The sequence below is a fragment of the Thainema salinarum CENA647 genome (genome assembly GCF_057732415.1).
Window position 1 is genome coordinate 3,453,110 of the sequence record NZ_JBYJZJ010000022.1, and the last position, 230,686, is coordinate 3,683,795.

General features: G+C 49.9%; 171 protein-coding genes and 9 pseudogenes (2 of these 180 cut by a window edge). 110 read left to right on the forward strand and 70 right to left on the reverse strand.

Going from position 1 to position 230,686, the window contains the following annotated elements; all coding sequences use genetic code 11:
* A protein-coding gene (locus tag AC286M_RS21960; RefSeq protein ID WP_488206424.1) for a S8 family peptidase crosses the window boundary here: on the forward strand, positions 1-903 show its end. 1,266 nt of this gene lie to the left of the window's left edge; the window shows 903 of its 2,169 coding nt (coding positions 1,267-2,169); its start codon lies off the left edge, out of view; it ends in the stop codon at positions 901-903.
* Positions 904-1,043: 140 nt separating this feature from the next.
* Here AC286M_RS21960 and AC286M_RS21965 read toward each other — a convergent pair whose 3' ends face one another.
* Positions 1,044-1,550 carry an REP-associated tyrosine transposase gene (locus tag AC286M_RS21965; RefSeq protein WP_488206425.1) on the reverse strand — a complete coding sequence of 169 codons (507 nt, stop codon included), beginning with the start codon at positions 1,548-1,550 and terminating at the stop codon, positions 1,044-1,046.
* Between the two features lie 553 nt (positions 1,551-2,103).
* Here AC286M_RS21965 and AC286M_RS21970 point away from each other — a divergent pair.
* Complete coding sequence (locus AC286M_RS21970; RefSeq protein WP_488206426.1) at positions 2,104-2,346, forward strand: hypothetical protein; 243 nt, start codon at positions 2,104-2,106, stop codon at positions 2,344-2,346.
* 44 nt (positions 2,347-2,390) lie between these two features.
* Here the strand turns inward: AC286M_RS21970 and AC286M_RS21975 are convergent, their stop codons facing one another.
* Positions 2,391-3,323: a transposase family protein gene (locus AC286M_RS21975; protein WP_488206180.1), complete on the reverse strand. Its 933-nt coding sequence runs from the start codon at positions 3,321-3,323 to the stop codon at positions 2,391-2,393.
* Positions 3,324-3,390: 67 nt separating this feature from the next.
* Here AC286M_RS21975 and AC286M_RS21980 point away from each other — a divergent pair, with 67 nt between their 5' ends.
* The gene (locus AC286M_RS21980) at positions 3,391-4,491 is read left to right on the forward strand and encodes a tetratricopeptide repeat protein (protein WP_488206427.1); all 1,101 of its coding nucleotides are present in this window, start codon (positions 3,391-3,393) and stop codon (positions 4,489-4,491) included.
* Positions 4,492-4,757: 266 nt separating this feature from the next.
* On the opposite strand, the gene istB is transcribed toward AC286M_RS21980, so the two are convergent.
* The 6 genes and pseudogenes from istB to AC286M_RS22010 all read right to left on the reverse strand — a co-directional run bounded on the left by istB (position 4,758) and on the right by AC286M_RS22010 (position 14,843).
* The gene (gene istB / locus AC286M_RS21985) at positions 4,758-5,555 is read right to left on the reverse strand and encodes an IS21-like element helper ATPase IstB (RefSeq protein WP_488203569.1); all 798 of its coding nucleotides are present in this window, start codon (positions 5,553-5,555) and stop codon (positions 4,758-4,760) included.
* Positions 5,556-5,934: 379 nt separating this feature from the next.
* Positions 5,935-7,047: pseudogene (gene istA / locus AC286M_RS21990) on the reverse strand (IS21 family transposase); the annotation flags it as partial.
* A 125-nt stretch (positions 7,048-7,172) separates the two neighbouring features.
* Positions 7,173-8,276, reverse strand: a pseudogene (locus AC286M_RS21995) (IS256 family transposase); the annotation flags it as partial.
* Between the two features lie 129 nt (positions 8,277-8,405).
* Positions 8,406-9,593, reverse strand: coding sequence for a glycosyltransferase (locus AC286M_RS22000; RefSeq protein ID WP_488206428.1), 1,188 nt, complete (start codon positions 9,591-9,593; stop codon positions 8,406-8,408).
* A gap of 197 nt (positions 9,594-9,790) precedes the next feature.
* Positions 9,791-10,351: a hypothetical protein gene (locus AC286M_RS22005; RefSeq protein ID WP_488206429.1), complete on the reverse strand. Its 561-nt coding sequence runs from the start codon at positions 10,349-10,351 to the stop codon at positions 9,791-9,793.
* A 103-nt stretch (positions 10,352-10,454) separates the two neighbouring features.
* Positions 10,455-14,843: a S8 family serine peptidase gene (locus AC286M_RS22010; protein WP_488206430.1), complete on the reverse strand. Its 4,389-nt coding sequence runs from the start codon at positions 14,841-14,843 to the stop codon at positions 10,455-10,457.
* Positions 14,844-15,323: 480 nt separating this feature from the next.
* Between AC286M_RS22010 and AC286M_RS22015 the strand changes: the two genes are divergently transcribed.
* The 4 genes from AC286M_RS22015 to AC286M_RS22030 are packed head-to-tail and all read left to right on the forward strand — an operon-like array spanning position 15,324 to position 20,482.
* Entirely contained in the window at positions 15,324-16,049 is a 726-nt protein-coding gene (locus tag AC286M_RS22015) for a sigma-70 family RNA polymerase sigma factor (protein WP_488206431.1), read from the forward strand.
* 44 nt (positions 16,050-16,093) lie between these two features.
* Positions 16,094-17,131, forward strand: coding sequence for a DUF1822 family protein (locus AC286M_RS22020; RefSeq protein ID WP_488206432.1), 1,038 nt, complete (start codon positions 16,094-16,096; stop codon positions 17,129-17,131).
* A gap of 25 nt (positions 17,132-17,156) precedes the next feature.
* Positions 17,157-19,667: a CHASE2 domain-containing protein gene (locus AC286M_RS22025; RefSeq protein WP_488206433.1), complete on the forward strand. Its 2,511-nt coding sequence runs from the start codon at positions 17,157-17,159 to the stop codon at positions 19,665-19,667.
* An 11-nt stretch (positions 19,668-19,678) separates the two neighbouring features.
* Positions 19,679-20,482, forward strand: a complete 804-nt coding sequence (locus tag AC286M_RS22030; RefSeq protein ID WP_488206434.1) for a DUF928 domain-containing protein — start codon at positions 19,679-19,681, stop codon at positions 20,480-20,482.
* On the opposite strand, the gene AC286M_RS22035 is transcribed toward AC286M_RS22030, so the two are convergent.
* Both AC286M_RS22035 and AC286M_RS22040 read right to left on the reverse strand, forming a co-directional pair.
* Positions 20,455-23,196, reverse strand: a complete 2,742-nt coding sequence (locus AC286M_RS22035) for a CHAT domain-containing protein (RefSeq protein ID WP_488206435.1) — start codon at positions 23,194-23,196, stop codon at positions 20,455-20,457. The two genes, AC286M_RS22030 and AC286M_RS22035, sit on opposite strands and share 28 nt — an antisense overlap.
* A 57-nt stretch (positions 23,197-23,253) precedes the next feature.
* Entirely contained in the window at positions 23,254-28,020 is a 4,767-nt protein-coding gene (locus AC286M_RS22040; protein WP_488206436.1) for a two-partner secretion domain-containing protein, read from the reverse strand.
* A 499-nt stretch (positions 28,021-28,519) separates the two neighbouring features.
* On the opposite strand from AC286M_RS22040, the gene AC286M_RS22045 reads away from it, so the two are divergent.
* Complete coding sequence (locus AC286M_RS22045; protein ID WP_488206437.1) at positions 28,520-29,929, forward strand: XDD3 family exosortase-dependent surface protein; 1,410 nt, start codon at positions 28,520-28,522, stop codon at positions 29,927-29,929.
* Between the two features lie 83 nt (positions 29,930-30,012).
* On the opposite strand, the gene AC286M_RS22050 is transcribed toward AC286M_RS22045, so the two are convergent.
* Positions 30,013-31,770, reverse strand: a complete 1,758-nt coding sequence (locus AC286M_RS22050) for a ShlB/FhaC/HecB family hemolysin secretion/activation protein (protein WP_488206438.1) — start codon at positions 31,768-31,770, stop codon at positions 30,013-30,015.
* 524 nt (positions 31,771-32,294) lie between these two features.
* Here AC286M_RS22050 and AC286M_RS22055 point away from each other — a divergent pair.
* The 6 genes from AC286M_RS22055 (at position 32,295) to AC286M_RS22080 (ending at position 43,214) form a co-directional block, all read left to right on the forward strand.
* Positions 32,295-32,531 (forward strand): hypothetical protein, encoded by a 237-nt coding sequence (locus AC286M_RS22055; RefSeq protein ID WP_488206439.1) that lies wholly within the window; start codon positions 32,295-32,297, stop codon positions 32,529-32,531.
* Positions 32,532-32,609: 78 nt separating this feature from the next.
* Positions 32,610-33,650: a DUF8738 domain-containing protein gene (locus tag AC286M_RS22060; RefSeq protein ID WP_488206440.1), complete on the forward strand. Its 1,041-nt coding sequence runs from the start codon at positions 32,610-32,612 to the stop codon at positions 33,648-33,650.
* A gap of 121 nt (positions 33,651-33,771) precedes the next feature.
* Positions 33,772-34,215: an IS200/IS605 family transposase gene (gene tnpA, locus AC286M_RS22065; RefSeq protein ID WP_488202591.1), complete on the forward strand. Its 444-nt coding sequence runs from the start codon at positions 33,772-33,774 to the stop codon at positions 34,213-34,215.
* Between the two features lie 310 nt (positions 34,216-34,525).
* Complete coding sequence (locus AC286M_RS22070) at positions 34,526-35,728, forward strand: glycosyltransferase family 4 protein (RefSeq protein WP_488206441.1); 1,203 nt, start codon at positions 34,526-34,528, stop codon at positions 35,726-35,728.
* A 1,114-nt stretch (positions 35,729-36,842) separates the two neighbouring features.
* Positions 36,843-42,656 carry a calcium-binding protein gene (locus tag AC286M_RS22075; RefSeq protein ID WP_488206442.1) on the forward strand — a complete coding sequence of 1,938 codons (5,814 nt, stop codon included), beginning with the start codon at positions 36,843-36,845 and terminating at the stop codon, positions 42,654-42,656.
* Between the two features lie 99 nt (positions 42,657-42,755).
* Positions 42,756-43,214 (forward strand): hypothetical protein, encoded by a 459-nt coding sequence (locus tag AC286M_RS22080; protein WP_488206443.1) that lies wholly within the window; start codon positions 42,756-42,758, stop codon positions 43,212-43,214.
* A gap of 90 nt (positions 43,215-43,304) precedes the next feature.
* Here AC286M_RS22080 and AC286M_RS22085 read toward each other — a convergent pair whose 3' ends face one another.
* Positions 43,305-43,850: a hypothetical protein gene (locus tag AC286M_RS22085; RefSeq protein WP_488206444.1), complete on the reverse strand. Its 546-nt coding sequence runs from the start codon at positions 43,848-43,850 to the stop codon at positions 43,305-43,307.
* A gap of 474 nt (positions 43,851-44,324) precedes the next feature.
* On the opposite strand from AC286M_RS22085, the gene AC286M_RS22090 reads away from it, so the two are divergent.
* Positions 44,325-45,386, forward strand: coding sequence for an ISAs1 family transposase (locus AC286M_RS22090; protein ID WP_488206445.1), 1,062 nt, complete (start codon positions 44,325-44,327; stop codon positions 45,384-45,386).
* 95 nt (positions 45,387-45,481) lie between these two features.
* On the opposite strand, the gene fldA is transcribed toward AC286M_RS22090, so the two are convergent.
* On the reverse strand, positions 45,482-45,994 hold the full coding sequence (gene fldA / locus AC286M_RS22095; RefSeq protein WP_488206446.1) for a flavodoxin FldA: 513 nt from the start codon (positions 45,992-45,994) through the stop codon (positions 45,482-45,484).
* 232 nt (positions 45,995-46,226) lie between these two features.
* Positions 46,227-47,255, reverse strand: a complete 1,029-nt coding sequence (locus AC286M_RS22100; RefSeq protein ID WP_488206447.1) for a chlorophyll a/b binding light-harvesting protein — start codon at positions 47,253-47,255, stop codon at positions 46,227-46,229.
* 655 nt (positions 47,256-47,910) lie between these two features.
* On the opposite strand from AC286M_RS22100, the gene AC286M_RS22105 reads away from it, so the two are divergent.
* The gene (locus AC286M_RS22105; RefSeq protein WP_488206448.1) at positions 47,911-48,924 is read left to right on the forward strand and encodes a helix-turn-helix transcriptional regulator; all 1,014 of its coding nucleotides are present in this window, start codon (positions 47,911-47,913) and stop codon (positions 48,922-48,924) included.
* A 294-nt stretch (positions 48,925-49,218) separates the two neighbouring features.
* Entirely contained in the window at positions 49,219-51,282 is a 2,064-nt protein-coding gene (locus tag AC286M_RS22110; RefSeq protein WP_488206449.1) for a TonB-dependent siderophore receptor, read from the forward strand.
* On the opposite strand, the gene AC286M_RS22115 is transcribed toward AC286M_RS22110, so the two are convergent.
* Positions 51,254-52,338, reverse strand: a protein-coding gene (locus AC286M_RS22115) for an ISKra4 family transposase (protein ID WP_488203071.1) whose coding sequence is annotated in 2 segments (ribosomal slippage) — positions 51,254-52,152 and positions 52,152-52,338 — 1,086 coding nt in all. Because the reading frame shifts where the segments join, the coding sequence is not laid out codon by codon here. The two genes, AC286M_RS22110 and AC286M_RS22115, sit on opposite strands and share 29 nt — an antisense overlap.
* Positions 52,339-52,390: 52 nt before the next feature.
* Here AC286M_RS22115 and AC286M_RS22120 point away from each other — a divergent pair.
* Both AC286M_RS22120 and AC286M_RS22125 read left to right on the forward strand, forming a co-directional pair.
* Positions 52,391-52,873, forward strand: coding sequence for a TonB-dependent siderophore receptor (locus tag AC286M_RS22120; protein ID WP_488206450.1), 483 nt, complete (start codon positions 52,391-52,393; stop codon positions 52,871-52,873).
* Between the two features lie 30 nt (positions 52,874-52,903).
* Complete coding sequence (locus tag AC286M_RS22125; RefSeq protein ID WP_488206451.1) at positions 52,904-53,953, forward strand: iron-siderophore ABC transporter substrate-binding protein; 1,050 nt, start codon at positions 52,904-52,906, stop codon at positions 53,951-53,953.
* Between the two features lie 250 nt (positions 53,954-54,203).
* Here AC286M_RS22125 and AC286M_RS22130 read toward each other — a convergent pair whose 3' ends face one another.
* Entirely contained in the window at positions 54,204-55,994 is a 1,791-nt protein-coding gene (locus AC286M_RS22130) for an energy transducer TonB (protein ID WP_488206452.1), read from the reverse strand.
* 404 nt (positions 55,995-56,398) lie between these two features.
* Between AC286M_RS22130 and AC286M_RS22135 the strand changes: the two genes are divergently transcribed.
* The 7 genes and pseudogenes from AC286M_RS22135 to AC286M_RS22165 all read left to right on the forward strand — a co-directional run.
* Entirely contained in the window at positions 56,399-57,049 is a 651-nt protein-coding gene (locus tag AC286M_RS22135) for a MotA/TolQ/ExbB proton channel family protein (protein WP_488206453.1), read from the forward strand.
* On the forward strand, positions 57,036-57,464 hold the full coding sequence (locus AC286M_RS22140) for an ExbD/TolR family protein (protein WP_488206454.1): 429 nt from the start codon (positions 57,036-57,038) through the stop codon (positions 57,462-57,464). The genes AC286M_RS22135 and AC286M_RS22140 overlap by 14 nt, the downstream gene beginning before the upstream one ends.
* 50 nt (positions 57,465-57,514) lie before the next feature.
* Positions 57,515-58,531 carry a FecCD family ABC transporter permease gene (locus AC286M_RS22145; RefSeq protein ID WP_488206455.1) on the forward strand — a complete coding sequence of 339 codons (1,017 nt, stop codon included), beginning with the start codon at positions 57,515-57,517 and terminating at the stop codon, positions 58,529-58,531.
* 140 nt (positions 58,532-58,671) lie between these two features.
* Positions 58,672-59,613, forward strand: coding sequence for a FecCD family ABC transporter permease (locus AC286M_RS22150; RefSeq protein ID WP_488206456.1), 942 nt, complete (start codon positions 58,672-58,674; stop codon positions 59,611-59,613).
* A gap of 262 nt (positions 59,614-59,875) precedes the next feature.
* Positions 59,876-60,895 (forward strand): helix-turn-helix transcriptional regulator, encoded by a 1,020-nt coding sequence (locus AC286M_RS22155; RefSeq protein WP_488206457.1) that lies wholly within the window; start codon positions 59,876-59,878, stop codon positions 60,893-60,895.
* A gap of 174 nt (positions 60,896-61,069) precedes the next feature.
* Positions 61,070-63,646, forward strand: a complete 2,577-nt coding sequence (locus tag AC286M_RS22160; protein ID WP_488206458.1) for a TonB-dependent siderophore receptor — start codon at positions 61,070-61,072, stop codon at positions 63,644-63,646.
* 136 nt (positions 63,647-63,782) lie between these two features.
* Positions 63,783-64,409, forward strand: a pseudogene (locus AC286M_RS22165) (ABC transporter substrate-binding protein); the annotation flags it as partial.
* Positions 64,410-64,460: 51 nt separating this feature from the next.
* Here AC286M_RS22165 and AC286M_RS22170 read toward each other — a convergent pair.
* Positions 64,461-65,545, reverse strand: a protein-coding gene (locus AC286M_RS22170; RefSeq protein ID WP_488203071.1) for an ISKra4 family transposase whose coding sequence is annotated in 2 segments (ribosomal slippage) — positions 64,461-65,359 and positions 65,359-65,545 — 1,086 coding nt in all. Because the reading frame shifts where the segments join, the coding sequence is not laid out codon by codon here.
* Between the two features lie 95 nt (positions 65,546-65,640).
* Between AC286M_RS22170 and AC286M_RS22175 the strand changes: the two genes are divergently transcribed.
* From AC286M_RS22175 to AC286M_RS22250, 16 genes and pseudogenes are all read left to right on the forward strand, one after another.
* On the forward strand, positions 65,641-65,913 hold the full coding sequence (locus AC286M_RS22175; RefSeq protein WP_488206459.1) for a hypothetical protein: 273 nt from the start codon (positions 65,641-65,643) through the stop codon (positions 65,911-65,913).
* Positions 65,914-66,075: 162 nt separating this feature from the next.
* The gene (locus tag AC286M_RS22180; protein ID WP_488206460.1) at positions 66,076-66,849 is read left to right on the forward strand and encodes a hypothetical protein; all 774 of its coding nucleotides are present in this window, start codon (positions 66,076-66,078) and stop codon (positions 66,847-66,849) included.
* Between the two features lie 130 nt (positions 66,850-66,979).
* Entirely contained in the window at positions 66,980-67,525 is a 546-nt protein-coding gene (locus tag AC286M_RS22185) for an EF-hand domain-containing protein (RefSeq protein WP_488206461.1), read from the forward strand.
* Between the two features lie 226 nt (positions 67,526-67,751).
* Positions 67,752-67,877 (forward strand): annotated as a pseudogene (locus AC286M_RS22190) (helix-turn-helix transcriptional regulator); the annotation flags it as partial.
* 25 nt (positions 67,878-67,902) lie between these two features.
* A complete protein-coding gene (locus AC286M_RS22195; RefSeq protein WP_488208885.1) occupies positions 67,903-68,109 on the forward strand; it encodes a hypothetical protein in 207 nt (68 codons plus the stop codon).
* A gap of 197 nt (positions 68,110-68,306) precedes the next feature.
* Entirely contained in the window at positions 68,307-68,540 is a 234-nt protein-coding gene (locus AC286M_RS22200) for a hypothetical protein (protein WP_488206462.1), read from the forward strand.
* 217 nt (positions 68,541-68,757) lie between these two features.
* Complete coding sequence (locus tag AC286M_RS22205; protein WP_488206463.1) at positions 68,758-70,791, forward strand: ABC transporter ATP-binding protein; 2,034 nt, start codon at positions 68,758-68,760, stop codon at positions 70,789-70,791.
* Positions 70,792-70,881: 90 nt separating this feature from the next.
* Positions 70,882-71,328: an ABC transporter substrate-binding protein gene (locus AC286M_RS22210; protein WP_488206464.1), complete on the forward strand. Its 447-nt coding sequence runs from the start codon at positions 70,882-70,884 to the stop codon at positions 71,326-71,328.
* Between the two features lie 109 nt (positions 71,329-71,437).
* The gene (locus AC286M_RS22215; RefSeq protein WP_488206465.1) at positions 71,438-72,433 is read left to right on the forward strand and encodes a helix-turn-helix transcriptional regulator; all 996 of its coding nucleotides are present in this window, start codon (positions 71,438-71,440) and stop codon (positions 72,431-72,433) included.
* Positions 72,434-72,647: 214 nt separating this feature from the next.
* Positions 72,648-75,248, forward strand: coding sequence for a TonB-dependent receptor domain-containing protein (locus tag AC286M_RS22220; protein ID WP_488206466.1), 2,601 nt, complete (start codon positions 72,648-72,650; stop codon positions 75,246-75,248).
* Between the two features lie 18 nt (positions 75,249-75,266).
* A complete protein-coding gene (locus AC286M_RS22225; protein WP_488206467.1) occupies positions 75,267-76,223 on the forward strand; it encodes an ABC transporter substrate-binding protein in 957 nt (318 codons plus the stop codon).
* A gap of 160 nt (positions 76,224-76,383) precedes the next feature.
* Complete coding sequence (locus AC286M_RS22230; RefSeq protein ID WP_488206468.1) at positions 76,384-77,346, forward strand: helix-turn-helix transcriptional regulator; 963 nt, start codon at positions 76,384-76,386, stop codon at positions 77,344-77,346.
* Between the two features lie 262 nt (positions 77,347-77,608).
* Positions 77,609-80,098, forward strand: a complete 2,490-nt coding sequence (locus tag AC286M_RS22235; RefSeq protein WP_488206469.1) for a TonB-dependent siderophore receptor — start codon at positions 77,609-77,611, stop codon at positions 80,096-80,098.
* Positions 80,099-80,154: 56 nt separating this feature from the next.
* Positions 80,155-81,141, forward strand: coding sequence for an iron-siderophore ABC transporter substrate-binding protein (locus AC286M_RS22240; protein WP_488206470.1), 987 nt, complete (start codon positions 80,155-80,157; stop codon positions 81,139-81,141).
* Positions 81,142-81,145: 4 nt separating this feature from the next.
* On the forward strand, positions 81,146-81,520 hold the full coding sequence (locus AC286M_RS22245; protein WP_488206471.1) for a DUF1636 family protein: 375 nt from the start codon (positions 81,146-81,148) through the stop codon (positions 81,518-81,520).
* Between the two features lie 159 nt (positions 81,521-81,679).
* On the forward strand, positions 81,680-83,584 hold the full coding sequence (locus AC286M_RS22250; protein WP_488206472.1) for an ATP-binding cassette domain-containing protein: 1,905 nt from the start codon (positions 81,680-81,682) through the stop codon (positions 83,582-83,584).
* Between the two features lie 390 nt (positions 83,585-83,974).
* Here AC286M_RS22250 and AC286M_RS22255 read toward each other — a convergent pair whose 3' ends face one another.
* Both AC286M_RS22255 and AC286M_RS22260 read right to left on the reverse strand, forming a co-directional pair.
* A complete protein-coding gene (locus AC286M_RS22255; RefSeq protein WP_488206473.1) occupies positions 83,975-84,820 on the reverse strand; it encodes a 1-acyl-sn-glycerol-3-phosphate acyltransferase in 846 nt (281 codons plus the stop codon).
* Positions 84,820-84,999, reverse strand: coding sequence for a hypothetical protein (locus AC286M_RS22260; RefSeq protein ID WP_488206474.1), 180 nt, complete (start codon positions 84,997-84,999; stop codon positions 84,820-84,822). The genes AC286M_RS22255 and AC286M_RS22260 overlap by 1 nt, the downstream gene beginning before the upstream one ends.
* A gap of 28 nt (positions 85,000-85,027) precedes the next feature.
* Between AC286M_RS22260 and AC286M_RS22265 the strand changes: the two genes are divergently transcribed.
* The 7 genes from AC286M_RS22265 (at position 85,028) to AC286M_RS22295 (ending at position 91,532) form a co-directional block, all read left to right on the forward strand.
* Positions 85,028-85,570, forward strand: coding sequence for a GNAT family N-acetyltransferase (locus AC286M_RS22265; RefSeq protein ID WP_488206475.1), 543 nt, complete (start codon positions 85,028-85,030; stop codon positions 85,568-85,570).
* Between the two features lie 520 nt (positions 85,571-86,090).
* Positions 86,091-86,759: a DUF6629 family protein gene (locus AC286M_RS22270; protein WP_488206476.1), complete on the forward strand. Its 669-nt coding sequence runs from the start codon at positions 86,091-86,093 to the stop codon at positions 86,757-86,759.
* A 24-nt stretch (positions 86,760-86,783) separates the two neighbouring features.
* Positions 86,784-87,701: a metal ABC transporter solute-binding protein, Zn/Mn family gene (locus AC286M_RS22275; protein WP_488206477.1), complete on the forward strand. Its 918-nt coding sequence runs from the start codon at positions 86,784-86,786 to the stop codon at positions 87,699-87,701.
* 8 nt (positions 87,702-87,709) lie between these two features.
* The gene (locus AC286M_RS22280) at positions 87,710-88,534 is read left to right on the forward strand and encodes a metal ABC transporter ATP-binding protein (RefSeq protein WP_488206478.1); all 825 of its coding nucleotides are present in this window, start codon (positions 87,710-87,712) and stop codon (positions 88,532-88,534) included.
* A complete protein-coding gene (locus AC286M_RS22285) occupies positions 88,531-89,361 on the forward strand; it encodes a metal ABC transporter permease (RefSeq protein WP_488206479.1) in 831 nt (276 codons plus the stop codon). The genes AC286M_RS22280 and AC286M_RS22285 overlap by 4 nt, the downstream gene beginning before the upstream one ends.
* 345 nt (positions 89,362-89,706) lie before the next feature.
* The gene (locus AC286M_RS22290; RefSeq protein WP_488206480.1) at positions 89,707-90,897 is read left to right on the forward strand and encodes an ATP-dependent 6-phosphofructokinase; all 1,191 of its coding nucleotides are present in this window, start codon (positions 89,707-89,709) and stop codon (positions 90,895-90,897) included.
* Between the two features lie 35 nt (positions 90,898-90,932).
* Positions 90,933-91,532 (forward strand): hypothetical protein, encoded by a 600-nt coding sequence (locus AC286M_RS22295; RefSeq protein WP_488206481.1) that lies wholly within the window; start codon positions 90,933-90,935, stop codon positions 91,530-91,532.
* A 33-nt stretch (positions 91,533-91,565) separates the two neighbouring features.
* Here AC286M_RS22295 and AC286M_RS22300 read toward each other — a convergent pair whose 3' ends face one another.
* On the reverse strand, positions 91,566-91,985 hold the full coding sequence (locus tag AC286M_RS22300; RefSeq protein WP_488206482.1) for a hypothetical protein: 420 nt from the start codon (positions 91,983-91,985) through the stop codon (positions 91,566-91,568).
* 389 nt (positions 91,986-92,374) lie between these two features.
* On the opposite strand from AC286M_RS22300, the gene AC286M_RS22305 reads away from it, so the two are divergent.
* Genes AC286M_RS22305 through tnpA (AC286M_RS22315) form a run of 3 tightly spaced genes read left to right on the forward strand, consistent with a single transcriptional unit; the run spans position 92,375 to position 93,892 of the window.
* On the forward strand, positions 92,375-93,070 hold the full coding sequence (locus tag AC286M_RS22305; protein ID WP_488206483.1) for a phosphoribosyltransferase: 696 nt from the start codon (positions 92,375-92,377) through the stop codon (positions 93,068-93,070).
* Positions 93,067-93,396, forward strand: a complete 330-nt coding sequence (locus tag AC286M_RS22310; protein WP_488206484.1) for a hypothetical protein — start codon at positions 93,067-93,069, stop codon at positions 93,394-93,396. Before AC286M_RS22305 ends, AC286M_RS22310 begins: the two co-directional genes overlap by 4 nt.
* Positions 93,397-93,448: 52 nt before the next feature.
* A complete protein-coding gene (tnpA, locus tag AC286M_RS22315) occupies positions 93,449-93,892 on the forward strand; it encodes an IS200/IS605 family transposase (protein WP_488202591.1) in 444 nt (147 codons plus the stop codon).
* On the opposite strand, the gene AC286M_RS22320 is transcribed toward tnpA (AC286M_RS22315), so the two are convergent.
* The 3 genes from AC286M_RS22320 to AC286M_RS22330 form a co-directional block, all read right to left on the reverse strand.
* Positions 93,855-95,093, reverse strand: coding sequence for a nucleoside-diphosphate sugar epimerase/dehydratase (locus AC286M_RS22320; RefSeq protein WP_488206485.1), 1,239 nt, complete (start codon positions 95,091-95,093; stop codon positions 93,855-93,857). The two genes, tnpA (AC286M_RS22315) and AC286M_RS22320, sit on opposite strands and share 38 nt — an antisense overlap.
* A gap of 456 nt (positions 95,094-95,549) precedes the next feature.
* Positions 95,550-97,205 (reverse strand): GMC oxidoreductase, encoded by a 1,656-nt coding sequence (locus AC286M_RS22325; protein ID WP_488206486.1) that lies wholly within the window; start codon positions 97,203-97,205, stop codon positions 95,550-95,552.
* A 4-nt stretch (positions 97,206-97,209) separates the two neighbouring features.
* Entirely contained in the window at positions 97,210-98,412 is a 1,203-nt protein-coding gene (locus tag AC286M_RS22330; RefSeq protein WP_488206487.1) for a DegT/DnrJ/EryC1/StrS family aminotransferase, read from the reverse strand.
* A 495-nt stretch (positions 98,413-98,907) separates the two neighbouring features.
* Here AC286M_RS22330 and AC286M_RS22335 point away from each other — a divergent pair, with 495 nt between their 5' ends.
* The 16 genes from AC286M_RS22335 to AC286M_RS22410 all read left to right on the forward strand — a co-directional run bounded on the left by AC286M_RS22335 (position 98,908) and on the right by AC286M_RS22410 (position 117,770).
* Positions 98,908-101,082, forward strand: coding sequence for a GumC family protein (locus AC286M_RS22335; RefSeq protein ID WP_488206488.1), 2,175 nt, complete (start codon positions 98,908-98,910; stop codon positions 101,080-101,082).
* 159 nt (positions 101,083-101,241) lie between these two features.
* Entirely contained in the window at positions 101,242-102,582 is a 1,341-nt protein-coding gene (locus tag AC286M_RS22340; RefSeq protein ID WP_488206489.1) for a flippase, read from the forward strand.
* Positions 102,583-102,601: 19 nt separating this feature from the next.
* Positions 102,602-103,873 (forward strand): glycosyltransferase family 4 protein, encoded by a 1,272-nt coding sequence (locus AC286M_RS22345; protein ID WP_488206490.1) that lies wholly within the window; start codon positions 102,602-102,604, stop codon positions 103,871-103,873.
* A 162-nt stretch (positions 103,874-104,035) separates the two neighbouring features.
* Positions 104,036-105,508 carry an O-antigen polymerase gene (locus AC286M_RS22350; protein ID WP_488206491.1) on the forward strand — a complete coding sequence of 491 codons (1,473 nt, stop codon included), beginning with the start codon at positions 104,036-104,038 and terminating at the stop codon, positions 105,506-105,508.
* Between the two features lie 375 nt (positions 105,509-105,883).
* Positions 105,884-106,192, forward strand: coding sequence for a hypothetical protein (locus tag AC286M_RS22355; protein WP_488206492.1), 309 nt, complete (start codon positions 105,884-105,886; stop codon positions 106,190-106,192).
* Positions 106,126-106,692 (forward strand): glycosyltransferase, encoded by a 567-nt coding sequence (locus tag AC286M_RS22360; protein ID WP_488208859.1) that lies wholly within the window; start codon positions 106,126-106,128, stop codon positions 106,690-106,692. Before AC286M_RS22355 ends, AC286M_RS22360 begins: the two co-directional genes overlap by 67 nt.
* 21 nt (positions 106,693-106,713) lie before the next feature.
* Positions 106,714-107,142, forward strand: a complete 429-nt coding sequence (locus AC286M_RS22365; protein WP_488208860.1) for a glycosyltransferase — start codon at positions 106,714-106,716, stop codon at positions 107,140-107,142.
* A 68-nt stretch (positions 107,143-107,210) separates the two neighbouring features.
* The gene (locus AC286M_RS22370; protein WP_488206493.1) at positions 107,211-108,515 is read left to right on the forward strand and encodes a glycosyltransferase family 4 protein; all 1,305 of its coding nucleotides are present in this window, start codon (positions 107,211-107,213) and stop codon (positions 108,513-108,515) included.
* A gap of 13 nt (positions 108,516-108,528) precedes the next feature.
* Positions 108,529-110,028, forward strand: coding sequence for an AGE family epimerase/isomerase (locus AC286M_RS22375; protein WP_488206494.1), 1,500 nt, complete (start codon positions 108,529-108,531; stop codon positions 110,026-110,028).
* 541 nt (positions 110,029-110,569) lie between these two features.
* Positions 110,570-111,799, forward strand: a complete 1,230-nt coding sequence (locus AC286M_RS22380) for a glycosyltransferase family 4 protein (RefSeq protein WP_488206495.1) — start codon at positions 110,570-110,572, stop codon at positions 111,797-111,799.
* Positions 111,800-111,811: 12 nt separating this feature from the next.
* Positions 111,812-112,504, forward strand: coding sequence for a sugar transferase (locus AC286M_RS22385; RefSeq protein ID WP_488206496.1), 693 nt, complete (start codon positions 111,812-111,814; stop codon positions 112,502-112,504).
* A gap of 44 nt (positions 112,505-112,548) precedes the next feature.
* Positions 112,549-113,265, forward strand: coding sequence for a WbqC family protein (locus AC286M_RS22390; RefSeq protein ID WP_488206497.1), 717 nt, complete (start codon positions 112,549-112,551; stop codon positions 113,263-113,265).
* A gap of 119 nt (positions 113,266-113,384) precedes the next feature.
* A complete protein-coding gene (locus AC286M_RS22395; RefSeq protein WP_488206498.1) occupies positions 113,385-114,056 on the forward strand; it encodes a PIG-L deacetylase family protein in 672 nt (223 codons plus the stop codon).
* A 10-nt stretch (positions 114,057-114,066) separates the two neighbouring features.
* A complete protein-coding gene (locus AC286M_RS22400) occupies positions 114,067-115,434 on the forward strand; it encodes a cytochrome P450 (protein ID WP_488206499.1) in 1,368 nt (455 codons plus the stop codon).
* Between the two features lie 81 nt (positions 115,435-115,515).
* Positions 115,516-116,604, forward strand: a complete 1,089-nt coding sequence (locus tag AC286M_RS22405; protein WP_488206500.1) for a GNAT family N-acetyltransferase — start codon at positions 115,516-115,518, stop codon at positions 116,602-116,604.
* Positions 116,601-117,770, forward strand: coding sequence for a DegT/DnrJ/EryC1/StrS family aminotransferase (locus AC286M_RS22410; protein WP_488206501.1), 1,170 nt, complete (start codon positions 116,601-116,603; stop codon positions 117,768-117,770). Before AC286M_RS22405 ends, AC286M_RS22410 begins: the two co-directional genes overlap by 4 nt.
* 68 nt (positions 117,771-117,838) lie before the next feature.
* On the opposite strand, the gene AC286M_RS22415 is transcribed toward AC286M_RS22410, so the two are convergent.
* The 7 genes and pseudogenes from AC286M_RS22415 to AC286M_RS22445 form a co-directional block, all read right to left on the reverse strand.
* Positions 117,839-118,216, reverse strand: coding sequence for a response regulator (locus AC286M_RS22415; RefSeq protein ID WP_488206502.1), 378 nt, complete (start codon positions 118,214-118,216; stop codon positions 117,839-117,841).
* Positions 118,217-118,471: 255 nt separating this feature from the next.
* Positions 118,472-118,792: a response regulator gene (locus AC286M_RS22420; protein ID WP_488206503.1), complete on the reverse strand. Its 321-nt coding sequence runs from the start codon at positions 118,790-118,792 to the stop codon at positions 118,472-118,474.
* Positions 118,753-119,843 (reverse strand): annotated as a pseudogene (locus AC286M_RS22425) (ISAs1 family transposase). The gene AC286M_RS22420 and the pseudogene AC286M_RS22425 overlap by 40 nt, the downstream one beginning before the upstream one ends.
* Positions 119,844-119,873: 30 nt before the next feature.
* Positions 119,874-120,161 (reverse strand): transposase, encoded by a 288-nt coding sequence (locus tag AC286M_RS22430; RefSeq protein ID WP_488206504.1) that lies wholly within the window; start codon positions 120,159-120,161, stop codon positions 119,874-119,876.
* Between the two features lie 255 nt (positions 120,162-120,416).
* Complete coding sequence (gene argJ, locus AC286M_RS22435; protein WP_488206505.1) at positions 120,417-121,658, reverse strand: bifunctional ornithine acetyltransferase/N-acetylglutamate synthase; 1,242 nt, start codon at positions 121,656-121,658, stop codon at positions 120,417-120,419.
* A 165-nt stretch (positions 121,659-121,823) separates the two neighbouring features.
* Positions 121,824-123,899, reverse strand: coding sequence for a prolyl oligopeptidase family serine peptidase (locus AC286M_RS22440; RefSeq protein WP_488206506.1), 2,076 nt, complete (start codon positions 123,897-123,899; stop codon positions 121,824-121,826).
* 170 nt (positions 123,900-124,069) lie between these two features.
* Complete coding sequence (locus AC286M_RS22445) at positions 124,070-125,374, reverse strand: vWA domain-containing protein (protein WP_488206507.1); 1,305 nt, start codon at positions 125,372-125,374, stop codon at positions 124,070-124,072.
* Positions 125,375-125,621: 247 nt separating this feature from the next.
* Between AC286M_RS22445 and AC286M_RS22450 the strand changes: the two genes are divergently transcribed.
* Positions 125,622-126,788, forward strand: coding sequence for a TolB-like translocation protein (locus AC286M_RS22450; RefSeq protein ID WP_488206508.1), 1,167 nt, complete (start codon positions 125,622-125,624; stop codon positions 126,786-126,788).
* A 213-nt stretch (positions 126,789-127,001) separates the two neighbouring features.
* A complete protein-coding gene (locus tag AC286M_RS22455) occupies positions 127,002-127,835 on the forward strand; it encodes a tetratricopeptide repeat protein (RefSeq protein ID WP_488206509.1) in 834 nt (277 codons plus the stop codon).
* Positions 127,836-128,062: 227 nt separating this feature from the next.
* Here AC286M_RS22455 and AC286M_RS22460 read toward each other — a convergent pair whose 3' ends face one another.
* From AC286M_RS22460 to argF, 3 genes are all read right to left on the reverse strand, one after another.
* Complete coding sequence (locus tag AC286M_RS22460; protein ID WP_488206510.1) at positions 128,063-128,950, reverse strand: SDR family oxidoreductase; 888 nt, start codon at positions 128,948-128,950, stop codon at positions 128,063-128,065.
* 230 nt (positions 128,951-129,180) lie between these two features.
* On the reverse strand, positions 129,181-129,804 hold the full coding sequence (lexA, locus tag AC286M_RS22465) for a transcriptional repressor LexA (RefSeq protein WP_488206511.1): 624 nt from the start codon (positions 129,802-129,804) through the stop codon (positions 129,181-129,183).
* Positions 129,805-129,982: 178 nt separating this feature from the next.
* On the reverse strand, positions 129,983-130,903 hold the full coding sequence (gene argF / locus AC286M_RS22470; protein ID WP_488206512.1) for an ornithine carbamoyltransferase: 921 nt from the start codon (positions 130,901-130,903) through the stop codon (positions 129,983-129,985).
* 581 nt (positions 130,904-131,484) lie between these two features.
* On the opposite strand from argF, the gene AC286M_RS22475 reads away from it, so the two are divergent.
* The 3 genes from AC286M_RS22475 (at position 131,485) to AC286M_RS22485 (ending at position 135,690) form a co-directional block, all read left to right on the forward strand.
* Positions 131,485-133,971: a PAS domain-containing protein gene (locus tag AC286M_RS22475; RefSeq protein ID WP_488206513.1), complete on the forward strand. Its 2,487-nt coding sequence runs from the start codon at positions 131,485-131,487 to the stop codon at positions 133,969-133,971.
* Positions 133,972-134,221: 250 nt separating this feature from the next.
* Positions 134,222-134,821: a DedA family protein gene (locus AC286M_RS22480; protein WP_488206514.1), complete on the forward strand. Its 600-nt coding sequence runs from the start codon at positions 134,222-134,224 to the stop codon at positions 134,819-134,821.
* Positions 134,822-135,033: 212 nt separating this feature from the next.
* Positions 135,034-135,690, forward strand: a complete 657-nt coding sequence (locus tag AC286M_RS22485) for an exopolysaccharide biosynthesis protein (protein WP_488206515.1) — start codon at positions 135,034-135,036, stop codon at positions 135,688-135,690.
* Positions 135,691-135,903: 213 nt separating this feature from the next.
* Here the strand turns inward: AC286M_RS22485 and AC286M_RS22490 are convergent, their stop codons facing one another.
* A complete protein-coding gene (locus AC286M_RS22490) occupies positions 135,904-137,172 on the reverse strand; it encodes a pentapeptide repeat-containing protein (protein WP_488206516.1) in 1,269 nt (422 codons plus the stop codon).
* 346 nt (positions 137,173-137,518) lie between these two features.
* On the opposite strand from AC286M_RS22490, the gene AC286M_RS22495 reads away from it, so the two are divergent.
* Together AC286M_RS22495 and AC286M_RS22500 are read left to right on the forward strand one after the other, a co-directional pair.
* On the forward strand, positions 137,519-139,282 hold the full coding sequence (locus AC286M_RS22495; protein WP_488206517.1) for a tetratricopeptide repeat protein: 1,764 nt from the start codon (positions 137,519-137,521) through the stop codon (positions 139,280-139,282).
* Positions 139,283-139,326: 44 nt separating this feature from the next.
* The gene (locus tag AC286M_RS22500) at positions 139,327-139,569 is read left to right on the forward strand and encodes a hypothetical protein (RefSeq protein ID WP_488206518.1); all 243 of its coding nucleotides are present in this window, start codon (positions 139,327-139,329) and stop codon (positions 139,567-139,569) included.
* Positions 139,570-139,688: 119 nt separating this feature from the next.
* Here the strand turns inward: AC286M_RS22500 and AC286M_RS22505 are convergent, their stop codons facing one another.
* Positions 139,689-139,994 (reverse strand): NfeD family protein, encoded by a 306-nt coding sequence (locus AC286M_RS22505; RefSeq protein ID WP_488206519.1) that lies wholly within the window; start codon positions 139,992-139,994, stop codon positions 139,689-139,691.
* Between the two features lie 874 nt (positions 139,995-140,868).
* Complete coding sequence (locus AC286M_RS22510) at positions 140,869-141,024, reverse strand: hypothetical protein (RefSeq protein ID WP_488206520.1); 156 nt, start codon at positions 141,022-141,024, stop codon at positions 140,869-140,871.
* A gap of 166 nt (positions 141,025-141,190) precedes the next feature.
* On the opposite strand from AC286M_RS22510, the gene AC286M_RS22515 reads away from it, so the two are divergent.
* The 5 genes from AC286M_RS22515 to AC286M_RS22535 all read left to right on the forward strand — a co-directional run bounded on the left by AC286M_RS22515 (position 141,191) and on the right by AC286M_RS22535 (position 146,346).
* Positions 141,191-142,891 carry a helix-turn-helix domain-containing protein gene (locus tag AC286M_RS22515; protein ID WP_488206521.1) on the forward strand — a complete coding sequence of 567 codons (1,701 nt, stop codon included), beginning with the start codon at positions 141,191-141,193 and terminating at the stop codon, positions 142,889-142,891.
* A gap of 21 nt (positions 142,892-142,912) precedes the next feature.
* Positions 142,913-143,728, forward strand: a complete 816-nt coding sequence (locus AC286M_RS22520) for an alpha/beta fold hydrolase (RefSeq protein ID WP_488206522.1) — start codon at positions 142,913-142,915, stop codon at positions 143,726-143,728.
* A gap of 404 nt (positions 143,729-144,132) precedes the next feature.
* Positions 144,133-144,417 carry a hypothetical protein gene (locus AC286M_RS22525; RefSeq protein WP_488206523.1) on the forward strand — a complete coding sequence of 95 codons (285 nt, stop codon included), beginning with the start codon at positions 144,133-144,135 and terminating at the stop codon, positions 144,415-144,417.
* Between the two features lie 668 nt (positions 144,418-145,085).
* Positions 145,086-145,511 carry a DoxX family protein gene (locus AC286M_RS22530; RefSeq protein ID WP_488206524.1) on the forward strand — a complete coding sequence of 142 codons (426 nt, stop codon included), beginning with the start codon at positions 145,086-145,088 and terminating at the stop codon, positions 145,509-145,511.
* 4 nt (positions 145,512-145,515) lie between these two features.
* The gene (locus tag AC286M_RS22535; RefSeq protein ID WP_488206525.1) at positions 145,516-146,346 is read left to right on the forward strand and encodes a pentapeptide repeat-containing protein; all 831 of its coding nucleotides are present in this window, start codon (positions 145,516-145,518) and stop codon (positions 146,344-146,346) included.
* 21 nt (positions 146,347-146,367) lie between these two features.
* On the opposite strand, the gene AC286M_RS22540 is transcribed toward AC286M_RS22535, so the two are convergent.
* Complete coding sequence (locus tag AC286M_RS22540; RefSeq protein ID WP_488206526.1) at positions 146,368-147,258, reverse strand: tRNA (5-methylaminomethyl-2-thiouridine)(34)-methyltransferase MnmD; 891 nt, start codon at positions 147,256-147,258, stop codon at positions 146,368-146,370.
* Between the two features lies 1 nt (position 147,259).
* Between AC286M_RS22540 and AC286M_RS22545 the strand changes: the two genes are divergently transcribed.
* The 4 genes from AC286M_RS22545 (at position 147,260) to patD (ending at position 150,986) form a co-directional block, all read left to right on the forward strand.
* The gene (locus AC286M_RS22545; protein ID WP_488206527.1) at positions 147,260-147,859 is read left to right on the forward strand and encodes a DUF6714 family protein; all 600 of its coding nucleotides are present in this window, start codon (positions 147,260-147,262) and stop codon (positions 147,857-147,859) included.
* 89 nt (positions 147,860-147,948) lie between these two features.
* A complete protein-coding gene (locus AC286M_RS22550) occupies positions 147,949-149,205 on the forward strand; it encodes a GTP cyclohydrolase II (RefSeq protein WP_488206528.1) in 1,257 nt (418 codons plus the stop codon).
* On the forward strand, positions 149,205-150,455 hold the full coding sequence (locus AC286M_RS22555) for a URC4/urg3 family protein (protein WP_488206529.1): 1,251 nt from the start codon (positions 149,205-149,207) through the stop codon (positions 150,453-150,455). The genes AC286M_RS22550 and AC286M_RS22555 overlap by 1 nt, the downstream gene beginning before the upstream one ends.
* A 129-nt stretch (positions 150,456-150,584) precedes the next feature.
* Complete coding sequence (gene patD, locus AC286M_RS22560; protein ID WP_488206530.1) at positions 150,585-150,986, forward strand: heterocyst frequency control protein PatD; 402 nt, start codon at positions 150,585-150,587, stop codon at positions 150,984-150,986.
* A 79-nt stretch (positions 150,987-151,065) separates the two neighbouring features.
* On the opposite strand, the gene AC286M_RS22565 is transcribed toward patD, so the two are convergent.
* From AC286M_RS22565 to AC286M_RS22575, 3 genes are all read right to left on the reverse strand, one after another.
* On the reverse strand, positions 151,066-152,127 hold the full coding sequence (locus AC286M_RS22565) for an anthranilate phosphoribosyltransferase family protein (protein WP_488206531.1): 1,062 nt from the start codon (positions 152,125-152,127) through the stop codon (positions 151,066-151,068).
* A gap of 53 nt (positions 152,128-152,180) precedes the next feature.
* Entirely contained in the window at positions 152,181-153,212 is a 1,032-nt protein-coding gene (locus AC286M_RS22570; RefSeq protein ID WP_488206532.1) for a LysR family transcriptional regulator, read from the reverse strand.
* Between the two features lie 292 nt (positions 153,213-153,504).
* Positions 153,505-153,726, reverse strand: a complete 222-nt coding sequence (locus AC286M_RS22575; RefSeq protein WP_488206533.1) for a DUF4327 family protein — start codon at positions 153,724-153,726, stop codon at positions 153,505-153,507.
* An 869-nt stretch (positions 153,727-154,595) separates the two neighbouring features.
* Here AC286M_RS22575 and AC286M_RS22580 point away from each other — a divergent pair.
* The 3 genes from AC286M_RS22580 to AC286M_RS22590 all read left to right on the forward strand — a co-directional run bounded on the left by AC286M_RS22580 (position 154,596) and on the right by AC286M_RS22590 (position 156,158).
* Positions 154,596-155,150, forward strand: a complete 555-nt coding sequence (locus AC286M_RS22580; protein ID WP_488206534.1) for a hypothetical protein — start codon at positions 154,596-154,598, stop codon at positions 155,148-155,150.
* A 6-nt stretch (positions 155,151-155,156) separates the two neighbouring features.
* Positions 155,157-155,777, forward strand: a complete 621-nt coding sequence (locus AC286M_RS22585) for a cysteine dioxygenase family protein (RefSeq protein ID WP_488206535.1) — start codon at positions 155,157-155,159, stop codon at positions 155,775-155,777.
* Positions 155,778-155,987: 210 nt separating this feature from the next.
* Positions 155,988-156,158 carry a hypothetical protein gene (locus tag AC286M_RS22590; RefSeq protein ID WP_488206536.1) on the forward strand — a complete coding sequence of 57 codons (171 nt, stop codon included), beginning with the start codon at positions 155,988-155,990 and terminating at the stop codon, positions 156,156-156,158.
* Between the two features lie 63 nt (positions 156,159-156,221).
* Here AC286M_RS22590 and phoU read toward each other — a convergent pair whose 3' ends face one another.
* Positions 156,222-156,875: a phosphate signaling complex protein PhoU gene (gene phoU / locus AC286M_RS22595; RefSeq protein WP_488206537.1), complete on the reverse strand. Its 654-nt coding sequence runs from the start codon at positions 156,873-156,875 to the stop codon at positions 156,222-156,224.
* A gap of 424 nt (positions 156,876-157,299) precedes the next feature.
* Here phoU and psaM point away from each other — a divergent pair, with 424 nt between their 5' ends.
* On the forward strand, positions 157,300-157,389 hold the full coding sequence (psaM, locus tag AC286M_RS22600; protein WP_488206538.1) for a photosystem I reaction center subunit XII: 90 nt from the start codon (positions 157,300-157,302) through the stop codon (positions 157,387-157,389).
* A gap of 158 nt (positions 157,390-157,547) precedes the next feature.
* Here the strand turns inward: psaM and alr are convergent, their stop codons facing one another.
* Positions 157,548-158,765, reverse strand: coding sequence for an alanine racemase (gene alr / locus AC286M_RS22605; protein WP_488206539.1), 1,218 nt, complete (start codon positions 158,763-158,765; stop codon positions 157,548-157,550).
* 426 nt (positions 158,766-159,191) lie between these two features.
* Here alr and AC286M_RS22610 point away from each other — a divergent pair, with 426 nt between their 5' ends.
* Complete coding sequence (locus AC286M_RS22610; RefSeq protein ID WP_488206540.1) at positions 159,192-159,689, forward strand: HNH endonuclease; 498 nt, start codon at positions 159,192-159,194, stop codon at positions 159,687-159,689.
* Between the two features lie 100 nt (positions 159,690-159,789).
* On the opposite strand, the gene AC286M_RS22615 is transcribed toward AC286M_RS22610, so the two are convergent.
* Positions 159,790-161,325 (reverse strand): HEAT repeat domain-containing protein, encoded by a 1,536-nt coding sequence (locus AC286M_RS22615; protein ID WP_488206541.1) that lies wholly within the window; start codon positions 161,323-161,325, stop codon positions 159,790-159,792.
* A gap of 168 nt (positions 161,326-161,493) precedes the next feature.
* Positions 161,494-162,555 (reverse strand): DMT family transporter, encoded by a 1,062-nt coding sequence (locus AC286M_RS22620; RefSeq protein ID WP_488206542.1) that lies wholly within the window; start codon positions 162,553-162,555, stop codon positions 161,494-161,496.
* Between the two features lie 288 nt (positions 162,556-162,843).
* On the opposite strand from AC286M_RS22620, the gene sppA reads away from it, so the two are divergent.
* Both sppA and AC286M_RS22630 read left to right on the forward strand, forming a co-directional pair.
* Positions 162,844-163,665, forward strand: a complete 822-nt coding sequence (gene sppA / locus AC286M_RS22625) for a signal peptide peptidase SppA (RefSeq protein WP_488206543.1) — start codon at positions 162,844-162,846, stop codon at positions 163,663-163,665.
* A 290-nt stretch (positions 163,666-163,955) separates the two neighbouring features.
* The gene (locus AC286M_RS22630) at positions 163,956-165,062 is read left to right on the forward strand and encodes a WD40 repeat domain-containing protein (RefSeq protein WP_488206544.1); all 1,107 of its coding nucleotides are present in this window, start codon (positions 163,956-163,958) and stop codon (positions 165,060-165,062) included.
* On the opposite strand, the gene AC286M_RS22635 is transcribed toward AC286M_RS22630, so the two are convergent.
* Positions 165,059-165,316, reverse strand: a complete 258-nt coding sequence (locus tag AC286M_RS22635; RefSeq protein WP_488206545.1) for a gas vesicle protein GvpG — start codon at positions 165,314-165,316, stop codon at positions 165,059-165,061. The genes AC286M_RS22630 and AC286M_RS22635 overlap by 4 nt on opposite strands.
* Positions 165,317-165,529: 213 nt before the next feature.
* Entirely contained in the window at positions 165,530-168,172 is a 2,643-nt protein-coding gene (gene alaS / locus AC286M_RS22640) for an alanine--tRNA ligase (protein WP_488206546.1), read from the reverse strand.
* A 210-nt stretch (positions 168,173-168,382) separates the two neighbouring features.
* Between alaS and AC286M_RS22645 the strand changes: the two genes are divergently transcribed.
* A complete protein-coding gene (locus AC286M_RS22645; RefSeq protein WP_488206547.1) occupies positions 168,383-168,754 on the forward strand; it encodes a calcium-binding protein in 372 nt (123 codons plus the stop codon).
* A gap of 416 nt (positions 168,755-169,170) precedes the next feature.
* On the opposite strand, the gene AC286M_RS22650 is transcribed toward AC286M_RS22645, so the two are convergent.
* Positions 169,171-170,115 (reverse strand): hypothetical protein, encoded by a 945-nt coding sequence (locus tag AC286M_RS22650; RefSeq protein WP_488208886.1) that lies wholly within the window; start codon positions 170,113-170,115, stop codon positions 169,171-169,173.
* 3 nt (positions 170,116-170,118) lie between these two features.
* Positions 170,119-171,045, reverse strand: a pseudogene (locus AC286M_RS22655) (pentapeptide repeat-containing protein); the annotation flags it as partial.
* A gap of 161 nt (positions 171,046-171,206) precedes the next feature.
* Here AC286M_RS22655 and AC286M_RS22660 point away from each other — a divergent pair.
* Together AC286M_RS22660 and AC286M_RS22665 are read left to right on the forward strand one after the other, a co-directional pair.
* Positions 171,207-171,860 carry a Uma2 family endonuclease gene (locus tag AC286M_RS22660; RefSeq protein ID WP_488206548.1) on the forward strand — a complete coding sequence of 218 codons (654 nt, stop codon included), beginning with the start codon at positions 171,207-171,209 and terminating at the stop codon, positions 171,858-171,860.
* A gap of 643 nt (positions 171,861-172,503) precedes the next feature.
* The gene (locus tag AC286M_RS22665; RefSeq protein ID WP_488202914.1) at positions 172,504-173,721 is read left to right on the forward strand and encodes an IS256 family transposase; all 1,218 of its coding nucleotides are present in this window, start codon (positions 172,504-172,506) and stop codon (positions 173,719-173,721) included.
* A gap of 169 nt (positions 173,722-173,890) precedes the next feature.
* Here AC286M_RS22665 and AC286M_RS22670 read toward each other — a convergent pair whose 3' ends face one another.
* A complete protein-coding gene (locus tag AC286M_RS22670; RefSeq protein WP_488206549.1) occupies positions 173,891-174,493 on the reverse strand; it encodes an alpha-ketoglutarate-dependent dioxygenase AlkB family protein in 603 nt (200 codons plus the stop codon).
* A 436-nt stretch (positions 174,494-174,929) separates the two neighbouring features.
* On the opposite strand from AC286M_RS22670, the gene AC286M_RS22675 reads away from it, so the two are divergent.
* The 3 genes from AC286M_RS22675 (at position 174,930) to AC286M_RS22685 (ending at position 179,547) form a co-directional block, all read left to right on the forward strand.
* Positions 174,930-175,214, forward strand: a complete 285-nt coding sequence (locus AC286M_RS22675) for a peptidoglycan-binding domain-containing protein (protein WP_488206550.1) — start codon at positions 174,930-174,932, stop codon at positions 175,212-175,214.
* Between the two features lie 566 nt (positions 175,215-175,780).
* Positions 175,781-176,080, forward strand: a complete 300-nt coding sequence (locus AC286M_RS22680) for a peptidoglycan-binding domain-containing protein (protein ID WP_488206551.1) — start codon at positions 175,781-175,783, stop codon at positions 176,078-176,080.
* A 350-nt stretch (positions 176,081-176,430) separates the two neighbouring features.
* On the forward strand, positions 176,431-179,547 hold the full coding sequence (locus AC286M_RS22685; protein ID WP_488206552.1) for a PAS domain-containing protein: 3,117 nt from the start codon (positions 176,431-176,433) through the stop codon (positions 179,545-179,547).
* Positions 179,548-179,582: 35 nt separating this feature from the next.
* Here AC286M_RS22685 and trmFO read toward each other — a convergent pair whose 3' ends face one another.
* The 3 genes from trmFO to gyrA all read right to left on the reverse strand — a co-directional run bounded on the left by trmFO (position 179,583) and on the right by gyrA (position 185,203).
* Entirely contained in the window at positions 179,583-180,971 is a 1,389-nt protein-coding gene (gene trmFO, locus AC286M_RS22690) for an FADH(2)-oxidizing methylenetetrahydrofolate--tRNA-(uracil(54)-C(5))-methyltransferase TrmFO (RefSeq protein WP_488206553.1), read from the reverse strand.
* Between the two features lie 299 nt (positions 180,972-181,270).
* Positions 181,271-182,482, reverse strand: a complete 1,212-nt coding sequence (locus tag AC286M_RS22695) for a D-Ala-D-Ala carboxypeptidase family metallohydrolase (protein WP_488206554.1) — start codon at positions 182,480-182,482, stop codon at positions 181,271-181,273.
* A gap of 201 nt (positions 182,483-182,683) precedes the next feature.
* The gene (gyrA, locus tag AC286M_RS22700) at positions 182,684-185,203 is read right to left on the reverse strand and encodes a DNA gyrase subunit A (RefSeq protein ID WP_488206555.1); all 2,520 of its coding nucleotides are present in this window, start codon (positions 185,201-185,203) and stop codon (positions 182,684-182,686) included.
* A gap of 544 nt (positions 185,204-185,747) precedes the next feature.
* Here gyrA and AC286M_RS22705 point away from each other — a divergent pair.
* Positions 185,748-186,143 (forward strand): response regulator, encoded by a 396-nt coding sequence (locus tag AC286M_RS22705; protein WP_488206556.1) that lies wholly within the window; start codon positions 185,748-185,750, stop codon positions 186,141-186,143.
* A gap of 178 nt (positions 186,144-186,321) precedes the next feature.
* On the opposite strand, the gene AC286M_RS22710 is transcribed toward AC286M_RS22705, so the two are convergent.
* Both AC286M_RS22710 and AC286M_RS22715 read right to left on the reverse strand, forming a co-directional pair.
* The gene (locus tag AC286M_RS22710) at positions 186,322-187,446 is read right to left on the reverse strand and encodes a mechanosensitive ion channel family protein (protein WP_488206557.1); all 1,125 of its coding nucleotides are present in this window, start codon (positions 187,444-187,446) and stop codon (positions 186,322-186,324) included.
* 164 nt (positions 187,447-187,610) lie between these two features.
* Complete coding sequence (locus AC286M_RS22715) at positions 187,611-188,999, reverse strand: mechanosensitive ion channel family protein (RefSeq protein WP_488206558.1); 1,389 nt, start codon at positions 188,997-188,999, stop codon at positions 187,611-187,613.
* Between the two features lie 443 nt (positions 189,000-189,442).
* Here AC286M_RS22715 and AC286M_RS22720 point away from each other — a divergent pair, with 443 nt between their 5' ends.
* The 4 genes from AC286M_RS22720 (at position 189,443) to rbp (ending at position 198,465) form a co-directional block, all read left to right on the forward strand.
* Positions 189,443-194,293 carry a GAF domain-containing protein gene (locus AC286M_RS22720; RefSeq protein WP_488206559.1) on the forward strand — a complete coding sequence of 1,617 codons (4,851 nt, stop codon included), beginning with the start codon at positions 189,443-189,445 and terminating at the stop codon, positions 194,291-194,293.
* A complete protein-coding gene (locus AC286M_RS22725; protein ID WP_488206560.1) occupies positions 194,286-196,868 on the forward strand; it encodes an EAL domain-containing protein in 2,583 nt (860 codons plus the stop codon). The genes AC286M_RS22720 and AC286M_RS22725 overlap by 8 nt, the downstream gene beginning before the upstream one ends.
* A 13-nt stretch (positions 196,869-196,881) precedes the next feature.
* Positions 196,882-197,925 carry a tRNA lysidine(34) synthetase TilS gene (gene tilS / locus AC286M_RS22730; RefSeq protein WP_488206561.1) on the forward strand — a complete coding sequence of 348 codons (1,044 nt, stop codon included), beginning with the start codon at positions 196,882-196,884 and terminating at the stop codon, positions 197,923-197,925.
* Between the two features lie 246 nt (positions 197,926-198,171).
* Positions 198,172-198,465, forward strand: a complete 294-nt coding sequence (rbp, locus tag AC286M_RS22735; protein ID WP_488206562.1) for an RNA-binding regulator — start codon at positions 198,172-198,174, stop codon at positions 198,463-198,465.
* Between the two features lie 168 nt (positions 198,466-198,633).
* Here rbp and AC286M_RS22740 read toward each other — a convergent pair whose 3' ends face one another.
* Positions 198,634-199,548, reverse strand: coding sequence for an alpha/beta fold hydrolase (locus AC286M_RS22740; RefSeq protein WP_488206563.1), 915 nt, complete (start codon positions 199,546-199,548; stop codon positions 198,634-198,636).
* 149 nt (positions 199,549-199,697) lie between these two features.
* Here AC286M_RS22740 and AC286M_RS22745 point away from each other — a divergent pair, with 149 nt between their 5' ends.
* Positions 199,698-200,939: a GumC domain-containing protein gene (locus AC286M_RS22745; RefSeq protein ID WP_488206564.1), complete on the forward strand. Its 1,242-nt coding sequence runs from the start codon at positions 199,698-199,700 to the stop codon at positions 200,937-200,939.
* 288 nt (positions 200,940-201,227) lie between these two features.
* Here AC286M_RS22745 and AC286M_RS22750 read toward each other — a convergent pair whose 3' ends face one another.
* The 4 genes from AC286M_RS22750 to AC286M_RS22765 all read right to left on the reverse strand — a co-directional run bounded on the left by AC286M_RS22750 (position 201,228) and on the right by AC286M_RS22765 (position 205,278).
* Complete coding sequence (locus AC286M_RS22750) at positions 201,228-202,559, reverse strand: DUF2330 domain-containing protein (protein ID WP_488206565.1); 1,332 nt, start codon at positions 202,557-202,559, stop codon at positions 201,228-201,230.
* A gap of 38 nt (positions 202,560-202,597) precedes the next feature.
* Positions 202,598-203,533 carry an RnfABCDGE type electron transport complex subunit D gene (locus tag AC286M_RS22755; protein WP_488206566.1) on the reverse strand — a complete coding sequence of 312 codons (936 nt, stop codon included), beginning with the start codon at positions 203,531-203,533 and terminating at the stop codon, positions 202,598-202,600.
* A 287-nt stretch (positions 203,534-203,820) separates the two neighbouring features.
* Positions 203,821-204,609, reverse strand: coding sequence for an aspartate/glutamate racemase family protein (locus AC286M_RS22760; protein WP_488206567.1), 789 nt, complete (start codon positions 204,607-204,609; stop codon positions 203,821-203,823).
* 153 nt (positions 204,610-204,762) lie between these two features.
* Positions 204,763-205,278: a PH domain-containing protein gene (locus AC286M_RS22765; RefSeq protein ID WP_488206568.1), complete on the reverse strand. Its 516-nt coding sequence runs from the start codon at positions 205,276-205,278 to the stop codon at positions 204,763-204,765.
* Between the two features lie 608 nt (positions 205,279-205,886).
* Between AC286M_RS22765 and AC286M_RS22770 the strand changes: the two are divergent.
* Positions 205,887-206,815, forward strand: a pseudogene (locus AC286M_RS22770) (ISAzo13 family transposase).
* Here the strand turns inward: AC286M_RS22770 and AC286M_RS22775 are convergent.
* Positions 206,696-207,295, reverse strand: a pseudogene (locus AC286M_RS22775) (IS256 family transposase); the annotation flags it as partial. The pseudogenes AC286M_RS22770 and AC286M_RS22775 sit on opposite strands and share 120 nt — an antisense overlap.
* Positions 207,296-207,370: 75 nt before the next feature.
* On the opposite strand from AC286M_RS22775, the gene AC286M_RS22780 reads away from it, so the two are divergent.
* Positions 207,371-208,588 carry an IS256 family transposase gene (locus AC286M_RS22780; RefSeq protein ID WP_488202914.1) on the forward strand — a complete coding sequence of 406 codons (1,218 nt, stop codon included), beginning with the start codon at positions 207,371-207,373 and terminating at the stop codon, positions 208,586-208,588.
* A gap of 33 nt (positions 208,589-208,621) precedes the next feature.
* Here the strand turns inward: AC286M_RS22780 and AC286M_RS22785 are convergent.
* Positions 208,622-209,248 (reverse strand): annotated as a pseudogene (locus AC286M_RS22785) (IS256 family transposase); the annotation flags it as partial.
* Positions 209,249-209,723: 475 nt separating this feature from the next.
* On the opposite strand from AC286M_RS22785, the gene AC286M_RS22790 reads away from it, so the two are divergent.
* The gene (locus AC286M_RS22790; protein WP_488206569.1) at positions 209,724-210,701 is read left to right on the forward strand and encodes an ATPase domain-containing protein; all 978 of its coding nucleotides are present in this window, start codon (positions 209,724-209,726) and stop codon (positions 210,699-210,701) included.
* Here the strand turns inward: AC286M_RS22790 and AC286M_RS22795 are convergent.
* Together AC286M_RS22795 and AC286M_RS22800 are read right to left on the reverse strand one after the other, a co-directional pair.
* Positions 210,687-211,274 carry a transposase gene (locus tag AC286M_RS22795; protein WP_488203438.1) on the reverse strand — a complete coding sequence of 196 codons (588 nt, stop codon included), beginning with the start codon at positions 211,272-211,274 and terminating at the stop codon, positions 210,687-210,689. The genes AC286M_RS22790 and AC286M_RS22795 overlap by 15 nt on opposite strands.
* Positions 211,226-211,717: a helix-turn-helix domain-containing protein gene (locus AC286M_RS22800; protein WP_488203817.1), complete on the reverse strand. Its 492-nt coding sequence runs from the start codon at positions 211,715-211,717 to the stop codon at positions 211,226-211,228. The genes AC286M_RS22795 and AC286M_RS22800 overlap by 49 nt, the downstream gene beginning before the upstream one ends.
* Before the next feature lie 87 nt (positions 211,718-211,804).
* Here AC286M_RS22800 and AC286M_RS22805 point away from each other — a divergent pair, with 87 nt between their 5' ends.
* Entirely contained in the window at positions 211,805-212,320 is a 516-nt protein-coding gene (locus tag AC286M_RS22805) for an ATPase domain-containing protein (protein ID WP_488206570.1), read from the forward strand.
* Positions 212,321-212,449: 129 nt separating this feature from the next.
* Here AC286M_RS22805 and tnpA (AC286M_RS22810) read toward each other — a convergent pair whose 3' ends face one another.
* A complete protein-coding gene (gene tnpA / locus AC286M_RS22810) occupies positions 212,450-212,893 on the reverse strand; it encodes an IS200/IS605 family transposase (protein ID WP_488202591.1) in 444 nt (147 codons plus the stop codon).
* Positions 212,894-213,049: 156 nt separating this feature from the next.
* On the opposite strand from tnpA (AC286M_RS22810), the gene AC286M_RS22815 reads away from it, so the two are divergent.
* Positions 213,050-213,865 carry a diguanylate cyclase gene (locus AC286M_RS22815; protein WP_488206571.1) on the forward strand — a complete coding sequence of 272 codons (816 nt, stop codon included), beginning with the start codon at positions 213,050-213,052 and terminating at the stop codon, positions 213,863-213,865.
* A gap of 108 nt (positions 213,866-213,973) precedes the next feature.
* Here the strand turns inward: AC286M_RS22815 and AC286M_RS22820 are convergent, their stop codons facing one another.
* From AC286M_RS22820 to AC286M_RS22840, 5 genes are all read right to left on the reverse strand, one after another.
* Positions 213,974-215,368: a cytochrome P450 gene (locus AC286M_RS22820; RefSeq protein WP_488206572.1), complete on the reverse strand. Its 1,395-nt coding sequence runs from the start codon at positions 215,366-215,368 to the stop codon at positions 213,974-213,976.
* A gap of 54 nt (positions 215,369-215,422) precedes the next feature.
* Positions 215,423-218,026, reverse strand: a complete 2,604-nt coding sequence (leuS, locus tag AC286M_RS22825; protein ID WP_488206573.1) for a leucine--tRNA ligase — start codon at positions 218,024-218,026, stop codon at positions 215,423-215,425.
* Between the two features lie 287 nt (positions 218,027-218,313).
* Complete coding sequence (locus AC286M_RS22830) at positions 218,314-218,736, reverse strand: hypothetical protein (RefSeq protein ID WP_488206574.1); 423 nt, start codon at positions 218,734-218,736, stop codon at positions 218,314-218,316.
* Between the two features lie 566 nt (positions 218,737-219,302).
* Positions 219,303-221,882 carry an EAL domain-containing protein gene (locus tag AC286M_RS22835; protein WP_488206575.1) on the reverse strand — a complete coding sequence of 860 codons (2,580 nt, stop codon included), beginning with the start codon at positions 221,880-221,882 and terminating at the stop codon, positions 219,303-219,305.
* 981 nt (positions 221,883-222,863) lie between these two features.
* On the reverse strand, positions 222,864-223,784 hold the full coding sequence (locus AC286M_RS22840) for a glycine betaine ABC transporter substrate-binding protein (RefSeq protein ID WP_488206576.1): 921 nt from the start codon (positions 223,782-223,784) through the stop codon (positions 222,864-222,866).
* A 288-nt stretch (positions 223,785-224,072) separates the two neighbouring features.
* Between AC286M_RS22840 and AC286M_RS22845 the strand changes: the two genes are divergently transcribed.
* Positions 224,073-225,074, forward strand: coding sequence for a glycosyltransferase family 2 protein (locus AC286M_RS22845; RefSeq protein ID WP_488206577.1), 1,002 nt, complete (start codon positions 224,073-224,075; stop codon positions 225,072-225,074).
* 45 nt (positions 225,075-225,119) lie between these two features.
* On the opposite strand, the gene AC286M_RS22850 is transcribed toward AC286M_RS22845, so the two are convergent.
* Positions 225,120-229,661, reverse strand: a complete 4,542-nt coding sequence (locus AC286M_RS22850) for an Ig-like domain-containing protein (RefSeq protein ID WP_488206578.1) — start codon at positions 229,659-229,661, stop codon at positions 225,120-225,122.
* Positions 229,662-230,156: 495 nt separating this feature from the next.
* Here AC286M_RS22850 and AC286M_RS22855 point away from each other — a divergent pair, with 495 nt between their 5' ends.
* On the forward strand, positions 230,157-230,686 hold the 5' portion of the coding sequence (locus AC286M_RS22855) for an RluA family pseudouridine synthase (RefSeq protein ID WP_488206579.1). It continues 1,315 nt past the right edge of the window; 530 of the gene's 1,845 nt are visible here — the first part of the coding sequence; its start codon is at positions 230,157-230,159; its stop codon lies beyond the right edge, outside the window.

Sequence of the window (230,686 nt, forward strand, 5' to 3'; positions counted from 1 at the left end):
CGGAACTGGCTGCGCGGTCAGATTGCTGCTGAGTTTCACGGCACTTGGTCAGCCGGAGTGATTGGGGCGCAGGCAACCGATGAGATGGGCGTGATGGGTGTGGCCCCCAAAGCGCAGATTTTGCCGATTCGGGTGTTTGGTCTGGGTGGTGAAATTAGCTCGGCAGCGCTGATTGAAGCGGTGGGCTATGCAGCAGAGCGGGATGTGGATGTGATCAACATGAGCTTGGGCGGACTGCTGCCGGATCGGGAACTGACGGATCAGATCTTTGCCATTCTGGATCAGCATCCGGATCTGGTGATTATTGCCTCGGCAGGGAATGAAAATCTCGACGGCGTGGCGTTTCCGGCGGCGATTCCCGGTGTGGTGTCAGTGGGGGCAACGAATCTGAGCGGCAATCGTACGGGTTACAGCAGCTATGGAGCCAGTTTGGATCTGGTGGCTCCGGGTGGGGAAACAGCACTGACTCGCAGTGGCGGCATCCTGACGACGGGTGGCACCTGGGTGCCAGGTTTCTGGCAGGGAGTGACGCCGCCAGACTATGCCTGGGGTGTGGCGCTGGATCCGGCAGGGGAATATGTGCAGGTACAGGGTACATCGTTTTCGGCTCCAACAGTGTCGGGGGTGGTGGCGCTGATGAAGGGGGAGAATCCAGAGTTGGCGCGGGAGCGAGTGGTGGAAATCCTCCAGGCGACGGCCAGCTATGAGGGACTCCAGATGACGCAGGCGGATGCCAATCGCTATCGGCTACAGGCGGAGGTGGGCTTTGGCACGGCTCTGAATTTTCCGGTGCTGCGTCCGTCGGGGATTTTTACGCCTGCGGAACCCGTGTCGGCGGAGCAGTATTTCTTTGGCAGCGGTTTGGTGAATGCAGCAGCGGCGGTAGAAGCCGCGAAGCGATAGATGTTGAGAGATTAAGCGTTGACCGTTGGGGAGGAACAGGCGGGACGCCTATTCTACGGGAGAAACGATCATTCGTAGGATAGGCGTCTCGCCTGTCCTTTTCCTAAATTACCAATTTCTGTTTATCCCACAATTCTTGTTCAGTAGGATAGGCGTCCCGCCTGTTCATCATCTGAGAAAGAATTTTGCCAGAAGAACGGATAGTCGGTTGAAGATGATGATAAGCCTGCTTTGATGGGATTATTAGCAACGTAGTTGTAAACGGTGTGAAATTCTTGTTGGTCGCGGATAATGCGATCGCAGGTTTCAGGTTGCCAAACGGTGCCAATGTGCGGCATGACGGTGGGGATTTGTTTTGCGCTGAAGCTTTTGATGCTGTGCAGGATTTGGCTGAGCGACCAAAATTCTGTCTCTGATTTGGGCAGCGGCTGCATCAGCAAATGCACATGGTCAGGCATGACGACACCGACATCAATGCGATACCGCTGATTCTCAAAAAATCGGCAGGCATCCATCACAATTTGTCGGGCAGGTGGTGTCAGCTCAAGCCGCTCCCAGGTGTTAAATGTAATGAAATACGTGGCTCCATCGCGTTCCCAATGGGGCAAATTACGTCGCCGAATTTTCAGCGGGGGTCGGTCTTGCATAAACGAATAGGGAAATGCACCAATTTTAGATTTCCCGCTTTTGATCAATTATTTCGTTCTCCCTTGTGGGATAGGCGTCCCGCCTGTCCCTCTCCAATCGCGACGAACGAAGGGACAGCCAAGATGGCTATCCTACGATTAAATTTTCCCTCCCGTAGGATAGGCGTCCCGCCTGTCCCTCCATCTAAAACGATTTCCCGCCCCGGAAAAACGGACAGCCAAGATGGCTATCCTACGATTAAATTTTCCCTCTCGTAGGATAGGCGTCCCGCCTGTCCCTCCCCTGCGAAATTGTTATAGAAACGAAATCCCATAGGATAGGCGTCTCGCTCCTCCCAAAATTATCCATTCCCCAATCGACCATCTTCAATCGGTTTAAATTTATCTGTGAATAAGCCCGATTGCTCAGATATAGCAAGACAGTAGAACAGAGTGTTTTTAGTTGGCAGAAGGAGAAAGGGCAATGCGGATGAGTGAATGGGTGAAGTGTGGGCTGGCTGTGGTGCTGTTGAGTGGGATGGGAGGAGAGCCACTCAGGGCAGAGGGAGAGCCAGTGGTGGCGCAAGCGGCGTTGGATGAGGAGAATGCGGCAGGTGAAGCACAGGGGCGGGTGATTTTAGAGGTTGAGGGGAGGTTGGATGAGAATAGTGAAGTAGGAGGGGATGGTAGTTATTACGATGCTCACACCTTTGAAGGACAAGCAGGGCAGTTGGTTCTTATTGAGTTAACTAGTGATGAATTTGATGCCTATCTTTTATTGATTGATTCTGATGGCAATAGACTTTATCGGAAATAGGAGAGCAGTCGCTGCGAACCAACTTCACCCGTGGTTGTTTGGCATTAAGCGGCTTGGTTCAGAGAACTCCGTTGCTGTGCCCGATGGGTCAAGCGGAAATTGTGCAATCCGCAGGCGGTTTCCATCACATCATCGATGTAATGGTCAACCCAATTACGAAACGGATGCACCAAAATTTGACACCGCTTGATGCCGCCAATGTGGTGCTCCACTTCGACGCGAACGCTGGAAATACTGCGGTTGTTCATCTTCTCAATCGCGGTGAGCGACCCGTTGCGCGGTTTCTTCTTCGGTTGCTGAAGGCTCACCCCGTCTGGGGCAAAGCCTTGAAACCCGCTATCCTGCCAGAGCGTACTCCCGTCCGGAAACGATAGGTTCTCCTCATCGGCAATCGCTTTGTCATGTTTCTTGCCTTCATAGGTGTCACTCAAATAGCGCACCTTGCCCCCACGCTCCTGGATAACTAGATTCCTGACGGTGTGGGCCTTGCGCTTGCCGCTGTAATACCTCTTGCGGTCGGCTTTATCTTTTGGTCGGTTAATCCGACGTTCAGTGCCATCGATGATGAACTCTAAACTGGGACAGGCGCTCAAGAGCGCCTCCAGTTTCGCGGGTTCACGTTCGGGTAACTGTTGTTCATATCCTAATGCTTGGTTGAGCACTCCCGTCAGTCGATGAATCCATTCATTGGCCTGCGCTTGGCTCATCCCAAAGAGAAAGCCTTGAACCTCCTGTGTCGGATAGAGGCGGAAGTACACCAGGATGAACAGCAACTTATCTTCTAGCTCCCTCAAATGAGCTTTACGACCTGCTCCTATCCCCCGTTTGCGTCCCTCACGCTCAAAGGTGGCTTTCACAAAGCTCTCCCATGCCTGAGCAAAGCTGGGTAACAACGCCTCAAACTCCTGCACCCTCAGTCCCGTCAAGCTACACAAGGTTCGGGGGTTTGTCCGCAACTCGGCATAGGTCATTCTCATTGGCTCACCTGGGTCGATGCTCCTAATACCAATTCTATCGGCTCAATTTCCGATAAGGTTTAATGTTATGGCTCAAGATGATGATGGTGCAGGTGGAACCAATGCTCAAATTGTGACAGAGTTACCTATAAGTGGAACTTACACCATTATTGCTAATACATATCAGGCAAAAGAGGCCGGTGAATATCGCTTAGTCTTGCGGGACGCAGCCTCAACTGATTTAGTTCTGGCTGAAGCAGAACGACTTAATCAGCAGGCGATAGCACTGTATCAGGCGGGACGATATGAAGCCGCTGCGCCGCTCTATCAACAGTCGCTAGAAATTTTTCAACAAGTTCTGGGTGAAGAACATCCCGATGTGGCGACTACCCTCAATAATTTAGCCGAGCTTTATCGAGTCCAAGGCCGATATGAAGAGGCCGAGCTGCTCTATCAACAATCGCTAGAAATTTTTCAACAAGTTCTGGGTGAAGAACATCCCGATGTGGCGACTACCCTCAATAATTTAGCCGAGCTTTATCGAGTCCAAGGCCGATATGAAGAGGCCGAGCCGCTCTTTCAACAATCGCTTGCTATCCGTCAACAAGTCCTGGGAGAGCAACATCCAGATATAGCAAATAGCCTCAATAATTTAGCTGCGCTTTATCAAGCTCAAGGGAGATATGAAGCCGCCGAGCCACTCTATCAACAATCACTAGAGATTCTCCAACAAGCCCTGGGAGAGCAACATCCGGATGTGGCCACTAGCCTCAATAATTTAGCCTATCTTTATCAAGCCCAAGGGAGATATGAAGCCGCCGAGCCACTCTATCAACAATCACTAGAGATTCTCCAACAAGCCCTGGGAGAGCAACATCCGAATGTGGCCACTAGCCTCAATAATTTAGCCGAGCTTTATCGAGTCCAAGGGAGATATGAAGCCGCTGAGCCGCTCTATCAACAATCACTAGAAATCCGTCAACAAGTCCTGGGAGAGCAACATCCGAATGTGGCCACTAGCCTCAATAATTTAGCATTGCTTTATCAAGCCCAAGGGAGATATGAAGCCGCTGAGCCACTCTATCAACAATCACTAGAGATTCTCCAACAAGTCCTGGGAGAACAACATCCAGATGTGGCACAAAACCTCAATAATTTGGGTATGTCAAATAGATTGTGTCAAAGGTAAAAACTCAAGTTGGAAAGCGATCGCTGAATTCAATCGCGAAGCGGTTGAGAGCGGGTTTCCAGTCGCGAATGGGCATGGTCCACTTTTTGGCAATATTTTGAATTGCCAAGTAGATAACTTTTAGGGCAGATTATCAAATGTCAAGCTTTTGGCGTGACGCGACAGCTAGATAGGCGAATCCGTCAGTTGAACCGTTGCCGATGAATAACGGAATGAATAATCGATCATAGCTGTCACGACAGCTATGATCGCTGACCAAATGAGGATTAAGCCTGAGATGAAGCGTGAGCGGAGCGCGTCGCGGCCGACCGTTTGCGATAGCTATCGGCCTGCATTTCAACAATCAGAGCATGATGAACCAGCCGGTCGACAGCGGCAACGGTCATCATGGTGTCGGCAAAGACAGCGTCCCACTGACTGAAGGGCTGGTTCGCGGTAATGAGCAGACTACGCCGCTCATAGCGATGAGCAATCAACTCAAAGAGGACAGAAGTTTCGGCTTCTGACTTTTTGACATAGCCGAGATCATCAATCACCAGCAAGTCAAAGCGGTCGAGTTTCTTGAGCAAAGCGGGCAGTTGCAGTTGTAATTTAGCCTGCTGCAACTGCTGAACCAAGGTGGTTGCGGCAAAGAACTTAGCCCGCTTGCCCAGTTCCACAATGGCGCGAGCGATCGCAGTTGCTAGATGGGTTTTACCCACGCCAGAGGGGCCAAAGATCAAACAGTTTTCGGCTCGCTCCAACCAGCGGGTGTCGGTGGTCAGTTGCATCAAAGGAGCCGGATTGAGCTGGGGAAGATGGTCCCACTCAAAGTTGGAAACCGTTTTGGCCGGGGGCAGTTGGGCCTCTTGTAGGGCGCGTTGGAGGCGCAGGCTCCAGCGCCGCTCCACCTCCAATTCGCACAGTGCCAGCAAGAATTGAGCGTAAGACCACTGGTCTTGCATGGCTTGATGTTCGAGGCTTTCCCAATGCTGGAGCATGTGAGAAAGCCGCAGTTGTTTGAGGTGCAGACTCAGGCTCTGGTAAGGACTGATCGGTGGCGTCGGCTCGGAGGAGTTGGTCATAGTCTTGGAGGTTATGTTGTTGCACCTGGATGTTCGGCAGGACGGACTCGCTCAGGAGTTGAAAGTGTTGACGCAGCGCGCTCAGCGTTACTGTGCCAGCGGCTAATTGCGCGTCTAGATACTGAGCCACTGCCGCTTCTCGGTTTTGCGTGGCCGCAATGTAGAGTGCTTCAACCATTAACCGAGCGGCAGAATCGCGGTCAAAAGACGTCTCCAGTTGGTGCCATAGAGAGCGATAGTGGTCATTGGGCAATAAGTCGTGCTGCCATGTGCAGTAGAGGAAGGCGCGGGGTTTGCGCCTGAGACCTTCGATAACATGGCGATAGTTGACGCACCGGGCGCGCCGTTTATCGTTGGCCGTCACGCGCACCCGTGGCAGTTCCACCACCAACTGGCGCTCCAGGTAGCCACAGATGCGGTCATGATACAGATGCAGTTCGAGCTGACGACCAATTAACCGGGAGGGCACCGTGTAGAGGATGCAGCGCACGTCAATGGTGCTGCGCGTGCTCACGCGGGCGGTGAGGACTTCATAATCAGCCACCCGATGATTGGGCAGGGGCTGTAAATGCTTCTGCTCTTCGGTAAACTTGGCTTGGTGCTGCTGATTGAGCTTATCAACCGAAGCCGCAATGAACGCTTGATAGGCGGCCACATTCTCAAAGTCATGGCTGCCCCGCAGATACAACGCTTGGGTGATGCGGTTTTTCAGATGGCCATGCGGAGACTCAATCGCGCCATTCTCGTGAGCAATCCCTTTGTTATTGCGCGTCGGTTCTAGACGGTAGTGGTGGCACAGGTCATCATACAGGCGAGTCAACGGTTTGCGACCTGTGCCACCGGTATTGCGATAGGCGGCGCTCAGGCTATCGGTGCGATGCTCCTTGGGGGCTCCACCACTGGCAAACAGCGCATTCTGCAACCCTTCCGATAAAGCGATAAAGCTCTCGCCCCCTTGAATCACTTGGGCATAGCGCCAACCGCTATAGGCCAAGCGGTAGTGGTAGAGCAGATGCTCAAACGGTTGACCGTTAATCGTAATCTCAACGCCTTTGAGTTCCGTGAAGTCGGAGATGCCCATCACCCCAGGCTCGTGGCGTAGTTCAAACATCACTTCCGGTGCTTCACCATACAATGCTTTCCACGTTTTCACTCGCCGTTGCAGGGTGCGCAGCACTTGCGGATATTGACCCGGATAGCGCTCTTGTAAGTACTCGAACAACGTCATTGGCTTCAGTCTTGGCTCACGCCGCAACATCGGTTCCAACTCGTCTTCCCATACCCCAGCTAACGGGTCGGCGCTGGTGCGCCAATCCCGCAAGCGACCTCGATTGGGTTGATGCGTCCCTGCTTCAATTCGTTGACCGGTTCGGTCTGAAAAGTCGGCAATCGCAGCTGCATCACTCTGCGTTAGGCCGAGCTCTCGCGCTTTCTTATACACTTTGATTTGATAACTTTGAATAGTTTGTTTGGGCACTGGTGGCTTCCCCACATTCTTGGGAGATGCCTCTAGTGTCTTTTTCTATGACGACAACTGGAACAGGTGATAAAAAATGGTGCTCTCTACCCGGCTGTGTAACTGTCGTCGGCAGGTCTCACCCGCCTATGTCATTGTCGTCTAATAGCAGATTCATCGGTTGGAAAAGCTCGGTGGTTTTTAATCACCTTTCTAAGAGTCATATTCATCGATTCAATCGCATTGGTCGTATAGATTGCTTTACGAATCTCCGGTGAAAAAGCAAAGAAGGGAATAATCCGCTGCCAATGATGAAGCCAAGACCTGCTAATGGTTGGATATTGCTGGTCCCACTGCTCGGCAAACTCAACTAAGCGCTGCTCTGCTTCAGTCTCAGTGCTGGCCGTGTAAATCAGCTTGAGGTCTGCTGCAACCGCCTTACGGTCTTTGTAGGACACATAGCGGAGTGAATTTCGTACCATGTGAACAATGCACAACTGCACCTGGGTTTGAGCAAAGACCGCTTCAATGGCATCGGGAAAGCCAGTGAGGCCATCACAGCAAGCGATGAAGATGTCTTTGAGACCCCTATTTTGCAGCTCTGTGAGCACTTGAAGCCAAAATTTGGCAGACTCGTTCTGGGTCATCCACATCCCCAAGAGTTCTTTGGTGCCAGACAAGTTAACCCCAAGCGCCAAGTGAATCGCTTTGTTGATCACCCGCCCGTCTTGTCTGACTTTGACCACGATGGCATCAAAATAGACGATGGGATAAACCGGGTCGAGCGCGCGATTTTGCCAAATTTTACGCTCCGTTTCAACCGCATCCGTGACGTTCGAGATCAGCCCGGCTGAGACCTCAACGCCATACAGGTCTTGCAGTTGAGCCTGAATGTCACGGGTACTCATGCCCCTGGCATAGAGGGACAAGATCTTGTCATCAAAGCCCTCGAAGCGGGTCTGCCCCTTCTTGACGATGATGGGTTCAAACTCACTGTTGCGGTCACGGGGAACATTGATTTGAGCTTCTCCAAACTCCCCTTTGATGGTCTTCTTGCTGTGGCCGTTGCGGCGGTTACGAGTTGGCTTGACGTCGCTTTCAGGCTCCGCCTGTTGCTCGTCCAGATGGGTTTTCATTTCCGCATTCAAGCAGCGTTCCACCAAAGCCGCCGTGAGCTGCTTAAGAATCCCTCCATCCCCCAGCAGGTCTTCGGGATTCTGATAGCCTTTAAGCAATTCATCCAGGAGTTCAGGTCGAAAAGTCATAGTACGAGTCTCTTAGGTTCAATAGTTCATTAGATCTCATCTCTGACCTTTGACACAATCTAATTTACAATCCCTTTCAATCTTCAGTTTACTCATTGGATCTATTCCTCAACTTATGCCCAATGCTTGTCAGAACAAGGGATGTGGTGCAGAGCCTAGTTTCTTTTCAGCCAGTAGGGGCACTAAATATGCAACAGATTGATAAAATTTTGAACGTTCAAATCGCTGGAGCGTTTCTTGTCGCAGGATTTGAGGCTGGTACATCAACGGATTCGGGTATTCACCCTGTAAAATCTGCGTAAGCGTTTGGGCAATTTCAGATACATCATCTGGATTGACGAGTGCACCCAACTTCCCATGCAGCAATGGATCGACTGTGCCATCAACATTCCCACCTAACACGGGCTTGCCGCAGGCTAGCGCTTCGAGATAGACAATGCCAAACCCTTCCCCCGTGCTGGGCATGGCAAAGACATCACAGAGGTTGTAGTGGTCAGCCAGTTCCTGATCCGGAATAAAGCCTGTTAGTGTGACGTGATCTTGAAGCCCCAATCCCTGAATCAGTTGCTGTATCCGAGGTGTATCATCTCCTTTACCAACCAGCAGATAATGCACATCTGGAATATGCTGGCGAATTTCAGTTAGCGATCGCAGAACGTGCTCATATCCTTTATAGGTATCCAGCTTGCCTAGCCGCGTAACCGTCAGAATTACCTTCTGCTCTGGTTTCAAACCATATCGCTGTAGAAGATACTGTGGCTTCGGCGCAATTTGGAACCGTTGACCATCCACTAAATTAGGCAAAACAATAACTTGTTCCGGAGCAAGCTGTTGCTCTCGCAAGATGAGATCACGGGTGTAATGACTGACCGCTAAGATACGATCTGCTTGGCGGAGAGAGGCTTTCAACTGCGGAGCTCCAATATCCCAGACTTCTAAACCATGCGCCACAATCCAGTAAGGCGTTCCGGTAAAAAACTTGATCCAACGACATGCGATCGCATAATTCACATGGGTTGTAATCATGACGCTGTTAGGAAACCGAATTGCTGACCAAAATAAAGCTAAGGTCATTAAGACGCTCTGCAACCATCTAGGCCATCTTCCAAAGCAGCAAAATTGGGTATCTTCTCTAAACCAAGATTGGGCATGATCGGGTCTGTCATACTTTAAGAACACTCGATACTGAGCATCGGACAGATGCTGCTGTAGTGCCTTCAGGAACTCTGCCGAATAAACTTGGATTCCACCCTTAAATCCAAATAAATTAGGTGCGATTAAGCAAATATTCAATGATTCATCTATTAGAAATGACATAAAATATAAACTCAGCAAAACTAAGATATTGATCTATTAATTTATCCAAAACTTAGTGGTTATTCTATGCAGTTTTCTGTTCACAATTTAACGTGTAGCATTTCAGCACTATAGAGGCATTGACTCCTACTGCATTTTGGACAAACGAAATTGTCCGGCAAGCCAATCGCCAGACAGTTAACGGCTCAGAGAGGAGATTAAGCAGTGTGAGATGACTGCCTACAGGGACAACGTTTGCGAGGAGGACGTTTGACGCGTGGACAAGGAACCCGAGGGGTCAAGCGAGTGCCCATTGGTCGTCTGGGAGAGATACCCCGAGGTTTGGAGGGGACGGCAACCGAGCCGATCTGGGAAATAAGTCGAGAAAAGCCCCGTTGAACCCGACGAGGAGTCAAGCAAGCCGAGCGATGTACCGACAGGTAGCGTTGCCGAGGAGGAGGTAATGAATCCACCAGATGTCGAGCCAGCCAGAGTTGAACCTGAGCTAAACAGGTCAATCGAACCCAGAGCCCGGAGAGATGCATCGCCTGCTCTCGCACGACCAAATCAGTGCGAGCCGTGTAAAACGCCTGAATCGCTTCAACTTGTTGCTCTTCAGGGGCTGGATAGGCAATCCACCGCTCCAACGGATCACTGGGGATGGGAGTAGGAATTGGTGTTTGCGCAACGGCAGGTTGGGCGATCGCCAGTGCACCCGTAAAAAGCATGGCACTACCGAGCTGCCCCAAAAGCTTTCGGGTGTTTTGATTGGTTTTCATGGATCAAAAATACGATGGTGGAATTGATTTTAAGAGGGAAAGAAGAGTGGCGATTGCCTCAAGGGAGGCAAGGCGATCGCACAGCTTCTATAAAGAAGCTTATTTATGCTTTTGGCACCGTAATAAACTTACTAGGCCATGACCGACTACCCGGCTGAATGGTGCGAGTGTTATAGCGCTGGCCAGCCCAGTTAGATTCAGAAACCAAAATTGAGCCATCCGCATTAATGCGCTCCACAACGGCTACATGACCTACGCTGCCAGCGCCACCTACATTAGCCTCCCACAATGCAATGGAGGGAACTTGTGGACTGCCCACTACCCGTGCTCCTCGGCTAGCAGTATTATCCCAGGTGCCAGCATTGCCCCACATACTATCCAGTGCATACTCGCTGTAGCCTAACTGCAACATACGACCATGGGCATACCATGTGCAGTTCTTACCCTTAGCAGGAAAGGGATTGTTACTGGTATATTGAGGGCGATTACGCCATTGATCAAATTCGCCTAAAGACATCACAGGCGCAGACTGTCCGCCTGGGGGAGGATTGCCCCCGCCAGGATTGTTGGTTCCTTCCTTCACGTAGTAGGCCGCAACATAACCAGTTTGGTTCCCGACTTTTACCTTGTACCAATCGGTGCGATTATTGGGGTAATACGCGCCCCCAGATACTTTGGCGAGAATGGTCAAATTGGTGCCGTTGGCTAACGTGCCCAGTTTCGTAGCACCAACGGATGGGCCAGTGCGGAAATTCAAGCCAATCGAAGAGTTAACATAACCCGGCTTATTGATCGGTTGCGCTTTATTCAGCCAGTTATGGGAGGATGATAGCGTTTGTTGTTTGCTTCCATTAGTACCTGAGGCATAGATCGGCTTGCCGCTGGCAGAATACACCACCAAGTTGCCGTCTCCCTGGATGGCAAAATAGGAGCCCGGATTTCCGGCGGTATCCGTCGCCCAAAGCGGCTTCGTTCCGGCATAAAGCACCACGTTGCCATCCGCTTGCACCACGAAGCGATCAGCTCCCTTAGTTTCTGTACCCGTTGCCCATAACGCTTGACCAGCGGGGCTATAAAGCACTAGATTGCCGTCTCCCTGGAAAATAAACTTATACCCGGTTGAGGTGATCCATTCCTGGCCGCGCCCAAAAGTGAGATTACTGTTCCCAGGTCTCAGCCGCACCGTGAGGGGACGAGTATTGGACTGCAAATCGACGTAATAGGCCGCGACATAGCCAGTTTGGCCATTCACCGTCACCTGATACCAGTCGTTGCGAATAATGTTTGTCCCTGGCAGCGTGTAATTTCCCCCTGTCACCGACTTTAAGACCTGCATGGTGGTGCCTCGGGGCAATGTGTCCAAAATGGTTGCTCCCACGAAAGCTTCAGTTCTAAAGTTCAGTAGGATAGAACCGACGTTAGCATTCACCGTGCCAGTACCGAGCGGCTCTGTGATGCCGAGCTGCTCCGGCGAGACGTTATCGACTGGGCCATTCGGCACTGAACCCGTGACCGCACCTGTGAAGAATTTTTCAATTCCACGAGCGACGGCGGTTGCGGCTTTTTCCACATTGGCGCGACTCATGCCCGGCGCATCAATAAATAAGGATTCCACCAACACGGCGGGCACCGTAGCGGGGGCATTCCGTAGTACGCCTAAATTCATAGTTTTGGTACCACGGTTCGGAATGATCGCATCCGGGAAAATGTTATCCAATTCACTGTTAATTGCCTGTGCCAGGTTGGCATTTTGCGGTGGTGAGCCAGGTTGAGACAACACTTCATGTCCTTGCGCCTGATTATTAAACGCATTTTGATGGAGCGAGACAAATAAATCTTGCCCCGCTGCCCGCTGTCCAATTTGCGCCAGAGATAAGGCTTCATCCAACACCGTGACGGTTGCACCCAGTTGCCGCAAATGTTGCGCGACTAAATTGGCCTGATGCAAATTTTCCACCGCTTCAGTGGTGCCATTGCCGACCGCACCTGGATCGAAGCCCGTGTTGCCAATGCCGTGACCTGGATCGAGCAAAATTTTCTTACCGCTCAGGGTCTTGGGCATTTGCTGGGGCGAAACTTCCCCCGGATTCACGGGTGCGGTGCCGGGGCCGACTTCCGGTGCTTTGGGGTTGAGTCTCGTATCGGGCTGCGTGTAGCCCCGGTCAAAGATTCGCCGGATGAAGTCGAGCCAAGGGGCACTTTGATAGCGATTGAACACGTTGAGAAAAGCGTTGAATGCCGCTTCTCGGGCAGCCTCAGGCGAGACTGGCGTCACCGGGCTAGGCGTGGGAGTGGGATTTGTGCCAGGAATGTAGACGACTTGCCCAATTGGGAGGTTGGTCACTTCTCCTGGCTGAAAGGGAATCTGGCCAGCCGCATCCCTGGTGAGCTCTTGCCAGCGACTGCCATCCCCCAGTTCGCGTCGGGCAATACCCCATAGCGATTCATCATCCTTCATTTCATAGGGATAACGAGCAGCGCGTTCCATTGGTGTAAAGATTCCCTCACCACTCCAGGTCGTAGGGAGCGATCTCAGGTCAGGCGTGTAAGGTTCTCCCTGGGTTGCCCGCGCCAAATGCACCGCTGCGGCCAAGTTCAGAAATCCAGCCCCCGTCTCCGAATCAGCATTCACCGCATTTAGATCAGTGGCCGTCGTTTGCAGAATCTCAATCACCTGGCGATAGCTCAGATCAGGATTCGCTGCCCATACTTGCGAGGCCGCACCCGTCACCTTTGCCGTGGCAACAGAGGTGCCATACATCATGTCGACACTATTACCCACAGTAGATAACACCGGGGCTTCCAAGTTACCACCATCGGCCATCAGCGTGAGCGCGTCACCAGAGTTGGAATAGCTGGCTCGATCCATTCCTTGCCAAATCGACGTTTGTCCTTTGACTGTTTCCGCCGCACCCACGGTCACAATATTGTCAAACTGTTGTGAAGCCTGTCCCAGTGCCGACATGGCGGCACCGTCGTTACCCGCTGCGACCACCACCAATACGTTATTCTGACGGGCATATTCCAAAGCCGCCATTTCCATCGGCGTGAATTCATAACGAGTGGTTATCTCTCCTGTGGGGCTGACTTGGGTTAAGTCAAGGCTGAGATTCGCGATCGCTGTCGGCTGACTCGATTCCTGCGCCGCATCAACAAACTCAATCAGTGACTCCGCCCAAGTTCCCGCCCCGATGCCGCGACCGATCCAAACCGGTGCATCATCATTGATCCCATCAATGCCCAGGCCGTTATCCTGCTCGGCGGCGATCAAACCCAGGATGTGGGTGCCGTGCTCATTGCCTTCACCTGGTACCAGGAAGGGATTGAGGTCGCCATCCACGCGATCAGAACCAAGTGTGACATTGGAATAGTCAATGTCTGGATTATTGCCATTGAATCCGGTATCTATAATGCCAATCAGTGGTTGATCTTCAGGAACCGCATCAACTAAAACATTACTAGTTAAAACATCTAGAGATGGCAATTCTTCCGAAATCAACTCAGTATCTGCAATAGGTTGATCGCTGATCGTAACGGAAGAAGCGGACTCGACGACTTCTGTTTCTTCGGGAATATCGGGTGTGATATAGGGTTTAGCATACTCCACTAACGCTTGCCCCAGATCTGTTGTGTTCCGCCAATCATCAGCTGGATCGACTACTTCATCTAATAAAGTTGCTTTACCTGTAGCTCCTCGAACTTGGAAAATTAGGTCGTTGTAGTCTTTGTCAGACCCTAGATCCATGCGCTGATCTTCGAGGACAAAGGTGTTGCCGTCGCCCGTAACATCAACAAGTTGGCCAACATGAAAGGCGTCATCTGGGTTGGCTGTTGACATGGAAAATAGAGGTGTTTGACGGCCACTAACGTCTGGATTCTCAAAAACCTTCTCAACAGTGCTGTTAGGCACTAACATGACACCGAACTCGTCACCTGGGCGCATTTGGAATGTTTTAGCCCCCAAATAATCGTCCCGATTCCAGTCTTTTGCTTCTCCTAAAGAGCCACTAAAACGAGCACCTTCTGTGCGATCTCGGATGACAATGTGGCCTAACTCAGAATCGCTCAGTGCACGCCGAGCGGCTTCCTGAATAAAGTCTCCTGATCCTGGTTCAAACTTATCCATGCCATCAAGGCTAAAGATGGCCAGTTCACCCTCATAGCGACCACCGTCAAACAGAAAGTCAACCGTCACCTCTCCAGAGTCATCAACCGTGAAAACCCCAGATGTGAAAGGCTCCTCGACAAAATTAATATCGCTGGGCAGCTCCGAAATAAACGTTACATTATCTGTCTCAGTATCAAGCGTCTCATCAATATATGCTTCGGTACTAGCGTCTATATCAAAATCATCGACTAAATCGATGTCTTGATTTGATAAATCTGTTGTTTCTTCACCAATATCAAATGGTAATCCGCTGGGTGTCAAAATAGGTTCTAAAACAAATGCCTTTAGCTTGGGAGTTTGGCGGGAGTGCTCTTTCCGGTTCATTGATATTCTCAACTTGTTCATGGGTTTGGTTGTTCAGCTCAGCCGTCCCGTCAGCCTCAGCACTGAAGCCATATAAGTCGAGCGCTATTAGCTTTGGGCGTATGGTACTTGCTGAACAAATTGTCAAAAGCTGTATTGACTTCCAAGTGACGAGGTGGATGTCTTGCTATGGAATCGCTTGGAAAATCCTGTTCTTTATCTATTTCTGAATTACTGAGTGAAATTATGCAGACTCGCGAAAAATTATTTGCGATCTGATCGGACAACGTCTGCAAAGTGCAGAAAACTTACCTATAACTTAGTCCGTTCTTTACAGATCATCCTTGTATATGTAGTGCTATTGAAGTTGTAGTGCTAGATTCAATCAAGCTGCAAGTATATTAAAATACAATTTATTGAGTGTATATACTGACAAAATGCGGGCAGATCGAGTATCGTGTAAAGGATTTGCCTGGAAATCAATTGGGGGATGCTGCATAAATGAGCAATCGCAAACCTGAGAACACAGTAGAGACGCTTAAGTCTACTGCTCGTTCAAATCCATCTGATATGAATGAAGATGAACTACTCCAGCATCTTGCGCTCGAAGCGCAGCGCTATCCTACTTATAGTAAGGAGCGTAGTCATGCATTAGCCCAACTGTGTGAAATCGTTTTGCAGTCAAATCGCCTATATCGCCCTCGCGCTGTGTCACGAGTTATTAGCTTTCAAGGGGCGGATGATGAGATTTGGCAAGTTGCCGTGCAAGAGCTGATGGTTTACATATGCGATCGCATTGACGATTACAGACCTAAGCGAGCAAGCGTGATGACCTGGCTCAACTTTCTGCTCTCGCGACGTTTTTATACTATGGCACTGAACCAGTTCCAAAATCCCAAAGAACAACGGGTTCCTAAACGAACGCTATCCGATTTAGATACAGACCCGATTGAAAAACTTCCAGCGAATGAACCGAATGAGAATATACAGCAATCTAACGATGTTCGGCAGCTAATTGAAAGTGATCCCAAGGGTATGTTTAAAGCGGCTCATGTTGAAGGTTATCCAGAAGCTAGCTTCCAATTGATTGTGATTCATAAATTTTTTGAAGGCCGATCTTGGCAAGAATTATCTGATCAACTCAATATCCCAATACCCACGTTAAGTAGCTTCTACCGTCGTCAGCTAAGCAAGTTCCTGCCGCTAATTCGAGAATTACTTTTATAAGTCTAGATAAAGACATAATCGCAACCTTTCTACTGTGTCCCGCTATGAAACTTGATCTCGCTTCAATCCAACCGACTATTTTTCTAAGTAATCGCGATCGAAGTCGCGCCGAAGAGTTCTTACAATATTACAAACACAATAATCCGCTCATTGCAAAACGGGCTTACATTAATATTCTTGCCGTTTGTGCAGTAGAGCAATTTCTACAGCGTCTAGGCTTTGAGACTGATTGGACTCTAAGCGAAAGTCGTGATCTCATTAGCCATCAGTTAGCAGATATTGCAGATCTATATGTTGAAGGAATTGGCAGACTCGAATGTCGTCCAGTATTGCCGAACGAATACAGCTTGAAAGTTCCACCTGAAACATGGTGCGATCGCGCTGGATATATTGCAGTCAAGCTCAACCAAGATCTAGAACAAGCTACTATTTTAGGATTCTTGCCAACAGTTAATGCTGAATCGATTCCACTTGAAAACTTAGGCTCCACAACCGATCTATTTAAACTACTAGAAAGCGCTCAGCGCCGGTCTAATCAGCATCCTACCCAAAATCAATCTGTAAATGCTGATATTGCCGCACAGGGTGGCCCACCTGTGATTCATATTCAGCAATGGCTACAGCAGCAAATCTCGGTGGGTTGGGAGTTTGTTGATACCATGATGGGCAGTCTGATTACGCTGGAACAGAGTTTTTCTAGTTTAGCTACATTAAGTTATCGAAATCACACAAGTTCTGATCATGATCAATACCTTGATATTACCTGCCAACGCAAACAAGTTAGTTTAGGTCAACAAGCTGTTTGGCTTACGCTAAAAGTAGCAAGTTTATCAGCAAACCAATTTCGTTTTGAACTTAGCGTTCATCCATTAGAAAAATTAAGCCATTTACCTAATGGCTTGGTTCTTAAGCTACTTAACGAAGCTGGGACATCGGTTATGCAAGCACAAGCTTTAGATGCCACTCCGTTTTTATCTTTTTCTAATTTTACGGGCGAAATTGGAGAGAGTTTTAGTGCCGAATTGACTTGGCAAGATATTAATCACAAAGTTTTTAGCGATATTACTGCATTCGTGATCTAAAAAGTAATGCTACACAAACCAATTTATGAGCATGCGCGGACGAGTTAAGCTAGGCTTTGATGGCAACTTCTATCAAGGCTTTGAAATTGAATTAGAGCTAGGACAAGAAGGCCAGTTACCAGATGTCGTTTGTAAGGGATATTTGCCAGCTAATGTAGAGCTAGTCAGTAGGTTACATCAGTGGCGACAAACCTATCGAGGGTTATCTTGCACCACTAATCGGATCCAGCCGGGCCAGATTGTTTATGGTGGTGGCTCAATCCAGCAATATCAGGCTTGTCAGGAGTATGCCCAAGCACTATCTGCTGAGTTTCAGCAGTGGTTACAGGTTGACTCTTTTCGAGAAATCTGCGATCGCATCCGTGAAAAGCTTGATCCAGATGATGAGATTCGGGTTTTGCTCTCTACAGACAATCCTGAACTACGACAGCTTCCATGGCAGCAATGGAACTTGCTCGATCGCTACAGCCACGCAGAAGTCGCCCTCAGTCCATCGATTTATGAGCGCCAGTTTATACAGAACCAATCTTCTGACCATGAAGACGTTAGGATCCTAGCTATTATCGGCAACAGCACTGGAATTGACGTTGAGGCGGATCGGCATTTCCTGCAAAATCTGCCAGATGCAGACATCACATTTTTAGATGAGCCAAAGCCAGAAGAACTACAGGAGACTCTCTACAACCAGTCCTGGGATATTCTCTTTTTTGCTGGACATGGCTATACAGCCGAAGACCAAGGCTATATTCACCTCAATCCAACAGATCAGCTATCCATCAAAGAGTTAAAGCATGGGCTTAAAGCAGCTATCTCAAAAGGTTTACAGCTTGCGATTTTCAATTCCTGCGATGGTTTAGGACTGGCAGCTGATTTAGAGTTGCTGAACTTGCCGCAGCTTGTGGTTATGCGGGAGCCTGTGCCTGATAAAGTGGCCCAGCAGTTTTTGAAGCATTTCCTAAAAGCCTATTCAGCAGGATATCCACTGCACTTAGCCGTGCGGGATGCCCGCGAGAAGCTACATATCCTGGAAAAAGAGTATCCCTGTGCAAGCTGGCTACCTGTCCTTTGCCAAAATCCAACCGCTCAAGCCCCTAGTTGGAGAAGTTTACACTCTGGGGGGCGAGTCGCGGGTAACTTTATATCTGAATTTGTAAAAGCCAAAAAACAAAAAGTACAATATAAGTATTCAGAAAGCGCAAGTTTACAAAAAAGAATATTTATACTGATTTTAACAAGCCTGTTAGCGGCAGGATTTATTCTAACTAGCAGGTGGATTGGGTTACTCGAACAATATGAACTCAGTGCTTATGATAGTTTGATGCAAATACAATGGGAAAGACATCCTGAAATTACAGATGACAAAATTCTACTTGTATTAAATGATGGGGAAAATAGCTATCAGACTGACAAACAGATGGGGTTTCAGGAAAATCAATCAATCTCAAATCAAGCTTTTGAAATGGCTATCAAAAAGCTTGATGAAAAGCTTTCTCCCATAGCTATTGGATTCGCCAATCTACAACCAAAATCCATTGGAAATATTATTCAAGAGGATAAATACCCTTACTTAGTTGATAGGTTGAAAAGCAAATCTGCCAACTTGTTTACAACGTGCTCTGTTCCTACTGTAGATGAATATGGAGATAATTTTGGGAAAGGTAGAATCTTAAACGCCAATCAATATCACGTTGGATTTTCCAATTTTTTGAAAGAGCCTGTTGAATCAGTGCTTCGACGACAGCTTATTGAAACAGGAAGTATTCCAGGCTCTTCTGAATGTGTTCCACCACCTGACATGAAAGATATGCTTTCATTTAGTGCTTTGCTCGCACAATTTTATCTAGGCGAGATAAAAAAATTTGAGATTGGCTTGCAAGGAAAATATAAAGAGTTTGTTTTCGCTAAAGACTCCTATACTAAAAAAATGAATCGCCTTAGAAAGCATTCTGGTGGATACGCTTCTATAGATACAGGTAACTATCAAATGCTATTGAATTATAGAAGGACGAGGGATATTAAAAAACCTACCCTTCAAATCAATTTGAAAGATCTTCTTGAGGATAATATCTCTAGAAAAGATTTAAATCGCTATCAAAATAAACTTGTCTTGATAGGCACAACAACACCAACTGACGGAAATTCTACTACTGTTACAACACCTTTTCGAGATTCAAGGAATCGAAGAATTGAGATACCTGGTATAGTTGCAAATGCACACATGATTAGTCAATTAATTCAAGGAATAGAGGCAGGAAGACCTTTAATCTGGTGGTGGAGTGAATGGCAAGAGGCTATTTGGATACTTGCTTGGTCTTTGTTAGGTAGCTCAACACTTTTATTTCGGAGAATCAACTTAATATATATACTTTTATTTTCTATACTATCTATCTGGATTTTGTTCCTAATTTGTAACCTGATGATGGCTCGTGGAGGCTGGATTCCGTTTATCCCTGCTGTACTCGCGTTTATCTTGTCTCAATGTATGCTTTTCACGCTGCAGAATTTTGTATCAAAACAAGAATATACAAGAACATAGGAGAATTGAAAGTGAAGATATTTTCTAGTGGATTATTTGTTATTACTTTTCTAATAACCACAACCGTTTATGATGTAGAAGCACATGCCGAAATATATACTCCCCTGGAATTTGTACCTAAAACAACAGGGAGTTCAGGTAGCTCTCAGGATACTAATCCAGGTGGTAGTCCTCAGCCCACATGTTTTGAAACTGATGTCAACTGTATCCCATTTTCTAATAAGCCATTAACGGCTGTAGTAAACGTTCCAGAAGATGACAGAGATGCAACATTTGATATCCATAATTTGCCTACTGTCTGGGGCCAGACTTTTCTCAATGAACCAACTATTTTCGTATATCTTCCTTACGAGAAAGGTGCTTTTAATGCTTTAATGTTTTCCTTGATTGATCCAGATGGCCAAATAGTCGTACCTAGACAGCCAGTTGATGTTTATGGTACTCCAGGTGTTATAGGAATAACTTTTCCTAGTGGTAATACTCTTGAACCAGGTGTTGACTATCGATGGACTCTAACAGTTGAATTTGTGCCTGGTGGAGATTCTTCTGATATAACTGTATCTGGTCGCATTCAACGAGTTGATTTAAATGAAGATATGCAATCTGAACTATTAGGAGCTTCTTCTTATGATCGTATAAGAATGTTAGGTCAGTTGGGTTTATGGTATGACATGCTATCAGAATTGGCCTTTGTTCAGCACGAGCATAAAACCGAGTGGGTTCAGCTGCTTCGAGATGCTGGCCTAGAAGAGATTGCCACAGAGGAAATAGTTGATTATTTTAGACTTCATAGCCAACTTCCGACTAACAAATGATTAGCCCAATAAACAGGTTGAACATTTTCATTGATAAAAGTTTTAGCACTCTCCTGCAAAACTTTTGCTTTTGTCCAATTTGGATTATTTAACCAGACAGAATAAAATTCTTTCACAAGCCATGTACTTTTTTGATCCTCTGCATACCAGAGTGACGCGACGGAGCTTCTTGCTCCAGAAGCAATGGTTATACCAGCCATTCCTAGGGGTGCCCTTGCATCTCCTCTGGCAGTATTACAGGCACTAAGAAATAGTAACTCTATTGGGTTGGGATTGTTTTGCTCTCTGATATCTAACAAATTTTTCATTTCGTGCGTAGTAACTTTCTCCAATTGCCCAGTTAAGATAAAGCTTTTCTCTGGTTGGGAACTGATTTCTGAGTGAGTTGCAATATGCACAATAGGGAACTTACTGGTTAATAGCGCCTGTTGAAAGTTATTAATCGAGAATTGTTCATCAACAAAAACTTTTGATTGATGGGCAAGGTTTTGAATATCTTTAGCTTGATCTCTTACTGATGGTAGTGGATTGACTCTAAGTTCTCTATTCCCCTTTGAAGAAACTCCTACTAGGATATTTAAATCTTTGGTGTTCGATCTCTTTGGTTGAAAAAGCTTTAAGCTTGGTACTGCTACAGTAGCATAATCCTCGATTAGGTATCTGTGTGTGTCCGGATTAAATAATGCAGCTGTAGAAAGTTGCAAGAGTTCATCATCTAAAACAAAAACCAAGGTATTGACATGGTGTTCATCCAAGTCTTTTGTAATAGGATTTATGAGTAAGGTATACAGATGGCTTCCGCTTCTTTTAATACTTTCTTGAAAAGAGGAGTCTTTTTTCTCAAGCAAACTCCTAAATAAATAAACCTCTTTTATTAAGTTCTTTCTTGGTGGTGTAGGTATTTTGTAGTAGAGCAATCTTTTGGTGTCCGCAAACTTAATCACCATATCCACATTATTGTCAAAAACAATTGTGTAAATGAAAGCTGATTTTTCATCCTGCTCTTCAACTATTTCATCAACTTCCTCTAGCTTTGCTTGAGTGCAAGATCTACGCAAATAATTTTCAATTTCAAGAAGATGAAGAGAATCAATGATTTCGCGAGTTTGCCTGAGGTTGGCTTGAGTTGGTTCTTTATCCTTTAGTAACAAGTTAGCTAACTCACGGTAAACAGGTTCAATATCTTTACGAAAAAAAAATTGAACATCAGGATTGAGTATCACTAGGTCGCGGCGAAGAAACTCAATGTCTTGCACTGCTGCTGTGTAAGCCGCGATCGCAGCTTCATTTTTTCCTTGCTTCTTTAGAATGCGGCCTAATTGCCATTGGAGACGATAGTCTAGCTCCGACGGGTTGCTATTTAGCGTTGTACGTAAAGCTTCATTTGTTGCTCGTAACGCATCTTCCTTAGCAGCACTGCTCTGTCGAGTAACCTCATATAAATGCCCCAAACTACCCCAAGCTTCACCTAATAAGCGTTTATTGCCAAATTCCTCTGTCTGAGAAATTGTATCAGCCATAAACTGTGCGAGTTGGCTGCTTGAAAGTGCTGACCAGGGCTGTTGGTTAACCAGTTTGGTAGCATGATTTGCAAATACTATTCTTGCCCATAGGTTAGAGCGATTAATAGGCAATCTGCCGAAATTGCTTAGTAAGTCAGTTATAAGAGAATTAGTTTCAGATGGATTAATATACTCCTGTAAACCGAGCTCATTCAAACGTATTTGGAAACTGAGCTTATTTAGTCGAGCTTGAATGCTTTGGAGATGTGTTGAAGCATTAGCAGCCGCTTTGCAGTAGTAATCTAGAACATTTATTATTTTAGAGTCCGACTTATCATTGTCAGGCTCATCGATTTCAAACTGATCATTTTTTATCCGTTGATATTCCTCGAAAGAACTTTGGTAGGTATTCCCTAATTCTAGATAGAAGGCGCTAAGACTCTTTGAAGACATCAAAGCTGTTTGACTTAGCATATTGTTAAGTACGCCGAAGGAAGACAAATGACTAGTATCATCACTCGATCCGAGTTGACCAATTAGCCGAAACACTTTGCTTAGAGAGATTGCAAGATCAACTTGTTCGTCAAGCGTTAGAACATTACTATTACTAAAGGTTTCATACAGGTTAGCTAGTAGCTGCTGAGATTCCAAATGATAGCCTATGTATTGCAGAGCACGGGCTTGGTTCAGCTGGTTCTCAAAAAGTAGATGGAGATGATTTGCTTTAGTGGAATCGTAATATTGTTCAGCTTGCCGCCAAAATGCGATCGCATCTTCAGTATTACCTTTCGAGTATTGTAGTTGCCCATATGTATCGAGGCTTTTGGCAAACCATAGAGGGTCATCAGGATTACTTGCAATGCGTCGCTGTTGCAGATCGTAACCTTGAATCGTTAAGCTTTCTGCAATTGTTGCCTGCGCTGCATCCCAGTCCCGAAGAGCTTGATAAGCCAAAGATAAGTTGTTGAGCAGCGTAACTCGGTTTGCTAGATCGCTAGTTTGAAAAAGTAGGGAATTCCAACGTGCGATCGCAGACTCATAGTTTTCCTGCTCATAGGCAGCAAGTCCTTCTTGATAAGCTACAGGTGGATCGGCAGCGTTTGCCTTGTAATTAGGTAAGTTGCCTGGTATGAACCAAAGGCAGCTCAAAATAACACCTAGCAAAAGCCACAAAACGAACTTAAGCCAATGGGAGCGGTGGATAACTGGCATAGTAGAACCCTGATCGAAAAGCGGTCTCAGAGAAAACAAGCCGAAAAATTAAACGGCTTAGGGAGACATTTCTAAGCATGCCCACTTTTCGTTGGAATATATAGGCAGTTCAAGCGAAGTAAGATTACTTTCCACCTGGATCTGCTCATCTTCATTTGGCCATTCAGTTGGGCTTACATGAGTAGAATCACTACTCAACGGTTCATTAATACCTAGCGCCAGTCCGCCTTTACCGACGATTGTGAAGGTAGAAGTGCGATCGCGCAAAATTTCTTCAGATGATGTCGCACCTGCTGCACAAGCACTGGCAATCTCTTCACCAGCAAACTCGTCAGATAAAAGTTCTGATTCTACGTTGTCTCTCAAGTTAATCTCAACTTTGCCGTCTTCTCCTGAGACAGAGCGAGCTGTAAAGTCGCTTTGTGGTGTACGACCTTCTTCAAGACGAACAAAATTGAGTGGGGTTAGACCAAACAAACCTAAGAAGTTTTTGAGAGAAATAGAACCTCCATTGCCGGATTCTGCATTGGCCACAACATCATTATTATGACTTAGGGGGCCAGGAGAAATAATTAATCCACCGCTCTGACTAAAATTGAAAAATATGTTTCCTCCATTAGCGTTACCAAAAGCCTGTGCCGAAATTTCATTGTTACAACAATCCATCAAAATCAGGGTCTGATTATTAAAAGTTAAATTACCCCCTGTAGCGGCAGAAGTGGTGGCGGCAATACTGGAGCCCGATCGCTGAACCAGCTGATCTGAATTCACCACAATATCTCCGGCAATGCCAGTTCCCGCAGAGTCGGTGCGAATACTTGCAGTGGTCAAAGTTAATGTATCCAATGCTGTAATGATGATGCTTCCAGCTACGCCATTACCATCAGCCTGAGAACTGATTTGACTGTTGGCCAAAGTGATATTTTGCCCACTCTCGAGGGTGACGGTGCCAGCTGTCCCATCCAGCGCATTTGTAGTGAGGTTGGTGTTGTTAATTGAAAAATCGCCAGCAGTCGTGAACCGTAGTGCGCCTGCATTTCCCGTTCCGGTCGCGCGGGAGGTGATTTGGTTATTGGTTAACGCAATGCCTTGTGTTCCAGTGCCCTGAATTGCCCCCGCTGTACCATTTACAGAATTGGTGGTCAAGTTCATTGCCTGAAGATTTAGGATGCCGGGGGTGGTGAAGGTAATGGTGCCCGCCTGTCCCTGTCCGGCGGTAGCGCTGGACGAAATCGTACTGGTTTGGGCATTAACGCCAGTATCGGCGGCAAGGGTAATGGTGCCCGCTTGTCCGGTGGTAACGACGGTAGAAATTGTCGATTGGTTTTGGAGGCTCAAATTGCCGTTGGTCGCGAGGTTGACGGCTCCAGCCTGACCAGTGGTTGCGGTTGAAGTCAGGGTTGTTCCGCTCAGGTTGATACCATTAGCCGCGTTGATGGCGATCGCCCCGGCTCGGTTCTCCTCAGCCGAGGTCGTGATGTTGGATTGCTGAGTGGTTAAGCCACCATTAATCATATCGATAGTGATGGTACCAGCGGTGCCTGTAGCCTGAGCGCTGGATGAAATTGTACTATTACTCGCGAGGTTGAGGCCACCATCAGCATCAATATCGATACCTCCAGCCTGACCTGTTGTTACTGAAGTGGAAATTGTGGCTTGCTCTTGCAGCTTCAAGGTGCCATCGACGGTAAAGCCAACTGTGCCTGCTTCACCACTGGTTGCGGTAGACAACACATCACTGTTAATAATGTCCACGTTAGCCGCCGTGACATTGACATTACCTGCCTGCCCGGTCGTCGTTTCAGTTGTGATGCGTGAATTATTTACAAGTGCCAATAAACCATTGGTTGTTAGTGTAACTTCACCCGCGTTACCCGCTTCTGTTGCTTCAGAAGTGATTTCACCATTATCGAGCGCGATACCGTCAGTTGAAGTGACTTGAATGTTGCCACCTGTGGTCGTTTCAGTTGTGCCTTGAATTGAACCACCATTCTGTATGGTCAGAGTACGAGTATCGATGGACAGATTGCCCGCATTCCCTGTCCCTGTCGCACTAAATGAAATTTCGCCTTGATCTTCTACGAAAACTTGATCTGCATTAAGTTCGATGTCTCCAGCTTCTCCTGAGCTTTGCGAGCTGAAAAATAGACGACTTGGAGAACCATCTGTTGATGCACCACTGACTTGGATGAGATCAGCATCAACTATTAATCTCCCGGCATCGGCATCGCTAATGCTCTGGGCTGATATATTTCCGCCGTCAAGAACTCGAAGTTGACGGGTTGAGAGGATAAACTCACCCCCACCAACATTATCGGATGCTGTCTCAAGAACCAAACTACTGGGAAGACTTGGGCCACTGCCACTAACCTCAATTAGTTCCGAAGCCTCGATTGTAATTCTCCCTGGCTTAACCATAGAATTTGAAGATTGACGACCAAGAGCACTGCCAGAAACTAGTGCCCCATCTCTCACTAATAATTCACGAGTATCAATTTCTAGAGAACCAGGACTTCCACTGTTAAAGCCAGCAAAGATAAATGCGCTAGGTAACCCAGTTTGGTCTGTTCCTAGTAGTTCGGTCACACCTGTCGGCGTATTAACTGTGATAGTTCCACCATTCCCGGCCCCTTGGCTTGCTACAGAAATAAACGGAAAGGCATTATTACGATTTGGATTTGCTTGCAGCGTGAGGTGATCTCCGTTAATAACAACATTCCCTGCATCTCCAGCGCCTAGAGTATTAGCAAATATATAGCCTTGATCCAAGAAAACTTCTGCTGCATTAACTGTTATAGTGCCGCCGCTCCCTTCTCCACGAGCTTGAGCCTTCAATGCTGAATCGCTTTGTACATTGGAAGGATTGATTAGCTCTAATCTGTTTGCCGAAATATTGATGTCTCCTGCTCCAGCTGTAACGCTTGCCTGGCTAGCTGTATTCGCTTCAGCACCGTCTTGAATTGTAATCGTCTCAGCAGCTGAAATATTAATGCTGCCAGTTCTAGCGGTGGCAGAACCTGGACTTGCCGTATTGACTCTAGCACCATCACGAATAATAATCGCCCTGCCAGATGCAAGATTAATGCTTCCACCTTGCATGTTGTTCGGTGCATTGCCATAGTTAAAACTGATAATGTCAGTAGTCCAATTCAGATCAGTATCAGTTCTGATAGTGACTGTTCCTCCCAATGCACCACTAACATCGATCGAGTCTGAAATAGCGATCTTTCCGGACGCTAGAAGGCGAACATTTCCACCATTTCTTGTAGGAAGCCCAGGGTCTAGCGGTCTTGCAGAGATACTGAAGCCTCTACCATTATCACCAACATTAATGTCTCCCCTAGAGTCAATCACAACTGAGCCTCCCCCATTTGCTCCGCTTATAGAGCTAATTTCTCCTGTTACAATATTGCCTAGGATTCCATTAGAAAAATATTGATTAGTGAGGAGAACTGTACCACCACGTAAAGGAGCTTGCGTGGGGATAGCAGTTTGAATATTACCCACTCTAATATCAGCACCAGTAGCCGGCGATAAAATAGGTAGTGGGTTAACAACCCCGAATATTGAATCACCAGGAAAGCCAGGTACTTGAGACCAGTCAATTCCCGCTCGAACATCTAGCGTCAAAGTCCCGTTTGGTCCATTACTACCGTCGATAGCGACCTCTGCCCCATCAGATAAGGGAACGTCTGCCAAACCTTGAATAAATTCCACGGGGTGGTTAGGGTTAATTGTGTCCGTGTCATCACCACGAGCATTAATGACAACATCACCTAATGTGACGCTGCCCCCAGCCAAAATATGAAGAGACGCAGCCGTATCAGCAGGAGTAGGGATATAGTCTGCTATCGTGACATCTCCCCCTGCCAAAATGATGGGGTCATTTGGACTCAGTAAATTGGCACTTTGGCCGGACAGGGTTTCCGTCGCGAAATGTCCGCTGCTCCAAAAATGGGCATCACCAACAATATCTCCATCTGAGCGGAGTGTTAGATTTTGCCCGGAAGCCAACCAACTATCCGGATGATTGAGCGCAAAGATATCAATTCCTTCATCGCCTTGAATCAAGAGGTTTCCTTGGGCGGTAGTTCGGAACGGTTGGTCTGTCGTATCACGAATTTGTACCGTCTGATTACCTAAGATATTGATATCAAAATTTGCTGCCAAGCTGCCTTGTAACTCAATCTGCTGTCCAGCTAGTGTCAAGTTACTCCCAACCGCCAACTGTCCCTGACTGCGTAGCACCCCGTTATTCTCCGGTGTGTAGTTCAGACGAAAGGGAAGATCAATTGTCAGCAAAGGGGGCGCTTGTGGATTGCTGGCGCTGAAGGCTGAACCATTGTCCCAGTTCAAGCTATCCGCGGTACTGGCCAGAAACGAACCTGGAATATCTAAGCGAGCGTTAGGACCGAAGAGAATGCCATTGGGATTCAGCATAAATAAATCAGCATTGCCCGCGACTCCCAAAGTACCATCAATGAACGAGGTGTTATCTCCAGTAACCCGAGTCAGGATGCGATCAACTGCATCTGGGTGTATAAAGTAGACTGACTCTGCTGTATTCACATTGAACTCAGCAAAACTGTGGAACAAATTTCCCCCGCGAATCGCGCCCCCTTCAATCAGGTGGGTCGGGGTTCCATTCCAAGATCCATCTAGATTAAGCAGCGATTGTTCGGCACCCAATGTATCATCCGGCACGATTTGTGCGATCGCAGGTTTCAGCCAATCATCACTCCCCACTAGCATCAGGTTAAACATTAGCAATAGGGAAAACCTGACAGGTATACTGCTGTGCCTACTAGGCTGCTGGCAAGACATGCGGATCGCCTCCGAAGATTACACCTATACTCCAAAAGAGTATCAAGAGAAAACTCGGTATTTTACGCATACACATCAAAGTTATTTGAAAGGTTTACACATTAAGAATCACCATCAGTATGTGAAGTTTCTATGAAGCTTGAGCCTAAATGCATATTGGATGGATGCGCCTCTAGATAAAAAAGCATGAGCATGTAAAAGCTTTTCATGAAAAGGCTTTAGGGAGGCTAAATAAGGCCAACTCAACGGCTACAACCTAAATTAATAAGGGTTTCCACTGAGCTTCTCTCATGTGACCCGGTTAAAAACTTGACTAACCCCCAATTATTCGGGTAGCCTATCTTATGTCCTTGCTTAAGTAATAATACGTAGTAAACCGAAAGTGTTAGTCACACATGAACGGTCTCTGCATCACAATACCTGAGTCTGGTTATGCTTCCCTGTTAAGTTCTTTTTTCTTTGCCGCTAAGCTTCTATCCATTTGAAAGGTCTCTTTAATATGAAGCATTTACCACTAAAACCGTGTGTTTTAATTGCTGCTAGTTTGGGATTTAGCAGCCTAGGCACATCGCCTGTAGCGGCGGCTGTGCTCCACAATGGTTGGCAGTACGCCATCGATGTAGGCTACGACAGTCTTGCTGGAGATGGTGCAGGTGGCGTAGTGGCAGGTGGCACCATCTATGAAGCCTATGGAATTGCGATTAAGGATGATGTTGAGAACAATACGGTTTGGGTAGGATTAAATGGCAATTTGCCAATCACAGGTCGCTCTGTACCTAGCAACGAAATTAACGGGTATCCAGTTCCTAACGGTAACGTTGGCTGGGGCGATCTATTTTTCGATTTCGTTAACACTACAGGGATTGATGGTTTTCGGCAATCTAGTGATAACAGTCAACTTTGGGCTGTTCGTTTTGCTGAAAACAATGACTCTGGCGTATCGGAGTTGGGGCTGTATCAGACGGTTAGTGGCATCGGTGTTTCTGACATCAATGCTGGCTGGTCAAATCTTTATTCCCACAACGTTATTGGAGTACAACCCCGTCAAGGGCTTGACGCATGGATGGGAGATTTAAGGTGGAGTGACGAGTATTACTCAGACTATAACTCTTCACGAGGCTTTATATCCGATCCTAGTACCTTTATGCCGAGTAACATTGGCTCTGGTACTAAAGTTGCAGATATTACTCTACGTAATCAGGCCGAGCTAGAGGCGGCTGGATTCGAGTCTGACTTCTTTTTTGAGGAAGGTTCAGAAATCTTTGGATTCAGCTTTGAAAAACCTCTAGGCTTTGTTGGTGATTTCATCGCGACTCTTCTATCTGAGTGTATTAATGACGGAATGGCTTTGCTTGGTAACTTTTTATCACCGGAACCACCACCGCCACCACCGCCGCCGCCAGAAGACTGCCCGGTTACTCTCGGTCAACTAAAATCATTGATTCCAGATGAAGAGATCGAGGGTGAGTGGAAGCGCTTTTACGATGTTGCTAGTCATAAATGGTACGATCCACCCGCTTGGACAGGCATGGAAATAGTGGCCGCAGAGGGAACACTGTTTACTCAAATTTTTGATTTTCCATGCGGCATTTCTAAAGAAGATCAGTTTATTATCGATTTAGATGGTTCAACTTTTGAGGTTGGGCCTGACACCAGTCTCAATTTCACTGACTTAGTCGGTGGACCAATCTCTAGCTTCAAAATCTTTTGGGATGAGTCGTTAGTTGTTCCCGGGGCAGATATACCTTTTGCAATTCAAATGGGTATGACTACGGAAACGGGAAGTTTTGAGATTAGGAATATCTCAGGTCCTCCACCAACAGTTCCTGAGCCTGCTTCTATAGCTGGTTTAGTTGTTCTAGGTGTGGCCGGTTGGTTTTCAAAGCGATGGTTCCGTAACGGGAAATAGACTGGAACAAAACAAACTTTTGGCTTTGCCCATGCCTTTTGAGTGGAGGTATGGGCATTAGTGTTGGTAGAAGCATAAGTACGTCAGAATGGGCTGATACTAAGGGAAAAGCGAAGACTGGAATCTCCAAGGGAATTAGCGGTATTGGTGAGGGGGATGCCGTAGTCGAGGCTAGCAGTTATGGCATCCGATCTCCACCGCAACCCTAGTCCCTTCGCAGCTAGCAGGTCTGCCGTAGGTTCCAAATCCCCATTATTCCAAGCCCAGCCCACATCGATAAAGGGTGCGACCTGCAATAAACCATTGCCTAGCTCAGGTACCCGCAGAATTGGGATTCGGAGCTCAGCAGAAAAAAGTGCTCCGTTATCTGTAGTGACTGCATCTCGACGATAGCCTCGCACCGTGCTAACTCCCCCCAAGGCAAACTGCTCCAACGGCACTAACGGGCGATCAGCAAACTGTACATTTCCACGCAACAGGAGCAGCGTGTCAGGTGCTATGCGACGTACGTATTGGCCCTGTCCCTGCCAACTAAAAAATCGGCTATCTGGAGCTTGCTCATTAATCGTAGAGTCAAACGCATCCAAGCCCACGTTAAACTGCGATCGCAGTGCTAAAGCCGAGTTGCGATCGCGTTGCGTCCAATCTTGAGTAAACCGGATAACTGACAGCCGTGTCCGGCCCTGTTCATCGCTACCCAAGGTTTGGAGCGGTATAGCTTGACCCAGCGTTCCTTCTAAAAACTCGCTTTTTGTTTCCCATCGAGACAGGGTCATGCCCAATGCTAGTTCTTGCTCAGGCGTGCGAACAATAGGATGACGCAGTGTTAAGTCGTAATAGCGCGACGTAGACTGAATGTCAAAAACATCAAACGGTGGTTGAATAATTTCGCTGTCACTGGTGGCATAGCTAAGTGACAGCGTTGTGTCACGTGGAGTAATAGGTATTGTATAGCGTCCAGTAAAACTGTTACTGCCGTCCGTATTGTCATACGAGAGCATCAGCCCGTCTCCGAAACCCAAAAGGTTCCCCTCTCGTAGCTGTACGCCCCGCTCCGTGCTACCAATACTTTCAGAGCGATTATTGTTAACATTGAAATCAGCTGCAAATGTGGGTGCTTCATTAACTTCAATTCGCAGCACCGCATCATCAGGCTGAATTCCCGGTATGAGTGTGGCATCAAAAGTTTCAATTAAAGGGTCACTTTGCAATAGACGCAACGCATCCTGTAATTTACCAACATCAACAGGTGTATCGATTGCTAAAGAGAGGCGCGAGGAAACATAGCTGGAACGTAACCGTTGTAATCCAGAAACTTCTATATTTGCTATTTCCCATTCTTCAACTTGGAGTACTAAAACCTTATTTTCGTCAACACGTACAACTGTTAGACCTGCAAGTAAATAGTTATTTTCACGATAATAATCATAGACAACTTGTGAAATCAGTCTAATTTCAGAAAAAGAGGCATCGCGATCGTTTAGTAATGGCAATTGTTCTTGAACCCTTTCTTGAATTACAGCAGTCAGTTCTTCATCATCAAATGCCATACTGCCTACCAGACGAAAACTAGTAAACGCTATAGCTGCATTTTCCGGTACTGGCACTGATTCATCAGAACTAGGAGACATTTGATCATCCTGCGGAAATAACTCTTCTAGCCTAGGCAGTTCTTCATCTTCTTCGATAAGGCTTGGGTCTGGTTCAAGATCTTGTTGAGGAGGAGTAAGAGAATCAGGTGGTAGAACCGGAGTCTGTGCAAATGCAGAGAAGTTGATACCTAATAGAAACAGAAAACTCATTATCAACGATTTTCTGATATGTTCACACAAAATTTTCATCGCTTACTTCCCTTGTATCGTATGTATCGTAGGAGATGACTTAAGACTGCCAACGGCTTATGTGACAGTACTACTTTGATTAATTTGTACATTGCTTATCCGTAAGCTTCCATCAAAATCAATCCACATAAATATTTATTGTTTATAAGCACTACTAACCTCTATCTACATAATCAAAAATAGTTCAAGGATTTTATGCAGCTCTATTAATTGAAATTACGTGCAGCACATCTAAAAGCACAGCCAAGACTCTGAAGCAGTGGTTTTTAACGTAACATTAAGAATCACTAAAAGATACTTTTTGCCAAAAAATAAAATGCTTTGCATAATTTTGAGGTGAGCATCGACAGGAATGATAAGAAGGTAGTTTTTTATGAAGCTGACAAGCAACCTATCTGCTTGCAACGTCAGATCTTAGATTTTCAGGTCTAGGATAGTACACATCCTGAAACCTTAAAGATTGTACCTTCCAGCGCCCAGTCTCAAGCCAAAGGTAATTCAACAGTTACAGGAGGCAGCTACCGATGTCTTCATTTTTTGATCCTCAACCTGTCCAATGGCTAAGCAAAGTCGATACATCAGATCTTGCCGTTGTGGTAATTGAGATCGCACCTCATCAGCCTGGAAGGGTTCACTGGCGATCAACATACTGGTTTGCTCAATTTGCTGCTGATGCTGATTTGCAAACCTGTATCTGTCCAGGCACAGTAGTCGCTGTCTTAGGGCGACGGGGGTTAACTTTACTAATTGCTCTACCGTGATTTTCGCTACTCTGCATAAATCTACTGAGCTTTACGTGAGGAGTATATGAACCACTACTCGGTAGCCGCTTGAATTCTATGAACAATCAATGGTACAAATTTATTCCGCGAGTTGCAGCAACTGCGATCGCAACACTCTCAATTACAACCTTTACTACCCAGCCAGCCTCTGCACTGAAGTTTTATCCAGAACAGTATCCTGACACAGTCTGGGATCCTTCATTTGTTACGCTGCCCACTCCTAGATCTAATCCACTAACTACTCCTATATCTAATCTACTACCCACTCAAATTTGGTATCCACGAGAAGACACGTTTACTCAGGAGCATAAGTCTTGGATTTTAAATCGTGCATCTCAAGATTTAGGTATTCCAGTCGAGCAGTTAGAGATCGCAGTTGCAGAACCTGTGAATTGGCCAGATGGCTGTGGGGGGTTTTATCATCCTGATATCTTCTGCTCAATGGCTCTTGTTCCAGGTTGGCGAATTGTTGTTACGAACCAACAGGAACAGTGGGTTTATCATGATGGCACTTTGAATCCGTATCCATCGGATCTAATCCCAGGTTCCAGAAATCCTACTTGTTTTGACGTAATCATTAGATTTCCTCAATCTTTTGAGTCGAAATGCGCATTATCGGGTGGCTCGCAGGAAAATCTAATCCTGCCAGATCTTACAGAGCCTAGACGATGGAATTTTGGTTGGGTGCCAAGCGGTCGCTGGTATGATCCACCTCTAGCATCAGGGTTTCAATATGAGATGACATCTAACTCTCTGTTTACGGAAATTTTAGGCTTTCCAATTGGAATTGACGGTGATGGTGTCTTTTCAGTTGCGGTTGGAGAACTAAAGCTGGGTCTATTTAGCATTCACGACCGGGTAAATTTTGTAGAGCTACTCGGCTCAGGTGTATCATCTTTCAGTATTACAGGGATTGGTCCACTAGTAGAAACTGATGACCCCCTGGCGTTTCCAATTTGGCTCAAGTTTGATACACCCGCAGCCAAGTTTTCAATAATTGCATTGAAAGAACCAGAGATATCAGAAGTCCCAGAACCCTCGTTCCTCATTGGATTGATCGGCCTAGCTGCAATCTCATTAATAAAGCTTAAAGACTAAGCTGCAGTAGCTGTATGTTGGAACTGAGATCGCAACTCATCTCAAATCTAGCCTCCTCAGTGTTTTCGCTTTGAATCTCTTGGGGTCCATTCCCCGCCGCTCTGCGGCGTAAGATCTAAGAATGAGTGAGTACATCCACAAGAGTCATAACGTAACAGTTTTGCTATACCACTTAGTGTTTCCAGCAAAGTATCGACGGGTTGTGTTTGATGAGCAAGTAGATGCGGTTCTGCGAGAGGTCTGCCTCGAAATCGAGAAACGCTACGAGGTGAAGTTTGTCGAAATTGGAGTGGACAAAGACCATGTCCATTTTCTAGTGCAGTCCGTGCCGACCTATAGTGTGACCAAACTGGTAACGATGCTGAAAAGTTTAACTGCACGAGAAGTCTTCAAACGATGCCCTCAAGTGAAGCAGAAACTTTGGGGAGGCGAGTTTTGGAGTGATGGATATTTTGCGAGTACAGTAGGCCGCCACGGGGATGAAGGAATGATCGCCAAATATGTTCAAGCCCAAGGCAAAGATTACCTCAAATTGCATCGGGATAATCAACTTGCTCTTTTTTGATTCTGATACCCCGTCCGCTTGCGGCGGGGTATTTCATTTGGTATTTTTTCTTCAAGCGATTTCTTTTTAGCTGCATAAACTGGCCGTGTAACTACGGATATATATTTGAAGCTGATGTAAAGCATGTATCCAGCATCAACTTACTCGCCCAATAAATCGGTTCATGTGCTGGAGTGCGATAACAAAAGCTTCTTCGAATCGTTTCTCATTAATAAGCATTAAGTGCGATCGCAACTGCTTCCACTGTAGTCAACGCGCTCAATCAACAGATTTTCAACTCTCATGATTCTTTAGTTTGGTCTTCAACGCTATGAAGATTCTATTTTTGCATCCCAATTTTCCAGCTCAGTTTCGCCATTTAGCAACAGCTCTAGCCAAAGACCCCAATCACGAAGTGGTGTTTGGCACGATGCGTCAGGAAGGTAGTTTGCCCGGAGTGAAAAAGGCTTACTACAAAACGACCCGGCAGGCTGACTCAGCGACTCATCGCTATGTGCGGCCATTGGAAAACGCAGTCTTGCAGGGGCAGGCGGTTTATCGAATGGCGCAGCAGCTCAAGGCGGATGGGTTTTATCCCCATGTGGTGTATGCCCACTCGGGTTGGGGCGCGGGCATGTTTATCAAGGATATTTTCCCGAAGGCAACTTATATCGGCTACTTTGAGTGGTTTTATCGCGCTCATGGGAGTGATGCTGATTTTGATCCGGCTGATCCGCTGACGGCGGATAATGAGGCGCGGATTCGGGTGAAGAATACGCCGATTTTACTGGACTTGGAAGCTTGCGATAAGGGCATTACACCGACGCAGTGGCAGTATCAGCAGTTTCCACCGGAGTTTCAGTCAAAGCTAACGGTGATTCATGACGGCATTGATACGGATTATTTCCGGCCTAATCCGGGAGCAAAGTTGGTGCTGCCGTCAATTGGTTTGGATTTATCTCATGTGGATGAGTTAGTCACGTATGTGGCACGAGGGATGGAACCCTATCGAGGTTTTCCGCAGTTTATGGAGGCATTGGCACTGTTGCAGCAGCGGCGACCGAATTGTCACGCGGTGATTGTAGGAGAAGACCGGGTGGCTTATGGCAAACCGCTGCCGGATGGCCGGACTTATAAACAAAAAGCGTTAGAGGAATTGGATTTGGATTTATCGCGAATTCACTTCACGGGGTTGTTGCCATACAGTCAATATTTGCAGGTTTTACAAGCATCTTCTGTCCATGTTTATTTGACGCGACCGTTTGTTTTGTCTTGGTCGTTGTTGGAGGCGATGGCGACGGGGTGTGCTGTTGTGGGGTCTCGTACTACGCCAGTTGAGGAAGTCATCACTGAAGGCATCCACGGTTTGGTGGCTAATTTCTTTTCTTCAGAAGATATTTCTGCTCAGGTTGAAACGATTCTGAATTGTTCAGACCAGGCAGCATCAATGTGTTTTCAAGCCAGAGAGATGGCTCTAGCTCGCTTTGACTTGGCTCAAGGTCTATCGAAGCAGATCGCCCACCTTAATGCTTAACAAGTAAGTGGGCGATTTTGCTCTTTTCATCTCCAAGTTAAAAAAGGATATTCACCGTGTCTTCACTTGATTACAAAACTCAGGCTTAGAGCTCCAAAAGTCTTTCAGTCAGCAAATAACTTTAGAGTTCATCGTAGTAAGGATTTAAATTGGCAAGGTTACTTTTTCTTGTCTTGGATATTGATTAACAAGTTTAGGTCGCGTCTTGTCTTGTTCTGTTTTTGTATTTTCAGCATTTGAGGTACTAGTCATGTCTAATCACAATCCAGAAACTCTCGAATTACTAAAATCAATTGTCAATGAAAGAGGAACAACCACCTTATTTTATGTGAATGGTGTGGGGAACACCTCAGAAGACTTCAATAACAGTATCGAGAATATAAGCAATGCTTTTAAGCTAGACTCAGTAGCAAATGAATTTAGTTCTGTAGAACTTGACGGCCATCATAATAGATCTCTAAAAAGTTGGCTTGACGTTGCTCAAGATTCATTAGGCATTCTTGAGAATGCCTGGTCAATAATACTTAATCCCGCCAATGTGGGCAATATCATTGGTAATGTTATTGATGCAGCTTTTACGAGCCAAAGCTTAGTAGATAACTTATCTGAAGCTGTTGTTGCCACCTTGATAAGTAATGACCTCAGAGAGGTATTACAGCAGTTTTGGATAGATGAATCATATCCCAGTGCGATTGAGAATAGTTTCTGGCTGCCTGGCATGGCAGAGTTCCTAAATGAGGATCGGAATAATTCAACAGTTTTCATTGCGCATTCTCAAGGTAACTTCTTCATAGAAGATGCCTTAAAAGTACTATCTCCTGACAAAGATAGAGTAAGAGTGATGGCTTTTGGATCACCAACAGACTACTCAAATGCAGGAGATGTAAATAGAGTAAAAGTCTCAGGTTCTGAACCAATATTAAGGGCAGGAGATCTAATCGGAACTAACTTTATAAATGATCAAGATCCTGTCACTTACTTTCAGCTCAGTGCCCCAAATGATCTCAGCATTGATGCTATAAAATCATACTTTCAAGTACAGTTCCATGCTACTCTGTCACTCTCTTTGGGTATACTAAGTCCTTTTATTTCACCGTGGGAACTAGCTGGATCTATGGCAGATAAAGTTGCCAATTTTCTAGATCAACCAGCGAATAATAAGCCTTTAAGCTTTATGGCTGGCATTCTTAAGGCTGCTGGAAGCGGATTCGATTTTAGCCCGCATAATTTTGATGAAGAAAATTACTTGAGCAACGAAAAGTTTGGTTCAAAAGATACTTTTAAAGAGTATGTTTACGGACTGCAACCTCAGGGATTTTATTTTCCTGAAGGTATCTCTAGTCAAAATAATGGTACACAGGACGATGATTGGATAGAAGGGAGTTCAGGCGATGATGTGATCAAAGGGCTAGGCCGGAATGATGTCCTATGGGGTAATGGTGAAAATGATACTTTGGAAGGAGGAGAAGGATACGATTTCTTAGATGGAGGTCAAGGAGTTGACAGCGCAGCATACTCCGGTAGTTCCCAAGGAATTTATGTTCAAGCTGGTCAATTAGCTGGGTTTGATGTTTATCGAGTACGTGATGGCTTTGGTGACGAAGACATCTTTGATCCAGAAAGCAATTTCGGCTATCAGGACATCCTAATTAATATAGAGACCATCCTTGGCTCATCTCAGGCTGACTCGATGGAAGGTGGTGCTGGTGCTGACCACTTCATGGGTGAAGATGGCAATGATACCTTGCACGGTGGCGGTGGTGACGATCTGCTCTCTGGTGGAGACGACCAAGATTATCTCTTTGGGGATGCGGATAACGACAAGCTCTGGGGCGATGCAGGTGACGATGAATTAGTTGGCAGCACTGGCTACGACGAACTCTACGGCGGCACCGAAAACGATCAGCTCTGGGGCGACGAAGATCAAGACACCCTTTGGGGCGATGAAGGGAATGACACACTTCATGGCGGTTCTGAAAATGACGAACTTCATGGTGGTGCCGACAATGATCTCCTGTACGGCAACGATGGTAATGATGAGCTCTGGGGTGATGCAGGCGTTGACACCTTAGAAGGTGGAATTGATCAAGATACCCTGCACGGTGGAGGCGATGGTGATTATCTCTACGGACAGCAAGGCAGTGATGAACTTTGGGGTGATGCAGGCATTGATACCTTAGAAGGTGGAACAGAGCAAGATACCTTACATGGTGGGGATGATACTGACTATCTCTATGGACAGGCGGGTAATGACACTGTTTATGGAGATGCAGGCAATGACTACCTCTACGGTGGTTCTGGCGATGACTCCATGATGGGTGGAATTGACGATGACACCTTTGATGGTGGAATTGGCAATGACACTCTCTATGGTGAAACAGGCGCTGACTGGTTCGATGGCGGTTCAGGTAACGACTACATTGATGGTGGAGCAGATGGTGACACCGTTGATTACCGTTGGTCTCCCAATCCTGTAATAGTCAACATTGATGAAACTAAAGGCTTCAACCACGATCGCAATGCGCTCTTTGATCGCGAAGTCAGTCCTGAAAACCCTGAAGAGTACTTCCTCAATCTAGAGCCAGACTATAGCATTAGTGCGGGTCAAGCTTTTGATGGGTTTGGTTACGTTGATACCCTACGCAATATGGAATCCATTCTAGGCACAGAATGGGACTTCCAACCCATTACTCAATTAAATCAATATGGCATCGCAGGCTTTATTGACGACATTCTGATTGGCAACGACAGAAACAATACTATCCAAGCTTTGGGTGGTGATGATGTTGTTATTGGCAGTGCCGGGAAGGATTATCTATACGGTGGGGATGGCTTTGACACTCTTAGCTATAGCGATACACCTCGCTCAGTACATGTCAATCTAGAAGCCAACTTAACGATTAAAGGAAGACACAGCGGTCTACCTTTTGATTTTACTCAAGTTACTAATGAGTTCTTAGCAACTCATGAACATGACCACATCTATGGATTTGAAAATGTCGTTGGCTCCGATTTTGATGACACTGTTGTTGGTGATGCTGCGGCCAATATCGTGACTGCTGGCAAAGGTAACGATTACGTCTCAGGTGCCGATGGCAACGATACCCTCTACGGTGAGCGTGGCAACGACACAATTGTTGGCGGTTTAGGTCAAGACAGCTTGTTCGGCAACCAAGGAATTGACGTTATCTGGGGCGACCTAGTTGGTGTTGCTGATAGTGGCGATGATGACTTCATTCGTGGTGGTGATGGCGATGACAAAATTCATGCCGGAGGCGGCGACGATTGGGTTCGAGGCGATAGCGGTTATGGCAACGATCGCATTTGGGGCGATGCTGGTAATGATCTCCTTGAAGGCGGCGCAGGTAATGACACTGTTTGGGGTGGAACTGAAAACGACACCATCTATGGTCAAGGTGAAAACGATGTTCTCTACGGAGAATCCGGTGAAGACACGATTGAAGGAAATGCAGGCAACGATTTCCTCGATGGTGGATCTGAAAATGACCTGCTTTACGGCAATGAAGGTGACGATGAACTGCACGGCGGCTTAGGTCAAGACACACTAGATGGCGGCACCGAAAATGATGAACTCTACGGTAATGAAGGGATTGATTACCTCTATGGCCGTACTGGTAATGACACGCTAGATGGTGGTTCAGAGGGCGACTTCATCTTTGGTGAAGCAGGCAATGATGTCATTCAGGGAGCCACAGGTGAAGACTACATTGACGCGGGTACTGGCAATGATATTGCCGATGGCGGCGACGATGCCGACGAGCTGTTTGGTCGCACCGGCAACGATACTCTTGATGGTGGAGCAGGCAACGATAAAATTTACGGCGAAGAGAATGATGATAGCCTGTTTGGGTCTGGTGGTGAAGACTTAATTGAAGGCGGGATTGGTAACGACTTTGCCGATGGCGGTGACGATGCGGATCACATCTATGGCCAAGAAGGGGATGATACTCTCGATGGTGGTGCCGGTAACGACTACATCGAAGGGAATATTGGCCATGATGACCTGTTCGGTTCAGCGGGTGAAGACTTCATTGACGCGGGTGCAGGAAATGACTCGGCTGATGGTGGCGATGATGCTGACCTAATTTATGGTCGGGATGGCGAAGACACTCTCGACGGCGGTGCTGGCGACGACGAGGTTTATGGCGAAGCCGGTGACGATTCCCTCTTTGGCTCAGCCGGTAATGACTATCTCGATGGCGATATCGGTAGTGACTACCTTGATGGCGGTGATGACAATGATCAACTGTTTGGTCGCACAGGTAGCGATACCCTCTACGGCGGTCGCGGCGATGACCAACTAGACGGTGCCGAAGGCGACGATGAACTCTATGGTCAGGATGGAAATGATGTTCTCAACAGCGGCAGCGGCGACGACATCCTTGACGGCGGGGATGATAACGATACCCTCAATGCTGCATCTGGGGATGACTATCTTGATGGTGGTGATGGTGACGACATCCTAGATGCTGGTGCTGGCGATGACGAAGCCACAGGCGGCGACGGCAATGACCAGATTGACGGTGGTGCTGGCAGTGACTACCTAGATGGCGGAGCTGGCCAAGACCTAATTAATGCCGGATCGGGTGATGATGTCGTCACAGGTGGTAGCGGCAACGATACTCTAAACGGCAATGACGGCAACGACGAACTCTATGGCGGCGCTGGCGATGATGTTCTTGATGGCGGCGCTGGCGATGACATCCTTGATGCCGGTGATGGAAACGATACCGTTCTCGGCGGCACTGGCGATGACGAACTCTACGGTGGTGATGGAGACGACTACCTCGATGGGGGGGACGGCACCGACCTAATCGATGGTGGAGACGGCATAGACGAAGTCAGCTTTGAAACCTCATCAGTGGGTGTCCGGATCAACCTAGATGACGAGAATAGCTACGAGCATCACAACTATGATCATTGCGATGGCTGTGATCAGCAGATTACCAATCCAGAACCTGAATTTGCGCTTAATCCCGGCGAAGTCTATGACGAGCTAGACTCCAGCGATACGCTACTCAATATCGAAAACATCATCGCTTCTAAGCATGATGATGTGGTGATGGGCAACAGTTCCGACAACTTGATTCGCACCCTGGATGGTGACGACTTTATAGCCGGTCATGCAGGTGACGATACCCTGGATGGCGGTGCTGGAAGCGATACCGTGAGTTACCACTGGGATTCAGATGGAGTCCATGTTGATCTCGAAAAAGGTCGCGCCACCGATGGCTATGACGATCATGACCGATTAATCAGCATTGAAAACGTCATTGGTTCTGATGAAGACGACACCATTCAAGGGGATGAGCAAGCCAACATCCTGATCGGTAACGACGGTGATGATGACATTAAAGGCAAAGCTGGCGATGACCAGATAGCCGGTGGCGATGGCGATGACACGCTCGATGGTGGCGAGGGTGATGATGTCCTCTCCGGCGATACCGGTGAGGATCATCTAGAAGGCGACGACGGCAATGACTATCTCTGCGGTGGTGAAGATGACGATTCGCTTTACGGTGGAGCCGATCAAGACACGCTGCAAGGTGGTGATGGTGATGACTCCCTCAAGGGGGGCGATGACGATGACCTCTTAGAAGGTGGCCTCGGTGACGATAGCCTCTATGGCGAAGATGGAGCCGATACTCTGGAAGGCGGATATGGTAACGATTCGCTCAAAGGTGGTGCTGATGAGGACACCCTCTACGGTTATGACGGACATGACTACCTAGAAGGTGGCACAGAAGATGATCTGCTCGATGGCGGTCGCGGTGATGACACCCTCAAAGGTGAAGATGGCGATGATGTTCTCTATGGTCAGGCTGGAAACGACACGCTAGATGGTGGCTACGGACGAGACTATCTTGATGGTGGCGCTGGTAATGATCATCTAGAAGGCGATGACGGCCGCGATACGCTACTCGGTGGCGCTGGCGATGACTCGCTCAAGGGTGGCTCTAACGATGACAGCTTAACCGGTGATGCTGGACGCGATCATCTAGAAGGCAACAGCGGAGACGACATCCTTGATGGTGGAGCCGGAGATGACTCCCTCGATGGTGGTTCAGGAAATGATCAGTTGGATGGCGGTTCTGGCAACGATGTCCTCTATGGTCAATCCGGTCACGATATCCTTGATGGTGGCTCTGGCCATGACTACATGAAAGGTGGTTCAGAAGATGACACGCTGATTGGCGGTTCTGGTAATGACCGACTCTATGGTGAGAAAGACTACGACCTCTTAGAAGGTGGCATGGGTGACGACTTCCTCGACGGCGGCACTGGTAATGACACCCTTAACGGTGGAGCCGGTAATGATGAACTGTGTGGTGGACGGGGAGAAGACATTCTGGATGGTGGTTCTGGCGATGACACACTCAGCGGTGGTGACAATGCCGATATCCTTTATGGTCAATCCGGTCGCGATCGCATCGAAGGCGATGGTGGTCATGACAAGCTGTTTGGCCAAGAGGGAGATGACTCGCTCTATGGCGGCAATGGTCGGGATTTCCTCGACGGCGGCAGCGGCAATGACTCTCTGCACGGTGGCAAGGATGCCGATATCCTGACGGGATTCTCTGGTGATGATGTCCTCTATGGCGAAGATGGTGATGACTTGATCAATGGTGGTATGGGTCAAGATACGCTATCAGGCGGCGAAGGTTCAGATACTTTCGTTATGGCATTCAGCCAAGGTCTAGACACCATCCTAGATTTCAATGTTCATCAAGATGTCTTTGGATTGGCGGACGGTCTAACCGTTGACCAACTCAGTATCACGCAAGGAATTGGTAACCTGATTGACGATACGTTAATCAGCTTCACCACCACTGGAGAAGTCTTGGCCACGCTGGTTGATGTCCAAGCAGATACACTCACTAGCTCCAACTTCACAACCTTCTCCTAGTTCAATTAGTTGGCCGGTGGCAGTACCTGCCATCGGCCAACTCAGAAATTTGGAATAATCGAAACCGATAGCAACCACAGTACTTTCCAGCATTTAACTATGTTGAATATTAGCCAAATAGAATCCCTCAAGCTCAGATTCTTCAAACTCCCAGCAACTCGAACTCAGACCGTGATTCAAGAACTGATAGTAGAACTCTGGCAAATTCATGAATCGGTTGAGTTGCATTTACCCGCACCCTCAGCAGCAATTAACTATCAAATTCGCCAACTCAAGCAAACTCAAAGGCAGTTACACCAGTTTAGAAAGCGTACTGAATTGACCATAGTATATGGTAACGTAACCTCGTTACGACACCTTTATCAAAGCTTATGCCAACTTACTGAACAGGTTGAGCAACACGTTCTTTGCTTAATTTTAATTGCCAAAGAATATCCATCCGATCCTTCAGGCTCGATTTCTTGCCTACGGCAAGCCGATATTGAACATGCTCATTTAGCTTTTACTCTTGAGCAACTTCAGAGCCAAAGCTTTACAGCCAAGCAAAAAGCGGCATAGCGAAAGGGTCAAGAATCTACTCAAGATTGACAATTGGCAGCCTAGTTTTCAGAGGCTCTTCAACTTTTGCTCTGTATTTAGAACCTGAGCTTAAAGAGTGACAGTGGGAACCGCCGCTCCTGGCCCCATCCGTAAAATGTCATTGGCCATCGTTTGAGCAGCGACATTTGCGATCGCTTGCCAGTCCTCGGAAGTAAATATCTGAGTGAGTATAAAAATTACTTGCGCTCGAATGACCTTTTGCTCACTGGGTAATGCATGTTTTTCCTTTGCTAACAGCGCCTCAATCCAAACCGTTTGTTCGGGTGTGAGATGGCGCAGGTGGCCGTATAAGCGTCTTTGCGCTTCCATATGTACAGCCTCGAAACTCCGTCCTAGCTGCCACGACTCTAACCACTTCTTCAGCTCGGGTAGCAAGACAGATAACACTTGTACATACCACCGCTGTAGCCGCAACGCGTCCGGCGAGGCACATTTAAGCATCTCGACATAAGGCTTTGACCCTAGCCCCGCCTCAACAATTCCTTCATCGCTGGCGTTCTCGGCATCTGCTTGCCGAACCCAAGCCTCATCATTGAGCAAGTCCATCAGATTGCCCGTTTTTCTTAGTTGCTCGGCTAGGATTTCATCATTCATAAGTGACTCAATAAGTGGAGCATTAATGCAGCATATTCGAAATCCATCAACCTATCTTCGTCTGGGTCGGAACCAAGTATTCACCATAGACAAAAGAAAGCTTTATCAAGCTGAAAACCGGTATAAAACTGGTATAGGACTCAAACCTATTCTCTGAAAGCCTTATATAATAAAAAATAAGTTAGCTTCCCAAGCTGAGTGCCGTGGGTTCGAGTCCCATCATCCGCTTTATTAAGACTGCATATTCTCAATTTAAAGTCAGACTTGTTGAGAAATAGCTGGTTTGAGAGCGAAGTTCTCTGCTTTTATTCCCCAACAAATTTAATTTCTGATCAAAGAAGAAAAACGAAATCAACTGAAAAATCTACACATTAACTCATATCGCTGCCTCATACCAATACAAAATGAGGTTAAGCTAGGGCAAATGCATACTCAAGGTGGGAGGATCAAAGGGTATCGCAGAGGAAGCCCAGGATGTGCCAATATATTGAGTCGTCAGCCCTACTGCTAGAGCATTTCAAGACTCTAGACGACCCTCGAGCCGAACATTTACTGGAGCATCAGTTGCTCGACATCATTGGCCTAACGATTTGTGCCGTCATCTGCGGAGCGGATAGTTGGGTCGATATCGAGACCTACGGCAAAGCCAAGCAAGCGTGGTTGAGCGAATTTCTGGAATTGCCCAACGGTATTCCCTCACACGACACCATCGCTCGGGTCTTTGCCGCTTTAAGCCCGACGGCTTTACAAGAGTGCTTCCTCAGTTGGGTCAAGGCGATAGCCCACCTCAGTGAGGGAGAGATTATCGCCATTGATGGCAAAACCCTACGCCAGTCCTATGACACCGGGAGAAACAAAGGGGTCATCCACATGGTCAGTGCCTGGGCAAGCCAGAACCGATTGGTGCTTGGGCAAGTGAAGGTAGACGAAAAATCGAATGAAATCACCGCGATTCCTCAACTCCTAGCCGTATTGGATCTAGAGGGGTGCATTGTCACCATTGATGCGATGGGAGCCCAGAAGGCCATTGCCGAGCAGATTATCGCAGCCGGTGGTGACTATGTTCTGAGTCTCAAGGGCAATCAGGGCAATCTGTACCAGGATGTGCAGCAACTGTTTGAGTGGTTGCGTCAGATGGAGTTCAAGGATATTGCCCACGAGATAGATGCCCACCTCTGGAGCGGACTCAAGCGGGTCGGCTTGGTGGAAGTTGAGCGACGGGTGCCAGGGCAAGTCCCCACCCTCGAGCAGCGTTACTATCTAGTCAGCCTCGATGGCAATGTTGAACGCTTTGCCCAGTCGGTGCGGAGTCACTGGGGGATCGAAAACCAACTTCACTGGGTGCTGGATGTTGCCTTCAATGAAGATGACTCTCGCATTCGCAAAGACCATGCTCCTGAAAATATGGCCTTGATCCGCCACATTGCCCTCAACCTGTTGCGCCAAGATACGTCGGCTAAAGTTGGCATTAAGGCCAAACGTCTCAAAGCGGGCTGGGACAATGATTACCTAGCACATATTCTCTCGGCTGCTTGAGTATGCGTTTGCCCTTGTGCGGAGTGCTGAGGACTCATTGCTCATTGCTCAGCACTCCGCACTGACTTCTGTAGCGCTAATACCTAGAACTGGTATTACAGGCCAAACTCTGACTTGAGTTGTTTTACCCAGGCTTGAATCCGACTATCGGTTAGATCAGATTGATTATCTTCATCAATAGCTAATCCAACAAACTTACCGTTGCGTACTGCTTTCGAGGCTTCAAAATCGTAGCCATCGGTGGAACATTGACCTACAGTTTGCCCACCTAGAGAAGAAATTTTTTCTTCTAAAATGCCCATTGCATCTTGAAAGTTATCGGCATAGCCAATTTGATCACCTGCACCAAAATAAGCAACTTTTTTGCCATTGAAATCAATATTATCTAGTTCGTCGTAGAAGCCTTCCCAGTCTGACTGTAGCTCACCAATATTCCAGGTTGGACAGCCTACAATAATACAGTCATAGGATGCGAAATCGTCCGGTTCAGCTCCAGCGATATCGTAGATGGTGACGACGCTATCGCCACCAAATTGGGCCTGGATCGCTTCAGCAATTGTTTCAGTATTACCAGTTTGGGTGCCGTAAAACAAGGCAATTTTGCTCATGGTTATTCCGTAGTGAATCAATCAAGTGAATTAATCAATGAAAAGAGAAAAGGGGCATGAGAACTGAGAGATTTCCGTGCCCCCTGTCTAAGAGGAGAATCATCCATGCTTTTGAGTCAGGAGTTCTAACTCAGAAGCGGAATCATCTACCAGCGACAACTAAATATTTGTTTGCAGATTTTCTGTACATAAAGCTGTAGACAAATCTGTTTGTGGTCTGGAGTCTGTCTGGTTAAGATTCGACAGCACTCAATGCTTTTTCAACCCGACGGAAATCAAAGCCCATTGCCCGCAGCGCGTGCCACAGATGTCCTTGTAGGAAGAAGAAGGCCAAGAAGAAATGAGCATTGGCTAACCAGCAGCGAGACGTATGAGCATTCAGCGGCAGATTGACCGTGTCTGCAAAGTAGGGAGTGATGCCCAGTTTCACTGCTAGCGGTGGGCCATAAAACTCAACCGGGTAAGCCAGCGTATTCACTGCACAGAAGTAAGCGGCTACAAAACCAGCTAGAGCAATGCCGCCCAGGGAATAGGACAAAATTGCTTCACCGGAGAAGATCAGTACTTTCTTGGCCCACGCCAGCGGTGGCACCAGAATATGCCAGATTCCACCCGCAATCAGCAGCAATCCAACATAGATGTGACCACCCACCAAATCTTCTAAGCTGCTAATGCTGGCGAAGTGAGTTTGATAGCCGTAGATGACCAAGGGATCAAGCGTTGGCTGGCTGATCAGGCGGACGGTTTGAGTAGTTGCGTCATACAATCCGCCCCAGTACATGGCTTTACCAACCAGTAGGAGCGCTCCGGCCCCCAAGAACAGCAGATGATGCCCCAGAATCAAGCCCTGCTTAGCCGGATCATCCCAGTCAAAGTCGAACTTCCGGGCCTGACCCTTCGCTTCACTCAGGTCAGCGGGTGCCCGAAAGGTGTGGAACAGTGCGCCAGCTCCTAGCACCGCAGAGGAAATCAGATGCACTGAGCCAATGACGAAGTAGGGATAAGTATCAATAATTTGGCCACCGTCACCAACGCCAAAACCGAGGGTGGCCAGGTGTGGCAGCAGAATCAAGCCCTGCTCGCCCATTGGCAGCGACGGTTCGAACCAAGACAGTTCGAACAGGGTAAAGGCTCCAGCCCAAAAGGTAATCAGAGCCGCTTGGGCGACATGAGCCGCAATAAACAGTCCAGACTTGTCCGTAAAGCGAGCATTGCCCGCCCACCAGTCGTAGGTTACGTCTGGCTTGCTATACGTTTGCATCGCAATAATTCCTTAACTAAACGCTTTCATGGAACAGGTTCAGATGAGAAGTTATTGAATATCCTTCTCAATAATTAATCCCATCACAGATCAGAATTATTCGCAATAAGTAAGCATATAAACTTTCGTAACGAAGTGAGTTCTGCTTCTATGCAATTGGCTGTTCGCAATCAGCAGGTATCCAGTTCAGTCGCAGCTCGATTGTCATGATGCTATAACGCTTGTCCAGTAAGAACTATGCTTAAATGGAGACTGTTGCGTGAGACATACAGAGCAGCTGATTAAGCGCCCTTTTAACGTAAAGAATCAATAATTCTGCTGTGTTTGTAACCGGGATTGATAAGTTCAGTAGTGGTTTGGTCGTCCAATTTATTGAGATTGAATATCAATAAATTGCGATGGGTTTCGGTTCGAATAAGTGTATTGTCTTTCCTAAAGGCGGTTGAGATTGATTGCGATCGCAATCAATCTCACGCAGCTACCGTTTGATACAGTCACCGGATCAAGGTGTCGGCATTCTACAGAACGACTAACCGCTCCAGCCGAAAAGGAGCCGTGGCGCTAGATAACACAACCCAGCATTTACAATCTTGGGGCAGTCCTCTATTCTGATGAGAATTACTTTCATCTAGACTGAATCAGTCCACGAAGCAAGATGGCGATCGCACAGGCAGACTTCATAGAACTTTGGCAAATCGCTCAGCAAAAGGGCGAGATTGTTCGCCGGGAGACAGACTTTGAGATTGAAGATAGCCTGCCGCTAACGCTGGGCGAAGGTAGCGAACGCCTCATCAAGCTGCGGGGTGGGCTAACTATTCAAATCCGCAACGCCAAGCTGCGGCAAACTTTGAGACTAGAGCAACAGCACGACCCTGGATTTCCCTTGACGGCCAAGTTTTACCTATCCGGTTCTTCTAGAGTTCAAACTCAAGAACCAGTAGATATTCAAGCAGACCCAGATTATACAGAAACCGCAGGCTGCAACTATCTCTACTACCTGCCTAACTTGACTGAGGTGGAAGAGTGGCCGTCTGACGAGCTGCTTCACGTAGTGATGATCTATGCCCCGACGGACTACTTTCGCTCGTTCAGTGTGAGTAGGGCATCCCTTGCCCCATCCCTGCGGCGATTGCTGGATGGAGATGAAGCACAGCGATTTCACCAGTCGCTTGGGCAAACCACACCAGCCATGAATCAGGTACTACAGCAAATCTTACAGGCTCCCTATCAGGGGATGATGCAGCACCTGTATCTAGAGAGCAAAGCGCTGGAACTTTTGGCACTACAGTTCGTTCGTCTCGACGCTGAATCACCTGTTCCCCGATCTTTCACGTTGAAACCGAATGACCTAGAGCGAGTGCAGTATGCCAGAGAGATTTTGGTTCAGCGGGCCTGCAATCCCCCTTCACTAATAGAACTGGCGCGTCAGGCTGGGCTGAATGAATGTATCCTCAAGCAGGGATTTCGTCATCTGTTTGGCACGACAGTGTTTGGCTATTTGCGTGACTACCGAATGCAGCAGGCTCAACGTTTGCTGCGTTCTCCTCATGCGACAGTTGCCCAAGTAGCAGCTCAGGTGGGATACCGCAACCCTGAGGCGTTCAGTACGGCATTTCGACGGAAGTTTTCCGTTAGCCCAAAAGCCTACCAGTTAAGGCAGTGTGGCTAGTGCGATATCAAATAAGGTTGATGGTTGATGTGCCGCGTTTTGCGCGGTTTATCAACCATCAACCCCACGACAACGTTGATAAACCACTAAAACCCACCAAACGATGTAGGAAAAAAATTCCGCATCACAAAGAAAATATTCCGGTTCACAAAGGTGGCAATCGCTTCTACCTTTTATCATGCTCTCACTCAACTAATAAGAATAATTAGTATTAGCGTGGCTTAGTTGGGGCTGGCCAGTGATGTGAGTGGGTGAGACATGATCAAGCTAGGGTTTGGGATATCGGCAATCACGTTGACAGGAGCAAGTCTGCTGCTGCTGCAACCCGCGATCGCAGATGAAATTGAGAGTCAATCTGTAGCACAACAGTCTGCTGCGACGACCGTAGATGATTGGCTGACGCAGATTGCGCAGGCTGGACGGGTTGAGATTACCAATGTTCAGATTGAGGAAACAGCGGACGGTTTCACGCTGCGGTTAGACAGTACGGGCGAGTTGGCTGTTCCCGCAACATCAGTAACAGGTAATGCTGCGATCTCAGATATCCCCAATGCGGTACTCAACCTGCCAGCAGGCGAAGACTTTTTGGCCAGTACTCCTGCCGAAGGGATTGCCCTGGTGACTGTCACCAATCTATCCAACAACCAGGTGCGGATTGCGATTACGGGCACCGATGCGCCGCCAGCGGTCAACATCAGCACGGCAACCACTGGACTTGTGGTTAGCGCAACTGCAGGCGATCCGACCGCTCAAGCCCCTGACGACGACTCGATTCAGATTGCGGTCACCGGAGAACAGGCGAACGACGACTATTTTGTGCCCGAAGCCAGCACGGCAACACGCACAGACACGCCCATCCTGGATGTACCCCAGTCAATTCAGGTCATTCCCCAAGAGGTTCTGGAAGACCAGCAGATTCTGAGAGTTGACGATGCGTTGCGAAATGTCAGTGGGGTTGTGGGTAGCTATGAAGCCTTTGGATCAGGAGCAGCCTTAACGCTGCGGGGATTTACAACCGACTCGTTTGCCAATGGGCCAATTTTGCGAGACGGCTTTCGCGTCTATGACAACTTGGGCGTGCAGGAAACAGCTAACCTAGAGCAGATCGAAGTTCTACGAGGCCCCTCTTCGGTCTTATATGGGCAAAACGATCCGGGTGGCATCATTAACCTGGTCACGAAACAACCCTTATTTGAGCCAGCGTATGAGCTACAGTTGCAGGTTGGCAGTTTTGGATTAATCCGTCCCAGTCTAGATATTTCAGGGCCGTTAACGGCTGATGATTCGCTGCGTTATCGGCTCAATGCGGTCTACCAGCAAGAAGATGGATTTCGAGACTTTGAAACCGACTCGGAGCGATTCTTTATTGCTCCTGTTCTCGCGTGGGACATTAGCGATCGCACCACGCTGTCCCTAATCCTCGAATACTTGGACGATGAAGCTCCCTTTGATACAGGTTTAGTTGCGATTGGGGATCAGGTCGTTGATGTTCCTCCGGGTCGCATTACTAATGAACCAGACGACTTCCGTCGCAGTGAATCCTTGACGCTTGGCTACAACCTGGATCATCAATTTAGTGACGACTGGACATTTCGCAACGCTTTTCGCTATATCCAGCAAGACTATGCCTTAGAAACCTTTCTTCCCTTCGCCTTTGACGAAGCAACGGGCATCGTCACCCGCTTTCCAGCTGACCGACAGTACAATTCTGATGATTATTCTCTGCAGACAAGTGTTACCGGAGACTTTTCAACGGGTTCCCTTGAACACACCCTGTTGGCAGGCGTCGATTTAAACTTAAATCGCTTTGATGAACGATTTACCCGCGTTGATCTCAGCACGCCTGCACCGTTAGATATCTTCAATCCAGAATACGGCGTTACACCCAGACCGGATCTGAGCGGACTGACACCGTTTCAGCCCTTTGATACCGAGTACGATCGCATTGGTGTCTTTCTACAAGACCAAGTCTCACTCGGCAATTTCATTGTGGTGGGTGGACTGCGCTATGACACCGTCGATTTTCGCGATCTGGGAGCAGATGCCAGTCGCTCGGATAGTGCCTGGAGTCCTCGGCTAGGAGTTGTCTATCAACCTGCTGAAAATGTCTCACTTTATGCCAATTACGCGCAGTCGTTTGTCCCTAGTTTTTCTAGAGGGATCGATGGCGATTTTCTAGAACCAGAAACGTCAGAAGGTTTTGAAATTGGGGTTAAGGCTGAGCTCTTTGATGGCGACCTGCTGGCAACCCTCGCTTACTTCGACATTACCAAGCAAAACGTGGCAACGGTTGCCGATCCGCTCACAGGTGCTTCGATTGGGGAGCACGTCATCCGCTGGCGAGAGAATAAAGGTTGAGCTGGTTGTTCAGGTAAGCGCAGCGGAGCGCCAGAATTTGAGGAACATTCTGAGGGTTCCACTGCGCACCTGCGACCTGCACTCTGGCATCAATCTGCTTGATGAGTGATTCGACCGGGCCTGAGCCAATCGGCATCCCCTCTTGCTGGTAGTACCTGTAGTTGACAATCCGAGCGCGATGTCGCTCCAGATACCTCCCAAATCGTTGAGACTGCTGAGAGTTGAGCCCCGCAAACAGGGCACTGGCCTCATCGACCTGACCGTGCCACAGAAGGTGTCTGGCCTGGTTGAGCCGTTGAAGGGAACCGCCCACTTTATACAGGTTCTCCATCAGGTGATACCAGTCCAAGACCTCCTGGCGAGTGAGCCTCTCCATCTGTTGGTAGAGCGACCAAATGCCGCTGTGTCCGTCTCCTAAGCAGAACACAACACTGGCCCAGCAAAGGCTCCTGAGCCAGGCCAACAGCGCATCATTGTCGTCAAACCAGGCCATACCCACACCGTCACCGTCCAGCCGCACCGCCTTGTACTGCTTCCACTCGCTGGGCTCTCCGCTCGGAGTCACTAGGCGAACCATCCCGCCATCGAGAGCCATCTCCTTGACTGTCTCCTCTGGAGCCGATGACTCAATCGGATTGCGCCCTACGATGCGCTCGACACTCTTGGCGCTCACGGTGACCCCGGTGAGCAGTTCAACATCCCGACTCGCCTGCACGAAGGACACCGTTGCTCCCATCTGCAGACAACACAGCTCGACCAGGGGGCTGAACTGGACTCTGGGCTTGACTCCAAGCCGCTTGGCCTGCTGTCGGCCAACCTGCAATATGCCAAGGATGCTGGTTAGCTTTCGGGTTTCTCCTTCATCTTTGCCGACGCTTGTGTCGATAAAAAAAGACCTAAGTTGGGTGACACATGACGGTGCACTTGCTCACGGACCGTTTGCTCGATTTCGCCTAAGCTCGTCATCCTCATCCCCTGTTCCTTGGCGTCGTCATAGAGGATCTGTGCTAAAGCGTTGACGTGATGCTGCATTTGGTCGCGCTGGTCTGGAGTCATGTCAGGATCCGATAAGGGCACTCACTCCATTATATTTTCATCTCCTCAGCGGATGACGTGCTCCCCTTCGATTGCAACCGGAGAACAGCGCAGTCAGGGCATTGAACTGGATGTGTTGGGTGAGATTGTGCCGGGCTGGAACGTGATTGGGTTTTATGCCTATACCGATGCCAGAGTGACGGAAGATAACGTCATCCCGATTGGCAATCGTCTGCCCAATTCGCCGCGCCACAGCACAGGACTTTGGACTACCTACGAAATTCAGACTGGCGACTTACAAGGATTGGGCTTTGGCATAGGCGTCAACTACGTCAGTAACCGCTTTGGCAATTTGAGCAATGACTTTGAAATTGGCGACTACTTTCTCACCAATGCAGCAGTCTTTTATGAACGCGACAATTGGCGAGCGGCGCTGAACGTAAATAATCTGTTTGATGTGGAATACATCACTAGTACAAGCACCTTTAACCGCAATACTGGCATTAGACCCGGAGCGCCGTTATCTGTGATCGGCTCAGTTTCTGTTCGCTTTTGAGGTTGGAAAACATGGAATCATACAGGATACATGATGGTTAACTGCACCACTCTGCGGCGGCTGCTGGCACTCTGGCTTGCGGTTGCGATCTCATCTTGTCGCACAACTGGAACGGCTATTCACACTAACTCCCAATCATCGCCCTCGACTAACTGCCGCACTGTTCAGCATGAAATGGGAGACACCGAAATCTGTGGTCAGCCGCAGAAAATCGTGGTGCTGGGCCCCTACGTTCTGGAGCCCCTGCTGGCTCTGGGTGTTCAGCCAGCCGCATTTGCGGATCACATGAGTGTGCATCAGGATGGGTATGACAACCCCAGCCAGCAGATTCCCTACTTGGGCGATCGCATCACCCAGCCACTCGATAATCCTGGCTTAGCCTACAGCCCTTCCATCGAAGCGATTCTCAACGTACAGCCCGATCTGATTTTGGGGCTTGAGAGCAACAATGCCGAGCAGTATGACACCCTCGCTCAAATTGCGCCAACGCTGCTGTTTGACCATGCTGAACCCGAGGAAAATCTGAGAATCATTGCCCAGGCCGTGAATCGCTCTGAACAAGCGGAACAGTTATTGACAGAAACTGAACAGAACATTGCTGCCGCTCGTAAAGCCTTCGCTCCCTTGGTTGCCAGCTATCCTAAGATGCTGTTGCTCAGCTCATCGGACTTACAGGAGGTGTATATCGGCAATTCGACCTATGGCCTTTGTGCTTCACTGCTAGAAGACTTGGGATTTCAGTTGGTCATGCCGTCTGAATTTGATGACACTGCATCGGATTTAAGGGTGCCTGTCTCCATCGAAACCCTGCCACAGTTGAACGATGCTGACTCCATTATTTTATTAGGCAGCAATTTTAGCGAGCTGAAGCAACTCAACGATACCCGTGAATTCGAAGATCATCAACTAGCTAATTTGAAACAGGCATGGGAGGGAAATGCGATCGCACAATCTCTCGATGCCAGCAAAGCCGGACGCGTGTACTTTATTCCGGCCTACCTGTGCCTGGGCTTACCTGGCCCAACTGGTACAGAACTGTATCTCAATGAACTGCAAAACCAACTTAATCCAGCTCAGTAACCTCAACGGAGATCCCAACGACAGCGAGAGTTTTCATACTCACATCGTGCACCACAACCGAAGAGGGCATTTGGCTGCTGCGATGCAGCAGCCAAATGCCCTCTTCGGGATTCTTGGTTTACAAGGCGCTTTAAGCTCATCTGCGCCAATAGACTTGCCACAGAATCCAAATTGATAGCGTCACCGTGGCTAGGATCACTAGCCAGTGATCCCAACGCTGCGGATCAAAGCCCGTATTATCCATGTACCATTATTCCTCTCCGCCAGAAGGTGCAGGCGGTGGTGGCGCGGGTGCGGGCGCTGGCGGCGGTTCTGGAGCCGGCGCAGGAGCGGGCGCTGCGGGTCTTGGTGCAGGTGGCGGCGGCGCGGGTGCGGGTCTTGGTGCAGGCGGTGGTGGAGCGGGTGCAGGCGGCGGTTCGGGAGCGGGCGCAGGAGCTGGGGCAGCCGGACGTGGTGCTGCAGACGGTTGCGCCGCAGGGGCAGGTCTCGGTGCAGCTGATGGAGCTGGAGCAGACGGTTCCGCTGCCGGGGTCGGTGAGCTAGATTCCGCTGGTTGGGGTGCGGGTGCAGATGGAGTCGAGCGAGGCGTTGGTCGAGGAGATGAACTCGATGCAGGTGCTGGCGAATCGGACTCATCCGCTGGCTCGTCTGCGTCTGCATCAGAAGAAGTAGAGTTTGGCGTCTCAGCGGGTTCTGGTGCGTCGTCATTAGAATCGGTGCCAGCGTCATCAGCAGCGTCATTACCAGAATCACTATCAGTGCTGTTATCTGGCTCATTATCGAGTTCATCCGCGTCTGCGGTCGGTGATGAACTCGGACGCGGCGATGAGTTCGACGGCTCTGGTGCAGCCGAGGGAGTTGAAGTCGATTCCGCCTCTGCCGTATCCTGACTCGGTAGCTCAACCGAACGTCGCTCACCTCGCTGGTGAGCACGGCGGTTTTGGCGCGATCCTTCAATCGTCAGGTCATACTCAATTGGGACACTGGCTCCACCCGAAACTGGATTAAAGCGCGATCGCTGAGCTGCTTCAATTGCCGCTCGATCAATATCCGGATTGCCACTAGAGCGCGTCAGCGTCACACCGCGCACTGAACCATCATCATTAATCTCAACCTGAACCCGAGGCTGGCCTTCTGCACCAGACTCCAGCGCTTCTTCGGGATAATCAGGCGTGACACAATCCTCGCACGCAACGGTTCGAGATCCCCGTCCCTGACCTGAGTCACTGCCTTCGCTCGAATTTGAGCCAGTTCCGCCAGGACCCCGCGCCACATTTGCATCTTGTCCTTGACCCTCATCAGAACCATCCTCGGAACTGCCGGATTCAGACGATTCAGACGTTCCATCTGGCGACCCATTCGCGCTGGTTCCTTCGTTTGACAATCCTGGTCGGGCGGTTCGACTCGCTTCCAGTTGGTTTAGCAGATTACGAAAGCGACTCAGCCGCGACTCATCCTCTGCTGCAGCTTCCGGATCTGGAACAGCTGCGACCTCTGTCTCTTCTTCTGGTTCTTCTTCCTCTGCTGTTGTGTCTTCTGTTACGTCTTCTGTCTCTTCTTCCGTTTCCTCTTCGGGTTCTTCCTCTGGCTCCGGTTCTGTTTCAAACTCAGATTCAACGGCTGTATCGACTGGCGGTTCCTCTGGTTCGGGTTCGGGTTCTGGCTCCTCAATCGGAGGTGTATCCGTTACAGGTGGCGCAGTTGGCGGCAGCACAGCAGCCGGTGGAGCCGCTGGAGCGGCGGCAACTGTCTCTGGAGCCGCTGCAGACGCATCCGTCGTTTCGGTGCTTAGCTCCGCTGGTGGCACCTCTTCCGGCTCCTCAACGGGCAGCGGCTCTGGCTCAGGAGTGGGGTCAGCCGTGATGATCAATTCGATGGGGGTTAACTCTGCTTCTGCTGGTCGCTGCCAGATACCCAGTAAGCTCACTGCATATGCGATCGCATGTAGCACCACCGAGCCGACAAAGCAGTAGAGCAAAAACTTGCGCAGAAACGTCTGCTCACGGTCATACTGCTGCGCACAAATATCAGAAAGACTCATATCACCAACGGCTAATGACGGGCAATGCGAATGCAAATAAATCTCAATGAGAGATCTACTATCAAGAATAATTTTCAATCTTATGCGGTTTCACTCAGAATGTGAACCCATATTCGAGATAAAAAATGAATTCCAAAAATGGGATTATATAACAATCTCAAGTCTTGACAGCTTTTCATCTAGACGACGGATGAAGAACAGCAGATATAACAATCCAGAAACTTACTCAATAGGCTTGACATTTGTTCCCAGATCAGACCTAATACTATTGCTAGTCTTTCTCATCTGAAATATGGGATAGTGGCGGCAATAACCATTGGGATCACCATTGGAAAAGGATTTGAAAAGGATGTGGCTCTTGACGAGTCAGTCCGCTGAGCTACTTTACGATGAGCACTTGACGTATGGGAACGATATTCGCGGCTGGCGGCATTGTCATGTGGCCGCTACTGATTTTTTCGATTATTGCGATCGCACTGATTATCGAGCGCTTTGTTTTTTGGTTTCGGATTAACCGTCGGCAGCGGCGGGTGATGCAGGATATCCTGCGCATTTATCGACACAGCCCGCTAGAGGTTTTCCCGAAGCTGAAGCAAAATGCCGATTTGCCAGTTGCTCGTGTTTGCCTGGAAGCCTTGGCCATTGAGGGAGCCAGCCCCAAGCAGTTTCATCTAGCACTGATGAGTGCAATGCAGGCCGAACTACCGCGACTGCGTCGGTTTAGCACAGTCTTCAGCACGATTATTAGTGTTGCGCCGCTACTGGGTCTGCTAGGGACAATTCTCGGTCTGATTAATTCATTTGCGTCATTAAACATTGGTGACATTGGCGGCAGCAACACGGCGGGAGTGACTGGCGGAATCAGCGAGGCGTTGATTTCGACAGCGGCTGGTCTGGTGGTTGCAATTTTCACACTGCTGTTTGCCAATCTGTTTCGCGGTCTCTACAAGCGTCAAGTGGCTATGATTCAGGAATATGGTGGACAGCTAGAAATTCTGTACGAAGATCATCACGAAGTTCTGTATCCGAAGGGGGAAGCTCATGTATCTGCCTGAGGAACAAGATGATTCTTTTGAATTAAATATCGTGCCGATGATTGATGTCATTTTTGCGATTCTGACATTTTTCATCGTCTCGACGCTGTTTTTGACGCGCTCGGAAGGTCTACCCGTTAATTTGCCTAAGGCCGCAACGGCTGAGACGCAGCAGAAGACCAGAGTGACCGTCACGGTGGATGAAGGTGGCGAAATTTCGCTGAACCGGCAAGCAATTGAACTAGACAATTTGCAGGCGGGCGTACGGGCGCTAATGGACGAGACGCAAAGCGCCATTGTGGTGATTAACGCCGATGAAGCGGTCAGCCACGGTCGGGTCATTGCCGTTATGGATCAGCTGCGGGAAATTGAAGGGGCCAGTTTAGGCATCGCCACTCAGCCCGGTGCAGCGCCTGATGCAGCTCCATCTGATTGATTAATATCCAGTCGGTCTAGAAATTCTCAACCACCTTCAGTCCAGTCATAATGCCGTTTGCTTCTTCCCAGCTACAGTTCAAGCAGTCACCGATCGGGCTGATTCTCGGTTTAGGTATCGGGATTGCTCTTCTTGGTCTCTGCTTTTTAGCCAGCGTTCTGTTTGGGGCCGCCGACATCAGTCCAGTCACGGTATGGCAGGCCCTAACTGAGTTTGATGGCTCGACCAACCACCTGATTATTCGGACGGTGCGCCTCCCCCGAGCCATCATGGCGGTGGTGGTGGGCGCAGCACTGGCTGTCGCTGGAGCCATTACTCAAGGACTGACGCGGAATCCTCTCGCTGCCCCCGATATCCTGGGGATCAACGTGGGAGCAGCCCTAGCAATGGTGCTGGCTGTCTTTTTCGGGATTGGTAGTGGGGCAGTAGGCTTTGCGTTTGTCGGAGCTGCGATCGCAGCCGTGACCGTTTACTGGCTGGGTTCAATGGGGCGCAGCGGCCTGACACCGCTCAAGCTAGTCATTGCCGGGGCTGCGCTGTCTTATCTGCTGGGATCAATCACAACAGGGGTCTTGATCCTGAGTCAACGAACCCTAGATGAAATCCGCTTTTGGCTAGCGGGGTCACTGGCGGGACAAGATATGGCTAGTTTGCTGCCGATTTTGCCCTACATTTGTGTGGGACTGATCGGTTCCCTGGCCCTCGGACGACAGCTCACGCTGCTATCGCTCGGTGAAGATGTCGCTCAAGGACTGGGCTTGCAAACGGTCTGGATCAAAGTTGCCGCTGCTGTCACGGTGGTATTGCTGGCAGGTAGCTCGGTGGCGCTGGCTGGCCCAATCGGCTTCGTCGGCTTGGTCGTGCCCCACGTTGTCCGGTTTGGTGTCGGCGTAGACTATCGCTGGATTCTGCCCTACGCCATGCTTGCAGGCGGCATCCTGTTGTCAGTTGCTGACATTGCAGCACGACTCATCATTCGTCCCCAAGAACTACCCGTCGGCATCATGACTGCTCTCGTCGGCGCACCATTTTTTATCTACTTAGCGCGATCGCAGATCAAACGGTAGTCGCCCCTACAGATGTATCTATAGACTTGTCTATGTCCTCCACGAAACCCTGGATTTCCATCCGACCGCGACGATCACCTGTGTCTTTTAGGATCGATCGGCGGGTACCTATCACTATAGCTGCGCTGGTTGGAATCGCTTTGCTGTCGTTCATTTTCAATGTTAGTCAGGGAGAATATCCGGTACCGCCCTTAGAAGTGGTGAAAACGATTCTGGGACTGCCTGCTAACCCAGACTATGAGTTTGTCATCAACACGCTGCGTTTGCCCCGCGCTCTAGTGGCGCTTCTGGTTGGTATGGGTCTAGCTACAGCGGGCACAATCTTGCAGGGATTGACTCGCAATCCCCTCGCTGCCCCTGAGATTATTGGCATTAATTCAGGAGCCAGCTTGGTTGCTGTTGTTTTGATCGTGCTGCTGCCACAGGTTCCCGTTGGCTGGCTGCCCGTAGCCGCTTTTCTAGGTGGATTAGGAGCTGCGATCGCAATTTATCTCTTGGCCTGGAATCAAGGCAGTTCACCAATTCGTTTAATCCTGGTGGGCGTTGGTCTAACCGCCCTGACGGGAGCCTGCACCAGTCTGATGATTACCTTTGGCGATATCTATAACGTTAGTCAAGCTTTGGTATGGCTAACTGGTAGCGTCTACGGTCGCAGTTGGGAGCACCTGTGGCCGTTGCTGCCGTGGCTGATTGTTTTTATGCCCCTGTCGCTAGTGCTGGCGCGAGATTTGGATACGCTCAATCTGGGTGACAACCTAGCTCAAGGGCTTGGTAGCCGAGTGGAATGGAATCGTAGCCTGCTTTTGCTCTGCACCGTTGCCTTGGCTGGTTCATCAGTTGCCACGGCTGGCACGATTGGTTTTGTGGGATTGATGGCTCCCCACGTGGCCCGTCAACTGGTCGGGCCATCCCACGCTGGACTGATCCCCGTCGCCGCCCTGACGGGAGCTTGCATTGTCGAGCTGGCGGACTTAGTAGGCCGCTTGGTATTCGCGCCGATCGAGCTACCCTGTGGCGTCATCACCGCGATTGTTGGCGCTCCCTATTTTTTGTGGCTACTGTATCAGCATCGCGATCGCTAGCCTATGTTATGTCAAGTCTGTGTATAAGAACCTAATTTATTTTTTGTGAAACGTTTGCTCCACAAACGTTTCACAAAAAATAAATGATGGAGTTTCAATCAGAAGTGATATTAGGTAGCAATCCCCCTTGTAGCTGCCAAGTCCTCGACGTGCTTTTGCCTTTAACTGACTGGCATGTGGCTAACGTAAGTAACGTGGCGTTCAGTTTCTGCTAAGCTGCCATAATGAGAATCAATTTCATCTATTTGACTTGTAGCTAATAATGAGTATGGCGATCAAGCTGACGGATGCTGACTACGACGACATGATGGCGCAGTTTGAGCAGCAGGGAGAACCCACTTATCGCTCGACTGAGTTAGGCTTTCAGTGCCAAATCCCCACTCAATGGGGGGCAGGATTAGGACGCGTTTTGATGCTGCGCAATGGGCTGACCATTCAAATTGGTAAATTCAGCCTCAAACAGCCTGTCCACCACATTCGTCAGCATGAGACGGCATTTCCGCTGGTTGCCAAGTTTTATCTGTCAGGGGCATCGCGGGTTCAAACCCTGGATGCGTCAGATATTGACAACGACTACCAGGAAGTGGCGGGACGGCATTACCTCTATCATTTGCCGGATCTGACTGAAATTGAAGAATATCCCGCTGACAAACTGCTCTACGTCATTGATATCTCCGCTGATCCGGCCTATTTCAGTACGTTTCGTCAACATGAAACTGCGATCGCAAAGTCCCTCCAAAAACTACTGGACGGTGACAGAACCCAACGGTTTCATCAACCCCTGGGCCGAATTACACCGCTGATGCGGGAACTGCTCAAGCAGCTTCTGAACTGTCCCTATCACGGCTTGATGCAGCAGCTTTATTTGGAAAGTAAAGCCCTGGAGCTATTTGCCGCGCAGTTTTCAATTTGGACGGATGAACCTCCTGTTGCGCCCTCCCTGTCGCTCTGTGACCAGGATCTAGAGCAGATTCACCATGCCAAAGATATTTTGCTGCGGCACAGCCATCATCCCCCCTCATTAACCGATTTGGCCCGTCAGGTCGGCCTTAACGATCGCAAGCTGAATCGAGGCTTCCGGCAGCTATTTGGCACGACAGTGTTCGGCTATTTACAGGATTACCGCTTACAGCAGGCTCAGAAGCTGCTGCGCGACCCGGCCCTGACGATTGCTAGTGTGGCTGCCACGGTTGGCTACACCAGCCCAGAAGCCTTTAGTACCGCGTTTCGCCGCAAGTTTGCCGTTAGCCCCAAAGCCTATCAACTGAGCCAGCGAGCTTAGCGCAAACGGTCACGATCCCGTCGCCAAAAATCAGCAACTCCAAAAAGTCGCTCTCGCAAAGAAAAAAGTCGCTCTCGCGAAGATTGCGATCGCAACTGCCAACTATCATGCTCGTACTTCCTAATAGGAATAATTGGCATTAGCTGAGATAGCGTTGGTGTGAGTGAGTAAAGCATGATGAATGTACTGTTGAGCCTGTCGTTGATGACACTGGCGGGAGGACTGCTGCTGACGATGCCGTCTGCTGGAGCCGCAGAGGATTTGGGACTGGATGAAGTAGGTGCGATCGCAGATGACGCCAAGTCAAACTCAATTGAACCTGCTGCCACCACGGTTGAAGAATGGCGGACGCAACTCGTCCAGGCTGAGCGAGTTGAGATTACGAATGTTCAGGTTGAGGAAACGGCAGACGGCTTTACTCTGCGATTAGAAGCAACTGGTGAGCTGGCGACCCCTGCCATATCTGTGACAGGTAATGCTGCGATCGCAGATATTCCCAATGCGGTTTTGAACTTGCCGGACGGCGAAGACTTCTTTGCTGGCGATCCGGCTGAGGGAATCGTGCTGATCAACGTGACGAATTTGCCAGACAACCAGGTGCGGATTGCGATTACGGGCACGGATGCCCCACCTATCCTCAACATCACAACTGCCGCTACTGGACTCGTGGTAAGCGTCACTCCTGGCGATCCAGCGGCTCAAACCCCAGATGACGACTCCATTCAAATCAGTGTGACGGGGGAGCAAACCGATGATGATTACTTTGTGCCCAATGCCAGCGTTGGTACGGGCACGGATACGCCAATTCTTGACACGCCTGCTTCCGTTCAAGTTATCCCTCGCCAGGTGCTAGAAGACCAGCAGGTGATTCGTTTAGAAGATGCGCTGAGCAATTTGAGCGGCGTTACCTACGGCGGCACGTTTGCTGGACTGGATGTCGATTTCAATATTCGCGGCTTCAACAACGCCCCAATTCTGCGGAATGGGTTCCGCCAGTTCGGTTTCGGTAACGACGGTATTCCAGAAACAGCAAACCTGGAGCAGATTGAGGTATTGCGGGGGCCAGCCTCGATTCTATATGGAGAAATTCAACCCGGTGGGGTGATTAACTTAGTCACCAAACAGCCCCTGGCTGACCCGTTTTATGAGGCGCAGCTTCAGGTAGGCAATCGCGGCCTGATCAGTCCTCAAATTGACCTATCGGGGCCACTGACATCAGACGAGCGCTTGCTCTATCGTCTTAATGCTCTATATCGCAACGAAGAGAGCTTTCGAGACTTTGAACAGAACATTGAGCGATTTTTTGCCGCACCCACCGTTAGTTTGGCAATCAACGATCGCACCGATCTCACGCTGCTCCTAGAATACTCCAATTACCAGGGGCCATTTGAGGTGGGTTTACCCGTGATTGGGGATGAAGTGGTGGATGTCCCGCCTAGCCGCAACGTTGGTGAACTGGATGATTTTGTGGATATTGACTCGCTCCAGGTTGGCTATGATCTGGAGCATCGATTCAGCGACAACTGGCGATTGCGTAACGCTTTTCGATTTACCCGCCAAGACATTTCAAATGTAGGTGCGATCGCGGTATTCTTCTTCGATGAATCGGCTGGGATTATTGGTCGTGGACTGAGCCGCCAGATTCGAGACCCGCAGGATTTTGGTCTGCAAACCAGCGTTGTCGGTGAGTTTGCTACGGGTTCTGTGGAGCACACTTTGTTAGTGGGCGTTGATCTCAACCGCAGCGAAGAACGAGACACAGCTCAATTCAGTGACTTTGCCGACTTTCAACCGCTGAATATTTTTGACCCTGTTTATGGCACTTTTAATGGGGTGAATCCAGAGAATTTGCCAATTTTTCGGGATGATGGCAGTAAGCGCGATCGCTTAGGCATTTATGTTCAGGATCAAATTGATATCTTTGATAACCTGATTTTAGTCGCTGGCTTACGCTACGACACCGTCGAGCAAACCCTGACATCGTTCCCCAATGCCTTCAGTCCAGTCACCGTAGAAACGACTCAGAATGATGATGCCTGGACACCCCGAATTGGTTTGGTCTATCAGCCCATTCCCAGCCTGTCGCTCTACGGCAGTTACTCGCAGTCTTTCACCCCCAATGAAGGGACAACGACGACAGGTGATCTCTTGGAACCTGAACGGGGAGAAGGCTTTGAGGTTGGTATCAAAGCTGAATTACTGGATGGTGACTTGCTAGCAACCCTGGGATACTTCGATGTCACTCGGCAAAATGTCGCCACTGCCGATCCCGTCGATCCCTTTGCCTCCATTGCGACGGGAGAACAGCGCAGTCGGGGCATCGAACTCGACTTGGTGGGTGAGATTTTACCGGGCTGGAATATTCTGGCTTCCTATGCCTATATTGATGCGGAAGTCACAGAAGACAACGTGATCCCGGTCGGCAACCGCTTGTTTAATACACCGGAACACAGTGCCAGTCTGTGGACAACCTACACGCTGCAATCCGGTGGCCTAGAGGGTTTGGGCTTTGGAATTGGCTTTGATTTTGTCGGAGAACGAGCTGGAGATTTGGACAATAGTTTCGAAGTGGATAGCTACTTTCTGACCAATGCGGCCATTTTTTATCGCCGGGATAACTGGCGAGCCACCATTAGCGCGCGTAATCTATTCGATGTCAATTACATTGCTGCCACCCAAAACTCTCGATTTAGTCTGAATGAACCCGGCGCACCCTTTACGATCGTTGGTTCAGTTGCCGTCCAGTTTTAATGGTGTGCCTGATCTAGTGTTGATGTTGCGCTGTAAGAGCTAAAGAGTAGTGAAACGAGTACTCTCCCGTTGGTTGTGGGTCGTTATGATTGGCGCAGTGGTTGCGATCGCAGCTTGTCAAAGCAATTCTGACGAGATGTCCGTTGATCCTGCCCCTGCGGCATCTTCCGATCAAGCAGACTGCCGCACAGTTCAGCATCAGCAGGGTGAAACCGAAGTTTGTGGGCAACCTCAGCGAATCGTGGTGCTCGGCCCGTTTATTTTAGAGCCGCTGTTGGCTCTGGGTGTGCAACCGATTGCGTTTGCCGATCAGGCGACCTGGCATCAGGGTGATTATGATCAGCCCAGCCAGCAAATTCCCTATCTTGGAGAGTATGTTACTCAGCCATTGATTAACGTTGGTTCGGCGACGCAACCATCTGTTGAAGCACTCGTCCAACTCAAGCCCGATTTGATTCTAGGAGCTGATTTCAACAATGCTGAGCAATATGAAACGCTGTCCCAAATTGCGCCGACCGTACTGTTGGAGTGGGATGATGTCGATACAAACATCAATATAATTGCTCAAGCCATCGGACAACCCGATAGAGCAGAACCATTGCTAACAGAAACTCAGCAAAAAATTGAGGTTGCTGAAAATGAATTTGCCCCGTTAGTGGCCAAGCAACCCAATGTTTTACTGCTTAGTTCCAGTCAGCTCACGGAAATTTACATCGGGAACAGCGCACATGGTCTATGTAGCTCTCTTTTGCAGGATTTAGGCTTCAATCTGGTATCGATAGATGGTTTAAAGGAAAATCGACCCGGGAGCACGTCATCCGCTGGCGAGAGAATAAAGGTTGAGCTGGTTGTTCAGGTAAGCGCAGCGGAGCGCCAGAATTTGAGGAACATTCTGAGGGTTCCACTGCGCACCTGCGACCTGCACTCTGGCATCAATCTGCTTGATGAGTGATTCGACCGGGCCTGAGCCAATCGGCATCCCCTCTTGCTGGTAGTACCTGTAGTTGACAATCCGAGCGCGATGTCGCTCCAGATACCTCCCAAATCGTTGAGACTGCTGAGAGTTGAGCCCCGCAAACAGGGCACTGGCCTCATCGACCTGACCGTGCCACAGAAGGTGTCTGGCCTGGTTGAGCCGTTGAAGGGAACCGCCCACTTTATACAGGTTCTCCATCAGGTGATACCAGTCCAAGACCTCCTGGCGAGTGAGCCTCTCCATCTGTTGGTAGAGCGACCAAATGCCGCTGTGTCCGTCTCCTAAGCAGAACACAACACTGGCCCAGCAAAGGCTCCTGAGCCAGGCCAACAGCGCATCATTGTCGTCAAACCAGGCCATACCCACACCGTCACCGTCCAGCCGCACCGCCTTGTACTGCTTCCACTCGCTGGGCTCTCCGCTCGGAGTCACTAGGCGAACCATCCCGCCATCGAGAGCCATCTCCTTGACTGTCTCCTCTGGAGCCGATGACTCAATCGGATTGCGCCCTACGATGCGCTCGACACTCTTGGCGCTCACGGTGACCCCGGTGAGCAGTTCAACATCCCGACTCGCCTGCACGAAGGACACCGTTGCTCCCATCTGCAGACAACACAGCTCGACCAGGGGGCTGAACTGGACTCTGGGCTTGACTCCAAGCCGCTTGGCCTGCTGTCGGCCAACCTGCAATATGCCAAGGATGCTGGTTAGCTTTCGGGTTTCTCCTTCATCTTTGCCGACGCTTGTGTCGATAAAAAAAGACCTAAGTTGGGTGACACATGACGGTGCACTTGCTCACGGACCGTTTGCTCGATTTCGCCTAAGCTCGTCATCCTCATCCCCTGTTCCTTGGCGTCGTCATAGAGGATCTGTGCTAAAGCGTTGACGTGATGCTGCATTTGGTCGCGCTGGTCTGGAGTCATGTCAGGATCCGATAAGGGCACTCACTCCATTATATTTTCATCTCCTCAGCGGATGACGTGCTCCCAATCGACCCGGTGCGCCAGTCCCCGTTTCATTGGAAGCACTAACTCAAATTGAAGACGTTGATAGTGTTGTTTTGCTGGGCAGCAATTTGAGCGATCTGCAAGACCCTGAACGCTTCAGAGAACATCAGCTAGCAGACTTGAAACAGGCTTGGCAAGAAAATGCGATCGCACAATCTCTTGATGCCAGCAAGGCCGGACGAGTGTATTTTATTCCGGCCTACCTGTGCCTGGGTTTACCTGGCCCCATTGGCACAGAGCTGTATCTAGAAGAACTGCAAGAGCAACTGCTGCCAGAAAACTAGCGGATGCAGTACAGAAACCAATACGGATTAGTTGTTCGTAAGGTGAAATAAATCACGGGTAGTGGTATTCAGGTAATGATTTTTGAGTGTGTGGGCACTGCCCACACACCCAAAAATCATTACCTTTTGAGGACTATCAAATCACGAAATTCTGGGTGAAAGATGGCAACACAAGCAGAGACTGAGCAACTTGATCAACCTGTCGTCTTTGAGCGACTGTTAAGCATCTTAGATGAACTGTATGAAAAGATTGGTAGCCATCTAACCGTTTTTCCAACGGGTCAGCAACCGTTCCAAGATTTCACGAGTCCCGATAATACTATTAGCGGTTCACTTCTAACATTTACTGGAGAAATTATCGACAAGCTTATTTATACAAACGTCAATGCAATGCCGATGGGTTTTGGCACTATGCGTTTGGTCATTTGGCTAAATTCATCTATTCAAGTTCCCCATTTAGCTTTTGAGTTCGGCACTACACCCGACATATTTTTCTACATGGACTATATTCCTAGAGTCGATTTATGGGCTGACTTGAGCTACTTCGAACGCTACTACCAAGCGATGAATTCCACTTATTTAAGCCTCAGACAGAACTCTGACTTATCCGTATTCGTGAGTAAGAGCTTGTACGTCAGACAATTACAGTCTCCCGCTCACCTTTGCTTTACTGGCTCCAACCCGAAAGCTTCTCTCGATCTAGTTCAGAATCTTTCACATGAAATGTGCGATCGCTGGTTAACTTGGATCAATCAAGCCGAACCAGTACCTGAAGAAAGCCGAAACACTCTAGCAGAGCGGGATTTGCAAATGCGGCGGATTGGTGCAGAACGCGATCCTGGAAATGCTGCGATCGCAAAAATATTCGGTGAAGACTTTACCCATCAACTCGTGCGAGCACTATGGGAAAAAGAGCCTACAGTGACTGATGAGTGACCTTAGCAGCCGCAAAGTAACTCCATGCAGCCACGTTTGGTTAATGCTGTTAAAAAACAGGCCGATTCGCTGGAATTGCTGTAGGCTAATCGGGGTAGATGAAAATTGCTGGTTTACGGGGAAACCAATCATGCTGACCGACCTGCAAAAACGCAAGCTGACCAAGTTTTTTAGCCTATATGATTCCGACTATACCGGAGTCCTGGTGAAAAAAGACTTTGAACTCATGTTCCAAAAGCTATCGAACCTACGCAATTGGTCGAAGCGATCGCCACGGTGCATTTTGCTGGAAGACAAATTGATGCGTAAGTGGGAGCAGCTCCGGCAAAAGGCCGACACTCATCACAATAAAGAAGTGTCTATTGATGAATGGCTGGCCTATTACGACGAGATGCTGACAGACTCCCAAACCTGCGCCGAAGAAGTTGCTAGCCTGATGGATCTGATTTTTGATGTCTTTGACTCTGACGAAGACGGCAAAATCAACCAGCAGGAATGGGGGCAGCTCCTGGCTGCGTTCAACCAGTCGCCGGTCTACGCTCCCCTGGTTTTTCCCTCATTGGATACCGATCAAGACGGCTGGTTGTCCAAGGACGAAATCTTGACGCTTTTCCAGGAGTTCTGCTCTGGCAACGATCCGCAGAGTCCAGCCAATGGTATGTTTGGCCCCTATTAAAGTAACGCCAACTTCCGATAGCCTGCATTGAAATAGCACTACTCCATGTCATTAATTTTGCTGAGCAGGACTATGTCGCCATTGGTGTCCATATTGATGCGACATTGATGGCGTCCATGATAAAAGAGCACGAATCTAATTTGCCAATTGACTGCATCCACCAAGCTCAGGCCATTTTACGGCAAAACTTACAGGCACCACCCGCCATCATGAGCTGGCTCGGCGAGTGGGTCTCAATGATTTCAAGCTGAAACAGGGCTTCCGTGAGGTACTGAATACGACAGTGTTTGGCTATGTGACTCAACAACGAATGGAACAAGCTTGTCAGTTACTCATGAAACAGCGAGCGGTGGCTGCCGTTGCCCAGGAGGTCGGCTATGCCAGCCCCACGGCGTTTAGTAGTGCGTTTCGGCTCGGTAATTCTAGGGCCAGCCCTGGGTGGAGTGCTCGATCCGCTGATTGGTCTGCCCGGTATTTTAGGAGTTGATTTGACCAGCTTTGGAGTTGCGATCGCAACCTTGATCACCTGCTCTATTCCTCAGCCAACCAGCGATCAAATGATTCATTTTCGACTCACTTTATAGCCCCCGAAATACTGATGATGTCTAAGGTAGTTGGGCCACCCATTGCCAGTCAATGCATTTGCCAACCTGAGCAACAGGTAACAAATTGAGAAGCGAGATAAAGGAACCCAAATATTGCTAATTCTTTTGTAAAAGAAGCGCCTCAACCTTTGAGCTATCGCACTTAATAGAAATAGCCGAATTGAGCATAAATACTCATGAAACCTATTTGTGAATCTCCCTTGGCAGTCTCCTTGACCCAAGAACTCCCCCAGCGTCTCAGAGCGCATTCCTATTCCATTATCGATTTAGCACAGGAAATTGCTCAAGACTTTGAATGTCCCCTCTGCGAAATCTTGACCCCGATGGGCGAGGCTTTGATGGTGCTGGCCGAACAGCATCAAATTATGTTCGATCGCAGTCGCAAGCAGGTTATGTTGACCAGTGCATAAGCGCTCCAGATGCTGTTGAGGCTACTGGAAATGAGATTATCCGGCGAGACACACTCCAAGCACACGTCGGCTCAGTCTGCCTTCCACTGTTTATGGTTAGTGTCTTGAGGCTGCGCCAAATTTTACCGGATAGGAGCCAAAAAACTCCGTTTAGGAATCCTACAGAGGCCCAATTGCCGCTAAGCTACTGGCTGAGGTAATTAAGCAATGCTGTTGTATGAGTGAATTGGGCCAATCGTATCGTCAACTATTAGTTACCTATCTCAGACCTCAACGGCTGCGGGTGCTGTGGTTATCCATTACGCTACTTGCGGGAATTGGGCTACAGGTGCTGAATCCCCAGATTTTGCGCTACTTCATCGACACCGCCGTCGCCGGTGGCTCGCAGCGGGTGCTGGTGTTAGCGGCACTGGGATTTATTGCGATCGCAGTTTTGCGACAGGGCTTCGAAATTGTAACCACTTATTTGAGTGAAACCGTTGCTTGGACGGCTACAAACAACTTGCGCCTAGCCCTTGTGCGGCACACGCTCCAGCTCGATATGGCCTTTTACAAAGCTCATACCCCCGGCGAACTGATTGAACGGGTTGATGGAGATGTCGATGCGCTCTCCCGCTTCTTTTCCCAGTTTGTGCTGCAAGTGCTGGGCAATGGTTTATTGGTGATCAGCATCTTAGTTGTGCTGTGGCTGGAAGACTGGCGAGCGGGGCTGAGCCTGAGTCTGTTTGCCCTCGCATCATTTGGGGCTTTAGCTGGACTGCAAGCGCTGGCTGTCACTCCCTGGCGCATCTATCGCCAAATTAGTGCAGAATTTTATGGATTCGTGGCGGAACACCTCAGCGGCTTGGAGGATATTCAGGCCAATGGTGCCGTTGGCTATGTGATGAATCGCTTCTACACCATCATGCGCCGCTGGCTAGCAGCGTTCCACAAAGCCCGCTTCACCAGCACCCTGCTCTGGGGCAGCACGGTTGGGTTGTTTACGATCGGAAATGCGATCGCACTTGCCGTTGGCGCGTATCTCTGGCAGCGCAACGCCATCACCATCGGCACCGTCTACCTCCTCTTCTACTACGCCACCCTTCTGCGCGATCCGATCGAGCGCATCCGCGAAGAACTCGAACAGTTCCAACAAGCCACCGCCAGCCTGCAACGTATCCAGAACCTACTGGCTCAGCAGTCTCACATTCATCCCGGTGGTCAAGCTGTCTTGCCATCAGGAGCCTTGTCGGTTGAGTTTCAAAATGTGTGGTTTCGATATGGGGAGGAGCGTGAGAGGGTGGATGGGTGGATGGGTAGGAGAGAAGAAGAGAGGGGGAGTGAGGACGATACAGGTACTAGGCTTCAGCCAGCACCTAATACTCAACCCCCGATTTCTAGCACCCAAAAACTAAAAACCAAAGCCCAAAACCCACCAACTAGCAACCAATCCCTAACCCCTAACCATCAACAACCAACCATCAACAACCAACCATCAACAACCAACCATCAACCATCAACACCAAACAACCCACCTACCCATTCAACCACCTACTCATCCACCCATTCACCCATCCACTCATCCATCCTCCACAACCTCACCTTCCACCTCCCTGCTGGTCAAACCCTTGGCTTACTGGGCCGTACAGGCAGCGGCAAGAGTACCCTCGTCAGGCTGCTACTGCGTCTCTATGACATTCAACAGGGGCAGATTTGCCTCGGTGGAATAGATATTAGTCAAGCTGCGCTGGCAGAACTGCCGCACCGCATTGGTTTTGTCACTCAGGATGTTCAGCTTTTTCAAACAACGGTACGCAATAATCTAACTTTCTTTAATCCGCACATTCCCGATGCCGCTATTCTGCAAACCTTGGCTGAATTGGGCTTATCCCCTTGGCTGGAAGCCTTACCCCAAGGATTAGACACCGAACTAGGAGCCGATAGCGGTGGACTGTCGGCAGGACAGGCGCAGCTACTGGCCTTTGCCCGAGTGTTCCTAAAAGATCCGGGACTGGTGGTGCTGGATGAGGCGTCGTCGCGTCTTGATCCCCTGACAGAGCAGCTGATTGAGCAAGCGGTGGATCGGCTGCTGAAAGATCGCACGGGCATCATCATTGCCCATCGATTGAAAACAGTGGAACGAGTCGATCAAATCTTGATTCTGGAGCAGGGACAAATCGTTGAGTACGGCGATCTCACATCGCTGATGGCTGATCCCGATTCTCGATTTGCGCGCTTGCTCAAAACTGGCGCTGTGGCAAAGCCGATCTGATTCCTTTCTACTGTTGCGGGAAACTGTTGACATGCGATCGCAGCTTACGAAGAACAAATACAGCAAGCCCGTGAAACATTTGCCCCGATTGTGGCAACTCATCCCCAGGTTTTGCTGCTAGGCGCAAGAGATGTGAAGGATTCTGTTTATGCAATTGAACCAGAAAGCTATCTGGGAGAACTGTTTGACGGATTGGGATTTGAGCTTGTCACTGCTCCCACTCAGCTCAATGCCGATATTTCAATAGAGGTGTTGCCAACGCTAGCTGCTGATGCCGACACGATTTTTGTCCTGGGTTACGATTTGAGTGCGGGCGATGACGCTCAAAAATCCTCATCTGAGAGCGCCCTTAATCGTGCCCTCGATGGCCAAACGGCAACGGCTGAACGGAGCTGGCAGGAAAGTGCGATCGCACAATCTCTTCCCGCGAGTCAGCAAAATCGCGTTTTCTTTACCACCTACTACCTGTGGAATGGCTTGAACGGCCCCATCGGCGCAGAACTGGTGATTGAACAATTGCGCCAATTTCTGCTCTAACAAACAGGTGCTTGACTATATCTATCTGCACAGTTAAGAATAATTTGCATTAACTGAAAGCTATACAGGTTTCATGTAAGGCTTTATTGTAGGTGCGATCGCAAACACTGTGGCAATTACTATTTCACGGGAAGATTACGAGCAACTGTGGCAGGAGTCCAATCCAGCTCCTGAACTGTCAGCCCATTCAGGCTTTTTTGAAACTCAATGGATGGTGCCTGAGCAATTAGGACAGGGTTATATTCAGTCGATACAGTGGTGTGGCATCGATCTCACACTGTATCACTATCAGTTCCATGAAGACGTGCATTTGCTTGAGACAGCACAAGACGGAGCTTTCTCAATGGGTGAAATCGGGTTTCATCTATCGGGCAATCGATCTGGCAAAAGTACGGGAGAAAACTTTATTGCTTGGGGTCGCTATGACGTTCCAGATGAATGGGTAGAGGTTACCTATGCCAACGCTCCCATCCTCAAGGTTGATATTCATTTAGAATCGCCAAATGCGCTCAGTCAGTTCATTGCGGATACGCTGAGAGAATTGCCAGCCGAGATTCGTCGGTGCCTGAGAAACCGTGACGGACACTGGCTGAGTGAGATCAACACGATTACACCTGCGATGCGGTTGCCCCTGGAACAAATCTTTCATTGTCCATTTCAAGGCAAAACGAAACAGATCTATCTGGAGAGTAAGTGCTTAGAACTAATTGCGCTGAAATTAGAGCAGTTAAAAGAACTAGACAAACACACAGGCCCATCCTATTCGCTAAGGCCCGATGATATTGAACGGATTCACCGTGCTAAGACCATTCTCACAGCCAATCTCGATCATCCACCGTCGCTCATGGAATTGGCTCGACAGGTGAGCCTCAATGATTACAAGCTCAAAGCTGGATTTCGTCAGGTATTTGGTACCACGGTGTTTGGCTATCTGCATCAGCATCGGATGGAAACAGCCCGTCAGTTGCTCGGAGAGCAGCGGATGAACGTCAAGGAAGTGGCGCAATCTGTGGGCTATGCGAATCAAAGCCGATTTGCTGCCGCTTTCCGCAAGCAGTTTGGCATTAACCCTAAAGCCTACTGTTTGAGCACAAAATCCGGCTAGGGCGCAAAACGATCCGGATGTGAGCGAAAATGCCCTTCCATGCCTGCCTTCCTTTCGGTATCTTCTTGAGAACAGTTCCTAGTAATATTCAGGTGCTGTTCGTCTCAAGAGGTGTGTGGAGAAAGGTGTAATGAATATATTGGCAAGGCAGCATCGGTTCAGTCGTCAGCAGTGCTCTAGCAGTCTAGTGGTATGCCTAGCAGGATTTTTGCTTTTGAGTAGTTCACCGAGTTGGGCCACCGAAGAATCAGAACGGGAGATCGCAGACGCGCAGATTGAGGCGACGCAGGACATCGCAATAGGTGCAGAAGGTGTCACCAACATTTCTGCTGCTTCAACGCTGCTATCTGAGTTTGAACAGCCTGCTACCACGGTGGAAGGCTGGATGACTCAAATTGCACAGTCCCAGGTGACGATTACGGGCATACGGGTGGACGAAACTGAAACGGGCGTGCAAATCGTATTGGAAACCGCAGGGGGCGAACTGCCTGTTCCCAGTATTCAGACGGTTGGAAATGCGCTGACTGCCCAGATTCCCAATGCGGCCCTAGATTTACCGGAGGGCGAGTCGTTTGAGCAGTTCGGCCCCGCTGAAGGAATTGCGCTGCTAAGTGTGGTGAATATGCTAGATGGTAGCGTTAGAGTCTCGATCACGGGAACCAATGCGCCACCGCAGGCTCAAGTCAGAACAGAAGCGGGAAATTTAGTACTGAGCGTGGAGCCGGGAGTCGAAACAGCTACCGATTCAGGTTCAGATGCAATTCAGGTGGTGGTAACTGCGACGCGAACAGCAGAAGAGCTTCAAAATGTACCGCGATCGGTGACCGTGATTACCCGCGAAGACATTGAGCAGCAGTCGGCTCTGACCTCTGACTTTCGCAATATTTTGGGCAACTTGGTACCGGGGTTTGGGCCACCGACTAGCGTAGCCAACCCTCGCTCGATTGTACAAAACCTGCGGGGGCGTGAGACCAGTATTTTGCTGAATGGATTGCCGCTAACCTCTAACTATGGTCTGGTCAGGGAATTACGCACCCTTGATCCCAGCGTCGTGGAACGGGTGGAGATCGTGCGGGGGCCAACGGCTGTTTATGGGAGTCAGGCGACGGGTGGGGTGATCAACTTCATTACCCGGTCTCCGGCAGATATCCCGTTGCTGACTACTGTGGCGGCGGATGTTGAAGGCGACTTTACCAATCTGAGCGATAGCTTTGGTTACGGCCTCCAGCTTGGGGTTGCTGGCAACACTGGTGCAGTGGACTATGTGGCGTCTTTACGGCGACAAGAGACGGGGGCTGCGTTTGATGCTGAGGGCGATCGCATTCCAGAAACCAGCGGTGGCGGAGTGATTGATGCTGAGTCTTACGCGTTTTTGGGAGCGTTTGGCTACCGCTTTGCTCCAGACCAAGAGTTGCGGCTGACCCTTAGCTACTACGATGCTCGGCAAAATACCGCGTTTTTGTCTGACCCAGCGGTGCAGCAGGAACCCGGTATTCAAAAGGCTCGTACCCGATTAGTCGATGTGGCCACCGAGGGCACCGATCTGGCAGGTGATGAAAGTTTGTTAGTGGGTCTTAGTTATCGCCACGATGATCTTTGGGGCAGTCGTCTTCAGGGCAATCTTTACTATCGCGACTATACCTCCATCGTTGGTTTTAGCGACTTTCGAGGTGGCTTTTTCGATGTCATTGGTCGCCAACGAGCTATGGGCGACAAGTGGGGCACCCAGGTACAGGTAGAAACTCCCCTCTGGAATGAGGGGGCAGCGCAACTGCTGTGGGGTTTAGACTACGTGGATGAAAACAATCGGGCACCGTTTGAGATTTTTGACCCCGTGGCCTTCGACAGCCGCAATACCCTACTAAAAGTAGGAGAGCGCACCTTTGTTCCTCCCTATGACCTGTCCCAGTTGGGTCTCTTTGCTCAATTGCAGTGGGATGTCAGCGATCGCTGGCGTTTGAGCGGTGGCCTACGCCATGAGCGCATTGGTCTGCGGGTAGATGATTACATCACGTTCTTTGGCGATGCCATTGCCGGAGGAAACCAAAATTTCGACGCCACCGTATTCAACATCGGCACCAGCTACAGCCTCACCCCCGAACTCACCGCTTTTGTCAGCTTTGCCCAGGGTTTCTCAGTTCCCTCTTTTGGCGGCATATTGCGTAATCCACCAGCTAACTTCAGCGTTAGCGATGGCCTGCAACTCACTGAACCCGTCAAGGTGAACAATTACGAAATGGGTCTGCGGGGTGGTTGGCCTACGGTGCAAGCATCCCTGGCAGCCTTTTACAATACCTCTGAGTTGGGAGAAGACTACACCTTTGTGGGGGGTGTCTCCCAATTGGTGCGTGCCCCCCAGCGGATCTATGGAGTTGAAGCCACTGTAGATTGGCAACTGGCCAACACCTGGAGTCTAGGAGGTACCTTGGGCTGGGTCGAAGGGGACACCGATGAGGATAATGACGGCAGCTTCCAGCCCATCTCTACGTTTAATATTCAGCCCCTAAAGCTCACGGCTTATTTGGAAAATGAAACCCTACCGGGCTGGCGGAATCGGATTCAAGCGCTTTATTCCGGCAATCGCGATCGCGCTTTTGATGCTGGTGTTGATGCCATTGGCATCAATGACTACTTTGTCGTTGATCTGATCAGTCAGGCTGATCTTGGTTCTGGCACACTCCAGGTGGGTATCCAAAACCTGTTCAATAACCAGTATTTTCCGGTGCAGTCTCAATTTTTAAGTGGCTTTTTCGAACCCTCAAATACCGCTGGGGCTGGGCGCAGGTTTCGGATTGGCTACAGCATGCAGTTTTAAGCCGTTTTAAGCACCATCATGACAGTCTCTCGTTGGTACACATGGCTGCCGTTGGTCAGCCTGCTCCTGCTCACCGCCTGTCGATCTACCCAGACAACAAATGCACCAGAGCCAGCATCGGGCACAGCCATTACGCTGACCGATGCATCGGGCACTGCCGTCACGCTCCCCCGTGCGGCAGAGCGGATCGTCTGCCTGCATCTGAGCTGTATTGATATTCTGGCCGAGTTGGGGATAGTACCGCTGGCGGTGGGGCATCCCCGCCTAGCAGACTGGGCCAAAAGCCCGATTTACTTTGGCGAGGCCGCCAATCAGATCGCTGTTGTCGGTGGCCCAGAGCCTAACCTGGAGCGGTTACTGGCCCTGCAACCCGATGTGGTGATTGGCTATCGGGGCCAGATAGATGGCCTGCGAGAAACCCTCGCGCCGATTGCGCCGCTGGTGCTGTTGGAGGTGAATACCGTTGAGCAGGCCATCTCTAATCTGCGTCAGTTGGGGCAATTAACCAATCGCTCCGAAACTGCGGAAACCGCTATCCAGGCCTTCCAAGATCGCTTGGCTGACTACCAGACCCAAGCGCGCCCCGATCAAACCGTTCTAGTCACTAACGGCATCCAGGATACGTTCTACGTTGCCACCCGCGAATCGTTGGTGGGGGCTACCCTGGTTGAACTAGTGGATTACCCCTGGTCGCTGGGCGATCGCAACCCTAGCGCCATCAACTGGGCGGTGTTTTCCACCGAAATTATTCTCCAGGTGAACCCAGAAGTGGTGTTTGTGCTGGTGGATCGCCCCCAGGGTCTTGACTCGCTGACTCAAGATCCGGTCTGGAGCAAGCTGCGAGCGGTGCAGCAGGGGCGAGTCTACGAACTTCCCGATGCCGAAGTGGGTGGGCTGACGACTGGTACACGCTCGCTCAACCACCTGCTCAATGCCATCATGACTCGCCTTAACGCCGTTCAGCCTATCAATTGAGAATATCTCCTAATTGACGTACAATCTTGAGGCCGCGGCTAAAAGCAATCCTTTTACTTTGAATGAGTGAGCTAACTATCTATAGTCAAGATAATCAAGACTCACAAGTTTTACAGGGATGGCTTTGCAGGTTTTGATGTAGCCCACACTTGACTCAATCATGACGATTACCTTATCCCAAGCGGATTACTGGAATTTATTGCGGGAGTCTGCGTCTGATTGTCTAGACGGAGATGACTCAGACTTGATCTGCCCATTTCCCTCCGCCTTGGGGCAAGGATTTTGCCGTGAACTGTCGCTGCGGGAAGGATTAGAGCTAGCAATTGAAGAGGCTTGTCTGAAAGATGATGTAGTTGTGCATCATTGCGATCGCAGTCATCCTTTGGAATACACCTTTGAGCAAATTCAGACAGCGGGCAAAAGCGAGCAGCGCTATAGCTTGTACGGCAGCGGTCTGGCACCGGGCGAATCCTGGCGTGTTCCTGGTAAACAGCACATTACCCGCGTCAATGTTCATATCGAACCCGAGCAGTTTCAGAATTGGCTCGGTGGCGATAGGGAATTACCTCAAGCCGTACAGCCTCTGCTGCGATCGCAAAATGAAGAATACTATCAGGGTTCTGGAACACCCACAGCAGCCATGCAGATGACGGTGCAGCAGATTCTGAGCTGTCCGTTTCAGGGGCTGACCCAACAGCTCTATTTAGAAAGTAAGGTCTGGGAGCTAATGGCCTTGCTGATCAACGAGTTGCAGACCTCTGCTAGTGCCGCATCTGCGCCAAAAGTTTTGCGATCTGATGATGTGGAGCGGATTCACTACGCCAGCCAAATCCTGCGCCAGCGGTTGCTGAATCCGCCCTCCTTGATTGAACTTGCGCGAGCCACTGGCATTAATGATCACAAGCTAAAAGTTGGTTTCCACCAAGTCTTTGGCACAACCGTTTTTGGCTATCTGCACGAGCGACGCATGGAGCGATCGCGCCAATTGTTAGAGTCAGGAGACGTTAACGTCACCCAGGCTGCTCATGCCGTTGGCTTCGCGAATCGAGGCCATTTTGCCGCTGCTTTTCGCCGTAAGTACGGGGTGAATCCGGGGATTTATTTGCGTCAGAAGAGGGCGTAGAGGGGTGGATGGGTGAATGAGTGGGAGAGTAGGAGCGCAGGGGTGCTGCGGCCTTGTTACCCATCTACTCATCTACCCATCCACCCTCCTACCCATCCACCCTCCTCCAAAACTCCGGGTTGCGATCGCAAAAACTCCGTCTACTGATCGTTAACAGTAGGAATGGGTCACCTAATCCAGTATCTTCTTGAGAAGTGTTCTTAATTAGATGAAATCGGCATCGGTTTAAGAATCGGTTGCTCAAGTGGAAATGTGTGGTGTGATGCTTATTCAATTACGACGACTGATTTGCTTGGCGAGTATTTTAGCGGCTGTTCCGGCTGGTTTGGTGAGGGCTGAAATCCCTCTACTGTCGGCTACAGATCGATCCGTTAGCATGCAGGCTAGCGATCTAAATCTGGCCCAAGCGCTGGTCGAGATTACGGATATTCAAGTGGAAACAGGCGCAGCTGGAGTGCGGCTCGTCCTGGAGACAAACGGCACGTTGACAGAACCCGTCACCTCTACGACTGGGAACGCTCTGATTCTTGAATTTACCGATGCTGTACTGGCTTTGCCGGATGCTGCAACGGCTGAGGTGGCCAGTCCAGTAGACGGGATTGCCTTCATTTCGCTCACAGAGCTGGATGGCAACTCGGTACGGATTGCCATTACTGGTTCAGAGGGCGTCCCCGTAGCGCAAGTTGACACCACAGAAACGACAGCAACATTGGCGATTGAGCCAGTAGTGGCCCAGGCCCAGGGAGAAGACGATTTACTGCGAATTGCGGTGACGGGTGAAGATGACGAAGACTACGACCCGTCTGCGGCTTCAACGGCAACGGGTACCGATACGCCACTGCGCGACATTCCCCAGTCGATTCAGGTGATTCCAGAAGCCGTGATTGAAGATCGAAATGCGCTGGAGCTAGGTGATGCACTGGAAACCGCTGGTGGTGTAGTTTCGCGGGGCGGACGAGGCACGAGCGTATTTGGCCCCGGCTTCTTGATTCGAGGCTTTCCGGTTGAGGAAGGTGTATTTCGCGACGGGATTGAAACGTTTTCTCTCGCGCCCTTGGATACGAATGATGCTGAGCGGATCGAGATTTTAAAGGGGCCAGCATCTGTCCTGTTTGGCCAAGGCGATCCGGGCGGCATTATCAATCTAGTGTCTGAACAGCCCTTGAGTGTGCCTCGCTATGAAGTTGCAGCGACGGTGGGCAACTACAGCACCTATCGGGGAGATATCGATCTGACGGGGCCGCTGACCGATGATCAGGCTGTTCGGTATCGGCTCAATCTGAGCTATGAAAACTTCGGCAGCTTCCGGGATTTTGTCGATGGTGAAGGCTTATTTATTTCACCTGCGATCGCATGGGACATCGGCCCGAACACAAGTCTCAACATCTACGGGCAGTACGCCTACAACAGCGAGACGATTGACGATGGCATTCCCTTCACACCAGATGGCCCGGTGGATGTGCCACGCAGTCGGTTTATCAACGAAGACTTTAGTGAGTTTTCTCAAGACCAGTTCAGCATCGGCTATCGGCTCAACCATGATGTAAATGAGGCTCTGGAACTGCGCCATGCGCTGCAATATTTACAGTACAGCCCAGAGCGCTACGTTCCCTTCTACGCTGACTTTGATCCGGTAACGGGCATTGTCGATCGTTTTGAATATTATGCAGGTGGTTCATATCAGCGCTTCTTTACCAATGTAGAGGCAGTCGGTCGATTCAATACCGGATCGATTCAGCATCAGGTTTTAGCAGGCATTGAATATCGCAATACGCTAGAACAGCCAGAGTTTCAGTTCAGTAACGACTACCCGTCAATTAATATCTTCGATCCGGTCTACACAGGGGTTCCCTTCGCGATTGAGCCGGAGTTCTTCCGAGATGACATCATCAACACCATTGGCATTTATATCCAAGACCAAATTGAGTTTTCGCCCAGCCTGAAAGTTCTGGCCGGACTGCGCTACGATTCCGTCGATCAGTTCCGCACGACGCAGAACGTGGGTGAAGCCCGCGAGGAGTTTTCTCAAGTTGACAGTGCCCTTTCACCCCGCGTTGGCGTCGTCTTTCAACCCGTTGAACCGATTTCGCTGTATGCCTCCTACACTGAATCCTTTGAACCCAGCTTCGGCGCGAGTCGCAACGGTGACGGCTCAGTCTTTGATCCGGAAACGGGGCGGCAGTATGAAGTCGGTATCAAAGCCGATTTGACGGATCAGCTCAGCTTGACCTTTGCCGCCTTCGATATTCGCAAGCAGAACGTCGTCGTTCAAGATCCCAACAATCCGCTCTTGTCGATTCAGACTGGGGAAGTCACCAGTCGCGGCCTGGAACTGAACTTGGGAGGTGAAATCCTGCCCGGTTGGAACATTACGACTGCCTACACGCTACTCGATGCCTATGTCAGCCAGGACACCTCGGATATTGAAGGCAATCAACTGGCGAATGTACCCGACAATCAGTTCAGCCTGTGGACAACTTATGAAATTCAAGACGGCGATCTAGAAGGTTTAGGATTTGGCCTCGGTTTCTTTTACCTCAGCGATCGCCCTGGCACATTAGAGGATAGCTTCACCTTGCCGAGCTACTTCCGCACCGATGCCGCGTTGTTCTATGAGCGGGACAACTGGCGTGCCCAAGTGAACTTTGAAAACATCTTCGATATTGAATACTTCACATCGTCAGATGAATTCTTGTTTGCCAATCCGGGTGCTCCGTTTACGGTGACGGCAAAGGTGGCGGTGGAGTTTTAGAAAGCGTGAGGAGTGAGGAGTGAGGAGTGAGGAGTGAGGAGTGAGAGGCTAAAACGTTGAACTTACGAGTAATTAAACAATGGGGTTTTTACGTTGCGTTAGTCGTTTTGACGCTGGGGTTGGTGGTGGGTTGTCAGAGGCCGCAACAAACGGCGGTGTCGGTAGATGTAAGCGACTGCACGGTTGTTGAGCATGTGGCGGGAACGGCTTGTGTGCCGAATGAAATTCAGCGGTTGGTGACGCTGGATGGGGTGACGTTTGAATATGCGATCGCAGCGGGCCTCGAACCCATAGCCACGGTACGCTCCGACTTTCAAAGTCCCCTAGAGCCTCTACAGACCGAAGCGGCAGATATTGGTACCACTGGGGAACCTAACCTGGAGAAAGTGCTTGATCTAAAACCAAATTTGATTATTGGGTTGGATTTTTATCAGCAAATTTATCCCCAGCTAGAGCAGATTGCACCGACGCTGCTGTTTGGATTTGAGCACAGTGGCCAGTGGAAAGAGGTCTTCCAAACCGTGGCGACAAACCTGGGCCAATCGGCGGCAGCCGAACAAACGATGGCCGCTTACGCTGCTCGCACAGCCGAGTTTAAGGCACAAATGGGCGATCGCCTGAATGACCTCCAGGTGTCTGTTGTGCGCATTTATGCCGATACGATTAGTCTCTATCTGCGCGATTCCTTTGTTGGCACGGTGTTGCAGGATGCAGGGTTGTCCCGTCCACCAGCCCAAGATATTGGCGCAGAGGAGGCCAATGCCCGCTTTGGTAATTCGATTCAAACCAGCATCAGCCGTGAACTGCTGGAACAGGCCGATGGCGATGTGATCTTCCTTTGGACGGGCGAAAATACAGTCGAAGCAGCAGAGACGGCTCAGAAAAATTTGCAGGCATTACAGGACGATCCGCTCTGGCAGCAGCTCAAGGCAGTCCAGCAGGGCCGAGTTTACCAGGTGCCAAGCTACTGGATTGGCAGTGGCCCGATCGCGGCCAATGCGGTGTTGGATGATCTGTTCAAGTACCTTGTAGAGGAGGGTTAATCCGATGGCAAACCATGTTCTGGTTGTCTGCGAAGCCTGCGGTGCAAGCAACGAGCAAGAAGACTCAACTCAAGAGACGGACGGTATGCGCTTGCTCCATCAGCTCAAGGAGCTGCATGAACAGTGGCCTCGCAAAGATGAGCTGGCAATCGAAACAACCACCTGTTTGTGTATTTGTGAACGGCCATGTGCGATCGCATATGTCGGCACTGGCAAACCCACTTTTCTCTTTGGCGATCTAGATCCTGCGACCTGTGCCGCTGATCTGCTCACCGCTAGCGAACTCTACCTGGACAGCGAAGACGGCATGGTGCCTGCCTACAAGCTGCCTGTAAAACTGCGCCCTTGTCGGATTGCTCGAATTCCACCAGCGCCTTAAGACAAGCAGTATAGGTAATGAGAATAGCCTGAACGACCGAAGCCCTGCAGGCAAAATCTCCGTTGAGCGGTCAAAAAAATCCGTTTAGGGCTCCTTTTTGGTGTACGAGAGTGACAGAGTAGAGGCGTCCAATCCATTCTCCCATCTACTCTTTTGCCCATGCCCCCTATCCAGCAACTCATCTGGCAAATGATTCGCTATGCCCAGCGATTGTACTGGGTTGATACGCTGCTATGGCTGTTTATTCTAGGGCTGCCAGCGGTTCCAGGCATTTTGATTCGCGAATTTTTCAACAGTTTGACTGACCAAGCCAACGCGAGCGAGTCACCGTGGATCTGGATCAGTTTGCTACTCGCGACCGGATTAGCACGAGTCGTTGCCATTTTCACCGGACGCATTACCAAAACCCAGCACCGTTTTTTGATGAGCGGTCTGATTCGGCATAACCTGATGCATGAACTGCTGAAACGTCCGGGTGCCGAGCTTGCTGCAGGCGGAGCTACAGGGAAAAAAGTGTCTCCTGGCGAAATTCTCAGTTATTTTCGCGATGATGCCTTTCAAATTGAAGATACCGTGGTTGGGACGAATGAGATCTTTGCATCTGCGGTCTTTGCCATCGGTTCAGTTGCATTGCTGCTCAGCGTCAGCCCAGCGATGACGCTGCTGGTGTTTCTCCCCCTCTGCGCGATCGCAGCTTTAGCCCATCAAGCTGAACATCGCCTCAAGCGCTACCGTCGCGCCAGTCGGCAAGCCACCCAGCGGGTAACGGGCCTGATTGGCGAACTATTAACGGCTGTCCAAGCCGTCAAGGTAGCCGGAGCCGAAGCCCAAATGCTGGACGAACTCGAAAAAAGGTGCGATCGCAGACGCCATCTAGTGGTACGCGATCAGGTTTTTAGCGCCATTCTCAACTCCGGCTTTGAAAATATCGTCAGCCTAGGTACAGGTCTTATCCTGCTGCTTGCCTCCCAAAGCCTTGGCGCTCAAGGCCAGCTAACCGTTGGCGACTTCGCCCTGTTCGTTTACTATCTATCCTTCGTCACGAACTTCCTGGCATTTTTCGGCGGATTCCTGGCATCGATCAAGCAGAGTGAGGTGTCGTTCGAGCGGATGACGGAACTGATTGGAGCAGAGGAGAGTGGGAGAGTGGGAGAGGGTAAGGGTGCTAGGTTTCCGGTAGAACCCAATACCCAACACCTACCCAACAACTCTCCTACCCACCTACCCTCCCACCCATCCACCCATCCACTCACCCATCCCCACCCTCTCTACCTCCAACCGCTTTTCGGCGCTCAACCATCCTTGCCCAAACCACCCCCTCCACCAACCCTAGAACCCTTCCAAGAACTGCGAGTTGAAGGACTAACGTACCGCTATCCCAACTGCGATCGCGGCATCACTGATATCAGCTTTACGCTCAAATCCGGCAGTTTAGTAGTCATTACTGGGCGGGTTGGTGCGGGTAAAACAACACTGTTACGGGTACTGCTGGGTCTGTTGCCCAAACAATCCGGCTCGATTTTCTGGAATGGAAAACAGGTTCACGACCCAGCCAATTTCTTCGTACCTCCGCGCACAGCTTACACCGCACAAATCCCCCAGCTCTTTAGTGCCTCGCTGCTGGATAACCTGCTATTGGGATTAGATGCCACTGTCACGTCCGATCACCTAACACAAGCAATTGCTACTGCCGTTTTTGACCAAGATCTAGCAGCTTTACCTAACGGTTTAGAAACTCTAATTGGAACCCGTGGCTTCCGCCTTTCCGGTGGGCAAAAGCAGCGAGTTGCCGCCGCTCGTATGCTGCTACGTCAACCGCAACTACTGGTGTTCGATGACCTATCTAGCGCACTGGATGTCGAAACCGAACAGCGACTATGGCAGCGGCTGTTTGAAAGTAGAAGAACGAGAGAGTGGGAGAGTGAGAGCGTCGAAGATTCTAAAAAAACATCCAATTCCCTACCTGTCCCCCCATCTACTCATCTACCCACCTGCCTCATCGTTTCCCACCGACCTTCTGTTCTGAAACTAGCCGATCAGGTACTGCTACTAGAATCGGGATAAATTATGACGTTTCTAGGCGAGGGATTTGTAAAATCAGTCGCTGTAGATCCGTTTTTTCGTTGAATTGTCTGTCTAATCCTTGGTCAAAGCCAAATATGACTACAGCTGTTTGAGTGCCAGTGAGGTTTTGATTTGCGATCGCAGGTAGCCCCATCGCATTGGGATAAAGTAGCGATTCGTTATTGATCTAGTTGTTATCGGGTAGGAATTACCGCTATAGATCAGCATCCGGCCAATCTGTGGCGGTTGCGAAATTAAATCTGGATACGCGATTGAGGTCGCGACTTCGAAGGTATCTACTGGTTCCAGATGGCTTTCTATTTGAATCAAAGCAACTTTATCAATCTAAAATCCTAAGATTTTGGTTCGATAATCGCGCTTTATGCTTGATTAAGCCTCTGCCATTAACTGATCCAGCTCTTTCTGCATCTGGCTGCGGGCCTGCTCATAGCAGCGATGCACGTAGTCTTTGTCATGGCTAGCCTCCTCACCATAGTGCTCAAAGGTAATTGGCGCTCCAAAGCGAATGTGCATCGACTTTGGCCACGGAATATTGGGTAACGGGCCAAGGCCAATGCCCCAGGGTAAGCCCAAGTAAATTGGGAAGACTTCCGGATCAATACCAAACGGCCACGGCATCCCCAAGTCATGGAGCTGACGTACCTGCTCGTAAATATCGGCTAACACAATCAACGTATCGTGTGCCCCTTTAGACACCAGCGGTACGATAGGGGCCTCTTGATGCAGCGCTAGCTTGATAAAGCCTTTATGTCCTGCAAAGCAAATGCGATCGCGCTTTTGATAGGGGCGAAATAGATCCTTTAGCCCACCGGGATAAACCAAAACGGCAGCATCTCGTTGTAAAGCTGCGATCGCTAGTTCAGCACTGCTGGCCTGCACTGCACCACACTTAGATACGGCATTAGCCAGAAAAGGTGCTAGTTGCCACAGATAAGGATGCGCCAGCGCATAGGCAAGTCGCTCGGTACCAAAGTGGCGAAACCAGTCATATATCGCCATGTACATGTCCGGTGCCACCAGTCCGCCATTGTGGGAACCGACAACTAAGACTTTGCCGGATGGTGGAACGTGCTGCCAGCCATCACTCGTCACCTGAAAATAATGATGGTAGAACCATGTCCAAATTGGCATTAATGATGATTCGATAAATTGCGGATCTCGATCATCGAGTGATAGTCCGTCTAGAGCTTGTTTGGAAGAGTTACTTGTATTCATCAGTTATGCTTGTCCAGGAACGTCTGCTTTGCCCAAGCTTTTAAGGGCTGACACTGATTCTCTACCTCGCAGTGACAATAGATCCAGGCTAGCAGCAGGCAAAGTGCGATCGCACTTCCAATCCCGATGGGCTGATTCACATACCCAAATGCCATCCCACCACAAAACAGCACCAGCACCTATCATTCTTCCTGTAATTAGAGCATCATGAGCAACATCCTATTTCCGCCGCTCGATACACCTCGGCTGCATCTCCGCACCCTCCATGTCGATGATGTTGAGTTCATCTACCGCCATTTTGCAAATCCTGAAGTCAATCAATTTTTGCTAGATGAAGCACCTATTCATTCTTTAGAGCAGGCCCAGGCAATTGTCGATTTCTTTGTGCATCCCACAGACGACACATACACCCGCTGGGTGCTGATCGACAAAATAAACGGTAAACCGATTGGCACCTGTGGATTTCACAAGTGGAATCGGCGCAACCATCGGGCTGAAATTGGCTACGATTTAACACCCTCAGCACGGGGTCAGGGCTATATGCGCGAAGCCTTGACTGCCATGCTTAAGCATGGCTTTACACGTATGGAACTCAATCGCGTTGAAGCGCTGGTCTATCCCGAAAATACGGCTTCTCTGAAATTACTCAAGAAGTTCAACTTTCAGCCAGAAGGTTTGTTGCGGGACTATTTTTATCAAGATGTTATCAAGATGGCCAGTATTACGATCACTGGCTTCTGTCTCTCTTGAGGGCAGAGGTAGAACTGTGATTACACTTAGTTTGCTCTCCCCGGACAGATTAGTAATGTTACGCCGCAAGTAGAGGGATATATAGCTAGTATCTATTTCAAGTGTAAAGAAAGCGTGAGGAAGACCAGCCTTGGATCAATGCGACTAGATTTTTAACGATTATTACTGTTTCGTTTAATAATTATAGCCAGTTTATCGTTATTGTCTTATGCTAAATTAAGGTCAAAATTTGAAAAGTCTCCGGACAAATTTCAAGTTTAGATTTTGATAACGATAATCTAAGTCTATTGATTACTCAATTCTAATTGCTCAAATTTGAGGCAGTTTTCAGAAGTTTGTAATAGGTGGTATTTTTTGTATTGCATCACCTCTGCGACTAAAAAGGCTATCTACACTACCACCTCAATGACAATAATTAAAGCGGCTTTTAATCATCACTAAATTCCTGATGATAGGGATTCTGTTGGGCTGAGAACGGGTTCGCCAGTACTGACTTGCTGTGGTTTAAGGGGAGTGCGCGATGTGTTTTTCTGCGTCTGTCAGCTTTGCGGCGAGTGCCGTGCTAATTCCCGCCGGACTGTACTGCCTTAAAGCGACCGCTTCTAATGAAGCCTATTGGCCTCTAGCTTTTGCTCCTTTGGCTTTTGGGCTACAGCAAGGATTTGAGGGAATGGTCTGGCTAGGCATCAATTCTAATGCTCCAGAACTCATGCGGTTGGGCGCACTGGCTTTTTTATTCTTTTCACACTGCTTTTGGCTGATTTGGCCGTCCTTTATAGCGTTGCGTCTTGAAGATGACCCAACGATTGAAGCTCTATGTAGATTCTGCATGGTGGTCGGAATTTTGTATGGAGCCGTGCTGTATCTACCGCTATTAATTAATGCCAATTGGCTGTCGGTAGCGGTGGTTCATCGGTCGATTGAATATCAAGCCCAGTTTGTTGGTGATGCTGTGCCTATGTTGCTATCTCGCCTACTGTATGCCTCTACTATTCTGGTGCCATTGTTGATGTCGTCCCGACTGGAGATTAGAATTTGGGGCATTCTAATCACCTTATTCGCTTTGATTAGCTTGCTGTTGTTTAACTATGCTTTTGTCTCGGTATGGTGCTTCTTCGCGGCACTTTTATCGCTTTATATCATGCATGTGATCTTGAAAGCGACTCCGACTTGGTCAGAGCAGTCATAAGGCATAGATCATGAGGGCTGGGTTATGAGAATCGTCTACTCTCGTATGCGTCTGATTAGTTTAGCGTTGCTGCTGGGCACTCTCTTGGTTGTGAGCTGTCGCTCAACGCCAACGGATTCCGCCGACTGTAGCCCTCTCCGCATTGTGGTCAGTATTCCGCCCCAAGCTTACTTTGTTGATCGGATTGGAGGCGACGCCGTCACGGTCGAAACGATGGTGCCTGCTGGGGTAGAACCGCATACCTATGAGCCAAAGCCCGACCAGCTTAAAGCCATCAGTCAGGCTGATGTTTATCTGCGAATTCGGGTCGATTTTGAAGATGCCTGGCTGGATCGGTTTCTGGCAGCCAATTCTCAGATGCAGGTTGTGGACACCACCGCAGGGATCGAACGCTGGCCGTTGCCCGCTGGTCTGGACGCGCATGGGACAGAGACAGCGGTTCCGCAAAACCTTGAAGGACAGGTTGATCCGCACGTCTGGCTGTCGCCCCGACTGGTTAAGGTGCAGGCTGAAACCATTGCCGATACCCTGAGCCAACTCGACCCGGATCAGGCGAGCCAATTTGAGGCCAATTTGGATGATTTTCTCCAAGATATCGATCGGCTGGATGCTGACATTCACCAAACGTTAGAGGGTGTCACCAACCGACAGTTTCTTGTCTTTCATCCGGCCTGGGGATACTTTGCGCGGGACTATGATCTACAGATGTTGGCCATTGAAGTGGGCGGGCAGGAACCGAGTGCAGCAGAACTCGCTGACCTGGTGCGGTTTGCCCAACAGCATCAAATTAAAGTCATTTTTGCGTCGCCCCAGTTCAGCCAGCGAGATGCGACCACAATTGCGCAGGAAATTGGCGGCGAGGTGCTGCTGATTGACCCCCTTGCCTACGATTGGTTCAACAACCTGCAACAGGTGGCTGCGACCTTCGCAAACGCGCTCTAGCTCTGACTATGCAGTACTCTAGTTCTCTCTCCGATCCCTTGCCACTGCCTCAATCTGTCCCTGTGATTGCGGTCAATCAGGTATGGGCAGGATACGACCAGGAAGCCGTCCTAGAGGATATTAGTCTGACGGTGCGAGAGGGGGATTTTATTGGGCTGATTGGCCCGAACGGTGGGGGTAAAACGACGTTTTTCAAAATTTTGTTGGGGCTGCTGACTCCCTGGCGGGGCACGGTGCGGATTATGGGGAGGACGGTGCAGCGGGGGCGGCGCTATGTCGGCTATGTGCCGCAGCATTTAGAGTGCGATCGCAGTTTTCCAATTACCGTTTGGGAAGTGACCATGATGGGGCGGTTGGGACACCGCCGCTTGCTCCAGCGCTACACCCAGGAGGATGAAAAGTGGGTCACCCAAGCACTAGAAAGCGTAGGTCTGCTGGCTCTGCGACAGCGGGCTGTTGGCACCCTTTCCGGCGGGCAACGAAAACGAGCCTTTATTGCCAGGGCATTGGCCACCGACCCCAAAATTTTGCTGCTGGATGAGCCGATGGCCAGCATTGATCCCCATATGGAATACCATATGTATGAACTGCTCAAAGAGCTGAACCAGCATCTGACGATTTTGATGATTTCCCACGACATTGGTGCGATCGCAGCTTGCGTCAAGACCGTTGGCTGTCTCAACCGCAAGCTTTACTACCACGGCGAAAAGCAAATCACTCCCGAAATGCTGGAAATGGTTTACGAATGTCCCGTCGATCTGATTGCCCACGGTGTTCCCCACCGCGTTTTTGCCGAACATGCCGCCGAACAATCTCAGGACAACCAGCCATGATTGAAGCTTTACAGTTCGACTTTATGCGCAACGCCCTAATTGCCGGAGTGCTGGTCAGCTTGGCCTGCGGCATTGTTGGCACCTTTGTGGTGATTAACCGCATTGTCTTTGTCAGTGGCGGCATTGCCCATGCAGCTTATGGCGGCATTGGCTTGGGCTATTTCTTTCAGTTCAATCCCATTATTGGGGCGATTGTGTTCAGCGTGGGAGCGGCTCTGGCGATGGGCATGGTGGAGCGACACACCCACCAGCGTACAGACACCATCATCGGCGTCATCTGGGCTATGGGCATGGCGATCGGCATCATTTTGGTGGATCTGGCTAAAGGGTACAAAGCCGACCTGATGAGCTATCTATTTGGCAGCATTTTGGCCGTACCTGCCCGCGATCTATGGATTATGTTTGTCCTGGATCTGATCATCCTGGTGTTGGTCATTCTGTTTTATAAGGAGCTACTGGCCATTTCGTTTGATGAACTGTTTGCCACAGTCGTCAATGTACCCGTCAACGCCATCTATTTGACGCTGATGTGCCTGATCGCGCTTACTGTGGTGATGATGATGCGCGTGGTGGGGCTGATTATGGTGATTGCACTGCTGACGATGCCCGCTGCCATTAGTAACCAATTCGTGAGTAACATGAAGAAAATGATGGTGCTGGCTAGCCTGCTGGGTGTATTGTTCACCACCACTGGGCTGTGGCTGTCGTACAGCCTTAATCTCACCTCTGGAGCCACTATTATTCTGATTGCCGGTTTGGCTTACCTGCTCAGCATGACGGTGGCTCCCATTAAAGCTCGGCTCCAGGGCCACCGACAGTCTAGATAACAAAGGTTGAAGTTCAGATGTTGCTGCACGCGAAACTTTATAACAGAAACTTTCAGAATGCAGTTGTCAACTGCTGCATCACCTAGGCTAGAAAGTAGGTGGACTCCTGCGTCTGACTCCGAACCGAAAAGAAATATGGAGATCTGTATTGCGCTAATTGGAGGAGCGCTGAAGGGGTTGTTGCGTACTTTGGCTATGTAAGATCAAGTCCGTGTATATGAACCCTGTTTATTTTTTGTGAAATGCTGGCTTAGACAGCCTTTCACAAAAAATAAACAATGGGTTTTTAACCGGATTGCATATCAGTTGATAGTAGCGATCGCAGCACCCATTCAAAATGTCGCTATGGGAAGCAATAAGAAACGAATTGGTATTCTTACTAGCGGTGGCGATTGTCCAGGACTGAATGCGGTCATTCGAGCCGTAGTGAAATGCGCCACTCATAGAGGTTGGGACGTTTACGGCATTCCCTATGGTACTGATGGGTTTATTCAGGTGAGTGAAGGCCACTTCCAGCCCCAGGATTTGCTCCTCACGGAGCATGGCTATGATTTGCCGGGGGTATTGCAGGGGATTGATGTCCTGCAGTTTTTAAGCGGGAGTGTATTGGGTTCGTTAAGTAAGGGTCATCCAGAAATCCCAGGTATCACGGTTAAAATCCTGGCGGGCTATGAGCAGATGAATCTGGACGCAGTGATTGCTATTGGAGGAGATGGCAGTCTGCGTATTATCTACGATCTGGCTCAGTTGGGCGGTTGGAACTTCATTGCCATTCCCAAGACTATCGATAATGATGTTCCCTTTACCGAACAATCTATTGGGTTTAGCACAGCGGTTGAAACCGTAACGGCTTGTCTCTATGACCTCACGTTCACCGCTGCTAGCCATGATCGGATTATGGTGGTTCAGGTGATGGGGCGGGATGCGGGGCATCTGGCGCTGCATGCAGGAATTGCGGGTGGAGCAGACATCATTCTGCTGCCGGAACTTGTCCCCAGACTAATTCCTGTCGTGATTTATCAAATGTGCGATCGCATTGCTGATATGCGCCAGAAAGGTCGTCGCTTTGCCCTCGTGGTAATTGCTGAAGGAGTGAAAACGGCCACTGGAGAAAAGGACAAATGTATCGCTGAATATCTGGCTGAGCAAATCAAGCAGCACGGAAAGCACCTGTGCGGTTCCGGTGAGAAACGCTACTGTGAGTTGGATCAAATTGAAACCCGTTCAACGGTATTAGGACACATTCAGCGCTCAGGTACACCCGTTGCCTTTGACCGTCTGCTCGCCTCTGCCTTTGGGAAAAAAGCGGTCGATCTGATTGCCGCTGAGCATTATGGTCAACTGGTAGCCTGGGAAGCCGGGCAAGTTCGAGGAAAACCTTTAGATCAGGTGATTCAGGTCATTAAAGAACGACACCTGAAGCAGATCTGTCCCAGTCCAGTCAACCCTCATAGCACGATGGTACAAGTGGCCACGTCGTTAGGAATTTATCTGGGGGATTCGGCCTACCTTGCCCATTTCATGGATAGGGATTAAACACATCAAAAAGCCTCTAAAAAAGGAGATTAGTTATGCTAAATCGATTTAAAGGCACAGTTCTGTATCTGCTCGCCATTTGCGGTCTGTTAGGTAGCTTCACTATTGGGCTGGGGCTGAAGTCGCTAGCCCAGACTCAGGAGACACTTTCACCGATCGCGTTAATTAACATTGTCAAATACTACACGGGCCTACCGCACCAGGACAGAGCCATTTGGCTGCTGCAAAGCCAAATTGATAAGATGCAGCCGGAACTCTTGGCCGCTGATTCTATTATGGCCAATGTGTGGCGAGATTCTGAAACCCTAGCGGGTCATGTGAACATTTTGGCAAGCATCCCCGCTGCCAACCGTACTGGAGCCGACCCGCTGGAACTTGCGATCGCAACTGCCAATCTGCGTCCAGCAGCTCCAGTTGATATCGAACTGCTCTCTGGTCCAAACGTTGAATCGCCCGACCAGGTAATGGTCACGGTCACGACTGGTGGCCTTTTGGATGATTCTCTGGCCGGGATTCGCTATCGGTTTGATATGCAGCGACAAAATAACCAGTGGACTATTCAGCGGGCAGGACGGCAGTACCGCTGCCAACCGGGGCGAGGCCATCAGGATTGGTCGGATGAAACCTGCATTTAGGCTAAGCTAATCAGTTGTCCAGTTGTCACATCATTACGACAGCATAACTGGCTGCATCATCCACTGGAATGCCAACAGGTTGAGCAATAAACCAACAACAAATAATACGCTCACCAGGGCGATTTGATACCACTCCACGGGTTTTACTCGCAGGTCGAGCGCAACGTGCAGAAAGTTCATCACCGTATAGAACAAACTCAGCCCAAAGTGAATAGCCCGGTAGAGGGGAGAAACATTCAATGCCGTCAGAGTAATCATCACCATTGGGATGATGAAGAACCCCAACATGGCCCACAGATGAGAGATGGGAGTTTTGCCGTGGGCATGGGGCATCGCCACCTCGGAGCCGTATAGCAGCGGGATGAGCGCGAGCTGGGTATGAAACACCGTGCCAAACAGGAATACGGTCCAAAGAGCGATAATTTGGGCTTGTAGCGACAGGGTGATCGTCATGGCTTTTTTTCACCTCTGTAGACATGTTCTAAGTTTATTATCGCTCAGTTTTTAGGTACGGTTTTCACCTTAAGGGAATTTGTTTATCTCCTTTAAATTTGTTCTCTTACAGCTCGATATATGGCCATAGTCATATTGGTTAGACCATTTTTGTGCGCGGCTTCGCCGCGCACAAAAATGGTCGTGTCCTAACTCAGTTCCTCATCGATTTAATATTGCTGTAAACGGGTTATGTAAACCTATTTTTATTCCAGGCTATCCTCTTCTAAAAATTTCCTAAAATAAGATTAGGACTGTCTATTTATCGACTTCCCAGCTTAAAGAAACAAATTGTTTTCTCTATAGGCTCTGCTGAAGTCCTCACCGACTCTATTGGGAGATTCAGCGCCATGATAATTCCATTTCGCGATCGCACCGCAGCGGGGCGGCAGCTTGCCAAGCATCTCCAATCCTACGCTCATCGTTCAGATGTATTGGTGTTAGGTTTACCGAGAGGCGGCATCCCGGTTGCCTTTGAGGTAGCTCAAGCTCTCCATGCTCCGCTGGATATCTGTCTGGTGCGCAAGCTGGGTGTACCGGGACACGCTGAATTGGCGATGGGAGCCATTGCCAGTGGTGGTGTCCGCATCCTGAACTATGAGATCATTAGTCGGCTGGGCATTACTGATAAAACCCTTGAAGCTGTCGCCGCCCGAGAGCTGCGGGAGTTGCAGCGGCGGGATCGGGTGTACCGGGGGGATCGCTCTCAGCCCCTCATCCGCGATCAAAGGGTAATTTTAGTAGATGACGGTATTGCCACTGGAGCTACTATCCGAGCTGCGATCGCAATTCTTAAATCCCAAGATCCCCGAGAGCTAATTGTGGCTGTTCCAGTCGCGCCCGAAGAGGTTTGCCAAATGCTCATGGCTGAAGTCGATCGGGTCGTATGCGTAGCGACTCCATTCCCGTTTCATGCCATTGCTCTCTGGTACGAAGACTTTCGTCAAACATCTGATGCGGAAGTGTGCGATCGGCTAGCTTGGCAAGCGCAGGCCATCCAATCGAGTCAACAACCATCAACATTACTAGGGGCTAATTCACTATGAAACAGCACTACACCGAGCGTGACCCAAGAGTACGAGCGACTGCTGCAATTTGGGGGATTTCCATTGGCATGTTCGGCATTTGTATTCCTCTAGTTGCGATTACTAATACTGGACTACTGCTACCTGTTTTAGTGCTTTTAGGGGCTAGCGTTAGCACGTCTGCAATTTGGCTCGCTACTCGGCCACCGCAGTCAGAAAACAAACAACAGCTCAACCAAACGGTTGCCCGATTAGAAGAACGAGTCAGAAACTTAGAGGCAATTTGTAGTAGTGCTGACTGGAATCTGCAACAGCCAATTCTCCTTAATAAAGCATCTGAAAAATAGATTGAATCTCTTGGGGTCCATTCCCCGCCGCTCTGCGGCGTAAGATCTAAGAATGAGTGAGTACATCCACAAGAGTCATAACGTAACAGTTTTGCTATACCACTTAGTGTTTCCAGCAAAGTATCGACGGGTTGTGTTTGATGAGCAAGTAGATGCGGTTCTGCGAGAGGTCTGCCTCGAAATCGAGAAACGCTACGAGGTGAAGTTTGTCGAAATTGGAGTGGACAAAGACCATGTCCATTTTCTAGTGCAGTCCGTGCCGACCTATAGTGTGACCAAACTGGTAACGATGCTGAAAAGTTTAACTGCACGAGAAGTCTTCAAACGATGCCCTCAAGTGAAGCAGAAACTTTGGGGAGGCGAGTTTTGGAGTGATGGATATTTTGCGAGTACAGTAGGCCGCCACGGGGATGAAGGAATGATCGCCAAATATGTTCAAGCCCAAGGCAAAGATTACCTCAAATTGCATCGGGATAATCAACTTGCTCTTTTTTGATTCTGATACCCCGTCCGCTTGCGGCGGGGTATTTCATTTCCATCATCGGCACATGCTTATGGGCCGCCGCATGAAAGACAATTTGGGGTTTGAACTCCTTAAAGGCATACTCTAGCCGAGGCAAGAAGCGAATGTCGGCAATGCAAGCGGAGATCTTGGGCAGATACGGCCACTGCTGCTCGGCCTGCAAATTTCTCAGGCTTTTTTCCAGCTCTTGCTGAATATTGAAGACAGAGTTTTCTCCGTGGCCAACCAGCAGCAATTCGGCTGGGCCGCGCTGTAGCACCTGGCGACAGAGTTCGCCACCAATGGAGCCTCCCGCTCCGGTCACCATCACCCGCTGTCCCTGAATTAGATGGGAGACTTGTTCCACATCCATCTGAATGGGTTCGCGGCGCAGCAAATCCTCAATCTGCACGTCCCGCACTCGCCCAATGGACACCCGACCGTTGAGAATCTCGTGAATACCCGGTAGGGCGCTGGTCGGCACACCGACGTGCTGGCAGATGTCCAATACTTCGCGAATCACATTACCGGGAGCCGTGGGCATGGCAATGATCACCTTCCGCACATGCAGCGATCGCACGAGTTCAGGAATGCAGTAGCGATCGCCCGCGACTGGTAAGCGGCGAATGCGCAGGTTGAGCTTAGCTGGGTCATCATCCACAAAAGCAACGGGTCGCAGCCCCAAGGAGGGATTGCGCTGCATCTCTTGCACAAGAGATACACCCGCACTGCCAGCTCCCACCACTAAAACGCGATCGCGGCGGAATAGAGCGCGACGATGGTAACGACTGTGCTCAATAGCCCGAATCCGAAATCGAATCGCTCCCACCAGCAAGAAACTGACAATTGCATCCAGCAGCGGCAGGGAACGGGGCAACTCTTCAAACAGCGTAATGTCTAAAGCTTGTCCCCAGAAGAAAAACAGAGACTGCAACACAATCGCGGCCACCATGGCTAACGCGATTTGCTGTAGCTCATCAATGCTGGCATAGCGCCAAAAGCGTTTGTAAAAACCCATGGCATAGAGAATGCCAAACTTAATCAACAAAAAATGCAGAGTGAGCCAGAGTAGCCCCATTTGATAAAGGCTGAAATTCACATCCCCATCGAGGCGCAATCCAAGTGCAAGTAGGGGAGAAATAAAAAATATTAGAATATCTGCGATCGCAAAGTGGCGGTTTCGCAATCTGGACATTTTTTTAGGTGCGACATAAAACATTCGCCTTAACCTCTTTGGTGAGTTAAAAATGACACCTAGAATTATTTTTGAAAAAGAAATTAACGTTGGCTTTGCTTCTACTTAAATTGTCAAAAACAGAATTAATTCTGAAAATATTTCTATACGAACAGTATTCAAAGCCAGTATTCAAGTCTGATACTTTAAGCTAGTGCTGAATGATCTAGAGAAGTAAATTCATCAACTCTTTCATCAACTTTCTGAATTAGTCTTTTTAACAAGCAGATTAAAAAGCGGATCTTACTTAAACAAAAATCATCTATGAGGAGCAATAGTGAAAGACTACTGTATTTATACGGAATCTAAAATGCCAAAATGCCAGCACAATATACCTGCCATTCAAAAAAAATGCATCCAGTTTCGAGACTGGATGCACCGCGAGCTATCACAACAAACTTGAGATTATAAGAGAAATTATTTCTTGAGCATCATGAGATGTGCTTTTGTAGTTAATGTTTGGGGAGTCTGTTGATTAGGTAAGAAGTTAGTTTTTAGATGATCTGCAATTCTTAATGCCAGGGCTACAATTGTTAACGTAGGGTTGGCATGACCACCTGTTGGAAAGGTCGAACTACTAGCAATAAAGATGTTTGCTAAGCCATGAATTTTGCAGTTTCTATCAACGACGCCCGTACGGGGACTATTGCTCATGCGGGTTGTGCCCATATGATGTGATGAATCCGTCAGATCAGGCCATAAACTGTCAATATTGGGAATGTCACTGCTCAAGTGACCAATTCCTAAGGCTTGGAAATGATGATCTAGGATCTGGTGTAACTTGACTAAACTTTCTTTTTCTTGGTTGGTGATGCGGAGTGTAACTTGCAATAACTGTTGTCCTAATATATCCCGCTGGCGACTTAACGTAACGCGGCTTTCTCGATAGGGAGCTTGCTCAAAATGATTAAGCACAGAAATATAAGGATAAGTAATAGGCCAGTTTAAATGCTTACGAATAAAGTAGTTTGTTAAATCATCAAGATGGGGAATAAATACTTTGAGATCATCCGCTTGAATCGCATTCCATTTGAAGCGTTTTAAGCAGCTACCTGTCCACTGGAAGGCTTTACTCGCTTCAGGCATACCTGGCGGATAACCCGGTATTAATTCAATATAGTGATTGAGCAATTGTGCCTGCTGCTGTTGCTTTTCGGTCAGTCGAATTCCCAACTGAGCAAATCCATTTCGGGTACGAATACTGTCTAGAAAAATAGGCGATCGCAATGTTTTTGCAATGGGATAAATTTTGCCCAAATGAATTTTGGGGTGCTCCATATAGTATCGGCCTACTAAGTCATAGGCATTGCCAACTCCGTGGGGAGAATAACGTTGCGATAAGAGCAAAAGGCGGGCATTTTCCCAACCACCACAGGCCAAAATATAAACCTGCCCCTTTACCCAAAATTGGTTGCCTCGGAGGGTCCTAACTTGGAGCTGCTCAATCGCTGTTTGTTCAGGGTTTGGCTCAATTTCAGTCACGTTTGCGTGGGTGCAAATCCGAATATTGCCAGATTGTAGGAGATCTTGCTGATAAACTTTTCCCATCTTGAGCGGAGAAGAAGCAAACAGCGAAACCTCCGGAGCTAGCACCGCATCATCAAACAGGAAATGAGCTCGCTGATCAAGAACTTTTTGTTGCCACTGATCAGCCTGAAACTTCTGATAGGACGGTAGCTTTAACAAACGGGCAGCTCTTTGATAAAACGGCTCCAGGGTCGCTTTGTTAAACGGCCAACCGCTGTCTTTCACCCACGACCGCGTTTGGAAGTCAATATCGTTAAGGGGAATGCAGCGTCCGGCCCAGGTGTTGGTTGAACCACCAAAGTAGCGATTACGAGAAACATAGCCGCGCTCCAGGCGGATGGGGTGACCAACATTTTCTACATCGTAAAGTGATTGAGTCTGATTATCGTGTTCAAAATCGCCACTTTCGAGTAATAAGACCTGGTATTGAGTATGGATAAACTCTTTTGCGATCGCAATACCAGCGGCACCTCCACCCACAATGCAAATATCGGCTTGTAGTAAGGCATTATCTTCAACGTGAAAAGCATCGATAATGGATGTCATCTTCCTAATGGGTAAGTGATAAATGTTTGGCTAAGCTGGCTGGCTGAGTCATACAATCCTCACCATCAGCACTCAAGGCGGAAACCAGAACGGTTTTCAGACGGTGTAAGACCTGTCGATCCAGCGCTAAAAGGTAGTTGGGTGACAGCAAAATCAACTGCGTCTCCAACGCTTCGGTTACAGGCAGATGCACCTGGGATTGAACCGATTGAGAGGGATGCTGCTGAGTTAACAGCGCTTGGCGAAAAGCCAAGTCGGTATAGACGGGTAGCCGATGGTGCAAGGCAAACGGATAGGCTTGCGCTTGAACCCCTGCCTGCGCGAAAGCCGCTAAAACAGATTGAGCCGAGACACCTGGCTGAACAATCCGAACTGGATAGCCTTGATAAAACCCACCCCGCTGGGCAGGCGAGGGTAGCTGCACCCGCTCAATGCCTTCAATATCGCTCAGCTCTTGATCGAGCATTTCAATATGCTGCTGCTTAACGCGGTTAAAGATATTGAGGTAATCCAAATCGACATCCGCAAGTAAGGCTCCCAGCGGTGCCATCCGGCGTTTATAACCGATGCCCGTAGCCGAAAACGCTTCTAGACCAACGGCAGCAAAATGCTGGCTGTGCCGATCAAAATGGCCCCAGGCCGACATCCGGATGTAGTGCTCCCAGTTATCCGTGACCACGATACTGCCTTCACCGGCGGCAACGGGCTTACTACCCTGAAGGCTGAAAACACCAAAATCGCCCCAAGCTCCACAGGCGCGATTGCCCCACCGCGCCCCATGTGCATGAGAGACATCTTCAATCAGCGCAATGTTACGCCCTGCTAAAATCTGCTGCAGTTTTTGCATATCGGCAGGAATGCCCCACAGATGAACCACAATCACCGCCTTGGTTTTCGGGGTTAGCTTGTGAGCAACATCTACCGGATCAATCGTTAGCGTCGTCTCTGTGATATCGGCAAAAACGGGAATAGCTCCAGCATTCAAAATGGGATCAATCGAAGCATGAAACGTACAAGATGGCACAATCACCTCGTCTCCCGGCTGAATATTGGCAGCAAATAGAGCAGCCTCAATTGCAGACGTGCCATTGCAAAATGTCAGCCCATATTGCCGACCAACCGCAGCCGCATAACGCTGTTCAAATGCTTCAATAAAATCCGGATAGCGAGAGATTTCGTGCTTAGCAATTGCCTGAGCGACACGCAATATTTTCCGAGTTAAAATTTGAGTTCTGAGCCATGCAAGCTGTACTTTTCTCATGAGCATTAATAACTAATAACGAGTAACCAATAAGTATTGGGTTCCTGTCAACTGCTAGGGGCGAATAGCCATTCGCCCCTAGCGCTGGCACAATACATAAAAGCTGTGTAGATTGTGCGTTACGGCTTCGCCCAACCCACCCTACAGCATTGTTTAATTTTGGCCATCTACTTAAAACCAGTCTGTCTTTGAAGGAGGAACTAGAAAATATGGCAGAAAACCGCTGATTTTTTGTCAACTTAGATATGCATTGAAATGACAGAGTACTGAGAGAATAAGTCATTTATATTTGGTCAGACTTTAACGCGACTGAGCTATCTAGGCTTGCCAAAATGCCAAAGCAATTGATAGATCTCTAGCCCTGAATAGGGAGTGGCAAAGTGGCACCCTTTTGCGATTGCACATTTGTTAAATTGGTCGTCAATCTTTGGTTGAACGGTCATGGATATTCAACAGTATTGGTTCATTCTGAAGCGCAGATGGTTGCCTGCAAGCGTTGTTTTTGTTTCGGTTTCGGCGCTCACAGTCGTTGCTTTGTCCCGACAAACCAATATTTACCAGGCGGAAGGTAAAATTCGCTTTACCTCAGCCGATCGAACCTCTGCCTTGACGGGTGTAGGCACAACCGAGGGCGAATTCAACCCGTTAGTTGAATCGAACAATCCAATGACGACGGAGATGGAAGTCATTCGCTCCGAGGAAATGGTTCAAACTGCCCTCGAACGAATTTCGGCCAACAGCTCCAACAACGCCCCCCCCTCACGTCAGGAACTCTTGGAACATTTGCAGCTCACCAATGTCCGAGGTACAGATATTTTGCTGCTCACCTATCAAAGCCCTGATCCAGAATTGGCGGCGACGGTGGTCGATACCATCATGGATGTTTATCTCGAAAATCACGTCCATGAGAACCGGATTGAAGCGATGGCTGCTCGGCAGTTCATTGAACAGGAATTACCGGGAGCAGAGGCTCGGGTACAAGAAGCAGAAGCAGACTTGAGGCAGTTCCAGGAAATCAACCAAGTGGCCTCTTTAGATGAGGAAAAGGTAGCTGTCGTGACGGCAGCAGAAGCGCTGCGACAGCGGGTAGCGGAGGCCCAATCGGCTCTAGCAGACGCCCAAGAGCAGTCAACCGCCTTTAGTCAGCAGTTGAACATGTCGCCCCAAGAGGCCATTGCCATTACCACGCTCAGCCAGTCTGCTGGGGTGCAGGAAATTCTCACCCAGTACCAAGCCGTCGAGTCACAGCTCGCCATTGAGCGGGTGCGGTTCCAGGATGAAAGCCCCGTGGTGCAAGACCTGCTCAATCGCCAAGCAAACCTGCAAGCGCTCCTGCAAGAGCGTATTGGCAATACGCTAAACGGTCAGTCCATCGATCCAAATGTCAATTTGCAAATTGGTGAGCTGCAAGCGGCCTTAGCGGCTGATTTGGCTCATGCCGAGGCGACACGACGCGGACTCGTGGAACAGTTGAATACCCTAGAAACGGCACAAACCTTCTATGATCAGCGCTTAGCGACCCTGCCTCGACTCGAACAAGAGCAGCGAGAACTCCTGCGGCGTCTGGAAGCAGCGCAAGGAACCTATTCATTACTGTTGCAACGGCTGCATGAAACGCGAATTGCGGAGAACCAAAACTTTGGCAATGCCCGGATCTTACAAACCGCATTTGTTGGGGAGAAACCAATTTTGCCGCGTAAGCTGTCGTTCTTAGCATCGGGCGGCATTATGGCGGTGCTGCTGGCGGCGGCGACGGCGGTGCTGCTGGAAATGCAAGATAAGTCAGTGAAGACAGCGAAGCAAGCCCGCAATCTGTTTGAACTAACGCTTCTAGGCGTGATTCCGCTCCATAAAATTATCAGCCGCTCACTCTACGGCTTCCGGGCCACAGAGCGCTATTCAGAGGTAATTGTCCGGGATGAACCCGAATCTGCGATCGCAGAAGCCTATCGGATGCTACAGGCTAACTTGAAGTTTCTCAACTCGGATCGAGAGATTAAAACGGTGGTCGTAACCAGTTCGACGATGGGTGAAGGCAAATCCGTTATCTCTGCAAACCTAGCCATGGCCAAAGCGCAGCTTGGTCATCGAGTTCTGCTGATTGATGCCGATATGCGGTGTCCGCGCCAGCATCAAATTTGGGGCGTAATCAACGACCGGGGCTTGAGTAACGTCATGGTCGAGCACTGCCCGCTGGCCTCTGTCGTCAAGACACCGCTGGCCTATCTGGATGTGCTAACGGCAGGCGTGATGCCGCCCAATCCGACTGCGCTGCTTGACTCCCAGCGCATGGCTACATTCCTACAACAGGTCGCCGAAGACTATGACTTTGTGATTATTGACATGCCAGCGCTGAATATTACGGCGGATGTCCAAATCTTGGGCCGTCTATCCAGCGGTATTTTACTGGTAACTCGTCCGGGCGTGGTTGATATGGGCAGTGCGCTAGCCGCGAAGGAGCGCCTAGCGCAGTTCGGGCCGTTAGTACTGGGTCAGGTGATTAATGGTGTGATTCCCGAAAACGAACCCGACAGCTATTACTATTTTGCGGGCAACTATGCCGATCGTCATACGGAAGACTCGTCTCTTGCCGCCCCGCCTCGAGTACATGGCTGATATCAAGTTCATGTATAGGAACCCAATTTATGTTGTGTAGGGACACGGCATGCCATGTCCCTACACAACATAAATTATCGGGTTTTAATCGGACTTTAGATAATTCTAATTCCTTGCTCCGCCAATACGCTCCAATGCTGGACGGGAGATAGTTTAGGTATGTTGCACAAGTTGGTGCGATCAAAGGGTCAAGTTAATGCTGAGTTCGTTCAAATCCTGAACAACACGGGCTGGCTGTTTGCGGGCAAAGTGCTACGCATGTTGATCAGCTTGATTGTGGGTACCTGGATTGCTCGCTACCTGCGTCCAGAAGGGTTTGGACAGCTACAATACGCACTGGTCTTTGTCAGTTTTTTCGACCCGCTATCCACCATCAAAATGGGGCCGATCATTACCCGCGACTTGGTGCAAAGACCCCAGGAGAGTCCGCTTATTCTAGGCACAGCCTTTGCGCTACAGTTGGTGGGCGGCATTTTGGCCATGGGTCTGTGTATCGTAGGCGTGCTGCTGCTGTCACCTGGACATCCTCTTATTCAGTTATTGGTTGCCATTGCAGCGCTGAAGTTTTTCTTTAATTCGTTCCAACCAATCGAGAACTGGTTTGAATCGCAGGTGGCTTCGAAGTATGTGGTTCTGGCCGAGCACAGCGGCTTTTTGCTGATCGTACTGCTCAAAAGTGGCCTATTGTTCTGGCAAGCAACCGTAGTTGCATTTGCGATCGCAACTGTCTTGGAATCGTTTCTTTACGCTCTCGGGCTAGCGTTTTTCTATCTCAAGCAGCATCAGTCGATCTGGTCATGGCGCACCAACTGGTCGAGCCTAAAGTATTTGCTGCGGGAGTCGTGGCCGTTAGTGCTGTCATCAACGGCGGCGGTGATTTACTTAAACATTGATCAAATTATGTTAGGAAATCTGCTGGATAAACATGCTGTTGGCATCTATGCCAGTGCCGCAACCTTATCCGAAGCAACCGCTTTTCTGCCCATCATTATCGGATCTTCCCTATACCCCAGAATTATTAAATCTCGCCAGCTCAAACCCGCTATCTATCAGCAGCGGCTACAGCAATATTATGACTTGAATAGTGGAGTTTCTTATGGATTAATTCTGTTACTGATTCCCATCTCTGGACTATTAATTTCTAAGCTCTATGGTGCAGAGTATATCGCCGCAATTCCCATCTTTAAAATCCATATTTTGAGTTCAGTATTCACCTACTTAGGCATTGCTCAAAGTAAGTGGATTATTACCGAAGGACTACAGAAATATAACTTTTATGCTCGTCTAACGGGCTTGATTGCCAATATTACGCTCAATTTGTTCTTCATTCCTCTTTATGGCGGGGTTGGAGCTGCGATCGCAACTTTGATTTCCTATGCGATCGGAGGATATCTCTTTTTCTGGTTACTGCCTGCCACCCGCAGCAATGCCTACTTAATGACAAAATCCATGCTGCTGCCGTTCCGTTTACTGCTCTCTCGTACCAAATTGCAAAACTGATAGACTATCCGAAACAACCATGCCGAAACTACTGCTCATTTCCGGTGTGTATCCTCCGGCTGTTGGGGGGCCATCTTTGCAAACCAAGCAGATTGCCCAGGGGCTGATGGCCCAAGGCATGACCGTGCAGGTCGCCACCTACGGCCATCCTCAACACAGCGGTATCTGGGATGGTGTCCCCATCACCTTTTTAGATAACAGCCTGCAGCCCCATTGGAGCGGGAAATTGAAGCGCAATCTGGGCATAATCCGGCAGCTTAATCGGCTGATTCGCCAGCAGCAACCGGATGTGATTCACATGCAGACAGCGGCTGGCAATTTAGCGCTGATGACGGGACTCCTGGCTCGCTGGCACCGCATTCCCTCACTGCTCAAGTACACAGCAGATTTAGCGGCTCAGAAGGCGACCCTGGAGGATTTTTTGCCGACCGGAGGCAAGAGAGCGCGTTTTCAAGTGTGGATGAATCAGCTACGCAATGAGGGATTTCAGCGGCTGCTCTTTACGCTGTATACGGCAATCTGGGCAACGACTCCCGCCTTTCGCGATCGGTTAGTCAACCACTATCAGGTTCCTCTGGCAAAAGCTCTGCTCTGGCCTAATTTTATTGATTTACGAGCCTATACAGCCATTGCTCAGCGTCGCAGTCAGCAGTCCAGTATTCCTCAGAACAGTCAGGACAGGGTGGAACTGCTAACGGTTGCCCGACTGTTTCCCGTCAAGGGTTTAGATGTATACCTGCGCGCCTTGGCTCAGCTTTCGGATCTGCCCATTCACGCTCGCATTGTCGGCAGTGGTTCAGCCACCTACCAGCGGCATTTAGAAGCGTTAGCCGCAGAGTTGGGCCTCGGCAATCGCCTTGAATTCACAGGTGCGATCGCACCGGAGCAAGTGGCCGCTGCCTACGCAACCGCTGACCTGTTTATCTTGCCCAGCCGTCACGAACCCTTTGGTATTGTCCTGATTGAGGCAATGGCGGCAGGTATCCCCATTGTCGCGACCGATGTTGATGGCATTCCCAATGTGGTGCAAGCGGATGGACAAGCGAGCTGTTCCGCGCTGCTCGTGCCGCCTGAGGATGCCGACCAACTTGCGATCGCAATTCGGTCATTAATATCGTCTCCCGAACAGCGCCAGGCCCTTGCGATCGCAGGCCAAATTCGCGCTCAGCAGTTCGCCCTCGACCAGGGACTGCAAGCGTTACAGACCATGTATCAACGTCTGATAGCAAGTCTGCATACAAAAAACAATTTATTTTGGCTCATGTTCAGACAATGTGAAATCGATACCTAAACCTGTCTATTTCAAGATGGGTTTGCACGTTCTTTGAACATGAGCCTTTATTTTTTATGAATCGTTTGCTCCGCAAACGGTTCATAAAAAATAAATTGTGGCTTTCAACTGAACTTCATATGAGTCCTCAGTTTCTGTCGTCCTACTATCATCCATCAAGCCGTGACTAAAGCCATTCTATCCCCTCGTCCTATCCTGCCAGGTCTGGCAGGCAGTTCGTCAACGCCATTTGTGGCAATGCAGCCGCTACAGCGGTTTACCATCATTGGCTTGATGGCGCTCGCTTTGATTAGCGTTGGTCTGCTGCAACAGTCCAACTCAACAGCAATATCGGGGATGGAATGGGTCTATCTGGCGCTGGTGCTCAATGGCGTGCTGCTCCTACTGCCCGTTATTTTCTATCGACCAACCTTTGGCTGGTTCCATCCGCTGATGTTTGTCATCTTTTGGAGCGTGATCGCCCATCTGCGCCGCTTTGATGTCTACATCACCGGACTTCCCTGGCATGCTGCCTTACCAGGGTGGAGTTCAGAGAGCCTGACAATGCTGGTCTTCAAAGACCTGATGCTGCAAGCGGCTGGCATCGTTGCTATGTACACCGGATTTCTCCTCAGTCCGGCTTGGGCACTGCCCAATATTCGCTTTCAGCAGCCAGCCCATCTGGGCAAAAAGACCATTGCCACCGTGGGATTTGCTGCCGGAATTTTTGCAGTCTATATGCAGTCACGGGGCGGCATTATTAGCCACATTTTGTCCTGGGGAGCAGGCCGCAATCAAGCTTTGGCTGGCAATTTTTACTGGCAGTTTTTTACGCAATTAGGATTAATCGCCTGTCTAAGCTGGCTGGCGATGGATCGCCGCTCAACCTCCACTCCTGCTTTCTGGGGCTGCACAATAACGTCGTTGATGATGACGTTTATTGTTGGCGGTTCCCGGTCAAGCGTGATCTACTTTATGGTCATGGGGCTGCTGGTCTGGTTCTTACGAGAGCAAAAAATTTCTCTAGTGCGAATTACCGCCATCGCCTTGATCGGCCTATTCGCTCTCGGTCTACTGGGTAATCTGCGGGACAGCACCTACAGCGGTCAGATTAACTGGAACGTCTTTCGGGGAGGATCAAACAGCGCTGCGACATCGAATGAATCCACGCTGGGCACCAGCTTGAGCGAAATCTCCGAGCGCAGCAGCGTTTACTCCGGCGTATTTCCCATTTTGGCCTTAGTACCCAATCAGGTGAACTATCTAGAAGGCAGTTCCTATCTGGCTTTGCTGACGCTACCTGTGCCTCGGGCGCTGTGGTCAGGAAAGCCTGGTTTAGTGGCAGGCAGAGTGGGCGAAGTTTTTTATGGCAGCAATTTCGGCATTCCACCAGGAGCGGTGGGAGAAGCCTACTGGAACTACGGCGTACCCGGCGTGCTGATGGTCTTTACTCTCTACGGCATGTTTCAGCGTTTCTTAGCCAATACATTTATCCGGTATGCCCATCAATCCGCTGCGATCGCACCTTATGTGATTACGCTGTTTTTGTTCTCCGAACCGACAGGTCTAGCTTGTATCGCTTGGCTGATGATGCTTGTGCCAACGCTGGCTTATTTAGTAGCCATTGGAGCCATTCGGCTACCTCAGCTTCACTAAATACTCTGTAAATTAAGTTTTGATGGTTGATGTGCCGCGCGGAGCGCGGCACATCAACCATCAAAACTCTTAAAACAAGGTTGACAGGCTACTAAAGGCAAAGTGGCAATACTTTTGGCACGGAGCAAAGCAGACTAGTGAAACAAGTCAGAGAGATTGCCTGAAATCGTTGCCATTCCGTAGGGGCAAATGGCCATTTGCCCTTACAGGTACGGAATATTTCTAAAACCATTGATCTTATGGGAGGGCGAATACCATTCGGCCCCTACAGATAAAACCATTGACGTTATGGGGGGGCGAATGCCATTCGCCCCTACAGGTACGGAATATTAATTCAATTTGTTTGTTCATTGCTCATTCATCATAGGCAAAGCTATGAGTATGTTGCCCCGATCCGCAGAGGGCTTGCCCAGCAACGAGTCCTCGCCTCTACCAGCCATTCAAACTCAAAATATTGATCAGACTCGTCCGCCTCGTATCAAGATGCTATTTTTCACGCCGTCCTTGGGCAGCGGTGGCGCTGAAATGCATCTTTTGCGTATTCTCAATGCCCTGGATCGACAGGGGTTCCAGCCATTAGTAGCCGTTGCGCAGCAGGGGGGAGCTACGAAACAGCCCTGGCTGAGGATGTTACAGTCTACGCCCTTAATCCAGTCGGGATACCATCCAGTACCCTTCGCATGATGCGAGCGATCAAGCCACTGCGACAGCTAATCCAGGCCGAGCGGCCTGACATTGTCTGCTCACTACAGGGTCACGCTAATCTGGCTGCTATTCGCGCCTGCCAAGGGGTAAAGCCACAGCCCAAGCTGATTATCTGTGTGCAGAACTCGCCATATTCTAGGTATCACCGTCGTTGGCATCCGCTGGATCAACTGATGCTGCTCCTGATGGCAAAGTTATATCCCAAAGCCGATCAGGTGGTTGCCCTATCCAGCGGCGTAGCGGAAGAACTGCGATCGCTAATGGGGCAACCCTCAATTAATAGCACCCGATCCGCATCACAGCCCCCCATCGATATTATCTACAACGCGGGGGTTGACGATGCCGTACTGAAAGGATCAGCCGAAACGTCTATCCTGATGCAGCGCTCTGCCCATCAGCCCGTAATTGTCGCCTGTGGCCGATTGCACCCCCAAAAAGGATATCCCTATCTGCTGAAAGCATTGGTAAAAGTGCGGTAGAGCATTCCAGCTACACTGTGGATTCTGGGCGAGGGGCCACTGCGGCCCATGCTAGAGCAGCAAATCACAACTCTGGGGCTGACTCGCGCGGTTAAGTTCTTGGGCTTTCAAGCCAATCCCTATCAGTACATGGCTGCTGCCGATGTGTTTGTGCTGTCGTCAATATACGAAGGGTTTGGCAATGTGATCGTTGAAGCAATGGCCTGTGGAGTGCCCGTGGTGGCCACCGACTGTCCGCACGGGCCTGCCGAAATTCTGGAGCAGGGTAAAAATGGTCTGTTGGCGCTGCCGGGGGATGTTGATTCGCTCGCGAGACAACTCCTCAAGGTGCTGCAAGATCCAGAACTACAGGAGACTCTAGCCCGACGAGGGCTAATGCGATCGCAAGCGTTCCACTCCTCAACCATTGCCGCCAATTATGGGCAAGTTTTTCGGCAGGTATTAGCTTGATATCCCCTCTCAGCCACAACCGTTTAGTCAAGTCTCCGTGTAATATGCAAGTCCTCAATTCTCCATCTATGAAATCTCAATCCCAGGATGCCGCTGGCTCTGCTCCGCCGCAGCGACGCCCCCTGCGAGTGCTCTACTACATCGCCTATTTTCAGCGGATGGCAGGAGCCAATCGTAGTTTGTTTGAACTGATTACCCATTTGCCCGCCACGGTAACGCCCCTAGTCGTGATGGCTGGGGAAGGACGAGCCGCAGACGCCTTTCGCCAAGCGGGTATTGAGGTTGTCGTTATGCCGCCAGGACAGTCACTCAATCAGTTTGGTAAAGTGATGCTGAGCTGGACATGGCGCAAGCGCATTCAAGTCACCGTTACCGAGCTGCTGCCCTACACCCTACACTGTCTAGCGCTGATGCGGGAATGGCAGCCAGATATTGTCCACGTCAACTGTAGTCGTGGCAACTTGATGATTGGGGCCGCCGCGCGGCTGTGGGGTTGCCCCGTTGTGGGTCACATGCGGGTACAGATCCCCTTTCACGACATTTCGCAGTGGTATTTTGAGCAGATGACGCATCGCATTATTACAGTGTGTGATGCGATTCAGCTGGATCTCAGCCCTGCCGCTCAAACGAAGGCGATCACGATCTACAACGGCGTTCGCAAGATTGAGCAGCCAGGGCAGCCCATCCCCTGGCTTCAGTCGCTCAAGGCACAAGGGACGCTGATTGTGGCCTGTTTTGCGTCGGTGGTGCCATTCAAAGGACAGCATCACCTGCTGGATGCGGTGACCGAACTCAATCGGCGGGGTTGGGGCGATCGGCTGGCAGTATTTTGCGTCGGTGATATCGAACCGGAATATCAAGACTATGCCAATTTTCTGATGGCAAAGCTGCAAACCCTTGGCATTCATAACGTTACCCTGACTGGCTGGCAGTCGAACCCGTTCCCTTTCTATCAGGCCGCTGATATTGAGGTACTGCCCTCCGTAACGCGCGAAGTGCTGAAATACAACGACAAAACCGTTGAGGTGAAGGGGAACGAAGGATTTCCCCGCACCCATTTAGAAGCGATGTACTTCGGATTGCCCGTAGTTGGGACAGACATTGCCGGCGTACGGGAGCAGATCATTGACCGCGTGAACGGCTACGTCGTGCCCCCTGGGAATGCGCTGGCACTGGCCGATGCCCTAGAGCAGCTCTTAGCCAATGCTGACTTGCGATCGCAGATGGGTCAAGTCGGTCGCGAACTGGTGCAGCAACAGTTTTCTACAGAAGCCCATGTGGCTGGCATCCTGCAGGTTTATCGAGAGCTGGCAGGAGACAAGTTTGCTTACTCTGAGGCAGAGGCAGATGAGGTTTTGGGCTATACAACGTAAACTGCGCCCGTTAATGTTGGGTGGCGTAGCATGTGCGATCGCACTTTTCGTAGGGCTGTGGCCGCCTGTGAATCCTACCGTCAACGCTCAGGCGCAAACACTTTGGCAACGCCCGGATGGAACATCCGTGACATACTACGCGGCAGGGGATGAGTTTCTAATCGCTGCGTTTAAGCTGCTGAATGAGTACTGGAACGGCATCCAGGCAGACAACCCAGATTTAGTCCGCGGATATCTGGATGCCTATTTGCCGCCTGAGCTACAAGCGCTAGGCTATGAACCTGCCGATGCGCTAATGGCCGACTTCGCCACAGCCTTCTTTGCGGCTCGTCATCCCGATAGTGGCTTGATTCCCTATGCCTACGATGCGCCCATTCCCGGTAATCCTAGCGATCCAGCGGAAGCCAACTTAACCTCTGGCGGCAAACAACCCGTCAGCTTGATTGCCAGAGCGATGGAATTTTGCAACTGGTTTAACCGCGATCGCAGATTTCAAAATCAGTGCATTGAGCTGGCCCACAGCACTATTGAGCAGTTCAATGTTCCTGATGAGGCTGGAAAACCTAATGGTCTATGGGGTTGGGTGGATGTAGCTGGCGATCTGGCCTCCCGCAGTTCCCTAACGCTGACTCAGGACTACGGCGAGGTAGCCTGGGGCATGGCTCAGCTATCGCAACAGACTAGCGACCCGCAGTTTGAGCAATGGGCTGACGAAAAATTACAGTTTGTCCGGCAGCACCCCATGCATTCAGAACTGCCGATTCTGCATGAACAGTTTGTGCTCACGCAAGCCCTAGAGCGCCCCGACGAACCCTCTAGCGATACGGATACGCTGTACTTTGTCCGTCGCCTGTTTGACCTCTACCAGCTCACAGGCCAGCTTGAATACCGCGATTGGGCGATGGCCGTGACCGATCTCTGGTTTGAGCAAGCCTGGAACCCACAGTGGGGCCACTTTGTCCGAAAGCTCAATCCGGATGGTACACCCGCAGTCGATACGCTCTACGGCGACGGCAAATATAATACTCTCTACATGCTGGTAAAAGCTTACGAGGTGACGGGTGATGTCGCGTATCTGGAGCGGCTGAAGCTAGCCTGGAACAATTTGGTGCAGATGGGGCAGCAGGGATTAGCACCAGCAGCCATCCGTCGAGGTGACTGGGACAGTGAAGCGGGTTTAGATGCCCAACAAACCATCTTTTTGGATATCCTGGTCGAAGCTTACGAGGCCAGCCGCGATCGCACATTTCTCACGGCGGCTGAAAGCTTGGGACGAGCCATTTTGCAGCAAGGGCCATCGGTGATGCGCTTAGAAAGCGGCCAAGCTGGCCATGCGTTTTTAAAGCTGGCACTGGCTCGACAGCCGATCAGCCGCGTGGAACTGTCACTCTCTCAGCCCAATGCATCGCTACACATCAATCAGGCTGGGGAAACTATCCTGCAAGCAACCCCATCGACTACGGAAGTCATTGTCTACATGCCCAGCGGTTCCTACGGGGTCATCACTCGCTAATTTCATATCCGTCTATTTGCCCTACGTAAAGGCGTTAGCGAAGCCATGCCCGAAGGGCTATATGGCCATTCGCCCCTAAAAATACGCAAAAATATGATCCATTTTTGTTCCATATCTAAGTAGATTAGAAGGCAAAATGGCAAGATCTAAATCCTAGATTCGCTTACATTACTAAAGTGTTTTTGACTAATAAATAATTCGCTCTGACATCAGATATAAAGCTGATTAATTCGCTGATTCAGCTTGCTGCTCTGTAATATCAAGTCTGTATATAAGAACCCAATTTATTTTTGTAAAACGTTTGCTCTGCAAACGTTTTACAAAAATAAATCATGTTTTTCAACCAGGCTTCATATAAAGAAAAGGTTCTGCCGCCAACTAGTAAGCATAAGAACAACAGGTTCGCAGTAGACATTTTTAATCGGCTAGATAATTAGAGATTCATCAATCCATTCATTAGCTTAATAGTGAGCATCAATTACTGAATGTAGGACTGAATGCGAGACTCAATGCAACTTTACGGCTATTAGATATTCTTAAAATGAAGATTTTACATGTTTGTGCCATTGGAGTGACAGCTCGTATATTGCTGCTTCCACAAATTGATAATCTGCGATCGCAGGGTTTAGAGGTTCACATTGCCTGCTCACCAGATGCCGCTGCTGCCGACTTGAGTGATCGGGGCTATACCGTTCATCCGGTGCAAATCGATCGGCGAATTGCGCCGTTAAGCAATTTAGTGAGCTTGATCAAGTTGTTTCAGCTTATGCGGCGCGAGCAATACGACTTGGTGCATGTGCATACCTCAATCGCGGCTGTAGTGGGGCGAATCGCCGCCAAGCTAGCTGGAGTACCGCGCATTGTCTACACAGCCCACGGCTATCCGTTCCACGAGCAGCTATCGCCCGCCAAATATTGGCTGTATTTCAGTATTGAGAAGGGCTGCGCCAGCCTAACTGACCTCCTATTAACCCAAAGCTATGAGGACTGGATCAACAGTTCCCGCTTAGGGCTATGTCCAGCCGATAAGGTGCGGCATCTCAATAATGGCATCGACAGCCAGCGGTTCAGCCAGCAGCGGCTTGATCCAGAGCGACAGCAACAGTTGCGGCAGTCACTAGGCATCTTACCGGACGATGGCCCGATCATCGGCACCATTGGTCGCTTAACCCGCGAAAAAGGCTTTGCCTACCTGATTGAAGCCTTTGCCCAACTGGTTTCGCAGTTTCCGCGTGTGCGGTTGCTGATTGTGGGCAGCGAACTCAAAACCGATCCAGAGCCCTTTGAGGCTGAACTGCTCAATCGAGCGGTTCAGCTAGGAATTTGCGATCGCATTATCTTTACTGGATTTCGTGACGACGTTCCTGATCTACTGGGGCTAATGGATATCTTTACCTTACCGACCTATTTTGGCGAAGGCTTGCCCCGCTCCATTTTGGAAGCAATGGCGATGGGGCTACCCGTTGTCACAACTGATATTCGCGGCTGTCGGGAAGCCGTTATCCCCGACCAAAATGGTTTTATCGTGCCGCCTCATGATAGTGAACAGCTCGCCCAGGCGCTAGCAACGCTGGTAGCTAATCCAGCCATGCGGCAGCGCTTTGGTCAAGCCAGTCGAGATCGTATTGAAGCCGAATATGACGAACATTTTGTCTTCCAGCGGTTGGCCGATGCCTATCGCAGTCTCGGCATTACTTTTCCAGAACCAGCCGCTCAGGAGCAAACCTCGCCCAGCACCACGGCAGTTCCGACGGCAACGTCCATGGTCTAAGGAGACCCTAAAATGTATACCCCTTCAACGATTTGGTCACTGGCACAGTGGCGACAAGCCGAACGGCGCTATCTCAGCGATCGCCCAAATATCCGCTTCCATCTGGCGATGAAGCGCCTGTTTGACATCCTGCTAGCCGGGATCGGTCTGATCGTGATCGCTCCCCTGTTGGTACTCATTGCGATCGCAGTTCGGCTTAGTTCCCCTGGCCCTATTCTGTTTATCCAAGAGCGGCTGGGGCGATATGGTCAGCCCTTTCGAATCTATAAGTTTCGGACAATGGTGGACGGTGCCGTCAATCTGGGAACGGGACTGGATACGTTCAAAGGTGATCCCCGCATCACAGCAGTGGGCAAGGTTTTACGGGAGTATCACCTCGACGAGCTGCCCCAACTGCTAAACGTCCTATGGGGCAACATGAGCCTAGTTGGCCCACGTCCTGTCCTGATGTCCTCTTTGGCAACCTATCAAGACTGGGAAAAGCGGCGTCTGCTGGTGCCTCCCGGCATCACGGGCTGGGAAGCGGTGCAGGGCGGGTTGCTCAATACCGTTGATGAGCGCATTGCTTTAGATGTTTGGTACATCGAACACTGGACAATTTGGCTCGATTGCTTAATTTTGCTGAAAACCATTCCTATTGTGCTGACAAAAGAAGGAGCCTACGGTGAAAACGGCTCCGAACGAGGCCGCGAATCTCAATATTAAATTGCTAATAAATTACCCAAAAATCGCCAGGAGCAACCCAAGTAATGACGATTGCTGCCATCCATCAAACTCAATATTTTCCCTATCTTGGCTTTTTTCATAAGCTGTCCCAAGCCGATATTTTTATCGCGATGGATAACGTTGAATTTCTGCGGCGGGGACTACAGCACCGCAACAAGATCAAGACATCTCAAGGCGATCAGTGGCTGACAGTCCCCGTACTCCATCGACAAAAGCAGCTCATTAACCAAGTTAAAATTAATCCTGATTTTCCTTGGGCCAGAAAGCACTGGGGCGCAATCTGCACCAACTATTCACCCGCACCTTATTTTGAGCAATATGCCCAAGAATTGCAGGACATTTTGTTTCAAGATTGGCAGCATTTGCATGATTTAAATCTGGCCTTGCTAATTTGGACAATGCAAAAGCTAGAAATCGAAATTCCAATTGCTCAGCTATCAGAATTGCCTGTTACAGGCCAAAAAACTCAGCGCTTGATTGAAGCCTGTCAAGCAGTTGAAGCGGACACCTATCTATCTGGAATCGGGGGCAAAAACTATATGGATTTAGATGAGTTTAAAGCGGCAAATATTCGAGTCATTTGGCAAGAATTTACGCCACCTACCTATCCCCAACTTTTTCCCGAAGTTGGCTTTATCCCTAACCTGTCTATTCTAGATGTGCTGTTTTGCTGCGGGCCTGACAGCCGCCAGTTTTTGGCCAATCAGATCGCTGTATACCCAACCCTAGCGACGGTCTAGCCATTTAGCTAACTGATAAATCTTTTCTCTCATATCTAGATTTCTTCCCCCACAAAGGGCGAAAGAATTTAAAGAGAATTTAAACGCCATTCACCTGCTGACTTTCTACCAACACATTTATGATGGGTAAGCAAATTTTAGTCATTGCCCCCCACCCCGACGATGAGGTGCTAGGCTGCGGCGGTGCGATCGCACGTCACACGGACTGCGGTGACGATGTCCACATTGCCGTTGTCACCCGCGCCGACCCAGAGCTGTATCCCGACGATGATGAAGATGCTTTCCGTCAAGAAGTGCAGGCCGCGCATCGAATGCTGGGCGTTGCCAGCACCACCTATCTTGACTTTCCGGCCCCTCGGTTAGACACGATTCCTGGCCATCGGCTGGCGGATGCTATCAGCCAGCTCATTCGCCAGATTCAGCCCCATACGGTTTATCTACCGCACCACGGCGACATTCATGCTGACCACCAGCAGGTGCACCAGGCCACTCTGGTCGCCGCTCGCCCCATCAATGGCTGTTCGGTTCGGCAACTGCTCTGCTACGAGACGCTGTCGGAAACAGAATGGTCGCCGCCTCGGGCCGATACCGTATTTACTCCCACCGTTTTTATCGATATTGAGCATTATCTAACAACCAAGCTCAAGGCGATGGCCTGCTACAGCACCGAGCTGAAAGAATTCCCCCATCCCCGCTCTTTAGAAGCATTAGAAGCCCTAGCGAAACTGCGGGGAGCTAGCGCAGGCTTAGTCGCGGCTGAAGCCTTTGTCGTCGTCCGACAAATTTTATGAGGATCGACCCATGACCACTACAACTGTTAAACCGCCCTCTTCTTCCCTGCCTGAACCCAAAGGCTATCCCCTCATTGGCCATGCTCTGGACTACCGCCTGCATCCGCTCAGTTTTTACGCCCACTGCGCTGAATATGGCGACTTTGTGCGGCTGCGGTTTGGGCCACATCCAGTGTATTTTCTCAACCATCCCGATCTGATCAAATCCGTTTTCGTGACTCACGGCTCGTGCTTTATGGGACGGGCGGAAGGACGCGAATCTCGCTTTTTTGACCCGCTGTTTGGTCACGGATTAGCCGTGAGTGAGGGCGACTTCTGGCGACGGATGCGACGGTTAGTGCAGCCCATTTTTCAGCGGCAGCATTTAGCAGCCTATGGGGAGATTGCCGTAGAGATGGCCCAGGCTGAACTGGCTACCTGGCCGACAGAACAGTGGCTGGCAATCCGCGATCGCACCACTCGTCTCACCCGCAAAATTGTGGCCAAGATTTGCTTTGGCGAAGCGGGTATCACCCATTTTGCAGCTGTCGAGAACGTGCTCACTGCCGCGCTGGCTGAATATGATCACCGCGATCGCAACTGGCTCCTCTACCTTTTACCGGAGCATTTTCCTACCCCCAGTAATCGCCGCTATCAGCAGGCCGTGCGGGATCTAGACGCGTTGCTATACGATTTGATTGCCAGCCAGCGTCGTGCTGGGGCAGACAATGGCTCAATGCTGACCCAGCTCCTGCAAGTGCGGGATGAAACCGGAGCAGGCATGAGCGATCGCGAGATCCGTGATGAGCTGGTTAATGTGGTGATTGGCCATGATACCCTGTCGGACGTGTTGGGCTGGGCCTGGTGGCTGATCGCTCAGCACCCTAACGTTGAAGCCAAGCTGGTGGCGGAATGGCAGACGGTGCTGAATGGGCGATCGCCCATGATGGCTGACCTGCCTCAGCTCAACTATACCGAATGGGTCATCACCGAAACGCTGCGCCTCTATCCCCTGGCTTGGGTCACAGGCCGAGTCTGCACCCAAGACTGCGAAATTGACGGCCACCCCATCCACTCTGGCGAAAATGTGGTCATGTGTCAGTGGGTGACGCATCACGATGCCCGCTTCTTTGATCAACCCCACGAGTTCAATCCCGATCGCTGGCATCCCGATGCCGCTAAGCGCATTCCTCAGTATGCCTACTACCCCTTCGGTGGTGGCCCCCGAGCATGCATTGGGCGCGGTCTCACCATGATGGAAACTGTTCTACTCCTGGCAGAAATTGGGCAACGGTTCTATCTCCATCCGTTACCGAACCAGGCCGTCACTCCCTATCCCGGCCCCTCGTTCTCTCTGCGCCCCAAACCCAGCCTGCAAATGGAGCTGATTCCCCGTTAAACCATCGTTAAACCCGTACAGGGGCGAATGTGCATATTATTCGCCCCTACCCATTTCTCCTGTAGATCTCCCTTCTATGCCATGCAGATCGACTTTATCTCACCCGATCATCCCCAATGGTGCGCGTTGCTCCGCGACGCACCGCATGATATCTACCATTTACCCAGCTATCTGAGCTTAGAAGCCCAGCGTACCCACACCTTGCCAGAAGCTGCTCTCATTCGTGAGGGTGATGCGGTAATGCTGCTACCTTATCTGCTGAGGTGCGATCGCAGTTTATTCGCTGATCATGGCCTCATGGTTGAGGTGTTTGATGTGGTGTCGCCCTATGGCTATCCTGGCTTTCTGCGGAACTCGGCAGCCCAAGAGCGTTCCGGCTTCATGGCTAAAGCGTTACAAACGTTAAAGCAAGGGCTGCGGGAGCGGGGCGTTTGCTCAGCTTTTTTTCGTCTCCATCCCATCTGGGATGCTGACCTGGAGCTTGATTTAGCGGCAGAGGAGTACTGTTTTCAAGGTGAAACGGTTTCTGCCAATCTTGCGTTAACGGAATCAGAGATTTGGAGCCATACGCGCAGCGACCATCGTAACCGGATTAACCGAGCGAAGCGCGAGGGGATGGCGGCTCGCATTGTGCCCTGGCACGAGGCGCTGTCTACCTTTGTGGACATCTACATGGAGACAATGTCGCGAGTGGGTGCAGCCGACCACTATTTGGAGTTTGACGAAGTCTACTTTGCTGAACTGGGGGGATTGCTGGGCGATCGCCTGCATCTTTGCTTGGTTGAATGCGACGGCGAAGTAGCGTCCGCTGGACTCTATACCGAGTGGAACGGCGTTGTGCAGGCCATCTTCGGCGGCACCCGCACCGCCTTCTTAAAGCCGTCTCCTAGTACTTTAGAAACCCACTGTGTCGCGCTCTGGGCCAAGAACAGAGGGCACCGATGGCTGCACTTGGGCGGTGGCGTTGGCGCGACCCAAGATCCGCTGTTTCGCTATAAAGCTGGGTTTTCACGGCAGCGGCACCGCTTTTACACCCTGCGCCTGATTACCGATGCGGATCAGTACCACAGCCTGGTTGACCTGCGCGCCAAAATCCATGACCTGTCGCCTGACACTCTGTACCAAACCCACTATTTTCCAGCCTACCGAGCCCCGATTGGAGAGCCATGATGCAAACCCCACCCTCGCCCAAACCGATTCTGCTGTCGCCACCCCATCTGGGAGAGCAGGAGCTTGCCTTCGTCAACGAGGCGTTTCAGACCAACTGGATTGCGCCCGTCGGCCCCCACGTCGATGCCTTTGAAACGGAATTCTGTCAAACCGTCGGTGCGGCACATGGAGCGGCGGTCTGTTCCGGGACAGCGGCACTGCACTTGGCCTTGCGGCTAGCCGAAGTCGGCCCCGGCGATGAGGTCTTTTGCTCGACGCTCACCTTTGTCGCAACGGCCAATCCCATTGTTTACCAGGGCGCTACTCCAGTATTTGTGGATTGCGATCGCAGATCGTGGAACATGAATCCAGAACTGCTCGAAGCGGCGCTCAACCAGCGGGCGAAACAGGGCAAATTACCCAAAGCGGTGGTGCTGGTGCATCTCTATGGCCAAAGCGCAGATATTGATCCCATTTTGGCCATCTGCGATCGCTACGAAATTCCTCTAATCGAAGATGCCGCTGAATCGCTGGGTGCAACCTATAAAGGGCGTTCCCCCGGCACCTTTGGCCGCATGGGCATCTTTTCATTCAACGGTAATAAGATCATCACCACTTCCGGCGGCGGCATGTTGGTGACAGACTGCCCGAAACTAGCTCAACAGGCCCGCTTCCTCGCCACTCAAGCCCGCGATCCGGCTCCTCACTATCAGCACGCCCAAATTGGCTACAACTATCGCCTGAGCAACGTGCTAGCGGGCATTGGCCGCGGCCAGCTCCAGGTGCTGCGCGATCGCGTAGATGCTCGTCGCCGCAACTTTGAACACTACGCTGAGCGGCTGGATAGCTTACCCGGCGTTGAGTTCATGCCAGAAGCTGACTATGGTCGCAGTACCCGTTGGTTAACCTGTCTGACCGTCAATCCAGACGGATTGGGTTGCGATCGCGAACAAATTCGCCTCGCATTAGCCGCTGCCCAAATTGAGTCACGCCCGGTCTGGAAACCTCTGCACCTCCAGCCCATCTTCGCTGAATGTGAATGCATTGGTGGTGCCGTTGCTGAATCCCTCTTTAACCAAGGGCTCTGCCTCCCCTCCGGCTCCAGTCTCACCGCAGCCGACATCGACCGCGTAACTGACATCATCTACCAGATCCACTGCCAGTCCTGTTCTGAACTCGTTGCTTAAACAGCTCAGTAGATTTTACGGGGTCAATTCCATCAGAGAGTTGACCCCGTAAAACATGTTTGAAGGGATTACGCTGTTACTGATCTAAGTACCTTAGCTTTCAAAGCATGCTGCAGATCTTGCCAATTTAACGACCGCTTTAAAAATCCAGTCGCTCCAGCATTCAAAGCAGCAAAAAAATGATCAACATCAACTTCAGAAGTCAGCAGAAAACAGGGGATTTGGGCTGTAGCAGGATCATTTCGTAGTGATTTCAATATCTTAATACTATCGACTGTTGAATCTTTATCTGTGCAAATCACTAAATTAGGTTGGTACTGCTTAGCAGCCATTAAGCCTCTAGCTGCGTCCTCCGCAACCAATGGATGGAAGCCTTCAGCTTTGATCCATTCAGATAATAGTTTACAGAAACTTAAATCACTTTCAATGATCAAAACGGTTTTCACAGTATCAAAAAGGTCATGATAAAGGTTTATTTATCAACAAAGCCATATCACTATCGCGATGCAGCCAAAAAACAGTTGGAATTTAAAGTAAACCGAGCAAAGTGTATATAGTGGGACATAATTAGAATAATATAAAATCAACTGTAAGATAATTGTGAGGAGATTGAGCAACAGTTAATTCGATACATTCAACAGTAAATTGTATGAATAAAATGCATCATTGAATGTCCTGAGCAACGATTTTGGTAATGGCTGTCACTTCATGGTCAACTCAGCGATCGCGCTTGCTAATTGCTCTGGCTCAATTGGTTTGGCGATGTGTTGCTGAAAACCATAATCTAATGCCCGCTGGCGATCTTCTCCATAGGCGATTGCGGTAACCGCAATCGCCGGAATACTGCCACCGTGGGTTTCCGACAAAGCCCGGATCTGTTGGAGGAGAGTGCAGCCGTCCATATCGGACATGCCGATATCGCAGATGAGAATATTAGGAGCAAAGGTGCCTAAATCGGCCAAGACTGAAGGGCAAACGCATCTTAACTCGCCAGGACTTTGAGCAGATACTGGTTGTCCCATCCAGCCCGTAACCGCTTGTTTTTCACCCCAACACGAGCTGTCTCCTCCTGATTCAAGGCACTCAACGCCAAATGCCTCAGTACTGTGAAATTTTCTGGAGCATGCCCACTGCGGATGCGGCACTCATCTTCGCGAAAGGCTACATCTAACAACCAATGCAGCGGATTTTCGATGCTCCAGTGGGAGCGAATCGATGCCGCTAAGCGCTGGGCATCGGGAGCTAGGGAACTGATGTAGTACCGCAGTTGGCGACTGACGGTTTGACCACAGGTGCGCAGCGACTCTACCATCGCCACGCTACTGACCCGAGTCCATTGCTGAGCATCAATGAGCAGTTCAACCTGTCCCAGGCTTCAACAGCGTCGCTTTTCGATGCGACCATGATGAGCCTCAAGCGTTTCGCTGAAATCATGCTCAATTCCCTCAAAGGCCTGTGCCTGTGCCCACTCAAACAGCTGCTGAACGTTGTTATATAGGTGGCCTTGATTGCCTGAGCGCCAGAACATAGTCTCCCCCTTGAGCATCGCATCTAGGGTCACGATACACCCTTCAATATCGAGCACGCGCAGGAGTTGGGGAATGGCGGTAATTTCATTGGACTTCTCATCCACTTTTCGCTGAGCCAAGACCAAGCGATTTTGATGGGCCCAGGCACTCACCATATGGATAGCTCCTTTGGCTCCACCCGTCTCATATGACCCTCGCGCCGTTTTACCATCTAAGGCAATCACCTCTCCATCGCTGACTTGGCTGACTGTCCGCACCCAACGCAGAAAACTCTCTTGCATTTGCTCGGGCGACAGTCGTGCAAACACCCGCGCAAACGTGTCATGACTAGGAATGCCGTTGGGTAAGGCTAGAAACGTTCGCAGCCAGTCATATTTGGCTTGACCATAGCTCTGATGCCGACCCAGCCATCGGCTCCGCAGATGACCGCTAAGATTGCCATTGTGAGGATATCGATGAGCTCATGCTTTTTACTGCGCTCCATTCGTGGATCTTCAACGCAGCTAAAGTGGTCGGCTATGCTGGTTAATGGCTGGCGGTTCATTCGATTGTTCTCTGTTCGACATCATTTCCTCTACCCTACACATCCCTCCGACTCACTTTCTACTTTTGATGCGTTTGCCCTTGCATCTGGACGGGGCCATGCCGTATGGTCTCCGGCCAACACCACTGGCTCCTCCTGCGGCAGTTGCTCTAGGTACAGTCGCATCAGTTGGCGACGCTGCGGTCGGCTGTCATGTACCGCGCTATAGATACTCGGCCATTGGCGACGAAAGAATGGAGAGCGCGAGAGGTCGACAAAGCTGGACGCTTGCCGTGTCGTCAACACCGCATCAATGAGTTCAAAGGTTGCATCATGCACCCATCCTCAATACTGATGGGCGCACTGGCGAAATCCGTACAGGCTATCGTAGGGCATAGTAGTCGCTGAGGTGAGTGGTATTATCTCAGCTTCTGCTATAACGCGGTTCGTGCCTAGCACGACCGTGTTTTTCTTTCGCTCTTTAATGAGTAGACTTTCTTGGAAATAAAGTTTTTGGGGTCGGAAATTATTTTGTAGCGCGGATCCGCCGCGCTACAAAATAATTTCCGATAAAGTCTAGTAACTACGACTGGACTAAGTTGTATATTCAGCATTGATCTTGACGTAGTCATAGCTCAGATCACAGCCCCAAGCGACACCGGAGCCAGAGCCTGCGCCAAGGTCAACCTGAATCAGAACCGTATCACTTTGTAAATATTCGCCGGCTGCCGCCTGCTGGAGATAGGCATTGGCCGCCTGTCGATCAAAGGGTTGCGGCTGTCCTTGATCCATCATGACGAAATCGCCCAGCTGAATTCGTAAATTTTCCTGATCAAATGGTACGCCTGCACGTCCCGCTGCGCCTGCAATGCGGCCCCAGTTGGGATCACGGCCAAAGATAGCTGATTTGACTAAAGATGAGCCAACGACGGTTTTGGCCACTTTGCGGGCTGCTGCGTCACTGGGGGCCCCAGTGATCTGGGCCTCAATCAGGCAGGTTGCACCTTCTCCGTCACGTGCGATCGCTTTTGCTAGATAAATGCAAACTTCAGTCAGCATTGCCTCCAGCTTTTCGGCTTCGGCGTTCATCTCGGTAATAGCTGGTGTACGGGATTGACCATTGGCTAAGGCATACACCGTATCGTTGGTGCTGGTGTCGCCATCCACCGTAATTTGATTAAAGCTCTTATCAACTGCTCGACCTAGCATTTCCTGCCAAATATGGGGGGAGATGCCAGCGTCGCAGGTGATAAACGACAGCATAGTCGCCATATTGGGGTGAATCATGCCTGAACCCTTGGCAATACCGCCGATCCGCACAGGGCGATTGTCGATATGGGTTTCCAGCGCAATCGTCTTGGGCACTAAATCGGTGGTGCAAATTGCTCTGGCGGCTTGATCGGAGCCATCAATGGTCAATTGGGCCACGGCTTGAGGGACGCCAGCTTTCAGAAGATCCATTTTGATGCGCTGACCAATGACTCCAGTCGAAGCAACCAGCACCGCATCTGCTGAAATGTTCAATGCTTGCGCCACGCATTCGGCACTTTCGACAGCATCTTGCCAACCCGCTTGTCCAGTAGCGGCATTGGCCTGCCCAGCATTGCAAAGAATGGCGCGGGCACTGGGCTTGGCCTGTAGTTTTTCACGGCAGTAATCGACACAGGCAGCGCGTACCTGGCTGGTGGTGAACACTCCGGCTGCGATCGCATCAGTTTCTGAAACAATCAGTGCCAGATCAGGGGTACCGGATGGTTTGAGTCCGGCTGTAATCCCTGCTGCCTGAAATCCTTTGGGCGCGGTTACACCACCTGAAATGATTTGCCAATCCGCCATAGCTTTTGATTAAATCGCGTTCAACAGTGCGACGCGATTATAGCAAGGACAGCGGGAGCAACGGCACAATTCAGTTCGCTGAATCATTCTCCGCATGTCAGAAGATCAAGATACATCGTCCTGAGTACCACCGTTGGCCAGTTCTCCGGCCTAACCGGAGATGCATCAAGGATTAAGTTTCATGTTGAGATTGTCGGCAACAAAGGCCCAGCGATCGCTCACTTCTTCAATCATCTTGGCGGTGGGTTTGCCCGCTCCGTGACCGGCCTTCGTTTCAATCCGAATTAGCACCGGATTTTTCCCAGCATGAGCCGCTTGCAGTGCTGCCGCAAACTTAAAGCTGTGAGCCGGTACAACTCGATCATCATGATCTGCCGTTGTAATTAGCGTGGCTGGATATTCTGTATCTGGCTTCAAATTATGCAGCGGTGAGTAAGCATAGAGTGCCTTGAACTCCTCAGGATCATCCGGAGAACCATAGTCCGATGTCCAGGCCCAGCCGATGGTGAACTTATGAAAGCGCAGCATATCTAGTACGCCCACAGCAGGCAGTGCCGCCGCAAATAAATCGGGCCGCTGCGTCATGCAGGCTCCCACGAGCAGACCACCGTTGCTGCCGCCACCAATTGCCAGCTTTTCAGGACAGGTATAGCCTTCTTTGATCAGCCATTCAGCCGCCGCAATGAAATCGTTAAATACATTTTGCTTATTCAGCTTTGTGCCTGCCTGGTGCCACTCTTCGCCATACTCACCACCACCCCGCAGATTGGGCACGGCATAGACACCGCCTATTTCCAGCCAAACTAGATTGCTGACTGAAAAGGTAGGGGATAGCGATATGTTGAATCCGCCGTAACCATAAAGATAGGTGGGATTGTTCCCATTTAGCTCTAACCCTTTGCGATGGGTGATGAACATGGGAATGCGAGTCCCATCTTTGCTGGTGTAGAACACCTGCTGGGTTTCAAACGCATCCGGGTCAAAGTCAATCTGGGGCTGACGGAAGACGGTGCTGGTGTCGGTCGTAAAGTCGTAGCGATAAATCGTGGTTGGGGTGGTGAACCCGGTAAAGCTGTAGAAAGTTTCCGTATCGTGGCGCTTGCCGCTGAAGCCGCCGACCGAGCCAATCCCCGGCAGCGGAAAATCGCGCACAAACGTGCCGTCTAGCTCAAAGACTTTGATCTGGGTGTAGGCATCTTTGAGATAGAAGACAATAAACTGATTATTCAGAACGCTCACGCCTTCCAGCGTGTCCTCTGATTCAGGAATCAGTTCAATCCAGTTCTCCCGCTCGGGTCGAGTCACGTCAATGCCAATCACCCGACCTTTCGGCGCATTCAGATCGGTCGAAAACCAAAACAACGAGCCATCATTATCAATCATAGAGAAATGGGCTTCGAACTCTGGAATCAGCTCTACGATTTCTGCATCGGGCTGACTAAGGTCTTTATAGAAAATCAGGTTGCGCGGATCGGTGCCTTGGGAAACGTAGATAATCAGATAATTACCGTCTTCGGTGACATCGGCATTGAACATCCAGTTTTTCTGGTCAGGACGTTCGTAGACTAACTGATCATCACTCTGAGGCGTGCCGAGACGATGATAGTAAAGCTTTTGGTAATAGTTGATATCCTCATACTGAGTCGCTTCATTCGGCTCGTCATAGCGACTGTAGAAAAAGCCCTTATGGTCAAGTGTCCAAGCCGTACCGGAAAATTTCACCCATTTTAGGTGATCCTCTAAATCTTCACCTGTTTCAATATTGCGGACTTTCCATTCTTTCCAGTCAGAACCTGAAGAGGACAGACCATAGGCTAACCAATGCCCGTCTTCGCTGATCGCTAAACCCGACAGCGCGATCGTGCCATCGTCAGACCAGGTATTTGGGTCAAGCAATACCCGTGGCTCAGCCTCTAAATCCGGCAGAGTGTAGAGGACGCTCTGGTTTTGCAGGCCGCTGTTGCGGAAATAAAAATAGCGATCGCAAACTTTAAATGGATTACCATAGCGCTCATAGTTCCAAAGCTGCTGGAGGCGCTGCTGAATTGTTTTGCGAGCGGGCAACTGTTCTAAATAATCAAATGTAATTTTGTTTTCGGCCTCGATCCAGGTTCGTGTCTCCGGTGAATCGGGATCTTCCAACCAGCGATAGGGATCGGCAACGGTTACGCCGTGATAGGTGTCTACCTGATCGCTGTGATGAGTGGCTGGATAGCGAAATGAAGGCTGAAAAACGGTCATATATCTTTGCAAAATAACGTGAGGGCAATATTACTGCTACTCTAGCGCGTTCGCCACTCAGGTTTCCCGTTGAAAGATAGAATCCTTACGCTGCTTTTGTGATGTTGTGCGATCGCACCTCCAGGATGTTGGCAACGTGCAACCTTGATTCACCACTTGTTCAAACGTTCTCAACTCAACGTATCGTCATAGTGCTGCTCTAGCGTGTCCTGATAGGGGCTGCGGGTTGCGTGATAGGCCTCGTAGTCGGCTCGCTTGCGGAACTGCTGTACCTGATGCTTTTGCAGCAGTTGTTCCAATTCTAGGAGCGATCGCATTTCTAGTTTGAGGATGGTTGAGCTGTAGGAGTGATTGATTTGTAATAGGTTAATTCGGGCTAATCGGAGCCGCTGTTGGGCCCGATCGTATTGACCGCGATTGGCATCGTGAATCGCCAGCTTTTTCGCCCGTGCCGATTCCATTAAGGCCACGTGCTCTTGTACGTCCGGAGAGGGTGGAAACTCAGATATGCGGGCTGCAGGAACGGGAGGTAACTGCAGCCCGCATATCTGAGTTTCACGTCGCACAATATCGACATCTGCGGGAATTTCAGTGGCTACATCCCAGGACAATCGGAAGCGACACAGCAAATCGGTTTCCGTGTGGGCTGGAATATGTAGACGCACAATCACATTGAAGTTTAGGCCGCTGACCAAGTCGGGCAGCTTAATCGCTCCACTTAGCGTTTGTCCCAAATCATTCAGAATATCAACCTGCTGTACGTTCCCATAGGGTTCAATTTTGAGGTGAACTCGCTGTAGACAGGCACGAGATAACCCCTGAAGTTCCAGCCCTAGCACACTCGGCAGCCGATGAGCCGATTCAATGTAGTGATAGTTGCCGCCACCGTAGTTGGCAATTAGCTTCAAGAGCCGTTCATTAAATCGGCTACCGACGCCTATGGTTGTCGTCGAAATCCGATGCTGGCTCTGCTGCTGAACAACCTGCTCGAAAATTACTTCTTCCCGCGTCTCACCTGCTGTCACTAGGCCGTCTGAGAGCAAAATGACTCGGTTAATGTAGTTAGACTGTTGATGCCGTCGAATTTGCTGAACTCCTTTTAACCAGCCAGCATGAACGTTAGTGCCGTATCCAAGCTGAATCTGCTCAATGGTTTTCTCAATGGCGGCAGGATTGCGCACGGGAATACTGCGCTGCACGACTTTGGCATGGCGATCAAATACGACGATGCTAATGCGATCGCAGGGTCGAAGCTGTTTGACAATTGCGATCGCAGCCGCTTTGGCATAGCCGATTCGATAGTCCCAACTCATTGAACTTGACCGATCGATCACTAAGCACAAGTTCAAGGGAGGATGCGGTTGGACAACGTCGGAACGAGGTGGAACCACCCTGACCAGCACATCCAGTAATTCCACTGTGTCGAATCGAACAGCGTCTCTTAGCGGAATTAGCTGTATTTGAGGAATAGCCATGTGCAAATCGTTGAGCCATTATCTCCCCATCATGCCTGACAATCCCGGATAAGTGGCAAGTTCAGCACAGCATTCTTTGCACAATCAATAATCATTAATAATCTTTGTGTAGAAAATATAGATACTTTTATACAAGCAGGAACACGTAGATTTATACAAATTTATGTGTCAGATAAACGCGGCCATGACTTGGTGAATCCATGTGACGGTTGGGGAATACTTTCGATAACGAGTAGCTGCATGCATTATGTTTCCTCAGATCGCCTATTTGTCTCAGGGCAAGCTCTATCTCAGATCCGACGCCAATTCGCTTCGAGAAATTGAAAGCCAGTTCGGTCAAACCGTTCAGGAGCGTGTGCTTAAACTAAAACGCAACAAAGCCTGGAAGAATCGTGGTCTGATGGAGATGATGCTGCCGCCAAGTATGGCAGAACAGCTAGAGCAGCAGGCTGAAGCATCCGTCAAGGTTGAGATTTCCAGTTTATGTCCAGTGGCGGAAGGAAAGCTGCTGTATGCCCTAGAAGCAGGCACAGTTGGCGGCATATTTGCCTTTGATCCGAGTTGCGATCGCGAAGATCGGCTCTTTCACAACAGTGATTTTGGAGTCGGCCACCTGGATTTCAATGTCAAGCAGCAGCTCATTGCTTGCGCGGTCAATTATCCGACAGGTATCTCGAATATCGCCACTATGCCGCTTGACGGTGCGCGTCCCCAAATCGTTACAGAAGGGGATTCCATTGACTTGGCTCCTCACTGGATTCCCAATCAGCAAGCGTTAGTCTTCCAATCGGCTGGCATTGCCCGCAACAGCGAAGGTTATGTCTGCAATCGCGCTCCTTTTGCAATTGAAAAATTAGATTTCGCTAAGCAAGATGTGCTGACGCTGGCGGCTGATCCAAAATCCGATTTACTCAGTCCCCAAATTGGCGCTGATGGATTGCTGTACTACATTCGTCGTCCCTACCGTCCCTTGGGTCGATCATTCCACCTGGGCCAATTTTTGAAAGATTTGCTCCTGATGCCGTTTCGGATTGTCTACGCCATCTTCCAGTGGTTCAACTTTTTTAGCCAAATCTATACCGGCAAGCCACTCATGACATCCAGCACGGGCCAAAAGGTTCAACCCAGAACGCTGAAAGCCTGGGGCGATTGGATTACGCCAGAGTTAATCCGCGATCGCGATGTTCGCGAAGCAGATGCACCATCCCTGGTGCCCCGCTCCTGGCAGCTCGTGCGGCAACCTGTGCAAGGTGAGCCAGAACTCTTGGCAGAAGGCGTATTGGCCTACGATTTGGCTGATGATGGCACGGTGGTTTACACCAATGGGAGCGCCATCTATGGGATTACCCCAAACGGTCAGCGGCAGCGGTTGATGGTCGGCAATTGGATTGAAAGCGTTACCGTCCTGTCTTGATTCGGTGAGGCCAGAGGAGTGAGGCGAATTAACCACTCCGTCTTCAGCGCTTAGCACTTCGTCCCAGACCTGTAGTCTCAAATTGCAGAACTGGTATGAGTACAGAGCGGAGATAAGGAATGCTAATCATTTTGGCTGAGACTTCATCCCCCTTAGGAGTGAAATCTAAGTTGAGAACCAGGTTTATACAGAAACCCACTTGATCACCATGTGATGGGAATTCTGACTGTATCGCGATCGCAACTGGGGATAAGACATCAACCTTTTGAGGGAGGAGAACAGTCCATGCTGTCTATGCTGTTTGGAATTTTAGGCCCAATTGGATTGATTGGAACGGCCTTTTGGATCTGGATGCTGTACGACTGCTTGAAGTATGGACGTAAGGAGCGTTCCTTGTGGCTGTGGGTGATGATTTTCCTGAATGTTATTGGTGCGGTGTTTTACTTTTGCCTGCGCTGGGCACCTCGCCACCCCCAATTCAAAATCTTGGCTCCGCTAACGATGCGGCGCAGACTGCGGGATGAGCTGTGGCAAGCAGAGGCGGCTGTTAAGCACATCGGCAAAGCTCACCAATACATTAAGCTGGGCGATGTCCTGTACCTGTTGGGAGAGAAGAAGCCGTCCTTCGAGGCATACCAACAAGCGCTCGCTCAGGAACCAAACAATCCTAAAGCGCTCTGGGGATCAGCATCAATCGCTTGCCAGCTCAATGATTTTGGCACAGCAAAAGAGCATCTGGCGCGGTTAATTCAGGTGCAGCCTAACTACTCCTACGGCGAGGCATCGCTGGCTTATGGACAGGTTTTGCTGAATTTGGGTGAAATCGAAACTGCGATCGCGCATTTACAGCTGCATTTGAAACAGTGGAGTCATCCGGAAGCGTTTCTGTGGTTAGCTCAAGCCCATCACCAGCGGGGCGATGTCATTGAAGCACGGGAAGCACTGGAAACCATGATTATTAAAGTCAAAAGCCTGGTACCGTTTCAGTACCGCAAGAATCGGCATTTTGTCCGTCAAGGGGAGCGGATGCTAAGAGCAATGGGTTAGATATCAAAAAGGGCATGTGCCGCCGTATCGCGACGTGCCTGTACAGCGTATTCTCCTGATGCATGATTGCCCTCACCTCAAATCTTTGTCATTAGGACTTACGCTCAGCGAACGAAAAACTTGGATCTTGAATGGATTTTTGGGGCGCTCTGCGCCCCAAAAATCCATTCAATTGCGTAAGTCCTAAGTCAGGAAACTTGGATAAGATTTGGGTGAGGGTCGTAACATTAAGTACTGAGATATCGACGGATAAACTGCTCTAGCGTCTCCATCTTGATGTCAAATACGGTTTCTAAGCGCTCAATTTCTGCTGGAGTACAGTAAAACTCATTAGCGAGCAGCGTGCGAAACGTGCCAAGGGCTTTTTGAGTGGAAGCATCAAATATGCCGACTAGATTACGGGCACCGTCTAGCACCATCAGTGGCACATTGATGATGATCGGTTCCCGATTAAAAAGGCGGCCAAAAATGCGGGGAATGTCATCGCGTGTGAGGATTTCTGGCCCCCCTACGGCAAAAATCTGGTTGAACGCTCCTTCCTTGTGAACGGACTGGGCAGCAACTGCAGCCAGATCGTCGGTGCTGACGATTGAGGTGCGGCTCTTGGCATCACCAATCAGCAAATAGATGCCTGTCCGACGAAACCGTTCGGCTAGAGGCAATAAGTTGGACGCAAAGCCAGACGGTCGCAGAATTGTATAGTTGAGCCCACTGTCTTGCAGATATTTTTCAACGGCACGCTTGGCTTTAAATACAGGTGCATCTTCGTAGCCGCGATCGGCTCCCAAAACCGAAATAAACACAAAGTGCTTAACTCCGGCGGCTTTTGCCTGGTCAATTAAGTCAATATTGGCACGATAGTCCAAGTCTTGAGCGCTGCCGCCGTTGGAGTCGCTAGAACCATGAGCGCTGATCACATACTCAACGCCCTGCATAGCTCGCTCAATATCCCGCAGTTGCCGCAAATCGCCGATGCAAATTTCGGCCCCATGCTGTTCCAAGGGAGTATAGTGCGAGGTTAATCGCACAAAGGCACGCACGGGCTGATCATCCCGACGGAGTGACTGCACAATGCGGTGACCTAAACCTCCCGTAGCCCCTGTCACTAGAAACATGACGATACCTCTCTCATCGACAGCTAAGCGTCATGACGATCAAGCGTAAGCTCATAATCAAAGTCTAGTAGAGAACTTATAATACAAGCCCTCTACTCAACAGACCACGAGCTGGTAATCCAACTTGACAGATGCCACGACGAAACAGAGATCAATGTATCGTCTTTTTCTAATTTTGCCCTCAGCCAACCGATAGTTTCGCTGTATCAGGCTGTTCAAACAGGCGTCAATTAGGCTTTTAGTGATGGATCATAGCCGCGCCAAACAGCAACGAGAGTGCCTTGAATATCAACTTTTTTAGCGTCTACTTCAATGGGCGTGTAGCGGCTGTTCGCTGGCTTCAGCATCACCTTATCCCCTTCGCGGTAGAAGTACTTGAGGGTTGTACCATCGCCCTCTACTCTGGCGGCAACAATGACGCCGTTTTTGAGGGACTGCGGATCGCGAACGGGACGCATAATAACAACATCGCCCTGATCAATCAGGGCATCGATCATGCTGTCACCCCGCACTCTGAGCGCAAAGTCTTGGGGCTGTAGCGGTAGGGCAGACAGATCCAGATGCTCGACCGTATCAGTGAAAGACTCGACTAGAGCACCAGCTGCGATCGCACCGCAAATGGGTACACCTTGAGGGGATTTAAGAATGCGAAGAGTACGAGCTTTGCCTTCATGCCAGTCGATATAGCCCTTGTTTTTGAGATGCTCCAAGCGGCTCTGGATGGGAGCGGGTGATTTTAGCCCCATCGCTTTCATCATTTGACGAATTGAAGGAGAATATTGGTTGCGACGGATGTAGTCAACTAACCAGTCGTACAGCTCCTGTTGAGCTTTGGTTAAGGTATCGGTAGCCATAGTGTGGGTCTGCTCGCAGACGGTTAAGGGTCATCCTTATCATCTTAGAACAAGCGTACCATCAGGTAAATACACTTTGGCTAAAATTATTAGAAATCGTTACGCAATCCGTTTTTGATGGTGGTGAGAGGCGAAACCTGGCTCTCACCACGACAATTTTGAAATGAGTTGAGATTAACTACAGCGCACCGAGTAACGCCGCTAGGAGGGCTTTTTGGGCATGCATGCGATTTTCAGCTTCATCCCAGACTCGCGATTGTGAACCTTCGATAACGGCATTGGTAATTTCTTCTTCGCGATGGGCGGGTAGACAGTGCAGAACAATGGCTTTGGGATCAGCAAGACTTAACAGCGGCTCGTTGATTTGGTAAGGCTTAAATAGGGGAATGCGCTCATTGGCCAGATCTTCTTGTCCCATGCTGGCCCAGACGTCTGTATAGAGGACATTGCTGCCTTTGGTGGCGAGTTCGGCATCTTGAGTGACCAAGACTTGGCTGCGATCGCAGGCAATGGCTTGAGTCTGCTCGACGACAGCGGGGGCAGGCTCATAACCAACTGGAGTGGCAACGCGGATATTGATTCCAGCGAGGGCACAGCCGATCATCAAGGAGTGGGCAACATTGTTGCCATCGCCTAAATAGGTGACCGTCAGCCCTTCGAGGGTGCCAAATTCTTCCTGTACGGTGAGTAGGTCGGCCAAAATTTGGCAGGGATGTTCTAGATCGGTGAGGGCATTAATAACCGGAATGGTAGCGTAGTGGGCAAAGGTTTCGATTTCCGCTTGCTCAAAGGTGCGAATAGCCAGCACGTCCAGATAGCGATCGAGAACACGAGCGGTATCTTCTACCGGTTCACCGCGTCCCATTTGGGTGTTGCCCGTGCTGAGATCGAGAACCTGTCCACCCAGTTGATACATTGCGACTGAGAAGCTCACTCGCGTGCGGGTTGAGGCTTTGCTGAAAATGAGACCGAGCGACTTTCGACATTGGGGGGCTAGCTTACCGGTTTTGAGATCGGCGGCCAGCTGAATCAGTCCTAGCAGTTCATCCCGACTTAAATCGGCGAGGCTAAGTAAATCTCTTCCCTTGAGCGACTCCATGCTTTTCCCTGCTGCAATCAATGAAAATAAAACCCTACCAGATCTCATTGAGTCGCGATAGTCCAGTCTGTACAGCAAGAAAATTCTCTGGCCTAGTTGGCGATGTTCAGCGATGCGAGAGTGGGGTTGAAACCCCGATATTTTGAGGAAAATTGAATATCATTCCGGAGATAGAGTCAAAACGTGAGAATAGTTGTAAGGCTGAAACCAATTTGATGGGTTGGTGACCTCGATATCATCTCGATATCACTAAGAATGTTACTAATACATCATTAGGTATCTGAAGGTTATGTGAAAGAGATACCTGCAAGTTTTTAAGCGATCGCAAATCTATACCTAAGCTGAATCAAATCTATACCTGAACTGAATATTGAATTTTATACTGTGCCTTAACCCAAGAATATTTCATACTTGAGTTAGAGCTTAATAATTACAGTTAATCATGGGCGATACATTGTGGATACTGATGGGCATTATGAAGCCGTAAGCTACTGGATCTCGATTGAGTCACGTTCCATCTTATGTCCGATCAGATTCGCAATCAGGGATGGTTGGTTAAGCAACGATAATTTAGTGCCGCTATGGTCGAGTCTGACGTCGAAAAGTACAAGCCATCTGACCTAACACAAGCTTCTATGGTTGCCGAGACAGTAACACCTCTCTTTCAGCAGGCAGTGGATGCGATCGCAGTTTATGACGCGGTTGGGCGCTACTGCTCTGTGAATCAATCCATCGTTAAACTGTTAGGCATTCCAGCTCAAACCTATATTGGTAAAACGAATCTTGAGCTGAGCCAAATTAAACAATATGCAGCGCTACAGCCGACGCTAACGCAAATTCATGGTCATCTAAAGCAGGTTATCCAAACAGGACAATCGCTGCATACCTATCACAATTTACCCATTGGCTCAGCTCAAGTTGGGTACGATGTTACTTACAGCCCTCTTTTGGATGAAGAGGGTATGGTGCAGCAGATCCTCAGCATTGGCCGAGTCGTCGTGGCGGCGGGTGGTCTTGCAGGTAGTCCACGGTCTGATCAACCCGTAACGGTGTTGCCGATGATTGGGGCAGAAATGCCAGAATTGGATGCTGCATCTATTGACTCTGCAGCAGTCAATTTCAATCCGGCGAATTCAGATGATGCTGATGCGCCAAAGAAGGGTGAGTCGAAGCAACTGGATAGCCCAGGCAAGAAGGCCACCGTATCCCTTAGTTTGAATGGTTCATATCAGGCTCTGACTGACAAAGAGCTGCTGGAACTGGTGCTGGACAACATTCCCCAGTACATTTTTTGGAAGAATCGTGACTCTGTCTATTTGGGCTGCAATCGGCGCTGGGCTGAGATGGCAGGCGTTGATTCGGAACAGGTGATTGGCCTAACCGATGCGGATTTGCCTTGGACACCTGAGCAGCAGGAGTGGTATCTCAAGTGCGATCGCCAGGTGATGGATACAGACACGCCGATGCTGCGGATTAAGCAGTCGCAAATGCAGGCTGATGGCAAATTGACGTGGCGCGAAACGAGCAAGCTGCCGCTGCACGATGCTGATGGCAATGTGATTGGGCTACTTGGCACGATTGAGGATGTGACGGAGCGTAAGCAGGCGGAAGACCTGCTGCGTCAATCGCGAGCCAAGTATAAAAAATTGGCTCAGCGGGAAAAAATTATTAATAACGTGGCCGCGCAAATTCGCAGCAGCCTAGACTTAGAGACAATTCTGCAAACTGTGGTTCAGCAAGTTCGCCAGCTGCTCGATACGGATCGAGTGGTGGTGTACCAGTTTTTGGAAGACTGGCATGGGGTGGTGGTAACGGAAGATGTGATTGAGCCGTGGCAGTCTGTACTGGGTGAAATTGGTGCAGATGACTGCTTTCCAGACAAGTATGCCAATCTGTATGCGTCTGGGCGTGTGCGAGCGATTCCCAATCTCAATGATCCGGGTTTAGATGAGTGCCACGTCAATTTCTTACGCAGTCTCCAGGTGCAGGCCAATCTGATTGTGCCCATTCAAGTGCAAGAGCATTTGTGGGGGCTGCTGATTGCTCATGAATGCCGGGGAGAGCGGGACTGGACACCGGATGAGTTGACGCTGCTAGAGGCGCTTGCGGGCCAAATTGGGGTGGCGATTCGACAGTCTGAACTGTATGGTCAGGCTCAGATGAATGCGGAACAAGCGCGATCGCAAGCGCAACAGTTGAAGTCTACGCTGACGGAACTGCAGCAGATGCAGATGCAGCTCATCCAAACCGAAAAAATGTCGAGTTTGGGCCAGTTGGTCGCGGGAGTGGCCCATGAAATTAACAATCCCGTGAACTTTATCTACGGCAATCTGAGCTACATTCAAAACTATACGCAGGATTTAATTAACCTATTTCGGCTTTATCAGCAGCATTATCCAGAGCCAGTTCCGGCTATTCGAGAGGAAATAGAAGCGATTGATCTGGACTTCTTAATTGAAGACTTCCGGAAAATTTTGCATTCTGTTCAGGTGGGAGCAGACCGGATTCGGGAAATCGTTCTGTCTTTGCGCTCATTTTCTCGGCTGGACGAAGCCGAGATGAAGGCGGTTAATCTGCACGACGGGATTGATAGCACACTGCTGATTTTGCATCATCGTCTGAAGCTGCGGGCAGGCGGCACAGGTGTCGAACTGATTAAGGACTATGGCGAGCTACCTGAAGTGGAATGTTATCCCAGCCAGCTGAATCAGGTGTTTATGAATATTTTGGCCAATGCGCTGGATGCCTTAGAGCAGGATCAGCAAAACTGTGCCGATTCGCAACGAGACTTTAAGCCTCAAATCATTATTCGGACAAAGCGACTGCCGGAAACGCAGCAGGTGCGGATTAGCATTTATGATAACGGGCCGGGGATTCCTCAGCAGGTGCAAAAGCAGCTATTTGACCCGTTTTTTACGACTAAGCCCGTGGGGAAAGGAACGGGTTTGGGACTGTCAATTAGCCATCAAATTGTGGTGCAGAAGCATCATGGCCAGATCCGATGCCAATCTTCTCCAGAAACGGGTACTGAATTTCAAATTGAAATTCCGATTAAGCAGCAGGCTTAATCTGGATTAAATCGCTGCATTTATGGAAGGCTGTATCGAAAGATTGTATCGAAAGATTGATACTGCACTGTTTCAATGAACGTCCTTCTCTAGATAACAAACTATGGATTGGCAGCTACCTTGAGGCGTAGAGGTACACCGCAGGTAGGATTACGGTGTGTGTTATGCCTGTTCAGCAATAGCATCTAGCTATCAATCTAGCGGTCAATCCAGTAAAATCCAGCATTTTCAGCAGAGCGAAGCGATATATATGGCAGATTGGGTTACAGAAATCATTACGTCTTTGGGTTATGTCGGCATCGGCTTCTTGATGTTCTTGGAAAACCTATTTCCGCCCATTCCGTCTGAGCTGATTATGCCATTGGCTGGATTTGCGATCGCACGCGGCGAAATGCAGGCGGTTCCGGCTGTCACGGCGGGTGTGGTGGGTACAGTACTGGGCGCTGTGCTGTGGTACGTGGCCGGAATGTGGCTAGGTGGTAAGCGGCTGCGCTATTTGACTGAAAAATATGGCAAATGGGCCGGACTGTCTGTCCAAGATATGGATCGGGCAAAGGGTTGGTTTGATCAGTATGGCGGTCGAACAGTGTTGCTCTGCCGGCTGGTTCCGGGCGTTCGCACGCTGATTTCAATTCCGGCGGGCACCTATAATATGCCCTTCTTTCCATTTTTCATTTACTCAACAGTTGGCACTCTGCTGTGGACGGTGCTCTTGACCTACCTGGGCTATCTGCTGGGTGAGAACTACACACGAGTGGGAGAATATCTGGGGCCAATTTCCAAAATTGTGCTTGTTAGCTTGATTATCTGGGCTGTCATTTGGGTGATTCGCCGCCGCAATCGGGAATAGTTTGGTCACTCATTCTTGTACTTGACTGATGAAGACTCCAAAGATTGATTGGTCGCCGTAATGCGGCGACCAATCAATCTTTCAGCCTTGGTACACAATGTACAGCTATGCAAATTTGCGATAAAGATACCGTAGTTCCACTCACGAATCGCGAAAGAAACCTGATAGAGTGAAGCGAATTAATATTTCGTACCATTCAAAGTTGGCAATTTATGGCTAGGCTTTCTGCGGAACTTCAGCAGTATTTTTTTGAGGTTGCTCCGGCTCGGTCGGTTACGAATGAACCTGTTATTGATAAACCAGAACAGCGTGTCTGCCTGCGGGATATTCTGGATTTGGCGGGTGAGCGCACGTTTGGCTTTTTGTTTGTCTGTTTAGCGCTGCCATCTGCTCTGCCAATTCCGGCACCGGGCTACTCAACTCCATTTGGAATTGTGATGCTGGTGTTGGCTATCCAGTTGGCAATGGGACGAGAGCGCCCCTGGCTGCCTCAAAAGTGGAATAACCGCAGTTTTGAGCTGACTCAGATTCAAAAACTAATTAAGGCTGGAGTGCCTTGGCTGCAGCGAATTGAAATCATTACTCGTCCCCGCCTCAGCCCAATCTGTAAGAGCCGCACGGGGCAGTTGGTGATGGGAATTGCGATCGCAATTCTCTCGATTTCAATGATTAGCCCCTTGCCGTTGACCAATACAGCGCCAGCATTCAGCATTTTTGTGATGGGGTTTGGTCTGCTGGATGACGATGGATTTATCAGTATCGGTGGCATGGCTCTGGGAGTCGTTGCGCTGACTTTATCAGTTGCGGTTCACATTGCCTTTTTCTGGGGCGGGATGGCTGCGGTTGAACAGCTCAGAGAATTGATCTAGTTTGAGGCTTAAAGCAAAAAAGCGAGGCGCTGAGCGCCTCGCTTTTTTGTTTTGGCAATCTCACGCTTACGTAATCTGCTGCGACAAAACCCGTTGATTGGGGGCGTTTGCCCCCAAAACCCCGCTGGGAGACGAGTCGCGTCCCCCAGACCCCCTCCGAAAAAGCTAACTTGTTAAGCGTTTGAAGATATTCTTTTTGAGGAACTGCCATCGTTAAGGGCAGCTATGTTGGCTGCCGTCGGGTAGAACGGTGTCGCAGAGGTTGGTTGAGGCGTCATAGCGGACGCCCTGTAGAGTTGTGCCGAGTAAGTTGGCTTCGGTTAAATCGGCAGCCTCAAGGTTAACGTTGGTGAGGTTGGCACCTTCCAAATTGGCACCTTCTAAATTGGCACTGCTCAAGTTTGCACCCGTCAAATCGGCGTTGCTGAGGTTGGCTCCGGTCAAGTTGGTATCGGACAGGTTTGCGCCCCGCAGGTTGTTGCCGCTGAGGTCGGCTCCGCTTAGGTTGAGGTCGCTGAGGTCAGAACCTTCAAGGTCGGCATCGCGGAGACGGATGCCCTCTGGATCAGTATTTTGCAAGTTAGCGGCGGAGAGGGTGGTGCCGCTGAAGTCTGCGCCGCGTAGTTCAGCTCCTTCGAGAATGGCGTCACTTAGGTCAGCGTTGCGGACATCGGCGATGAAGAAAATGGTGTCTTCCAGGATGGCGTTGCTGAGGTTGGCGTTGGTTAGATAGGCTCCGGTGAAATCAGCGTCTTCCAAATTGGCACCGACTAGGCTGACGCTGTCGAGATAGGCGAGCTGGAAGTCGGCGGTGTCGAGGTTGGCTTCCGTCAAGTCACTGTTGCGGAGGTCAGCGGCGCGGAAGCTGGCGTCGGCGAGGTTGGATTGACTGATGCTGGTGCTGCGCAGGTCGGCAATGAAGAAATCAGATTCCTGAAGATTGGTTTCATCTAGGTTGCTGCCAGCTAGGTACGCCCCTTCAAAGGTGGCAGCTTCTAGGTTTGCGCCTGTTAGATTGGCTCCTCGTAAGTCGGCTCCATCCAGGTTGGCTCCGGCGAGGTCGGCTTCCTGTAAATCGCGGCCCTGTGCGCCGTTGGTAACGATATCGCGCACGGTTTCCCAGCGGTCGGCCAGTAATGTGCGATCGTCGATGATGGTGTTGGCTAGTAATGCACCTTCGAGCTGTGCGCCATCCAGGTTAGCGTTTTCCAGATTGGCGTTGCGGAGGTCGGCTCCGCGCAGATCGGCTTCGCGCAGGTACGCGCCTTGCAAATCGGCTCCGTTCAAATCGGCATCACGGAGGTCAGCACGGCGGAGGTTGGCCTGACGCAAGTAGGCTCCGCGCAGTTGGGCTTCGCGCAGGTTGCAGTTGGAGCACTGGCGGGTGGCGAGAAGTTGGACGACATCGCGACGACTGGCGGCCAAAGTTGGCTGGGGGGAGAGACTAATTAAGCTGCCGATCAGTGCGATTGCAATTGGCAAACTCAGACGAGGATTGTGTCGCTGTATCGTGGTAACACAATTCTGGTTTGAGGGTTTGATGCAAGGCGTGAGGCTGAATACGTTACGCATGATCATGTTGTGTCAATTTTGCTTGCTGAATCCTGAAAACCCCTTATTGCTTAGGATAGAGTCTACGTTAGGCAAATTATTGAATTTGCTAGATTTCGATACGATTTTGATCCCCAAAGTATCTTTTATATATCTCGGTTTCGATGTCGGTAGATCCCGATATGTTGCATGTTGCGTTACACGTTGGGTAGGGGCGAATGGCCATTCGCCCCTACCCAACATTTAGCGTTTCACCATGAATGGCAGGCAGAATCTAATGGCTTTTGGTAAATCTGTGGCAGGTTGTTCAAGTTTTTTACGCTGGGTCGAATCTGCGATCGCATCCTCAAAACTTCGATCGCAATTGTTGCCTGGTGCGATCGCACTTGCCACCACCATCACGCTCGCGACGCCGACGCCTGCCCAGGAAACGTTTGAAAACCTAGAAGATTTTGACTATTGGTTTGGTCTCTGTCGGTTGTCAGCGGATGCGGATTTGTTTGAGGATGCGCTGAAAGCCTGTGAGCAAGCGCTGGTGATTGAGCCGGAAGAGTCCAACGTGTGGGCGGAGCGCAGCGGGATTTTGCTGAAGATGCAGGCATTTCCGGATGCGATCGCATCTGCTGACCGGGCGTTGGAGTTTGACCCGGAAAATTCGCTGGCGATTACCTATCGCTGTGTGGCGTTTGCGGCATTGAACAATAACGAGACGGCGCTGGATTCCTGTAATGATGCACTGCGGGTGAATGGCAATTGGGGCGGGCGATCGCCCGTGCTGGCCTGGTTTAATCGGGGTGTGATTTTGGCGCAGGCGGGGCAGTATGAGCAGGCGCTGATTGCCTATGACCGGACGCTGCTGCTAGAGCCGGAGGATTCGCTGACGCTGGCCTATCGCTGTGCGGTAATGGTGGAATTGCAGGATTATCCAGGTGCGATCGCAAGTTGTCAGGCGGCGCTGGATGGCAACGGCAACTGGGGCAACGAAACGGCGGCGATTGCCTGGACGCATCAGGGGCGGGCGCTGACGGCGTCGGAAAAATATGATTCTGCGATCGCGGCCTATGACCAGGCGATTAGTATTGACCCGAACAATGCGCTGACCTGGGCATCGCAGGGGCAGGTGTTGGAAAAGCTGCGCCGCAATCAGGAGGCGCTGACCTCGTACAATCGGGCGGTGGAAATTAAGCCGGACTATTCGCTGGCGCTGCTGGGTCAGTGCACGCTGCTGAATCGGCTGAAGCAGTATGAACCCGCGCTGGCGGCTTGTGTAGCGGCGGTTCAGGGCGATATTCAGTGGAAGGTGAACGATCAGGCCAATGCTTGGAATGAGCGCAGTATTGCGCTGACGGGGTTGGCTCAGTATGAGGAGGCGCTGGCGGCGATTAATCGGGCGGTGGGGATTAAGCCGGATTTTGCGGAAGCCTACAATCATCGGGCAGTGATTTACTGGTATCTGGAACGCTACGATGAGGCGCTGCAAGAAACGGAGCGGGCGCTGGAGCTGAATCCGGAACTGGCGCTGGCCTGGTTTAATCGCGGCGTGATTTATCGGACGATTTTGCAGTATGAGGCGGCGCTGGATGCCTATGACGAATCGCTGAAGATTGACCCGAATCGGGCGCAAACTTGGGCAAATCGCAGTGTGGTGCTGTGGCTGCTGGGTCGCTTTGATGAGGCGTTGGCGGCGGCGGATCAGGCGATTGCGCTCGATCCGGAGTCGGCTCAGGGCTGGTTTAATCGGGGGGCGGCGCTGCTGTCGCTGAACCAGTATGCGGATGCGCTAGTTGCTTATGATCGGGCGCTGGAGATTGACCCGACGAATGCGGAGGCGCTGACGGGGAAAGGGGTGGTGCTGGCGCAGCTTGAGCGGTATGACGAGGCGCTAGCGGCTCTGCAAGCGGCGTTGGCGATTAATCCGGAGCAGGCGACGGCATTGGAGACAGTGGCAGCGGTGACGCAGATTCAGCAGCAGTTGCAGATGGAACAGCAACAGATGGAGCAAGAGCAGCAACAGCAGTTGATGATGACGCCCATGCCATAGTTGAAGTAATGGTCTTCATGAAAATAGCACGGGAGATAAGGGCAGTGGATGCACAACTGATGATTCAGCCATCGTCATTTATTGATGCAGGCATTCAAATGCAGACTGTTAGAGGGCTTTATTTATTTAAGTTTAGTGAGCCTTTGCAAGCTAGATTAGAAGACTTGAATACAAAGCAGCGGGAAGCGGGTTTAACCTCTGATGAAGAGGTCGAGCTGACTGGAATCTTGGAGTTAGACCGAATTTTCACATTGCTAAACGCCAAAATCATTTCTGAGTCAGCGTAGGTATGGTTATTTCCCAAGCGATGCGGCAGCGGTTGCAAATGGAACAGTAACAGCAAAAGCAAGAGCAGTTGATGATGCCAATACCATAGATGGGCTAATCGGGATTTGCTAGAATTCTTTTACATACGGTGTAAGTTGCTTGAGCTAAGCGGTTCGACGATGAGAGTAATTTCCTCTCGATCAACAACTCGTACAATATCGTTGGGTTGCAAAACAATAGGCTGTCGGCAGCGTGCTGTCCACCATCCACCGCGATAACGGACTTGCCCTTTGCGATTTGGACAGATTTCCATTGTCACAACTGCTTCGTTGGCAAAGGATGAGTAATATGCAGAAGAGCTAAGTTGAGAAGCTTGATTGTTTTGGGTTTGGGGAGCAAAGATTTGCTGAAACAGGTGTAACATTGAACGCCATCTCCCTGACATCAGTATCAGTAATGGTGATTAGAATGATCACAAAAGCAACTATCCTGTACTACCATTCCTGCGTTACGGCAATTTGACCTTACTTCAGTGTGTTCTTGTAGCTGTGTAATGGGAACACTAACAGTATTCGGGTGATTTGAATTCCCAATTCTATGCATTGCAGACTTAGGTTAATGACCGACAGTGCAACATAGATTTGCTGTAGTTCTGGCTATATTAGTTAGAGAGAAAAATCCTAAATTCCAGATTTCACATTAGCGTAGCGAGGGCACGCCAATGCGAAATCTGAAGTTTAGAAACGTTTTTACAACGTGGCAAAATCTACAAGACGTCTGTGTCTTGGCTAGCCTAATTACCTCAGGCTATATCATCGAGGTAAAGTATTAGGTACTGGCGCGAAACATCCCCAAGAATAAGGATTACGATAATCTGTTGCATGAGCTGCAAGAAATGGATAACCAGGATACTGTTCCTTACAAGCATTCTGAACAGAAATTGTGTATCGGTTAGAGCCTGCAAAGCATCGCCATCCATAGGCAGTTCTCTCTACTAAACCAGCACGTGATCCTCTCCAGCGACTCTGACAGTAACTATTTAAGTTGACGCCTCCAATACGTACAGTAGAACTGGAATAAGTTTGAGCATGAGTTGCTTGACCAACTAAAGCAATTGGTAAACTTGCTAAAGCACATGACAGACCTAGTGATGCAAAAAAAGTATGCATAAGCGACTTGCCTCTATAGGATTAGACCACAGTTGAAAGGTATTTAATTGATACTCAACCACTACAGATATGTAGAAATGGGAGCAAGCTAACTTCCGGATAGCCAGACTCACTCCCATCGAGATCATCTAAGTTTAAGTAAGCAGAAGATTACTTCTTCCCACTGCTTTGACTCTTGCTTTGAGCAGACTGTAATGCCTGACGAGCTACGCCTTCGCTTTTGCCGCGCCCGATATTACCGCTCGAATCTTGGGCATAATAGCCACCATAGATGCTCTTACCAGTTGAAATGCGTTCAGAAGCCATTGCTTTTCTCCTTTTTTATTGGTATGTACACTGTGAGTTTTGAGGTATTTCTCAAACTCACACTTCTTTTTTAACCTACCTGCCAAAGCAACGGAAGTTGCAAATGTGCAAGGGGTTGCATGCAAAGAGTTGCATAGACGCAATGTAGGAATTTAGGAAATCAAGAATGACCGATAAATCAGGAAAAGCATTTACGAAACTGTTTAAACAGAAAGACTATACTCGTAATGGACTTGCAAAAGAGTCGGGGATTAGTCTCAGTCAAATAAGCAGATATGCTAGCGGTGAAATTCATCAACCAACTCTAGATAATTTAGAGAAAATAGCTCAATGCCTTGGAATAACCGCAGATGAGCTATTAAAAATATTTACTGATCCAGATACTTTTTTAGATGATCCTTCTGACACAAAGTCAAGAAGACAGAGACACTTCGAAGACTTTTTGTCTAACTGGGTTAAAAATACCGACTTAGTATATAGTGCGCCTGCCTGTGCTTTCCTGAGCGGCGAACATGCTGTTGTGTTTGGACATCCAGCAGTTTATTTACCTCTTCCATTGAGACTTTACATCAAGATAGAGGCAAGTTCTCAAATTGAAGGAATCTTCATAGATGACTTTAAATGCTCTCATCCAGTAGAAGAAATGAGCATAGTCAATACAAAACTGATAACAGCGTATGGAAGTTGCCCTATCGAAGAGCAGGAAAAAGAATTACTGTCTCTTTTTTCATCAGTTATAAAACCCTTCTTGAATGAAGAATTTCGTGAAAAAGGTTTCAGAGTTAATGTTGTTAGCAGTTTTCCTGTTGCTGTCGGTTTAGACTCAAGCGGTGCTTTATCAGCTTGTATTGCAAAAGCCCTAGTTGATAACTTTTTAAACATAAAGAAATTCAAAATTCACTTTGAATTGGATAATCAAGAAAAACAAGAAGTGGCTATGTTATTAGCTTGGTCAATAGAAAATTGCTTTCACGGAGGTAGATCAAGTGGTGCGGGTGCAACAATTTCGTTTAATGGAAGAGCTGGAAGACATCCTGTACTTTACGGCATTTCTAAACGTTCATATTTGACGCACAGACACTTAGATGGATGGAGTCCAGTAATCATTGATCAATCAGAGCAGGGCTTTAAAACTTTATCCAAGGTCAAACGATTTATCTTTGATCCAGGAGAATATTTTTCAGATTTACCCAATTATCCTGAACCACCACCCTACAATATTAGTATTCTATATTCTGGTATGCCTAGTAGAACAGCAGATGTTTTAAAAAGGAATGTACGTTCCTATGTCAAAGAATCTGCAGAAAGAGTCGATCATGTTTGCGGAATGTTTGACCAAAGTTTTAGAGAAGAAGATGTTCAGCGATCCTTTGCAATTCACAGATATGAAATTATAGAAAAAATTTATTTAGGCAATCAAGTTGATGACACTAAATCCGAACAAATGTCTAATGCCTATATTGAACTATTTGCAGAATCATTAGGTGGTATAAGCATTGGTGTATTTAACTCAATTGCCTCTGATTGGTCTTCTGTCCCCGACCTCATGAATGCTTATCAGGCTTTACTTTGTGGCATGGGTCTTTCTGACCTGAACACAGAATGTTTGATTGCCAAGTTAAAATCTGTGTCCATTGAAGAACAACGCAATCAAGGCAAGTTAACATCTTGTTTGGGAGCAAAAATAACTGGAGCCGGCAAAGGCGGAGATATTTTGGTTTTAAGTTTATTTGATCAAGGCAAACATAAAGAGATAGTTGACAAGAGTAAAAAAGAATTTAACGTAGTACATTTTGATTCTTGCGAACTATCAGAAACTGAATGGGAATCACGTGTGGAAGGTGTTCGAAAAGAAGATTTTCAATAGTTTCATAGGCTGTCTAAATATATGCCGCGAGTCAAAATCAACAATATTTATATTTACTATGAATTGCAAGGACATGAAACTTCTCCCTGCCTTGTTTTTAATAATGGGATTTTGATGAACGCATCAAGCGCATGGGGGCCACAAGTAGACATTCTTTCTAAGAATTATCGTATCCTCAGATATGATTTCAGAGGACAAGGAGATTCTGACCATCCTAAAGAAGAATATACAATGGAACAACATGCGGATGACCTAGCAGAATTAATGACATTTCTAAAAATCGATAACGCTCATATAGCTGGTCTTTCTTATGGAGGCATAGTAGCTCAAGCATTTGCATTAAAGTATCCGTATCTCTGCCGTAGCCTAATAATTGCTGGTGCAACAAGTGAAATTGGAGACAAATTAAAATTAATAATTACTTCTTGGTCAAATCATGCGAAGCGCGGTGATTTGGAAAACTTTTTCAACTCAACAGTTCCTTGGTTCTTTACATCTAAAACTTTTAAAGAAAAATCACAGGTTCTAGTAAATGCGAAAGCACGATATGCAAAATTGGATTTTGAAGCAGTGTCAAGGCTTTGTAAGTGTTTCTTATCTGTTGATTTGACAAATCAGCTTAAACAGATAAAAATACCAACCTGTATCATAGTAGGTGAACAAGATTTATTGACAGAGCTAAGTCATGTGGAGATCTTGTGCCAAAACATTTTTAATAGTGAACTTCACATCATTTCTTCCTCTGGTCATGTAGTTTGTTGGGAACGGGTAGAAGAGTTTAATACTGTACTTCTTGGTTTTCTATGCAAACAAACAATGCGCTCTCAATCTCTGTAGAGGATGCCGTTGTCAGGAGCGCGTACCTCAATTATTTTGTATTTAGGAGTTAGTTTGCGACGAATAGGTGGCGCGATCGCACTTTCTCACCACTCACACCACTAAACATTTCTGTCAGTGAACCTAGATTGACTCCACAGGCCAAATCCCGTACTGTGAAACGTTAAGTTGTCAACGCGCTTCCTTGTTTATCTCTGCGCGACAACTGGATACCAAAAATCTAGTCAACGCCACCCAGAGTTGTTGTCACCAACTCTGAGCGGCTGACCTGTAAACGTTGGTACGAGCAACGCACAGGCTTGGGTAATTGTAGCCTCAGCCGCTCTGCATTGCACTTCATCTGTTGCAGGGGGGCTAGGTTTTTGGCTTTCCTCCCCGAAAGTCAAAACCAAAGGACAACCACAATGACATACTTCATCCTCGGTGCTGCCTCCCAAGCAGCGTCACAGTCTCGTGCAAGCAATCCCAGCGTTCCACAGCGCGACGATCGCCATCCCCTGCGGCTCATCCTGCTCGGCTCCCGCCCCGACATCATTGTCACGATCAAAAACCTGCATCGGCGCGGCTTTGCCGAAGCCAACGAATGGAGCCAACCCATCCCCTGCCCCAGCGCAGGCGACGTAGCGCGCATCCTCGTCCAGCGCCATCCCGACGACCACATCAGCATCCTCACCCGCTATCTCAACTAATCAGTTGAGGCTGAGATGTCCCAGAAGCCGGGTTTCTTGTTTTAGGTATCCTGTATGGCCAAATACTTGCTACAGAAATCCGGTTTTTAGAGCGGCTGGAGTGTGTTGTGTTGCGTCAATAAATGCGATCGCACTTTCCAGGGCTAGTCGCTTATGGTATTCATCTAGTTTTCTACTTAGGTGTGTGATTGTGCGATCGCAAACTTGCTATCACAAATGACAATATGCCATCTAAGCTGATTCTTGTTGTATTTATCACTAAGTCAAGCACCAAAACTACGGGTATTAGAAACAAAAAATAATGGCTATAATCCCAATGATTTCTAGGTTTGCTCGCTGCGCGATCCGCGTTTAATTAGGGTTATACTAGTAAGTGCTTCTTCATCAGTAAAAGCAACAGTAATGGACTAAACGTATCGGTGTAAAACTTATATCTTGCATCTATGCTTTTGCAGCTACATCATCAGCCTCAAGTACTGTAGAAGCTGGCTCGACAAAGCTTACCGTAACTCCCATGGCTCTTTCAGCAACCGCTCTAGGCCACTATATTTCTATTTCCAGAGGCGGAGATTTAACTTTTTTCTGTCCACCTTTTTATTGCTGTGCTTACAATGGAGTCTTGTTAATTTGAGGATGATTTGAGTGTGAACTAATCCTGAGCTTTTGCTATGATGCATCTCCTTCAAAAAAATCTTCAAAAGAATAAAGAAGTCTTACGGGTTATCTTGGCGGTTTGCATTATTGTCGCGGGCGTATTGCACTTTGCCGTGCCGGTGCCATTCATTCGCATCGTGCCGGGCTTCTTACCCTATCCAGCAGCACTGGTTTATATCAGCGGCGTGATTGAAATCGGTTTGGGGATTGCGCTGTTGATCCCATCGATTAGCCACTTGGCGGCTTGGGGACTGGTTGCACTGTTTATTGCTGTGTATCCAGCTAATCTCAACATGGCGATTAACGGAATTGAAATTGCTGGCATTCCCAATACCTGGTGGTTCCAAGCTATTCGGTTGCCGTTTCAGTTTGTTCTAATTGCTTGGGCCTATTGGTACACCAGCCCGAATTCACCGGAATCAAGCAGTGAGGTGAAATAGCAGTATGGCTAATTTTGCGACTCGTGAACAACTCAGAGCCACAATCACAGAAGCAATGGCAGCAGGTACTACTAGTTTCTCTGAATTAGTTAGCGTACTGAAGATTGACCTGCTTCATGATCTGGCCGGAGTCAACTTGAGTGGATTCGATCTCAGTGGAGGTTCATTTGCTCAAGCGAATTTGGTCGGAACAGACTTGAGCGGAGCTAATTTGAAGGGCGCTAATTTTCACGGCGCTGACTTGAGACTCGCCAATTTGCGCAATGCCTATCTCAGCCAAACCAATTTCAGCGGTGCCAATCTCAAAGATGCCAATCTCAGAGGTGCGACCCTGAGAGGGATGTTGATTGACCCCACAACTAAACTACCTAGCCAGTGGCGTCTGATCTGGGAACTAGCCAATAGCGGCGGCGAAAATCGGGTTTTGAAGGGAGCTGATCTAGAAGGGGCTGATTTAAAGGGCGCAAATTTGCACAATATTAATCTCATCCGGGCCAATTTGCGTCATGCTAGCCTGAATGATGCTTATCTCAAGCAGGCCGATATCAGAAACGCCGATTTGTCTGGTGCCAATCTGAACGGTGCGTACTTAATTAACGCTAATTTTGGTAAGGCTAACCTTCGAGCAGCCGATTTTAGCCAGTCGGATCTCGGTCGTGCCAACTTGATCAACGCTAATCTCGAAGGGACAAATTTCCAAGCGGCTACAGTTGACCGAGCACTATTCGGCAATAATAGAGGGCTGACTGAATTTGATAAGCGAGATTTGCGAGCTCGAGGAGCCATTTTTGAAGACTTCTATGGCTCTCTGACCAAAGTATTTACTCGGAAATAACGCAACGATTTGTTGAATCAGCTATTTGGAGTTGAGCCAGCGCTTGCGCCATTGGGAGGTTGGTGACAGTGACGATTCGGCTTGCTCCTGCTGGCGCTGCTGCATGATGTCCTGAGCGGTGGCCATTAAAGTGCGATCGCGATAGGGAACGGCAGCCTTCGTTTGCAGATGTTCTAGTTCTCGCTGGGACAGGGGGGGTAAATTCTCATTCCGATTGTTTAACACGGCAATTGTTCCTGGCCACTGGCGACCAGCGGCTGCGATCGCACCAATTTGGAATCCGGCTTCTTGCAGTCCGGCTCGCACTGCCGCCGCACAGGAATAGGTGGCGAGCCGACCGTCTGGTTTGAGGCACTGGCGCACCTGCTGGAAAAAATCAACGCTCCACAACATGGGACAGCGGGGCGGCGAAAAGGGATCAAAGAAAATGGCATCGGCCTGAAATCCCTGCTGCACCAGCGGTTGAATCTGCTGGCGAGCATCGCCAATCAGGAGTTTAGCCTTGAGACGTGCGGTGTTGATCAACTGGGCTTGAGCGAGTTCTGTGAGGATGTCTTGGATTTGTGGTGTCCAAATGTGGGTGAACTGATGTGCGATCGCAGCTTGCGGCACGTCCAAGTTCAACTCCAGTCCCACCACCGTCACCTGACAGTTGGGATTAATTCGCCAAATGGTTTCCAGCGCTGCCGCTGTGTTGTAACCCAAACCGTAGCAGACATCTAGAAGCGTCAGGTTCTCTCGCTGGGCTTTTTGCAGTAGCTGAGTCGGTTCTACATAAGTTTCGAATGCTTCTTGGTAAGCTCCATGACGACTGTGAAACCATTCGCCAAAGGCTGCTGAGTAAAAGGTGTATGACCCATCAGCCGTGGCTTCTGGGGTGATGGTATCTAGGGGTAAGGGAGAATCAGTCATAGTGTTATGGACAGCCGAGACGGCTATCCTACACTACTCGATCTATGACAATAACGTTGGCATCGCGATGATTTCAGCCGCTAAACCCATCATTCCGGATGAGTGGATACAAACCGCTAAACGCCTCTTCGCCTTGCCGAAACCGGAACATTTTACAGATTATCGCCACTGTTGCGAATGTGCCGAGCATGATGAGACGCTGCTGGCGCATGATGTCGATTCTATTGGACTGGAGCAGTTGGGCAATCCGGGTTGGGATCCGATGTGTTTTTCATCGGCGACGGGATTGCTCTACTACATGCCTGCGCTGGTGCGGTTAACCCTCCAGACGCTAGAGCAGCCCCAAGTAGCTTATTTGGATCAGTTCCTGTTTCACCTGCATCGGTCGGATTTGCTGGACGCCGCGAATGTACAGCAGCGGCAGTTTATCGTGGCGTTTTTGGAGTATTTGATTGATCAGGAGCGCAAAGAAGAGTTGGGGATAGAAGTGCGATCGCACTTTCACCTTGACCTGGAAGACTATGCTGACGACCTGCTGGATGTACTGCAAATTTGGAGCAATTGTGAAGTGCTGGATGATGCTTCTTGCAGATTAGAGTAGTGGGAGAATCTAACATGGACATTACCGTCCTGACAGACTTATCGTAAATGCATTCCCTTCAATACCCTTCACCCATTTGATACGGATATATGGCAAACCAGCGCCCCTCGAAACCCAAGCATATTGTCCTGACTTCCCATCCCAGTCGCTTTGGGACAAAGCCCATTCCGATTCACTGGGGCAAGTCTGATCCCATGCAGCGCGGCCCGATTATTGGCACCGTAACGAACGCCAGTCATCGCAACGTCGTCGGCACACATTCTGGTTCCTATGCAATTTATCGAGCGCTAGCGGTTGCTCAGGGGACGCTACAGCCGGATCACAAGGCGGATTTAACGAATACCGCTCCGATTATCAATATTGGGCCATACCCAAGCTGGTTTGATGCCGACAAGATTGTGTCTCTCGATCCGTTTGGGGCGCTGGTCGGTGAGGCGTTTGCCGATTATATCCAGCAGGGTCACGACATTCGCCCCACAATCGCCATTACCAAAGCCCATATCAACATGCCGGAACTTCATGCGGCGGCGCAGATGGGGCGGATTCCGGTTGACGGCAAAATCATGAAACCGGGCGGCGATTTAGTCGTCACCAAAGCGGCGATTGAACCTGTCTGGTATTTACCGGGAATTGCTAAGCGGCTCAACGTATCTGAAAGTGACTTGCGCCACGTCCTGTTTGAGCAGACGGGCGGCATGTTTCCGGAACTTGTCACCCGCTCTGATCTGGACATATTTTTGCCGCCCATCGGCAGCATGACTGCCTACATTCTGGGTGACGTTAATGCGATTACCGATCCCGATCGGCCCGTGACGGTGCGAGTGCATGACGAATGTAATGGCTCAGACGTATTTGGCTCCGATATTTGCACCTGTCGGCCTTATCTTGTACACGGCATTGAGGAGTGCATCAAAACTGCTCAGTCTGGCGGGGCTGGAATAATTGTCTACTTCCGCAAGGAAGGTCGGGCATTGGGCGAAGTGACTAAGTTCCTGGTCTACAATGCGCGTAAGCGGCAGGAGGGTGGCGATAATGCCAATGCTTACTTTGAGCGCACCGAATGCGTGGCGGGTGTACAGGATATGCGGTTCCAGGAACTGATGCCGGATGTACTGCACTGGCTGGGAATTACGCGCATTGATCGGCTGATTTCCATGAGCCACATGAAATACAATGCCATTGTCCATTCTGGTATTGAAGTTGTTGAGCGAGTGCCCATTCCAGACTATTTAATTCCGGCTGATGCAATGGTTGAAATGGAGGCCAAGAAAGCGGCGGGATACTTTACGACGGGCAACGTGCTGGATCAAGATGGACTAACGCAGGTGAAAGGGCGCGATTACTAATGGTTTATGTCCCTGAAAATGACGCTGAGGCCGTCACCTATTTTCTCTCGCCAGCGGCGATCCGCGATCGCAGTCGCTACCTTTACGATCTGGCTCTGAACGACCAGCTTGATCACTTTGCCATTAATCTGCATCAGCTTCATCCTGTCGCTGACTATGTAATGGAGGTGACTAGGGAAGAATATCCAGATTTTGACGTGCCGTTTCACTCGCGCTGGCGGCATTTTGAAGTCGGCGGCGTCCCGCGTTTACCCCAACTAGAGCATAGGCTAGCCGATCAATCCGCGATTGAGCAAACCCGCAGCAAGTTTGACCTGGCTATTATCAGCGTGCTGCTGGACGCCGGAGCGGGTAGCCGCTGGCAGTATCACGAACCGGGGACGTACTTGGTTGTTAAACGCTCGGAAGGCTTGGCTCTGGCCAGCTATCACATGTTCTGCAATGGCCTTTTCTCCAGCGATCCCGATTTACCGCTGCAAGCGGATGCAAAAGGCTTGGCTCAGCTCACTGAAGACCAACTGGCCAATGGCTTTCAAGCCGACGAACATAATCCGCTGGTTGGTCTGCCGGGTCGGCTCCAGCTGCTGCAAAAACTGGGGCATGTGCTGAGCCAGCATCCCGATCTATTTGGGTACAAACAGCCACGGCTGGGCAATCTGGTTGATTATCTAATTGCTCAAGCTAAAGATAAAGATCAGCAGATCAGTGCGGTCACAGTACTGCAAGCGATTCTGCGCGGGTTGGGCGAGATCTGGCCGGGACGAATTGCGATCGCAGATACAAACCTGGGCGACACTTGGCAGTCGAATAAACTGGCCGGACTGGATCGGCGTTATCCCTACATTCCGTTTCATAAGCTGTCCCAGTGGTTGACATACTCACTACTGGAGCCTCTGCAGGATTTGGGCTATCAGATTACCGATTTAGACCAGTTGACGGGTCTAGCGGAATATCGCAATGCCGGACTGTGTCTGGACATGGGCTTACTGGTGCCCAAACAGGCAGAAATTCTGCATCAGCCCCAGGAGCTTAACTCATCAGTGATTGTGGAGTGGCGGGCCACGACGATTATTCTGCTCGATCAGATTGCGGCAGTAATTCGGCAAAACCTGAATCAAACTGCTGATCAATTGCCGCTGGTCAAAGTGCTACAGGGCGGCACCTGGACAGCCGGACGCCGTATCGCCGCCGAACGTCGTCCGTCGGGTGCGCCGCCGATTCAGTTGATTAGCGATGGAACGGTCTTCTAATTTCCACTTGTAGGGTCGGGTTTAGCCGAAACGTAATCGGTCTGAAATAAAATTGGTCAACAAAACCCACCCCCTACGGATGTCCATCATTCCTACCGATACTGTCGCTCATCTATAACCCAATTTGTCATGCTGCCCCAAGACTATCAAGACCGCTATCAAACGCTCTCCCAGTCCCTGCAAACCCTCCAGAATCAAGTCACGCAGGCTAACCCAGACCAGATGAAACTGCGATCGCAGTTTTTGGAGGCGCAGCAGTGGTTCCAGCAAAAGATTATTGGTCTAGAAGTTAATGATCAGCTAGAGCCAGCCGACGAGTCTACCGTGCGCTCCCATAACACCGAAATTAATAAGCACCTGCGGCTTTTGGGCATGGATCTGACGTTTTTGCAGGCGGCCAAGCAGCCCACCACTGCCCAGCAGCGCCAAGCTCAAATCCGCGATCGCATTCAAACGCTCCTGACGTTTTGTCACAATATTTTGAATCCAGCGGATGCGTCTTCTGATGCGTCTTCTGATGCGTCTTCTTAGACCTGGGCGTTGCCTTATCTGGGATGAATGGTGATCTGGGGTGCCCCCACATCACCATTCATCCTTAAATCAGCAATCCCTAAACCTGTACCGCCGACTTGAGATCTGCGATCGCACTTTTCAAGTCCTGTAGCTGCTGCTGCACGGCACCCGTCATCAAAAGCTGCCGTGCCCGCTCAATCCCGGCTGCAACGGAATCACAGGCTCCACTGCGCCACAGATAAAAGCCACCGTTCCAAATGGCAGACTGACTCAGTTCAGTGACATCACCTGCCAATACAGCCTGCATCGCTTTAGCAAACTCCGCGTCTTCCAGCAGCGGCACGTCAGTTCCAGCCAAATCGTAATCTCTGGGTACCAGCAGCAAACGCTCAAATGAGTCAGGCTCACCGATGCCCAGGATGGCTGTGCGATCGCGGGGCAGATCGCCGCTGCCTTCCAGCCCTTTCACCGTCGTATAAAACGCTTCGCCTCGCATCTGATAAGCAATGCAGGTACGCTCCTCGGTGGGAGGATGCACAAAGCCACTGACCACGTGGGCCTCACCGCTATAGGGTGCCCACATAATCTCAATCGTGGCGAGCGGGGGGCGTTTACCAATTTGGTCACGGTAGGGAATCAGCGCCTGTGCAGCAGGGAAGTCGCGGGGTAGGTAAACAAACCCCAGCCCCGTCTGCTCAAAGACATGCTGCGTTTCAGCATAGGACAGTACCGTCCAGTCAATCCCCAGCAGTTGCCACACTTCAACCAGCGGTAAGCCGTACTTGGTCGGAATGCGATCGCCACCGTGCATCACCACTGGACAGTTGGCTGCTGCTAAAATCAGTGCCGTTAGTGGCGTCACCGGGGCAGTACGGGAACGGCCATCATAGGGCGAATTAAACACCGTCACCCGATGCTGAGCCGGAATAGCAGCCAGCTTGGTGCCCATCTCATCGTAGGCATCCATCATCCCCACCAGTTCCTCAGGCGTGGGTCGCTTAATCCGGTGAGCAATCATAAATGCACCAATCTGCGCGGGTGTCGCCTCCTGAGTCAGCATCATCCGGGTTGCGGCTGCCGATTCACTGCGGGATAAATCCTTGCCCGTATGAACGCCACTACCAATCGTCTTCAGAAACGTGCGAAACGCATTGCTCATAATCAGTCGTCGTCAACCTTGAGTTGCAGGTGGGTTAGAAATATCAAAAATCATTAGAAATAGATGTAGCCATTCTGTTCGGTCGGGCGAGCCGCTGATCCACCAACGGATCGATCCATTGTTGCCCAAATCGCCGACGTATTTTTAGCCGAGGTAGCTGAAACAGGTAAGTCTACACTATCTAAGCTAATTGCTTCCTTCAGTTCTTGCTGAACAAGCTGGCAAAAATGGCGAATGGGCGGGATGGTCAACCGATCTTCCGTCGTGACCAAAACAACCTCGCGAGTCAGCACCGGATCAGCGGTTGAACGCACCGTCAGATTGGCCTCCTGGTGAATATCAAAAATTGCGCTCCGAGGCAACAGGGCAATCGACTGGCCTTGCCGCACTACTCCTCGAAATGCATCTAGAGTATTCAACTCCAGCACGGCTTTTAGCTCCGCCCCCTGCTGCTGAAACTGCTCCTGCACCAGCCGCTGCATACCGTAACCATCTTTAAAGACAACTTGGGGATAGCGAACAATTTCTGACCAGGGCACAATCTGATGTTCGGCCAGGGGATGATCCGCCGCCATCAGAATCTGTACAGGCTCTTGATAGAGCACCTCAGTAATCATTTCGGCGCTCGTGGTCAACCGCCGATTATTCATCACAATCGCGAGGTCAACCAGGCCATCTCGCAGCACCTTCAACGCGCGATCGCTACCCAGAGAAGTCACCCGCAACTGCACATCTGGATAGGTCTGACAGAACTGCTGTAGGACTGGCGGCAGGAAATAGGAGCAGACGGAGTGAATCGCTGCGATACAGAGTTCAGGCTGCTTGCCCGCCATCAAATCCGACAGCTCTTGAACCGCTGTATTCCACTCCTGACACATCCGACGCGCCCTCGGCAATAGGCACTCCCCAGCCACCGTCAGTTTGGCTTGGGCTGAACGATGAAAGAGCGCGACTCCTAGTTCGGCCTCAATCGCTTGAACTTGGCGGCTAACCGTTGATTGCGTCACATCACACTGACGGGCCGCCTGCTGAAAACTGCCCGTTTCGGCAACGGCTAAAAATGCCTTGAGCTGCTCTAGGCGCATGGGATACCCAAACTTACCGATAGATTGATCTTGACTGTATCGGATGTGCGATCGCGAAATCGTAGAGATTGATACAACACAAAAGCTTTTTTCGCGCTAGGCGATCAATCATAGCTAGCAATTCTGCATATTCTGATCCTTTGGAATTCTTTGTATAAGGGGAACATTCCACTTTGATAACAATAGCCCCAAAGCATTGACGCTTTGAGGCTATTCTCAAGATTGGGTTTAGTATCCAGAGTAGTGATGCCTGTAAATCATAAATGATGCTTGGATTAAGGATGGATACAGGCTAATCATTTTCCCATTCTTCTTGCCCCATCAAATCACCGATTCGATCCCTCAGTAAGAAATCACACCGCTCTAATTCACATTCAACAAACGCCCATTCACGCGCTGGGATGTAGTTGCAAAGCACATAAATTGGCTGCTGACGGCTAACAACACCTTTTTCAACTAATTGGCGAGCCTCATCTTTAATTGCATCGATCGAAAACTGAAGTGACTGAAGCATAATTGACCCTGCTGCGTTCTGCTAATGTCTAAATTCCTGAGCTAACCACTCAGGCGCGATGATGATGTTAAACACGATATTCTGCGAACATCGCTTTGGACGTTTTGCAGAAATATCGCTCCAACGGTAGAGGGAGAAAATCAGGCTTTACTATCCAAACAGACAAGATTTATCATAAGCCAGATCTGTAGTCTCGTATACTGAAGGATTTTCTACTTTAAATTACTAACATTGAAATTATATGAACAATTGCGAAGAGAGTCATCTGTCCTACGCCATTGACCTACTTGGTTTTCTATAGACTGAAATCAATCAATTGACGTAGACATATTGGCGAGTTTTGGATTTAATCGGTTCTGATTAGCTTGCGGCATTTGCAGTTTAAGACTCTTCAAACCTAGCTATATCAGCCGTTTGCTTTGCGATGCCACGCATTCACAGATAATGAAGATGGTCATTATGCGCTAACGGTGGATAACTCTTTCTTTACCTGATTGTGGAGGATAGATGAAAACTTTAGCGTGTAGTTAAATGTTTTCTTTAGCAATGTAAGGTTGATTTTTCTTGTTTTTGTTATGTTTTCTTGACAATTCATGTCGCCCAAGTACCTCAAACTCCAGCCTGCTGAATCACATCACCATTTATCAGCCACCCATTAACCCTTTATCAACCATCGCTGGTTTACTGCACAACGTTTATTCCCCCTATCGAAAAAGACAGGGCGCTACTTAATCTGGGTATGTCGATTTTGCTTTGTGCCCATTGAGCATGCAGGGCAACATTGCCGCTGCGAGTTTTGGTGCGAAATGTAAGACGACTTACTATCTTATTTTCAGCGTTGGCTCAGGAAAAACTCAGATTGCTGGGACATGCTGGTGGCATTCGTCTTACAGCATCAAGCCAAGGAGTTTACGATGAATCGCATAATTGGATGGGTGAGTGGTCTTGCCTTAGTTGCGATCGCAGGTTGTTCAGGCTCGACGCCCAACGCTCAAGCCCCGTCAGCTAACAGTTCAACCAGTGAAACCACCACGGCAGCGGCAGAACCTACGGTGATCGAGTTAACTCAAACGGGCTGTCAGTTTCTGGAAGTGGAAAATCAGGACTATGGCTACACCCCTGCTAGCGCTGAGCAGTGTGAGGAGATTAATGCTGAAACAATTCGCGATCGCGAATCGGCCTTTCAACCCCTTCAACTTGCAGCAGGCGAATACATCTTTCGCGTTGCTAACCAAGACGTTCCTTACGAACTCGGCTTCTACCTACGCGGTAAAGGTATCCAGCAGGCCACCCTACCTAAAGTCAGCGGCGGCGGCCTCACCGAAGGCACCACCCAGGAGTACCGCGTCACCCTCAAACCCGGCGAATATGTCTTTAGCTGCCCGCTTAACCCTACGCCTGACTATCCGATTGTTGTTCAGTAATATTTCATGCCTAACACCAACTGGTTGATCACTAACACAGGCGAATCTCATGCGTTTCCGGTCAGTGATGACGCTGATAACATTTTAGAAATCGATCGGCCCTATCGGCTCTATCGATTTCTCACCGATGTGGAAAATATCTTGTATGCCGAAGCAGATGATTGGGTGCGGTTGCAAAGGATTTGTCCACTGGTGCGCCGCTTACTGAACAGTTCCTGGTGGCTGCAAGGAGAGTATAAGGAACCGAATCCGCAAACGGGCTGGTCAGTTAAATTCCTCTATGAGGAACCAGACTTTCCGCTGACGGTGCAAACAGTGGTGTGGCTACCGGGGCAGGTGTCGTCGATTCACAATCACGGTGCATTAGGGATTGTGGCGTTAATTGACGGGCAGGAAAAGAATCAGCTTTGGCGACGAGTTGGGGATCCAGACTGTTGCGATCGCATTGAACCTGTGGGCGATCTGGTTCTTGAACCGGGCGACATTATTGGTCTCATGCCAGATGCTATCCATCATGTTGAGGTGATGAGTGAACAGCCCACGATTAGCTTTAACCTCTATGGGCCAACCAATTACGACCAGCGCTATGAATTTGATGTAAAGCAGCACACAGCGAAGCAGTTTTGATGGTTGAAGAAGTGGTAACCCCGGAAACGGTTATTACGAGAGGGTTTAGGGCAATATGCTTGACTTTGGTTTAACTCTTTGGCGATTCAATCCGCCTTTGCCACAGCATGCAATGTAAAAATTAGACTTTTTTGGCAAAACATCGGGAATCAGCCGGGCCAGCGGTGAAAGATGTAAGTAGACATTTCAGTCTATTGAAATAATTTTGCTATGGCCTGTTTACTGTTCCTGATTGTCATCGCTATCGTTTTGCGTTCGTTTACGGGAGAAGTTTTCAAAAAGCCCAAGCCCAAATCGCCGGAGAAAGAGCTGGGAGAGGCTTTAACTAAGTACCTGGAAGCGGGCGTCATCATCCGCACGGCTCCCGAGAAAAAGAATTAGCAGCTACCGGAATCGACAATACGGTCGGCGTACGTTGATCGAGACGTTGATACTCATATTGAACTAATAATGCTGACCCGTGACGATATAGGCGACGCGACGCCCAATATTGGTTGCATGGTCAGCCATGCGCTCTAAGTAGCGAATTACAAGCACCAGCAGCACAATGGGTTCGACGGCTGTGACCGGATCGGTCTGCACCAGCAAATCGTACAGTTCGTCGTAGTCGGTATCAATCAAATCATCTTTGGCTTTAATATCGAGTCCTGATGTCGCATCTAGATTGGCGAGCGCGGCTAAACTCATCGCCAACATTGAACGGCAGCGATCGCTCATGAGCTGGACGCGATCCATACAGGGATGGATGGGGCAGGGAAAGAGCTTTACAGCGACTTCTGCCATATCAACGGCATAGTCGCCAATTCGCTCTAGATCGCGCACTAGCTGCATAAAAGCGCTAATCAGGCGCAAATCCTGCGTTACGGGAGCCTGTAGCGCCAGCAGGTTGACACAGTCCAGTTCAATTTGGCGGTAGAGCCGATCAATTTCTTTATCGTGGCTTTTGATGCAGCGAGCCGTTTCTAAATCTCGGCTAAAAAGGGCTTGATCTGCCATCCAGCAGGACTGTTCAACCAATGCTCCCATTCGCAACACATCCTGTCGTAGAGATCGCAGCTGGCGCTGAAATTGAGTTCGAGTTGGTCTGGGAGCTTCCAACGATGTCCTCGCTTGTCATAGTTGTATGCGAGCCACACGATTCAACGATGGCTCATCTATGCTCAATATTAATTAATCTCCCGATATCTTGCATCAAAACTCAGGCGGGAGATGTTGCCGTTGCATTGCGGCAGTGACATCCTTCTCCTCAGTTTTGAATAATAGACCTTATCGGAAATTGTTTTGTAGCGCGACTCTGCCGCGCTACAAAACAATTTCCAACCCCAAAAACTTTATTTCCAATAAAGTCTAATGGAGTCTACACAGTTCTTGCATCTTACTGCGCCTATGAGGCATCGTACATCATGCGATTGGGGTTTTGACTTGGTTGCCTATATTACGTCATGTAACAAAGCGTGCCAGAGCCATTAGATTTGAAGGAAATTAATGAAGATTGAAGACATTATGAGGAGTCTAGATCAATATGTCTGATTTACAAGTCTATGTTGCTTTGGTTGTTGCCCTAATCCCTGGCGTAATGGCCGTTCGCTTAGCAACAGAACTCTATAAGTAAGTTACTGTTTGGGCGAGTCAACGCACTTGCTCAAATGAAGTGCCTCCTAGCTAGGGCTGGAGCAGTTAGCTGACCTGCGTTGATAGATGACTAATCTAAACGGCGTTGGCAGCTAAAGGCGCAGCCCTTTTTAACTGTGTTACAGGCTAAATTACAGGCTAAACCTGTTTTTTGTTGACTGGTTCGGTGGGAGATTGAGGTTCAAACGCTTCGTGAACCACGATACGCGGCAACCGATGCTTAAAGCCGCAGAGAATTTCCCAGGAAATGGTGCCGAGCTGATTGGCCCAGTCTTCTGGAGTGATGCACTCTGGGCCGCACTGTCCCAATAGCGTAACGACTTCGCCTTCCTGCAAATCGGCAATAGCACTCACATCGACCATGAGCTGATCCATGGTCACCGCACCAATTTGAGGCAGCCGCTGGCCCCGGATCAGCACCTGAAGCTGATTGGATAAATTGCGCGGTACGCCATCGGCATAGCCAATTCCGACGACTGCGATCCGCATCGGTCGCTGGGCAATATAGCGATGGCCGTAACTGACCCCTGTACCAGCCGCTATGGTTTTAACTTGGGTGACGCGGGCTTTCACCTGGAGGGCAGGCTGAAGCTGGACGGTCGGGGCCAAATGAGGCGCAGGATACAGGCCGTAGGTGGCTAATCCAACCCGCACCATGTCGTAGTGGAGCTGTGGATCAGCCAGAGTGGCGGCAGAATTGGCAATGTGTAATCGGGGCGGCGTGTAGTCGAGCTGCTGCTGCAACTGTGCGATCGCAGATTGATAGCGTTTGTGCTGCTGCTGCATGACGGCTGGATCGGGATCATCGGCTGTGGCCAGATGAGAGTAGATACTGGCAATTTGCAGCTGCGGCAAGCGCTGCACAAACTGGACAAACTCCACCGCTTGATCCCAGTTGGTGCCCAATCGCGACATGCCCGTATCCAGCTTTAAGTGAACGGGTAAAGGCTGCTGTCCGGAATCGGCCTGGAGCGTTTCAGCAAACACCAGCGCCTGCTTCGGGGTGCCAATTGTCGGTTGGAGTCGCCAGTGGGCCATCGCCCGAATTTGAGCAGGCATATTGGTCGCGCCCAGCATCAAAATTGGCGCTTGGATGCCCGCTTCCCGCAGTTCGATCCCTTCTGGTACGGTTGCCACACCCAGCCAGGTCGCGCCAGCGGCGAGAGCAGTTTTGGCGATGGTAACGGCACCGTGGCCATAGGCATCGGCTTTGACAACGGCCATCAGATCGGTTTGCGATCGCAACAGCGCTTTCAGCGCCTTCACGTTATGTTGAACTGCTGCAACATTGATTTCGATCCAAGCTCGCTCTTGTCGCATCGACAACAAACTTGGGGTTTGATCCCAACTCAACATCTCCACCACACTCCTTCATTACACACCACACACCACACGTCATATTAAGTCCGCGTGTAAGAACCCTATTTATTTTTTGCGAAATGCTGGCTATGCCAGCATTTCGCAAAAAATAAATAATGGGTTTTTAACCGGATTTCATATAACCCTTCAGGACGAAAGATTGACCTCATCCTAAAACCACTTAACATCACACGAATCCAGCTTCAGGATGTTTCTCCTGCGTTACCTTTTACACCACAACTCAGAAGGGAAACTTACTGCCGCTTCGCGGCGGTAAGTTCCTGCTTCAGGTTTTAGGTTTACAAGGTGCAGGAGGTAAATCATCCTAAAATTACCTAGCAGTCTACCAGGGGAATCCGAAAAGGGCACAACTGAAACTCCTGTGCTACCATCGGAGAAATCTATACCTACCCTGATCCCGCTATGAGCAAGGTTCTGGTGCTAAACGCTTCCTACGAACCGTTGAACATTACAAGCTGGAGACGAGCGGTCGTCTTGTTAATCAAGGGAAAGGCAGAGCAGGTTGAGCATAATGGCAAAGTGATCTACAACCAAATGCCGCTGCCAACGGTCATTCGCCTCCGTCACTATGTCCGCGTGCCTTACAAGGAAATTCCGCTGACGCGTCGCAATCTGCTCCATCGCGACAACCATACCTGTCAATACTGTGGTGATGCCAAAGAGGGCCTCACTCTCGACCATGTGATTCCGCGATCGCGGGGCGGCAAGGATACCTGGGAAAATATGGTCGTGGCCTGTGTTCGCTGCAACGTCAAGAAAGGAAATCGCACGCCTCAAGAAGCCAGTATGCTGCTGGCCTGCCATCCCCGCCGACCTCACAGCAGTCTTTATTTTGAAGTGACAAAACACGTCCGCAGTGGCGGTCATCAAGAATGGCGCAAGTATGTGATTGGGACTTAATTGAGACTCAACCGGGACTTTAAGAACCAATCGAGTCAATCATGAACTAAGTGCGTGATTGGAATCGAAGGGTCGATCAGGTTGCTCATGAAGATGATGCTTAAGAATCTTGCCAGAGATCGTCGGGTTGGGTGGCAGACTGATTGAGCTGGGCAGGTGAGCTATTGGGTTGAAATGAGGTCTGTTTCGCCTGTCGATTGAGCTGCTTAAGCGCCCACGCTGCTGTGTCCCGCACGGTTGGATCGGTATCTTCCATCGCGTGGCGCAGCAGGGGGGCAAGCTGAGCCACCTGATCGTAAATGCGGGTCAAGTCGCGAATTGCGTTCTTGCGTACCTCAGCATTTTCGTCCTGTAGCGACAGGGCCAGTGCCCGATGCATCGGATTCAAGGTGCGTTCACCAATTTCCGATAAGGCCGCCAAGATCAGGCTGCGCTGCTGAGAATCCGAATCGATCATCAGATTAACCAGGGGCTGAATCGCTTGAGTTGTACCCTGCTGGCCCAGTTGCCAAATGGCCTTACGGCGCACGGTCGAGTCAATGCTGTCTAGATCTTGAATTAACGATTCGATTAGGTTCGTTTTGCTGAGCCGGGTGGTGGGGCTGACGTTCGCGGGCTGAAGCGAGGCTGAACCATTCGCCTCGCCAGTCTGAGGGCCGTCAGTTGGCTCAGGCGGTGGTACATCCTTTGCGATCGCAGCTGCCGCATCGTGATTGACAAATTCGGGATTGATAGATGGTGATTCAGCGGCAGGAATGGGCTCTGAATAAGGTTCGGGTGGAGGTGACACGGGGACGCTAGCCGAAGCGGCTGCATGGGAACCGTTGCCAATCGGTGTAGCGGTTGTATTAATGGCGTGAAAGGCCGCGTCGGAACCGGTCAGATCTGCGACGGGTGGCTGGTTATCTGCATCGTTGCCTAAAGCTTTATCGGATTGAGTGGATGGCTGGGTGAACCACTTCCAGACCCATAAAGACATGCCTGCGATCGCAACTAGACCAAAAACGGCAACGCCGCCAATCAGCAAAATGCGCTTCAGCGTCCAGTCAGCCTGCTCTGGCGCTTGGGCTGGAGCAGGTTGCTCGGGGGCTGCTCCAGCTTCGGGGTTGGCTGAATCGGAAGGCGGAGTGGTTTCTGCTTCGCCTGCCTCAGCGGAGGATTCTGACGGCGGCGTTTCAGTCACTAAAGCTTTGTTACTGGTTTGAATCCGCTCCCACGTTCTCAAATCAATTCGTCCGGTAGCCTCTAATCCCTCGGCTTCCTGAAACTGTTGAACGGCAGCGGCTGTAGTATCACTGTAAAGGCCATCCACAGTGCCGCTGAAATAGCCCAGTTCAGCCAATTTTTGCTGGACTGATTCCACGCCCGGCCCTTCACTCCCTAGCTGCATCAGGGCGCGGGGAGATTCCTCTTCGACATCCTCCAGTAAGGAGCTGCCTGTATCTTCCTCACTCTCTGGATCCAGCGCGGATTCATCTAGTAACGAGCTGCCCGCATCGGTATCCGCTTGAGCCAGCAGATGCAGGTAATCCAGCGGTGGATGGGCAAACGAATCGGATCTGGCTTGAGCCTTTTCAGGCGTACTCAACCAGCACGTCCAAATTGCAATCAGTAGGGGCAAAAAGCGGTGGGACATGACCTATGGCAAAGAAACGGACGATTAAGCAGGAGCAGCACCCAGAGCCATCGTACTTCATTGCTTCTTATCCTACCTGCGATCGCACAGGCTGGAACAATCAGGAGAGGTGCGATCGCAATTTAGAAGGTAGAAAAACGACTTGCCACCGAATATCAAAGCCGACAACTACAGCATTGGATTTCCTGAAGAACCGAGATCTTCAGATTTGCTAGCAGTTTGAGTCAATGCTGTTTCCGGTTTGGGATGCCCCAACAAGCCCTTCAGATGGAGGACTTCTAATAAGTGTTCCCGCTGATTCACCAAATAAATACTCACCAGCGTTAAACAAACACCAATCCACTGAATTGAACTGAGCTGCTCTGCTAAAAATAAGTTGCCAAATAGTAATGCAAAAACGGGTGTCAAAAATGTCAATGAGCTAAAACTGGTCAAGTTACCCGATGAGGCAATCCAAAAGAAAACCGCATAAGCTAAGGCGCTGCCCAATACCGTAGAGTAGGCAAGAGCCAGCCAGTCTGCCCCCGTCAAGGCTGACCACTGATTGGACTCGTGGAGTCCAGACAACACAAACAGGGGAATGCCACCGAAAATCATGTGCCAGCCTGTTGCAACCACCGGATCAACATAGCGACTGACAAAGCGCACCATTACAGTCCCCAGCGCCATCGACAGCGCCGCCAGCAGCATGAGCCACTCGCCCTGATTAAACAAAGACTCCAGTAAAGACAGCTCAAATTGAATATTCAGATGCGCCAGGTTGCCATGCAGTGCCTGCACAATCCAGTCGTCCGGCAATCCTAAAAAGCTGATGCCAATTACACCGATGCCCAGTCCCAACCAGCCCCACAGACCAATCATCTCGGCAAACAAGAATCGTGCCATAATCGCAACGGCCAGCGGTTGGGAATCGATCATGACGGAACCCAAGCCCGCTCCAGTTCGCACCAGACCTTCAGCCAAAAATCCTTGAAATAAGGCTCCATCCACCAGCGCAAACAGCAAAATCCACAACCATGCCTGCCAGCCTTTGGGCTGTGACCGTCCCAGCAGCGCAGCCACGAGGAGAACCAAGACTCCGGCTGGCAGCAGACGAACACCTGCCATAAAAAACGGCGTGGTGTGGGGAATAGCCCCTTTCATGGCCACCATTGCCGTTCCCCAGAGGAAAAAGGGTGAAATTAGCACCAGTGACTTGGTCAACGTGGATTCTGTGAGCTTGGTTTGCATGAACGGCCTCTAAACAATCCTAATCGGAGTCCGACTGTATACTTATGTTAAGGGATGACTAATATTTTGCCCCAGCAATTTGTCTGATTAAGCTGTAATAGAAGAAGCGTTGCTTAATCTAGGTATGAAATGAGATGTGGGGGCGGTGCCCCCACATCTCATACTTAAAATCAGCAATCCCGAAGAAAAAGCCTCATAACTCTAAACTGGAGGGATTCTCCTTCGGGCTGATCCCTCGGTTTGGCACATTTGATTGACTAGTCCAATTGTTTCAGTTCTGAATAACCCATGATTTGGCCGTTTAAGCCACCGTATCGAAAACAGATCGCCCGCATCGAAATCTCAGGTGCGATCGCAGGTAATACTCGTAAGCAGGTTTTAGAAGCGTTTGAGGATATTGAAGACAAAGGCTTTCCTGCTCTACTTCTCCGCATTGATAGTCCGGGAGGAACCGTTGGTGACTCCCAAGAAATTTTTAGTGCTCTCAGGCGTCTCAGCGAAACCGTCAAAGTCGTCGCTAGTTTTGGCAATATTTCCGCCTCGGGCGGGGTTTATATTGGCATGGGTGCGCCGCACATCATGGCTAACCCTGGAACCATCACAGGCAGCATTGGCGTCATTTTGCGTGGCAACAATCTAGAGCGCCTTCTCGACAAAGTCGGCGTCTCGTTTAAAGTGATCAAATCCGGCCCTTATAAAGACATTCTGGCCTTTGACCGTGAACTCACTGAAGCGGAACAGCTCATCCTGCAAGAGATGATCGACGTTAGCTACAACCAGTTCGTTACCACCGTGGCCGAATCGCGGGGCTTGACCGTCGAGAAGGTGCGTGAGTTTGCCGATGGCCGCATCTTTACTGGAGAACAGGCTGTGACGCTCGGCGTGGTTGATCGGCTGGGGACTGAGGAGGATGCCCGCCGCTGGGCGGCAGAACTCGCTGGACTCGACCCCGAAAAAGCGGAAATTCACACGATTGAGCAAAAGAAATCGGGCTGGCGGCGGTTCGTACCCGGTAGCCGACTGCAGTCTGCTCGTCTAGCAACGGCAATGGACTGGCTCGATTTTGAACTCTCAACTAATGGGTTGCCGCTCTGGCTATATCGTCCATAAATATTACCGTTTGAGGACGCCCCATCCTTGGACTTAGTGCTGTGTCAAAACCCACCAGAACAACGTTGACAAACCACTAGTCTTGAACCTAATACTGCATAACAAAAACGAGAGGGACATGGTGCTACACTGCAGCACCATGTCCCTCTCGTTCATCTCAGTTCTGACGGTGGATTAACCCTGTTGGGGTAATTTTGAGCTGATGAGCTGATAGTTTTGCGGATTTTCGGAGTGACAAAATGTTTCTTGAGGGGACTCACCTGATGCCAACGCATTAGCCAAAACTCACCATGACTTTTTCTGCGATCGCACAAATGAATCATGTGCCTCACGATCGTCCGCCATTTCTGTCTACTTCGTTACCGCATCCTCCAGACCGCGACGACAGAGATCCGGCAGCTCATTCTCACTCAGCGCTCAACCCATCCTGGCGCTGTACGCATACCATTGCGGCTCATCACGCCTGGGTGCGCTGCGTTGCGATTAGCCCAGATAGCCAGTGGATAGCGAGCGCTAGTGGCGATCGCACCATCAAAATTTGGTCTGCGAAGACAGGCGAACTGATTCGCACGCTGCGGTGGCATGCGGGTTGGGTACGGGGTGTTGCGTTTAGTCCAGATGGCCAAACTGTCGCAAGTGTAAGTAGCGATCGCACGTTACGCCTGTGGGATACGCGCACCGGGGAACTACGGCGAACCTGGCAAGCCCATACTGCTTGGGTCGGGACAGTTGCCTTCAGTCCTGATGGTCAACTGATTGCCACAGGTAGCCAAGACTGCCTGATTAAAATTTGGCATGTTCAGTCCCCGTCCACAGAACCTGCACAGGTGCTGTCTGGGCATACCCATTGGATTCGCACCCTAGCGTTTAGTGTCGATGGTCGCTATTTAGCCTCTGGCAGTCGCGATCGCACAGTTCGCATTTGGCAAGTCACGACGGGAGCCTCGAGCCAACCCATTGAGGCGCATAACGGCGAAGTGTGGTCTGTTGCGTTTGATCCGCACCACTGCGATCGCATTGCTAGCAGCGGTGCAGATGGTGTTGCCAAACTCTGGAAGTGGACGATCGGTGATCAACTGGGTGCGTTTACTCCGCCAGCAACCGCGCGATCTGCGGATGACAGCCAGTCTCAGTCTTCAACCAACCGTCCAACGGACGATTCTGCTCAACCTTCGACTCGTGCTTTGACAACGCTGGCTTTTCATCCAAGCCAGCCCGTTCTGGCTACGGCTGGACAAGACAAAACCATTTGCCTCTGGCACTCCACCACTGGCAAACTGCTGGCTGCTTTGGATGAACACCGCAGTTGGATCTGGTCGGTCGATTTTAGCTGCAATGGTCAGTTGCTGGTCAGTGGCGATTGGGAGGGACTAGTCAAAATCTGGCAATTAAGCTAATCGTCTGCTGCTTGATTGGCTCGCTTTTCGTCTTCCATTGCCTGAATAGCCAACAGCAACTCTTCTTCCTGCTCCTCGAATTCCTCCTCTTCAATCTCGCCCATATCGAAGGCTAGCTGTAGAGCGAGTAAACGCTTTTGCAGGTTTTCGGTATCGTCGCGTTCAACTTCGGCCTGTTCTAAAATCTTGTCGCCAACCCAGGTGACACCATAGATCGGCCCTAAAATTGGCAGTGTGAGCAGGCGTAAAACCATATGTTGATCCTCATCTGTCTCTTTCAGTGTAGAAGTTCATTCAGAACTCCTGTGGGTTCTGATCACAGAGATATACAAAGCTTGTTTGAGCTCTAGCTAACATCTGACAATGTTTTTCTTGGTAATGGTATTCAGGTAATGATTTTTGGGTGTGTGGGCGGTGCCCACGCACCCCAAAATCATTACCTTTTGAGGACTATCTGTTGGTTTGGGTTAAGCCAGCTCTGTCGCTAACTGCTCCCGTGCAGCCTCTAGAGCGGCAGGAAGCTGATCGGGATTGCGACCCCCCGCTTGGGCCAGGTTGGGACGACCACCACCGCCACCGCCGCACAGCTTGGCAATGCCGCCGATGAATTTGCCCGCCTGCAAGCCTTGCTTATTCACTGCCGGACTAAATGCGGCTACTAGGCTCACCTTACCTGCTTCTGGAATCGAACCCAGGACAACGGCACTGTCGCCCAGCTTCTGCGAGAGCCGCTCGGCTGCCGTCTTCAGCGCATCGGCATCGGCATCTAGTTGAGCGACCAAAACGTTAAATCCGCCGATATTTTCAGCCTTGGCTAAGAGCTGATCCGATTGTGCGATCGCAAGTTCTGATTTCGCGGCATCGAGCTGCTTCTGCGTCACCTTCAGCTCGTCTTGCAATGCCGCCACGCGACCAGGAATCTCTTCCGGCTTGACCTTAAAGCGGTCGCTCAGATCGCGCACCACGTCATCGCGCACTTTGAGGTAATCCAGCACCGCAGGTTCAGCTACGGCTTCAATCCGGCGAATGCCAGAAGCGACACCAGCCTCGGAGATGATCTTGAACAGACCAATTTCTGCCGTGTTGGTCACATGGGTGCCGCCGCACAGCTCCATTGAGACACCGGGGAAGTCAATCACCCGCACTTCTGCGTCATACTTTTCGCCAAACATTGCGATCGCACCTTTGGCTTTGGCTTCCTCCAGCGGCATGACAACAATATCAGCCACGTGACCTTCAGCAATCCAAGTGTTGATTTGGTCTTCAATCTGCTGCAGCTCGTCAGTAGTGACCGCGCGGGGACAATTGAAGTCAAAGCGGAGTCGGTCAAAGGCGACGAGTGAACCCGCCTGAGAGACATTCGGATCAACAATTTTTCTCAGTGCCGCTTGCAGCAGGTGAGTTGCGGTGTGGTTGGCCTGTACCCGTCGCCGACAAGCCCGGTCAATCTGCGCCGATACCGTATCGCCCAGGTTCAGCGTGCCGCGCTCAATCCGACCGTAGTGGACAAAAATGCCCGACTCTTTCTGGACATCTTCGATCCGCACCACAACGGTGTCACCGGACAGATAGCCGCGATCGCCGATTTGACCACCGGACTCTGCGTAGAACGGCGTTTGGTCGAGGACAACCTGCACCTCATCGCCAGCGCTGGCAGATTCGACTTGCTGACCACCTGCCAGCAGGGCCACGACTTGAGATTGTCCTAAGAAATCCGTGTAGCCCAGAAACGCTGTGGCGTGAACATGCTCGGCCAGCTTGTCTAGGCTGCCCTGAATCGTCAAGTCAATCGTTTCATGGGCATCCTTCGAGCGCCGCCGCTGCGCCTCCATCTCGGCTTCAAACTCAACCAGGTCAACGGTCAGACCCTGCTCCTCAGCAATTTCCTGAGTTAGCTCTAGCGGGAAGCCATAGGTGTCATACAGCGTAAAGGCATCGGCCCCGGAAATCTGCTGGTCGCCGCGAGCAATAATATCGGCCAGCAGCTTTTCACCTCGCTCCAGGGTTTCTAGAAAGCGCGACTCTTCCCGCTGCAGTTCGGATTTGATCGCCGATTCGCGATCGCGCACAGCGGGATAAGCTTCTTCGGAAATTTGAATCGCCGTTTCTACTACTTTGGTAGTGAACTCGCCCTCAATGCCAATCAGCCGCCCGTGGCGCACCACCCGCCGAATCAAACGGCGCAGGATGTACCCACGTCCGACGTTTGACGCCGACACGCCATCGGCAATCAGGTGCATCACAGCCCGAATGTGGTCGCCGATTACCTTGAGCGACACCTTAGTCTTCTCGTCGCTCTTGCCGTACTGAATACCCGCTAGTTCTGCTGCTGCGTCGATAATCGGCAGAATTAGGTCAGTTTCATAGTTATTCGGCACCTGCTGGAGGATCTGCGCCATCCGCTCCAGGCCCAAACCCGTGTCAATATTTTGGTTCTTCAGCGGCGTCAGATTGCCCTCGGCATCGCGGTTGTACTGCATGAAGACGAGGTTGTAATACTCGATAAAGCGAGTGTCGTCTTCCAGGTCAATCGTGTCGTCACCCAGTTCGGGATGAAAGTCGTAATACAGCTCCGAGCATGGCCCGCACGGCCCGGTTGGCCCCGCTGCCCAGAAGTTATCGTCCTTGCCCATGCGCTGAATGCGGTGTTCGGGAATGCCAATCACGTCGCGCCAGATGGCAAAGGCTTCGTCATCTTCTTCATAAACGCTGGGTACGATCCGTTCCGGCGGCAGGTTGAAGACCGTCGTGGACAGTTCCCAAGCCCACTTAATCGCTTGTTCTTTAAAGTAGTCACCAAAGCTAAAGTTGCCCAACATTTCAAAGAAGGTATGGTGCCGCGCGGTGCGGCCCACGTTTTCAATGTCGTTGGTGCGGATACATTTCTGTGACGTGGTGGCGCGATCGCACTCGGCCTCGCGCTGTCCCAAAAAGATTGGCTTGAAGGGCAGCATTCCCGCAATCGTCAGCAGAACGGTGGGGTCTTCTGGAATCAGCGAGGCACTCGGCAAAATTTGGTGTCCCTTCGCTGCATAGAAGTCTAGAAACTGCTGGCGGATTTGAGCGCCACTGAGCTTTTTAAGTTTCTGAGCAGAAGGGGAAGTAGCCATGACAGGGTTTCGCGAAAGATAATTACAAGAATTTACAACTCTAGAGTTCTATTGTGACTGATGGTGCGGGTTTTCAACAAAAAGATGGATAGATTTGCTCCATGCCAGCTACGGTTTATCCCAAAAGTTAGTGCGATCGCACTTTGTTCGCGCAATGCGATCGCGTTTTAATCTGGGTGTAGTTCTTTGTAGCGGATGGAGAACGCTGTTATGGCCAAAATGAATCGGGATGCGAAGCGGGAAGAGCGGATCACGATGGAGATTGTGGTGGATGCCTATGGCCCAGAGGAGCAGGCGATGGGCTGGTATTACTATTTACAGGATACGATGCAGTGTCCGTTTACGGCGGTTTGTGTGGGTAAGCGACGGATTTCTCCTTTGAAGGAGGGTGAAACGGTTGAAGTGGTGGGCATGGCACCGGAGGAGGAGTGCGAGCGGGAAATGTTTGTGGAGATTAACTGGGACGGTGATGTGCTGGCGGTGCCATTGATTCAGCTAGAGGCGACCGAAGCAGATGAGGAGACGCAACAAGCAATTTCAGATTGGCACTACTGGGTCGATCAGGGCTACGAGTTTGGATAGAAAGCGATGGTGGATAAAGCAATAGGGGATTGCGATCGCAACCTGAAATAGCTCGTTGACGGCTTTTGTCTTACTTTGAGTCTTGCGCGGATTGCATTGAGTCCACTGGCAAATCAATCTAGTCTCAATGCAAGACGAAGAACTATCTACCAAAAATTCGTTGTCTACCCTCATCCCCCAACCCCTTCTCCCACGGGAGAAGAGGAGCCGGATCAAAGTCCCTCTCCCGCGGGCTACTGCTTATACACATCCTGAATAGTCCTTCTAAATCCCCCTTAAAAAGGGGGGACTTTGAGCCAATTCCCCCTTTTTTAAGGGGGGCAAGGGGGGATCTCAACGTCGAAACGAAGTCTAGGAGACTTATGTATAAACAGTAGCTCCTGCGGGAGAGGGATTTAGGGTGAGGGCAAATTGGTCTAGTTTTGAATATCTTCTCGGGTAAGGCCGAGCTTTGCGCCTAGCTCAAATACGTTGTCGGCGAACTGGTTGATGTTATCGGAAAAGGTGACGGCTCCTCCGGCAATAGTGGCAGTGGCGGTTCCGGCGGCGATCAGGCGTTTGAGGTGTTTGCTGAGTCGTTTGGGTTCTGGCTTTTCGGGTTTGTTGAGATCGGCTTCTAAGGCATCGAGTTCTATCTCGGCTTCAACCTTTTGATCGTCTGGAAAACTTTGGGATAGGTCGCGCAGGGAGGTAAGGAGGCAGAGGATATCATCGGTGTTTTGGCCGTAGTTGTTAATAATGCCGCCGTTTTGGTTGCCGTTAACGGTTTCGGCAAAGCCTCCGGCAAACTGGGTGCCGCGCATGTCATATTTTGGCCCTTGGTTCTCTGCCATTGTTGCCATAATCCCCATTAAAGTTGCTTTTTCTTGCCGTTCTTTTTCTATTGTGCGGCGGGCGTCTTCTAGATGGACACCCTGTAGTTTTAGCTGCTTTTCGTATTGAGCTTCTAGTGCAGCTAACTGATTGGCGTAGAGCTGTTTGATTTGGGTTTCGATGGCGGCTTTATCGACATTGGCTTCAACTTCTAGGCGAACAATGAAGGCTTGGCCTTTGCGCTCCATGCCTTGAATGGAGATGTCTTGATCGGGACGCTGGCGGCGGAGGTCTTGGAAGGATTGGAAAAAGGCTTTCCAGTCAATACCGTCAGTGAAAGTGATATCAATGGTTTCGAGGGCACTGGCGATAATTTGGAAGCGCTGAGTGAATTCGCCTGGAGCAAAGGTGCTTTCAGGGTCTACTGGGAGACGGCCTGTAAATTTTTGCTCTTTCTCATCATAGGTGCGAAAAATATAGTCGCACTTAACTCCTTCAAGAATGGTTGAACTACCATCTTGCCAATCTGCAATGCAAGCTCCAGTCAATGTTGCTTCAGTAAAATTTGCATAGAGTACCTGAGCCCCAACAAGGTTAACGTTACTAAGATTGAGGTGGCTAAGGTTGAGGTTACAGAAGTTAACGCCTCTAAGATCAGTTCCGCATAAATTAGCCTGACTTAGGACTGCGTTGCTTAAGGTTGCGTCACTCAAATTAGCGTCACTCAAATTAGCATCGCTCAGATTAGCGTCACTCAGATTAGTGTTCTTGAGGTTGGCAGAGCAAAGGATAGCATTTTGGAGCTTAGCAGAGCGAAGGACGGTGTTTTGGAGATTTGCATTTCGTAGGTTAGCCTTGCAAAGGATGGCGTTGTAGAGACTGACAGAGCGAAGGACGGTGTTTTGGAGATTTGCATTGCTCAGATTAGTTCCGCTCAGATTGCTGCAAGTAGAGTTGGCAAAACTAAGGTCAGCGTTGCTTAAATTGATAGATTTAAGGAAGACACCGTGCAGAATCGCACTTCGAAGGATGGCATTACGGAGGTCTGTTTTGGTAAGCCTGGCGTTGTTAAGATCCGCATTGCTTAGGTCGGCATTGCAGAGGCTGGCATGATTGATAGTGGCAAAACTGAGTCTGGCAGAGTTGAGATTGACGAAGTCGAGGCTGGCAGAGCTGAGATCTGCTTTATGGAGGTTGGTAAAGCTGAGGTTCGCTTTACTCAGTTTTGCCTTGCGGAGATCTGCACCACTGAGATTGGCACCACTGAGATTGGCGGCACTCAGATTAGTTCTACGGAGATTTGATTTGCAAAGGTTGGCATTACGGAGGTCAGCATTGCAAAGATTCGCGAGACTTAAGTCTGCATCACTGAGGTTGGCATGGAGAAGATCAATCGCTACATCAGGATTATCTTTCCTCCACTGATTCCAAACTTTGCTGCCTTGCTTCAGCAAAGCAAGCTGTTCTTCGTTCGCCATTGCCGTCGAGCCTGTATTTTTAACTCATACTAAACTACCCATTTAGATTTATTGGCTCCGGATTGTTCGTCAACCCAAAAGGCAAGTTTCAGAAGGTCTGAGACTGAAACCACAAACTAAGATTAAGTAACACCGCGTTTCCGAGTCAGGGAGTGATGGCGATGGTTGCGATTCAGCTTGGACAACTGGATGTTCCGCCGGGGCAGCGCTTGCTGCTGCGGAATGTGAGCTGGGCTGAGTTCGAGGCAATTTTGGTCGAACTAGGCAATCATCGCGGCACTCGGATCGCTTATGACAGGGGTGTGTTAGAAATCATGGCTCCCTTACCTGAACACGAATATTTCAAAGAAACAATTAGTGATGCTGTCAAAGATATCTGTGAAGAACTGGATCTAGACTATGAAAGCTATGGCTCAACGACTTGGCGAAAGCAAGCAGAGCAAGCGGGGCTAGAGCCGGATAACTGCTTTTATTTTCAAAATGAAGCCCTTGTGCGGGGCAAGCTGACCTTTGATTTAACCCAAGATCCGCCGCCTGATTTAGCTTTGGAAATTGACTTAACCAGTCGATCGCTGAATCGGTTACCGATTTATGTGCGATTAGGAGTGCCAGAAATTTGGTGCTATGACACAGGTGTTTTAAGCATTTATTTGTTGCAAGGTGATCAGTACGTTCAGGTTGAGCAAAGCCAAGTTTTTCCATCACTGAAGATTCAAGAATTGCCAGGGTTAATTGCTGAGTATCGGGGGCAGGGTAGGCTGGCACTGCGGCGAGCGATTCGTGAATGGGTAAAGGAACAGATCGATAATCGCTAAATTAGCCCTCACCCCAAACCCCTCTCCCGCAGGAGATGGGCTTTGATTTTTCTCGATTTGAGACTATCCGATGTTAAAACAAGTCTCGTGGCGAGACTGTCGTGACTCTGATTTCTACTCAAAAAGGTGATCAGCTTGGTTATTGTAGATGCTGATTTGGTTTTATTGCATTTGCGCTTTTGAGGGGATAGGTTGCGATCGCACCTTCAGAACCGCCCTTGATTAATTGCGGGTCAGGCAAATAGTCAAAGGCTTACGATCTTGTTGAATTAAGGCTTTTAGCCATCACGTAATTTTGCTGGACTAAAATTGGACTAAAATTTTCGGACTATTTTGAGGCAATTTTCAATCCGATCTCAACTTAGATTAGCCCATGCCATAGCTTACTGCATGAGCCAAAAACGCGATCGCACCTCGCACCATCAAGTTTTATATTCTTGTAACGAGACTCAATCTAACTTATTTGAGACCCTGCTCAATACCCGTTAGTCTCAATCCGAGACTAAATTTACAACACAAGTTTTGCAGAAGTTGAAGTACGTATCTACAAACAGTGTGGATCATGAATCGGGATTGTAAATTAGATTGTGTCAAAGGTCAGAGATGAGATCTAATGAACTATTGAACCTAAGAGACTCGTACTATGACTTTTCGACCTGAACTCCTGGATGAATTGCTTAAAGGCTATCAGAATCCCGAAGACCTGCTGGGGGATGGAGGGATTCTTAAGCAGCTCACGGCGGCTTTGGTGGAACGCTGCTTGAATGCGGAAATGAAAACCCATCTGGACGAGCAACAGGCGGAGCCTGAAAGCGACGTCAAGCCAACTCGTAACCGCCGCAACGGCCACAGCAAGAAGACCATCAAAGGGGAGTTTGGAGAAGCTCAAATCAATGTTCCCCGTGACCGCAACAGTGAGTTTGAACCCATCATCGTCAAGAAGGGGCAGACCCGCTTCGAGGGCTTTGATGACAAGATCTTGTCCCTCTATGCCAGGGGCATGAGTACCCGTGACATTCAGGCTCAACTGCAAGACCTGTATGGCGTTGAGGTCTCAGCCGGGCTGATCTCGAACGTCACGGATGCGGTTGAAACGGAGCGTAAAATTTGGCAAAATCGCGCGCTCGACCCGGTTTATCCCATCGTCTATTTTGATGCCATCGTGGTCAAAGTCAGACAAGACGGGCGGGTGATCAACAAAGCGATTCACTTGGCGCTTGGGGTTAACTTGTCTGGCACCAAAGAACTCTTGGGGATGTGGATGACCCAGAACGAGTCTGCCAAATTTTGGCTTCAAGTGCTCACAGAGCTGCAAAATAGGGGTCTCAAAGACATCTTCATCGCTTGCTGTGATGGCCTCACTGGCTTTCCCGATGCCATTGAAGCGGTCTTTGCTCAAACCCAGGTGCAGTTGTGCATTGTTCACATGGTACGAAATTCACTCCGCTATGTGTCCTACAAAGACCGTAAGGCGGTTGCAGCAGACCTCAAGCTGATTTACACGGCCAGCACTGAGACTGAAGCAGAGCAGCGCTTAGTTGAGTTTGCCGAGCAGTGGGACCAGCAATATCCAACCATTAGCAGGTCTTGGCTTCATCATTGGCAGCGGATTATTCCCTTCTTTGCTTTTTCACCGGAGATTCGTAAAGCAATCTATACGACCAATGCGATTGAATCGATGAATATGACTCTTAGAAAGGTGATTAAAAACCACCGAGCTTTTCCAACCGATGAATCTGCCCTAAAAGTTATCTACTTGGCAATTCAAAATATTGCCAAAAAGTGGACCATGCCCATTCGCGACTGGAAACCCGCTCTCAACCGCTTCGCGATTGAATTCAGCGATCGCTTTCCAACTTGAGTTTTTACCTTTGACACAATCTATTTGACATACCCCATGAATCTACGCTCATACGTCTACGTTGCCTTACCGCTAACCGTATTTCTGATGAAGTATCACAAAGCCATTTAGAGTTTTGACGATGACAGCTTCACTTTAATTTCCCATCCACCCATCCACCCATCTACCCCTATCCCCCATACGGCCTAAACGTCCAATTCACCCTCACCCCCACATCCCTCGCCGTCTTCATCACGGCATGTTGATACGCCTCCTGACATCCCGGCTCCATCACTAGCAGCGATCCATGCGTCAACTCATAGCTCATAGGCTTAGCCTTACCAAACCGCGATCGCAACTTAAACACCCGCGTCGCCCCCAAACTCACCGATGCGATCGCAGGTTTCACCCCCAAACTCGGCTCATCATCCGAGTGATAGCCCATATGATCGCGTCCCGAACGATACTGATTGCCAAACACAACCTGATAGCCGTAACCCGTAAACGTTTCCAGCCGATCGCGTAGCCCCCGCAAAAACACAGCCTCATCCCACGACCGCGCCTCCACCTCCACCGAACCGCTGTAGAGATACCGATAATCCGCTGAATCGCCAAACATAATCTCCAAGCGCGGCAGCGGAATCCAGCGATTAAACATCCGAATTTGATTCTGCTGCCAGTCCAACTCCAAACTCTGCCGCAGCAACAGATTCGCCTCCGCCACACTCAAAAAATCAGGATAAAACCGCACTAGCGGCACCTCTCCATCCAAAGCCAATAAATTAAGCTGCATGTCCTTACCCTAACCAAACCAATACGGAAACACACGCCATAATCCGATTTCTAATTCCACCCAAATCCTAAATATTTAATCTTGACTTGAGACTCGCAATCCCAAAATCTGGACTCAAAAAAGCATTTAATAGACTCATTGTAAGATAGATATCGCCTTCAGACCGTCTTTCGGAACTGCGGATACAAACCCATTCTCAGCAATCGACACTCAGAAACTAACACCCAGTACCTATTACCCAACAAGAACGGGTTTCTCAAAACAGCAACCTAACTACACTCCTCCACCTCTCCGTTTCGCAGCCCACCCATCAAATCGCCCATGTTGAGTACTATTCATCCAGTTCTTTTGGAAAAGACCGTTTTGCACAGGTAGTTCACGATGTAAGCAATCAACGCTTACATCCAAAGCCCCCTAAACAATAAGGAATAAAATCATGCAATCAACTGCCCCCAGCCGTGGCCCCGTCGCTTGCCGTAGCCTACCTGTTCTACGTCGCAATGATCGGCAACGCACACCCAACGAAGATGTCAAAGTGCTACAGCGCTATCTGAATTACTACGGTTTTCCTCTCACAGTCGATGGTTACTTTGGGCCTAAAACCGAAGCCGCCGTCAAAGGATTCCAAGAACGGGTTAATGACCACGATCTATCGTTTCTAGTAGATGGCATCGTTGGGCCTCGAACCTGGGGCGCGCTAGGCGCTTGCGTCGGTGCATAGCTAGCGCATCATCACCGATAAACAGTTATCGTCTCAATCTAATTTCCAACTAATCTCCAAAAACCGGGGTTCTTTAACGACTTGAGCACACCACTCAAATCAACAGAGAACCTCGGTTTTTACTGTGCCCAAATTTTGCCTTCTGATCTTCTTGTAGCTTAGTCCAAAAACAAGTCTCATAAATATTTTCACGAGACTCAAATCGAGGTAATCTAGTCTCAAATTGAAACAAAGCGTTCAACTTTCTGAGTGCTGTTAACTAACGCTCTAGAACTGTTCCTAAACTCTATCTCGATAACTCGACTGATGGATTCATAAGAAACTGCGATCGCAGTTTCTTCTTATGAGCACCTACACCTCAAACTCCAGCGAATGGCACAAAAAAATTCTAAAAAATCAGCTTATCTACAAGTATTTATCGATCAATTTCGTAAGCAATAAAATAGATTGCCCGATGCGAGTAATGTTCAATCAACCTTCAGGAAAAAGCAGTTTGGCACAGGTAGTTCATCATGTAAGCAATCAACGCTTACATCCAAAGCCCCCTAATCAAAAGGAATCAAGCAATGCAATCAACTGCCCCTACTCAACCTCCTATCTCTTGCCACCGCCTTCCTATTCTGCGTCGCAACGATCGCCAAAGCCGGCCAGAAGACATTGTAGAATTTCTACAGCGCCGCTTAAATTTCTCTGGCTTTAACCTACGTGTAGATGGTTTCTTCGGCCCCAAGACCGAAGCCGCCGTTCGAGAATTTCAAGCTAGAGGAAATGAGCACGATCCAAGCGTTCTAGTCGATGGAATTGTTGGCCCTCAAACCTGGAACGCCTTAGGAGTTTGTGAAATCTACACCGAAGGCTGCTGCTAAAAATATTGAACAACTGAATAACTCACGAAACCGGGTTTTCTATGTTAGCTAAATCATTTTGCTTAACACCAGTAGAAGAAACCCGGTTTCTAACTAGAAACTCACACAAATTATCGCTTCAAGTCTTGCAAGTATCACCACAAGACTTGAAATAAGTCAAATGAGTCTCATGTCGATATTTGATACTCAATCAGCCAAACAATTCTGCCAAACAATAGTGTGATGTAAATCACCTCCTTGGAAACGTCCACACCCAAGAACTAGCCGTTTCAGTAGCCATCTCGACTTACTAACTTGCCAAAACCAGAGTAATATTTGGGTACGAAATTTGAGTCTCGCTGCAGAAAGATATGACAACTCCGGATTGGCGTGTCCTCGTAATTGGTGAAATTCGCGGACAGGGTCAGAACAATGACAGCTATGCACAGTTGCTTCAGCAAGATGCCACAGTTTCCTACCGCGTCGTGGAAGAGTCATACAATGTCCAAATTCCAGCAGTCTGTCGGTCCCAGCAATTTGACGGCATTCTTCTAGAGGCTCATCTGCCCCCGATAGACTCCTTAAATCTGCTGAGTCGTTTCCAACTTCAGCTCGGCAACACCTGTCCGCCAGTCGTCATGATTGGGAATGAAGACATCCAATCCGCAGTAGCCGCCCTTAAGGCTGGAGCCGCCGACTATCTCGTCAAAGATCAGCTCACCCCCGACACTCTGTGCTTGTCCCTCCGCACCGCCATCGAAAATGCTGAACTCAAGCGCTCACTGGAACAAAGTCGCGAGCAGTTCCAGACCTCCGTTGAAAACATGATGGACTGCTTTGGCATTTTCACCGCCATGCGAGACGATGCAGGACGCATTATTGACTTTCGCATTGACTATCTCAACACTGCCGCTTGTCAAAACAATCAGTTGCCCCGAGAAGCTCAAATTGGTCGAGGTCTCTGTGAAGTCCTGCCCGGTCATCGCGAATCGGAACTGTTTAATGAATATTGTCAACTGGTCGAAACCGGACAGCCCCTGATCAAAGAGTCGCTGATTTACGATGATTTTTATAGCGGTCAGCGGTTGATTCGAGCCTTTGATATCCGAGCCACTAAACTCAATGATGGCTTTGTCGCCTCCTGGCGCGACATTACCGATCGCAAACAGCTAGAGCTGGAGTTAAGCCAAACAGCCGCCAACATGCAGCAGCAGCAAATATTGGCCGAAGCCATGCCACTTATGGTCTGGACTGCTGATGCAACTGGAGTCGTGAATTATTGGAATCAGTGCTGGTATGACTACACAGGCTTAAGTGAAGCCGCATCAATGGGTATGGCCGGAGTCAGTGTGGTTCACCCCGCTGATCGCGATCGCACTCTTCACCAATGGAGCCAATCCCTTACCAACGGCACAACCTTTGAAATTGAACATCGCATTCGCCGCTGGGATGGGGTTTACCACTGGTTCATCAATCGCGGCACCCCTACCCGCAACGACCAAGACCAAATCATCGGCTGGATTGGCACCATCACCGATATCGATCAGCAAAAGCGATTAGCCGAACGGTTCCGTTTAGCGATGGGAGCCGTTAACGGTCTCGTCTATGACTGGAACTTAGAAACGAACGAGATCTACCGTTCTGAAAAACTCTTCGATCTAATCGGCATGTCTCCCGCAGCCACTCCACCTACATCAACTTGGTGGTACGACCAAATTCACCCCGATGATCGACCTCATATCCAGCAGCGAACCCAGGAACTTCTAACCAGCACCGACCGACTATTCGAGTCAGAGTATCGCATTCGCCACCACAATGGCCATTGGGTCACCGTCTGGGATCGCGGTCGTGTCATTCGAGATCAGCAAGGACAGGTCATCCGCGTCGTTGGCTCAACCGTTGACATTAGCGATCGCAAACAGGCCGAACTTGCCCTAAAGCAAAGTCAGGAACGGCTTAACCTGGCCATGAAAGCCGCCAAAATGGGCAGTTGGGACTGGGATATTCAAACTGGCCAAGTCAACTGGTCAACCAACCTAGAACACCTATTCGGCATGTCTCCCGGTAGCTTTAATGGTCGTTACATGACCGTGATAGCCATGATTCACCCTGATGATCGCTTCAGAGTGCAGCAGGCCATTCATCACGCCCTCTACCAGCACGAGGATTACAACATCGAATTTCGCTTCATCAAACCCGATGGCACTGTGCGATGGGCACTGGGACTAGGGCAAGTTTTCTACGACGACGCTGGCCATCCGATCAAAATGACTGGCGTCGATATGGACATCTCAGAACGCAAGCAGCAAGAAGAAGAAAGGGAACAGCTCCTTCAGCGCGAGTATGCCGCTCGCCAAGATGCCGAACGAGCCAACCGCATCAAAGACGAGTTTCTAGCCATCCTCTCCCACGAACTGCGATCGCCCCTCAATCCCATCCTCGGCTGGGCCAAACTTCTGCAAACCAAAGAATTTGACGTTGATGTAACGGCGCGTGCCTTATCCACCATTGAGCGCAACGCCAGATTGCAGGCTCAGCTGGTTGATGATCTCCTTGATGTGGGCCGCATCTTGCGCGGCAAGCTGACGCTCAAAATCGGCCCCGTCAATCCCGTATTTGTCATTACCGCCGCCATCGAAACCGTTCAAACCCTGGCTGACGCCAAAAACATTACCATCCAAACTCACCTATCCGAAACAGACCAAATCCGAGGCGATACCGCTCGGCTGCAGCAGATTCTCTGGAACTTGCTCACCAATGCAATTAAATTCACTCCCGAAAACGGCCAAGTTGCAGTCTATCTCACCCAGCTAGAGGATCAAGCTCAAATTGTCGTGACCGACACGGGCATCGGCATCCAGCCCGACTTTTTGCCACACATTTTTGACTCATTTCGGCAAGAAAACACCTCGGTTACTCGTCAGTTCGGCGGCTTAGGCTTAGGTCTGGCCATTGTCCACTATCTCGTAAAAGCTCACAATGGCCAGGTCACAGCCGACAGTCCCGGTGAAGGTCAAGGAGCCGCTTTTACTGTAAAACTTCCCATTCTTCAAACTAGACGGACGCGCTTTCAGCCCACCCAATCTGCAGTTCCTGAAATTGACTTAACCGGAATTCAGATCATGGTGGTCGATGACAGTGCCGATTCCCTAGACTTGGTCAAAGTGCTACTTGAGCAGTACGGTGCAACCGTCACAGCATTTGCCTCCGCCACAGAAGTGCTCGACAATCTGCCCGCCCTACGACCCGATATTCTCATTAGTGACATTGGCATGCCCGACATCGATGGCTACACCCTCATCCGCCAGATTCGCGCCTTACCTGCCGAGCAGGGCGGCCAAACACCTGCGATCGCAGTTACTGCCTACGTCCGGGCCGAAGATTATCAACGTGCCTTGGACAACGGCTTTCAAAAGCATATTGCCAAACCTATCCAGCCAGATCTCCTAGCCATCGCCGTCGCCGAACTTGTCCTGGGCGATGGCTGATTTCAGGTATGCATCCAGCTTAAGCAATGCCCGTCTTAAGGCAGGGCTGCAGACTGCCGCTCAATCTGTAGCTCAATTTGGTGCTGGCTAGCCCACTCATTCAAATCGGCCAAAGCGCGATCGCGATATTTGCCATAGCGCTCTTTCTTATTCCTAATTTTTGTTGGCAGCTCCGGCAGAATGCCAAAATTTGGCGGCATCGGCTGAAAATGCTTCGGAGAAGCCGTACTGATAAAGTCAAACAGCGCCCCCATCATCATGGTTTCCGGCAGCGTCACCACAGGTTTACCCAAGGCAACTCGCGCCGCATTCGTTCCCGCCAGCCAGCCTCCCGCCGTCGCCGCCGTATAGCCTTCCGTTCCTACCAGTTGCCCCGCCGCCAGCAGCGTTGGTCGCTTGCGAAACTGGAGCGTCGTCTCCAGCAGCTCCGGCGAATTAATAAACGTATTGCGGTGCATCACGCCCATCCGCACAAACTCCGCCTCTTCCAGTCCCGGAATCAGCCGAAACACTCGCTTCTGCTCGCCCCAGCGCAGGTTGGTCTGGAATCCTACCATATTCCAAAGCTGTCCTGCCTTATCTTCTTGCCTTAGCTGCACCACCGCATAGGGTTTCTTATCCTTATTCATCGGATCGCGAAAATCGCCCAGCCGCGCATCAAACAGCCCCACAGGCTTCAGCGGCCCATAGCGCATCGTATCCTCACCCCGCTTCGCCATTTCCTCAATCGGCAGGCAGCCCTCAAAAAACTTAGCCGTCTCCCGCTCAAAGTCCTTCAGCTCTGCCTGTTCCGCCGCACACAGCTCTTGCCAAAAGCGCAGATACGCTTCCTTATCCATCGGGCAATTTAGATAAGCTGCCTCTCCCCGGTCATAGCGCGACGCCAAAAATGCCACGTTCTGATTGATCGACTCGCCCACCACAATTGGACTAGCTGCATCGAAAAAGCTCATGTACTCCATGCCCGTGAAGCGCTGCAAATCATCCGCCAGCGCCTCCGTCGTCAGCGGCCCCGAGGTCAACACCGCCACCCCATCCGTCGGAATCTGCGGACATTCTCCCCGCCGCAGCTCAATCAGCGGATGGTTTGCTAATGTCTCCGTCAGCTCCTGGCTAAAGATGCCCCGATCCACCGCCAGCGCACCCCCCGCAGGCACATGATGCTCATCCGCCTTGGCAATAATAATCGACCCCAGCCGCCGCAGTTCTTCATGCAGCAATCCCGAAGCGCGATCGCTACTCATTGCCCCAAACGAATTGCTGCACACCAGCTCCGCCAGATGCTCACTGTGATGCGCCGGACTCAACCGCTCAGGCCGCATCTCATGCAGCACAACGGGCACTCCAGCCCGCGCAATCTGCCATGCCGCCTCCGTTCCGGCCAATCCGCCGCCAATTACATGAATCGGTTGTCTATCCGTCATAGTAAAGCCAAGAACATCCATAACTATATCAATCACTGGCAATTCTTCAGGAAGAGTGCAAGCACAACTACAGCCGCCGCCACTTTGGTCGAGACATCTCCGAAATTCAACATTCAAACGTTCAAACGTTTGAATGTTTTCAGAGTGTTCTAACGACTTAACTCATGTGACTACAGCTCTACCTGCACATCCAAAACCTTGCCTTACTGATCATAACGACAAGCGATCGCGAGTCGTCGTTAGTTACAGATATCGCCAATGTTTTCCTAAGCTGTACAGCAATCAAATCAGAGACCAAATCAGAGCGTGATGAATCGGGAACCGCTGCTATCTTGACGAATAATTTGGCGACGATTATCGGGGTCAGCGCTGACGTGAATCCAAGCTGGACTTTGTAGCGTTCCAAACTCCAAGATCACCTGATCAAACGGCACATTATCAACCACCCATTCCGCAAAGCGGCGAGTTCCCCCATTGACCGGCACCACATCAGCAGCATAGCCCGAAAGGTGATCGCTATTAGGCACTCCTCCCACTGCCGCATTTAACTGGGGTGAGCGATAGCCCGACGTAATCGTCAACGGCCCCAGGTCATCCCAAGCAGGCTGTAAAATTTGCTGAACCAGCCGTCGCAAATTCGCAACCACTGCCGGTGATGGAGTGTTATCAATACCGAGCCGATCTGCCGTTGCAGAACGAATCAGATCTTGTAGCGTAAAATTGCGGCTGAGCTGAATATTCCCCTCATCACGACCAAACAGTCCTTCATAGGGTAAGCGATTGATAGGCCGACTCGGCAGGTTGACAACACCCGTAACGGTCGAAATCTTGCGGATTACATCATCCACGACGGCATCTTTAGAACCCAGACGCGGATCGCTAATGCGTTCGACAAAAAGTTGGAGAGCACTGGCTCCCCGACGCCGATACTCCAAGAATGGTGCGCTACTTGGCAACATAATCAGCCCTTCATAGGGACGACGACCCGGTGGGCGAGGCGGCTGACTGCCAAGAGCCCGGAGAAGACTATCAGCCAAATCATCCGCAGGCGTAGGATCAGAATTGGGAATGCCACTGATGAGTTCTTGGAGACGATTGCCTGCCTGTTGACGCCACAGATTCAGCTGAGACGAACTGACATTGGCATCGGTGTAGCCATACAGTCCTTCATAGGGATAAACCCCTTCTGGACGCCCAACAGCAAAACCGCGTAGAGTACGGATCAGCCGATCCGCCTGCTCATCGGCAGTGACAACGGTCGGCGTATCGAGTCGCTCCAGATAGATCCGAATACCAGCCGCTGCCCTCCGGCGTAAGTTTTGCACGGAGTCTTGACCGAACAACCCCACATAGGGCTGAGTACCAGCCGGGCGAGGTGGCTGTCCCCCCAGCGATCGCAACAGGTCATCCACGAGCGCATCCGTATTGTTCAGTGTCGCATTGGGAATCTGGCGGATAAGCGGTTCTAATGTGTTAGCAGCGAGGCTGCGCCAAGTTTCAAGCTGGGTCATAGAGGCAAAGACTCATCGTGTCAGATCTGGAATATATGGCTCCATCTAAGCCTGAGTTGATCTGAAAAGGCATCACCCTTATACACCAATTCCTACTCAGATTAAGCAACGCCTCTTTTAAGTAACGTGAATAAACGTAAACACACCGGAGCAGACCGCGAGCATCTCCCTTCAAACATGGCGACACTCGCGGCCTTAGCCCTATAGCTCTAAGTCAACAATCGGAGCAAAGACAGCGGTAATTTGCTCATCGCGACCGGGTCGAATTAGCCGCTCGCCAGGACCATCCTTGCCAAAGAAGGGGACTCGATCGATCCGAATATGGGCAACGCGATCGCAATCGGTCATCAAGCTCACTTCCGTATCGGGCTGAGCGACAGACAGACCCGCTAGGCTATCGGTTTTCAGTGCGAACTGGAAGATGGGCATCCCGATCCGTCCGTCTGGAGTTGCCAGCTTTAGGAGACTAGCAGGCACTTTCTTGGCATAGCCTTTGGCCGTGACAAACAGCAGACTGTCCATTTCTGCGGCGGCAATGCAGCCGATAATCTCTTCTTGTTTGCGTAAGCGCATGATCGACTGTCCCTGAGCCGTGCGACCCATGAGGGGAATCATCTCGTCATCAACCGGGAAGCGCAGCACTCGCCCCAGCGACGTTGCCACCACAATTTGCTGATCTTCGCTGGCGACGGGCACGGCGTACATCAACTGGTCTGGCTCTTTGAGCTTAATCGCTGTCAGTCCCCGTCCAGTCAGGTTAGTAAAATCCGACAGCGGCAACCGCTTCACTTTGCCCCGCTGAGTAAGCAGCACTAAATCCAGTTCCTCTAGCCGTTCTGATTCCGTAGGCAGCACCATCTGCATCACTAGGGATTCCGGCTCCTCCCCATGCACCGCAGGCGGCAGCAGGCTGATCAACGGTGTGCCCCGCGACTGACGTGAGGTGACTGGGATATCTGCGATCGCAACCGTGAAAGCTTTGCCGCTTTGGGTAATCGTCAGCAACTCCTGCGTCGTACTGGCTGTTTCCACCTGAGTCACATGATCATCGGCTTCCTCAAGCTGGCGTAGAGGTGTCTCGCCCTTAGCCTGCTGCCGCTTAAACGAGCGGGGTGAACGGCGCTGCACATAGCCGCGATGGGTGAATTCTAGCACCACCTCTTCTTCCGTTTCTTCCGCCACAATTTCCGCTAAGCGTTCGGTTTCTTCCGCCCGCTCAGCTTCAGATTGAATCCGCGTCCGGCGCGGATCGCCAAACCGCTTTTTCAGCGATCGCAACTCTTTCTTCAGCGCCTTCAGCAGCTCATTGCGATTATCCAGCAGGTTATTCAGTTCCTGTACTCGCTGATTTAACTCATCGTGCTCATTCTGTAAATTTTGCCGCTCCAGTCCAGTCAAGCGCCGCATCGGCATCGCCAAAATCGCATCCGCTTGCCGATCGCTAAAGTCGAACTCATCCTGGAGATTAATCTTGGCCGTGGTGCCATCCGGAGCCTGCCGCAGAATGTCAATTAGTCGATCCACGTTTTCCAAAGCCGTCAGCAAACCCGCCAGCAGGTGAATCCGCCGCTCCGTTTGCTCCAGCTCGTGGCGATACTGGCGGGTCAGCGTTTCCTCCCGAAAATCCAGGAAGTGCTGCAGCATCTCCCGCAGCGGCATCTGGCGCGGCTGTCCCTGATCGAGCGCCAGCAGGATTGCGCCAAAGTTATTCTGTAGCGGCGTCAGCTTGTACAGCGTGTTGAGCACCAAATCCGGCTGAGCTTCCCGCTTCAGTTCAATCACCACCCGCATGCCATCGCGATCGCTTTCGTCGCGAATGTCAGCAATTCCCTCAATTCGGTTTTGATTGACTAAATCCGCGATTTTCTCAATCCAGCCTGCCTTGTTGACCTGGTAAGGTAGCTCAGTAATCACGATCGCATTACGGCGATGGCGTCCTCGGCCAACCTGTACCTCTTCAAACTGAGCAATACCGCGTACCGGAATGCTGCCACGACCAGTCAGGTAGGCATCTCGAATGCCATCCGTGCTGACGATTTCGCCGCCGGTCGGGAAATCCGGGCCAGGAATCAGCTCAAACAGCTTTTCATCCGACAGAGTTGGACGATCAATCAGAGCAATTAGACCATCTACCAGTTCGCCCAGATTATGGGGTGGAATGTTAGTCGCCATGCCCACCGCAATTCCGGAACTGCCGTTTAGCAGCAAAATCGGCAGTTGGGCGGGCAGAACAATTGGTTCCTGCTGCGAATTGTCGAAGTTGTCGGTAAAGTCCACCGTCGCTTCGCCAATTTCCGCCAGCATCGCCTCATGGCTAATCGATGCCAGCCGCGTCTCGGTGTATCGCATGGCCGCAGGCGGGTCATTATCCACCGAGCCAAAGTTGCCGTGTCCCGCCAGCAGCGGATAGCGGCTGGAAAAATCCTGCACCAACCGCACCAGCGCGTCGTAAACCGCTTGATCACCGTGGGGGTGATATTTACCCAGCACGTCCCCTACAACGCGGGCGCATTTGCGATAGGGGCGGTCAGGGGTTAGTCCCAGTTCATGCATGGCGTACAGAATCCGCCGATGCACAGGTTTCAGGCCATCGCGCACATCAGGCAGTGCCCGTCCGACAATCACACTCATGGCGTATTCCAAGTACGATCGCTGCACTTCGGTGTGGAGTGCGGTTGCAACAACCTGGCCCGAGGAAAGAATGTTCAACTGATCAGCCATGAGGGTGTGTCCTAACTTCCGAATTCAAACGTTTAAACTTTGTACACTGCTTGCTTAATTTCATAACCCCGGCTAACAGTTGGAATCAGGCTTAAAGGAGATTTAAGCGACTGAACATAGGCTGTCAACAGTGACCACAGGGATGGACAGGGCCAGCGATTAGCAATTTTGCCGTTCAACTAGCGGTTTGTCTACTGGTTTCAACTGCTTCACCATCTGGATCAAGTTTTTAGGAGAGATATGATGTTCAGGAAGCTAGCCGACAGGGTTCCAGACTCAGGGGGTTTAATTTTAGGGGTTAGAGCGATAGTTTGAACATGGTTCACCACAGATTTCACTAAAGATCCAGATTAAAGATCCAGTTGGACAGAGTCGTTATAGTCAATTTCACTGTAGTATCAAACCACATGGCTTGACATTGCTTTATGGTCGACGCTTTATATTCAGCGTCAGTTTGTTGAGATTATCCCCAAGTTTTGATCAGGAATCCGGGGCGTAGCCGTTTGGTAGAGAGAGTTCATGTCAGTAGGGAAAGGGAGCACGGATGAAAACAGTTCTCATCGTTGAGGATGATCTAATCAATGCCCGCGTCTTTTCTAAGATTTTGACGAAACGGGGCGGAATGAACGTTAAGCATACCGAAAACGTTGACGAGGTGATGACGATCGCCGAAAGCGGCACAGTAGACATCATCTTGATGGATGTGTCGCTGTCCCACAGTATGTACGAGGGCAAGCCCGTAGATGGGATTAAGATCACCCAGATTTTGAAGGCAAATCCCAAGACGGCGAACCTGCCCGTCATTCTGGTTACAGCTCACGCGATGGAAGGCGATCGCGAAAATTTCCTTAGCCAGAGCGGCGCGGATGGCTATATTTCCAAGCCCGTAGTGGATCATCAAGAGTTTGTCGATCAAATTACGGCGTTGCTACCGGACTAGTTTGATGAGCGAGTTGTAACCCTGAATCAGGATAGTACACTTGTATCATAATCTCGTGGGTTTGGGGAAATTGTTGGGCCAATTTCTCACCAGCCAATTTCTCGCAAGCCGACGATGTGCTTGAGAATACGTCCAGAACAAGATGCTAAACCGGGTTACAGCTAACGTGCTCGCTACGCTAAATCGTGACGGGGGATTCCACATAAATTGTGGGATCCTGAATTGTAAATTCAATCCCATACTCCAACAGCTGCTTAGAAATGTTGTCGTTGGCCAGTTCGAGCAGACGCTTTCTCAGCTGGATTGAATTTTCACTAGAACCCAAAATGAAGAACGTAACTCGCACCCGCTGCATGGCCTGACCGTTGTGAGATGTGAACGAAATGCTGGTGCTGCCGGGGTCGATGCCAAACAGCGAATTGGTGCTGCGGGTAATTACCTGCTTGACCAGCGCCGCGTCCTGTTCCGTCAGCGATCGCAAAAAATCTAGATAGAGCATCACCATCACCTTTTTAGCCCGCGTGACGTTTTCAATTTCCACGTTGACTAGGATGGAGTTGGGCAGCACCATCAGTGTGCTTTTGGCAGCCGTGCGAATTTTAGTCGATCGCAAACCAATCGACTCGACTCGACCCAGTTGCCCATCGCCCAGCCGAATATATTCACCGGGCACAAAAGGCCGATCCAAGTACAGCACAATCGTACTGAGCAACTGCTCCAAAATTTTCTGAGCCGCAAATGCGATCGCAAGTCCACCGATTCCTAAACTGGCGATCAGGCCGACTAGATTAAAGTTTTGGCTTTGGGCAAAAGCCAGCACAGCAAACAGACCAATAATGACGTTCGCTAGGGTTTCAAACACCAGCAGCAGCTCGTCCACCTCTCGGCCCCAGCGCCGCAGTAGCTCAATCCCATAAATGCGAATGATTTGCCGGAAGAGGCGAGAGGCCAACCAGGCTACGCTAACAATGACAGCCAAATCGAGAAACGGCTGAAAAAAGTCATACAGGCTGCTGAAGCTATTCTCAATCCAGACCATTGAGAGCGAAATGAAGATGAAGGTGCCCGCCCAGCGAAATGGCCCTTTGACCGGATCGATCAGGTTGTCATAAATTTCACCCACCTTATTAGGTGCGACCCGATGGATGATCAGCTTGACAATACCGGGCGTATAGCGACCGAGCAGCAGCGAGAGCGCAATGAAAACTGCGAAGATGAGAGCGCTATAAATTCCCGATGGCGCTTCACCCCCGGTGAGCCTCGGTAGGTTGAGCTGTAGAACGTCATTGAGGTCAGAAAGCATAACTGGAAGAGTTGTGAGAATAAAAGGCTGAAACTGTATCTTGCACCCAACTAGAAAATCGGCCAAACTCTATGCAGAGTAGCGACAAAACTCTATTCAAAACCCATGATTAGTGTGTATAAACCGTTTGCAGCACAAACGGTTTATACACACTAATTGGCAGATCAAATTGTGATTGGCGAATCAACGTAAATCGTTGGCTCGTCAATATCGAAGACGATGCCATATTCTTTCAGCCGCTGGGTAATTTTCTGGTTAGCAATATCCAAGAGCTGCCGCCGCAGTTCCATCGAGACTTCGCCAGAACCCAGTATGAAAAAAGTGATTTGAGCTTGGCTGCGCTTGCCTTGCTCCACTTCGCGGAATGTAACATCGGTACTGCGAGAGTCAATCCCGAAGATATCACCCGTACTTTCCAGAATTACCTGCCGAATCAGCGCCGCCTCTTCACTGGGAATAATTCGATAGAAGTTGAGATAGATAATCGACATCACCTTCTTGGCACCCGTGAAGTTTTCAATCGTGGCCTCACTCAGAGCGCTGTTAGGCACGATCACCAGCGTTCCTTTGCCGGAGGTTCGAATCTTCGTGGATCGTAAACCAATCGACTCCACTCGGCCAAATGTGCCATCGGGCAGCCCCACATAGTCATCCACTACGAAGGGGCGATCCACGTAGATCACTACGCCGCCCAGTAGCTGCTCCAGCGTTTTCTGGGCTGCAAATGCGATCGCAAGTCCACCGATCCCCAAACTGGCAAACAGGCCAAAGATATTAAAATCATGCGTCTCAGCAAATAGGGAAATCGTGATCACTGCGATCGCAAAATTCGCTACATACTTGCCCACGACCAGCAATTCACTATTGACCTTGCGCCCCCTGCGCACGGCAGCATCCAGCAGATACACGTCAAAGTACTGCCTAAACAGCCGCGACCCCAGCCAGCCAATGGCCAGCGTTAGCAATAGACTAAACGCAACTTCTGTCCAGCGTCCCCAGCGGGTTCGACTCAAGATCAGAATCACGATATCCCCAATCGTCAGGCTAATCACCCAGCCAATCAGTTGGTTATGGGGACTAAAGACTTTATCGTAAACCTCTCGCATCCCCGGACTCGCAAAGCGATTAATCAAAAACTGAAGCAGCCGGGGAATAAACTGGCTAATCAGCAGCGTCACTAAAATGGCCGTGCTGATCACCAAGACAAACCGTAGCTCCGGATTAATTTGGGATGCGATCGGCAGTGATTCAATCGCTTTACCGACTTTCTCAACCGTATCAGCCGCCGCCTGCACAGCCGGATCGCTACTCTCAGGAGGTATCGTCGGCGCAGCATTAGGAGGTGCGTTCGGTGTAGCTGAGGCCGCCTCCGTCGCCTGTGCCAAATTCGGTGTCAAATAGTAAACCAGTGAATTAATCATGGGCTTGTAATCAAAATCAGCCGTCAAGTCAACAGATACCGTGATTTTAACCACACACACTTGAGGTGGCGAATCAGCGATCTGGTCGCGGTCATCATTTCCCCGCTCCAGGCCCCAATCCAGCCGCGCCACAAGTTTAATTGTTGTGACGATTTTCCGGATTGCGGTAACGGCTATTGTGACGGCTCAAGACTGATCGCTACAATGCGTTGAGCATGGGCTCGTGTCTAATCCAAGCCAGGATGTTAAGAACTGAGTCGGTATCGTCAATTACCCTCTCATTTCAGGGCATACAAAGGCTGAATTCGTTTCATCAATCTGCAAAGATACATTAACCAGGCGTAACAGCAATAGCTTTAAACCCTGCGAAACCGTGCAAACCTAACCTTCCACACAAAGCCGTTCATTCTATTCACTGGCAGTTTTCAAAAGATAACGACAGAAATTAACGACAGAAAATTTCGTTTCACTGGCGAAATTAGACATGATGTAAGGTCTGAGTAGAAGCAACTTAACCCAGAACAAACTGTTCTCCTCTCCGTGGCACAATCTGCCATTCTGCTGCGAGACGATATATGACCTCCTCCCACACTTCTGAATCTGAGCCAGCTCCAGCTAAAGGTTTACCGCTACGGTTTATCCTGATCGTGCCGTTTTTAGTTCAGGTATTTCTAGCCGTTGGTTTGACAGGTTATTTATCGATACGGAATGGCCGCCAAGCTGTTAATGATGTAGCAACTCAATTGCGGCAGGAAGTCGCCACCCGTATTCATCAAAAGCTGGATGATTATTTAGCAGATCCCCACCTTGTCAATCGCCTCAACCGTGATGCAGTCAGTCTCGGTTATTTAGATCCAACGGATTTAGAAGCATTAAATCGTCAGTTTTTCTATCAGGCCAAACTCTTTCCAACAGTTGAATCCATATTTTGGGGCAGCGAAACCGAACAATTTATCGGTACATCAAGCTTCAATGACTATGAGTATCAGCGGATGGAAGCTGGTGCCCATCTGGGCGGCGGCATTCGTTTTTATGCCGTTGATCAGCAGGGAAATCCAACCGAACTCCTGAGTGAAACGCCCAACTTCCCCATTCGCGATCGCCCTTGGTATAGCGCTGCAGTCAAAGCTGGAAAACCGACCTGGGGTGAGGTTTTCACCTATCACGCTTACCCCATTATGGCCATCCCGGCCAGTGTGCCAGTGTACGACGAAGCCAACAACTTAATTGGGGTATTTGGCAGCAATTTTTTTCTCGAACAAATCAGTGATTTTCTAAAACAAACTGAGATTGGCCAGTCTGGTCAAACATTTATCATCGAGCGATCCGGTTTGCTAGTGGCAAGCTCAACATTAGCCCAGCCGTTTCTGATTGAAAATGGCCGTGCGCAGCGCATAAATGTTTTTGAATCGAATGATCCACTCATTCGCGAGATAGCTACATTTTTGCGGAGCGAGTATCAGGATCTCAACCACATTTACTCTCTCCAGCAGTTAACCGTTGAGCTAAATGGTGAGCGGCAATTTTTACAAATTGACTCCTATCGTGACCCGTGGGGATTGGACTGGTTAGTAGTGGTGATCGTGCCCGAATCAGATTTTATGGAGCAGATCATCGCCAATCGAAACCGCACTGTTTTGCTCTGTTTGCTAGCGCTGGTCGTTTCAGCCGGTGCCGGTATTTTTACCTCGCGCTGCATTGTCCAATCGCTCACCCGTCTCACTCAAGCCGCAGATGCGATCGCAGATGGCAAACTGCAGCCACAGCTCCGATCCTCCCGCATTCGCGAGTTTCAATCTCTGACCCAGTCGTTTCAGCGCATGGCTCAGCAGATCCAAACGTCTCTGGCGCTATTAGAGAGCCGAGTAGCCGAACGCACCGCCAGTCTAGCCCAAACCAATCAACAGCTCCAGCAGAGTGAACAGCGCTATCGCGCCATCATCGAAGACCAGACGGAGCTTATTTGTCGCTATCAGCTAGACGGCACGATTACATTTGTCAATCAGGCCTACTGTCGCTATTTCAACAAAACAGAAGCCGACCTGGTGGGGCAAACATTCTTACCGCTGATTCCCACCGAAGATATCCCTGCCGTGCAGGAAATCATTCACTCACTGTCTGCCCAAAATCCCTACGTCGTTTGCGAACATCGCGTCATTCGACCAGACGGCAGCATCCGCTGGCAGCAGTGGCACGACCGCGTCATCCTAGATGACGCAGGGCAAGTCGTGGAATATCAGGGAGTGGGACGGGATATCACAGCCCAGAAGCAGGCAGAAGCCCAGCTGCTGGAAAAGTCAAACACGGATCAGGCAATGGCTCAGATTGTCGATCGGATGCGCCGCAGCCTCAAAGTTGACACCATTCTGCAAGATACAACAACCGCCGTCCGTCAGGTCTTTAAGTGCGATCGCGCGGCCATTTATCAGTTCAACCCCGACTGGAGCGGCATATTTGTGGCCGAATCCGTCGATCCGGCTTATCCCTGCCTAGTCGGTAATGGCATTCAAACCATCTGGTCTGATCGACATTTGCAAACGACACAGGGCGGCTGTTTTCAAAAAGGCGATATCCATCAGGCCAACGATACCCGATTTGAGATTGGCCCAAACTGCTATCGCCGAATGCTAGAGCAGTTTGACATTCGCGCCTACATTATTGCGCCCGTTTTTCAGCAAAATCGGCTTTGGGGACTCCTAGCCGTTTATCAGCATCAGCAACCCCGCACCTGGACTACCGAAGAAGGCCGCCTGATCACTCACGTGGGAAAACAGTTGGGCATTGCGCTCCATCAAGCCGACTTGCTGATTCAGGTGCAGCAAAAGTCGGAAGAACTGCAGCGAGCCTCAGAAGCCGCCGAAGCCGAAATTCGTCGCCAGCTCCAGAAACAGGCCGCCACAGCCAACGCCGTAGATGCCGTGGTCGATCGGACGCGGGCATTCCTCGATGTCGATACCATTTTCAGCACCGTCACCTATGAGGCCCGCAAGCTGCTCAATGTGGACTGCGTGGCCATTTACCAGTTCAAATCAGACGAAACGGGGGAGTTTGTCGCCGAATCCATCGCCCCCAATCGTCGATCCCTGATCGCGCGGCAGAGCCAAGATCCCACCCTAAAACTCAACATCGGCGATCGCAAAATTATTCAGCTCATCCACAATTCAAAACCCTATTTCTCTCGCCCCCATGCCGGATTTAGTCAGGCCCAGTCTCCAGCAGCTTCTGACCCATCTCCAGATTTTGCAGAATTGGATGAATTAGATGAATTGAATAAATTGGATGAAACAGCCAGCGAAATTGAGCATCTCAACCAAGCTTTAGCCCAGGTCGAGCAAAAGTTTTCGCCTCCCATCGTCGATGCCGATGTCGCTGACATCCCTGATATCGATGTGGATCATCATATTCATGCGGATCGATTACTGCGATCGCAGTTTGCCCCAGTCGATGACGAAAATGAGGAAAATAAAGATAAAAAACGTGATCTGTCCCAGCCTGATTACTCCGATTACTGGGTCAAAGATGCCTATTTTTCCCAATCCGCTACCGTAACTGCTCAAATTGAAAGCTTTGTGGCCGACGATGTCTACAACCGACAGTTTTCCGACTGCTATCTGCAAGCACTGGAAGAATATCAAATTCGGGCCTATATCATTGCCCCCATCTTCCAAGGCACTCATCTGTGGGGCATGTTGACCGCCTATCAGCAAACCGAGCCGCGTCAGTGGGAACCCTGGGAAGTCAAAGCCATGATCCGTCTGGGTAAACAACTCGGCATTGCTCTACGTCAAGCCGAATACGTGCGGGAAATTCGAGAAAAGTCACGCCAGGTGATTCAAGCTCTGCAAGCTGAGGCCGTGATGCGACAGGCCAGAGACGCTGCCGACGCTTCCAATCGAGCCAAAAGTGAGTTCCTATCTCACATGAGTCACGAACTGCGGACACCGCTGAACGCCATTTTAGGGTTTACCCAGCTCATGCAGCGCGAAGCCAATTTGCCGGATAGCCAACGAGAATACCTCAACACCATTAACCAAAGCGGTGAACATTTGCTGACCCTGATCAACGACATCTTAGACATGTCCAAAATTGAGGCGGGTCGTTTGTTTCTGCATGACGTTCAGTTTGATCTGCACGATTTGCTGCTCTCAATTCAAAACATGCTCCAGGCCAAAGCTGCCGCGAAAGATTTGGCTTTTAAGGTAGAGCTAGCCCCCGATTTACCGCAATTTGTCATTGGCGATGAGGGGAAACTGCGGCAAATTTTGATTAATCTACTGGGCAACGCTATCAAATTTACCACCCGCGGCTCGGTGACGCTGCGCGTCCAGCTAGATTACACCTATCCTGAACCAGCCGATTATCAAGCTGCCATAGCCGATCAGGCTCAATCGAGTCGGGCACATGCCAATCAAAACACTGAATTCAATGCAGCCTATAATACTAAGCTTGCCGCCAAAAGGAGTAATATCACTGACGGCACCGTTTGGTTTTACTTTGCCATTCAGGATACAGGCCCCGGCATTCCGCCCGAAGAGGTGGATCTACTGTTTAAACCGTTTATGCAAACCGCGATTGGCCGCAGCTCCCATGTTGGGACTGGCTTGGGCCTCACGATTAGCCAGAAGTTTGCCCAGATATTTGGTGGAGATATCCGGCTAGAGTCCACGTCTACAGCAGGTTCAACTTTTGCCGTGCGGCTACCGCTGCTGCGATCGCAAACCACCGTCCTACCCACCTCCTATTCCTATCGCTGCCCAGTAGCACTCGCTCCAGGGCAGGCACCCTGCCGCATCTTAGTAGTAGATGACCATGACCAAAGCCGCCAGTTGATGGTGACGTTACTGACGAAAGTGGGCTTTCAGGTCGAGGAAGCAACCAATGGCCAAGAAGCGATTGAACAGTGGTATCGCTGGCGGCCCCACTTAATCTGGATGGATATGCGCATGCCCGTAATGTCCGGCGATCAAGCAGCGGCAGCCATTAAATCGCAGATTGATGGACAGGCAACCATCATCATCGCGTTGACCGCTAGCGCCTTTGAAGAGGAGAGATCCAATATTCTGGCGGCGGGCTGTGATGATTTTGTCCGCAAACCGTTCCAAGACTGGCTGGTTTTTGAGAAGATGGCTGAATACCTAGGTGTGCAGTATGAATATGCGCCTGAGACGGAGGCAGTTGTTGCGCTCTCTCATCCGCAGCCGTCACCCGGTTCGTTTGATACCCAATGCTTTGCCCAACAGTCCACTGAGTGGCTGACCGCTGTTCATCAGGCTGCAACCAGTGCTGATGGTGAGCAAATTCAGCAGCTAGTCTGTGCGATCGCAGAGGATCAGCCGGAGCTTGCAGCTTATCTAAACTTGCTGGTTCAAAACTTCGAATTTGAGGCCATCATAGAACTGAGCGGGGGATATCTAGATCATGACTGATTTCTCAGTGAATGATGAGTCCACAAGAGCCGACATTTTGATTGTGGACGATACGCCAGCCAATCTTCGGTTTCTCGCATCGACACTCAGCCAGCAAGGGTACAAAGTCCGCTGCGTCACCAATGGTCGCATGGCGCTGACAGCGGCGCAAACGACCCCACCGGATTTAGTGCTGCTCGATATCCGCATGCCGGATTTGAGCGGCTACGAAGTTTGCGAACAGCTTAAGGCCAATCCAGCCACTCAGTCTATCCCAGTAATTTTTCTCAGCGCCCTCAATGAAGCGTTCGATAAAGTAACAGCGTTCAAATCCGGCGGCGCTGACTACATCAGCAAGCCCTTTCAACTGGAAGAAATCCTGATTCGGATTCAGCATCAGCTCCAGCTCAAGCGAGCCATTGAACAGTTCCAGCAGCTCAATTTAGAACTAGAAGATCGCGTCCGCCAGCGCACTCAAGAATTACAGCAGGCCAACGCCGCCCTACAAGCGGCAAATGCGGCCTTACATGAAAGCGAATCCCGGTTTCGCGACATGGCCAACAGTGCGCCCATGCTGCTGTGGCTGACCAATGCGGCGGGGGAATCTATCTTTTTTAATCAGCGCTGGCTAGAGTTTACCGGACGGACACTGGCGCAGGAGCTCAACGGTCATCGGCTAGAGAAAGTTCATCCTGAGGATCGTCAAACCTGCCATTCTGCTTATCAGCAAGCGATGCAAAATCGAGAGGATTTTGTGAGTGAATATCGGCTGCTGCACATCAACGGTGACTACCGCTGGATCTTGGATACGGGCAAGCCCCGCTACTCACAGCAGGGGGAGTTCATTGGCTACATTGGCTCCTGCCTAGACATTAGCGATCGCAAACAGGTGGAGCAGGAACTCAAAATTCGCGAGCGGCAGTTTCGCCAGATTTTTGAGCTGGCTCCAGCGGGCATGTCGATTTTAGATTTGCGCGGTCGCTTTCTCAACGTCAACCAGGCTCTGTGTAACTTGCTGGGCTATACCAAAGCAGAGCTTTTGCAAACCACCTGGCTGGATGTCACCCATCCCGACGATTTGCCCAGCAATCTCAATCTGATTCAAAAAATTGTGTCGGGCGACCTGCCTCACGCCCAGCTCGAAAAGCGCTATCTCAACAAAATTGGCGAAACGCTCTATGCCGTCGTCAGCATCGCACCGCTGCAAAATAGCCAGGACGAACTGCATCAGCTAGCCGTGCAGGTGATTGATATTACCGAACGCAAGCGAGCAGAGGAACAGTTAACCCACGATGCCATCCACGACGGTTTAACCGGGCTAGCCAATCGGGCTTTTTTCATGAATCAGCTCCAGATGGCGCTGAAAATGTCAGAGCGACATAGTGGGTATGAATTCGCTATCTTGTTCGTCGATGTCGATCGATTTAAGCGGATCAATGACAGCTTGGGGCATGTGGTGGGCGATCAGCTACTGGTTGCGATCGCAAATGTCCTCACCCGCTGCACCAAACCAACGGATACAGTGGCACGGCTGGGGGGCGATGAGTTTGCCATTCTGCTAGAAGATATTCACGACATTCACGATGCCATCCGAGTGGCACAGCGCATCCAGGATGATTTAGTCCCCCCGTTCAGACTGGCGGGTCACGATGTTGTGACAACTGCCAGCATCGGCATTGTCCTCAGTGCTGCCGATTACCAGCACGGCACCGAACTATTGCGGGATGCCGATATTGCCATGTACCGTGCCAAAGATAATGGCCGCAACTGCTACGAAGTCTTTGATAAAGTGATGCATGCCCGCGCCGTGCAGATGCTCAGGCTAGAGGCCAATCTCCAGCGCGCCATCGATCAGCAGGAATTTGTCACGCACTACCAGCCCATCGTGTCGCTGACCACCGGGCAACTGACTGGGTTTGAAGCGCTGATTCGCTGGCAATCGCCTGAAGGCGTGATTCCGCCGAATCAGTTTATCCCAATGGCCGAAGATAACGGCATGATTGTGCCCATCGGTGAATGGATTCTCCAGTCCGCTTGTCAGCAGCTGCGGGTCTGGCAACAGGAGTTTCCCCACGTAGCGGATTTACAAATAAGCGTCAACTTAGCCAGTCGCCAACTGGCGGAGGAAAGCCTCATCACCCAAATCGACCAAATTCTGCAATCGACCGGATTAACCGGGGCTTGCCTCAAGCTCGAACTAACCGAACGGATGCTGATGGAGAACTCAACCGTGGTGGTGTCTCGGCTCGAAAAACTGAAGCAGCGCGACATTCAGCTCAGCATCGACGACTTTGGCACCGGCTTTTCCTCCCTCAGCTATCTGCACCAGTTTCCGATCGATACACTCAAGATTGATCGCTCCTTTGTCCAACAAATGGATGTCACAACCAGTCAATCGGGCATTGTACAGGCCATCGTCAACCTAGCGCATGCGCTGGGCATGGATGCGATCGCAGAAGGGATTGAAAGCCAGCAGCAGGTGCAGACGCTCCAGACTCTTGGTTGTGAATACGGTCAGGGCTACCTCTTTTCTCGTCCTCTGCCAGCCGAGCAGGTGCGATCGCTGCTAGCGAATCAGTCCACCTGGAGCCTGTAAGGATTGCTTCACCATGTCAGCTCCCTGGACGATATTCCATGCCCGCATTCATCAAACGCTGCGATCGCGCCAGCTCCTCTCCAGAGGACAGCAGCTTGTGATCGCCGTATCCGGTGGTCAAGATTCCCTCTGTCTCGCCCAACTGCTGATTGATGTGCAGCCTAAGTGGAGTTGGTCATTAGCCATCGCCCACTGTGACCACCGCTGGCGGCCTGATTCAACAGCCAATGCAGCGCATGTGCAGCAGTTGGCCGCACAGTGGCAGTTGCCGTATTACCAACGGGTCGCCCATGCCCCCTTGCCGAGTGAAGCCGCCGCGCGACAGTGGCGCTATCAAATGCTGGATGAAATTGCAGCCGAATTGAATGCTCCAGTCATCGTCACGGGCCACACGGCCACAGATCGGGCCGAAACCCTGCTCTATAACCTGATGCGGGGCAGTGGCATGGATGGATTGAGCGCCCTCACCTGGAAGCGACCGCTGGATTGGGTCAACTCGCAGGACTCATCGCGCTGGTTAGTCCGTCCGCTGCTGGAAATCACGCGCCAGGAAACCGCTCAGTTCTGCCGCGATCGCAACTTGCCCATCTGGCACGACACCACCAACCAAGACACCCGCTACACCCGCAACCGAATTCGGCTGGATCTCTTGCCTGAACTGGCCGCTCAGTTCAATCCTCAAATCGAAACCACTCTGGCCCAAACGGCAGAACTACTGCGGGCAGACGTAAATTATCTGGAAGCGCAGGCATTCGAACTCTGGCAACAGGCCCAAAATCCAGCGACCTCACCAGCACATCCGGCTGAACTGACCCTGTATCGTCTCCCATATTGCCCCCTGTATCGGCCAGTGTTACAAGATGCCCCCTTAGCCCTGCAGCGGCGGGTAATGCGTCGCTTTTTACAGCAGATCATGACAACCGCTCCCACCTTTGCTCATGTCGAAAAAGCCGTAGCGCTAATCCAGGCACCGAATCGTAGCTGCACCGATCCATTTCCGGGAGGTGCGATCGCAACTGTCCAGCAAGACTGGATTGTGATCCAGTCAGTTCAGTGATTTTTCGCAGTAAAATAAAATCCTGGTCTAACGCAACACCTCTGGGCGTTGTAGCCTATGATTAATCTCATAAATCAGACGATATCAGCGGAATAATGTTGTGTTAGGGTTATGGAGTGAAAGTTTGCTTTCGGGTTTAAGCCTGATCCGTACAATGACATTCGATTTTCATTCGATTTCACTGACTAGGGCATTTCCGGAACAATTCACAACAAAACGCTTAATTTCTGGAGATGTACATCAGTCATGTCTATCTACGTCGGTAATATTTCCTATAGTGCAACCCAGGAGGATATTACAGAAGTTTTTGCAGAATATGGCTCCGTCAGCCGGGTAACACTACCCACTGATCGCGAAACAGGCCGCCCACGGGGATTTGCCTTCGTTGAAATGAGCAGTGAAGCTGAAGAAGATGCCGCAATTGAAGCTCTGGACGGAGCAGAATGGATGGGGCGCGACCTGAAAGTAAACAAAGCCCGTCCTCGTCAACCGAAATCTACGAATGGTGGTGGCGGCGGTCGCTGGAATCAGCGCTACTAAGCCCAACGTTAAATCACCTATATATATAACTGTCGTTCGATGATAATCATCTAAAGTTATCTAATCCAGTAACAGTTTAACGAGTCATAAAAAGGCGGCTTCTAGAAGCCGCCTTTTTATGATTGAGACCAATTGCTTGTGTCCAACAAGTTGGCAAAAGGCAAAATCTTAAAGAGAATCCGAATCCTTTTCCTTCTCCAGAATCGACACAAACTGGCGAATCAGGCCAATCGTCACGCCCGGTAGCTCAAGCTGAGGCGTAAAGCCAACATCATCAAGCTGATAGAAAATCTTCACAGCGCTGGGATTCATCTCGGCCAGCGTTTTGCCCACTTTCGGCCCCGTATATTGAGAAGACTGGCCCCAAATCAGCGCAGTCGGAACCTGTAGTTGCTGAATGTACTGGGTCAAGTCAAAACACAGATCACCCCGCACAAACGACAGCGCCGCATATTCCGCATTCGGCTGCTGGGCTGACTGCAAATAGGCTTCTACTATCTCTGGATAAACGCGATCGCGGTTGGCAAACTGGCGCTGCTCAAGAAAGCTGCGAATCCCAAAGCTGGTGGCCACCCCTGTACTGTAGAGCAATCGGTCAATCACAGGCGTAGCGGCAATTTTAGTGAAAAAATTCTCCCGATAGTCATTGCCGAACTCAGACAGACCTGCCGCTGTGGTCAAAATCATTAGTTGAAACAGCTCTGGTCGCTGAATCGCCGCCCGAATCATAAACGCAGCAGTCAAAGCCGAAGCAATTACCTTCGTTGGACGGTCGTTAATCCGCTCCATAAACTCCAGAATGACATTGATATAGTCCTCTGGCGTATAGTTGCGTTCCGGATGAGCGGAGCGCCCCCAACCAATCAGATCGGGCGCAACAACGTGATAGTCCGAGGCAAATGCTGGATAAACTTTTGACCATTCATAGGCGGATGAACCACCACCGAATCCGTGGAAAAACACGAGCGTTTCCTTATTACTAATCTCTCTGCGATCCCACGGGGCCTCTTCATTGGTGTAATACACCATTTGCCCCAGGCTTGTGAGCACAGAACGCTGTACAAATCCGGCAGGAATAAACATAACTCAATCTATGTGATCAAACGTTTTCAACCGCTTCGTCCACTGTGCCACAGCCTGCCCAGATTTTCATGAATCTGAAGGAGCAGTTTAATCTTCCGGACAGCTAAATTGTTTTCTGTAGATTGCTTTAGCGAGCATCCGGTGAGTACATGACTGGTCAGGAAAAATCTGCAACTCTGTTGGCGCAACTGCGAGCCATCATTCAGGCTTCCACCGTCGGCACAAGTGCTGACGATGCATACCTGCTGCCCAATCCAGCCCCCAATCAACCTTTACAGCAAAACACGGTACCGCGACTTGATGGCCTGCCGACTGCAGCGGTCTATCAGTTGGGTGCGATCGCAAGTATTTCAGCCCTCTCAGTTGCAACCGGCCACTGGCTCCAGCCTGAGTCAATCCCGTTGGTTAACATCCCAACGGATACAGATACAGACCCACCGGGATCAACCCATCCAGATCTAGCCCAGCCCGACCAGCTCTACTCTACTCAAACAGTAGCCGCCCCAGAGAATCTGCCCACTGCTTCCCATCCAGTAACCAATCCAGCAATCGCAGGCGTTACTGAACCATTGCGTCCAGCCGTCCCCGCGCCCGTAGCCCCATCGCCCCAACAGCAGCAATTAGCGACACTCCAAGCACAAACGCCAGTGCTTCAGCAGCAGTTAGCCAGCCTACAAAATGAGTTGCGATCGCTCCAGCAGCAGCATGGCCTGACCAACATTGCAATTGACGTGCAGCGGTTTGCCGTCCGGCTAGATAACTTGGCAACTCAGCAATCGACGCTCCACGAAAAACTAGCTCTGGTTCAGCAGCAACAGGCAGAACTGCTTCAACAGATAAATATTTCCAGCCACAGTCAAATTGGCCCACGGATTTTGAACAATAACGCTCGCTATCGGGCACTGCTAGACAAGCTGAACGCCATTGATCAGCAGTTGATCAATACCGCCAGTCAAGTGACACCAGATACAGCCCAACTTCAGACGCTCCAGCAGCAGTATCAAGCTCACTATACTCAGCTCAACCAAGAAGCTGTGCGATCGCTACAGCTCTATGCCAAGTCCTCGGGCAGTACCGCAGCTCAGCAACCGATCTATGTGTCAGCAGAAATGATTCGAGAATCGGCCTACCTGAGCAATCTGCAACAAGCAATTGAACTTGCGCATCGGATACAGGTTTTGCAGATGCGACAGCAAAATATTGCAACTGCGGCCCCACAAATCCATCAGCGCCAGCAGCAGATGATCGCGCTGATGCAAGACTATGACTCACTCACGCAGCAAATTAAAACAACCTCTGTGCAGTTAGATCAGAACCTCAACCAAATCGCCATGCTGGAAACAACCGCTCCAGTTAATGCCGACTCCTCTTTGGAACTAGCAAAGCAATAGCATTGACAACCCAAAATTGAGCAAAACGCTCTCAACCTCTTAAAGACACAAAACTGTGCAGAGGATCTCAGTGCTTTTGCCATACAGCACTCTCAAATAGCTAATAGACCTTATCGGAAATTGTTTTGTAGCGCGGCGGAGCCGCGCTACAAAACAATTTCCAACCCCAAAAACTTTATTTCCAATAAAGTCTAATGAACTAAATTGATTATGAACAGGTCGCCCCAGCGGGGCAGCCTGTTCATAATCAATCAAAGATGGCTGTACCAAGATCCTCTATACCCACCATTAACGCCGCCAAAGCCGTCGCCACCAGTTATCTGGCGAGGGTTCGGCCACTGTCGGTTGTTTTGCACGAATGTCGCTGATATTCCAGCCGGTGAGCCGTGCTAACGTCTGTGTTTCTCGCTCAAACCGCTCCGGCAACGATGCCTTATACTGCTGACCCGCTGGACAATCTGCTTCACCTGTGAATGGATGGCGCAGCACATAGCGACCCTGGAACCAGTCCTGATTTGAGGTTTCCTGGAAGGCTAAGTCTTCGGGAAACTTGTCGCGGGTATAGCGGACATGCAGTCGCGTGATAAACACATTGCTGCCGCCAAACGGGTTCGCATTCTCGCCTAGCCAAAAGACACCCGCCTTACGTAACTCTTCCGGCGACAGCGGATCGGCGGAACAGGGGTCACAGTTGGCCATATTCCAGGCATATTCCAGAAACGCAACGTTTCTGCCCTCGCGCTGATAGGAGGTTTGGAACATCGCTTTGTAAAAATCAGCAAACTCATTCTTCACGAAAACCGGAATTTCCTCATCCGACGGCACCTTCACCGTACGGTAGTTGGTCAATTCCACCTGACCCCGCGGCGACATCAGGTACACCACCAAATCCTGCTCACCCTCAGCGTTCATCATGCCCAACCGAATCGGCAGCATGAAGCGGGGTGATTCATAGGCGATCTGAATCGGGCGCAGTTTCTGGAAGCCAGACTGATCAAACTCTTCCAGATTCACCCTCGCGACAAAGAATTTCAATCCCTGACGAATATAAGGCTGCAAAAGCTGGCTTGCCCCATCGGGAATCCGGTAGTCGTTTTGCTGGAGCCAAGTTTCCAATCCGTCCGACTCCGTAGCGCTCAAAATCACGATGTCATATTCGCCGACAGAAAAGGCCGACTCAACCGTTACGCCCAATGCTTCATTAGACCTAGCCCCGCGCTGCATCACAGGAGCACTAGCTGTTGGCATAGCTGCATCCATTTCGTACATCATTTGTGGCGCACAGGGATCGGAGTCAAAATACTCCACCAGTCGAGGCGCACTAAAGTCGTCCAGTCGCTGGATAATGCTGGCCTCGCCGACATTGACCTGCTCCTCCTCCAGCACCACTGGCACTGGCACCACAAGCGCAAAATCCTGCACATCGCCCCGATAGTCATTGGCCATCGTCAACACCGTGCGCTGACCATCCCGCGCGATCGCAACTTGGGATGCCTGGTTATACAAACTCGTATCGGCCTTTGACACATAAAACCCGCAGAACGCTTGAGCTGCAGGCGCAATGATCAAAACTGCGATCGCAACTATACACAGCGAAATCAAAACGCGAATAGATTTCATAGTTCAATTCCTCCTAATCAGTGAGATCGTTGGCGCGACTAGGCTTCCAGCGAAAGCCGAGGCTTAGCTTGCAGTCCCAACTTGGGCTGCCACTGGAATCGTTCCGCAGGCCAAAACAGATCAATCAGCACCGTCAGCGGCGCGATCGCAAACAGCGCCCAGAACACTGCCGAGGAAAGGAAGAAATAGTTGCGTAATACAAAAGTCAGACTTGCGATCGCACCGGCCCAAACTAAGCGACCTGTCCGCGCATTGGGAATCGAACGCGGGTCAGTGATCATAAAAAACGCGAACAAGAGCAGCGATCCGCTCATCAGCCGATGTGCCCACACGTCCCACGTCCAGCCCAGCCAGAGATTTCGCACCCCTTCCAGCAGGGCATACATGCCCAAAAACGCAAACGTGGTGTCCCAGCGACCGACGCGCTTCAACACCAACCCGCCTGCACCCAGGAAAATCAAGCCGTACCACAGCTCCTCGCCCCACTGTCCCGGCGACACCCATGCATCCTGGGTCAGCAGCATGGCGGCAATGATGCCGAAGTTGGCCGGATTGAATACATGCTTATCGCGATGGCGAACTAGAAACTTACTTGCGATCGCAAGGCACCCCGCCAGCATCATCGTCGGATAGTGATCCACCCGCAGCAGCAGGCTGAGGCTCAGCGACGTAATCAGCGGACTGCGCCAGTTCAACACAAATCCAGGCGGCAAAAAGCCAAAGCGCCATGTTCTAGTGTTCTCTGTATCGGTAGGTGACTCGGTAGGTGACAGGGAACTGCGCCAGTGTGACCAGTAGCCAAGCACCAGCGATATGACGGTTTGGACGACAAGACAGGTTGCGATCGCAGTTGCCACCATGTCCCAGCGCAGCGACCAATCGCGCATCGCAATACCAAGTAATAAAAATAACGATAAAAAGCTTATTTGATAGTCGCGGGCATCCCGCAACGCCAGTTTGGGAATTTTCAGCATAGGATTCTTACTCAACTCAACGGCGTAATCCAGAATCGAGTGATAACGGCTACATCAATCGATTCCGTATTAAATTAGTGCCAGTATGACCTGAGCTATGCAGTCTGCCGGGTATCGTTACGAGTTCCGTAACGTACAAAATGTATCGTTTCGTATATCGTCGATACAGGTTTCGTAGGGGCAGGTTTTGGTGACCAACTGTGACTTTGACCGACAACTGATCGGCTAAACCTGCCCCTACAGGTGGAACTATGATTTAGCGGCTAAACCTGTTCCTACAGGTGGAACTACGATTTAGGGACAAAATTTTCAGGCTGCATGTGCATCGGATAGCCCTGCATCACCTTGGCATCGGGATACTGATAGGTCAGCGCCTTGCTGTTATATTTCTTCAACCCAATCAGCGACTCCACCATCTTCACCCCAGCCGCCACTGCGTCAATAAACGGAATTCCCAGCCGCTGCTCCAGCTCGTGATCTAAACCCGCCATCCCCGCACAGCCCAGACAAAAGGCTTCCACTCGGTCAGTTGCGATCGCATTTTTCGCCTCAATTTCTAGCGCATCAATCGTCGCAGCTCGTGCCGTTTCCGTCTCCGTCACCGGAATCCCCGTCGTCCGAATCGACACGCAGCGATGGGCAAACCCGGTTTTATGAATCGTTTTTTCAATCATGTCCAGCGTGCGGTGCTGCGTCGTAATCACCCCCCACCGGGCCGCCACCATATTCGCCACATACATACTGGCCTCGGCAATACCGACCACAGGCTTATGAGTGATTTCCCGCGCCGCTTCCACGCCCGGATCGCCCCAGCAGGCAATCACAAAGCCGTCTACCTGATCGCGAGTTTCAATCACCCGCTCCAAAATGCCGGGAATCGCCAAATACTCGTCATAGTAGCTCTCAATCGACTGCGGGCCGGATTGCGGCTGAGACGTCATCACTTCGGTCGTCACCGACTTCGCCAACTGAGCCGACTCATCAATTCCCCGCGTCATCAACTCAAACGTATTGCCATTAATCGCGTGAATTCGCATCTTGGGAGCCAGATTACCGTTAGTCGCATCAAATCCCATCTCATGTCCTCAACCAAAGTGAAGCGCAACGAATTCTGATTATAGGTAGAAGACGGCTCTGGCACTGTTTTGTTGAAACAGTACGGCAGATTTTGGTAATCAGACTTTTCAATGCCATAGCAGACGTTGTTTCAGGGCGAATGGCCATTGCCCCTACTGTGCCTGGATTTGAGGCTGTAGTGTTTGCACAAATCGCTCTGGATCAGCCGGAGTTACGACAATCGTGCGATCGCGAAATCGGAGGATAACAGACTGCTTAAAATCAGTTGCATACACCTGATACTTGGCCAGCTTACGGTTGCGGAAATGACCCGTAAAGCCGAATAGACCACCGTTGCCCCAAGTGCGAATCGACTGATCCATCGCAGTTGGATCGATTTCGACCGACGTAAGCTGATCAAGTGCGATCGCAGATTTCCAGCCCAACCGCTGCACATAGAGCGTTTCATTCGCCACCTGATACCCCTGAACGCTGAAGATTGCTGTTCCCAGTAAAATTGCTAGCGGCATGACAATCATCGATGCAATCCAAATCAAGCTGCTACGCGGGCCAGAGAACAAGCCAATCAGCGGAATGCCAATCAAAATCACGCAGCCCAACGTTGTCATTAGGATTAGCACGTTGCCCCACGGTGCTTTGAAAACTGCATCTGTTGTTTCTGCGGCCATTGCCATACCTCCGCCACCTTGGTCGAGACATTTACGTAGTTCAACGTTTAAACGTTTTCAGAAACTGCGATCGCATCTAGCTTAGGATCGTGGAGTAAATCTCGCGGGGCGCTCAAATTCCTATCCCCGCCGCAAGCGGACGGGGCATTACGGAATTTGCCCTTCGGGACGCACTCCCGCGCTACCACTAACGTGGCAAGCCACGGGGAATTAGACCCACAGAGATTAAATAAGATGTAATTTTACCGTCTGTATTTGTAAGCTAGAGCAATAGAAGATGAAGCAGAACCTGAATGCAACCCTACCCTGCGCCAATTGAAGCTCAAATGCAACGCTATTATCAATCGTTGTCTGAGAAGGATCGTCGTCGCTATGCCGCCATTGAAGCGATCAAACTCGGATATGGTGGGCAAGCCTATATCCGAGAGTTGTTCGGATGCCATCATGCAACCCTAGCGTTGGGACTGGCAGAACTGGATGATGAACCTGCTCTCAAACGGGAACGGATTCGTCAAGTGGGAGGTGGACGGAAGTCAGCATTTGAGACCATTGAAGGGCTAGATGCGTCATTTCTGCAGGTGTTGGAGCAACACACGGCGGGTTCACCCATGGATGAGACGGTGAAGTGGACTAATCTCAAGCGCCATGAGATTGTGGCCTTGCTGAAAGAGGACGGAATTGACGTGAGTGTGACGGTGGTCGATCAGTTGTTGGAGCGGCACAACTTTCGTAAACGCAAAGCGGTGAAAAGACTGGCAACTGGGGAGAGTGAACATCGCAATGAACAATTTGAGCGGATTGAGCAGTTGAAAGGCACCTATCAAGCTGCTGGCAATCCCGTCATGAGTATGGACATAAAAAAAGAGAATTAATTGGCAAGTTGTATCGAGCGGGGCAACTGTACACTCAAGAGCAGGGAGTCGAAGTGTTTGACCATGATTGGGCAACGCTCGCAGAAGGCGTCGCTATTCCCCACGGACTGTACGACTTGAGCGATAATATTGGCTACATCCAGATCGGCACGAGTCATGATACCAGTGAGTTTGCCTGCGAATCGATTCGCTACTGGTGGAACACCTATGGCAAAGCACGCTATCCCCTAGCTGGCTCGATTTTGCTGCTTTGCGATGGTGGGGGCAGTAACAGTTCTCGCTACTACATCTTTAAGCAAGACTTGCAAGCATTGGTCAACGAGTTAGGGATTGAAATTCGCATTGCTCACTATCCCCCCTATACCTCCAAGTACAATCCAATTGAACACCGCTTGTTTCCTCACGTCTCAAGCAGGTGTCAAGGGGTAATTTTTGAGAGTGTCCAGATGGTAAAAGAGCTGATGGAAAAGGCAACCACTCGCACAGGTCTCAAGGTCTTTACGACGATTCGGGTATGTCAAATAGATTGTGTCAAAGGTAAAAACTCAAGTTGGAAAGCGATCGCTGAATTCAATCGCGAAGCGGTTGAGAGCGGGTTTCCAGTCGCGAATGGGCATGGTCCACTTTTTGGCAATATTTTGAATTGCCAAGTAGATAACTTTTAGGGCAGATTCATCGGTTGGAAAAGCTCGGTGGTTTTTAATCACCTTTCTAAGAGTCATATTCATCGATTCAATCGCATTGGTCGTATAGATTGCTTTACGAATCTCCGGTGAAAAAGCAAAGAAGGGAATAATCCGCTGCCAATGATGAAGCCAAGACCTGCTAATGGTTGGATATTGCTGGTCCCACTGCTCGGCAAACTCAACTAAGCGCTGCTCTGCTTCAGTCTCAGTGCTGGCCGTGTAAATCAGCTTGAGGTCTGCTGCAACCGCCTTACGGTCTTTGTAGGACACATAGCGGAGTGAATTTCGTACCATGTGAACAATGCACAACTGCACCTGGGTTTGAGCAAAGACCGCTTCAATGGCATCGGGAAAGCCAGTGAGGCCATCACAGCAAGCGATGAAGATGTCTTTGAGACCCCTATTTTGCAGCTCTGTGAGCACTTGAAGCCAAAATTTGGCAGACTCGTTCTGGGTCATCGGGATTGTAAATTAGATTGTGTCAAAGGTCAGAGATGAGATCTAATGAACTATTGAACCTAAGAGACTCGTACTATGACTTTTCGACCTGAACTCCTGGATGAATTGCTTAAAGGCTATCAGAATCCCGAAGACCTGCTGGGGGATGGAGGGATTCTTAAGCAGCTCACGGCGGCTTTGGTGGAACGCTGCTTGAATGCGGAAATGAAAACCCATCTGGACGAGCAACAGGCGGAGCCTGAAAGCGACGTCAAGCCAACTCGTAACCGCCGCAACGGCCACAGCAAGAAGACCATCAAAGGGGAGTTTGGAGAAGCTCAAATCAATGTTCCCCGTGACCGCAACAGTGAGTTTGAACCCATCATCGTCAAGAAGGGGCAGACCCGCTTCGAGGGCTTTGATGACAAGATCTTGTCCCTCTATGCCAGGGGCATGAGTACCCGTGACATTCAGGCTCAACTGCAAGACCTGTATGGCGTTGAGGTCTCAGCCGGGCTGATCTCGAACGTCACGGATGCGGTTGAAACGGAGCGTAAAATTTGGCAAAATCGCGCGCTCGACCCGGTTTATCCCATCGTCTATTTTGATGCCATCGTGGTCAAAGTCAGACAAGACGGGCGGGTGATCAACAAAGCGATTCACTTGGCGCTTGGGGTTAACTTGTCTGGCACCAAAGAACTCTTGGGGATGTGGATGACCCAGAACGAGTCTGCCAAATTTTGGCTTCAAGTGCTCACAGAGCTGCAAAATAGGGGTCTCAAAGACATCTTCATCGCTTGCTGTGATGGCCTCACTGGCTTTCCCGATGCCATTGAAGCGGTCTTTGCTCAAACCCAGGTGCAGTTGTGCATTGTTCACATGGTACGAAATTCACTCCGCTATGTGTCCTACAAAGACCGTAAGGCGGTTGCAGCAGACCTCAAGCTGATTTACACGGCCAGCACTGAGACTGAAGCAGAGCAGCGCTTAGTTGAGTTTGCCGAGCAGTGGGACCAGCAATATCCAACCATTAGCAGGTCTTGGCTTCATCATTGGCAGCGGATTATTCCCTTCTTTGCTTTTTCACCGGAGATTCGTAAAGCAATCTATACGACCAATGCGATTGAATCGATGAATATGACTCTTAGAAAGGTGATTAAAAACCACCGAGCTTTTCCAACCGATGAATCTGCCCTAAAAGTTATCTACTTGGCAATTCAAAATATTGCCAAAAAGTGGACCATGCCCATTCGCGACTGGAAACCCGCTCTCAACCGCTTCGCGATTGAATTCAGCGATCGCTTTCCAACTTGAGTTTTTACCTTTGACACAATCTATTTGACATACCCGGGTCATCCACATCCCCAAGAGTTCTTTGGTGCCAGACAAGTTAACCCCAAGCGCCAAGTGAATCGCTTTGTTGATCACCCGCCCGTCTTGTCTGACTTTGACCACGATGGCATCAAAATAGACGATGGGATAAACCGGGTCGAGCGCGCGATTTTGCCAAATTTTACGCTCCGTTTCAACCGCATCCGTGACGTTCGAGATCAGCCCGGCTGAGACCTCAACGCCATACAGGTCTTGCAGTTGAGCCTGAATGTCACGGGTACTCATGCCCCTGGCATAGAGGGACAAGATCTTGTCATCAAAGCCCTCGAAGCGGGTCTGCCCCTTCTTGACGATGATGGGTTCAAACTCACTGTTGCGGTCACGGGGAACATTGATTTGAGCTTCTCCAAACTCCCCTTTGATGGTCTTCTTGCTGTGGCCGTTGCGGCGGTTACGAGTTGGCTTGACGTCGCTTTCAGGCTCCGCCTGTTGCTCGTCCAGATGGGTTTTCATTTCCGCATTCAAGCAGCGTTCCACCAAAGCCGCCGTGAGCTGCTTAAGAATCCCTCCATCCCCCAGCAGGTCTTCGGGATTCTGATAGCCTTTAAGCAATTCATCCAGGAGTTCAGGTCGAAAAGTCATAGTACGAGTCTCTTAGGTTCAATAGTTCATTAGATCTCATCTCTGACCTTTGACACAATCTAATTTACAATCCCGACGATTCTCGATAAAACGTATCACAAGGGTCGTAAAGTTGCTGAGGACTTCAAAGCCAACATGAAGATTGTCTTCGACGAGCTTCTGCCGCAATGGAATTACACAGCAAAACCAGAATTACAGGTTATTTAATTCACAATCCTTAGGATTCAAACAATTTATATTCACTTGTAAATAAGAATTGAGAACCTTAAAAATTACTCACTTTTAGCGATAAATAGCCTCAGTCACTGAATAATGAAAGACTATTTAAGGCATCTTTACTTAACATTTCTTCGCAAAGATCTCACCTGAGCGTCTATCTTCATGCTTCAGCATAACGAAAGCCAGGTAATAAGCGATACACTTAATCTCTGCAATAAATTCCGTAACTTTTCCCTGTTTGCTTTCTGTTAACAACATGCAATCGACTGTGCATTTTCCCCAGGCTCGCCTTTCTACTGGAGTGGATGGGCTTGATCGTGTGCTGCGGGGTGGACTTTTACCCCAAAAATCATATCTACTACGTGGTGAACCAGGCAGCGGCAAAACAACGCTGGGGCTACACTTCCTCGCCTGTGGGTTGGCAGACAATTCATCCTCAATCTACATCACTCTGGGTGAGTCAGCCTCTCAGCTTCAGCACAGTGCTCAGTTGCTTGGTATTCACTCGGATCGGCTGCATTTTCTAGATTTAAGCCCGACTACTGACGTGTTTACTCAGCAGCAAAGCTACGACATTTTTTCTCCGTCTGAAGTGGAACGGAGTCCAATTACGAAGTCGATTTTAGATGCGATCGCAACTGTTCAGCCCCAGCGGGTCGTAATCGATTCCATGACTCAGTTTCGCTACCTATCTGTTGATCCGTTTCAGTTTCGTCAGCAGAGTATTGCCTTGCTGCGATATTTAACTGGCCAAGGTGCAACCGTTCTTTTCACGTCGGAAGCGAGTATTGAAGCGCCCGATGAAGACCTACAGTTCATCAGCGACGGCATTTTGCAGCTCATCGCCACCACCACCCAGCACACGATTCAAGTTCTTAAGTTTCGCGGCTCCAGCTTCATCAGCGGCAAGCACTCCATTCGCCTCAGTGACGAGGGGATGACGGTATTCCCAAAACTGGAGTTCAAAAAAGAAGAAAAAGCCAAATTTGAAGTTGAGTCTGTCCCATCCGGCATTCCTGAAATGGATGAATTGCTTAACGGCGGTCTCGAACGCGGTACCATCAGCCTGATTACGGGGCCGAGCGGCGTGGGTAAATCAACACTGGGACTACAGTTTGCCAAAGAGTCCGCCGGACGGGGCGAACGCACGGTCGTTTATCTATTCGAAGAAGCCAAAGAAACCTTGGTTCAGCGCTGCGAATCGGTCAATACAGCAATCTCAAACAGGACATGAACAGTAACCATACATGAAGGCTTTCTCAAAGATGAAGGTTTGCAGATGAGTCGCCAGATAAAAGAGGAGTTTGACCGAGCGAAAGGAGTGGCACAAGCGGGCAAATTTACGACTAAATCGCTTGGCCTGTAACCAAACATCTTCGACCGGATTTTGCTCGGGTGCATTAGGCGCAAGCTGAATGCAAGTGAGTTTCCAGTGCTGCTCTCGAGTACCATGATTCTGTTGACTCAGGTAGTTGCGAACCACCTTGGAACGGTGGTAGCTGGCTCCATCCCAGATGATGAAAAAGCGAGTGGACTCATCATACTGAGATTGAAGATACTTCAGAAAGGCCACGGTATTGTGCTGATTGCCTGCCTCATACTCATGAATAACAAAGCTCTTGCTCAAATAGTCCAAGGCTCCATAGTAGGTCTGCCGCTCTCGAATGGAGGCAATGGGGATGTCCACTCGCTGATTGCGCCGACTCCATCCATATCCACGGAGGTCTCCCCAGAGCAGATGGCACTCATCGAGAAACATCACTCGCACCTGCCCACTGGCAATCTCGGCTCGCCACTGGACCAGCAACTGTTGAATCTCGGCTTTTTTGCCTCGACTTTGGCCTCCTCTTGGCCCGGATGCACCGAGTGGGATTTCTTCCAGCTAAACCCTGCGTCTTTGAGCAGTTGGGTATAGCTTTGGGCTGAGCGATAGAGCACTCCATAGCGCTCTTCAATCTGCTCAACAAGCTCCTCTAGTGTCCACCAGTTTTTCTGCTGCAACCACTCAAAGATGTCCTGTTTCTGCTCGGCGCTTAAATAGCCTTGGGTGCCCCAGTAGTGGGATTTCAGTCCCTCGACTCCTCGCTCTTCATAGCGCTGGTGACTCGCACTAATAAATCCCAGAGAAACCTGTAGGATATCTCGGATCGCCCGATAGCTTTGACCTCTCTGGTGCAGTTGCACGGCCAAGGCGCGTTTCAGTTCTTGGGCAGAGGGATTACTTTGGATAAATTCTTCCAGGGAGGTCATGGCTGATTTACTTCGGTGAGGATAACTCTTTATTCTATTCTCCCTCGTTCATTACCTATTTGTGATTGCTGTATCCCGGTTAAAGCCATGCTCAGACAGGGAACTCTATCTATTGTCGAGCTAGAGCCACTCAACTTTAGCCCCGATGAATTTGTTAATCTCATTCGTACCGAAGTGGAGGAAAAAGGCAGCAAAATTGTCATGATTGACAGCATTTCTGGCTACCGCATTTCCTTCGCTGATATTGAAGAGAACCTCCTACAGCATCTACACCGCATGGCTCAATACCTGCGCACTCGTGGTGTAACAACTCTACTAATCAACGAAGTGGAATCAATTACAGGTGATTTTCGAGCCACAGAAGTGGGAATCTCCTACCTCGTAGACAACATCGTATTCCTGCGATTTTTAGAAATCAAAGGTGAAATGCGCAAAGCTATTGGTGTGCTCAAGAAACGCCTGAGTGACTTTGAAAAAACATTACGGGAAATTGAAATTACTCGCTACGGCATCAAGGTTGGTAAGCCACTGACTCAGTTGCGAGGCATTCTAACAGGAGTGCCAGATTTCATCGACTCAGGTGATAAAGAGAAACATGTCTAAGATTTGGTTGCATTTAGCTAATCCGGCCAACCTCAGTTTGCTGCACAATTTTCTTCAGCAACATCACCAGGTTTATCCCCTTAGTACCCCAAATGAAATACCCCGCCGCAAGCGGACGGGGTATCAGAATCAAAAAAGAGCAAGTTGATTATCCCGATGCAATTTGAGGTAATCTTTGCCTTGGGCTTGAACATATTTGGCGATCATTCCTTCATCCCCGTGGCGGCCTACTGTACTCGCAAAATATCCATCACTCCAAAACTCGCCTCCCCAAAGTTTCTGCTTCACTTGAGGGCATCGTTTGAAGACTTCTCGTGCAGTTAAACTTTTCAGCATCGTTACCAGTTTGGTCACACTATAGGTCGGCACGGACTGCACTAGAAAATGGACATGGTCTTTGTCCACTCCAATTTCGACAAACTTCACCTCGTAGCGTTTCTCGATTTCGAGGCAGACCTCTCGCAGAACCGCATCTACTTGCTCATCAAACACAACCCGTCGATACTTTGCTGGAAACACTAAGTGGTATAGCAAAACTGTTACGTTATGACTCTTGTGGATGTACTCACTCATTCTTAGATCTTACGCCGCAGAGCGGCGGGGAATGGACCCCAAGAGATTCAAGATGCCCAAGATTGCGATCTCTATATTCTAGATTGGTCAACCTTTAACCAGTTAAAAACAACCCTTCAAAGCTATCGCAGTCAAGCAAAATCGGTTTTTTTACCCGTGTTGCTATTGGCGCACGATGCCGAAATGCTGCGGGCGTTAGAAGGTCTGTCGTCGTTAGTTGATGAGGTATTACCTATTCCCGTCAAAAAATGGGAAGCCCTCTTACGGGTCAATACACTGTTACGCATGCGAAAGCTATCTGTTAATCTCAAACAAACTTGCGATCGCGAACATGAAATGGCAGATCATCTCCTACAGCTTAATCAAGAACTGCTGGAACTGAATCATCAGCTAGAGCGGATGGCGCATCTCGACGGGTTAACTCAAGTTGCAAATCGGTTTGCCTTCGATCAAAGCTTGCACAATGAATGGCAGCGTCTCAGCCGCGAACAACTGCCGCTATCGCTGATTCTGTGCGATGTTGATTATTTCAAAGCCTATAACGACAACTACGGTCATCCCGCTGGCGATAAGTGCTTACAAGAAGTCGCACAAGTTTTAATGGAATCAGTTAGACGTCCTGCCGACTTTGTGGCTCGCTACGGCGGAGAAGAATTTGCCATCTTGCTACCAAACACCGACCTAGATGGCGCAGTTCAAATTACTAGGATTATTGCCCAGAATTTGAGGAATAAACAAATCCCTCATACTCAATCCAGCACAAGCGATATGGTAACGCTGAGCTACGGAATAGCCAGTTTTATTCCCCATCACCAAAAAGATTCCAGGATCTTAATTCAATCTGCCGACCAAGCGCTCTATCAAGCCAAACGGCAGGGACGCAACCAATATCACGTGCAAGCTTATTGCGAACCAAATCAGTGGAACATGGTGATGCACAGCTCTAGTCATTCACCTGAATTGTCATCCTAGTCACAGCTTATATTGACTCCTAAAGCACTAAATGATGTGTTGTGCAACATACGCACAATATGTGTTTCACAACACATCCCAAAGTCAAGTTGAGCAAACCATCACCATTTATCGTGTTAGAAATCGAACGCGCAAATTGTCGCGAGGGCGTGGCGTGGGAACTGTTACCAAACTTAGATCCTGATCGGGCAGCAATTGCCAGTCGTAGTTTTGAGCGAGTAGAGCCGCAAAAATTTTCATTTCTAAGCGAGCAAATTCCTTACCCAAACATTCGCGAATACCGCCACCGAAGGGAACATAGCCATACTTTTGCCGATCCTCCGCCCGCTCTGGGCTAAAGCGATCGGGGTCAAACTGTTCTGGATTTTCGTACAGCTCAGGTTCGTAGTGGGTTAAGCCAATCTGATAGAGCACCGTCCAGCCAGCGGGGATTTTGTAGCCTTCAAACTCACAGTCTTTCAACACCCGTCGGAAGCCACCACCCACAGGCGGCGTAAACCGCAGCACTTCTTTTAGCACTTGCTCCAGATAGGTCATTTGCTTCAGCGTATCCAGGGTTAGGGGCTGATCCTTGAACTGGTCTTGCTCGGCTCGAATTCGATTCAGGATATCTGGATGGAGGGCGGTTTGTAAGCAGAAGGTTGCGATCGCAGATGTTAATGTCTCATGCCCGGCAAACAGCAGCAGCAACACCTGATCTTTCAGTTCTTCAGCGCTGAGCCGAGTACCGTCTTCATCTTCAGCTTGAACCAGTAAATCGAGTGCGTCCTGTGCTTTAGCGATCTGCTCATCTGTAGATAAACCAGTGGACTGAGCAAAATGTGCCTGTCTCTGCCGAACAATGGTTTCGATTTCATTGAGTAGCTGGCGGCGAGCCTGCTTCGCCTTGCCGAACCGCGTCCACGGCAGGTTGAGCGGAATCGAAAACAGTCCCTCACACCAGGTTTCAAACACATGACCCAGTGATGTCTGAGAACCATTGTTCAGCCCAACCAGTAGTTTGCAGGCTACATCCAGCGTGTAATTCCGCAATTCTGGATACCAGGTAACCGTTCCCTGGCTCAGCCAACGCTGACAGTAAGCTGTCGTAACCTCAGTCATGGCATCGACATAAGTTGAGAGCGCTCGTGGCATGAACGCTTGTGCCAACAGCTTGCGCCGAGTTTGGTGAGTGCCACCCGTTTGCAGCGCCAGCGACAGTTCACCCAGTAGCACTGACGTGCTGGGCGGCCAGCTTACCTGAAAGTATTCATTTTCATGAGTCAGCACAAACCGATTGGCCTCTGCTCCCCGAATAAAAATGGTTGGACTACCCAGCAGCTTAGTTTTAAAGGCGCTGCTCTGGTACTTTTGAAAGCGCTTCTTGGCGAAATTCGAATCACCAAAGAAATCGAGCGTTTCGCCTAAGAAGGGCAAACCCATCTCGCCAGGAGGCAGCTCAGCCTGAGACTGTGAAGGATTTGGCTGCGGTTGGTTCGAATCAGGAGTTTCGGTAACAGTCACGGTGTCGATATGAACCCTATGGTTGCTTCAATAACCTACCGTTGGTCAATAAGCTTAGCTAACGACGAAATTCACTAACTTACCCGGCACCACAATCACCTTGCGGATTGTCTTGCCTTCAATATAGCGCTGCGCCACTTCTGATTCGCGAGCATAGGTTTCCAGGTCATCCTTACCGGAATCGGCAGGCACCTCAATTGTGCCCCGCGTTTTACCCATGATTTGAATCACCAGCGTGATCTCATCCGCCACGAGAGCTTCGGGATCATAGGTCGGCCAACTTGCATGGTGAATCGAATCCGAGTGTCCCAGCAGTTGCCACAGTTCCTCGGCAATATGCGGCGCAAAGGGAGCTAGCAGCAGCAAGAGGGTTTGAATGCCCTCAGCGTAAATCGGAGCGTCAGCGGCCTTGAAATCCGACAGCGCATTGCTCAGCTTCATCAGCTCAGAAACTGCCGTATTGAACTGGTAGTCGCCCTCTAAATCCTCGGTGACTTCCTTGATCGCCGTATGAATCGCCCGCCGCAGGGTTTTCTCATCTTTAGATAAGCCCTCGGCATTTTGCTCCTGAAGCTGCACCAAAGCCGGAATCTGCGCTAGATACTCCTGCTGCTGAGCCGCAAATTCGCTCACCAACCGCCAAACGCGATTGAGGAAGCGATACTGCCCCTCCACATCCGCGTCATCCCACTCCAAATCCTTCTCTGGCGGAGCCTTAAACAGAATGAACATACGAGCGGTATCTGCGCCGTATTTCTCCAGCACCAGCGCCGGATCGATGCCGTTGTACTTCGACTTCGACATCTTCTCGTAGAAGACCTCCAGCGGATCGCCCGTGGCCGGATCTTTCGGGTCGTCGGCATTCACCTCAGCGGGCGGAATATACTTGCCCGTCTTCGGATTCTTGTACGTTAAACCCTGCACCATGCCCTGCGTCAGCAGCCGCTTAAACGGCTCGTCTACGCTGAGCAAGTTGCGATCGCGCAAAAACTTGGTAAAGAAACGCGAGTAGAGCAGGTGTAAAATCGCGTGCTCAATCCCGCCCACGTACTGATCGACCGCCATCCAGTCATTAGTCTTAGCAGGATTAAATACCTCACTCTCATTCCCGGCATCGGGATAGCGCAGGAAATACCAGGACGAGTCAATAAACGTGTCCATCGTGTCAGTTTCCCGCTTGGCAGGTTCGCCACAGGAAGGACACTTGACGTTAATCCAGTCATCCAACTGGGCCAATGGCGATGGGCCACGCCCCGAAAACTGAACGTCCTCCGGCAGTTGCACCGGAAGCTGATCATCCGGAACGGGCACCGCACCACAGCTCGGACAGTGAATAATTGGAATCGGTGCGCCCCAGTAGCGCTGACGAGAGATTAGCCAGTCCCGCAAACGGAAGTTGACCTGCTGCTCGCCTTTGCCCTCTTTTTCGAGATATGCGATCGCAGTTTCGACGCTTTCGCCTTCGCCCTTACCAGCGGTCACGCCATCCAAGGGGCCAGAGTTGACCATCACACCCTCACCGGGCCAAGCCTGGGTCATGGTGTCGCCATCCAGAGTCTGATCAGCAGGTTGCACCACCGCTTTTACAGGCAAGTCAAACTTGCGGGCAAATTCAAAGTCCCGCTGGTCATGGGCTGGTACTGCCATAATCGCACCCGTACCGTAGCCCATGAGGACGTAATCCGCAATCCAGATAGGAATTTTCTCACCATTGACGGGATTCACGGCGTAACGGCCTGTCCACACGCCAGTTTTCTCGCGATCTTCGGCAGTCCGATCAATTTCGCTTTTGCCAGCGGCTTCTTCCTGATATGCCTCGACCGTTGCTTTCTGCTCGGCTGTCGTCAACTGTTCGACCAGTGGATGCTCCGGCGACATTACCATAAACGTCGCACCCCAGAGCGTATCCGGGCGCGTCGTGAAGACGGGCAGCTCATCACCCGCTTCGGTTTTGAAGACGACCCGTGCCCCGGTAGACTTGCCAATCCAGTTTTCCTGCATCAGCTTCACCCGTTCCGGCCAGCCATCTAGGGTTTGCAAGTCGTCCAAAAGCTGCTCGGCGTAGTCGGTAATCTTGAGGAACCACTGGCGCAGCATTTTACGCTCCACTTTCGCGCCAGAGCGCCAGGAATAACCCTCGCTATCCACCTGCTCGTTTGCCAGTACGGTTTGATCAATGGGATCCCAGTTGACGGCAGATTCTTTTTGGTAGGCTAAACCCGCTTTAAAAAACTCCAGGAAAATCCACTGCGTCCAGCGGTAATAGTCCGGCGAACAGGTAGCGACTTCCTTCGACCAGTCAATCGAGAAGCCCAACTGCTGAAGCTGTTCCCGCATCTGATCAATGTTTTGATATGTCCATTTGGCCGGATGAACACCCCGATCAATGGCTGCGTTCTCAGCAGGTAAACCAAAGGCATCCCAACCCATCGGATGCAGCACCCGATAGCCCTTCATTCGCTGCACGCGGGCAATCACGTCCGTGATCGTGTAGTTGCGGACGTGCCCCATGTGTAGTTTGCCAGACGGATAGGGAAACATCGACAGCGCATAAAATTTGGGCTTATCGCTGTTCTCAGGGGTTTGATCAATGCCCTGTTCGGCCCAATGCTGTTGCCACTTTTGCTCAATATTGGCGGGGTTATATCGAGACTCCACGCGCAGAATGCTCCTACTTCTCAATCGGCTGGGAATACAACTATAGCGTTGATCGATAACGCTGATAGATCGCTGACAGCCCATGTACCGTGAAACGGCAAACGGCTGATTTTATCGGCAATCTGATCAACCTCAATTGTAATCGTTCATGCGTAATTGCAAACTCTAGGTGACATGCCACTCCTGGGATCTGCGATCGCAACAACCATCACACATAACATTAATACCCAGCGAAGATTAGACGGCTCCGCGCAAATTTTACTCACCCGCTCCCTTAACCCGCTTCCTTAAAATGTCGGGTCGTGCTGATAGTCCCAACACGAATCGTCTTGCCACAGACGTCCGCTTCTTTCACAGCTTGCTTGATCAGATTCAAAGGGAACAATTGTCGGGGCAGCCGGAGCAGTAAACCAGTTTGGAAGATGATGCGTTGCCAGCAGCCCCAGCGTGAGCAGAAGTGGACTGCTGGCTAGCAGGATGCCAGCAAAGACCAATGTATTAGCCTTCGTCCAGATGGGATGCTTAGTGCGCTCTTGTCGGCGACGATAGATTGACCGCAGTTCTCGTCCAGCTAAAACAACCAGATAAAACCGCGATCGCACTCCCGGAAATGTCAATCGAATATTGACAGTATGCGGTCGCGATTGTAAGGCTTGCTGCAACGCTTCTAGCTGCTTGATGTTAAACGTAGCCGCTATCTTTGGATCCATTCTTAACAGCAGTTGATCTGTAACAGAGGGTTGCGCTGACGATCGTTTAATCGAATATTTCATGTTCTCTCCTGAAAAAGATATAGCCATTCAGTTACGCCAAAATAGTCAAATAGCTATATGACTAAAATAACAATGGTGATAACCAAACTCCATCCGCTGAATCACTGACCGCAAAAAAATGAGCAATAATATTCTTAATAATTGCCGCTATTTTTATAGCCATTTAAATCAGCTAAATCAATTGATTTACTGCCCTAAATCTGATACAGAATCCGCTCAAAAAGCAGACTGAACCGCTGTGCAAAAGCCAGGTATAGCTCGACTTTTACACAGCAGTAATTTAGATTATTTCTACTTAATCTCTTCTTGTTTATAGCCATCGCTGCTTCGGCTGAGAAATTTAAGAAATCCAATGTTTAAACGTTTGAACGTTTTCGGATTTTTCCAATGTCCTAATCAACGTAGCTACTGCTATAGATTCAACATGAGAGCTAACGGAAAGTCGTTTTTATATCAAATTAATAACAAAAGAATAACGACTCACTGCAGAGGGTTTATATCAATCACTCCCAACGGCGAGGCTGGCTAAGGAAGTGAACCATGTTTTGCTGAGACAACGGTTTAGCGAAATAGTAGCCCTGGCCATACTCACACTGGAGGCGTTTGAGAATACCAACCTGGGCCTGACTCTCCACACCCTCCGCCACAATTTCCATACCAAGATTGTGACCTAGCGAGATAATCGTTTGGACAATTTCGTGATTTTCATTGTCTTCTTCCATACGGCTGATAAAAGACTGATCAATTTTCAGCGTATCCATTGGAAATCGATGTAGATAGCTCAGGGAAGAATATCCCGTGCCAAAGTCATCAATGCTCAGTTTAAAGTTAAGGGCTTTTAGGCTCAGCATTAAATCAATGGCTGCTTCCACATCACTCATCACCATGCTTTCTGTAATTTCAATCCGGATATATTCGCCGCTAATGCCAACTTCTTCTAGAATTCGGCCTAACTGTCCGGCTAAATCTGCATGGGTAAACTGCCGACCAGATAAGTTAATGCTCATAGAGAGCGTCGGATAGTGAGGAAACTGCTTTTGCCATTTATAAATTTGTTGGCACGCTTCCCGGAAAATCCACTCGCCCAAGGGCACAATTAATCCCGTTTCTTCCGCCACTGGAATAAATGCACCGGGTGACACAAAGCCCCGCTGGTGGTGACGCCATCGTGCAAGTGCCTCAAAACCTGAAATGACTCCAGACTCTAAATGAATAATCGGCTGATAGTGCAGCGAAAATTCCTGATGCTGTAGCCCCTGCCGCAGATCGCTTTCCATCTGGAGGCGGTCGATTACTTCAGTGAGCATACCCGCCGCAAACACCTCGTGTCGGGCCTTACCGAGGGCTTTCGCTCGATACATCGCTGTATGGGCATCTCGCAAAAAGTTCTCGGGGCGATGGGCATATCCCTGTTGGGCGAGGGCAATACCAATACTGACGGAGGTAGATACTTCCCGATTATCAAGTGAAAAGGGGGCACTGAGCTGCTGCTGCAAATCGTCAGCAAAATCCGATACTTCAGTCCCTGCATGATAGGGAAACAAAATTGCGAACTCATCTCCGCCAACGCGAGCAAGCTGGGCGGCAGAGGGCAGCAACGACTGAATTCGATGCACAATTCGGTTCAGGAACTGAGTTCCTACATCCTGCCCCACACTTTCACTGATAATTTTAAACCGCTCCAAATTCAAAAACATTACGGCAACCGACTGATCTTTTTTACGCCGTTGGGAGCGATTCAAGAACTTTTGGACGCGGCGGATGAACTCGTCTCGGTTGGGCAATCCGGTTGTCCAATCACGGGAGGTACTGTAGGACAACCGATAGCTGATGACTAAAATGCCGCTGGCCAGAAGCGTCACAATCGGTGTGATCAGCGGAATCCAAAGATTGAAGTTAAAGCTCAACCAGCCAACTCCCAGAATAACGCATAGACTCGCGGCACCTGCGATCGCAAGCCAGCGCGGATTATGTACCCACCAACCAATAATGCCGCCAGCCACAGCACAGGCCCACAGCCACAGCCACTCTCCCCAGTACGGCCAAAAGGCGAAAAGGGACTGCTGACCCTCAACCGTAGAGAGAACCTGGCTAATCATCTGGGCATGGACAAACACACCCGGCATTTCGCTCCGCTGATAGGTGGTGTAAGGCGTTGGGAACAAATCCTTCAAGCTGGGAGCCGTCACGCCGATCAGCACGATTTTGCCTTCAATCCAAGCCGGATCGTAGCGGCCAGTCAGCACATCAGTCACGCTAATTTGACGCGCGACCTGATTGCGATCGCGATAGTTTGCCATCACCTGGTAGCCGCTGGCATCCGCTTTCGCATATCCGCCTGCATAGTTTGGCAATCGCGGAAATGGCACGTCGTTGATATAGATCGCCTGCTGATCAAAACGAAATAACTGTTCCGCCCCTGGAGGTGACCCCGCAGTCTGCTGACTGGCCAAATAAGCCAAACTCACCCGCAGACCAAACGAAAAGAAATCCTGATTAGCGGTTGGGACGAATAACAAATTGCGGCGCACAATACCGCTCTGATCCAGCACCAAATCGTTAAATCCAATTCGCTGTTCTGGAACAGTCGGCGGCGGTTCAACAGCTGCAACCTCAGATCCCCCCACATTGGTAATCGCAATTAAATTATCGGCCTGTAGCTGCTGCCGGAGTTGGTCGTTGCCGGGCGGATGAGGCACATTGCGATAGATATCAAGGCCCACAACGGCAGGCTGATGGCTTTGTAGCGTCGCCAGCACATCAGCTAAAACCTGATCATTCAGCGGCCACTGCTCCTGAATCGCCAAATCTTCTTCTGTAATGCCAACCACCAGCAGACGCGGATCAATACCGTCATCCTGCTGCAGCCACGTCATCGTGTCGTAGGCATAAAACTCGGATGGTTCAAAAATGCCAAACAACTCAGCTGTTCCACCAACGACAGCCGTGATTGCAATGCTGGACAGCAACACAGAACGTGCGCCCAGTTTCGCCATCGGCCTCCTCATCAAGGAGGTGCGATCGCAATTCGGCCAGGTTGTTTTAATAGTCCGGCGAATTCGCTGTACAAAAGTAGCAATCACGACAGTTCGTTGAATGAAATACTAGCAATCACAATGATATGTTGAACAAAGTACAGAGCCTATTTCCTGAAATCACGCCGAATTCACCACACTTAATAAATAAGATCAGACTGATATCAAGTTGGCTAATGAAGTATAAATTTGATCAGGTTTAATCGTCATTTGTTCAATGGTTATTGGGCAGAACAATGCTTCTGTTTTCCAGTATTTACAGCATAGCTTCAGCCCGCTCGGGACACTTTCTCAAGATATATGACCGAAATTGAGAGAAATCGTATTTAGCTATTCTGCCAAACTGCTTTGTCAAGTTGAGTAGATGCCAGCAATTAAACTTAAACAGACCCAATCGGGGGATGCCCCTGAGGGGCATCCCCCGATTGGGTTAAACTTATTGACACCAACCTACTGCATGACATTAAGCTCAATTAATGGCAGCAAAATCATATCAATTGCTTAGGTTAGAGATTGAGACTTCCCACAATAAAACTCTATGCTTAACATGAATTTGATTGACAAGGTTGAATTTTTGATGGGGAAAATCCGCTAACTCACCTTAAACTAAGGATAATGATGGCGTTTCAACCAGATGACCTAATAACTTGTCATATAACTTGTCATGTAAAAAAGAGATTCAGATTCGGATTCGGGTCGAATTACTCCCAATCTTGTACCAAAACCCAAAGCGACTGTTTGGTCGCCGCAGCGCGACGGTACAGTGAATCTTCTAGGGTATTGATTGGCAAGGTACAAGATATGGAGATTAACGATTTTTGAGACGCAGCCCTGAATTGCCGATGCGCTGATTCATTCTTCAGCATGCCCATAATTTTTGACTTGATATCACGTTCACCTTACTTTCTGTCTGGATCACTGCAGCAGGCAAGCACGAAGATTTTTGTATTAACCCCCAACAGGTGAGTTGCTGCTGATTACAGCAGCAACTCACCTGTTGGGGGATTTCCCATACGATGACTCAATCAGCTACTGAATCAGCCCAGCCTGCTCCAGAAATTCCCGTGCTACAGCCGCAGGTTCCCGTTGATTGCCGCTGACCTCATAGTTGAGCTGCTGCATCGTTTTATCCGTCAGTTGAGGTGCGATCGCATTTAAAGCCTCAGCCAGCGTCGGATAAGCGTCTAGAATTTCCTGGCGCACCACCGGAGCAATCTGATAGGGCGGGAACAGATTTTGATCATCGGCCAAAACGACTAAATCATAGGCAGCAATTTCGCCATCGGTGCCAAACGCCACAGCCACATCGGCTTCTCCATCCACCAAAGCGGTATAGCGTAATCCAGGATCAACAGCCTTATAGGCTTTTAATGCAAAATCTCCATAGGCCGACTTCAAACCAGGCAAGCCATCCTCCCGCACTTCAAACTCCGGTGGGCCAACCATTGTCAATTGATCCGCTTTGGCCGCCATCTCTGAAATAGTCGCGATCCCCAAGCTTTCTGACTGTTCTCGCGTCATGGCCAGCGCCTGGGTATTATTCATCGGCGCAGGCTCCAGCCAAACCAGATTAAATTGCTCCTGATATTGCTCAGCAACGGTTTGATACACAGCTGCTGGATCACTATTGGCCGGCTGCTTGAGCACAGTTAATAACCCCGTGCCCGTGTATTCGGGATACAGATCAATCTCGCCGCTAGTCAACGCGGCTTGTGCCACTGGCGTGCCGCCTAAATTCAGCTTACGTTCTACGGGCAAACCGCTATTTTCCAACACCAAGGCGTACATTTCGCCAATAATAAACTGCTCGGTAAAATCCTTTGAGCCAACTCGAATCGTCGGATTTTGGTTGGTTGACGCACTGTTATTACAGGCAACGACTGCTACTGTTGCCACCATTGCCAAGCAAAGCATGACAACAAACCGCCACATTGACCGGACACGCACCATACAATCACCTTTATTTTGAGGTCTGTTCTGAGGTATATCCATTGGCTGACGCTGTTCAACCGCCAGCCAAATAAACTTAACGTTTGATAACGCAGCTGTTACCACCATAAGCTCACTCAAAACCGGGAGAGGCCCCCTGCCAAGGTACTTCCCAGTTTTAGGTCAGTCTATAAATCCCAGCCTCGACAAACCGATTATCGGTTTGCCTGTTATCCTGAGCTACAGCCTGTCTATACTAAGCGTATTGCGCGTGATGCCTTTTGGCCCAGCCGTCTCATTCTCTTACCCATGCGGTTTAGTATCGTTATCACCACCTACAACCGGGTTGACTTGCTGAAGCGAGCCATTGCTTCTGCCCTTTCGCAGACGATTTCCTGTGAAGTGGTGGTGGTGGATGACTGCTCGTCAGACGGCACGGAGGACTATGTGCGCAGCTTGGGCAATCAGGTGGTTTACCATCGCAACGCTAAGAATTTAGGACATTCTAAATCAGTCAACCTCGGTGTCCAGCTAGCCAGCGGGGATTGGGTTAAACCCTTCGATGATGATGATTACATCGCACCCAATTGCATTGAGTGGATGCAAACTGCGATCGCACGTTGTCCAAACCCTGTCCTCTGTTCTTGCCAAGCCGCTCAGGTTGATCTCAACGAAAAGATCCTCAGCCGCACGATTAGAGCAGGCTCCGGCAAAGTTTTTTATATTCCGCAATCCGATGTCCACTTCGCCATGCTGCTGGAGCGAGTGCCGCTTGGCACTCCCATCCAAGTCGCGTTTCAGCGTGAAGCCTTTCTCAAAACGGGCGGCTGGAATCCTGACTTTGACGTCAACTCCGATGACTCCGACTCTTGGATTCGCATTGCTCAACATGGTGATGTCATTTTCATCAATGAATGTTTGGCCTATCGCACCATCTGGCCGGGGGCCTATAACTATCGCGTCTCAATTCGCGATCGCTTGAGAACAAACCTGCTGGTCAAAGAGCGTATTTACCCACTCGTGCAGTCCAAGTATCAAACTGTCACGCCGTCTCATGCCGACATTGCCGCTTATCTATCGCTCCACTGGGGCCTGGTCGCCTGCAAACACCACAAGTTTCCAGATGGCCTACAGCTCATTTTGCCCAACCTTTTCAACATTACCGCTTGGCGAATTCTCTACCAAGCGATCCAATTTCGCCATCATCAAACCCCCCATCCTCTGATTGAAACCTGTGTTGTCATAGAAGACAATGTTCTGCCGTCCCAAGCAGCCATTCAGTCCCCCATCATTGAACCCTCTTCTCACTGAGTTACCAGAGCCGCAAGCTTTGTGGCTCTGGTAATACATTCAGCCTTAAGCCATAATCTCAATCTGGTTTGCTTGCAGATTGTCGTAACCGTTGGTAAACGTCGCAAGAGTTCGAGCCACGCCATTGCCCATACCATCCTCATCAAAACTGAGAGTATGGGTACTGGTATTGAAGAGGAATGTTCCCATATTTGTTGTCGCCACAGGATTACTGCTTCTGATAAATCGGCTGTTGTCCAAATTCATTCCAGACACCAAACCACCATCAAAACCCGTAGCAGATACCACAATCCAATCATCGACACTAAAATCAGTAATCGTATCCGGCCCATCGTTAGGATTGAGGTAGACAAATCGATCCGCACCTCCATTACCTGTCAGCACATCACTATCAAAACCGCTAGTAATTCGGTCGTCATAGGTGCTGCCAATCAGCTGAGTGACATCGCTAAATGATTCAGGATTCATCACCTCCTCGTACCATAGGTCACCCAATCGGTCATAACCCGATGCTGTGGGATGTACGCCATCGTTGATATCAGCTAGCGTCAATCCTCCCCCGGCATTCACGAAGAAAACGTTCATTCCAGCAGCAACTTTGTCGGCCACGAGTCCAGGTAAGCGGCTGTTAACTTCATTGGCCACAGCCACTTCACTAACATTAGTTTTGTCAGTGCTAGCATCCAGCGGCGGTAGGGATGAAACCAATACAATGTTGTCATTGCGTGATGCATCATCAATCAGACTGCTCAACCGACTGAGCACACTATCGGCGTTGCTACCCTGCAGAACATCATTGGTGCCCAACATCACCATGACAACATCAGGATCATAGTTATCAATCACACTGTCGCTGCCGCTTAATCTGCGATCGCGCATGTTATTGATTGTCCAACCGCGATGACCTTCGTGATCTTTATCTCCTAGCGCATCCGGTGCATCAGAATCAAAGGCGCTACCTACAAAATCGATCCGCAGAGTCGGATCGTCGGTAATCAGGCCATCTGCGATCGCGCGTTGCCAAAACTGGGTGCGGTAAGAACCCGGCACAGGGTCGATACTGTGATCTCCCTCCGTGATAGAGTCGCCCATTGGCATCAGTTTAGGCGCGGCTAAGCTGCCATACACAGGCTGCAGCACAGTTTGAGTCCGCAGATTGGCAATAATGCCGTTGCTGGCTAGACTATAATCGCGCAGACCTCCGCTACTGGGGTCGCTGACCACAATCGATACGGTGGCAGTATCCGTCCCACCGTTACCGTCGCTAACGGTATAGGTAAAGCTATCGGTGCCAGTAAAATCACCAGTTGGTATGTAAGTATAAGTTCCATCACCATTATCATTGAGCGCCCCATTAGCAGGATCGGTCACGCTAATCAGCGTTAGCGGATCGCCATCCGCATCACTATCGTTACTCAATAAATCCGCGATAGACACTGATAATGATGTATTTGGATTAGTCACGAACACATCATTGGTAGCTGTCGGATCATCATCAACAGCCGTAACAGTTATGGTTACTATTTCAGTTGAGGTACCCTCATTTTCATCGCTGACGGTATAGGTAAAGCTATCGGTGCCGCTAAAGTTAGCAGCAGGTGTATAGGTAAAGCTGCCGTTAGCATTCATCACAACGGTGCCACCCGAGGCAGAAGTCGTGTCGTACGCACTAACGCTGAGCGGACTATTTTCCGGATCGCTGTCGTTGCTAAGCACTCCCGTCGCCGCGTTGATCACCAGATCTGTATCCTCAGCGGTACTGTAGCTATCTGGCTGAGCAAGAGGCAGTTCATTAGCTGGGCCAACCGGAATAAACTCGATGTAGTCAACCCGCGCATTCTCACCTTGTGGATCTTGCAGACCAACAAGCTCAATTAAATCACCTGTATTGACCGTCAGTTCTGTCGCGACGGTGCGCAGCGTAAAGTTTTTAGCTTCAGCACGTGTACCACCAGGGCTGTTATCAAAGGCCCAACTATCGATTGAGCTGCCACCAATGTTGACGGTTAGCGTCGCTTCACCATCGCTTTCATCGTAGTAGCCAACAATCACTTTGTACGTACCCGTTGCGCCTGTGAAAGCGGTGGATGCCGTACCCGTTGCACCTGTTAAGCCAATGTATTCACCCGCTGAGGCAAAGCTTTTGGCTTCGACACCATAGCTGCCACTGAGGGCCATATCTTCCGCTTCCAAGCGAATGGGATCGAGGGAAACAGGCGGCTGGGGATCAACGGTTACCGTTACGATCGCAGTATCAACACCGCCATTGCCGTCATTGACGGTATACGTGAAGCTGTCTGTACCTGTAAACCCTGAGTTAGGCGTGTAGCTATACGTGCCGTTGCCATTATTGGTCAGCGTTCCATTGGAGGGATTGCCAACGCTGATGCTCAACGAATCACCATCAATATCGCTGTCATTACCCAGTAGCTCGGCTGTTGACAGTACTAACTCCGTTTCTGCCACGGTGCTAAAGGCATCATCGGTAGCCACAGGTTGATCATTTACAGCGGTAACGGTGACGGTAACCGTCGCTGTATCCGTATCACCATTTCCGTCATCAATGGTGTAGGTGAAGCTATCTGTACCGCTGAAGTTCGCATTCGGGGTGTAGGTGTACGTGCCGTTGCCATTATTGGTCAGCGAACCGTGGCTGGGCTGGGTCAGGTTGCTAATCGTCAAGGTCTGCCCATCCGCATCCATATCGTTACCCAGCAGAGTCGCTGGAGAAATAGCGAGCGGGGTATCTTCATCCGTTGCGATCGCATCATTCCCAGCCACTGGTGGCGTATTGACAAAATTGACCGCAATATTAACGGTTGCTGTAGCGGTTCCACCGTTGCCATCATTCACCGTGTAGGTAAAGCTATCAACGCCGCTGAAGCCACTGCTAGGTGTGTAAGTGAATGTGCCATCACCGTTGTTGATCACAGTACCATTAGCCGGATTTGTAAAGCTCTCCAGCGCTAAGGCATCTCCGTCAATGTCGCTGTCGTTGCTGAATAGATCAGCAGCAGAAAAGGTCAGTGGGGTATTAGAGCCGGTATTCAAAGTATCGTCAGCGGCAACAGGCACATCATTAGCCGCACTGACGGCGATCGTCACCGTTTCCGTTGCCGTACCACCATTCTCATCGCTGATGGTGTAGGTAAAGCTATCGGTGCCGTTGAAGTTAGCAGCAGGCGTATAGGTAAAGCTGCCATTAGCATTCATCACAACGCTGCCACCCGAGGCAGAAGTGGTGTCGTAAGCGCTGATGCTAAATGCGTCTCCTTCCGGATCGCTATCGTTGCTTAAAACGCCTGTAGCTGCATTGATAACTAATGCAGTCTCTTCAGCCGTGCTGTAGCTATCCGACTGGGCGTTTGGAGCTGCGTTAGCGGGGCCAACTGGAATAAATTCGATGTAGTCAACCCGCGCATTCTCACCGCTTTCTTGGTAGCCAATCAGTTCAATCAGGCTACCGTTTGTGACAGTTACTTCGGCGGCAACAATCCGTTCAACAAAGTTTCTCTCTTCAGCCCGAGTTCCGCCCAGCGATTGGTCAAATACCCAGCTATCTAGAGTTTGTCCACCAACTTTAACCGTAAGTGGAGATTTACCATCGTTTTCATCGTAGTAGCCAACGACAACCTTGTAAGTACCTGTCGCGCCAGTAAAGGTCGCAGAGGCAGTGCCACTTGGCCCACTCAGGCCGATATACTCACCCGCTGAGGCAAAGTTTTTGGCTTCAACCCCATAACTACCGCCTAGGGTCATATCTTCTGCCTCAATCCGCAGTGGATCACCCGTAGGAACTGGATCTTCACTGGGCGGATCTTCGCTCGGCAGTACTGGATTAACGGTTAGCGTAACGGTACCCGTGTCGGTGCCACCATTGCCATCCGTCAGCGTATAGATAAAGCTATCGGTGCCCGAAAACCCGTTCTCGGGAGTATAAGTAAAAGAACCATTCGAGCTAAGCGTTAAAGTTCCGTGACTGACGCCCTGATTCAAAACGACACTCAGCGCATCCCCGTTCCCATCTACATCATTGGCAATGACACCATTAGCAGTTGACACGGCGAGCGTGTTGCCCGCATCGACCATGTAGCTATCTGCGATCGCATCTGGCGCAGTATTCGTATCCTCTGGAGGCGTTGGTGGTTCTTCCAATGGATTGGTCGTATCGTTTACAACCAGATCGATATAGTCAAGCCGAGCGTTTTCACCCGCATCTTGTGTGCCTTCAATAGTTAAAACATCACCCTCTGCCAGGGTAACGCCCTCCAGCCGAAAGACATAGCGATTATTGGCTGAGGCACGAGTACTACCTGAGGTTGAATCAAACACCCAGCCACTTCCCGGCAGTTCAACACCGTTGAGCAAAATTCTTGCGGTCGATTGACCATCTTTTTCATCAAAATAGGCAACTTCAATGTCATAGGTGCCGACTTCAGCAGCACTAATTACTTTTGAAACTGTCCCAGATTCGCCCGTCAGCTTAACAATTGAATCGTTAGAGGCAAATTCAGCGATATCGCCATTAGTCTCAACACTATAGCCACTGAGAATCAGTGACTCAGCTTCGAAGCGAAGTCTATCCATTAATGAGAATCTCCAAATCGTTTTGTAGATGTACGACTGAGCCGCAATTTAGCTGAGAAAACCATGAAATCTGAAAGGCAACGGCAGATGCAGCGACTGAAAGCCAGAAAATTCCGAATAGCTTGTGGCCCGAATCAAACTGTATGAACCGATTAGGGCTACGTTTCACACCATCAGCAGGTCAATTTAAGAAAATCTGGAGATAAAATAAAAGTTGGGCATGGGTTTGTGATGACTATCATGACTGGTAGTTATCGTAAATACACTGAAAGCAAGTAAGTCTCCATGCCTTTTTCTCATTTCTGCCTCATAGGCAACAACAAATTCTCAGCGAGTTAATCAACTTTTTATACAAATCCTCGATTAATTAGCGTAAGTTCACGCATAAGCCAACCCATTCGTACCGCGTTTACACATCTACGTCGGAGAAGGATCACTGCACTTATACCTAGGGCGCGTCATCAATTAGGGTTAGAAACCTTTTAACATTGATGAATGTTTGCACGGACACAACCTCCAGACATGCTGTATCCGCTGAGTGCATTTGTAGAAGATAAATTTTCGGTCGATGGGGCAACATCGACAGCCGCAACCTATTGGTACGTCGGTATTTGCCCCCAGCAGCAAGTGACGCGGCAACTGCCTCGTACCCCACAAGCGGAAATGGTGGCGCGAAGTCTGATGGCCCAGTTAACGACCGATCAGCGCTATAGTCGCGAAGCCAAGATGTACGGCGTTTTGCTCGTTCACACCGCCACAGGAGACGTGGGCGTGCTCAAAGCCTTCTCTGGCCTGCTAAACGGCTACAGTGCGATCGCAGGCTGGGTGCCACCGATTCCGGGTCGCGATCGCATTTCCATCGCTGAGGCTCAAACCCTAACTCAACTGGAAGCGATTAAGCAAGAATTAATTCAGCTTAGCCAACTCCCAGCCCGCCAGCAGCTCGATCAGCGAGCAGCAGATTTTGCCGAACAATTGCGATCGCAGGCGGCAGACCATCGCGATCTCAAACAGCAGCGCCACCA

Excerpts from the sequence above, each read along its gene's own strand:
- AC286M_RS21965 (WP_488206425.1), bottom strand. The coding sequence starts at position 1,550 with ATGCAAGACCGACCCCCGCTGAAAATTCGGCGACGTAATTTGCCCCAT.
- AC286M_RS21975 (WP_488206180.1), bottom strand. The coding sequence starts at position 3,323 with ATGAGAATGACCTATGCCGAGTTGCGGACAAACCCCCGAACCTTGTGT.
- AC286M_RS21980 (WP_488206427.1), top strand. The coding sequence starts at position 3,391 with ATGGCTCAAGATGATGATGGTGCAGGTGGAACCAATGCTCAAATTGTG.
- istB (WP_488203569.1), bottom strand. The coding sequence starts at position 5,555 with ATGACCAACTCCTCCGAGCCGACGCCACCGATCAGTCCTTACCAGAGC.
- AC286M_RS22000 (WP_488206428.1), bottom strand. The coding sequence starts at position 9,593 with ATGTCATTTCTAATAGATGAATCATTGAATATTTGCTTAATCGCACCT.
- AC286M_RS22005 (WP_488206429.1), bottom strand. The coding sequence starts at position 10,351 with ATGAAAACCAATCAAAACACCCGAAAGCTTTTGGGGCAGCTCGGTAGT.
- AC286M_RS22010 (WP_488206430.1), bottom strand. The coding sequence starts at position 14,843 with ATGAACCGGAAAGAGCACTCCCGCCAAACTCCCAAGCTAAAGGCATTT.
- AC286M_RS22015 (WP_488206431.1), top strand. The coding sequence starts at position 15,324 with ATGAGCAATCGCAAACCTGAGAACACAGTAGAGACGCTTAAGTCTACT.
- AC286M_RS22020 (WP_488206432.1), top strand. The coding sequence starts at position 16,094 with ATGAAACTTGATCTCGCTTCAATCCAACCGACTATTTTTCTAAGTAAT.
- AC286M_RS22025 (WP_488206433.1), top strand. The coding sequence starts at position 17,157 with ATGAGCATGCGCGGACGAGTTAAGCTAGGCTTTGATGGCAACTTCTAT.
- AC286M_RS22035 (WP_488206435.1), bottom strand. The coding sequence starts at position 23,196 with ATGCCAGTTATCCACCGCTCCCATTGGCTTAAGTTCGTTTTGTGGCTT.
- AC286M_RS22040 (WP_488206436.1), bottom strand. The coding sequence starts at position 28,020 with ATGTCTTGCCAGCAGCCTAGTAGGCACAGCAGTATACCTGTCAGGTTT.
- AC286M_RS22045 (WP_488206437.1), top strand. The coding sequence starts at position 28,520 with ATGAAGCATTTACCACTAAAACCGTGTGTTTTAATTGCTGCTAGTTTG.
- AC286M_RS22050 (WP_488206438.1), bottom strand. The coding sequence starts at position 31,770 with ATGAAAATTTTGTGTGAACATATCAGAAAATCGTTGATAATGAGTTTT.
- AC286M_RS22055 (WP_488206439.1), top strand. The coding sequence starts at position 32,295 with ATGTCTTCATTTTTTGATCCTCAACCTGTCCAATGGCTAAGCAAAGTC.
- AC286M_RS22060 (WP_488206440.1), top strand. The coding sequence starts at position 32,610 with ATGAACAATCAATGGTACAAATTTATTCCGCGAGTTGCAGCAACTGCG.
- tnpA (WP_488202591.1), top strand. The coding sequence starts at position 33,772 with ATGAGTGAGTACATCCACAAGAGTCATAACGTAACAGTTTTGCTATAC.
- AC286M_RS22070 (WP_488206441.1), top strand. The coding sequence starts at position 34,526 with ATGAAGATTCTATTTTTGCATCCCAATTTTCCAGCTCAGTTTCGCCAT.
- AC286M_RS22075 (WP_488206442.1), top strand. The coding sequence starts at position 36,843 with ATGGCAGATAAAGTTGCCAATTTTCTAGATCAACCAGCGAATAATAAG.
- AC286M_RS22080 (WP_488206443.1), top strand. The coding sequence starts at position 42,756 with ATGTTGAATATTAGCCAAATAGAATCCCTCAAGCTCAGATTCTTCAAA.
- AC286M_RS22085 (WP_488206444.1), bottom strand. The coding sequence starts at position 43,850 with ATGAATGATGAAATCCTAGCCGAGCAACTAAGAAAAACGGGCAATCTG.
- AC286M_RS22090 (WP_488206445.1), top strand. The coding sequence starts at position 44,325 with ATGTGCCAATATATTGAGTCGTCAGCCCTACTGCTAGAGCATTTCAAG.
- fldA (WP_488206446.1), bottom strand. The coding sequence starts at position 45,994 with ATGAGCAAAATTGCCTTGTTTTACGGCACCCAAACTGGTAATACTGAA.
- AC286M_RS22100 (WP_488206447.1), bottom strand. The coding sequence starts at position 47,255 with ATGCAAACGTATAGCAAGCCAGACGTAACCTACGACTGGTGGGCGGGC.
- AC286M_RS22105 (WP_488206448.1), top strand. The coding sequence starts at position 47,911 with ATGGCGATCGCACAGGCAGACTTCATAGAACTTTGGCAAATCGCTCAG.
- AC286M_RS22120 (WP_488206450.1), top strand. The coding sequence starts at position 52,391 with ATGACGTGCTCCCCTTCGATTGCAACCGGAGAACAGCGCAGTCAGGGC.
- AC286M_RS22125 (WP_488206451.1), top strand. The coding sequence starts at position 52,904 with ATGATGGTTAACTGCACCACTCTGCGGCGGCTGCTGGCACTCTGGCTT.
- AC286M_RS22130 (WP_488206452.1), bottom strand. The coding sequence starts at position 55,994 with ATGAGTCTTTCTGATATTTGTGCGCAGCAGTATGACCGTGAGCAGACG.
- AC286M_RS22135 (WP_488206453.1), top strand. The coding sequence starts at position 56,399 with ATGGGAACGATATTCGCGGCTGGCGGCATTGTCATGTGGCCGCTACTG.
- AC286M_RS22140 (WP_488206454.1), top strand. The coding sequence starts at position 57,036 with ATGTATCTGCCTGAGGAACAAGATGATTCTTTTGAATTAAATATCGTG.
- AC286M_RS22145 (WP_488206455.1), top strand. The coding sequence starts at position 57,515 with ATGCCGTTTGCTTCTTCCCAGCTACAGTTCAAGCAGTCACCGATCGGG.
- AC286M_RS22155 (WP_488206457.1), top strand. The coding sequence starts at position 59,876 with ATGAGTATGGCGATCAAGCTGACGGATGCTGACTACGACGACATGATG.
- AC286M_RS22160 (WP_488206458.1), top strand. The coding sequence starts at position 61,070 with ATGATGAATGTACTGTTGAGCCTGTCGTTGATGACACTGGCGGGAGGA.
- AC286M_RS22180 (WP_488206460.1), top strand. The coding sequence starts at position 66,076 with ATGGCAACACAAGCAGAGACTGAGCAACTTGATCAACCTGTCGTCTTT.
- AC286M_RS22185 (WP_488206461.1), top strand. The coding sequence starts at position 66,980 with ATGCTGACCGACCTGCAAAAACGCAAGCTGACCAAGTTTTTTAGCCTA.
- AC286M_RS22195 (WP_488208885.1), top strand. The coding sequence starts at position 67,903 with ATGCCAGCCCCACGGCGTTTAGTAGTGCGTTTCGGCTCGGTAATTCTA.
- AC286M_RS22200 (WP_488206462.1), top strand. The coding sequence starts at position 68,307 with ATGAAACCTATTTGTGAATCTCCCTTGGCAGTCTCCTTGACCCAAGAA.
- AC286M_RS22205 (WP_488206463.1), top strand. The coding sequence starts at position 68,758 with ATGAGTGAATTGGGCCAATCGTATCGTCAACTATTAGTTACCTATCTC.
- AC286M_RS22225 (WP_488206467.1), top strand. The coding sequence starts at position 75,267 with ATGACAGTCTCTCGTTGGTACACATGGCTGCCGTTGGTCAGCCTGCTC.
- AC286M_RS22230 (WP_488206468.1), top strand. The coding sequence starts at position 76,384 with ATGACGATTACCTTATCCCAAGCGGATTACTGGAATTTATTGCGGGAG.
- AC286M_RS22235 (WP_488206469.1), top strand. The coding sequence starts at position 77,609 with ATGCTTATTCAATTACGACGACTGATTTGCTTGGCGAGTATTTTAGCG.
- AC286M_RS22245 (WP_488206471.1), top strand. The coding sequence starts at position 81,146 with ATGGCAAACCATGTTCTGGTTGTCTGCGAAGCCTGCGGTGCAAGCAAC.
- AC286M_RS22250 (WP_488206472.1), top strand. The coding sequence starts at position 81,680 with ATGCCCCCTATCCAGCAACTCATCTGGCAAATGATTCGCTATGCCCAG.
- AC286M_RS22255 (WP_488206473.1), bottom strand. The coding sequence starts at position 84,820 with ATGAATACAAGTAACTCTTCCAAACAAGCTCTAGACGGACTATCACTC.
- AC286M_RS22265 (WP_488206475.1), top strand. The coding sequence starts at position 85,028 with ATGAGCAACATCCTATTTCCGCCGCTCGATACACCTCGGCTGCATCTC.
- AC286M_RS22270 (WP_488206476.1), top strand. The coding sequence starts at position 86,091 with ATGTGTTTTTCTGCGTCTGTCAGCTTTGCGGCGAGTGCCGTGCTAATT.
- AC286M_RS22275 (WP_488206477.1), top strand. The coding sequence starts at position 86,784 with ATGAGAATCGTCTACTCTCGTATGCGTCTGATTAGTTTAGCGTTGCTG.
- AC286M_RS22280 (WP_488206478.1), top strand. The coding sequence starts at position 87,710 with ATGCAGTACTCTAGTTCTCTCTCCGATCCCTTGCCACTGCCTCAATCT.
- AC286M_RS22285 (WP_488206479.1), top strand. The coding sequence starts at position 88,531 with ATGATTGAAGCTTTACAGTTCGACTTTATGCGCAACGCCCTAATTGCC.
- AC286M_RS22290 (WP_488206480.1), top strand. The coding sequence starts at position 89,707 with ATGGGAAGCAATAAGAAACGAATTGGTATTCTTACTAGCGGTGGCGAT.
- AC286M_RS22295 (WP_488206481.1), top strand. The coding sequence starts at position 90,933 with ATGCTAAATCGATTTAAAGGCACAGTTCTGTATCTGCTCGCCATTTGC.
- AC286M_RS22300 (WP_488206482.1), bottom strand. The coding sequence starts at position 91,985 with ATGACGATCACCCTGTCGCTACAAGCCCAAATTATCGCTCTTTGGACC.
- AC286M_RS22305 (WP_488206483.1), top strand. The coding sequence starts at position 92,375 with ATGATAATTCCATTTCGCGATCGCACCGCAGCGGGGCGGCAGCTTGCC.
- AC286M_RS22310 (WP_488206484.1), top strand. The coding sequence starts at position 93,067 with ATGAAACAGCACTACACCGAGCGTGACCCAAGAGTACGAGCGACTGCT.
- tnpA (WP_488202591.1), top strand. The coding sequence starts at position 93,449 with ATGAGTGAGTACATCCACAAGAGTCATAACGTAACAGTTTTGCTATAC.
- AC286M_RS22320 (WP_488206485.1), bottom strand. The coding sequence starts at position 95,093 with ATGTCCAGATTGCGAAACCGCCACTTTGCGATCGCAGATATTCTAATA.
- AC286M_RS22325 (WP_488206486.1), bottom strand. The coding sequence starts at position 97,205 with ATGACATCCATTATCGATGCTTTTCACGTTGAAGATAATGCCTTACTA.
- AC286M_RS22335 (WP_488206488.1), top strand. The coding sequence starts at position 98,908 with ATGGATATTCAACAGTATTGGTTCATTCTGAAGCGCAGATGGTTGCCT.
- AC286M_RS22340 (WP_488206489.1), top strand. The coding sequence starts at position 101,242 with ATGTTGCACAAGTTGGTGCGATCAAAGGGTCAAGTTAATGCTGAGTTC.
- AC286M_RS22345 (WP_488206490.1), top strand. The coding sequence starts at position 102,602 with ATGCCGAAACTACTGCTCATTTCCGGTGTGTATCCTCCGGCTGTTGGG.
- AC286M_RS22355 (WP_488206492.1), top strand. The coding sequence starts at position 105,884 with ATGAGTATGTTGCCCCGATCCGCAGAGGGCTTGCCCAGCAACGAGTCC.
- AC286M_RS22370 (WP_488206493.1), top strand. The coding sequence starts at position 107,211 with ATGAAATCTCAATCCCAGGATGCCGCTGGCTCTGCTCCGCCGCAGCGA.
- AC286M_RS22375 (WP_488206494.1), top strand. The coding sequence starts at position 108,529 with ATGTTGGGTGGCGTAGCATGTGCGATCGCACTTTTCGTAGGGCTGTGG.
- AC286M_RS22380 (WP_488206495.1), top strand. The coding sequence starts at position 110,570 with ATGAAGATTTTACATGTTTGTGCCATTGGAGTGACAGCTCGTATATTG.
- AC286M_RS22385 (WP_488206496.1), top strand. The coding sequence starts at position 111,812 with ATGTATACCCCTTCAACGATTTGGTCACTGGCACAGTGGCGACAAGCC.
- AC286M_RS22390 (WP_488206497.1), top strand. The coding sequence starts at position 112,549 with ATGACGATTGCTGCCATCCATCAAACTCAATATTTTCCCTATCTTGGC.
- AC286M_RS22395 (WP_488206498.1), top strand. The coding sequence starts at position 113,385 with ATGATGGGTAAGCAAATTTTAGTCATTGCCCCCCACCCCGACGATGAG.
- AC286M_RS22400 (WP_488206499.1), top strand. The coding sequence starts at position 114,067 with ATGACCACTACAACTGTTAAACCGCCCTCTTCTTCCCTGCCTGAACCC.
- AC286M_RS22405 (WP_488206500.1), top strand. The coding sequence starts at position 115,516 with ATGCAGATCGACTTTATCTCACCCGATCATCCCCAATGGTGCGCGTTG.
- AC286M_RS22410 (WP_488206501.1), top strand. The coding sequence starts at position 116,601 with ATGATGCAAACCCCACCCTCGCCCAAACCGATTCTGCTGTCGCCACCC.
- AC286M_RS22420 (WP_488206503.1), bottom strand. The coding sequence starts at position 118,792 with ATGGGACAACCAGTATCTGCTCAAAGTCCTGGCGAGTTAAGATGCGTT.
- argJ (WP_488206505.1), bottom strand. The coding sequence starts at position 121,658 with ATGGCGGATTGGCAAATCATTTCAGGTGGTGTAACCGCGCCCAAAGGA.
- AC286M_RS22440 (WP_488206506.1), bottom strand. The coding sequence starts at position 123,899 with ATGACCGTTTTTCAGCCTTCATTTCGCTATCCAGCCACTCATCACAGC.
- AC286M_RS22445 (WP_488206507.1), bottom strand. The coding sequence starts at position 125,374 with ATGGCTATTCCTCAAATACAGCTAATTCCGCTAAGAGACGCTGTTCGA.
- AC286M_RS22450 (WP_488206508.1), top strand. The coding sequence starts at position 125,622 with ATGTTTCCTCAGATCGCCTATTTGTCTCAGGGCAAGCTCTATCTCAGA.
- AC286M_RS22455 (WP_488206509.1), top strand. The coding sequence starts at position 127,002 with ATGGGAATTCTGACTGTATCGCGATCGCAACTGGGGATAAGACATCAA.
- AC286M_RS22460 (WP_488206510.1), bottom strand. The coding sequence starts at position 128,950 with ATGTTTCTAGTGACAGGGGCTACGGGAGGTTTAGGTCACCGCATTGTG.
- lexA (WP_488206511.1), bottom strand. The coding sequence starts at position 129,804 with ATGGCTACCGATACCTTAACCAAAGCTCAACAGGAGCTGTACGACTGG.
- argF (WP_488206512.1), bottom strand. The coding sequence starts at position 130,903 with ATGGAGTCGCTCAAGGGAAGAGATTTACTTAGCCTCGCCGATTTAAGT.
- AC286M_RS22475 (WP_488206513.1), top strand. The coding sequence starts at position 131,485 with ATGGTCGAGTCTGACGTCGAAAAGTACAAGCCATCTGACCTAACACAA.
- AC286M_RS22480 (WP_488206514.1), top strand. The coding sequence starts at position 134,222 with ATGGCAGATTGGGTTACAGAAATCATTACGTCTTTGGGTTATGTCGGC.
- AC286M_RS22485 (WP_488206515.1), top strand. The coding sequence starts at position 135,034 with ATGGCTAGGCTTTCTGCGGAACTTCAGCAGTATTTTTTTGAGGTTGCT.
- AC286M_RS22495 (WP_488206517.1), top strand. The coding sequence starts at position 137,519 with ATGGCTTTTGGTAAATCTGTGGCAGGTTGTTCAAGTTTTTTACGCTGG.
- AC286M_RS22505 (WP_488206519.1), bottom strand. The coding sequence starts at position 139,994 with ATGTCAGGGAGATGGCGTTCAATGTTACACCTGTTTCAGCAAATCTTT.
- AC286M_RS22510 (WP_488206520.1), bottom strand. The coding sequence starts at position 141,024 with ATGGCTTCTGAACGCATTTCAACTGGTAAGAGCATCTATGGTGGCTAT.
- AC286M_RS22515 (WP_488206521.1), top strand. The coding sequence starts at position 141,191 with ATGACCGATAAATCAGGAAAAGCATTTACGAAACTGTTTAAACAGAAA.
- AC286M_RS22520 (WP_488206522.1), top strand. The coding sequence starts at position 142,913 with ATGCCGCGAGTCAAAATCAACAATATTTATATTTACTATGAATTGCAA.
- AC286M_RS22525 (WP_488206523.1), top strand. The coding sequence starts at position 144,133 with ATGACATACTTCATCCTCGGTGCTGCCTCCCAAGCAGCGTCACAGTCT.
- AC286M_RS22530 (WP_488206524.1), top strand. The coding sequence starts at position 145,086 with ATGATGCATCTCCTTCAAAAAAATCTTCAAAAGAATAAAGAAGTCTTA.
- AC286M_RS22535 (WP_488206525.1), top strand. The coding sequence starts at position 145,516 with ATGGCTAATTTTGCGACTCGTGAACAACTCAGAGCCACAATCACAGAA.
- AC286M_RS22540 (WP_488206526.1), bottom strand. The coding sequence starts at position 147,258 with ATGACTGATTCTCCCTTACCCCTAGATACCATCACCCCAGAAGCCACG.
- AC286M_RS22550 (WP_488206528.1), top strand. The coding sequence starts at position 147,949 with ATGGCAAACCAGCGCCCCTCGAAACCCAAGCATATTGTCCTGACTTCC.
- AC286M_RS22555 (WP_488206529.1), top strand. The coding sequence starts at position 149,205 with ATGGTTTATGTCCCTGAAAATGACGCTGAGGCCGTCACCTATTTTCTC.
- patD (WP_488206530.1), top strand. The coding sequence starts at position 150,585 with ATGCTGCCCCAAGACTATCAAGACCGCTATCAAACGCTCTCCCAGTCC.
- AC286M_RS22565 (WP_488206531.1), bottom strand. The coding sequence starts at position 152,127 with ATGAGCAATGCGTTTCGCACGTTTCTGAAGACGATTGGTAGTGGCGTT.
- AC286M_RS22570 (WP_488206532.1), bottom strand. The coding sequence starts at position 153,212 with ATGCGCCTAGAGCAGCTCAAGGCATTTTTAGCCGTTGCCGAAACGGGC.
- AC286M_RS22575 (WP_488206533.1), bottom strand. The coding sequence starts at position 153,726 with ATGCTTCAGTCACTTCAGTTTTCGATCGATGCAATTAAAGATGAGGCT.
- AC286M_RS22580 (WP_488206534.1), top strand. The coding sequence starts at position 154,596 with ATGCTGGTGGCATTCGTCTTACAGCATCAAGCCAAGGAGTTTACGATG.
- AC286M_RS22585 (WP_488206535.1), top strand. The coding sequence starts at position 155,157 with ATGCCTAACACCAACTGGTTGATCACTAACACAGGCGAATCTCATGCG.
- AC286M_RS22590 (WP_488206536.1), top strand. The coding sequence starts at position 155,988 with ATGGCCTGTTTACTGTTCCTGATTGTCATCGCTATCGTTTTGCGTTCG.
- psaM (WP_488206538.1), top strand. The coding sequence starts at position 157,300 with ATGTCTGATTTACAAGTCTATGTTGCTTTGGTTGTTGCCCTAATCCCT.
- alr (WP_488206539.1), bottom strand. The coding sequence starts at position 158,765 with ATGTTGAGTTGGGATCAAACCCCAAGTTTGTTGTCGATGCGACAAGAG.
- AC286M_RS22610 (WP_488206540.1), top strand. The coding sequence starts at position 159,192 with ATGAGCAAGGTTCTGGTGCTAAACGCTTCCTACGAACCGTTGAACATT.
- AC286M_RS22615 (WP_488206541.1), bottom strand. The coding sequence starts at position 161,325 with ATGTCCCACCGCTTTTTGCCCCTACTGATTGCAATTTGGACGTGCTGG.
- AC286M_RS22620 (WP_488206542.1), bottom strand. The coding sequence starts at position 162,555 with ATGCAAACCAAGCTCACAGAATCCACGTTGACCAAGTCACTGGTGCTA.
- sppA (WP_488206543.1), top strand. The coding sequence starts at position 162,844 with ATGATTTGGCCGTTTAAGCCACCGTATCGAAAACAGATCGCCCGCATC.
- AC286M_RS22630 (WP_488206544.1), top strand. The coding sequence starts at position 163,956 with ATGACTTTTTCTGCGATCGCACAAATGAATCATGTGCCTCACGATCGT.
- AC286M_RS22635 (WP_488206545.1), bottom strand. The coding sequence starts at position 165,316 with ATGGTTTTACGCCTGCTCACACTGCCAATTTTAGGGCCGATCTATGGT.
- alaS (WP_488206546.1), bottom strand. The coding sequence starts at position 168,172 with ATGGCTACTTCCCCTTCTGCTCAGAAACTTAAAAAGCTCAGTGGCGCT.
- AC286M_RS22645 (WP_488206547.1), top strand. The coding sequence starts at position 168,383 with ATGGCCAAAATGAATCGGGATGCGAAGCGGGAAGAGCGGATCACGATG.
- AC286M_RS22660 (WP_488206548.1), top strand. The coding sequence starts at position 171,207 with ATGGTTGCGATTCAGCTTGGACAACTGGATGTTCCGCCGGGGCAGCGC.
- AC286M_RS22665 (WP_488202914.1), top strand. The coding sequence starts at position 172,504 with ATGACTTTTCGACCTGAACTCCTGGATGAATTGCTTAAAGGCTATCAG.
- AC286M_RS22670 (WP_488206549.1), bottom strand. The coding sequence starts at position 174,493 with ATGCAGCTTAATTTATTGGCTTTGGATGGAGAGGTGCCGCTAGTGCGG.
- AC286M_RS22675 (WP_488206550.1), top strand. The coding sequence starts at position 174,930 with ATGCAATCAACTGCCCCCAGCCGTGGCCCCGTCGCTTGCCGTAGCCTA.
- AC286M_RS22680 (WP_488206551.1), top strand. The coding sequence starts at position 175,781 with ATGCAATCAACTGCCCCTACTCAACCTCCTATCTCTTGCCACCGCCTT.
- AC286M_RS22685 (WP_488206552.1), top strand. The coding sequence starts at position 176,431 with ATGACAACTCCGGATTGGCGTGTCCTCGTAATTGGTGAAATTCGCGGA.
- trmFO (WP_488206553.1), bottom strand. The coding sequence starts at position 180,971 with ATGACGGATAGACAACCGATTCATGTAATTGGCGGCGGATTGGCCGGA.
- AC286M_RS22695 (WP_488206554.1), bottom strand. The coding sequence starts at position 182,482 with ATGACCCAGCTTGAAACTTGGCGCAGCCTCGCTGCTAACACATTAGAA.
- gyrA (WP_488206555.1), bottom strand. The coding sequence starts at position 185,203 with ATGGCTGATCAGTTGAACATTCTTTCCTCGGGCCAGGTTGTTGCAACC.
- AC286M_RS22705 (WP_488206556.1), top strand. The coding sequence starts at position 185,748 with ATGAAAACAGTTCTCATCGTTGAGGATGATCTAATCAATGCCCGCGTC.
- AC286M_RS22710 (WP_488206557.1), bottom strand. The coding sequence starts at position 187,446 with ATGCTTTCTGACCTCAATGACGTTCTACAGCTCAACCTACCGAGGCTC.
- AC286M_RS22720 (WP_488206559.1), top strand. The coding sequence starts at position 189,443 with ATGACCTCCTCCCACACTTCTGAATCTGAGCCAGCTCCAGCTAAAGGT.
- AC286M_RS22725 (WP_488206560.1), top strand. The coding sequence starts at position 194,286 with ATGACTGATTTCTCAGTGAATGATGAGTCCACAAGAGCCGACATTTTG.
- tilS (WP_488206561.1), top strand. The coding sequence starts at position 196,882 with ATGTCAGCTCCCTGGACGATATTCCATGCCCGCATTCATCAAACGCTG.
- rbp (WP_488206562.1), top strand. The coding sequence starts at position 198,172 with ATGTCTATCTACGTCGGTAATATTTCCTATAGTGCAACCCAGGAGGAT.
- AC286M_RS22740 (WP_488206563.1), bottom strand. The coding sequence starts at position 199,548 with ATGTTTATTCCTGCCGGATTTGTACAGCGTTCTGTGCTCACAAGCCTG.
- AC286M_RS22745 (WP_488206564.1), top strand. The coding sequence starts at position 199,698 with ATGACTGGTCAGGAAAAATCTGCAACTCTGTTGGCGCAACTGCGAGCC.
- AC286M_RS22750 (WP_488206565.1), bottom strand. The coding sequence starts at position 202,559 with ATGAAATCTATTCGCGTTTTGATTTCGCTGTGTATAGTTGCGATCGCA.
- AC286M_RS22755 (WP_488206566.1), bottom strand. The coding sequence starts at position 203,533 with ATGCTGAAAATTCCCAAACTGGCGTTGCGGGATGCCCGCGACTATCAA.
- AC286M_RS22760 (WP_488206567.1), bottom strand. The coding sequence starts at position 204,609 with ATGGGATTTGATGCGACTAACGGTAATCTGGCTCCCAAGATGCGAATT.
- AC286M_RS22765 (WP_488206568.1), bottom strand. The coding sequence starts at position 205,278 with ATGGCCGCAGAAACAACAGATGCAGTTTTCAAAGCACCGTGGGGCAAC.
- AC286M_RS22780 (WP_488202914.1), top strand. The coding sequence starts at position 207,371 with ATGACTTTTCGACCTGAACTCCTGGATGAATTGCTTAAAGGCTATCAG.
- AC286M_RS22790 (WP_488206569.1), top strand. The coding sequence starts at position 209,724 with ATGCAATCGACTGTGCATTTTCCCCAGGCTCGCCTTTCTACTGGAGTG.
- AC286M_RS22800 (WP_488203817.1), bottom strand. The coding sequence starts at position 211,717 with ATGACCTCCCTGGAAGAATTTATCCAAAGTAATCCCTCTGCCCAAGAA.
- AC286M_RS22805 (WP_488206570.1), top strand. The coding sequence starts at position 211,805 with ATGCTCAGACAGGGAACTCTATCTATTGTCGAGCTAGAGCCACTCAAC.
- tnpA (WP_488202591.1), bottom strand. The coding sequence starts at position 212,893 with ATGAGTGAGTACATCCACAAGAGTCATAACGTAACAGTTTTGCTATAC.
- AC286M_RS22830 (WP_488206574.1), bottom strand. The coding sequence starts at position 218,736 with ATGGATCCAAAGATAGCGGCTACGTTTAACATCAAGCAGCTAGAAGCG.
- AC286M_RS22840 (WP_488206576.1), bottom strand. The coding sequence starts at position 223,784 with ATGGTGCGTGTCCGGTCAATGTGGCGGTTTGTTGTCATGCTTTGCTTG.
- AC286M_RS22845 (WP_488206577.1), top strand. The coding sequence starts at position 224,073 with ATGCGGTTTAGTATCGTTATCACCACCTACAACCGGGTTGACTTGCTG.
- AC286M_RS22850 (WP_488206578.1), bottom strand. The coding sequence starts at position 229,661 with ATGGATAGACTTCGCTTCGAAGCTGAGTCACTGATTCTCAGTGGCTAT.